This is a genomic window from Achromobacter sp. MUI-25009338, from assembly GCF_057359325.1.
In genome coordinates this window covers 4996891-5222589 of the sequence record NZ_CM170627.1, presented here as the reverse complement: position 1 = coordinate 5222589, position 225699 = coordinate 4996891, and the positions used below count along the sequence as shown (strand labels likewise).

The following is a 225699-nucleotide window of genomic DNA, read 5'->3' as shown; positions in this document are numbered from 1 at the left end:
CAGAAGCAACTACCTGCCCAACCTGGGGCCGGACTGGGGCACGCAGCACGTCAACCTGGAGCGCCTGGGCAACGCCCTGAGCGACGGCACGCTGGTCGTGCTGGGCTCGTCGGAATTGTCCAGCCATGACCTGCGCTTCGTGCCCTACCGCTTTTTCCCGCAAGAGCTGAAGGTGCCCACGCTGGCCTATGGCCACGCCATGTTCCAGTCCTACGGCATCGTCAGCGTGCTGGAGTCGGTGGCGGATTCGCTCACGCCCAACACGCGGCTGGCGATCATGCTGTCGCCGGCCTGGTTCGCCTCGGGCGGCCAGCTGCCGCGCAGCGCCTTCGCCGAGCACGTGACCGGCCCGGTCTGGGACCGCCTGTGGGACCGCCCCAGCACGCGCGAGCAGATGCAGAACTGGATCACCGACAACGCCAACTGGGGCCTGCTCTGGCTGATCGCCAACGGCCAGGTCGCCGAGCTCAAGGACAAGCTGGCGCTGTGGTGGCAGGCGCGCAAGGAGCCGGCGCCCGACCGTCCGCGCAGCAAGCTGTCGGTGCCGGCGCACCGCTACGTGGCCTGGCCGTCGGCGGCGCGCCTGGACGCGGGCCAGTGGAGCCGGATCACGCACCAGGCCCGCGAAGTCGAGCGCAAGCTGGGCGGCCACAATCCCTACGACGTGCGCGACGATTATTACCAGCAGTACCTGGCGCCCCTGTATTCGCCGGCCCGCAACGAGTTCGCCGACGTCGATCCCATCACCCGGGCCGAACTGGGCGACCTGTCGCGCGTCATGGCCTTGCTGCAGAAGCGCAAGGTCCACGCCTATTTCGTCATCCAGCCGTTCAATCCCAAGCTCATCCTGGACGTCGAGCGCTTCGATCCGGTGGTGGCCGCCATCACCGGCATGTGCGCGCGCTACCAGATGGGCTGCCTGGACCTCTACAGCATCCCCTTCGAGCCGGGCATGCTGCGCGACGACATGCACCTGGCCGAGCTCGGCTGGGCGCTGGCCGACCAGGGCATTGCGGAGTACTTTTCCCGATGAACAAATTGTTCCACTGGGCCAGGCCCAAGGCGGGCGATCCCGCGCAAGGGCAGGAAACCCGCAAGGCCGCCGCCGCATGGGGGCGGCGCTTCCTGTGGCACCTGTGCCTGTATCTCGGGGTGATCCTGGTGTTCGTGCTGCAGGCGCAGCCCACCACGGGCAGCGGCGGACCGATCAAGGTCGAATTCCAATACCAACAGTTCTGAGCCCGGCATGGAATTGTTCGCAAGCCTGAGTTTTTTCGGCGGCGCCCTGTGCGGCGGCCTGGGCCTGTTGGCGTACCGCTTCTTCGGCATGCCGATGCGCATCGGCTACCGGCACATCATCGGCGTGGTCTGCCTGGGCGTCTGGATGGCGGTGTTCTGGGCGCGCCCCTACCAGCCCATCGCGCTGATGGCCATCGCCGGCGGCGCGCTGTGGGCAGTGCGGCGCGGCTACATCCCGACCTGGCTGGGCGTGATCGTGACGATGGCGCCGCTGCTGCTGGTGAAGACCGGCGTGTCGCACCTGGGCGCCATGCTGGGCCTGTCGTTCGCGACCTTCCGCGCCATCGACGTGCTGCTGTTCGCGCAGCGCAACGAGCGCGTCTCGCCGCTGGACTACTTCATCTACCTGTTCTTCCCGCTCGCGCTGCTGGCCGGCCCCATGTACCGCTGGCGCAATTTCCAGGCGGATCTGAAGCGCGGCTACGAAGGCGTGAACCTCAACACCTGGCTGGCCGGGCTGGAGCTGATCATGCTGGGCGTGATCCAGAAGTTCGGCCTGGCCGAGCTGATCTGGCGCTACGGCCTGGCGACGCTGGACGCGCACGACTATTCGCTGACCGGCGTGGCGCTCAATGCCTCGCTGTACAGCGCCTACCTGTTTTTCGATTTCGCCGGCTACTCGACCATGGCGATCGGCATCGGCATGCTGTTCGGCTTCACGCTGCCCATCAACTTCCGCAATCCGCTGGCGACGCTGAATCCGCAGGACTTCTGGCGGCGCTGGCACATCAGCCTGTCGGAATGGCTGCGCGACGTGGTCTTCATGCCCATCTACAAGGCGCTGAGCAAGACCGCGTACTTCTCGCGCCACCGCCTGGCCGCGCAGAACATCGGCATCTTCGCGACCCTGCTGGCCATGGGCGTGTGGAACGGCCTGTCGCTGCATTACATCGTCAGCGGCTTGATGTTCGGCGCCTATTCGGTGGGCCACAACCTGCTGGTCAACGCCGCGCGCACCCGCCCTGCATTGCAGGCCGCGCTGGCGCGCCCGCTCATGCGCCTGCTCGGGCGCGTGCTGACCCTGGTCCTGGCGGCGCTGGCGCTCTACGTGTTCAGCGGCCGCAGCCCTATTTGACGCCGGGAGCATCGGCATGCGTTTCGACCTGAAATCCTTCCGTTTCGCGGATTCCGAACTCGCGCCCGAGGCGCTCGCCGTCGCCGGCGCCGACCGCAGCCTGAGCTGGGCGCAGCTGCGCGACGAAGCGGCCGCCTGGGCCGGGCAGGCGCGCCGCCACGGGCTGGGGCCGGACGTGCCGGTGGCGATATACGGCCACAAGGAGGCGTCGTTCTTCGTCGCCATGGTCGGGGCGCTGTCCATCGGCGCGCCGTTCGTGCCGGTCGACACCATCTATCCCGCCGAGCGCCTGCGCCGCATCGTCGAGATCGTGCGCCCCGGCGCCGTCTACGACGCGGCCGCCGGCACGTTCGCGCCGCACGAGGGCGCCATGCTGCAGGAGCGCGGCCTGGCCTACGTCATGTTCACCTCGGGCAGCACGGGCGATCCGAAGGGCGTGCAGATCGGCCGCGAAAGCGTGGGGCTGCTGGGCGACTGGATGCTGGGCAGCTTCGGCCTGGGCGAGGCGCCGGTGTTCATGAACCAGGCGCCGTTCAGCTTCGACCTGTCGATGTACGAGGTGTTCGCCACCCTGGCCTCGGGCGGCAGCTGCGTGCTGAACGCGCGCGAGCAGATCGCGCAGGCCGCCGCCTGGGTGCCGCGGCTGGCCGCGCATGGCGTGACGGTCTGGGTGTCGACGCCGTCCTTCGCGCACCAGCAGCTGGCCAACCGCGATTTCTCGCCGGCCGCGCTGCCCACGCTGCGCACCTTCCTGTTCTGCGGCGAGCCGCTGCCGGCGGCGCTGGCGCGCAAGCTGCGCCAGCGCTTTCCCGACGCGGTCATCCTGAACACCTACGGCCCGACCGAGGCTACCGTGGCCACCACGTGGATCGAAGTCACCGACGCCGTGCTGGCCGCGCACGACCCGCTGCCGGTGGGCCGCGCCAAGCCGGACAGCGTGCTGCTGGTCGACGAGGGCGGCGAGATCTGCATCGTGGGCGACCACGTCATGCGCGGCTATCTGAACCGCGCCGACCTGAACCAGGCCAAGCTCTACACCTATGCCGACGGCCGGCGGGCGTTTCGCACCGGCGACCTGGGGCAGATGGGGGAGGAGGGGCTGCTGTTCTGCCGCGGCCGCATGGACGACCAGATCAAGCTGAACGGCTACCGCATCGAACTGGCCGAGATCGACGAGGCGCTGCACGGCCTGCCGGGCGTGGAGGGCGGCGCCTGCGCGGTGCTGCGCCGGCCCGACGGCACGGCGGTGCGCCTGATCGGCTTCGTGGCCGGCGTGGCGCCGGCGGACCAGCCGGCGAGCCTGCTGGCGCCGCAGGCCCTGGATGACTGGAAGGCGCGGCTGGCGCAGCGCCTGCCGCCTTATATGGTGCCGTCAGAACTGGTGGCCTGCGCGGCGCTACCCATGTCGAACAACCACAAGATCGACCGTAAGAAGCTGGTCGAGATCTACAGCGCGATTCCGGTGTAGCTAGATGCCCATCATGCCGTAGCTCAGGCGGGCCAGGATCATCAGCAGGATCTGCGCGGCCACCAGCAGCACCAGCGGCGAGAAGTCGATCGAGGTGCGCGGCAGCACGCGGCGGATGGGGTTGAGCAGCGGGTCGGTCAGCGCCTGCAGCAGCGGCATCATGGGCGCCATCGGATTGACCCACGACAGCACCGCCTGGATCAGCGTCAGCCAGACCACCAGGTTGAGCGCCCATTTGGCCGCCAGGATCAGCGCCGAGCCCATGGCCGCGGGCAGCAGCTCGGCGGGAATCAGCGCGCCGATGGCCACCAGCCAGATCAGCACCAGGTAGACCAGCGCCGACAGCCACACGGCGACCAGGCTGGTCCAGTCGATCTTGTTGCCGGCGGGAATGATCTTGCGCAGCGGCGACACCAGCCAGTTGGTGGCCTGGTAGACCGCGCGGGCCAGGGGATTGAAGGGATGCAGCCGTATGGCGTGCATCCATGCGCGGGCGATCAGCGCCGCGCCGAACAGCGTGAACAGGATTTCGAGAAGGAAACGGAAGATTTCACCGAGCATGGACACGTTCACCCTGAAAAAGAGGAGTCAATTGTCGCACGCGCCACCGTGAAAAAAACCCCTCCATGCGGCCGGTGCAGACGGCCTCGCGACAAAAAAGCCGCCCGGCATGGGCCGGGCGGCTTCTGGCGAAGCTAGGGCTTCGAACCGTCCTGATTAGGGACGGCCACCGGTCGGGAACGGCCACGACGCGGCGGGGTTCAGCGCGGTCTTCGCGCCCGGGGCGGCAGCCGTGGACGGCGGCGTTACGGGCTTCTTCGGAGCGGCTTTCTTCGCGGCAGGCTTCTTGGCAGCGGCCGGCTTCTTGGCAGCAGCAGGCTTGGCGGCAGCGGGAGCCTTCTTGGCGGCGGGGGCCTTCTTGGCAACCGCCTTCTTGGCGACGGCCTTCTTGGCTACCGCTTTCTTGGCAACGGCCTTCTTGGCAGGCGCCTTCTTGGCGACGGCCTTCTTGGCAACCGCCTTCTTGGCGACGACCTTCTTGGCTACCGCTTTCTTGGCGACGGCCTTCTTGGCAGGCGCCTTCTTGGCGACGGCCTTCTTGGCTACCGCTTTCTTGGCGACGACCTTCTTGGCTACTGCCTTCTTGGCGACGGCTTTCTTGGCAACCGCCTTCTTGGCGACGGCCTTCTTGGCTACCGCTTTCTTGGCGACGGCCTTCTTGGCGGCAACCTTCTTGACTGCCGGCTTCTTGGCGGCAACCTTCTTCACTGCCGGTTTCTTGGCGGCGACTTTCTTGACGGCTACCTTCTTGACGGCAGCTTTCTTGGCCGGGGCGGCCTTCTTAGCTACTGCCTTCTTGGCGGCGGGCTTTTTCACCGCTTTCTTTACGGCTTTCTTGGCTGTTGCCATGGTCATGCTCCTTAGGTTCAGGGGTCCCAGAACTTAAACCCGTGCCCCGACCCACCCTTCGGCGGACCGTGCCCGGGCTATTCATCGGCGCATGCCGCTGTCCTGTGCGAGCAACAGCTACTACGGTTTGCGCTAATGAATTCGGCACAGCCATTTGATATGGCCCCCGCTCCTTTGGCGCGAGCCATTTCAAATGGCGCCGGCCGGCAGCCCGATCACGGGCCCCGACCGCTTGTTCTACGTGTTCGAAAACGATTCCGGAACACCCTGACCAGAGAGCGCATCATCGAGCCTGTCGCGAACGCGACGCCCCTGGTTCAGGGGCGTGCCCGCGCCGGGCCCGATGGCGTACTGCCTTACTCCCAGCTCAGCGTGCCACCGGTTTGGTATTCGATCACGCGAGTTTCAAAAAAGTTGCGTTCCTTTTTAAGGTCGATCATTTCCGCCATCCACGGGAAGGGATTCTCTTCCTGCGGGAACAGCGGCTCGATACCGATTTGCTGGCAACGGCGGTTGGCGATGAAGCGCAGGTAGGACTTGAACATGGGTGCATTCAGGCCCAGCACGCCGCGCGGCATCGTGTCTTCGGCGTAAGCGTATTCGAGTTCGACCGCTTTGCGGAAGAGTTCTCGGATTTCTTCGCGGAATTCCGGCGTCCACAGATGCGGATTTTCCAGCTTGATGGTGTTGATGAGGTCGATGCCGAAGTTGCAGTGCATGGATTCATCGCGAAGGATGTACATGTACTGCTCGGCCGCGCCGGTCATCTTGTTCTGGCGGCCCAGCGCCAGGATCTGCGTGAAGCCAACGTAGAAGAACAGGCCTTCCATCAGGCAGGCGAAGACGATCAGCGACTTCAGCAGCGTCTGGTCGGCTTCGGGAGTGCCCGTCTTGAAGTTGGGGTCCGCGATCGCGTCGATGAACGGGATCAGGAATTCGTCCTTGGCGCGGATGGACGGGACTTCGTTGTAGGCGTTGAAGATCTCCGCCTCGTCCAGGTCCAGGCTTTCGACGATGTATTGATAGGCGTGCGTGTGGATCGCTTCCTCGAACGCCTGGCGCAGCAGGAACTGGCGGCACTCGGGCGCCGTGATGTGGCGGTAGGTGCCCAGCACGATGTTGTTCGCGGCCAGCGAGTCGGCCGTGACGAAGAAGCCCAGGTTGCGCTTGACGATGCGGCGCTCGTCCTCGGTGAGCCCGTTCGGGTTCTTCCAGAGGGCGATGTCGCGCGACATGTTGATCTCTTGCGGCATCCAGTGGTTGGCGCAAGTGGCCAGGTACTTCTCCCATGCCCACTTGTACTTGAAGGGCACGAGCTGGTTGACGTCCGTCTGGCCGTTGATGACGCGCTTGTCGGCAACCTTCACGCGTTGCGAGGTGGCGGAGCCGCTGACCGCCAGGCCGGCCGCGTGTTCAGGCGCGGCAGGCGTGGGCAGGGCGGCGTCGCCGAACACGCCGGTCGCGGCCCGCACGGCGGGCTCGGCCTGGCCGCCCGCCGCGGGGGCGGGCGATTGCGCAGGTTGCGTGGCGATGTTGTCGTCTTCCCAATTAATCATGATTCATTCTCCGGAGGCGGTTATTGGCAGGCTTCGCACTCTTCGAAGCCGGGGTCGCCCGGCCGCATGGTGCAAACCGCCCCGAGAACTTCGGGTTCCGGCAAAACAGTTGCGGCAGCCACGGCAGGCGCCGTGGATTGGACTCCCGCGCTGACGGCGTTCAGTTCGCCGCCGCGACCCGTGGACTTCTCGGCGCTGGTGGCGCCCAGGGTGCGCAGGTAGTAGGTCGTCTTCAGGCCACGCTTCCAGGCCAGCTTGTAGGTGTCGTCCAGCTTCTTGCCCGAAGCGCCGGCCATGTAGATGTTCAGCGACTGGGCCTGATCGATCCACTTCTGGCGACGCGAAGCGCATTCCACCAGCCAGCTCGGTTCGACTTCGAACGCGGTGGCGTAGAGTTCGCGGAGTTCGGAAGGTACGCGATCGATGCGGGACAGGCTGCCGTCGAAGTACTTGAGGTCGGCGACCATGACTTCGTCCCAGAGACCGAGTTTCTTCAGGTCACGCACGAGGTAATCGTTAACGACCGTGAACTCGCCGGAGAGATTCGATTTGACGTACAAGTTCTGGAAAGTGGGTTCGATGCACGCAGATACACCAATGATATTGGAAATAGTCGCGGTTGGGGCGATTGCGATGCAATTGGAGTTGCGCATGCCGTGTTCTTTGATGCGCGCGCGCAACGCATCCCAATCGAGCGTGCTCGACTCATCGACGTCGACGTGACCGCCGCGCTCATCGCGCAGCATCTTCAACGTGTCTTGCGGCAGGATGCCGCGCGACCACAGCGAGCCTTCATACGATTGATAGCGGCCGCGTTCTTCGGCCAGCAGGCTCGAAGCCCAGTACGCGTGATAGCACACGGCTTCCATCGAGGTGTCGGCGAATTCGACGGCGGCCTGCGAAGCGTAAGGCACGCGCATCATCTGCAGGCAGTCCTGGAAGCCCATGATGCCCATGCCCACCGGACGATGGCGCGCGTTCGAGTTGCGGGCCTTGTCGACGGCGTAATAGTTGATGTCGATCACGTTGTCGAGCATGCGCATGGCGATGCGCACCGTGCGCTTGATCTTCTCGTGGTCGAGTTCGAAACCGCCGCCGGCGGCCGGCTTCATGTGCGCGACCAGGTTCACCGAACCCAGGTTGCACACCGCGATTTCGGATTCGTTGGTGTTCAGCGTGATCTCGGTGCACAGGTTCGAGCTGTGGACCACGCCCACGTGCTGCTGCGGCGAACGGATGTTGCACGGATCCTTGAAGGTGATCCACGGGTGGCCGGTTTCGAACAGCATCGACAGCATCTTGCGCCACAGCGAGACGGCCGGCATCTTCTTGAAGAGCTTCAGTTCGCCGCTGGCGACGCGGGCTTCGTAGCCCAGGTAGGCGCGCTCGAATTCCTGGCCGACCTTGTCGTGCAGGTCAGGGCAGTCCGACGGCGAGAACAGGGTCCATTCGCCGTTTTCCATGACGCGCTTCATGAACAGGTCGGGAATCCAGTTCGCCGTGTTCATGTCGTGGGTGCGGCGGCGTTCGTCGCCGGTGTTCTTGCGCAGTTCGAGGAATTCCTCGATGTCCAGGTGCCACGTTTCCAGGTAGGTGCAGACGGCGCCCTTGCGCTTGCCGCCCTGGTTCACCGCGACCGCGGTGTCGTTGACGACCTTCAGGAACGGCACCACGCCCTGGCTTTCGCCGTTGGTGCCCTTGATGTGGCTGCGCAGCGCGCGCACCGGGGTCCAGTCGTTGCCCAGGCCGCCGGCGTACTTGGCCAGCAGCGCGTTTTCCTTGATGGCGTCGTAGATGCCTTCCAGGTCGTCGGAGACGGTGGTCAGGTAGCACGACGACAGTTGCGAGTGCAGGGTGCCCGAGTTGAACAGCGTCGGCGTCGAGCTCATGAAGTCGAACGAGGACAGGATCTCGTAGAACTCGATGGCGCGCGCTTCGCGGTCGGTCTCGCGCAGCGCCAGGCCCATGGCCACGCGCATGAAGAACACCTGCGGCAGTTCGATGCGGGTGCCGCGGATGTGCAGGAAGTAGCGGTCGTACAGCGTCTGCAGGCCCAGGTAGCTGAACTGCAGGTCGCGCTTGGCGTTCAGGGCCTGACCCAGCTTGGCCAGGTCGAAGCTGGCCAGTTCGGGCGACAGCAGGCCGCCTTCGATGCCGCGGGCGATGAAGGTGGGGAAGTATTCGGCGTAGCGGGTGCTCATGCCGTCCTGCGAGACTTCTTCGCCCAGCACTTCCTTGCGGATCGTGTGCAGCAGCAGGCGCGCGGTGACCTGGCTGTAGGCCGGGTCTTTTTCGACCAGCGCGCGCGCCGACAGGATGGCGGACTTGAACACTTCGTCGACGGGGATGCCGTCATACAGGTTCTTGACCGTTTCCTTCAGGATCGCTTCGGTGTCGATGAATTCGGCCAGGCCTTCGCCGGCGGCGACGATGGTGGCGCGCAGTTCGGCCAGGTTCAGCGGACGGCGCACGCCGGCGTCGGTCACGTTCAGCGCGTGTTCCTGCGGCGCGGCGGCGGCCTTTTCCTGGCCTTCGGCGGCGGCGGCAGCGGCGCGTTCCTGGGTGCGCTTTTCGCGGTACAGCACGTAGGAGCGGGCGACGTCATGCTGGCCCGAGCGCATCAGCGCCAGTTCGACCTGGTCTTGCACGTCTTCGATGTGGAAGGTGCCGCCGCCGGGGCGGTTGCGCACCAGCGCGTTGACGACCTGCGAGGTCAGCGATTCCACCAGTTCGCGCACGCGCGCGGACGCGGCGCCCTGGCCGCCGTTGACCGCCAGGAAGGCCTTGGTCATGGCGATGGCGATCTTGTTGGGTTCGAACCCGACCACCGAGCCATTGCGGCGGATCAGGTTATAGCTGGCCCATTGCCCGTTGTCGGCGGCGGGGGAGTCGGTTTGCGAGGGCGGCACGGCCGTGGGCCGGGTCACAGAGGCGATCGTAGTCTGCATGGAAGCTCCTGTGCGAAAAGCGCGTAGATGACGACATGACGGGGTCATGTCCGGTACGAAATCGGGTCTTTTTGAGGGGAATCGCGACGCTTGGACGCCTAGTCCAAATGGCGTGGCTGAAGGGAATCAGCGCATAAGCGACCACAATATGTAGTGTAGCATCCCTCGATGGACACTAATTCTAGTGATCGAGTGCGACAGCGACAAGAAGAAGATAAGACGGGGTTCACAAAAGTTGTTACCAAATGCACTGGGCGCGCCCAGCAAGGCGCGCCCAGGAAGCTGCGGCTGAAAGCAAGCGTTTATGCGGTCTTGCGCAGGGGCATGTCGTGCGGGGCAGGCGCCGTATAGCTTTGCATCAACCGGCTTAACTCGGTCCGATACTTTTCGACGCTTGCCGCCTTCACGTGGCCGTACCCGCGTATGGTTTCCGCAAGGGCGGCGATTGTAGCCGCTTGGCCGATATTGTCCCGGTTCAGGCCCGCAAGCAGCTGCTGCACGGTCTGGCGGTACTCGCCGATCAGCGCCCGTTCCATCCTGCGTTCGGCAGTGCGGCCGAACGGATCGAACCAGGTGCCGCGCAAGCCCTTCAGGCGCGCCAGCGCCTTGAGCGCGGTCATGGTGCGCGGGCCCAGCGTGACCTTGCGCGGCACGCCGGTGCGCGGGTCCTTGCGGGCGAAGATCGGCGGCGCCATGTGAAAGCGCAGGCTGTAGTCGCCCTCGAACTGGCTGTCGAGCTGCGCCTGGAAGGCCGGGGCGGTGTAGAGCCGCGCGACTTCGTACTCGTCCTTGTAGGCCATGAGCTTGAACAGGCCGCGCGCCACCGCCAGCGCCAGGCGCGGGCTGCGGGCGTCGGGCGCCAGTTCGCGCTCGCGCGCGGCCACCGCCTCCACCGTCGCCTGGAACTCGCGCGCGTAGGCGGCGTTCTGGTAGGCGGTCAGGTCCTCGATGCGCCGCGCCACGGCGCGCTCGAAGGTCTCGGGCATGTGCAGCTGCACCACCTGGGCGCGCGGGCGCAGCGCGCCTTCCAGCGCGTCGGGCTGGTGCGCGGCCAGGCGGCCGTTGTCGAACGCGGCGCGGTTGGCGGCCACGGCCACGCCGTTCAGTTCGATGGCGCGGTAGATGGCGGCCTGCGACAGCGGCACGCCGCCGCGCTGCCAGGCATAGCCCAGCATGAACATATTGGACAGGATGCTGTCGCCGAACAGCGCCAGCGCGGCGGCGTGCGCGTCGATCTCGGCGGTGCAGGCCTCGCCGGCCGCGTGGCGGATCTTGGCCAGCAGCGCCTCGGGCCGCATGGCGACGTCCGGATTGCGCGTGAACTCGGACACCGGCGCCACATAGGTGTTGACGGTGACCTTGGTGTGGCCGCGGCGCAGCGCGCCCAGCGAATCCGGCGCCACCGAGGCCACCGGGTCGCACAGGATCGCGGCATCGGCCTGCTGCCAGTCCAGGCGCACCGGGCCGGCGGGCGCGCCCGCCGGGGCCAGCCGGATATGGCTGACCACCGTGCCGCCTTTCTGCGCCAGCCCGGTCAGGTCCAGCACGGCGGCCGACAGGCCTTCCAGGTGCGCCGCCATCGACACGATGGCGCCGATGGTGATGACGCCGGTGCCGCCCATGCCGGCCACCAGCAGGCGGTAGGGCTGCTCCAGCGCCGGCACGGCCGGCAGCGGCAGTTGCGCGATCAGCTGTTGCAGGCGGTCCTGGTCGGCCTTGGGCGCGGCGCTCTTTCTGGGCTTGCCGCCCATGACCGAGACGAAGCTGGGGCAGAAGCCCTCCACGCACGAGTAATCCTTGTTGCAGCTGGACTGGTCGATGGCGCGCTTGCGGCCGTAGGGCGTCTCCAGCGGCACCACCGACAGGCAGTTCGACTGCACGCCGCAGTCGCCGCAGCCTTCGCAGACCGCGCTGTTGATCAGCAGGCGGCGCGCCGGATCGGGGAACTGGTTCTTCTTGCGGCGGCGGCGCTTTTCGGCGGCGCAGGTCTGGTCGTGGATCAGCACGGTCACGCCGGGGATCTCGCGCAGTTCGCGCTGCAGCGCGTCGAGTTCGCGGCGGTGGTGCACCTTGATGCCGGGCCCCACGTCCACGCCCTGGTACTTTTCCGGCTCGTCGCTGGTGACGACGATGCGGGCCACGTTCTCGCCGCGCAGCTGCTGGCAGATCTGCGGCACCGAGATCGGGCCGTCGACGGGCTGGCCGCCGGTCATCGCCACCGCGTCGTTGAAGAGGATCTTGTAGGTGATGTTGGCGCGCGCGGCCACGGCCTGGCGGATCGCCAGATAGCCCGAGTGGTAATAGGTGCCTTCTCCCATGTTCTGGAAGATGTGCGGCATCTCGGTGTAGCGCGACAGGCCGATCCAGTCCACGCCTTCGCCGCCCATCTGGGTCAGGCCGCCGGTGTCGCGGTCCATCCAGGCGGCCATGTAGTGGCAGCCCACGCCGGACAGCGCCTGGCTGCCTTCGGGCACCTTGGTCGAGGTGCTGTGCGGACAGCCCGAACAGAAATAGGGGCGGCGGCGCATGCCGTCGGCGTCGTTGGACAGCGGCGCCTGGCATTCGAAGGCGGCCAGGTCCGCGGCCAGCGGCAGGCCGGCCGCGCGGCTGAGCCAGCCGGCCAGCGGGCGCGCCAGCAGCGAGGGGCGCAGCTGGCCGGCCGAGGGCACCATGGGTTCGCCGTCGAAGCCCTTCTTGCCGATGACCGTGGGGCGGTCCGGCAGATTGAACAGCAGGTCCTTGATCTGGCTTTCGACCACCGCGCCTTTTTCCTCGACCACCAGGATGTGCGAGAGGCCGCGCGCGAACGCCAGCAGGCGCTCCGCGTCCAGCGGCCAGGTCAGGCCGGGCTTGTAGATGCGCACCGGCGCGTTGGCGGTGACGGTGTCCACGCCCAGGCGCGACAGCGCCTCCATGGTGTCCAGGTGCGCCTTGCCCACCGTGACGATGCCGACGGCGGCCTTGGGCGCCGCGCAGACCAGGCGGTCGATGCTGTGGCGGCGCGCGAACGCGGCCACCGCCCGCATGCGCAGGTTCATGCGCGTTTCGACGGCCAGCGACAGGAAATCGCGCGCCGAATATTCCAGCGATTCGGGCGGCAGGTCCGGGTCGGCCGGCATATCGTACGAGACCGGCTGCGCCGGCGTGAAGGAGTGGCCGCTCTCGATGGTCTCGGACACCGCCTTGAACGCGACCCAGGTCCCCGAATGGCGCGACAGGGCCCAGCCCCACAGCGCGAAGGTTTCGTATTCGTCGATCGAGGCGGGATGCACGATGGGCATCTGCCAGCCGATCAGCGAGGCCTCGCTGGCGTGCGGGATCGAGGACGAGACGGCGGTGTGGTCGTCGCCCACCACCACCAGCACGCCGCCGTTGCGCGAGGCGCCCGCGGCGTTGCCGTGGTGCAGCGCGTCGCCGGCGCGGTCCACCCCCGGGCCCTTGCCGTACCACATCGCGAACACGCCATCGACCTTGCGGTCGGCGCGCATCCCGGCCTGCTGCGTGCCCATGACGGCGGTGGCCGCCATGTCTTCGTTGATGCCGGGCAGGAAGCTGATCTGGTTGTCGTCCAGCGCTTTCTTGGCTTTCCACATCGCCATGTCCACGCCGCCCAGCGGCGAGCCGCGGTAGCCCGAGACGAAACCGGCCGTGTTCAGGCCGCGCTCGCGGTCGAGCCGGCGCTGGGTGAGCATGATGCGCACCAGCGCCTGCGTGCCGGTCAGGAAGATGCGGCCGGCGCTGCGGGTGAGGTTGTCGGCCAACTGGTAGTCGAGGTCCAGCTCGGGTTCGGCGGCGGGGGTACCGTCCATAGTGAATACTCCTGGTTTTCGGCACTATGATAGGTTCGCCCGGGAGCCGATTCATTGCGTTATCGGATCGTGCTATCCCTATAATTCGAAATAAACATTTCGTTTATATAAAACCAGGAGACAACGCATGGACAAGACCGATATCGGCATACTCAAGGCCTTGCAGGAGGATGGCCGGGCCTCGGCGCAGCAATTGTCGGAAAAGGTCGGCCTGTCGGCCGCGCCGGTGTGGCGGCGGGTCAAGGCGATGGAGGCCAGCGGGGTGATCCAGGGCTACAGCGCCCAGGTGGACCGCAGCAAGGTCGGGCTGGGCTGCATGTTCGCGCAGATCAGCCTGGAGCGGCATTCCGCCAATACGGTCGAGAACTTCGAGCGCTCGGTGCGCGACGCGCCCGAGATCCTGGAATGCTATGCGGTCACGGGGGATTCGGATTTCCTGCTGAAGATCCTGGTGGAAAGCCCCGAGGCCTACGACCGCTTCCTGCACCGCTTCCTGTTCAACATGCCCGGCATCCGCCAGACGCGCACCATCGTGGCGCTGCGCGAGATCAAGCACGAGCAGCGCCTGCCGCTGTAGCGGCGCCGCCCTCTACTCTATATAGATAGATATAGAGGGCGGCGGCTTTATTGCGGCTGGATGCCGGAGATGCGGATCCATTCCTTCCAGCGCTGGGCGTCTTCCTTCACGAAGGCGTCGAAGCGCGCCACGTCCATCGATTCCGGCGTCAGGCCGAGCGCGCGCAGCTTGTCCGAAGTGGCCGGGTCCCGCACGGCGGCCTGCAGGTGGGCGTTCATCCGTTCCACGATGTCCGGCGGCGTGCCCTTGGGGGCGGACAGGCCGAGCCAGCCGGCCACCACGAAATCCGGATAGTAGGAAGCCATGGTCGGCACCTCGGGCCAGGCCGGCTGCGCCTGCGCGCCGGTGACGGCGATGGGGATCAGGCCCTTGCCGTCGATCTGGCCCATCGCGGTCAGGTAGTCGACGAAGGCGAAGCCGATCTGCTTGCCGCGCAGGTCGGTGATGATCTGCGTGATGTTCTTGTAGGCCGCGCCGGTGATCTCGATGCCGGCGCGCTGCTTGAACAGTTCGGACGGCACCTGCGACGACGAACTGTAGTAACCGAAGAACACTTCGCCCGGATGCTTCCTGGCGTAGTCCACCAGCTCGGGCACGCTGCGGTACGGCGCGCCCGGCGCCACCACGCCCACGGTGCCGAAAGTGCCCAGCAGGCCGACCTGGCTGAAATCCTTTTGCGCGTCGTAGGGCAGGTTCTTGTACAGGTACTGGTTGGCGGCGTGGGTGGAATTGGTCGACAGCAGGAAGGTGTAGCCGTCGGGCGCGGCGTTGCGCGCGGCATTGGTGCCGACGATGCCGCCGGCGCCGGGACGATCCTCGACGACCACGGTCTGGCCGGTGCGCTCGCCCAGGAACTGGGCGAAGGTGCGCGCGGTGAGGTCGGCCGCGCCGCCGGCGGCCGACGGCACGATGAGGGTGACGGTCTTCTCGGGCCAGCCGGCGGCCTGCGCCGCCGAGGCCAGCAGCAGGCCGGCGCCGATCAGCGCCGGGCGTAGGAGTCGGGAAATGGACATGGGGGTCTCCTGTTTATGAGCTTGCGCGTGTGGGCGCTGCCGTTGTCGTCATGGGCCGAAGGAATCAGCCGAATTGCGCGCGGTGCCATTGCAGGATGGCGCGGGCGCTGGTCTGCCAGTCGTCCGCGTACATCATGCAGTGCGGCTGGCCGGCAAGCACCGCGTGCGAAAAGCCATAGCGCCGCGCGATGGCGAGGTCCTGGCCGGGCGGATGCCGGTCGTGGGTGTCCAGCCCGGCTTCCAGGCACAGGCCGGGCGCGCCGAAGGGAGCGTCGCCGATCGCCACGCGCAGCAGATAGCGGTCATTGAGCACTTCGGGGCTTTCAGCGCACAGGCGCCGGATCACGGCGTCGACGTCGCGGTCCGGCGCCGTCGCCAGGAAGCGGGCGCGGATCTCGGCGGCCTGCGGCGCCGGGCGCGGCGCGGCCGGCGGCACCGGCGGCAGGGCCAGCGCGCCGGGCAGGTCGCCGGGCGGCGAGGGCGCCAGCAGCACCACGCCGGCCACCGCGCGCCGGCGCGCGGCCAGCAGCGCCGGCAGCGCGCCCATGCTGTGGCCCACCACCACCCAGGACCCGGCCAGCGCATCGAGCGCGTCGGCCACGTCCTGGCCCAGGTCGGCGATGGTGGCGGACGCGAACGCCGCGTCCTGCGCCAGCGCGCCGTGGCCGCGCAGGTCCAGCGCGGCGCAGCCCAGGCCGGCGGCGGCGAAATAGGCCAGGTAGTGCGCGTAGCACCAGGCGCCGTGATAGGCGCCCGGCACGAACAGCAGGCCGGGCCGGGCGTCGCCGGGCCGCGCGCCGATCACCAGCCGGCCGCGGCCGGCCTCGTGCGCCGGCAGCCGGTCGATGAGGCTGAAGTCCAGCGGGTCTGCGCCGGTGTCCGAGAGTAAGGGGGAGAGGGCTGCGGTATTCATCTTGCGGCCATGTTAAGTGCCGGCTGGTGATGAGAAAACTTTATTTTTCCTATGCTTTGATAAGATTTCCAAATTGCATCCCCGCCGCTGAACCATGCCCTCGCTGCCCGACCTGTCGATCACGCACTACCGGCATTTCCTGCTGGTGGCCGAACTGGGCAGCTTCCGCGCCGCGGCCGCCCGCGCGTTCCGCTCGCAGCCGGCGCTGTCGCTGTCCATCCGCGAAATGGAGCAGCGCCTGGGCCAGCCGCTGTTCGAGCACGGCAACCGCGGCACGCTGACGCGCTTCGGCCAGGACTGCCTGCCGCTGGCGCGCGAACTGGTGGAACACCACGACCGCGTGGCTGGCGCGCTCGCCGGGCTGGCCACCAGCGGCGCGGGCACGCTGGCCATGGCCTCGGTCGCCACCGTGGCCACGCACTGGCTGCCCGAGCTGGTGGCCGCCTACCGCGAGCGCTATCCAGCGGTGGCGCTGCGCCTGTTCGATGACAACTCCGAAGGGGTCGAGCGCATGGTGCTGGCCGGCGAGGCCGAACTGGGCGTGTGCAGCCCGGTGTCGCGCGACCGCCGGCTGGCGTTCGAGCCCTTGCTGCGCGACGCCTTCGGGCTGGTGTGCCACCGCGGCCACCCGCTGGCCGGGCGCAAGTCGGTGACCTGGCGCGAGATCGCCGACCTGCCGCTGGTAGGCACCATCGCGCATCGCCAGCTTGCCGGCTATCCGCAGGCGGCCTTCATGCTGGACCGGCAGGTGTTCGTGTCCAACATGATGTCGCTGCTGGCCATGCTGGAGCGCGGCGTGGGCGTGACGGTGCTGGCCCGGCTGGGCGTGCCGCCGGATTCGCCCGAACTGGCGTTCGTGCCGCTGGCGCGTCCGCGCATCGAACGCGAATTGGGCATTACCCGGCTGGCCGGGCGCAGCCTGTCTCCGGCGGCCGCGCGCATGGAGGAAATGCTGCGCGCGAAAGCGCGCCGCAGCGGCCGCGGTGTCGTTTGAAACCAACGCATTTTTGCGGATTCCGGCGCTAAAACCGGCTTGCCGCCGGCCGCACTGTTGCGCAATTGCACTAGGCGCGGATCGGCGTTGATTCTTGCCTGACGGCTCTTTAGAGTGCGGAGTGTTTGCTGCGCGAGGGTGGCGCCGGTGTGATCGGCGCGGCGCGTCGACAGACGTGTTGAGGAAGTCATGAGCAGTGTGTATTTGCGTTCGGCCGGCGTCGCTTGCGCCGTCCTGATCCTGGCGGGCTGCGCCGCCAGGAAGCCCGCCGCCATCGCCGAGGCCCAGCCGGCGCAGGCCTCGAAACCGGTGGTTTGCACCCCCGCAAAAAGCGGCGATCCCATGATCGGAACCTGGCTGTCGAATTCGCGCCCGCGCGACGTCAGCGGCGAATTCCGGGCGCTGACGGTGCTGTCGGCCGACGGCACCATGTCGTACGAAACCCAGTTGAAGATCGGCCGCAAGACGCGTCCGGCCCTGCGCGAGACGGGCTGCTGGAGCGTGGCCGACGGCGTCTACACCATGCAGACCACGCGGTCCAACGGCGAGGACGTGGACACCAAGGACCCGATCTACCTGAACCGCTATCGCATCGAGCGCGTCGAGCAGGCGAAGCTGACGCTGCGCGAAATCAAGGCCGGCGGCCAGGTCGTGACCGCGCGCCGCATGCCGGCGGGCTACCGCCTGCCGTACTGAGGCATCGCAAGGCACGCCAGGCGGACACGGCGCCCGGCGTCTTCGCCAAGCCGGCCCGGCTGCGGTAAGGTGCGATCTTCGCCTTTTGCCGCAGCGCCGCCGATCCATGTCCGCCCCATCTTCCGAAACACGCGCCATCGCGCTGCTTGCGCTGGCCGCCTTCGTCAGCGCCAGCGCGTTCCGTATCTGCGATCCCATGCTGCCGCAGCTGGCGGCGGAATTCGACACCACCACCGGCCAGGCCGCGCGCGCCGTGACCGCGTTCGCGGTGGCCTACGGCGTGCTGCAGATGTTCTTCGGCCCGCTGGGCGACCGCTACGGCAAGTACCGGGTCGTCAGCGTGGCGACCCTGGCCTGCGCGCTGGGCAGCGCAGGCGCCGTGATGGCGCGCTCGCTGGACGTGCTGGTGTTCTTCCGCGTGCTGTCCGGCGCGGCCGGGGCCGGCATCGTGCCGCTGTCCATGGCCTGGATCGGCGACAACGTGCCTTACGAGCGCCGCCAGGCGACCCTGGCGCGCTTTCTGACCGGCACCATCCTGGGCATGTCGGCCGGCCAGCTGGTCAGCGGGCTCTTCGCCGATACGGTGGGCTGGCGCTGGGCCTTCGCGGCGCTGGTCTGCGGCTATCTGATAGTGGGCCTGCTGCTGCTGGCGGAAGTGCGCCGCCAGCGCGCCGCCGGCCTGGGCCGCGTCGATCCGGGCGCGGCGCGGCTGAGCTTCGTGGCGCAGGCGCGGCTGGTGCTGGGCACGCCGTGGGCGCGCGTGGTGCTGGCCACCGTCTTCATCGAAGGCCTGCTGGTCTTCGGCGTGCTGGCCTTCGCGCCGGCCTATCTGCATGAACGTTTCGGCATTTCGCTGACCGCCGCCGGCGCGCTGGTGGCGGTCTACGCCGTGGGCGGCCTGGCCTACACGGTGGTGGCCGGCCCGCTACTCAAGCGCCTGGGCGAACGCGGCCTGGCCATCGCCGGCGGCCTGGTCCTGGGCGTGGCGTTCCTGTCCTATCTGCTGGGTCCGGTCTGGGCCTGGAGCCTGCTGGCCAGCGCGCTGGCCGGCTTCGGCTATTACCTGCTGCACGCCACCTTGCAGACCAACGCCACCCAGATGGTGCCGTCGGCCCGCGGCACGGCGGTGGCCTGGTTCGCGTCCTGCCTGTTCATGGGGCAGGCGGCCGGCGTGGCGCTGGCCGGCGCCTTGCTCGACCGCGTGGGCGCGGCCGCCCTGTTCGGCGGTTCGGCGCTGTTGCTGCCGATTCTGGGGATGGGGTTCGCGCGGGCGCTGCGGGGGCGGACGGCCGTGGCGGCCTGATGGGTTTCGCGCGTTCGATATTGGAGTTCTTGCGTTGAGGCGCTCGCGCTGCACCCATCCTACGGTCTTGCCATCGTAGGATGGGTGCAGCGCGGCACCATCAGCGCAAATAATCCAACGCCGACCGCGCGAAACCCATCAGGCGGCGAAATCAAAAACCGATCAGATCCCCGCCAGCCGCTTCAACACCGCCTGCTTGCCCAGCAGCGCAAGCACCGCGTCCACGGCCGGCGTCTGCGTCTGGCCGGTGACGGCCACGCGCAGCGGGATGGCGAGTTGCGGCATCTTCATGCCGCGGTCGGCCAGCACGGCCTTGATCAGCGCCGACAGGGCCTCGCGGGTCCAGTCGATGTCCTGGGCGCGGGCGGCGAAGTCGGCCAGCGCTTCGCGCGCGGCGGCGGTCAGGTGCTGTTCGGCGAGTTCGGCCGGCGCGCCCTTGAATTCGGCGCAGAACAGCATCGCGCCGTCGGCCAGCTGTTCCAGGGTTTCGGCGCGGTCCTTGAGCAGGCCCATGACGCCCGGCAGGTCGATCTTCTCCGGATGGCCGCCGCGGTTCGCCACGCGCGGGGCGACGCGCTCGGCCAGTTCGGCGTTGTCCATCTGCTTGATGTAGTGGGCGTTGACCCAGTTCAGCTTCTTCGGGTCCCACTGCGAGGCCGACTTGGACAGGTGTTTGGCGTCGAACCACGACACCAGCTGCTCGCGGCTGAACAGTTCGTCGTCGCCGTGGCTCCAGCCCAGGCGCGCCAGGTAGTTGACCATCGCCTCGGGCAGGTAACCCTCGTTGTCGTACTCCATCACGTTGACCGCGCCGTGGCGCTTGGACAGCTTTTCGCCGTCCGGGCCCAGGATCATGGGCACGTGGCCGTATTCGGGCAGCGTGGCCCCCAGCGCGCGCAGGATGTTGATCTGGCGCGGGGTGTTGTTGACGTGGTCGTCGCCGCGCAGCACGTGGGTGATGCCCATGTCCCAGTCGTCGACCACCACGCAGAAGTTATAGGTGGGCGTGCCGTCCGGGCGCGCGATGATCAGGTCGTCCAGCTCGGCATTGTCGAAGCTGATGGTGCCCTTGACCATGTCGTTCCAGGAGGTGGCGCCTTGCTGCGGGTTCTTGAAGCGCACGACCGGCTTGCGGCCCTCGGGGATGGCGGGCAGCGTCTTGCCGGGTTCCGGACGCCAGGTGCCGTCGTAGCGCGGCTTGTCGCCGCGCGCGCGGGCGGCCTCGCGCATGGCTTCCACTTCCTCGGGCGTGCTGTAGCAGTGGTAGGCGGTGCCGGCGGCCAGCATCTGCGCGACCACTTCGCGGTAGCGGTCCATGCGCTGCATCTGGTAGAACGGGCCTTCGTCGGGCTGCATGCCCAGCCACTCCATGCTGTCCAGGATGGCCTGCACCGCCTCCGGCGTGGAGCGCTCGACGTCCGTGTCTTCGATGCGCAGCACGAAGGTGCCCTTGTGATGGCGCGCGAAGGCCCAGGAGAACAGCGCCGTGCGGGCGCCGCCCAGGTGCAGGAAACCCGTGGGCGAGGGCGCGAAACGGGTGCGAATGGGGGAAGAGGCGTTGGAAGTCATAGATGGCAATGATAGCGGCTGCGGCGCCACAATACGGCGTCAGGCTTGGCCCGGGTCAAGCGCAAGGCGGGCTGGTCTTGTTACGATGAACGGTATTTTAGATTAGGCCCTGGGCCCCGGCCCGCGAACCCTATGCTGCGACACGCTCTCGCCCCGATGTTCGAGCCCAGTTCGCTGGTGATCGTTGCCGACCGGCCCCTGCCGGCGGCCGCTTCGCTGTCGGCCGCGCTCAAGGCCAGGACCACGGTGGTGGCGTGCGAACCGGGCGCCGCGCCCGAGCTGCCGGCGGCCCTGCAGGGCCTGGCGGCGGGCGAGCGGCCCGATCTGGCCCTGGTTTGCGTATCGCCGGCCGTGCTGCCGGAGACGCTGCGGCGCCTGTCGCCGCTGGCGCCGCGCTCGGTGATCCTGCTGCCGCACGAGCTGCCCGATCCCTATCCGCGCGGCACGCTGGCGCTGTGCCGCGCCTGGGCCGAGGAAAACCGCTGCGAGCTGCTGGGCCCGCGCTCCTTCGGCGCGCAGCGTCCCCACGCCGGCTTCAATCTCAGCCAGCATCCGGTGCTGGCGCGCGCCGGCCGCGTGGCGCTCGCGGCGCAGTCGCGCTCCATCATGGCCGCGGTCATGGACTGGGCCGAGGACGTGCACATCGGTTTTTCCACCGTCGTGTCGCTGGGCGACGAGGCCGTGGTCGGCCTGCCCAAGGTGCTGGACTATCTGGCCAGCGACCCGCGCACCGACAGCATCGTGCTCTATCTGGAAGACGTGGGCCCGGCCCGCGAATTCATGAGCACGCTGCGCGCGGCCGCCTCGATCAAGCCGGTGATCGTGCTCAAGGCGGGCCGTTCCGACGCCGACGGCGGCGACGCCATTTTCGACGCCGCCCTGCGCCGCGCGGGCGCGGTGCGGGTGCGCTACTTCGTGCAGCTGTTCTCGGCGGTCAAGGTGCTGGGCTACACGCGCCGTCCCAAGGGCCGGCGCGTGGCGCTGATCTCCAACGGCAGCGGCCCGCCCCAGCTGGCCATGGACCTGATCGGCCCCGAGGCCGCGGTGCTGCGCGCCGAGTTCGCGCCCGCGACCCAGCGCGCGCTGGCCGCCATGCTGGAGCCGGACGCGGCCACCAGAAACCCCGTCATCACCTTCACCCCGCTGACGCCGGAGCGCATCCGCGCCATGCTGGACGCGGTGCTGGACGACAGCGGCGTGGACGGCGTGCTGGTGCTGCTGGCGCCCGACGCGCTGGCCGACATGCAGGCGGTGGCGCGCGAACTGGCGCAGATCGCGCCCAAGGCCAAGAAACCGGTGGTGACGTGCTTCATGGGCGACGCCGGCATGCGGCCGCTGCGGCGCATGCTGGACGACGCCGGCACCCCGGCGTTCCGCACGCCGGAGTCGGCCGCGGACGCCTTCGGCGTGCTGGCGACTCACCACTACAACCAGCAGCTGCTGCTGCAGACGCAGCCGCCGGAGCCGGCCAGCCACGTGCCCGACCTGATCACCGCGCGCGAGGTGCTGGCGCGGGTGCGCGCCGACGGCCGGCGCGAACTCACCAGCTCCGAGATCCGCACGCTGCTGGCGCTGTTCTACGTGCCGCTGCGCGACATGCCCATGGACATCATGGCGGCCGAGCCCGAATCGCGTCCGATGGCGATCCGCGTGCGGCGCGATCCGCAGTTCGGTCCGGTCATCCGTTTCGGCGCGGGCGGGCCGGACGCGGCGCTGTCGCAGTCGGACCGCGGCGTGGACCTGCCGCCGCTCAACGGCTTCCTGGCGCGCCAGCTGATCGAGCGCAGCCGGCTCTGGCGCCGGGTGCTGGCGCCGCGCATCGGCCATATGGCGGCCGAGGCGCTGCAGCAGGCGCTGGTGCTGGTATCCGAAATGGTCTCGGAACTGCCCGACATCGAAACCCTGGACATCGATCCGCTGTACGCCGGCGAAACCCATCTGCGCGCCGGCGGCCTGCGCATGACGCTGACCGAAAAGCCCGGTTGCGGTTCGCCCCAGGCCGAGGGCTATCCGCATATGGCGATCCACCCGTATCCGGCGCGGCTGGTGCAGGTGCGCCGCTTCGACGACGGCATCCCCTGGGTGCTGCGGCCGATCCGGCCCGAGGACGCCGAGCCGCTGCAGGAGTTCATCCGCGGCCTGTCCGAGCGTTCGCGATACATGCGTTTCGTGTCCATGATGCGCGAGCTGACGCCGCGCATGCTGTCGCGCTATACCCAGGTCGATTACCACCGCGAACTGGCGCTGGTGGCCGCCACGCAAGTGCCCAACCCGGCCAACCGCGGCCATCCGCGGGAGGTGCTGGTGGGCTTTGCGCACTACCTGCGCAACCCCGACGGGCGCGGCGCCGAGTACGCGCTGGTGATCGGCGACGACTGGCAGCGCCGCGGCCTGGGCCGTCAGCTCATGACGGCCCTGATCGACGCCGCCCGCGAACAGGGCCTGGAATACATCGACGGCCTGGTGCTTTCCAGCAACCGGCCCATGCTGGCGCTGATGACCAGCCTGGGCTTCACCAACGACGCGGACCCCGAGGACCCGACCATGCGCCGGGTCTGGCTCAACCTGGCCTGAGCCTGTCGGTTGCCTCGTCCACCGACAGCACGTCGCCGAAGAACATGATCCAGCCATGCAGCGCGTGCTCGTGCTCGGCCGGCGTCACCGCCGCCAGCGCGTCGTCGATCATGATGCTGCGGAAGTCGCGCATCATCGCGTCGCGCCCGGTGGATTCGCAGCATACGTTGGTGACGGTGCCGGCGATCAGCAGGGTGTCCACGCCGCGCCCGCGCAGCAGCGGTTCCAGCTCGGAAGATCCCGGCGCCATGGCGCTGTAGAAGCGCTTGACCACCCGCAGGTCCGAGTCGTGGGCGCGCAGGTCCGGGTGCAGCGCGAAGCCGGGCGAGTCGCGGCGCAGCGTCTGCAGGCGCCTGGCGCTGCGTTCGGGCGTCAGCATCACGCCGTGGTGGTGCGACCAGAACGAATCGGCGTTGTCGGACGCGGTCTGCACCCAGACGATGGTGCCGCCGGCGGCGCGGACCGCTTCGCACAGGCGGTTGATGGGGCCGATGATTTCGCGCGCGGGCGCGCATTCGCCCTGGTAGCCGGGCAGCGTGAAGTACTGCTGCATGTCGATCACCACCACGGCCAGGCGCGAGGCCGGCAGCTCGTCGTAGGGATGCAGGCAGCCCTGGCGGGCCACCACGCGGTCGCGCACCCACTGCGGGAATTCCATGTCGGCTCCTTATCCGTAGCGCCGCGCGATGGCGGCTTCGATGCGGTAGACGGCCAGGTACATCAGGCTGGAGATCACGGCCAGCACGGCGATCGCGGTCATGACGATATTCAGCTTGAAGATCTGGCTGCCGTTCATGATGAGAAAGCCCAGCCCCGAATCGGCCGACTGGAATTCGCCCACGATCACGCCCACCAGCGCCAGGCCGATGTTCATCTTCACGGCCGCGATCAGCGTGGGCACGCTGCCGGGCAGCACCACCTTGGTCAGCACCTGCCAGCGGCTGGCGCCGAAGGTGTGGGCGAGCTTGACCTTGTTCAGGTCGATGCCGCGAAAGCCCGCGTAGACCACCATGATGGTCACGAACACCGCGATCGCCACGGCCATGCCGTACACCGCGTAGTCCGAGCCCAGCCACAGGTAGAAGATCGGCACGAACGCGATCTTGGGCATGGCGTTGGCCACCACCAGGAACGGGTCGAGCACCTTGTACAGGAAGTCCGACCACCACAGCGCCGCCGCCACCGCGATGCCGATCAGCATGCTCAGGCCGAAGCCCACCAGCGTGGCCGACAGCGTGGTCAGGATGTGCTTGCCCAGGTTGCCGTTGTTCCACAGTTCGATGAAGGTGGGCCACAGCGCGCTGGGATAGCTGGTCAGCATGGGGTTGAGCACGTGCATGCGCGGCAGGATCTCCCAGGCGCACAGGAACAGCGCCAGCAGCAGGACCTGCGCCACGCGGATGTGGCGGCGGCGCGCGCGGTCGCGCCGCAGGTAGTCCAGGTATTTCTCGCTGGGCGCGCGCACGGCGCGCAGCGGCACGGTATTGGCGACGGGGGCGTTCATGGGTCAACCCTCCACGTGGACGTCCAGCTCGTCCCAGAGCTGTTTGAAGTAGGCGTTGAATTCCGGACGCGAGCGCGCCTGGAACGGCGTCGGCCGCGTCTGGCCTTCGTAATGGATGCGGTACTGGCTCTTGAGCCGCCCGGGCCGGCGCGACAGCACGATGACGCGGTCGGTCATCGCGATGGCCTCGCCGATGTCGTGGGTGACCAGCACCACCGTCTTGCCTTCGCGGCGCAGGATGTCCACCACTTCGTCGGAGATCGCCAGCCGGGTCTGCGAATCCAGCGCGGAGAAGGGCTCGTCCAGCAGGATCACGTCGGGCTCGGTGACCAGCGTGCGGGCCAGCGCGGCGCGCTGGCGCATGCCGCCCGACAGCTGGCGCGGCGTGTGCGACAGGAACGCGCCCAGCCCGCATTTCTCCAGCAGGTGCACGGCGCGCGCTTCGCTGCGCGCGTCGCGCCGGCCTTGGATCTCGGCGCCGAGCATGACGTTGTCGAGGATGGTGCGCCACTCGAACAGATAGTCCTGCTGCAGCATGTAGCCGATGCGCGGATTGGGCTTGGTCACGGCCTGGCCGTCTATCGCCACCGAGCCGGAGGTGGGCGGGATCAGCCCGGCGATCAGCGACAGCAGGGTGCTCTTGCCGCAGCCGCTCTGCCCGATCAGGCTGACGAACTCGCCAGCGGCCAGCGTGAACGACACGTTCGACAGCGCCTCGGTTTCGCCTTCCTGCGTGAAGTACGACAGACAGACATCGCGCAGCTCGATCTTCGCGGTGGCCGCGCCGGGTTTCAGGTTGTGGACGACGGCTCCCATCATTGCGCCTTCCTTGCAAAGTCGGTCACCACCACGTCCTCGTACTTGACGCGCGCGCCGTCCTTCATGACCGCGCTGGCGACCAGCATGTCCTGAAGCTGGTTCATGGCCTCGGCCGTCACCAGCGGCGTGCGCTTCCAGATCTGGTACTTCTTGTAGCGCTCGATCGCCTCGGTCACCGCGGCCTGGTCCATGCCGGGGAAAAAGCTCATGATCTGCGGCGTCAGGGCGGCGGCCGGCGTGTCCTGGACGTATTTCTCGGCGCGCGCTACCACGTCGGTCCAGGCCTGTATCACCTTGGGGTTGTCGCGGATGTATTTGTCGGTGGCGGTGAACACGGTGTAGTCCACCTGGCCCACTTCATGGCCGACCGAGGCCACGATATAACCCTTGCCATTGCGCACCAGTTCCCCGGCCTCCGGCTCCAGGAAAATGCCGTACTCGCCCTGGCCCGCCATCCAGGCCCCGGCGCGCGCCGGAATGCCGATGTTGTTCAGCAGCTTGACGTCCTTCTGCGGGTCCACGCCATGCTTGCGCAGCGCCGTCTCCAGGAACACCAGCGGATTCGAGCCGGGCCGGAAACCGATGATCTCCTTGCCCTTGAGCATGGACCAGTCGAACTTCTCCACCGGCTTGCGCGACAGCAGGAAGAAGCCGTCGGTGGCGGTCAGCCCGGCGAAGATCCGCGGCTTGACCGGCGATTCGCTGTTCTGCACGTAGATGGAGGCTTCCGGACCGATCAGCACGATGTCGGCGCTGCCCGAGAGCAGGGCGGTCATGCCCTTGTCCGTGCCCTGCGAGGTCTTCATGGAGACCTCCAGGCCGGCGTCCTTGAAGTAGCCCTGCGACAGGGCCACGTACTTGGGCACGTAGAGGATGGAACGCACCACCTCTTCGTAGCGCACCTTCACGGGGGGATTGAGGGCTTCGGCCTGGGCGGCCAGGGGGGCGAGCAGCGCGAACAGCGCCGCGCCCGCCAGTCGGGGCGATGGCAAGGATTTCACGGGACTTTCTCCTGCGTCTTGAATGCCACGCCGCTACCCGGCGCAACACACGGCCAAGGGAATGGATCGACTGCAACAACAGGAAAGCCCGAACACCTGCAAGCTCGGGCCGATACGGCTTGGATCGAATACTATATTCAATACAAACAGGCGACAAGCCCTTTTGGTGTTGTGGTTTCTCTCTATGGACGAGCGGGGAGAAGCCCTGAAAAATTCAGGGTTGAATTGCAGTTGGTATACAGAATGGGAGGGCGCCGGCGTTTGCCGCTGGCCACGAAAGGCGGCGGCCGGGGCCGCCTGATGGGTTACGCGCGCTCGATATTTGGGTTCTTGCCCAAGAACACTCGCGCTGCACCCATCCTACGCCAGCACTTCCTTCAAGAACCCCGAAATATCCCGCACTTCCTCGGCGCAGACCGAGTGCGGCATGGGGTAGGTGTGCCAGCGCACGTCGTAGCCCAGGCGCTGCAGTTCGGCCAGCGAAGCCTGGGCGCGGGCCAGCGGCACGACCGGGTCGTACTGGCCGTGGGCCAGGAAAATCGGGGTGTCCCGGTTGGCGCCGTCGCGCTCGGCCTCGGCCGTGTCGATGAGGGGCAGGTAGCCCGACAGGCCCATCATGCCCGCCAGCTTCTCGGGCAGGCGCAGGCCGGTGTGCAGGGTCATGGCGCAGCCTTGCGAGAAGCCGGCCAGCACGATCTTGGAGGTCGGGATGCCGCGGGCGTTCTCGCGCGCGATCAGCTTGCGGATCGCGGCTTCGGAGGCGCGGATGCCGCGGCCGTCCTCGACGCGCACCAGGTCCATGACCAGGATGTCGTACCACGACCGCATCGCCATGCCGTTGTTGATGGTCACGCGCTGCACCGGCGCGTTGGGGAACACGAAGCGCACGGCGGCGCCGGCCGGCAGGTCCAGTTCCGGCACGATGGGCGCGAAGTCGTTGCCGTCGGCGCCCAGGCCGTGCAGCCAGATCACGGCATGCGTGGGGTTGGGGGCGGTTTCGATCTCGATGCAATCGAGCAGGTCGGTCGGAGCGTTCATGGACGGCGGCGGGGGGATCAGGGGGTAAGGGTCTTGAGCGCCTGGAACAGTGCGCGGTAGTGCTTTTTCTGCGGTTCCTGGCCCTGCAGCAGCGAGGCGTTGGCCAGCCGCTCCTTGCGCGCGGCGCGGATCAGGGCGCGCAGCTGTTGCGCGTCGGCCTGCGGATTGTTGTTCAGCAGGCGGGTCAGGGCGTCGTCGTCGTCGAGCAGGCGGTCGCGCAGGGTTTCCAGCCGGTGCATGGCGGCGGTTTCCTCGCGCGAGCCGTTTTCCCAGATGTCGAGCTGGGCGCGGATTTCGTCGGCCGGCGCGTCGCGCATCAGCTTGCCCACGAAGTGCACCTGGCGGCGCTTGCCTTCGCGGCCGGTGGTGCGCTGGGCCATGCGGATCGCCTCGTAGAGGCGTTCTTCGAGGGGCAATTGCTTGAGGCGCTCGGGCGACAGTTCGATCAGCTGCTTGCCCAGGTCCAGCAAGGCGTGCATTTCGCGCTTGATCTGGGATTTGCTGGGGCGGTCGTAGCCGTTCTCGTCGTAGCCGTCGGCGGCGGATTCTTCTGCGGGGTGGGAATTCATGGAAAACTGCGCAATGACAGACTTGGCTATGATAACCGTCTCTGCAAATTGGACAGCAATGGTTAAAACTTCCTCATCCTTGCCGCTGGCGGCGAATCACGCGCGTTTTTCCGAACTCGTCGAACAAACCCTCGCCTACGCGCGCCAGATCGGCGCGTCGGACGCCGCGGCGGAAGTCTCGGAAAGCCTGGGCCTGTCGGTTTCCGTGCGCAAGAACGACATCGAAACCGTGGAGCAGACCCGCGACCGTTCGCTGGACCTCACGGTCTACGCCGGCCAGAGCCGCGGTTCGGCCTCGACTTCCGACTTTTCCGAAGCGGCGCTGCGCCAGACGGTGGAAGCCGCGTGGCACATCGCCCGCCATACCGCCGCCGACCCGGCCGCCGGCCTGCCCGACGCCGACCAGCTTGCCACCGAATTCCCCGACCTGGACCTGCACCACGCCTGGAGCGTGTCGACCGAAGAGGCGGCCGAACTGGCGCTGCGCGCCGAGCGCGCGGCCCGCGAGGTCGACGCCCGCATCACCAACACCGACGGCGCCACCGTGGGCACCTACGAAGGCCAGTTCGTCATGGGCAACACCCGCGGCTTCCTGGGCGGCTATCCGTACTCGCGCCACAGCCTGTCGGTGGCGCCCATCGCCGGCCGCGGCAACGGCATGCAGCGCGACTACTGGTATTCGTCCGAGCGCGACCCGGCCAAGCTGGCCTCGCCCGAGGCCGTCGGCCGCTACGCCGCCGAGCGCACGCTGTCGCGCCTGTCGGCCCGCCGCATCCGCACCGGAAAGTTTCCCGTCCTGTTCGAGGCGCCGCTGGCGCTGGGCCTGGTCGGCGCGCTGACCCAGGCCGCCAATGGCGGCGCGCTGTACCGCAAGGCCAGCTTCCTGGTGGATGCGCTGGGCAAGCCCATCTTTCCCGAGCACATCAACCTGACCGAAGACCCGCACGTCCGCGGCGCCATGGGCAGCTCGCCCTTCGACGACGAAGGCGTGCGCACGCGCCGGCGCAACGTGGTGTCGGCCGGCGTGTTGGAAGGCTACTTCCTGTCGTCCTACACCGCCCGCAAGCTGGGCATGGCCACCACCGGCAACGCCGGCGGTTCGCACAACCTGGTGTTCAGCTCCACGCGCACCCGGCGCGGCGACGACTTCGAGGCCATGCTCAAGAAGATGGGCACGGGCTTCCTGGTGACCGAACTCATCGGCCAGGGCGTCAACTACGTGACCGGCGACTACTCGCGCGGCGCCTTCGGTTACTGGGTGGAAAACGGCCAGATCCAGCACGCGGTGCAGGAAGTCACCATCGCGGGCAACCTGGCCGACATGTTCAAGCAGATCGTCGCTGTGGGCGCGGACGCCATTTCGCGCGGCACCAAGACCACCGGCTCGATCCTGATCGAGGAAATGGCCATCGCCGGGATCTGAGCGCCGCCGCAACTGCTTTGCCGCCTGTTCTTTGCAATCCCTTACCGGAACAGGCCTTCCTTTCTGTCCCCATCTCGGCGTGTAATATCCGGCGGGTATCGCTCGATGTCCCAGGTGTCGCTGTAAAGGAGCAAAGAGATGCAACGACGTTCGTTCTTGAAGCGCGCCGGCTTGGGCGCGGTCGCAAGCGGTGCCGCCATCAGCGCGCCCGCGTTCGCCCAGGACATGCCGTCCGTCAGCTGGCGCCTGGCGTCGGGGTTTCCCAAGGCCCTGGACCTGCGCATCGACACCGGCGAACGCTTCTGCAAGTACGTCTCCGAGGCCACCGCCGGCAAATTCAATATCCGCCACTTTCTCGAAGGCGAGGTCGTGGCCGCGCCGGACGTGATGGACGCCGTGTCCACCAAAAAGGTGGAATGCGGCCACGTCTCGTCGCGCGCCTATTACGCCAAGAACCCCGTATTCTGCTTCGACGCCGCCGTGCCCTTCGGGTTGAACGCGCGCCAGATGAACGCCTGGATGAGCGAAGGCGAGGGCCTGCGCCTGACCCGCGAGCTGTTCAAGCCCGAGAAGATCATCAACTTCCCGCTGGGCAACACCGGCGCCCAGATGGGCGGCTGGTTCGCCAAGGAAATCAAGCGTCCCGGCGACCTCAAGGACCTGAAAATGCAGGTCGGCGGCCTGGCCGGCATGGTGCTCGAGCGCATGGGCGTGGCGCCGCAGCAGCCGGCGCCGGGCGGGCTGGCCGAGGCCTTCGAAAAGAACGGACTGCAGGCCGTGGCGGGCGCCGGCGCCTACGACGACGAAAAGCTGGGCCTGAATAAAGTTGCCAAGTATTACTACGCACCCGGCTGGTGGGCCGGCGGCGAGCAGCTCTCGCTGTACGTCAACGAAGAGGCCTGGAACGCGCTGCCCAAGCATTACCAGGCGCTGCTCGAAGCCGCCGCGCGGGCCGCGCACGCCGCCGCCACCGCCCGCTACGACGCGCGCAACCCCGCCGCGCTGGCGCAGCTGGCCGCCAACGGCGCGCAAATCCGCGCATTTCCGCGCTCCATCATGGACGTGGCGTTCGAGACCACGCAGCAGGTCTACAAGGATTTAGGCGCCAAAGACCCCAGGTTCCAGGCGATGCACGATAGTTACATGGGCTTTCGCGACAGCGAGATGCCGTGGTTCCGCCTGACCGAAAGTGCCTACGGCCAGTACCTGGGCGTGGCGCTATCGGGCAGAATATAGGGCGCCCGCCGACGCTGAATGGCGTTCGGCAAGCGTTAGGGTTTTTGCTAGTAACCTCGCATTTTTTACAAAAAAATGGGCGGTTTGTAGGCTTTTGTTGAATGGCATTCGAGTTTCGGCCTGATACAAAGGAGTAATATCCCGGGTCTTGACGCGCAAACATGGCGCCTTTAGGCGGCATCCGACGTCAATCCGGCAGGATTACATCAGCCCGGATTACCAATATTCCGAGACAGACTTTAAGGTGGTACCAACCATGCAATCCAAGACCAAGAAGCTGCTGGCCGCGCTGATCGCCGCCGGTGTCGTTCCGGCCGCCTATGCTGCCGACATCAAGATCGGCGTGGCCGAAGCCCTGTCCGGCGGCGCCGCCCAGTACGGCGTGTCGATCCGCAACGGCTTCCAGCTCGCCGCCGATGAAATCAACGCCGCGGGCGGGATCAACGGCAACAAGATCGTGCTCGTGATCGAAGACGAGCAGGGCAAGAAAGAAGAAGCGATCAACGTCTTCAAGAAGCTGATCTTCAAGGACAACGTCCTGATGGTCTTCGGTCCCACCCTGTCGAACTCGGCCCAGGCCGCCGACCCGATCGCCCAGGCCGCCAAGACCGTGGTCTTCGGCACCTCCAACACCGCCGACGGCATCACCTCCATCGGCAACTACGTGTTCCGCAACTCGGTCACCGAAGCCGACGTGCTGCCGGCCACCATCTCCACCGTCAAGGCCAAGACCGGCCTGAAGAACGTCGCCGTCCTCTACGGCAACGACGACGTCTTCACCAAGAGCGGCTACGACAACTTCAAGAAGGCCCTGGAAGACCAGAAGATCCCGGTCACCACCACCGAAACCTTCGCCAAGGGCGACGTGGACTTCAAGGCCCAGCTGACCAAGATCAAGGGCACCAACCCTGACGCCATCGTGCTGTCCGCGCTGCTGGCCGAAGGCGCCCCGATCATGGTCCAGGCCCGCCAGCTCGGCCTGAACGTGCCGGTCATCGGCGGCAACGGCATGAACTCGGTCAAGATCTTCGACCTGGCCCCCGGCGGCGCGTCGAACAATCTGTGGATCGGCAGCCCGTGGTCGATCGAGAACAAGGCCCCCGAGAACGTCAAGTTCATCGACGCCTACAAGGCCAAGTTCAACGGCGCGCCCGACCAGTTCGCGGCCCAGTCGTACGACGCCATGTACATCGCCGCCCAGGCCCTGAAGAACGTCAAGATCAGCGGCGAACTGGCCAAGGACCGCGCCGCCGTGCGCGACGCCCTGCCGTCGGTGACCTGGACCGGCGCCACCGGCCCGTTCAAGTTCCGCCAGGCCAAGGACCGGGCCGGCAAGCCCGCCGGCTACGACGCCGACCAGGCTCCCATCGTCAGCGTGACCAAGGACGGCAAGTACGTCATCGAGAAGTAAGCTGACACGCATCCCCGCGCGGGGGATGTGCCTTGTGGACGGCCGCGGCCGTCCACAAGGCGTTTTTTGATCGCAAGGGCCCGTTCAGGACGAAGACCCCCTCAGGGGGCGGAAAGTCCACGCCAGGGGAGCGGCGTGCGGGCCCGGGTCCCCGGATGAAAGTGCGTCCCTGGAGCAGGGGCAGCCGGCCCACGCAGAGGACGTCGCGTGGACGCCTTTTATACAAAGGGCCGCCCCGCGGGGGCCTTATTTTTTGATTTGGAACGTCCCATCATGTTGGAACAACAATTCGTCAACGCCTTGTCGCTGGGCTGCGTGTATGCGCTGTTCGCGCTGGGCTTCACGCTGGTCTTCGGCGTGCTCGGGGTGATCAACCTGGCGCATGGCGCCGTGTTCATGGTCGGCGCCTACGCCGCGCTGACCGTGGTCCAGCACTTCAGCCTGCCCCTGTGGGCCGCGCTGATGGTCGCCTTCTTCGTCGCCGGCTTCACCGGCGTCATCATCGACTACCTGGTGCTCAAGCCGCTGCGCAAGCGCAACGCGCCTCACCTGATCCCCATGATCGCCACCATCGGCGTGGGCATCATCCTGAACAACGGCGCCCAGGGCATCTTCGGCGCCAGCAACCTGCGCTTCCCGCACGGCACCGTGCCGGAAGAGGTGATCGAAATCGCCGGCCTGCACCTGACGGTGATCGAGCTGGGCATCATCTTCCTGTCGTTCGCGCTGATGGCGGTGCTGATGTTCGTCATGCGCCGCACCCAGTTCGGCCGCGCGCTGCGCGCCATCGCCGAATCGCCCAAGGCCGCCTGGCTGCTGGGCATCAACGTCGAACGCCTGTTCGTCACCACCTCGTTCGCCGCCGCCGCGCTGGGCGGGGTGGCCGGCGTGCTGATCGGCCTGTACTCGAACGCGCTGTTCCCGCTGATGGGCCAGCCGATGCTGCACAAGGGCATCGCGGTCATCATCCTGGGGGGCATGGGCGACATACGCGGCGCCATGCTGGGCGGTCTTTTCCTGGGCTTCGCCGAGGTGCTGTCGGTGGCTTACATCGGCTCCACCATGCGCGACGCGGTGGCTTTCGGCCTGCTGTTCCTGATCCTGCTGGTGCGCCCGCAAGGTCTGTTCGGCAAAGTGGTTCAACGCAAGGCTTGAGTATGAGCGGATTCGAAAACTTCTGGGCCATCTATGGCAACCTGGTGCTCACGCTGGGCACCAACGCATTGTTGGCCCTCTCCATCTGGCTGACCCTGGCCTGCGGCATGCTGGCCATGGCCAACGCCGCCTTCATGGGCATCGGGGCGTACACCGCCGCGCTGCTCACCATGAACTACGACGCGCCGTTCACGGTCGCGCTGGCCGGCGGCATGGCCGCGCCCGCGCTGGTGGCGGCCCTGATCGGCCTGCCCACCCTGCGCCTGTCCGGGGTCTATCTCGCGATGGCCACGCTGGGCTTCGGCGAAGTGGTGCGCGTGACGGTGCTGAACACCGAATCCATCACCGGCGGCGCCCTGGGCCTTAACGGCATTCCGCAGCTGACGCAGTGGTGGCACGTGCTGCTGGCGGTCGTCATCGTGCTGCTGGTGCTGTGGCGCGTGCGCGCCTCCAAGGTCGGCCGCGCCTTCGACGCCATCCGCGGCGACGAAACCGCCGCCGGCCTGATGGGCATCGACGTGCGCGCCAACAAGATGCTGGCCTTCGTGGCCGGCGCCGTGATCGCGGGTCTGGCCGGTGCGCTCAACGCCCACCTGACCTTCTTCATCGGCCCCAACGAATACGGCTTCGACCGTGGCGTGGAAATCCTGACCATGGCCATCCTGGGCGGCATCGGCGGCCTGACCGGCCCCGTGCTGGGCAGCTTCATCATCACGGTGCTGCCCGAACTGCTGCGCGGATTCGCGGATTTCCGCCTGGTCCTCAACGGAGTGATTCTGGTGGTGATAGTGCTGTTCCTGCCGCAAGGCATCTGGGATCCGGCGCGCTTCAAGCGCTGGATGCGTCAAGGAGGCAAGCGCCATGCTTGAGCTCTCCTCCGTCTCCAAGAACTTCGGCGGCCTGCACGTGCTGCATGACGTCAGCCTGTCGGTGCCCGAAGGCGCCATCTTCGGCCTGATCGGCCCCAACGGCGCCGGCAAGACCACGGTGTTCAACCTGATCACCGGCCTGCTGCCGCCCAGCGGCGGCGCCATCACCTTCCAGGGCGAGAGCGTGCTGCGCAAGAAGCCGCACAGCATCACGCGCATGGGCATCGCCCGCACCTTCCAGAACATCCGTCTCTTCAAGGAGATGACGCTGCTGGAGAACGTGGTGGTGGGCGCCTACCGCCACATGAACTACGGCTTTCCCGGCCTGCTGCTGGGCCTGCCGGGTTACCGCGAGGCCGAGCAGCGCGCCCGCGAGCGCGCCCACGAACTGCTGACCTGGATGCGCCTGGACCACAAGGCCAACGACCTGGCGGACAACCTGTCCTACGGCGAACAGCGCCGCCTGGAGCTGGCGCGCGCGCTGGCCACCGAGCCCAAGCTGCTGCTGCTGGACGAGCCCGTGGCCGGCATGAACACCGGCGAGCGCGCCGAACTCATGCGCGAGATCCTGGCGATCCGCGACCGCGGCTACACCATCCTCATGATCGAGCACGACATGCGCTTCGTCATGGGCCTGTGCGAACGCATCGCGGTGCTGAACTTCGGCAAGATCATCGCCTGCGGCGGTCCCGAGGAAATCCGCAACAATGAGCAGGTCATCGAGGCCTACCTGGGCCGCGAAGACGACGACGACACCGAACTGGCGGAGGGCGCGAAATGAGCGCAATGCTGGAAGTCCGCGGGCTCGAGGTCAATTACGGCCACATCGAAGCTGTCCGCGGCATAGACCTGGATCTGAACGCCAAGGAAATCACCGCGCTGGTCGGCGCCAACGGCGCCGGCAAATCGACCACGCTGCTGGCGCTGTCGGGCCTGCTGCCCAAGGCGCGCGGCCGCATCACGTTCGAAGGCGAGGACATCACCAACCTGGCGCCGCACCAGCTGGTGGCGCGCGGCATCGTGCAGGTGCCCGAAGGCCGCGCCATCCTCACCACCATGACGGTGCTGGAAAACCTGGAGCTGGGCGCCTACCGCCGCGGCCTGAAGAACGTCGGCGACGACCTGGAATACGTGTTCAACCTGTTCCCGCGCCTGAAGGAGCGGATCACGGGAATCGCCGGCAACCTGTCCGGCGGCGAACAGCAGATGCTGGCGATCGGCCGCGCCCTGATGGCCAAGCCGCGCCTGCTGCTGCTGGACGAACCGTCCATGGGCCTGGCGCCCATCGTGGTCCAGGAAATCTTCCGCTCGCTGCGCGCCATCAACGCCGACGGCCTGACCCTGTTCCTGGTGGAGCAGAACGTGCGCCAGGCGCTCAAGATCGCGCAGCAGGGCTACGTGCTGGAAAACGGCGCCATGGCGCTGACCGGCACCGGCCGCGAACTGCTGGGCCATCCCCGCGTGCTGGAAGCCTATCTCGGCGGCTGATACGGGGCAGGGGGGATGCGTCCCTCCTGCCGGATTCTTCCGTGTGCGCACGGGGTTGCCCATTTTTTGAGCAACTGTGCTAGAATCGTTGGCTTTCCCTCATTTTGGCCAGAAGCACGGGCGGGTAATAACGCTTAGGCAGACGCCGATATGGGCTGGAGTCGCCGGTTTTTTTCCGGCAATTCGGCTTAGTTGGGGAAAAAACCTGGTTGGATGGTCCAGCCAGAGAAAATTTTTACTAGGAACCATCATGAAGACCTTTGTGGCCAAGCCGCATGAAGTCCAACGTGACTGGTTTGTGATCGACGCCAAGGGCAAAGTCCTCGGTCGTGTGGCCAGCGAAGTCGCACGTCGTCTGCGTGGCAAGCACAAACCTGAATTCACGCCGCACGTTGATACCGGTGACTACATCGTCATCATCAACGCTGCCGATATCGTCGTTACGGGTAGCAAGGCGAAGGACAAGAAGTACTTCCGCCACACCACGTACCCGGGCGGTATCCGTGAAACGAACTTCGAGAAGCTCCAAGAGCGTTTCCCCGGCCGCGCCATCCAGAAGGCTGTCAAGGGCATGCTGCCCAAGGGTCCTCTGGGCTACGCCATGATCAAGAAACTGAAGGTGTACGCCGGTGCCGAGCACCCGCACACCGCCCAGCAGCCCAAGACGCTGGATATCTAAGGAAACGCCATGATCGGTAACTGGAACTACGGAACCGGCCGTCGCAAAACCTCGGTGGCTCGCGTTTTCATCAAGAAGGGCACGGGCAAGATCGTCGTCAACGGCAAGCCCGTCGACGAGTTCTTCGCTCGCGAAACCGGCCGCATGATCGTGCGCCAGCCGCTGGAACTGACCGGCCACCTGGAATCGTTCGACATCAAGGTCAACGTGCACGGCGGCGGTGAAACCGGCCAGGCCGGCGCAGTCCGTCACGGCATCACGCGTGCCCTGATCGACTACGACGCCACCCTGAAGTCCGCGCTGTCGCAAGCCGGCTTCGTGACCCGCGATGCCCGCGAAGTCGAACGCAAGAAGGTCGGCTTCCGCAAGGCGCGCCGTCGCAAGCAGTTCAGCAAGCGCTAAGGCGCTCTGCACCAAAAGCCCGCTTCGGCGGGCTTTTTTCATATGGCCGCCGCGGGCCGGCGCGGAACTCCGCGCCTCGGCCGCGGTCCGAACCTGGTGTTGCGGCGCCATCCCGGCCGCTGTGCCGCAACGCCGCTGTCCCGAGCGATACAATCTATCCTCGTTCTTCGAAGAGCACTTACCATGGCCCAAGCATCGAACACCCGCATCAAGGTCGGCATCGTCGGCGGCACCGGCTATACCGGCGTCGAGCTGCTGCGCTTGCTGTCGCAGCACCCCAACGTGGAACTGACCGCCATCACGTCCCGCAAGGAAGACGGGCTGCCTGTCGCCGACATGTATCCGAACCTGCGCGGCCGCGTGAACATCGCCTTCTCGGCGCCGGAAAAGGCCACGCTGACCGATTGCGACGTGGTGTTCTTCGCGACGCCGCACGGCGTGGCCATGGCCCAGGCCCAGGAACTGATCGCCGCCGGCACCCGGGTCATCGACCTGGCCGCGGACTTCCGCCTGCAGGACATCCCCACCTTCGAACGCTGGTACAAGATTCCTCATACCTGCCCCGACATCCTGGCCGAATCGCAGTACGGCCTGGTCGAACTGAACCGCGAAGCCATCGCCAAGGCGCGCGTCATCGGCAACCCGGGCTGCTATCCCACCACCGTGCTGCTCGGCCTGGCGCCGCTGCTCGAAGGCGGCAAGAAGCTGGTCGACGCGCAGACCCTGATCGCCGACTGCAAGTCGGGCGTGTCGGGCGCCGGCCGCAAGGCCGAAGTGGGTTCGCTGTTCTCGGAGGCTTCCGACAACTTCAAGGCCTATGGCGTGGCCGGCCATCGCCACCACCCCGAAATCGTCGCCCAGCTGGAAAAGATCGCCGGCGGCAAGGTCGGCCTGACCTTCGTGCCCCACCTGGTGCCGATGATCCGCGGCATGTTCTCCACGATCTACGCGCGCATCCTGCCCGAGGCCCGCGACACCGACTTCCAGGCGCTGTTCGAAGAACGCTACGCGAACGAGCCCTTCGTCGACGTGATGCCGGCCGGCAGCCTGCCCGAGACGCGCTCGGTGCGCGCGTCCAACAACCTGCGCATCGCGCTCAGCCGTCCCGGCAACGGCGACCAGCTCATCGTGCTGGTGGTGCAGGACAACCTGGTCAAGGGCGCCGCCGGCCAGGCGGTGCAGAACATGAACCTGATGTTCGGCGTGCCCGAATCCACCGGCCTGGACCAGGTCGCCATCCTGCCCTGACGTAAACAAGGTCCGCGGCCCGGCCGCGGGCCGCCGTCCTTCATGCCTCCAGACCCCAACGCAACGCCCCAGACCCGCCCGGCCGGCGGGCTGCTGCGCGTGTTCGCGGGCCTGCTGGCGGGCGTGCTGCTGGGCGGCTCCGCGGGCTATTTCTACGCCCGCCAGCTCTACCGGCCGCAGGACGCCGTCGTCATCAGCGCCCGCCAGGCCGAGGCCCAGGAAGAGTCCATGCGCCAGCAGGCCACGCAGCTGCGCTACGTCCAGGGGCAGCTCGACGCCGCCGACGGCGAACTGGTCATCGAGCGCGCCGCGCGCCAGGAACTCGAAACCGAGCTGCGCGCCGTCCAGGCCGAAGTCGGCCGGGTGCGCGACCAGCTGGCGTTCTATGAGCAGCTGCTGCCGCCGGGCCCCGAAGGCGCCGTCGACATCCGCGGCGTGCAGATCGACCGCGGCGGCGGCGGCCTGCGCTACAAGGTCCTGCTCATGCGCAGCGGCCGCAATGGCGGTACGCCGTTCGCCGGGGCCTTGCGGTTCCAGGCCACCGGCACCCTCCAGGGCGAGACGGTCACCGTCGAGCTGGCGCCGCTGCAGGTCAAGGCCGAATCCGGCCCGGTGACCAATACCGGCGAAAGCACCGCCGCGGCTTCGCTGGCCCTGCAGTTCGACCAGTACCAGCGCAGCCAGGGCGTGCTGGCGCTGCCAGAGGGCTTTGTCCCCGAAAGCGTGACCGTCAGCGTGCTGGAAGGCGAAACCGTGCGCGCGTCGCGCAACGTCAAGCTGGAACTTTGAGTCTGCGCAAAGCGTGCGCTATAGTGACAACATACGGGCGGCGAGGCCGCTCACCGAAATATGGCCGAACCGGCCAGGAGTGAACCATGAATGCAGTGACCGAAACCGTCGACCTGCAGGCCGCCCCGCCTGCTCCCTTGCTCTTTACCGACTCGGCCGCGGCCAAAGTGAAGGATCTGTTGGCCGAAGAGGGCAATCCCGAGCTCAAGCTGCGCGTATTCGTGCAGGGCGGCGGCTGTTCGGGCTTCCAGTACGGCTTCACCTTCGATGAAGTCGTCAACGAAGACGACACCGTGCTGGACAAGGCTGGCGTGCAGCTGCTGGTCGATCCGATGAGCTTCCAGTACCTGGTCGGCGCCGAAATCGACTACAAGGAAGACCTGGAAGGCGCGCAGTTCGTCATCCGCAATCCCAACGCCAGCACCACCTGCGGCTGCGGTTCCTCGTTCTCGGTGTAAACCGCCGGTTCCGAGTCGCCAAGAAAAGCCCTTCGGCATGCCGAAGGGCTTTTTTGCGTGTGAGGGGTGTGATGGGTTTCGCGCGTTCGAGGTTCTCGTTCTTGTTCAAAATATCTCGCGCTACACCCATCCTACGCGCCTACCGTAGGATGGGTGTAGCGCGAGAAACCATAGGCAAGAAAGAGAACCTCGAACGCGCGAAACCCATCAGCCAGCCCACAGCCCCCCTTTCCATCCCGCCTCAGCCGGATAAAGCCCCCCCAGAATACGCTCCCCCCGCGCTCCCGTGACCGCGGGCATGCCCGCCGGCCGCCGCTCCAGGAACGCCTGCGCCAGCCACGCAAACGCCAGCGCCTCGACTTCCTGCGCCGGCACGCCCAGCGCGTCGGTGGCCTGCACCGGCCGCTGCAGGCAGTACGCCAGCTCGCGCATCAGCCCCGGATTGCGCGCGCCGCCGCCGCAGACGTACACCTCCTGGGTGCCGGGCGCGGCGGCGTCGATGGCGTTGGCCACGCTGCGCGCCGTCAGCCGCTCCAGCGTGGCCTGCACGTCCTGCGGCGCCGGGCTGGGGCCGTCGTAGGCCGCCAGCCGGCTGTCCAGCCATTGCATGTTGAACAGGTCGCGGCCGGTGGACTTGGGCGGCGGCAGGGCGAACCAGGGCTCGCCGGCGATCAGCTGTTCCAGCAGCGGCGCCAGCACCCGGCCGGTGGCGGCCCAGCGGCCGTCGGCGTCGAACGGCGCGCCCAGGTGGCGCTGGCACCAGCCGTCGAGCAGCACGTTGGCCGGGCCGGTGTCGAAGCCGCGCGGGGGCTGGCCGGGCGCGAGCAGCGTCACGTTGGCGATGCCGCCCAGGTTGAGCACGGCGCGGCCGTGGGCGGCGCCGAAGACGGCCGCGTGAAAGGGCGGCACCAGCGGCGCGCCCTGGCCGCCGGCGGCCACGTCGCGGCTGCGGAAGTCGGCCACCACATCGATGCCGGTCAGTTCGGCCAGCAGGGCGGGCGCGTTGAGCTGCACGGTATAGCCGCGGTCGGGGCGGTGCCGCACCGTCTGGCCGTGGGCGCCGATGGCCGCCACGTCCTGCGCCGCCACCGCGGCGTCCTGCAGCAGCGCGGCCACGGCCTGGGCATACAGGCGGGCCAGCGCATTGGCGGCCAGCGCGCCACGCGCCAGTTCGTCCTCGCCGGGCTGGTTCAGCGCCAGCAGTTCCTGGCGCAGGCCGGCCGGCATGGGCAGGCTGGCGCTGGCCAGCACCTGGGGCGGCTGCCCGCCGCCCAGGCGCGCCAGCACGCCGTCGACGCCGTCGACGCTGGTGCCCGACATCAAGCCGATGTAGAGCCTGGAATCCTTGGAGACTCGGGAAGTCACGGGATGGCCTCTCGCAATAAAAAAAGCGGCCGCGCAGTGATCGTGCGGGGCCGCCTTCGGGGTGACGTCTTGCCTAGCGGCTGGCCACGTTGGTCAGCGCGTCGGGCAGAGTCTGCTGGAACTGGGTCAGCAGCTGGATCTGCTGCTTGTACGGGGCCACAGCCTGGTTGAACGCGCGCACTTCGGCGGGTTCCAGGCTGCGCGCCACGGGCAGGTCCACGGCCAGCGGGTCGACCGGCTGGTTGGCCACGCGGAACTCGTAGTGCAGGTGCGGGCCGGTGGCCCAGCCGGTGGAGCCGACGTAGCCCAGCAACTGGCCTTGCGAGATCTTCGCGCCCTTGGTGATGCCCTGGGCGATGCGGCTCTGGTGCGCGTACAGCGTCGAGTACTTGCCGTGGTGCTTGACGATGACCACGTTGCCGTAGCCGTTCTGCCAGCCGGCGAATTCGACCGTGCCGTCGGCGGTGGAGTGGATCGGGGTGCCGGACGGCGCCGCGTAGTCGACGCCCTTGTGTCCCGTCCAGGTCTTGTGGATGGGGTGCATGCGCATGCCGAAGGTGGAGCTGATGCGGCTGAACTTCAGCGCGGTGCGCAGGAAGGCGCCGCGCAGGCTGGTGCCGTCGAAGTCGTAGTACGAGCCGCTCTTGTCGTCGGGGCTGAACCAGACGGCGCTGTAGGTCTTGCCGCCGTTGATGAATTCCAGCGCCAGCACGCGGCCGGCGCCGGCGTAGCGCCCGTCGTGCGAGCGCACTTCGTAGACCACGCGGAACTGGTCGCCCTGGCGCAGGTCGCGCAGGAAGTCGATCTTGGCGCTGAGGATGTCGGCCATCTGCATGGTGACCGAATCCGGGATGCCGGCCTCGTCGGTGGCGCCGAACAGCGAGGAGCGGATCGTGCCCACGGCCACGCGGGTCTGGCGCTCGGTGTTTTCGGTGACTTCCTCGGCCTTGTAGCTGTCGCCCGACGGCGCCACATGCAGCAGGCGCGTGACGATCTGGCCGTCGGCCTCGTTGCCGGGGGTGTGGATATAGCGCAGCCAGAGCAGCTTGCCGTCTTCGTCGGTCGCGGCCTGCACGGAGCGGCCGGGGTACAGCTTGTAGATGCTGCGGGCGCTGGCGTCGTGGGTCAGGAAGGCCTGCAGGTTGGGCGCGTCCAGGTCCAGGCGCTGCAGCACGGCCGACAGCGTGTCGCCCGGGCGGATGCGGGTCTCGCTGATGTAGGGCGCGGCGCTGGGGGCGCTGACTTCGACCTGCTCGGCGCTTAGCGGCAGGACGCTGCGGATGATGCGCGACGGGGGGAGTTCGGTGCGGTCGGGTTGCTGCACCATGCCGAGGGCGGCGGCGCCGGCAAACAGGCCGAGTGCGGTGACGAGAAGAGTGCGACGGAAAAGTCCCGAGCGGTGCGGCTTGGGTTCTACGGGCGCAAACAGGGCAGCAACTTTGCGCTTGATGCTACTCGCCAGTTCGTGGAGGCCACGAGTCATCGTGAAGTTACCCTCTCAGGTGGCAGGAGCTCGCAGGGTGCGTATGCGGACATACCCTCGCGCGCCACGGTTTCCGGGGCAAGGGCAGGCGCGAGGCGCATCTTGTGAACAACGGGTGAGTGAAACGGAAAAAACCGGGGTAAAGCGGCCGCAACTGCGTATAGCTGGCAATTGCGTATGATTAGGGCGGTATCCTAGCCGATTCGGCTAGAATTTTCGATAGTTTTCGTCACTTTTTACACCTTTTTGTCGGCCAAAGCCGCGTCAGTCCCCCTGCCATGTCATCCTCAGAAGCCCCCATCACTCCCGAAGTCGAAGCCGATCTGCGTATAGCCCAGCGTGGCTGCGACGAACTCCTGGTCGAATCCGAGTTCGTCCGCAAGCTGGCCCGCAGCCGCGCCACCGGCGTGCCGCTGCGCATCAAGCTGGGGCTGGACCCCACCGCGCCCGACATCCACCTGGGCCACACGGTGGTGCTGAACAAGATGCGCCAGCTGCAGGACATGGGGCACAACGTCATCTTCCTGATCGGCGATTTCACCTCGACCATCGGCGACCCCAGCGGCCGCAACAACACCCGCCCGCCGCTGACCCGCGAGCAGATCGAGGCCAACGCCCAGACCTATTACGCCCAGGCCAGCCTGGTGCTGGACCCGGCGCGCACCGAGATCCGCTACAACTCCGAGTGGTGCGATCCGCTGGGCGCGCGCGGCATGATCCAGCTGGCCTCGCGCTACACCGTGGCGCGCATGATGGAGCGCGAGGACTTCACCAAGCGCTTCAAGAACGGCGTGCCGATCTCGGTGCACGAATTCCTGTATCCGCTGATGCAGGGCTATGACTCGGTGGCGCTGAAGTCCGATCTGGAGCTGGGGGGCACCGATCAGAAGTTCAACCTGCTGGTCGGCCGCGAGCTGCAAAAGGAATATGGCCAGGAGCCCCAGTGCATCCTGACGATGCCGCTGCTGGTGGGCACCGACGGCGTCGAGAAGATGTCCAAGTCCAAGGGCAACTACATCGGCATTTCGGAGTCGCCCGACTCCATGTTCGGCAAGCTCATGTCGATTTCCGACACGCTGATGTGGCGCTACTTCGAGCTGCTGTCGTTCCTGTCGCTGGACGCGATCGCCGCGCTCAAGCAGGAAATCGACGGCGGGCGCAACCCGCGCGACGCCAAGGTCATGCTGGCCCAGGAAATCATCACGCGCTTCCACTCGGCCAAGGCCGCCGAAGAGGCCCTGGCCACGTTCGAGGCCCGCTTCCGCGACGGCGCCATTCCCGACGACATCCCCGAAGTGAACATCGGCGGTGCGCCGGTGGGCATACTCAAGCTGCTGCGCGAAGCCGGCCTGGTGGCGTCCGGCTCGGAGGCGCAGCGCAACGTGGAGCAGGGCGGCGTGCGCGTCAACGGCGACCGCGTGGAAGACAAATCGTTGCAATTGCCCGCGGGGTCTTACGTGGTCCAGGTGGGCAAGCGCAAGTTCGCGCGTGTTAATTTGAAGCCGTGACAATCAGGATTTGATACCCTGTGAGCGTACGGGCAGGGGCTGTGGGGCCTTTGCGGCAAATCTAGGAGCACGACATGGAACTCTCGAGTTTGTCCTTTTCCGATCACGAGTCGATTCCGGAGCGCTACGCTTTCGGCAAGATCGATGCGCAATCGCACGTCGCGCTGGCAGACAACTACAACCCGCAGTTTTCCTGGGACGACGTCCCGGCGGGTACGCAGTCGTTCGCCCTGATCTGCCACGATCCCGACGTCCCCTCCAGTCCCGACGACGTCAACCAGGAAGGCCGCGAAGTGCCGGCCGACCTGCCGCGCGTGGACTTCTTCCACTGGGTGCTGGTGGACCTGGCCGCCGACATGCGCGAAATCGACGAAGGGGCCTTCTCCAACGGCATCACGCCGCGCGGCAAGGGCGGCCCGCTGGCGCCCATGGACACGCGCCAGGGCATCAACTCGTATTCCTCGTGGTTCGCCAATGACCACGACATGAGCGGGGATTATTTCGGCTATGACGGCCCGTGCCCGCCCTGGAACGACGCGCTGGTGCACCGCTACGTGTTCACCCTGTACGCGCTGGACGTGCCGACCCTGAACCTGCAGGGTTCGTTCACCGGCGAGGACGCGCTGCGCGCCATGCAGAACCACGTGCTGGCCAAGGCCTCGCTGACCGGCACCTACACGCTCAACCCCAGGCTTGCGCCCAAGCAGATCGGCGCCACCTCGGCCTCCTGAGGCCGCGCCGCCGGAAAGGGGCCGCTTTATGCGGCCCTTTTTTTCTTGCCGGCTTGCATGAAAGTTCCTCAAGCCGGCTTGAGGCGTTTTGCCGTACGCGCCGCGATGCCGTGGTTTTCGCGCCCGTCGCGGCATTTTTGCCCGGGTTGCGCGCATTTTGGCGGCAATTTGCCCGGCCCGACGCGGTAAACTATCCGCCATTGTCCGGGTTTACCCCGTCCGACGCCGTTTTCCTCTCTTTCTTACCGTCTCAGGAACCCCCCGTCATGTTTGACCGCAACCTCACCCTGTCCAAGGCTGACCCGGACGTTTGGGCCGCCATCCAGAAGGAAGACGTGCGCCAGGAGCAGCACATCGAGCTGATCGCTTCGGAAAACTACGCCAGCCCGGCCGTCATGGAAGCCCAGGGCACGCAGTTCACGAACAAGTACGCCGAAGGCTACCCGGGCAAGCGCTACTACGGCGGTTGCGAGTACGTGGACGTGGTCGAACAGCTGGCCATCGACCGCCTGAAGCAGATCTTCGGCGCCGAAGCCGCCAACGTGCAGCCCAACTCGGGCTCGCAGGCCAACCAGGGCGTGTACATGGCCGTCCTCAAGCCGGGCGACACCGTGCTGGGCATGAGCCTGGCCGAAGGCGGCCACCTGACCCACGGCGCTTCCGTCAACGCCTCGGGCAAGCTGTACAACTTCATCTCGTACGGCCTGGACGAAAACGAAGTCCTGAACTACGCCCAGGTCGAGCAGCTGGCCAAGGAGCACAAGCCCAAGCTGATCGTCGCCGGCGCCTCGGCCTACGCCCTGCACATCGATTTCGAGCGCATGGCCCGCATCGCCCACGACAACGGCGCGCTGTTCATGGTCGACATCGCCCACTACGCCGGCCTGGTCGCCGGCGGCGTCTACCCCAACCCGGTGCCGCACGCCGACTTCGTCACCTCGACCACGCACAAGTCGCTGCGCGGCCCGCGCGGCGGCGTCATCATGATGAAGGCCGAGTACGAAAAGATCATCAACTCGGCGATCTTCCCCGGCATCCAGGGCGGCCCGCTGATGCACGTCATCGCCGGCAAGGCCGTGGCCTTCAAGGAAGCGCTGGAACCCGAGTTCAAGACCTACGCCGAGCAGGTCGTCAAGAACGCCAAGGTCCTGGCCGACACGCTGGTCAAGCGCGGCCTGCGCATCGTTTCCGGCCGCACCGAAAGCCACGTGATGCTGGTGGACCTGCGCTCCAAGGGCATCACCGGCAAGGAAGCCGAAGCCGTGCTGGGCCAGGCCCACATCACGGTCAACAAGAACGCCATCCCGAACGACCCGGAAAAGCCCTTCGTGACCAGCGGCATCCGCCTGGGCACGCCGGCCATGACCACCCGCGGCTTCAAGGAAGCGGAAGCCGAGCTGACCGCCAACCTGATCGCCGACGTGCTGGACAACCCGCGCGACGAGGCCAACATCGCCGCCGTGCGCGCCCGCGTCAATGAACTGACCGCGCGCCTGCCGGTCTACGGCAAGAAGTAAGCCCGCCTGCGGGCCGCGCGCCCGCACTGGCCTGGCTAAGGGACGGTCCCGCAAGGCGCCGTCCCTTCGCTTTTTTTGCGGGCCCCGGCCTTGCGGCCTGGCCTGTATGGATGGCTGCGGGTCGCCGTTACAATATGCTTAACTATTGCCTCCAGCGCCTTTAGGGATCACACATGCGGTGTCCATTTTGCGGCAATGCCGAAACGCAGGTCGTCGACAGCCGGGTCTCCGAAGAGGGCGACGCCATCCGGCGTCGCCGCCGCTGCCTGTCCTGCGACAAGCGGTTCACCACGTATGAACGGGTGGAGCTCGCCATGCCTTCGGTCGTCAAGCGCAACGGCAGCCGCAGCGATTACGATCCCGGCAAGCTGCGCGCCAGCCTGAGCCTGGCGCTGCGCAAGCGGCCGGTCAGCACCGAAGACGTGGACGCCGCGGTCGCCCGCATCGAAGAGCAGCTGCTGGCCAGCGGGCTGCGCGAGGTGCCCACCGAGCAGATCGGCGAACTGGTCATGAACGAGCTGCGCAAGCTCGACAAGGTGGCCTACGTGCGCTTCGCCTCGGTCTACAAGAGCTTCGAGGATATCGGCGAATTCGTCGAGGCCATCCGCGAGATGCAGGGCCCGCTGCTGCCGGGCAAGCTGCGCAAGGACTAAGCGCCCCGTCCCGTCAGTGTTCGGCCGCCGCGCGCGCCAGGCTGGGGGTGAGCGGCTGGAACTTGCGCCAGACCCGCCGCATGTGCTGGGCCGAGCCAAAACCCGATTTTTCGGCCACGCGCTCCAGGTCCAGCCGGGTGTCGCGCAGCAGGTCGCGCGCCAGCGCCACGCGTATCTGGTAGAGATAGTCCATCGGCGTGCAGCCCGCGTGCTCGCGGAACAAACGGGTCAGATGGCGCACGCTGGTATGCGCGTGGTCGGCCAGCGATTGCGCCGACCACGGCGCCGCCGGATCGCGGATCACGGCGTCCTGCACCCGGTGCACGCCCGGATGCAGGTGGCTGCGGTGGTCCAGCCAGGGCGACAGCGCCGAATCGGTGCCGGCGCGCCGCTGGTAGACCACCATGTCGCGCGCCACCTCGCTGGCCACCCGCGGCCCGCAATGGCGCGACACCATGTGCAGCGCCAGGTCGATGCCGGCGGTAATGCCGGCGCTGCTGACCAGTTTGCCGTCCTCGACGAAGATGCGGTTGTCGTGCAGCCGCGCGCTCGGGTCTATGGCCGCCAGCTGCTGCAGGCAGCTGTGGTGCGTGGTGCATTCGCGCTGCCGCGTCAGTCCGGCGCGGGCCGCGAACAGCGCGCCCGCGCACACGGTCATCAGCGTGAAGCCGTCGGCCGGGTGGCGCTGCGCGAGCCACTCGATGATGGCGCGGGCCTGCGGCTCGTCCAGGCGCGTGGGCTGGCCCACCACGCCCGATACGATGACCAGCGCGTGCGCCGGCAAGGCTGCCGGCAGCGGCTTGACCTGGGCCAGGTGCAGGCCGGGCAGGCCGCTCTCGACCTCGCGCGACGGGCCGCAGAAATGCAGTTCGAACGCGCCGGGGCAGAGTTTGTTGGCCACGCGGAACGCTTCGGCCGGGCCGGCCACGTCCAGCAGGACGACGCCTTGCGACAGCACGAAATACACCGGCACCATGCGCGGCTCCTAGCCCGCCAGCGCGTCGGCGGCCCGCGCGATGCGGGCGAAGCGCCCCTGCAGCACCAGTTCGGTGCGGTCGCGGATCTCGGCCGGCGTGTAGTTCTTGCCGGACGGGCTCTGCATGGCGAAAGTCAGCGTGGCGTCGGTCGGGAATACGACCTTGAAACCGGCGTCGCTGGCGTGGCGGGCCGTGGTTTCGCAGCACTGCTCGGTGCGGATGCCGCAGACGATGACGCCCTCGATGCCGTGCTCGCGCAGCCAGTCGTGCAGGCTGGCGCCGTCGGCGTCGACCGCGTAGAGCGAGGAATGCACGGTCTTGTGGAACACGGCGGAGGGGGCGAGGTGCAGCTCCTTCAGCGTGCGCACGTGGCCGGAAGCCAGCGAGAACGGGTTGGCCGGGTCGTTGGCGGCGCTGGTGTGGAACACCTGCAGCACCGGCATGTCGCGGGCGACGGCGGCGTCGATCAGGGACTGGATCTGCCCGAGGAACGCCGGATATTCCGTTTCGTCCCAAAACGGACGCAGCCGGAAAGATTCTTGTACGTCGATGACGATCAGCGCTTGTTTCATGGACCGGCTCCAGGCAATGGAATAAAAAGGGGTGTAGCGACAGTTTTACTGCAATCCCGGCGCCGCCGGCGCGCCGCGAAAGACGCCTATCGGCCCAAAACGGACATTCACTGGCGGCCCCGTCGCAGGCGGCCGGCGCGGCATACAATCCTGGGCATGATGACCCCGAGCGACCCCGACGACGTTTTCTGGATGCGACGCGCGCTGGACCTGGCGCGCACCGTCATGTACTCCACCGCGCCCAACCCCCGGGTCGGCTGCGTGATCGTGCGCGACGGGCGCGTGCTGGGCGAAGGCGCGACCCAGCCCCCCGGCGGTCCCCATGCCGAAGTCTGCGCCCTGCGCGACGCGCAGGCGCGCGGCGAGTCGGTGGCCGGCGCCACGCTGTACGTGACGCTGGAACCCTGCAGCCATTACGGCCGCACGCCGCCGTGCGTGGACGCGGTGCTGGCGGCGCGTCCGGCGCGCGTGGTGGCGGCGCTGGGCGATCCGAATCCGCTGGTCAACGGGCAGGGCCTGGCGCGGCTGCGCGAGGCCGGCATTGCGGTCACCACCGGCGTGTGCCGGGAAGAAGCGCTGGCGGTCAACGCGGGCTTCATTTCCCGCATGAGCCGCGGGCTGCCCTGGGTGTGGATGAAAATGGCGGCCTCGCTGGACGGCCGCAGCGCCCTGCATAACGGCGTATCGCAATGGATCACCGGCGCGGACGCCCGCGCCGACGGCCATCGCTGGCGCGCGCGCAGCTGCGTGGTGCTGACCGGCATGGGCACCGTGCTGAAGGACGACCCGCAGCTGAACGTGCGCGGCGTGGATACGCCGCGCCAGCCGCGCAAGGCGGTGGTCGACGGCCGCTTCGAGATCCCCGAGCACGCCAGGCTTTTCGACGGCGCCGAAGTCATCGTCTTCACCGCCCGCGACGACGCGGCCAAGGCCGCGCGGCTGCATGCCATGAACGCGCGCGTCGTGCCGCTGCCCGGCGCGACGCCGGACCGGGTGGACCTGCCGGCGATGATGCGCTGGCTGGCGGCCGAGCAGATCAACGAAGTGCACGTGGAGGCCGGCGCCGGCCTGAGCGGCGCGCTGGTCGCGGCAGACTGCGTCGACGAACTGCTGCTGTACATGGCGCCGGTGCTGCTGGGCGATGCCGCCGGCATGGTGCGGCTGCCGATGCTGGAGCACCTGGAAGCCGCCCGTCGCTACGAATTCATCGACGCCGAACGGGTGGGCGCGGACCTGCGCGTGCGCGCCCGGGTCGCCGAAACGTGGCGCCAGCTCATGCAGCGCGTGGAATTGCCCGCGCTGTCCTGAGGCCCATAAACCGCACTGGCGCAAGGGCTGCTAGCACTCGGCATGTGCGGCTGCCAGCCGCGCAACGCCGCGCGCGCGATGCGATGACGCCAAATTCGCGAGCTTTTATCCGCATGTTTCGTGCCGCCGATGCGCGCCGCCGCGCATGCCAAGATACGGACTATTTTGGGCATTGCGCAAAATGAATTGCCACAAAACCTTCAATTGGCTATAGCATAGGCACATGACTAGGCGATACGTCCTGAAGGCTTAAACCGCTCAGTGCCACATGCCCTCGTCACCACGGATTCCCGTGCCGCGTTATCGGCGCTTTTTCACGACCGGAGCGGCACGCTGCTGAACGAAGACGCCACGCGCCGTTCAGACCGTCCGCTGCCATCGCATAGCGGGCGCATCGGGTTTGGCCCGAATCATAAGAATCCTCGGGATATCGCTCTTCCCTTCAAATCATTGCCGAGCATTTCATTGCAGGCGCGCTTATCGTGCGCGCATACGGCGATATGCTGACAGCGAATGAGCGAACATTCTTCACGTAAGTTGCAATCCCTGACGGAACTTGTGTCCGAAGGGTGCAGCCTAAACGGAAAGGGCCTGATCGTGCTCATGGTTGATGTGTGGCGAAAGCAACATACCTTCCGGCCAACAATGCATATCGCGAGATTGTCTAGTAATGCGCGAGCGCTGAGGCACAATGGGGACACGTAGGGACGTATTGGATTTTTCGCGTGTTGTAGGAGGTTTCCGTGCAAAACATCGTCGAAGGCTTCAAGTCGCAGTATGCAAAAGAGCAGGAATCAGAACTCTCCCTCGAGGAGTACCTGAATCTCGCGAAACGCGATCCCATGGCGTACGCCAGTCCCGCTGAGCGCATGCTGGCCGCGATCGGCGAACCCGAGATCGTGGATACGCGTAACGACCCACGTCTTTCCCGTTTGTTTTCCAACCGGACCATCCGGCGCTATCCGGCGTTCCAGGAGTTCTACGGCATGGAGGACGTGATCGGGCAGATCGTTGCGTTCTTCAAGCACGCGGCCCAGGGACTGGAGGAGCGCAAGCAAATCCTGTATCTGCTGGGGCCCGTGGGCGGCGGCAAGTCGTCCATCGCGGAGCGGCTCAAGGCCTTGATGGAGACCTATCCCATCTATGCCTTGAAGGGCTCGCCGGTCAACGAATCGCCGCTGGGCCTGTTCCATCCGGAACGGTTCGGCGACATGCTGGAAAAGGAATACGGCATTCCGCGCCGCTACCTGACCGGCATCATGTCGCCGTGGGCCGTCAAGCGCCTGAAGGAATACGACGGCGACATCTCGCAGTTCCGGGTGGTGCGCCTGAATCCGTCGGTGCTGCGCCAGACCGCCATCGCCAAGACCGAGCCGGGCGACGAGAACAACCAGGACATCTCCTCGCTGGTCGGCAAGGTCGACATCCGCAAGCTCGACCGCCATTCGCAGGACGACCCGGACGCCTACAGCTATTCCGGCGGCCTGTGCCTGGCCAACCAGGGCCTGCTCGAGTTCGTGGAGATGTTCAAGGCCCCGATCAAGATGCTGCACCCCTTGCTCACGGCCACCCAGGAAGGCAACTTCAAGGGCACCGAAGGCTTCTCCGCGATCCCGTTCAACGGCATGATCCTGGCCCACTCGAACGAATCGGAATGGCAGACCTTCCGCAACAACAAGCACAACGAGGCGTTCCTCGACCGTATCTACATCGTCAAGGTGCCGTACTGCCTGCAGGTGTCGGAAGAGGTCCGCATCTACGAGAAGCTGCTGCAGCACAGTTCGCTGTACTCGGCGCCGTGCGCCCCGGGAACGCTGGACATGATGGCGCAGTTCTCGGTGCTGACGCGCCTGAAGGAACCCGAGAACTCCAGCATCTACTCGAAGCTGCGCGTCTATGACGGCGAAAGCCTGAAGGACGTGGACCCGAAGGCCAAGGCCTTGCAGGAATACAAGGACTACGCGGGCACCGACGAAGGCATGGCCGGCGTCTCCACGCGTTTCGCCTACAAGATCCTGTCCAGCGTCTTCAACTACGACCAGACCGAAGTGGCCGCCAACCCGGTGCACCTGATGTACGTGCTGGAGCAGCGCATCGGCCGCGAGGACTATCCCGACGAAATCCGCCGGCGCTACCTTGAATTCATCAAGGGTTACCTGGCGCCGCGCTATGCGGAATTCATCGGCAAGGAGATCCAGACCGCCTACCTGGAGTCGTACTCCGAGTACGGCCAGAACATCTTCGACCGCTACGTGACCTTCGCCGACTGCTGGATCCAGGACGAGGAATTCCGCGACCCGGAAACCGGCGAAAGCTTCGACCGCAGCGCGCTCAACGACGAACTGGAAAAGATCGAAAAGCCGGCGGGCATCGCCAACCCCAAGGACTTCCGCAACGAGATCGTCAACTTCGTGCTGCGGGCGCGCGCCAACAACAACGGCCGCAACCCCACCTGGACCAGCTATGAGAAGCTGCGCGAAGTGATCGAGAAGAAGATGTTCTCGAACACCGAAGACCTGCTGCCGGTGATTTCGTTCAACGCCAAGGCCTCGGCCGAGGACAAGTCGAAACACCAGAGCTTCGTCGATCGCATGGTGGAAAAGGGCTACACGGAAAAGCAGGTCAGGCTGCTGTGCGAGTGGTATCTCCGTGTGAGGAAGTCCTCCTGAGCGAGGTGAATCATGAATTCACTGATCGATCGCCGTCTCAACGGGCGCAATAAAAGCGCCGTCAACCGGGAGCGTTTTCTCCGGCGCTACAAGGACCAGATCCGCAAGGCGGTGCACGGGATGATCCGCGACCGCTCGATCCAGGACATGGACCAGGGCGGTGAAATCAACCTGCCCGCCCGCGACATCTCCGAGCCGACCTTCCGGCACGGCACGGGCGGCGACCGCGAGATCGTGCACCCCGGCAACCGCGAGTTCGCCAAGGGCGACACCTTCGACCGGCCGCAGGGCGGGCAGGGCGAGGGCGGCTCCGAGCCGGGCGAAGGCGAATCGGTGGACCAGTTCACCTTCAGCCTGTCGCGGGCCGAGTTCCTCAACCTGTTCTTCGAGGACCTGGAGCTGCCCCACATGGCGCGCACGCAGCTGGGCGAGGTCAGCCAGAAGAAGTGGCAGCGCGCGGGCTACACCACCACCGGCTCGCCCAGCATGCTGAGCATCAGCCGCACGCTCAAGTCCTCGCTGGCGCGGCGCGTCGCGCTCGGCGTCAAGGCCCGTGCCGACCTCGAGGACGCCGAAGAACGCCTGGCCAAGGCGCGCGAGGCGGGCGCCTCCGCCGCCGAAATCCAGGTGCTCGAACAGGAAGTCGAGGACTGTCGCGAGCGCCTGGCGCGCGTGCCGTTCCTCGACGACCTGGACCTGCGCTACCGCAACCGGGTGTCGGTCGCCATCCCCATGGCGCGCGCCGTCATGTTCTGCCTGATGGACGTGTCGGGCTCCATGGACGAAGGCAAGAAAGACCTGGCCAAGCGCTTCTTCTCGCTGCTCTATCTGTTCCTGTCGCGCAAGTACGAGCACGTGGACCTGGTTTTCATCCGCCACACCGACAACGCCGAGGAAGTGGACGAGCAGACCTTTTTCTACGACCCCAAGAGCGGCGGCACCATCGTGCTGTCCGCGCTGGAGCTGATGCGCGACATCCTCGAAAAGCGCTATCCGCCGGGGTCCTGGAACGTCTATGCGGCGCAGGCCAGCGACGGCGACTCGTTCGGCGCCGACGCGGGCAAGAGCGCGCGCTTTTTGGCCGAGCACCTGCTGCCGGCCACCCGTTACTTCGCCTACATCGAAGTGCCCGACTCGCAGGAGGCGCGCAAGAGCAGCCTGTGGGCCGAATACGAACAGAAACTGGAGCCGCATTTCGTGATGCGGCGCATCTGCGAACGCAGCGAAATCTTTCCTGTGTTCCATGATCTGTTCAAGAAGGAGACCGCATGAACACCCACGTCGGAGCACTCGTGGAGCCGGAGACCGCCGGCGGCGCCCGGCCGATCTCCCAAGGTTCCGAATGGACGTTCGAACTGATCCAGTCCTATGACGAGGCGATCTCCAAGGTCGCCGCCGAATACGGCCTGGACACCTATCCGAACCAGATCGAGGTGATCACCTCGGAGCAGATGCTGGACGCCTATGCCTCGGCCGGGCTGCCCATCGGCTATCCGCACTGGTCATACGGCAAGGAGTTCATCCGCAACGAGCAGTTCTACCGTCGCGGCATGCAGGGCCTGGCCTACGAGATCGTCATCAACTCCAACCCCTGCATCTCGTACCTCATGGAAGAGAACTCCATGACGATGCAGGCGCTGGTGATCGCGCACGCCTGCTACGGGCACAACTCCTTCTTCAAGGGCAATTACCTGTTCCGCCAGTGGACCGACGCCGACGGCGTGCTGGATTACCTGGTCTTCGCCCGCAAGTACGTGATGTCCTGCGAGGACCGCTACGGCATCGACGCCGTGGAGGCGGTGCTGGACTCGTGCCACGCGCTCTCGCACCACGGCGTGGACCGCTACAAGCGTCCCACCCCGATCTCCTACAAGGAAGAGGCCGCGCGCCAGGCCGAGCGCGCCGAGCACGCCCGCCTGCAGTACAACGACCTCTGGCGCACCCTGCCGCGGCTCGAGGACGAAAAGGACACCCGCGTCGAGGCCTCGGTGTTCCCGCCCGAGCCCGAGGAGAACCTGCTGTACTTCATCGAGAAGTACTCGCCCAAGCTCGCGCCCTGGCAGAAGGAACTGGTGCGCATCGTGCGCAAGATCGCCCAGTACTTCTACCCGCAGACCCAGACCAAGGTCATGAACGAGGGCTGGGCCACGTTCTGGCACTACACCATCCTCAACCGGCTGCATGAAAAAGGCCTGGTCAACGACGGCTTCATGATGGAGTTCCTGCAAAGCCACACCAATGTCGTCAGCCAGCGCGGCTTCGACGAACGCGGCTACGGCGGCATCAACCCGTACGCGCTGGGCTTCGCCATGATGTCGGACATCCGCCGCATCTGCGAAGCGCCCACGCCCGAAGACCGCCAGTGGTTCCCGGACATCGCCGGCGGCGACTGGCTGAAGACGCTGGACTTCGCCATGCGCAACTTCAAGGACGAGTCCTTCATCTCCCAGTACCTGTCGCCGCGCCTGATCCGCGAGTTCCGCTTCTTCGCCATCTCCGACCACCAGGCCAACCCCAAGCTCGAAGTCGCCGCCATCCACGACGACGAAGGCTACCGCGACATCCGCCGCCTGCTCGCCGCGCAGCACAACCGCGACAACCAGGTGCCGGACATCCAGGTGGTGCGCTTCAACCGCGACTCCGACCGCTCCCTGGTCCTGCGCCACCTCAAGACCCGCGGCCGCCCGCTGGCCGGCGAGGACGCCGAACAGGTCATGAAGCACCTGGCGCGCCTGTGGGGCTTTCGCGTGCGCCTGGAAGAGACCGAGACCGACGGCACCGTCAGCTCCTACCGCGAACAGGACCCGCCCGCCGCCACATAGAGGCCGAAGCGCAACGAGGGGGAACGCTACGGCGTCCCCTATTTTTGCAGCCCTTGCCGCGCCCGCGCGCAATCTGCTAGAATCGCGGATTCGCATTTTTCGCAGCGGCGAATGCCGCCCGCGCAAGACGCAGATAGGACAGGTGGCCGAGTGGTTGAAGGCGCACGCCTGGAAAGCGTGTATACGTGAATAGCGTATCGGGGGTTCGAATCCCCCTCTGTCCGCCAGGAATTCATAAAAGCCCCTGATCTCGATGAGATCAGGGGCTTTTTGTTTGGATGTGGGGCACGCGCGCCTACGAAGTCAGGCAAGCGTTTTGCGGGAATAACTCACGCTGAAAGCCTGCGCGGCCGTTTGCTTGAGCGTCACGTCCGCGCCCGGGCGAAACAGCCGGGCCGCGCTCAATGCCGTCAGGAACAGCGGGCCGAGCAATGGAATGGCGCCGATGGCCTCGTAGCGCAGGTTGTAGAAAGGATTGGCGGGTTCGTACAGCACCCGGCTGGTCAGTCCGGCCTGGGCGATCGCGTCCTGCGCGAGGCGCAGGGTGGCATCCATGTCCGCCACGTTTTCGAGAAAGAAATCCTCGCGCCGGCCGAACAGGGACCGCAGTTCGTCGTCGCTCAGCCGGTCCATGAAGTAGGTGTGCGGGTAGGGCATGGCAGTCGGGCTCCGCTGGGCCATGGGCCATGATAGCCCGGACTGCACATGCCCGGCGCGCCCGGCCCGCGAGGACCGGGCGCGCCCTGGCTCAAGCGCCGACAGGTTTACCGTCGGTGCGGCGCACGACGATCGTGGCCGAGCGGGCGTCGCCGCCGCCGGCGCGCAGCGTGTTCCAGCTGGCGTTGGGGTGCTGGATGTTGATGAAGAACGTCGTCAGGTCGGGCGTGTAGGCGATGCCGGTGATTTCGCAGCCCAGCGGGCCGACCAGGAAACGCTTGGATTCGCCGGTCTGCTGGTCGATGTAGTACATCGAGTTGTTGCCGAAGAAATCGGTGGTCGACGTGCCGGTGCCGGCGTCGGTCTGCACCCACAGGCGGCCCTTGGGGTCGACGCGGATGCCGTCCGGGCTGGAGAAGGTGTCGCCGTTGACGTTGCCGGTCAGGTTGGGCGCCGCGCCGTCGGCGGGGTCGCGGCCGGCCAGCAGCAGCAGGTCCCATTCGAAGGTCGTCGCCAGCGGCGAATCGCCGCGCTCGTGCCAGCGAATGATCTGGCCGTGCGAGTTGTTCACGCGCGGGTTGGCGGCGCTGGTGCGCTGGCGGCGGCTGTTGTTGGTCAGCGTGCAGTACACGGTCTTGTCCACGCCGACCGTGATCCACTCGGGGCGGTCCATCAGCGTGGCGCCGGCCACGCGGGCGGCGGCCTGGGTCTTGACCAGCACGTCGGCCTGCGTGTTGAAGTCGACCAGCGTGCCGGTGATGACGGTGCCGCTGGCGACCTGGGTGAAGTTGCCCGGATCGGTGGCGCCGGTCGTGAGGTTGTTCTTGCCCACGGTCAGCTCGACCCAGTTGCCGCTGCCGTCGTCGTTGAAGCGCGCGGCGTACAGCGTGCCTTCGTCGAGCAGGTTCATGTTGTTGGCGCGGTTGGCCGGGTCGTAGGGCTTGCTGGGCACGAACTTGTAGATGCAGCCGGGCGTGGTGTCGTCGCCCATGTAGAACGCGACGCGGTTGTTCTCGTCCAGCATGTAGGCCGTGTTCTCGTGGCTGAAGCGGCCCATGGCGGTGCGCTTGACGGCGGTCGAGCCGGGATTCTGCGGATCGATTTCCACCACCCAGCCATAGCCTTCGTCGGCCGGCTGGCCGGCGTCGCCGGACTTGTAGTGGTAGTTGTTCAGCGTTTCTTCACAGGTCAGGTACGTGCCCCACGGCGTGTTGCCGCTGGAGCAGTTGTTCAGGGTGCCGACGACGGTGGCACCGACCACCGATTTGGCCGGGCCGCTGACGTTGTAGACCGTGTTGCCGGTGTAGCGCTTGTTGTAGCGCGAGTCGGTCTTGACCGACCACTTGCCGTCGGCGGCGCGGGCGATTTCGACGACGGATACGCCGACGTTCGACAGCCGGGTCTTCAGGCCTTCGACGCTCTGGTCCAGGGTGGCGTCGTCGAGGGCTTCGTGGTTCACCACCAGCAGGCCGCCCTGGTTGGGGTCCACGCCTTCGAGCGGGTAGAAGTGCATGCCATCGTGCTGGCCGCCGGACTGGGTTTCGGTGGCGGGGTAGGACTGCGGAATGCCGGTGTAGCCGACCGAACCGATCACGCACTTGTCGCCGGCCGAGTACAGCACCTCGGCCACGTAGCCTTCGGGCACCGTGACGGTGTCGGCGACGATCTTGTCTTCCAGGGGCTTGAACGTGACGGAGTAGTCGGGGCCGGCCGGCTCCGGTTCCGGCGTCGGGGTGGGCGTGGTGCCTTCGCCGGTGTCGCCGCCGCCGTCGCCGCCGTTGGAGGGCGCGTCGTCGTCATCGTCATCGCCGCCACAGGCCGTCAGCAGCGAGGAGGCGCCGAATACCGACAGCATCGACAGGCCGAAGCTGTTCTTCAACAATGTGCGGCGTTCCGGGTTCGCGGCGACGATGTCTTCCAGCATCTGGCCCGGAACCGTGACTTCTCCCTGGGCTTCACGGTGGGGGGCGCGCAGTTTGTCGGTCAAGTAGGACATTCCAACCTCAATAGAGTAGCGAACAATTCGCTAAGTTATTTGTCAGGATTGCGGCAGCGAGGTTAGAAGCTGCGCATGACACCGGGGTGACGGATGGATGAATTCCAGATGCCGCGTTCACATTCTGGCGGGAGGCTCGGCCCGCGAGTAGCGGGCCGGTGGGATTACATCGTTTGGAGAGACTGGCCGACGATGGGAGCGACGTCCAGCACGTACATCTGGCGTTCGCCTTCATGCACGGAGTCGATGCAGACCTGGGTGCCGTCGCGGCTCCAGCGGGGATGCAGGTCGCAGCGGTTTTCCTTGGACAGCGCGGGATCGGCGTAGAAGCTGCCCAGGGCGTGGCGCTGGCCGCTGTGCATGTCGTAGAGGAACAGCACGCGCTCGTGGGTGCGCGAGTCGGGATAGGTGTCGCTGAGCAGCCAGCGCGGGTTCACCGGCGAGAAGGTCATGTGGCCGTTCTCGGTCAGCACGCCGTCGCCCACGACCTCGACGCGGCCGTCGGGCGCGTCCTCGTAGAGGTGGTAGTGGATGCTGCCGGCGTGCGGGCCCCAGACGATGATGCTGCGGTCGTCGCGCCACAGCGGATGCGAGATCTGGTATTCGGACTTTTCGTAGTCGAAGGTGCCGACCGCGGTGGGGTCGAAGTCGTCGGCCAGCTGCGGCAGCGGATGGTCGGAGCATTCCAGCAGGCGCATGTCGCTGCCGTCGGCGTTCATGGTGATCAGCCGGTGCAGAAAGCAGGTCTCGTCCTCGACGCGTTCGGTCCAGCGGTGCAGGAACAGGATGCGGGTGGAGGACGGGTTGACCTCGATGTGGCTGACCCAGTGGATGGCGCGCGCCATCGAAGCGCGCGGATGGAAGTTGCGCAGGTCGGCGTAGCTGACCAGCAGCCGATGCTCGCCGCTGTCCAGGTCGAGGCGGCGGATGCCGTCGTCGGCCGGCGCATTGGCCACCGGGCCGGGCGCGTGTTCGCTGTAGCCGATGGTCTGGTGCGTGATGTAGAGCCGGCGGTAGTCCACGCAAAGCGCGTAGCGGCTGTCGGGCGCGGCCACGTAGATGGGTAGCGGCAGGATGCGCGTCTGGCCGGTGGCGAGGTTGTGGATGGCCGAGCGGAAGCCGGGATACACGCCGCTGTCGTCGCCGCTGCGGCAGTTGTAGATCAGCTGCGGTTCGGCCAGGCCGTCTAGCCATTGCAGCTGGCAGCCCATCTGCCAGTTCCATGCCGTGGTGGTCCCCACGGCATGGTAGCGGTCGCCGTCGTGCAGGTCGAAGTAGCCCACTTCGGCGCTCAGTTCGGGCGTGAGCCGGGCGTCCTTGAAGGCGGTGCGATTGGCCAGCAGATAGCGGCCGTCTCGGTGCCAGACGGTTTTGTTGTAGTAGCCGAAGAAATGGTGGTGCGGCGTGGCGCCCAGGCGGCGGCAGGCGGTGGACGTGGCAAGCATGCGGTTCATGAGAATCAAGGGTGCGGCGCTCAGCCGGCGGTGATGTGTTCGGTTTCGATGACTTTGTTCCAGCGGGCGCGCTCGCGTTCGACGAACTCGCGCGCTTCGGCCGGGCTGTTGCCCACCGGCGTCATGCCCAGGCGTTCCAGGCCGGCGCGGAAGGCCGGGTCGGCGTAGACGCGGCGCAGGTCCGCGCTGATTTTTTCGATGAGGGCGTCGGGCACGTCCTTGCTGGCGGCCAGCGTGGTCCACGAGGTCACCGTCAGGCCGGGCAGGCCGGCTTCGGCGGCCGTGGGCACGTCGGGCAGGGCGGGCGAGCGCGTCGCGCCCGTGATGGCCAGGGCCTTGAGCTTCTTGGCCTCGATATAGCCGATGGTGGTGGGCACGTTCTCGAAGAGCAGCTGGATCTGGCCGCCCAGCAGGTCATTGGTGGCGGCGGAGCTGCCGCGGTACGGAATGTGCACGATGGGCGCCTGCGCGGCCATTTTGTAGAGTTCGCCGACCATGTGCACCGACGAGCCCACGCCCGCCGAACCGAAGTGCAGCGTCTCCGGCTGGGCGCGCGCCAGCGCGGTCAGTTCGGCCAGGGTATTGGCCTGCAGCGAGGGGTTGGCCACCACCACGTGCGGCATTTCGGCCACGACGGTGATGAGCTTCAGGTCCTGCGCCGGGCGGTAGTTGAGGCTTTTGTAGACGCCGTAGGTGGCGTGCAGGCCGATGGAGCCCAGCAGCAGGGTGTAGCCGTCCGGGCCGGAGTCGGCCACGAACTTGCCGCCGATGTGCCCGCCGGCGCCGGGCCGGTTCTCCACCACCACGGACTGTCCATAGAGCTTGCCCAGGTGCTCGGCCAGCAGCCGGCCCTGGATGTCGGAGCTGCCGCCCGCGGTGAACGGCACGATGATGCGGATCGGGTGGTCGGGATAGTTGGCCTGGGCCTGCGCGGCCAGCGGCGCGGCGGCGGCGCTGGCCAGGCACAGTGTTTGAACGAGCTTGCGCCAGTAGCGGCTGGGATTCATGGGGCTTCCCCTGGAAAGTTGGGATCGCGGGCGCGTCTGCCGGCGCCCTGGGAAGCCCAGTGTAGGAGGCTGCATGTATTTGAAAAAATTCTTTTTTACGCATAGGCTATGCAGAATTGCCATACTCTATGCCGCCCATGAGCCGACCGCTGAATTTCCGCCAGATCGAAGCCTTCCACGCGGTGATGCTGGCCGGCACCACCACCGGCGCGGCGCAGATGCTGCGCACCACGCAGCCGTCCATCAGCCGCCTGCTGGGCCAGGTGCAGCAGGCCAGCGGCCTGAAGCTGTTCGACATGGAGCGCGGCCGCCTGCGGCCCACGCGCGAGGCCAAGGACCTGTTCGATACGGTCAAGCGCCATTTCGTGGGCCTGGAACGCATCGAGGACCGCCTGGCCGCCATGCGGCGCAGCGGCAGCGGCGTGCTGCGGCTGGCCTGCACGCCGGCGCTGGGCCTGGGCGTGCTGCCCGGCGCGGTCGAGGCGTTCGCGCAGCGCTATCCCGAGGTCCACATCAATATGCAGACCATGGGCAGCCAGTACCTGCGCGAGGGGCTGCTGCACGGCACTTACGACGTGGTGGTGACGGCGGCGCCGCTGGACGGCGCGCTGCTGGACCTGCACGTGCTGCACGAGAGCGAGGCGGTCTGCGTGATGCGCCCGGACCACGCGCTGGCCGCGCAGGACGGCATCGACATCCTGGACCTGAACGCGCGCAGGCTGCTGGTGCTGAACGCGGACGACGACGTCTACCTGCAGTTGCGCGGCGCGATGCAGGCCCACCGCGTGCAGCCGGCCTCGGAGATCGAGACCACGTATTCCTCGACCATCTGCGCGCTGGCGGCCGCCGGCCACGGGCTGGGCGTGGTCAACCCGTACATTGCGGCGGTGTTCGCCGACCGGCTGGCGATACGTCCGTTCACGCCGCGCCTGCCGGTCCGCGTGTGCATGGCCTATCCGGCGCAGACGGCGGTATCGACGGTGACCGAGGCGTTCGTCGAGATCCTGGCGCAGCGCTTTCGCGACCCGGGTATCATCTCGCCATCCTGACGGGCTCAGCCCTTGCGCTGTTCGTACGAGGTGTCGAGCAGGTCGTCCTCGGGCGTGATGATGCCGGGTTCGCCGGGCTCCACGATGGCGCGTCCGCGCCGCGGCATGCCGGCGACCAGCGGGTTGCGTTCGTCGGGCATGGGCATGATTTCAGTGCCTTTGCGCGGATCGGCGGGGACCGGTTTCTCGGCTTCGGCGGGTTTGGCGAGGTTGGGATCTGGGGCAGTTTTCAACATGATGATTGCTCCGCTTGCGGGCGCCCCGGGATGGCGGCGCGCCTGATTCCACATCCATCTTAGGCCCGCGCGGCGCCGCCGTGGCGCGTCAGGCTGTCACGTTTGCAAGGGGCTGTTGCAGCGCCCGAACCTTATAATTTGCCGCGCCGCCCGGACACCGGGCTTCACTCTTTTCCACACGCCTACTTTGACCGAATCCGCCGAACGCTCCCTTCATGCAGAACTCGTCGCCGTGCTGGTCGCCGTCACCAACGGCGAGCCGCGGGTGCTGACGACCGAGGATGCGCGCGCGTTGCCGGCCGGGCCGTTCGAACTGTCGCACCGTTCGCTGCAGGCCGGCCTGCGCGCCTGGGTCGAAGCGCAGACCCATCATCCGCTGGGCTATGTGGAGCAGCTCTATACCTTCGCCGACGGCGACCGTTCCGACGAATCGGGCGCGCGCGTCATGTCGGTGAGCTACCTGGGCCTGACGCGCGAGGCCGGCGAGACCGGCGTGGCGCAGGTGGGCTGGCAGGACTGGTATCGCTATTTTCCGTGGGAGGACCGGCGCGCCGGCACGCCCGCGCTGGTCGAGGAACTGATCGTGCCGCGGCTGGCCGCCTGGTGCGAGGACAGCGCCGACGCGGCCCTGCGCAAGCGCCGCCGCCAGCGCGCGGCGGTCACGTTCGGGCTGGATGGCGCGTCCTGGAACGAAGACATGGTGCTGCAGCGCTACGAACTGCTGTTCGAGGCCGGGCTGGTGCCCGAGGCGGCGCGGCGCGGCCGCGGCAGCGGCAGCGGCGACGTGGTGCCGGGCGAGCCCATGCGCCACGATCACCGCCGCATCCTGGCCACCGGCATCGCGCGGCTGCGCGCCAAGATCAAGTACCGGCCGGTGGTGTTCGAACTGATGCCCGAACAGTTCACCCTGTTGCAGCTGCAGCTGGCGGTGGAGGCCCTGGCCGGACGCGGCCTGCACAAGCAGAATTTCCGCCGCCTGATCGAGCAGCAGGCGCTGGTCGAGGAAACCGGCGAGATGGCCACCGGCACGGCAGGGCGGCCCGCCAAGCTGTTCCGCTTCCGGCGCGACGTGCTGATCGAACGCGCCATCGCCGGCAGCAAACTGCCGCTGTCGCGCGCGCTCTGAGGCTTGACACGGTTTATGCTCGGTCTTAGCATAAGTGTTGCGCAATCGTTGCGCGCCTTTTTTTACTCTCAAAATACTCAAAATGAGCATTAAAGCCGCAGCCTCATCGACCGTCTCCCGACTGGCCGTTCCCCCCTTGCCGGAAGTCATGCTGGAGCCGCTGGTGCGCGCGGCGCTGCTCGAAGACCTGGGCCGGGCGGGCGACCTGACCACCGACGCCATTGTGCCGGCCGACGCCATCGCCGAGACCCGGCTGGTGGCGCGCCAGGACGGCGTGCTGGCCGGGCTGGACCTGGCGCGCCTGGCGTTTCGCGCGATGGACCCGGGCATCGAATTCGCGGTGTCCCAACGCGACGGCGCGGACCTGCGGCCCGGCACGGAAATCGCGCGCATCCGCGGCAACGCCCGCGCCATGCTGAGCGCCGAGCGCGTGGCGCTGAATTTTCTTTGCCACCTGAGCGGCGTGGCCAGCGCCACGGCCTCGATCGCGCGCGCCATCGCGGGCTACGGCGCGCGCGTGACCTGCACGCGCAAGACCATGCCGGGCCTGCGCGCGGTGCAGAAGTACGCGGTGCGCGTGGGCGGCGGCAGCAACCATCGCCACGGCCTGGACGACGCGGTGCTGATCAAGGACAACCACATCGCCCTGGCCGGGGGCGTCGCCATCGCGGTCGAGCGCGCCCGCGCCGGCGTCGGCCACATGGTGAAGATCGAGCTGGAAGTGGACACGCTGGAGCAGCTGGAAGTGGCGCTTTCGCTGGGCGTGGACGTGGTGCTGCTGGACAACATGAGCCTGGACGACCTGCGCCGCGCCGTCGCCATGGCGCGCGGCCGCGCCATCACCGAGGCCTCGGGCCGCATCACGCCCGAAACCGCGGCGGCGGTGGCCGCCACCGGCGTGGACCAGATCGCCGTGGGCTGGATCACGCACAGCGCCAAGGTGCTGGACATCGGCCTGGACGCCTGAGCCTCGCAATCAACCGGTCCGCAAGATGAAACGCCTGCTGCGCGCCCTGGCGCCGATGCTCGTCCTGTCGCTGGCCGCCTGCGGCAACCCGCCGTCCGGCGAAGCGCCCAAGGACGCCGCCTATCCTGCCCATCCCATCACCATCGTCGTGACCTTTCCGCCCGGCGGCGGCACCGACCTGCTGGCGCGCCGCATCGGCGCCGAGCTGCAGGAGACGCTGGGCCAGCCGGTGGTGGTGGAAAACCGCCCCGGCGCCAGCGGCAATATCGGCGCGCGCGTCGTGGCCGAGTCGCCGCCCGATGGCTATACGCTGCTGATGGTCAACAGTTCCTTCGCCATCAACCCCGGGGTCTACCGCCATCTGGGTTTCGATCCGGCGCGTGACTTCGCGGCCGTCATCAACGTGGCCTTCGTGCCTTCGGTTTTCGTGGCGCCGGCGCATTCCGGCCTGCGCGGCCTGGACGACGCGCTGGCCGCCGCCCGCGCCGGCCAGCCGCTGCCGTTCGCGTCCTGCGGCAACGGCACGCCGCAGCACCTGGCCGGCGAGATGCTGGCGCGCGCGGCCGGCGCGTCGTTGCAGCACGTGCCCTACAAGGGCTGCGGGCCGGCGCTGACCGACGTCACGGCGGGCCAGGTCGCAATGGGCGTGGTCACCGCGTCCAGCGCGGCCCCGCTGATCGCGGCCGGCAAGCTGCGGGCCCTGGCCGTCACGTCGCCGGCGCGCTCGCCGCTGATGCCGACCGTGCCCACGGTCGCGGAGCAGGGCGTGCAGGGCTACGCGCTGGACCAGTGGCATGGGCTGCTGGCGCCGGCGGCCACGCCGCCCGCGGTGGTGGCCAAGCTGAATGCGGCGGTGGCGCAGATCGTGCAGCGCCCGGCCATGCAGGCGGCGCTGCGCGAACAGGGCTTCACGCCCGCCACCAGCACGCCGCGCGAGTTCCAGGACATGATCGCCGCGGACATGCGGCGCTACGGCGCGCTGACCGCCGCGATCGGGCTGCGCGCGGACTAGGCGGCCGCCGTCCGGGCGTGCTGCTCCAGCTGTTCCTTGAGGCCGGGCTGCAGCTTGAGCTGGCGCGCCAGTTCGTCCAGGTAGGCGCGCTCCATATAGCTTTCCTCGTCCACCACCAGCAGGCTGGCCAGGTACATTTCGGCGGCCATTTCGGGGGTCTGGGCCGACCGGGCCACGGTGGCCGGGTCCAGCGGACGCGAGAGTTCGGTTTCCAGCCATTGCCGGTCCTGCGCGTCGGAGGACAGCTTGGCCAGCTCGGTTTCGAGCAGGGCGCGTTCTTCCGGGCCGATGTGGCCGTCGGCCTTGGCCGCGCCGATCATGGCGGTGAGCACGGCGGTGCTGTGCTGCTCGGCCTGCGGGGCGGGCAGGCGGTCCAGCGTCTGGGGGGCGGGGGCAGCTGCGCCGCCGGCCTGGCTGCGCTGCCAGTCGCCATAGGCGCGGTAGGCCAGCGCGCCCAGCGCCGCCATGCCGCCGTACATGGCGACCTTGCCGCCGATCTTGCGGGCCTTCTTGCTACCCAGTAGCAGCCCCAGCGCGCCCGCGCCGAGCGCGCCGCCGCCCAGGCCGGTCAGGAAGGACGAGCCCTTGCCGCCCGTGGCGTTCTGCACGCGGCTGGTGGTGTCGGAAAGCAGGCCTTGCCCGGACTGCAGCAGTTGATCGAGGAGTTGTCTGGCGCTCATGCGGCCCCCTATAGGTGTATTCCGGATAGAAATATCCGACCGTGTCCGCATCAGGAAGTTCAGCGTCCAGTCAGGTGTGGCGCAGCGCCGCCTGGTGTTACAACGTCGATTGGGGCCGCCGCGGCGGCCATCCACCGAACCCCAGCCAGGAGACTTCACCCATGAGCAGCATCCGCTTGCGCCAGAACGCGCCCAATACCCTGCAGTTCACCGCCACGGCCGAAGGCCATGAGCTTCCGCTGGCGATGCCGCAGCCGCAGGGCGAGGGCCCCGATCCGCACGATTACTTCGATACTGCGCTGGGCGGCTGCAAGGCGCTGACCCTGATGGTGTATTCGCAGCGCAAGGGGCTGCCGCTGGAATCGGTGGGCGTGGAGGTGGTGCGCGACGACAGCGAAGAGCGCAAGGGGATCTACCGCCTGACCGCCAAGCTGACGCTGCATGGCGAGCTGTCCGATGCGCAGATCGACGAGCTGCTGGCGGTGGCCGAGAAATGCCCGGTCCACAAACTCATGACCGCGGTGGACGTGCAGGTCTCGACGCTGGTGGTGCGTCCGGCCTGAGCGGCCGGACGCGCCGCCGGTTTCAGTCTTCCATGCCCGGGACGACGGTGGAGAAGCCGCCGTCCACGTGGGTGATTTCGCCCGTCACGCCGGCGGCCAGGTCCGACAGCATGAAGGCGGCGACGTTGCCCACGTCTTCGATGGTGATGTTGCGGCGCAGGGGCGCCTGGGCCTCGACGAACTTCAGGATGGCCGAGAAGTCCTTGATGCCGCTGGCGGCCAGCGTCTTGATCGGGCCGGCGGAAATGCCGTTGGCGCGGATGCCGCGCGGGCCCAGCGCCGTGGCCAGGTAGCGTACGCTGGCTTCGAGCGAAGCCTTGGCCAGGCCCATGGTGTTGTAGTTGGGAACCACGCGCTCGGCGCCCAGGTAGGTCAGCGTCAGCACCGAGCCGTTGCGGCCTTCCATGAGCGGCAGGGCGGCCTTGGCCATGGCGGGGAAGCTGTAGGCCGAGATGTCGTGCGCCACGCGGAAGGCTTCGCGCGACAGGCCGTCGAGGAAGTTGCCGGCGATGGCTTCGCGCGGGGCGAAGCCGATGGAATGCACCAGGCCGTCCAGGCCGTCCCAGTGCTGGCCGAGTTCGGCGAAGGCGGCTTCGATCTGGCTGTCCTCGGCCACGTCGCAGGGCAGCACGATCTTGCTGCCGAATTCGGCGGCGAATTCGCTCACGCGGTCCTTGAAGCGGTCGCCCACGTAGGTGAACGCCAGTTCGGCGCCTTGCTGGTGACAGGCGCGCGCGATGCCGTAGGCGATGGAGCGGTTGGAAAGCACCCCGGTGACCAGGATGCGCTTGCCGGCGAGAAAGCCCATATTTCTATCCTTTGATTTTTTCCCTTCTGGAGACCGCCTATTTTAAAGAGTTTGGCGGCCCCTCCATTAAAAAGAAAAGGGCGCGCCCGTCGGGGTGCGCCCTTTTGCCGTGCCGTTGCGCTCAGCCCCGCGCGTTGGTGCCGGGGACCCGCAGCGGCGTGCCGACCTTCAGCGCGCTGCCCTTGAGGTTGTTCAGCGCGCGCAGCGCGTCGATCGAGGTGCCGTATTGCTTGGCCAGCGAGTACAGCGTGTCGCCCTGGCGCACCTTGTGGGTGCGCACGTTGGGTCGGGCGCTGGCGACGCGGGCGCTTGCCACGCGCGCGGCGGGCGCCTGCTGGGCGCGGCCGCGCGTGGCCGGGGCCTTCTCGGCGGCGGGCGCCGCGTCCAGCACCGGCGGCGCCAGCGAGGCCAGCTGCACGTTGCCGGCGCTGTCGCCCGGCACCAGCAGGGACTGGCCGGAAGCGGATTTCTGGCGCGAACCGATGTCGTTGATCTGGCGCAGCCGGCTTTCGGTCACGCCGAAACGCTTGGCGATCGAGGCGTAGGATTCGCCGCGGCGCGTGTGGTAGACCTTCCAGGCGCTCAGGTCGCCCTTGTAGTTGGTCAGGTTGGCGTTGAAGATTTCGACGCGGTCGGCCGGCAGCAGCAGGGTGGGGCCGTGGTCGCCGCGGATCAGCGGACGGTTGAACGAAGGGTTGAGCGCCTTGAATTCGTCCAGCGGCATTTCGGCCAGCTTGGCGGCGATTTCGAGGTCGATGTCGCTGTTCTTCTGCACCGTCACGAAGTAGGGCGTGTTGCCCACCGGCGGCAGGGCCACCGCATAGCGCTGCGGGTCGGCGATGATGTTCTTGATGGCCTGCAGCTTGGGCACGTAGTTGCGGGTCTCGTCGGGCATGCTCAGCGACAGGTAGTCGGTGCGCAGGCCGGCGGCCTCGTTCTTGGCCATGGCGCGCTGCACCGAGCCTTCGCCCCAGTTATACGAGGCCAGGGCCAGATACCAGTCGCCCTGCATTTCGAACAGTTTTTCCAGGTAGTCCAGCGCCGCGTTGGTCGAGGCGATGGGGTCGCGCCGCTCGTCGCGCCACCAGTCCTGCTTGAGGTTGAAATGCTGGCCGGTGGCCGGCACGAACTGCCACAGGCCCGAGGCCTGCGAGCGCGACAGCGCGGTGGGGTTGTAGGCGCTTTCGACGAAGGGCAGCAGCGCCAGCTCGGTGGGCAGGCCGCGGCGGTTGATCTCGTCGACGATGAAATACAGGTACTTGCCGGCGCGTTCCGCCATGCGCTGCACCGACTCGGGGTGGGCCGCGTAGTAGTCGGTCCACTGCTGCGAGAGGTCGGTGTTCAGGTTGGGGATGGCGAAACCGCGGCGGATGCGGTCCCAGGCGTCGGCGGGAGGATTGGTGAGGTCCACCGTCCGGGAAGTGTCGCGGGCGATGTAGCGCCCTTGGGAATTGGTGGTGAGATTCTTGCTATCGGGGGATTTGGTTCCTGCGCAACCGGCGAGGACTGCCAGCATCAGCGGCAGAAGGAGTCGGGATAGATTCATCGGGCTGTCACTTGAATTCGTTCTTCCATTCGCGAAGGGAGGCAAATACCTCTACCGGCGTGGCAAGGCTGTGGCCGGCCCAGCGCTCTGCGGCGCGGACGACCTCGGGTTGTTGCGTGCGCAAAAACGGGTTCGTCGCGCGTTCCTGACCGATGGTCGACGGAAGCGTGGGAAGGCCTGCTGCTCTTAATTGCCGGGCCCGCTGATGCCATTGCTGCAGGTTGCGGTTGGCCGGTACGACTGCCGACGCCCAGCGCAAGTTCGCTAGAGTGTACTCGTGTGCGCAAAAAACCTGTGTATCCGCCGGTAAAACAGAAAATTTTTCCAAGGAATCAAGCATTTGCGCGGGGGTGCCTTCGAACAGCCGGCCACAGCCGCCGGCAAACAGGGTGTCGCCGCAGAAAAGAACCGGCTCCACGCCGGCCGCCCGGCCGGTGTAGGCGATGTGGCCGGCCGTGTGGCCGGGCACATCCAGCACGGCCAGGTCCAGGTCCAGTTCGGGTATCAGCACGCGGTCGCCCTGCGCCAGCGGCACGTCGCAGCGCGGCAGGCGTTCTTGCGCCGGGCCATATACGGTAAGGCCTTCGATGCGGGACAATTCGGATACGCCGCCGACGTGGTCGCCGTGGTGGTGCGTGAGTAGAATGGCGCGCAGTCTCAAGCCTTGCTGCTCGAGCAGCCGCAGCACCGGGCCGGCCTCGCCCGGATCGACCACGGCGGCCTGGCCGTCGCGCACGATCGCCCAGATGTAGTTGTCGGTGAAAGCGGGTAGCGGCAAGACCGCGGCGTTGCGCTCGCGGCCGCCGTCGGAGGCGGTCAGGGCTTGCATGGGATTCGAAGGATAGAACGTGGCAGAAGAAGATACTCCGCCGATTGTAGAACTGGCCGAATGGTTCCAGACGCCGCCGGGACAATACGTTCTGGCCTGGGAGCGGGCGCAGTTCGACGCGGCTGTCGCGGACGTATTCGGATATTACGCCTGGCAGGTCGGCCTGGCCGACATGAACCTGCTGGGCGCCAACCGCATGCCGTTCAAGGGATACGTGGGCACCGAGGCGCCCTCGGCCGAGAGCGCGGCCGGCTGGCAGTCGCGGGTGGTGATCGCCCAGCCCGAAGCCCTGCCGTTCGAATCGCAGAGCGTGGACCTGCTGATCCTGCCGCACGCCTTCGAATGCACGCAGGAACCCCACAACGTGCTGCGCGAGGTCGAGCGCGTGCTGGTGCCGGAAGGGCGCGTGGTGATCTCGGGCTTCAATCCCTGGAGCATGTGGGGGGCGCGCACGCGCATGCCGGGCATGGAGCCGTGGCTGCCGCAGCCGCCCTCGTCGCAGGTGTCGCTGCCGCGCCTGAAAGACTGGTTCAAGCTGCTGTCGCTGGAGGTCGAGCAAAGCCATTTCGGCTGCTATGCGCCGGCCTGCCGCAGCGAAAAATGGCTGCAGCGCTGGGCTTTCCTGGAGTCCGCCGGCGCGCGCTGGTGGAGCGTGGGCGGGGCCGTCTATCTGGTGTCCGCCGTCAAGCGCGTGGCCGGCATGCGTATCATAGGCCCCGCCTGGAAGACCAAGCCCAAGCGCGCGCGGGCCGCGTCGGTGGTGGTCAACCGCCAGGCGGACGACGGCTACGACCGCTCCTGAGCGGCCGGCCGGCAACGAATCAAGCACGAAGGAACTCCGGGCAGCACCATGCAGGACAGCAAAGCGAACGAACAGAAAGTGGAAATGTGGACCGACGGCGCCTGCAAGGGCAATCCGGGGCCGGGCGGCTGGGGCGTGCTGATGCGCGCCGGCAGCCACGAAAAAACCCTGCACGGCGGCGAACTCCAGACCACCAACAACCGCATGGAGCTGCTGGCGGTCATCCAGGGGCTGCGCGCGCTCAAGCGCCCCTGCGCGGTCACCATCCACACCGATTCGCAGTACGTCATGAAGGGCATGACCGAGTGGCTGGCCAACTGGAAGCGGCGCGGCTGGATGACGGCCGACAAAAAACCGGTCAAGAACGCCGAACTGTGGCAGCTGCTGGACGAGCAGGTGGGCCGCCATACCGTGTCCTGGCGCTGGGTCCGCGGACACGCCGGCGACCCGGGCAACGAACGCGCCGACCAGCTCGCCAACCAGGGCGTGGAAGCGGCCCGCCGCGCCTGAACGCCCGGGCGCCGGCCCGCAGGGCATTGGGATATACCCTTAAATCGCTTCATCGGGCGAATTTAGTTCTTTCATCCGGCTTCTGGATTGTTCCAGTATGTAAATCCGGGTGCTAAAGTGCCAACCCTCATTCTCCCTTCCTGCGGCGCCCGGCCCGCGCCGCGCGACCGCCACATTCGCGCATGAAAAAAGCAGTATTGCTGGCCGCCGTAGCGGCGGGATTGGCTGCGGGAGCGGCGCTCGGCGTGCTGGTGCCGCGCTGGCTCGCGCCTGCGCCGCCCGCCGTCCAGGCCGCCGCCCAGGCTCCCGTCGCGCCTGCCGCGCCGGTGCGGGTCGAGGTGGCCGCCGTCAAGGAAATCCCGTTCGCGCGCGGCCTGTCGGCCGTGGGCAGCCTGCGGTCCGACGAATCGGTGGTGCTGCGCCCGGAAGTCGCCGGCCGCATCCAGTCCATCGGCTTCAAGGAAGGCCAGCCGGTCAGGCAGGGCGAGGTGCTGATCCGCCTGGACGATTCGGTGCCGCGGGCCGAGCTGGCCCAGGCGCGGGCCAATCTCACGCTGGCGCAAAGCCATTTCCGGCGCTCGGTGGAGCTGCAGGGCAAGGGCTTCGTCAGCCAGCAGGCGCGCGACGAGGCCGCCAGCAACCTGAAGGTGCAGGAAGCGGCCGTGGCGCTGGCGCAGGCGCGGCTGGACAAAATGACGATCAGCGCGCCGTTCGGCGGCATTGTGGGCCTGCGCAGCGTGTCGGTGGGCGACTACGTGAACCAGGGCCAGGACCTGGCGCCGCTGGAGGCGATCGACCCGCTCAAGGTGGATTTCCGCGTGCCCGAAATGTATTTGAGCAAGGTGGGCGTGGGCCAGCAGCTGACCCTGCGCCTGGACGCGCTGCCGGGCCAGGAGCGCCAGGGCATGGTCTACGCCGTCAGCCCGCTGGTCGACGCCGGCGGCCGTTCGATCCTGCTGCGCGCCACCGTCGCCAACAAGGACGCGGTGCTGCGCCCGGGCATGTTCGCCCGCGTGCAGCTGCTGTTCAGCCAGGACAAGGCGCTGGTGGCGCCGGAAGCCGCGCTTTCGCCCTCGGGCGAGACGCAGTACGTTTACCGGGTCAGGGACGGCGTGGCCGAGCGGCGCGAGGTCACCATCGGCGAGCGCCGCGAAGGCCGCGTGGAGATCCTGACCGGCGTGGCCGCGGGCGACCAGCTGGTGGTCTCGGGCCTGCAGCGGGTGACGGACGGCGCGGCCGTGACCGTGCTGGGCAACGGCGCCTGAAGCCGGCCTTTTTCTCTTTTGGGCGGTGGCGCAATGCGTATCTCGGAAACCTGTATCAAGCGGCCGGTATTCGCGTCGGTCCTGTCGCTGATCATCGTGCTGATCGGCCTGATCTCGTATTCGCGCCTGACCGTGCGCGAATATCCGAAGATCGACGAGCCCATCGTCTCGGTGGACACCACCTACAAGGGCGCCTCGCCCGAGGTGATCGAATCCCAGGTGACCAAGCCGCTGGAGGACCAGCTCGCCGGCATCGAGGGCGTGGACGTAATGACTTCGCGCAGCCGCTCCGAACGCAGCCTCATCAACATCAAGTTCAACCTGTCGCGCGATCCCGACGCGGCCGCGGCCGAAGTGCGTGACAAGGTCTCGCGCGCCCGCCGCTTCCTGCCCGACGAGATCGACGAGCCCATCATCGGCAAGGTCGAGGCGGACTCCCAGCCCATCATCTACATCGCGGTGGAGTCCGGCACGTACTCGGCGATCCAGACTTCCGACTACATCAACCGCTACATCAAGACCCGGCTGTCGGTGCTGCCGGGGGCGGCGGAAGTGCGCGTGTTCGGCGAGCGCCTGCCGTCCATGCGCATCTACGTGGACCGCGACAAGCTTGCCGCCTACGGCCTGACCGTGCAGGACGTGGAGGCGGCGCTGCGCAGCCAGAACGTGGAAATCCCGGCCGGGCGCATCGAGTCCCGGGCGCGCGAATTCTCGGTCGTGTCCTCGACCGACCTGCAGACGCCGGCGCAGTTCGAGGACGTGATCGTCGCCAACGTCAAGGGCTATCCCGTGCGCCTGCGCGACGTGTCCAAGGTGGAAATCGCCGCGGCCAACGACCGCATCCTGTCGCGCTTCAACGGCAAGCCGGCGATCAACATCGGCCTGACGCGGCAGTCCACCGCCAACCCGCTGGAGCTGTCCAAGGCGGCCCGCGAGGAGGTCGAGCGCCTGAACGAGAACCTGCCGGCGGGGATGCGGCTGAACATCGCCTACGACTCGTCGGTGTTCATCGAACGCTCGATCGACTCGGTGTTCAACACCATCGGCGAGGCCATCGTGCTGGTGGTGCTGGTGATCTTCTTCTTCCTGCGCAACCTGCGCGCCAGCATCATTCCCATCGTCACCATCCCGGTATCGCTGGTGGGCGCCTGCGCGCTCATGTACCTGTTCGGCTTTTCCATCAATACGCTGACCCTGCTGGCGATGGTGCTGGCCATCGGCCTGGTGGTGGATGACGCCATCGTGGTGCTGGAGAACATCTTCCGCCACATCGAGGACGGCATGCCGCGCAAGGAGGCCGCGCTGCGCGGCTCGCGCGAGATCGGCTTCGCGGTGGTGGCGATGACGATGACGCTGGTCACCGTGTACGCGCCGCTGGCGTTCGCCACGGGCCGCACCGGGCGGCTGTTCATCGAATTCGCGCTGGCGCTGGCCGGCGCGGTGCTGGTGTCCGGCTTCGTGGCGCTGACGCTCACCCCGATGATGTGTTCGGTGCTGCTGCGCCACCAGAGCAGCCACAGCCGCTGGTACAACCTGATCGAAGGCTGGCTCGACGCCCTGAGCAATGGCTACCGGCGGGTGCTGGCGGCCTCGCTGCGCCATCGCTGGATCGTGGTGGCGGTGGGCCTGGCGGTGGCGGCCGCCAGCGGCGTGCTGTTCAAGGTGGTCAAGAGCGAACTGGCCCCCGTCGAGGACCGCGGCGTGGTGTTCGGCATCGTCAGCTCGCCCGAGGGCGCCACGCTGAACTACACGCTGGAAAGCATGCTGGGCATCGAAAAGTTCTACGCCGATATCCCGGAGGCCAGCGGCAGCCAGGTGACCGTGGGCTTTCCCACCGTGACCGACGGCACCGCCATCCTGCGCCTCAAGCCCTGGGAAGAGCGCGGCCGCCGGCAGCAGGCCATCACCCAGGAGCTGCAACCGCTGTTCGCCTCGCTGCCGGGCGTGCGGGCGTTCCCCACCAATCCGCCGTCGCTGGGCCAGTCCGCGCGTTCCAAGCCGGTGCAGTTCATCATCATGAGCCAGGCCTCGTACGTGGAGCTGGCGCGCCTGACCGACGTATTCATGGCCGAGCTGCGCAAGTATCCCGGCCTCATCAACCTGGACACCGACCTGCGCCTGAACACGCCCGAGCTGCGCGTGCGCGTGGACCGAGACAAGATGGCCGACGTGGGCGCCAACGTGGACACGGTGGGGCGCACGCTGGAATCCATGCTGGGCGGACGCCAGGTGACCCGCTACAAGGACGAGGGCGAGCAGTACGACGTCATCGTCCAGGTCACGCCGCGCGACCGCGCCAATCCCACCGACATTTCCGGCATCTACGTGCGCGCGCGCGACGGCAGCATGGTGCAGCTGGACAACCTGCTGGGCGTGCACGAAGGCGTTTCGCCGCAGTCGCTGAACCACTTCAACCGGCTGCGCGCGGTCAAGATCGACGGCGCCGTGGCGCCGGGCTACGCGCTGGGCGAGGTGCTGGCGCACATGCACCAGGTGGCGCGCGACGTGCTGCCCAACACCATCGTCACCGACCTCGACGGCCAGTCGCGCGAGTTCCGCGACTCCTCGGGCAGCATCTATCTGGTCTTCGCCATGGCGCTGGCCTTCATCTACCTGGTGCTGGCCGCGCAGTTCGAGAGCTGGCGCAACCCGTTCATCATCATGCTGTCGGTGCCGCTGTCTATGACCGGCGCGCTGCTGGCGCTGTGGCTGACCGGCGGCACCCTGTCCATCTACAGCCAGATCGGCCTGATCACCCTGGTCGGGCTGATCACCAAGCACGGCATCCTGATCGTCGAATTCACCAACCAGCTGCGCGACGAGGGCAGGGAACTGTTCGAGGCCGTCATCGAGGCCAGCGTGCTGCGGCTGCGCCCCATCCTGATGACCACCGGCGCCATGGTGCTGGGCACCGTGCCGCTGGCGCTGTCCTCGGGCGCGGGCGCGGAATCGCGCCAGCAGATCGGCTGGGTCCTGGTGGGCGGGCTGATGCTGGGTACACTACTGACCTTGTTCGTCGTGCCGGTGGCCTACACGCTCATCGCCACCGCACGCAAGAAACCCGGCCAGGCCGGCAGCGCAGCGCATTCCGCGGATTCCGTTCCGTCCCCGCATACGCCGCCGGCCGCGCCCGCCCAAGCGTCGGAATAGTTTTATGCGCCAGATCATCTTTGACACCGAAACCACGGGACTGGATCCCGCCCAGGGCCACCGCATCGTCGAAATCGGCTGCGTGGAGCTGGTCAACCGGATGGCCACGGGCAACAACCTGCACATCTACCTGAACCCGGACCGCGACAGCGACCCCGAGGCGCTGGCGGTGCACGGCCTGACCACCGAATTCCTGTCCGACAAGCCGCGCTTTGCCGACATCGCCGATGAATTCGTGCAGTTCATCCAGGGCGCCGAGCTGATCGCGCACAACGCCGCGTTCGACGTGAAATTCTTCAACGCCGAACTGGCCAGGACCGGCCGCGGCCCGATCAGCGATTTCTGCGAGACGGTCACCGACTCGCTGCTGCACGCACGTTCGCTGTTCCCCGGCAAGCGCAACTCGCTGGATGCGCTGTGCGACCGTTTCGGCATTTCCAACGCCCACCGCACGCTGCACGGCGCCTTGCTCGACTCGCAGCTGCTGGCGGAAGTCTGGCTGGCCATGACGCGCGGCCAGGACGCGCTGCTGATCGACGTCGAAGAGGGCGGCTCGGCGGGCGCCGACGGCCTGGTGCTGGGCAGGTTCGACGCCTCCGGCCTGCCGGTGATCAAGGCCAGCGACGAAGACCTGGCCGAGCACGAAGCCTATCTGGCCGCGCTGGACAAGGCCGTGGGCGGCGAATGCATCTGGCGTAAACTGGACGCGCCGGCGCCGGCCGCATGAAGTTTTTCGGGGTGACTTGCACACGTTCAAAAAAACGTGCTAATATTTCGCCTCTTTCGGGGTGGTTAGCTCAGTGGTAGAGCACTGCCTTCACACGGCAGGGGTCACTGGTTCGAACCCAGTACTACCCACCAAAGACCCTTGAGAGACAACGCCAGGCCACCAGCCGGCCGTTGTCGGCGTCCAAGGTAAAACGACGCAGCAAAAATAGCCAACCCTTGCGGTTGGCTTTTTTGTTTTTCGCCTATGTTTGGCCGGGTGTTGATATTGCACAACCCCGCGCGCGCCGATTGAGCCGCGCGGCCTGCCAGCTGTCTATGATGGATACCGCGGGGACACATCCACAATAAACCCGCGCAAACTGGAGATGGCGATGTTCGCGAATACCAATACCATGATCATCATCATCGTCACGGCCGTGGCCCTCATGCTGGTGGGCTTCGGGCTGCGTGACCGCAATATCGGCATGGGGCTGATGGGGCTGGGCCTGGTGACGGCGCTGGGCACCATTATCTACAAGGCGTACATCACGTTTTATTGAGCTGGCGCGCCGCGCGCGACAGCAGGGCGTCGAGCTGGTTGGCGAAGGCCTTGCGGTCGGCGTGGCTGAACGAGGCGGGGCCGCCGGTGTCCACGCCGCCGGCGCGCAGTTCTTCCATCATGTCGCGCAGCGCCAGCCGTTCGCGGATGGTGTCGGGCGTATAGCGTTCCCCGCGCGGGTTCAGCGCCATCGCGCCTTTTTCCAGGACTTGCGCGGCCAGCGGGATGTCGCCGGTGATCACCAGGTCGCCGGGCGCGGCGCGTTCGGCGATGTGCGCGTCGGCCACGTCGAAGCCACGCGGCACCTGCACGGCGCGGATCAGCGGCGAGGGCGGGGTGCGCAGCGGCTGGTTGGCCACCAGGGTCAGCGGCCGCTGCCAGCGTTGCGCGGCGCGGAACAGAATGTCCTTGATGACCGCGGGGCACGCGTCCGCATCGACCCAGATGTGCATCGCTTTACGCGCCCAGCGCCTTGCGCAGCGCCTCGGCCACGATCTCGTTGGTGGACACGCCGCGCTCGGCGGCCGCGGCGCGCAGCCGGTCGGCGTCGGCCTGCGACAGCTTCAGCGGGAACGGCACCAGGCCGGCGGCCTGGTCCAGCTTGCGCTGCTCGCGCCGGTCGGGCGCGTTCGAGGCGCTGCCGTAGCGGTCCGGCGTGCCGGCCTGCTTGAGCTGGCCGGCCAGTTTCAAGGCCTGGTTTTTCTGCAGATCGAATTTATTCATGGGGTTTCCTGATGAGGAGCGCCATCATAAGCGCAACGGCCTCATCGCGGCTTGGCCTTCTCCAGTTCCGTCAGGCCCTCCTGGGCGCCGTCGTGCAGCGGCACGGTCAGTCCGCGCCGCGCGGTGGCGATGGAGACCTGGCTGCCCTGGGTCGATCCCGCGGCCAGCAGGTCCTGTCCGGTCGAATAGACGGCGCGCACGATCACCAGGGCTTCGTCGCGGGTCAGGTCCGCGGTGGTGAGCAGCAGGGCGGCCATGCCGACGGTGGGGATCGCTTCGACCTGGTTGGGATAGGTGCCGGCGACGATGTCCAGCGGCATCAGCGAACTGTCGGCCGCCGTCAGCGCCTTGATGGCGGCGGGATCGAGCGGCAGCAGCTTCAGCCGGGCCTGGGTCAGCGCGTCGCGCAGCGGCGTGGCCGGCACGCCGATCACCTGGGCGGCGGCGTCGACCGAGCCGGAATTCAGCGCCGGTAGCGAGGCCGCGAACGGGGTGTCTGCGACCTGGTAGTCGCGTCCGGCCTGCAGCCCGTGCGCGGCCAGTACCGCCTCCAGCGTGGCCCGCACGGCCGAGCCCTCCGGACCCAGCGCGACGGTCTTGCCCTTCAGGTCGCGCACGCCGCGCACCGAGGCGTCGTCGCGCACCACGATGTGGACCAGTTCCGGATACAGGCTGCCCAGCGCCCGCAGGCCGGTGAACGGCCCCTGGGCCGCGAACGGGCCCTTGCCGTCATAGGCCAGCCGCGCCGTATCGGCCTGGGCCAGTCCGACCACCGCGTCGCCGCTGCGCAGCAGCGCGATGTTCTCGGCGCCGCCGCCGGTGATGAGCGGGGCGACGCGGACCTGCCGCGAGCGGGCCACGTCGCGCAGCGCGCGCGCGAACGCCACGTATTCGCCGCGGTCGGGGCCGCCGGCCAGCGGATAGCCCTGCTGCATGCGGGCCAGCCGGCCGTTGATGCGCGCCACCGAGCGTTCCAGTTCCTGCTGCACCACGTGCTGGGCGGTGCTGGAGCCGGTGTAGGCGACGGAATGGGTGATCTGGTCCAGCGAGTCGAGCAGCTGGCGCGTGACCGGCGGCGGCGCGCCGGTGTCCAGGCTGGGGGCCTGGGCCGCCTTGAAGCCGGCCGGCGTCACCAGCTTCCAGTCCTGGCCGTCCTGCCGGTAGATCGCGCTGGCGTGCGCCACGATGCGGTCGCCGGCCTGGTTGCCGCCGGATTTCACGCCGCTGATGCTGCGCGGACCCGCGCCCAGCAGCGTGACCAGCGAGGCCGCGCCCGGCTGGTCCCAGGCGCCCAGCGAGACGTCGCGGGCCAGGTCCAGCGCGACGTCGTAATAGACCACGCGGCGGGTTTCGCCGGCGGGCGCGCCGTTGTCGACGGCCGATCCCATGCGCTTGAGTTCGGCGATCCGGAACAGCCCTTCGCCATAGGCGGCGTTCAGGCTGCGCTCGACGTCGCCGCGCAGCGCGTCGGCGTCCGGCGCGCGGCCGCAGGCGGCCAGCGTCAGGCACAGCAATACGAGGATGAGACGTTTGAACATGCTTACATCCCTCCCACGAACGGCAAGGAGATCAGCGAGGTCAGCACGATCACGTTGAGGATGTCGACCAGGAACGCGCCGGTGACCGGCACCACGATGAAGGACTCCGGCGCGGGGCCGTGGCGGCGCGTGAGCGCCTGCATATTGGCGATGGCGGTGGCGGTGGCGCCCAGCGAGAAGCCGCAGAAGGCGGCCGACATGACGGCCGCTTCGTAGTCGCGCTTGAGCAGGCGGAACACCACCCAGGCCGCGTACAGCGCGCAGAACGCCGTCTGCACCACCAGCATCAGGGCCAGCGGGCCGGCCAGGCGCGCCACGCTGGACAGGTCCAGCGTCATCATGGTCATGCCCAGGAACAGCGACAGCGAGATGGTGCCGATGATGTCGGTGACGCGGTCGTCCAGTTTCAGTCCCAGGCGCTCGCCGCCGTTGCGGATCACCACGCCCGTGGCCAGGCACCACAGGAAATTGGGCAGGCTGACCGGGGCGTCCTCGACCAGCGCGGCCAGATAGCCGCCCACCACCAGCGCGACGAAGGCGGCCGTCAGCGACACGATGAAGGAGCCGGCGGTGGTCGGGCCCTGGTCTTCGGTCAGGTCGGGGGCGTCATGCTTGTCGCCGGGCGCGTGGTCCAGGCTGCCGGCCAGCTTGTGGCGCCGCATGATCCATTCCGCGACCGGGCCGCCCACCACGCCGCCCAGCACCAGGCCCAGCGTGGCCGAGGTCATGGCCAGCGCCATCACGTCCTGGATGTTGTTGAAGTCGGCGAAGCGCGTGGCGTAGGCCGCGCCCGTGCCGTGCCCGCCCACCAGCGTGATGGTGCCGCCCAGCAGGCCCATCAGCGGATGCATGTCCAGCAGCCAAGCCATGCCCAGTCCCACGGCGTTCTGCAGGACCAGGAACGGGATCAGGGCCAGCAGGAACGCGATCAGCCTGGGGCCGCCCTTGGCCAGCAGCTTGAGGTTGGCGGTCAGGCCGATGCAGCCGAAGAACAGCAGCAGCAGGGTGGGTTTGATGCTGGTTTCGAGCGAGACGGAGATTCCGCCCCAGGTCGACAGCAGGTAGGCGATCACCGCGAAAAGCAGGCCGCCCACGATGGGATCGGGAATGCTGTAGCGGGCAAGAAACCCGATGCGGGTGGTGAGCACCCGTCCGACGACGAGCACCAGGCAGCAGGCCAGGAGGGATTGAACGGGCGAAAGCGAGATCATAGATACCTTTGCGCCCTGTCGGGGCGCAGTTAGATTTCCGGCTTCGGGAACCCTGCCGCCTCACACACGTGCGGCTTATGTTACGTCCGCGGCGGCAACGTTGTACATGGGGGGACGGAAGCGGCGCTACAGCGGCAGCGCGCGGGACATGTAAAGCGCTTGCGGGCCGTAGCCGGCAAGCTTTTCGGCCAGGCCGGCCGCTGCGACGTCCATGGGCGCGTAGCCGTGGCGCCGCCAATAGCCGGTCGCCGATTCCAGCGATACCAGGCTGGCCCGGCGCAGGCCAGCCTGCCCGGCGGCCGCCGCGGCGGCGCGCAGCAGCGCCTGGCCGACTCCCAGGCCCTGGGCCTGCGGCACGACCGCGCAATCATGCAGGAACCAGTGATCGGCCTTCGACGGCAGCGCTGTCAGCGCGACGTCGAGGGCCGGCGGCAGGCCCGCGTCCCAGGGATAGGAGATCAGATAGCCCAGGAGGTCGCCGCCTTCGGCGCGCGCGACCCAGCAGTGGGCAGGCGCGAGCGCCAGGCGGTTGAGGAAGAACGCCGCGCTCTCCAGCAGGAAATCGGGATAGGCCAGGGTCTGGGCGGCGAGGATGCCGTCCACGTCGCCGGCAAGCATGGGCCTGACTCGGTATTGCATGACTAACGGGAAAAACTGGAATCGGGCGCATTGTAGCGATGCCAACCTGTCCCCGCTTTGCTTGCGGCATTTCATGAAAATTCGACGAGCCCCTGCGCATACTGCCCGCCATAGTGTCCTGCAATCCGAGTTCAGCATTCCATGCATATCCAATTCCGGTCCGATCCCATAGCCGCCCAGGTGCTGGCCAAATCGTTTCCCGTGGAAGCGTTCTGGTCGACGCAGGCGGCCAACGTGCCGTACGACACCTGCGTGACCTGCGTCATCCCCTGCCTGAATGAATGCGACAACCTGCGGGTGCTGCTGCCCCTGCTGCGCAGCCGCCTCACGGCGCTGTGCTCCAGCTGGGAAGTGATCGTGGCCGACGACGGCAGCACCGACGGCACCGAGGCGCTGATGGCGCAATGGACCGAGCACGCCGGCTTTCGCTACGTGCAGCTGTCGCGCAATTTCGGCAAGGAAGCCGCGCTCAGCGCCGGCCTCGAGGCCGCCGCCGGCAATGTGGTGATCTGCATGGACGCCGACCTGCAGCATCCGCCGGCCCTGATCGAGCAGATGCTGGCGCGCTGGGCCGCTGGCGCCGAAATGGTCTATGCCGTGCGCGAAAGCCGCGCCGACGAATCCTGGCTCAAGCGCTGCGGCGCGCGCTGGTTCTACAAGCTGCTCAGCGGCGCGCGCGGCGTGGACGTGCCGCCGCATGCCGGCGATTTCCGGCTGATGGACCGTAGCGTGGTGGACGCGCTCAACGCGCTGCCCGAACGCACGCGCTTCATGAAGGGCCTGTACGCCTGGGTCGGCTTCAAGGGCGAGGCGCTGGTCTATACGCCCGACGAACGCATGCACGGCGACAGCCGCTTCAGCGGCATGCGCCTGTTCCGCCTGGCGCTGGACGGGCTTACCGCCTTCACCACCTGGCCGCTGCGCCTGGTGAGCCTGGTGGGCGTGGCGTTCGCCCTGATGGCGCTGGCCTACGCGGCCTATCTCGTGGCCGACTACCTGCTGTCCGGCAATCCGGTATCGGGCTGGACCACCATCGTCACCGCCGTGCTGTTCTTCGCCGGCGTGAACCTCATTTCCCTGGGCGTGGTGGGCGAGTACGTCGCCCGCATCTTCGACGAGGTCAAGGGCCGCCCCTTGTTCGTGGTGCGCCGCCGCCAGGGCCGCACCTGCCATCCGGACCAGGACCCGCACTGACATGTCCGCCATGACGCAACCGGGGCGTTCCAACTGGACCCCGCCGGCAGGACGCTTCCTGCTCGCCGTCGGCGCCTGGCTGGCGTGGCTGGCCTGGCTCAGGCCCCTGACGCTGCCCGACGAAGGCCGCTACGCCGGCGTCGCCTGGGACATGCTGCGCAGCGGCTCGCATGCCGTGCCGCTGCTGGACGGCATGCCGTACTTCCACAAGCCGCCGCTCTATTACTGGCTGACCGAGCTGTCCTTTTCCGTCTTCGGCGTGCATCCGTGGGCGGCGCGGGTGCCGTCCTGGCTGGCGGCCTGGGCCACGGCGGCGGCGCTGTACGGTTTCGTGCGCCGCTACCGCGACGCGGCGGCCGCCACGCTGACCGTGCTGATCCTCGCCACCATGCCGTTCTTCTACGGCGGGGCGCAGTTCGCCAACCTGGACATGCTGGTCGCCGGCATGATCGCGCTATGCCTGCTGGCCGCGGCCGACGCGGTGCTGCGCGCCGAGCGCGGCCAGGCCTGGCGCCGGATGTCGCTGGCCGCCGCCGCGCTGGCGGCGCTGGCGGTGCTGGCCAAGGGCCTGATCGGCGTGGTGCTGCCGGGCGCGATCCTGTTTCTCTGGCTGACGTGGAGGCGGTACTGGCGCGGCCTGGCCGTGCTGTTGTGGCCGCCGTCGATACTGCTTTTCATCGCGCTGGCCGCGCCGTGGTTCGTGCTGATGCAGCTGCGCTATCCCGGCTTCTACGATTACTTCTTCGTCTACCAGCATTTCCAGCGCTTCGCCGCCGGCGGCTTCAACAACGCCCAGCCATTCTGGTTCTATCTGCCGGTGGTCGCCGGGCTGAGCCTGCCCTGGTCCTTGTGGGGCGGCGCCATCCTGCGCAAGTCGTTCTGGGCCGACGGCCCGGCGCGCGACCTGAGGCGCTTCGCGCTGTTGTGGCTGGGCGTCGTGATCGTGTTTTTCTCGCTGCCGCATTCCAAGCTGGTGGGCTACGTGCTGCCGGTGCTGGCGCCGCTGGCCTTTTTGCTGTCGGAAGCCATCCTGGCGGCCTGGCGCCGCGAGACCGAGCCCGTCACGCAGCGTCTGGTCCGCCTGAGCGCGGCCGTGGCCGCCGGCATCTGCGTGATCGCGGTGGGCATCGCCGCGCACAATGCGCGCGGCAGCGCCAGCCCGCTGGCCAAGGTGGTGCGCGAGCAGGCCAGGCCGGGCGACACCTTCGTGTCCCTGCACTCCTATCCGTTCGACCTGGCCTTGTACGCCCGGGCGCCGCGGCCGATGTGGGTGGTGGACGACTGGCTCAACCCCGAGGTGCCGGTGCGCGACAACTGGCGCAAGGAACTGTACGACGCCGCCAAGTTCGATCCGCAGACCGGCGAGCAGGTATTGCTTGGCGCGGCCGAATTCAACCAGCGGCTGTGCCGCGCGCCGGATGGAGCGCGCTACTGGGTATGGGGCACCGCCTCGGACAATCAGGCCTATCTACCGCTGCAAGGCCTGGCGCCCGCGGTCACCAGCGCGAAGTACATGATGTGGCGGGTGGAAGTGGACGCGGCCCTCAGGCAGCGGGTCTGTGGCGGAATGCCCAGAGCCGGCCTGCAATAAAGGTCGCGACGGCAAGCCCGGCCAGTATCAGGGCGAGCAGGACATCGTAGCGGATGGCCGTGCTGTGCAGCAGCCACGCGTAAGCGGCTTCGTTGATGGCGAAGCCGGCGGCTGACACGAGAAAGAAACGGCGCGCTGCTACTGTCCAGGGAATAGTCGAATGTCGGAACGTCAGACGATAGTGGCCCAGGAAGGAAACCACGAAGGCGATCAGCCAGCCGATCAGGTTGGCGGCCAGCGGCGGCATCCCGAAGGCCTCCACGCAGCCCACGGCGACAGCCCAATGGGTGGAGGCGGCGGCGCATCCGACGGCAATGAAGGTGCTTACTTGTTGCAGCAGGGCGCGCATGGAAAGCGTGGCGAAATGGAAGTAAGGGGTATTGCGATGAGCAAACGTATCGTGGTCTGCGGGGACGATTTTGGCATGAATGCCGATATCGATGAAGGCATGATCGAACTGGCCGGCATGGGCCGCCTGAGCGCGGTCAGCTGCCTGTCGCAAGGGCCGTCGTTCGCCGCCCACGTGCGGCGGCTCGCGCCGCTGGACGTGGACGTCGGCCTGCACGTGAACTTCACCGAACAACTCGATCCGAACGCCGAAGCGCTGCCCGCGCTGGGCCGCCTGATCCTCAACGCCTACGCCGGACGCCTGGACGCCGCCTGGATCGACGCCCGCCTGCAGCGCCAGTTCGACGCCTTCGAGGCCGCCACTGGCCGCGCGCCCGATTACGTCGACGGCCATCAGCACGTGCACCAGCTGCCGGGCATCCGCGCGCGCCTGTTGCTGCTGCTCAAGCGCCGCTATGGCGAGAACCGGCCGTGGCTGCGTCAGACCGCGCCCGGCATGCAAAGCGGCATCCCGCTGCGTGAAGCGTTTAAGGCCCGCATCATCGGCGCGCTGGGCGCGGCCGCGCTGGCGCGCGAGGCGCGCGCCGACGGCCTGCGCACCAATCGCCGGCTGCTGGGCGTCTACGGCTTCGAAGGCGGCAAGCGGCACTACGCCGGCCTGCTACAGAACTGGCTGTTCAACGCGCGCGACTGCGACCTGCTGATGTGCCATCCGGCCGCGGCCAGCCAGGACGGCTGCGCCATGTCGCGCCAGCGCCGCGCCGAATTCGACGTGCTGGCCAGCCCCAAGCTGGGTGATTGGCTCAACGTCAACGGCGTGCATATTTCGCGGTTGCCGGCTGGGGCGTGATGGGTTTCGCGCGCTCGATACTCGGGCTTTTAGCTGGAAAATCTCGCGCTGCACCCATCCTACGATGCAACTCGTAGGATGGGTGCAGCGCGCAAATTCCTTGGCAAGAACACGAATATCGAGCGCGCGAAACCCATCACGCCCCACAAAGAAAAAACCTACCCACTAGTCAGGCTCTGCAGCAGCCACGCCCCGGCCGGCCCCAGCGCCCGGCGCCGCGACCAGACCGCATCGACCCGGATGTGGCGCGGCCAGCCCGGCGCCTTCAGCTCGGTCAGCTGGTCCTGCCCGAACCGCTGGATCATCCAGCGCGGCAGCTCGGTCCAGCCGAAACCCCGGCTGGCCATTTCCAGAAGCATCAGATAACCCGGCGCCGACCAGGTCGAATAGGCCGGCTCGGTGTCCTTGTCGCCCAGCTCGAAGGTGCTCAGGCGCAGCGCGCGCTCGGACTTCAGCTGGTCTTCGGTGACGCTGGGCAGCTTGGCCAGCGGATGGTTGCGTCCCACGCACAGCACGATCTCCGACAGTTCCGCCAGCGTGGCGTGGGCCACGTCGGGCGGATAGGTATCCTGCGCGGCCATCAGGCCCAGGTGCGCGCGCCCCTGCTGCACCAGGGCCACCACGTCCTCGTATTCCGCGATCAGGCATTCGAAGCGCAGCGCCGGATAGCGCTGGTCGATCTGGCTGAGCATGGTCTCGAAGGTTTCCGACTGGAACGTATCGGACAGCACCAGGGTGAGCCGGGGCTCCAGGCCCTCGGCCAGCTGGCTGGCGCTGCGGTTCAGGCGATCGTTGGCGGCCAGCACCTGCAAGGCCTGCCCCAGCAGCACCTGGCCGGCCTCGGTCAGGGTGGGCTGGCGCTGGCTGCGGTCGAACAGGGCCACGTTCAGGTCCACCTCCAGGTTGGCAATGGTTTCGCTGATGGTGCTCTGGCTTTTGCCCAGCTTGCGGGCCGCGGCGGAAAACGTGCCTTCCGAGGCGACCTGGGCGAAAGCGGCCAGGGATTCCAGTGAATGGCGCATGGGATGTCCGGCAAAATAGATATCGGTTTTTCCGATGAAAACCATCTTTATCGTACCGGAAATATCGTGGAAAATCCGTTCCGTTCAGTAGTAACCGACCTCAGGTGGGTCATGACGCAAGCCAAGAAATCCCTCAAAGAACGCTTTTTCCACGCCTTTCTGTTCGAAGTCCTGGCCATCGGCCTGTGCGCGCCGGCGGCCGCCTGGGCCATGGGCAAATCCCTGTTCGAGATGGGCGTGCTGACGGCCGTGATCGCCTGGATCGCGCTGGTCTGGAACATGATCTACAACGCTGGATTCGACCGAGTTGAGAACCACTACGGCTGGACCCGCAACCTGAGGGTCCGGGTGCTGCACGCCTGCGGCTTCGAGATCGGCCTGATCCTGATCGTGATCCCGCTGGCCGCCTGGTGGCTGAGCATCAGCCTGTGGCAGGCCTTCGTGCTCGATATCGCGCTGGTGCTGTTCTATCTGCCGTACGGCTTTCTGTACAACCTGGCCTACGACCGCTCGCGTCCCTACGTCATGAAATGGCTGAGCCGCAACGAGCCGGTCGCGGTCGCGCGCCAGACGCCCTGCGCGTAAGCGCGCCGGCGCGGCTTCAGCCCGCGCGGCCGCGGTAGGCGCGGCTGGCGTCGCGCATGAAACTGCCGACGGCGGTTTCGTACTGCGCGCCGCTGCGGAAGGCGCCCGAATGCGAGGCGCCTTCGATCTTCACCAGGCGCTTGAGGTCCGGCGCCACGTTGCGCGCGGCGGCGTAGAGCTCGTCGCTCATCGTATGCGGCACGACGCGGTCGGCGGTGCCGTGCATGAACAGCATGGGCGTGTGCAGGCTGGCCAGTTTCTCCACCGAATCGAAGGGCTGGGTGACCAGCAGGCCGGCGCCCGGCATCTTGCCCCAGCGCAGCGTGGCCAGCATCGCGCCGATGCTGGTGAAGCTGGATTCCACGATCAGGCCGGCGAAGTCCGGCTGTTCCGGACGCGCGGCCAGGTCGATGGCGATCGCGCCGCCCAGACTGTGGCCATAGATGAAGCGGCGCGCCGGGTCCGGCTGCAGCCGGGCCAATTCCTTGAGACCCGCGATGGCGTCTTCCTGGGCGGTGCGCTCGGAAGGCAGCAACGCGGTCGAGGCCCCGAAGCCGCGGTAGTCGATGGCCAGTACGGAATAGCCCATGCGCGTCCAGCCCTCGATGCGAAAGGCGCTGCCGTTCAGGTTCCAGCGCGCGCCGTGCAGGTACAGCACGGTGGGGGCGTCGGCCCGCGGGCTCTGCCAGTACCAGGCGCGCACGTGATCGCCGCCGGCCAGCGGCAGGTCATATACCTGGGTGCCGGCGGCCGGCTCGCGCCACCAGGTCTGGGGTTCGGCCTGGGGCGAGAAAATCGTCTGGCGTTGCCAGGAGTCGAGCTGGGTGCAGCCCACCACGCCGGCGCCCGTGAGCAGGGCGGCGGCCAGCAGTCGGCGCAGGGCGGGGCGGGATAGTGCGGGCATGAACGATATGACCCGGGCAGGGCGGCGGGGTTCCGGCATCAGCATACTAGCGGGTCAGCGCCAGCCAGGCCTGGGCGGCGTGCGACAGATAGCCGCCGCGGCGCCAGACCAGCACCATTTCCCAGTCCGTGCCAGCGTCGCGCAGCGGCACGCGGGCCACGCCGGCATGCAGTTCCTCGCGCGCCTTCAGGCGCGGCAGAAAGGCCACGCCCAGGCCGGCCGCCACCAGCGCCACGATGAAATCCACCTGGCTGCTGCGCGCCGCGATCGTGGGGGCGAAGCCGGCGCGCTGGCAGGCGTCATGCAGGATGCGGTTGAGTGCGAAGCCGGTCTCGAACAGGATGAAAGGCGAGTCCCGCAGCTCGCGCAGGCTGACCGACGCGGCGCCCGCGCTGGGATGGTCGGCGGGCATCAGCGCCACCAGCGGCTCGCGCGCCACGGGCTGCCATTCGAAATGCTCGGGCACCGGCTTGAGCGAGGCCGCCAGCTCGATTTCGCCGGCCATCACCATTTCCTCCAGACGCCGGCTGCCGTGTTCCACCAGGCTGATTTCCACCTGCGGATAGCGGCTGCGAAAGCGCGCGAAAAGCGGCGCGAACAGCGTGCTGCTGCCCAGCGGCGGCAGGCCCAGCCGCAGCACGCCGCGCTTGAGGCCCTTCAGTTCGTCCAGCTCCGCGTACAGGTCGTCGCGCTGGGCCAGCATGGCCTGCGCGCGGCGGTAGACGATTTCGCCGGCCGCCGTCAGCCGCGGCGGCTGGGCGTGGCGGTCCAGCAACGGCATGCCCAGCTCGTCCTCGAGCTGGCGCACCGCCTTGCTGACGGTGGGCTGGGTGGCGTAGACGGCCTTGGCCGCCTGGGAAAAACCGCCCCGGCGGACCACCTCGACCAGCGCGCGCAGGGGGCGCAGTTCCATGGTTATGCCTGATTGGAATACGGTGGATTCAATGAATTCATTTTATCTATGGCGCGCGCCGGCGTAAAACATAGGTATGCCGCTGGAAGTCCTGCCGATGTTTTTGTCCCGTTATTCCATCCTCGCGCGCAGCGCCCTGCGCCGCAGCCGCGTCCTGCAAATCTGCCTGATCGTCCTGTTTTCCTGGCTGGGCCAGGCGCTCGCCGGGTGGCTGGGGCTGCCCATACCGGGCGCGGTCATCGGCATGGCCATCGTGCTGCTCCTGCTGGCCACGCGCCGCCTGCCGGTGCGCAGCGTGCACCGCGGCGCCAGCTGGCTGCTGGGCGAAATGCTGCTGTTCTTCGTTCCCGCCGTCATGTCGCTGCTGGACCACCGCGAATTCCTCGGGCTGCTGGGGCTGAAGCTGCTGGCCGTCATCGTGCTGGGCACCGTGCTGGTGATGGCGGGCACGGCGCTGACCATAGACCTCTGCTACCGCTGGATGAACCGCCATGCCGGTTGATTTCAATCTGCTGTTCTGGCCGGCGGCGACGGTGCTGGCCTACGCCGGCGCCCGGCTGTTCTACCGCCGCTACGCCTATTGGTGCACCTCGACGCTGGTGGTGGCGCCGGCCCTGCTGCTGGCGCTGGCGATCGCGCTGCACACCGGCTATCGCGACTACATGGCCGGCTCGCACTGGCTGATGGCGATGCTGGGCCCGGTGATCGTGGCGTTCGCGCTGCCGCTCTACCAGCAGCGCGCGCTGATCCGCCGCTACTGGCCGGTGCTGGCCGCCGGCGTCGCGGTCGGCAGCCTGGTGGCCGGCGCCAGCGCGTGGTTGCTGGGCAGCCTGCTGGACCTGCCGCCCGACCTCCGGCTGAGCCTGCTGCCGCGTTCGGTGGCCACGCCTTTCGCCGTGGAAGTGTCCACACACGTGGGCGGCATGCCCGACCTGACCGCGGTGTTCGTGATCGTGACCGGCGTGTTCGGCGCGGCCATCGGCCAGCTGATGCGCCGCTGGCTGCCGCTGCGCTCGGCCCTGGCGCGCGGCGCGCTGTTCGGCATGGGCGCCCACGGCGCGGGCACCGCCAAGGCCCGCGAACTGGCGGCCGACGAGGGCGCGGTGGCCGGCCTGGTCATGGTGATGGCGGGCCTGTTCAACGTGCTGGTCACGCCGGCCGTGGTGGTGGCTTTGCGGGCCTAGTCCGGCAGGGTCAGTGCACCAGTTCGAGGGCCACCGGATACAGCGAGGCCACCAGCAGCAGCGCCATGCTGATGTTGAAGGCGCGGATCGCCCAGGGCCGGTGCAGCACGCGGCGCAGCGCCGTGCCGAAGGTGACCCAGATGCCGATGCTGGGCAGATTGACGATGCCGCAGACCAGCGTGGCGATGACCAGGTTGGCGAAAAAGCTGTTCTGCGGCGTGTAGGTGGCCACCACGCCCACGGCCATCACCCATGCCTTGGGGTTGACCCACTGGAAGGCCGCGGCCTGCAGGAACGTGAAGGGCTTGCCGCGCACCTCGCCGTCCTCCATGGCGCCCGAATTGGCGATCTTCCAGGCCAGGTACAGCAGGTAGGCCGCGCCCACGTACTTCAGCACGGTGTACAGCTGCGGCATCTGCTGGAACACCGAGCCCAGCCCGACGCCCACCAGGAAGATCATCAGCGTGAAGCCGAGGTTCACGCCCAGCAGGTGCGGCATGCTGCGGCGAAAGCCGAAGTTCAGGCCCGAGGACGCCAGCATCACGTTGTTGGGGCCGGGCGTGATCGAGCTGACCAGCGCGAACATGGCCAGCGGACCGAGCAGGGACAGCGACATCAGGGGCACGTCGGCCCATTGGGAAGGGAGCAGATTCATTTAGGGGTCCTGACTATGGCGCGGCGTCCGCCGGCGATCACGACGATCACGGCGGCGGCGAAGAAGAAGGTCGCCGTTTCCACGGATTCGTCAAACAACGCTGCCGCGGCCACCACCGTAAGAAAGGGCTGCAGCAACTGAACTTGTCCCACGCGGGCGATCCCGCCCACGGCCAGGCCGCGATACCAGGCGAAGAATCCCAGGAACATCGAGCCGAACGCCAGGTAGGCGCAGGCCAGCACGACCGACGAGCTGGGCCAGCTGGCCTGCGCGGCCATCCAGCCTACGGGGGCCGCCACGACCGGGGCGCTGATCACCAGCGCCCAGCATATTGTGCGCCCGCCGCCCAGCGTGCGCGAGGCCCGCGCGCCTTCGGCATAGCCCATGCCGCCCAGCACCACCGCCACCAGCAGCCACAGATCGCCCAGCGACAGCGTGCCGTGGCCCTGGCGCAGGGCGTAGGCGGTGACCAGCGCGGCGCCCAGCAGGGCCCAGGCCCAGAATGCCGGCGACGGGCGCTCGCCGCTGCGCAGCGCCGCGAAGGCCGCCGTCGACAGCGGCAGCAGGCCGTTGAACACTGCGCCGTGCGACGAAGGCACGGTCTGCATGGCGAAGGAGGAGGCCAGCGGCCAGCCCACCACGATGCCCAGCGCGGCCAGGATCACGCCGGGCCATTCCTCGCGGTTCGGCCGCCGCGCGCGCGTCAGCCACAGCAGCGCCACGGCCGGCACCGCCGCCACCAGCGCCCGGCCCAGCCCGATCAGCAGCGGGTCCAGTTCGGCCACGGCCAGCCGCGTCATGGGCAGCGTCAGGGAAAAGACCAGCACGCCCAGGAAGCCATAGGCGTAGCCCTCCCAGACGGGGCCGGCCGCCTTGGCGGCGGCCGGGGAGGAGGGATAGAACGCAGGACGGGTCATGGGCGCCACCAGTTGCAGGTTTTCGTGATTGCTGCCACTCTACGCATAGTCATCGGTACAGTACCGGTACACTTTGGCATATCACTTTAATCACTGGCCTGGTGAAATCTCCATGACAGTTGCCCCCGCGCTCTCATCCTCCCCGCCCTGGCAGCCGGTGCGCCAGGCCGACGCCACCCTGGTGACGCAGCTGGCCGACGGCCTGGCCCGCCGCATCGACGAGCAGGGCCTGCGGCCCGGCACCCGGCTGCCGTCCATCCGCAAGATGGCCGAACAGTCCGGCGTCAGCCGCTTTACGGTGGTGGAAGCCTACGACCGGCTGGTGGCGCGTGGCCTGGTGCAGTCGCGCCGGGGCGCGGGGTTTTTCGTGCGGGCGCGCAGCGGCCCGCTGGCGGCCTCCGCCACGGCGCCGTCCGCCGCTTCGCTGGCGCCGCCGGCGCGCATCGACGTGGCCTGGCTGCTGCGCAGCATGTTCCGCGAAACCGCCGCGCTCGGCATGCCGGGCGGCGCGGGCCTGCTGCCGCCGGACTGGCTGGATCCCGAAATGGTGGCCGGCGCGGTGCGCGCGGTCGGGCGCTCGGTGCGCGGCCACCTGGTCAGCTACGGTCATCCCCAGGGCTTCGCGCCGCTGCGCCAGCAGATCGCCGCCTCGCTGCAGAACGACGGCGTGCCGGCGCATCCGGAGCTGAACCTGCTCACGACCAACGGCGTCACGCACGGCCTGGATCTGATCGCGCGGCACCTGGTCAAGCCGGGCGACACCGTGCTGGTCGAAGACCCGGCCTGGTTCGTCATTTTCGGCCGCCTGGCGGCCTTCGGCGCGCGCCCCATCGGCGTGCCGCGCGGCCCCGACGGCCCCGACATCGCGCTGCTCGAACAGCTGGCCGCGCAGCACAAGCCCAAGCTCTTCATCGTCAACAGCGCGGTGCACAACCCCACCGGCCATACCCTGTCGGCCGGGGCGGCCTACGACATCCTGCGCATCGCCGAGCGCCACGATTTCATGGTGGTCGAAGACGACACCTACGGCGAACTGCATCCCGGCGGGGCCATGAAGCTGGCGGTGCTGGACCGCCTGAAACGCGTGATCCTGGTGGGCGGCTATTCCAAGATGCTGGCGGCCAGCCTGCGCGTGGGCTATCTGGCGGCCAATCCCGACATCCTGCAGAAGCTGGCCGACCTGAAGATGCTGGCCGGCCTGACCTCGCCCGAACTGGGCGAACGGGTCGTGCACCGGGTGCTGATGGAAGGGCAGTACCGGCGCCATATCGAACGGGTGCGCGCGCGCGTGGACGAGGCCCGCCAGCGCTGCCTGAAGGGCCTGCTCAAGCTGGGAATGACGGTGCATCACGAACCGAATGCGGGCATGTTCGTCTGGGCCGATTGCGGCCGCGACAGCGAGGAGCTGGCGCGGGTGGCGGCCGACCACGGCATGCTGCTGGCGCCGGGCACGCTGTTCTCGCCGTCGCAGGCGCCCTCCAGCATGCTGCGTTTTTCGGTCACCATCGCCGATCACCGGGGAATCTGGGCGGACCTGGAAAAAATCTTCGCGCAAACCGGCGCGGGCATTCAATAATATAAAAAGCCCTCATTACCAAGCCATATAAGGAATCGTCATGTCCGCACCCATCAAACCCCTGACCCAGAATTTCGCCGTCGCCCCGCAGCTCGGCCCGGACGACATGGCGGACGTCGCCGCCGCCGGCTACAAGAGCGTCATCATCAACCGTCCCGATTTCGAAGGCGGCCCCGACCAGCCCACCGCCGCCGACGTGTCCAAGGCCGCGCAGGCCGCCGGCCTGCAGATCGAATACCAGCCCGTGGTGGGCAGCGCCATGACCGCCGCCGACGTCCAGCGCTTCGCCGAACTGCTGCGCACGCTGCCCGGTCCGGTACTGGCGTATTGCCGCACCGGCACCCGCTGCACCAACCTGTTCGCCGCCGCGCAGCAACTGGGCTGAGGCCGCGCTTGACGCGCATCAAGCACATCGGGTTCACATTGATGTACGCGTAGCGGGTTTCCGGTAGCATGGAGACTCCTCTCAAACAGGAGCAGGCAGATGTTCAAGAAGATCCTGATTCCCACCGACGGCTCGCCGCTGTCGGCGCAAGCCGCCAACGCGGGTATTTGTTTTGCGCGTTCCGTAGGCGCTGAAGTCGTCGCGCTGTACGTCACGCAGCCGTTCGCGGCCACCATCGGCTTCGACGGCATGGCCGCGGCCTATGCCATCACCGACGAAGACTACGAAAAGGCCTCGGCCGAACAGGCCGACAAGTACCTCAAGCAGATCACCGACCGCGCCGACACCGCCGGCGTGAAGTCCGAGGCGCGCGCCGTGTCCAACTTCAATGTGGCCGACGGCATCGTGCAGGCCGCCGCCGACGCCGGCTGCGACCTGATCTTCATCGGCAGCCACGGCCGCAGCGGTCTGTCGCGCCTGCTGCTGGGCAGCGTCACGGCCAAGGTGCTGTCGCTGGCCAGCACCGCCGTGCTGGTCTACCGCGTCAAGGAAGACAAGAAGTAAGTCCTTCCGCGCAGGTCGCCCCGAACCCCTCCGCAGCGAGGGGTTTTTTTGCGCCCGGCGCGGCGCGCAAGCGGGCCGCGCGCGTCTTTGTATCTTGCGGCGGCGGGCGTAATATTCATGCATCAGCGCGGGCGCGGCCTCGCCACTACGCAGTCCTTCACGCGGCCTCGCGCCCGCCGCGGCAAGGCCCGGTCGGGCCTGCCGTCTTTGCCTGGCGACTTCAAAGGAAGAGGCCATGACTCGCAAGACGCGTATCGAGCTATACCGCAACATCGGCATCAGCGCCCACATCGACGCGGGCAAAACGACGACCACCGAGCGCATCCTCTTCTATACCGGCATCACCCACAAGATCGGCGAGGTGCACGATGGCGCCGCGGTGATGGACTGGATGGAGCAGGAGCAGGAGCGCGGCATCACGATCACCTCGGCCGCCACCACCGCCTTCTGGAAAGGCATGGCCGGCAACTATCCCGAGCACCGCATCAACATCATCGACACGCCCGGCCACGTGGACTTCACCATCGAGGTCGAGCGCTCCATGCGCGTGCTGGACGGCGCGGTCATGGTGTATGACGCGGTCGGCGGCGTGCAGCCGCAATCCGAGACCGTCTGGCGCCAGGCCAACAAGTACAAGGTGCCGCGGCTGGCCTTCGTCAACAAGATGGACCGCGTGGGCGCGGACTTCCTGCGCGTGCAGCGCCAGATCGCCGAGCGCCTCAAGGGCGACGCCGTGCCGATCCAGCTGCCGGTGGGCGCCGAAGACCATTTCGAAGGCGTGATCGACCTGGTCAAGATGAAGGCCATCATCTGGGACGAGGCCAGCCAGGGCGTGCGTTTCGAATACCAGGACATCCCGGCCGCGATGCAGGCGCAGGCCCAGGAATGGCACGACAAGATGGTCGAGAAGGCCGCCGAAGCCAACGAGGCGCTGCTGGAGAAATACCTGGCGGGCGAGCCGCTGACCGAGGAAGAGATCAAGCAGGGCCTGCGCCAGCGCACGGTGGCCAACGAGATCGTGCCCATGCTGTGCGGCAGCGCGTTCAAGAACAAGGGCGTGCAGGCCATGCTGGACGCGGTGCTCGACTACCTGCCGTCGCCGGTCGACGTGCCGGCCATCAAGGGCCATGACGAGCGCGACCGCGAGATCGAGCGCCATCCCGCCGACAACGAGCCGTTCTCGGCCCTGGCCTTCAAGATCATGACCGATCCCTTCGTCGGCCAGCTGGTGTTCTTCCGCGTGTATTCGGGCGTGGTGAAGTCGGGCGACTCGGTGTTGAACCCGGTCAAGGGCAAAAAGGAAAGGCTGGGCCGCATCCTGCAGATGCACGCCAACGAGCGCCGCGAAATCACCGAGGTCTATGCCGGCGACATCGCCGCGGCGGTGGGGATCAAGGACGTCACCACCGGCGACACGCTGACCGATCCGGCGCACGTCATCATCCTGGAACGCATGGTCTTCCCGGAGCCGGTGATATCGCAGGCGGTCGAGCCCAAGACCAAGGCCGACCAGGAAAAAATGGGCATCGCGCTGGGCCGCCTGGCGCAGGAAGACCCGTCCTTCCGCGTGCGCACCGACGAGGAGTCGGGCCAGACCATCATCTCGGGCATGGGCGAGCTGCACCTGGAAATCCTGGTGGACCGCATGAAGCGCGAGTTCGGCGTCGAGGCCACGGTGGGCAAGCCGCAGGTGGCCTACCGCGAAACCATACGCAAGACCTGTGCCGAGGTCGAGGGCAAGTTCGTCAAGCAGTCCGGCGGGCGCGGCCAGTACGGCCACGTGGTGCTGAAGCTCGAACCGCAGGAACCCGGCAAGGGTTATGAGTTCGTCGACGCGATCAAGGGCGGCGTGGTGCCGCGCGAGTTCATCCCGGCGGTGGACAAGGGCGTGCGCGAGGCGCTCAACGCCGGCGTGCTGGCCGGCTATCCCGTGGTGGACGTGAAGGTGACGCTGTTCTTCGGTTCCTACCACGACGTGGATTCGAACGAGAACGCGTTCCGCATGGCCGGCTCGATGGCGTTCAAGGAAGGCATGCGCCGGGCCGACCCGGTGCTGCTGGAACCCATGATGCAGGTCGAGGTGGAAACGCCCGACGATTACACCGGCAACGTCATGGGCGACCTGTCCTCGCGCCGCGGCATGGTCCAGGGCATGGAGGACATCGCCGGCGGCGGCGGCAAGCTGGTGCGCGCCGAAGTGCCGCTGGCCGAGATGTTCGGCTATTCGACCTCGCTGCGTTCGCTTACCCAGGGCAGGGCGACCTACTCCATGGAGTTCAAGCATTACGCCGAGGCCCCGCGCCAGGTGGCGCAGGAAGTGATTGCGGCCCAGGGCACGGGCCGCTGAGGCGGCTCAGGCCGCCGCGGCGGCCGCGCCCGTCGCGGCCGCGCGCCGGCGCGTCGAGGCCAGTCGCACGCCGAACAGAATCATCACGAAGCCGTAGGCGTGGAACAGCTGCGGCGCCTCGCCCAATAGCGGCCAGGCCAGCAGCGCCGCATACACCGGCACCAGGAACATGGCCAGTCCGGCCGTGGCCGGGCCGGCCTGGCTGATCAGCCGGCCGTATACGTAGTAGGCGCCCAGGCTGGGCACCACGGCCAGGAACAGCAGCGTCGCCGCCAGCCGCGGATCGGTCCATGGCGGCACGGCGCCGCTGGCCGCCTCGATCGCCGCGAACGGCGCCAGCGCCAGCACGCCACCCAGCATCAGCGTCGCCAGGCGCGCGCTGTCGGGCACCGCCGCCGGCAGGCTCAACCGCTTCTGCAGCACCGTATAGAGCGCCCAGCCGGTGGCGGCCAGCAGCACCCACAGGTCGCCCTGGCCGAAAGCCAGGCGCGCCAGCGCCTGCGCATCGCCGCGCGACAGCACCGTCAGCACGCCGCCCAGCGCCAGCGCCAGGCCCGCGGCGCGCAGGGCCGACAAAGGCTTGCGCCAGATCGCCGCTTCCAGCAGGGCCACCAGAATGGGGCTGCACGAGAAAATCAGCGCGATATTGGTGGCGCTGGTGGTCTGGGCGCCGATGTACTGCGGCGCCACCGCCACGCCCATGCCCAGCACCGCTAGCGGCAGCAGCGACGGCAGGCTGCGGCGCAGCGTCTGGCGGTGCGCGCGCAGCGCCGGCGCGGCCAGCGGCAGCAGGATCAGCAGGGCGATCAGCCAGCGGCCGAAGGCGAGAAACACAGGGGGGAGGCTGGCGTCGTGGGCCCAGCGGGCCGCGACCATGTTGGAGGCGAATAGCGCCGGGGCGGTAAGAAGCATGGCGGTGCCGGACAGGCCCAGGCCGGATCTTGCGGGTGCTGCTGCTGCGAAGGACATGATTTCCCGCCGCGCGGATCGGCGCGCGGCATGATGCGTTGGAACTGCCGGCGCGCGCGCCGGGTTGTGCCGCAGCGAGCGCGCCGAAATCCGACGGCCGGGGTAGGCGGCCGTCTTGCAGGAAAGTCTACGGCGGGTAGCGAAAAATAGGTTTCCTGATTCACGCCTGATTGGCGGATATAGGAAAATATCTATCCTCTAGAATTGATATTCAGAGAGATTTTCTCCTGGAGTGCCTGTCATCGTGTCCGCCATGCCCAAAATCGACGAAACCGACCGCAAGATCCTGCGCGCGCTGCGCGCCGACGGGCGGCTCACCAACCTGAAGCTGGCCGAGCAGGTGGGGCTGTCGCCCACGCCGTGCTGGAACCGCGTGAAGGCGCTGGAAGAGGCCGGGGTGATCGAGGGCTACGCCGCGCTGTTGAACCAGAAGGCGCTGGGCCTGCCCGATACCGTCATGATCGAGGTCACGCTGGAGCACCACGACGACGACACGCTGGCGCGCTTCGGCGAGGAAATCACGCGCCTGCCGGAAGTGGTCGAGGCCTTTCTCGTGACCGGCGAGTACGACTACCTGATCAAGGTGGCGGTGGCGGGCACCGAGGGCTACGAGTCCTTTCTGCGCAAGCGCCTGTACAAGCTGCGCGGCGTGCGCCACAGCCGCTCCACCTTCGTGCTGCGGCGGCTCAAGCACACGCCTTCGGTCGAGCCCTGATCAGCCGCCGATGAATTCCTCGATGGCGCCGTTGAAGGCGCGCGGATTGCCCAGGTTCATGCCGTGCGAGGAGCCGGCGATGGTCACCCGGTGCGCGTGCGGCAGCCATTGCGCCAGCGCGTCGAGCACGGCGGGGTAGGGGGCGGGGCTCAACGCGCCGCCGATCAGCAGCGTGGGCATTTTCAGGGAGCCGATCTGCTGCGGCGTCAGCGCGGCGGGCGTCTCGCGCGCCTGGCCGAACAGCGTGCCGACGTTGTCGCGCACCATCTCCTTGAACCAGGGCACCATGCGCTGCCAGGTGTTGGGGCCGGTCACGGTATCGACGAACAGCGCCAGGCCGGCTTCGGTTTCGCCGGCGCGGATGAGCTCCAGCGCGCGCAGCCGGAAACCGCCGCGGTGGTCGTCCGCGCCGGGCAGCGGCAGGCCGGGATCGGCCAGGGTCAGGCTGCGCAGCGCGTCGGGACGGCGCAGCGCCGCTTCCAGCGCCACGCGCCCGCCGCGGGAATGGCCCACCAGATGGGCCGGGCCGCCGGCCACGGCGTCGATGAATTCCAGCACGTCGCTGGCGTGCTGCTCGATCGAAAAGCCGTCGCCCGCGCCGTCCCAGGCTTCCGGCCAGTAGCGGCGCAGGCATACCGCCAGCACGCGGAACGACCGCCCCAGCGGCGCCATCTGCGACTTCCAGTAGCGGCTGTCGGACAGGGAGCCATGCACCAGCACCAGCGGCGCGCCGCTGCCATACTCGGTGTAGGACATGGCATAGCCGCCGATCGGCGCGGTTTGCAGGGGCAGGACGGGTTCGGAACGCATGGGAGTCTTGTGCAAAAGCCAGGTGCGCATTCTAGCTCCCCAGCCATCGCGGGCCGGCGCTGATAAACTCGTTTTCCGTTGCGCCGGCCTATCCCAGCGCCGGCATCGCCTGAAACGGAGCCCGCCACGATGTCCCCCGAGTCCCTCGCCGCCCTGCCCGAATCCGCTCGCCGCGTCGCCCAGCTGCTGCTGGACCTGGGGCACGACAAGCCCGTCGTGGTGCTGCCGCAGACCGGCAAGACCTCGGCCGAAGCGGCGGCCGGGCTGGGCTGCGAAGTGGCGCAGATCGCCAAGTCCATCATCTTCCGCCGCGCCGCCGACGATGCGCCGGTGCTGGTGATCGCCAGCGGCGTGAACCGGGTCGACGAGGCCAAGGTGGCCGCGCAGGTCGGCGAACTGGCCAAGGCCGACGCCAAGTTCGTGCGCGACATGACCGGCTATGCCATCGGCGGCGTCTGCCCCATCGGCCACACGGTCAAGCCGGTGATGCTGCTGGACGCGGACCTGTTCAACTACGAAAGCCTGTGGGCCGCCGCCGGCCATCCTCATGCCGTGTTCAACCTGACGCCGCGGCAATTGGCGGACATGACCGGCGCGCCGGTCGCCGACGTGGCGCAGCGCGCCTGAGCCGTCCTTAGCGCGGGCGCGCCTCCAGCCCGTCTATCAGCACCTGCCGCAAGCCGCGCGAGCAGGTTTCGACGCGCCCCTGCACCCCATACACCGCCGCCAGCGAGGCCGGCGTGATGACTTCGGCGGGGGCGCCCGCCGCGTGCAGCCGTCCGCCGTGGATCATGACCGCGCGGTCCGCGTGCTGCAGGGCCGCGTTCAGGTCGTGCAGCACGATCAGGCTGATGAGGCCGTGCTCGCGCGTTTCCTGCCTGAGCAGGCGCATCACGTGGAACTGGTAGTTCAGGTCCAGCGCCGACAGCGGTTCGTCCAGCAGCAGCACGCGCGGATGGCGCACCAGCGCCTGCGCCAGGCCGACCAGCTGTTTCTGCCCGCCGGACAGCGCATCCAGGTAGTGCAGCGCCAGATGGGCGATGCCCAGCCGTTCGAGCAGCCGCTCGACGCTGCGGGCATCGGCCGCCGCGGCGTCGCCGCCGCTGGCCCGCGCCGCCACCAGCACCGATTCCAGCACCCGCAGGTGCACCGCAGCGGGCAGGCTCTGCGGCAGATAGACCACGTGGCGCGCGCGTTCGCCGAAGTTCAGCCGGATCAGGTCCTGTTCGCCCAGCCGGGCGCTGCCGGCGCGGGTCCGGACCAGGCCGGCCAGCGCCTTGAGCAGCGTGGACTTGCCGCTGCCGTTGGGGCCGAGCAGGGCGGTGACTTCGCCGGCGGCCAGCGCCGGCAGGCCCAGCCCGTGCAGCACGTCGCCGCGCCCGTAGCCGGCGCAGAGCCCTTCGATGGCGAGTTGCGGGCTCATGGCAGTTGCCGGCGCAGGACCACCGCCACGAAGAAGGGGATGCCGACCAGCGCGGTCACGATGCCCACCGGCACGATCACGCCGGGCACGAGGTTCTTGGACGCGATCGAGGCCAGCGACAGGATCACCGCGCCCACCAGCGCGCTGCCGGGCAGGTAATAGCGGTGATCTTCGCCGAACAGCCGGCGCGCGATATGGGGCGCCACCAGCCCGATGAAGCCTATCGTGCCGACGAAGGCGACGGCCAGCGACGACAGCAGGCTGACGCGCGCCAGCGCCGCGACGCGCACGCGGCGCACGTCCACGCCGAAGCTGGCGGCGCGGTCTTCGCCCAGTCGCAAGGCGGTCAGCTTCCAGGACTGGCGCATGGCCAGCGGCAGGGCCAGCGCAACGGCGGCCGCCAGCACGGCCACCGCGGCCCAGCCCGGGCGCGCCAGGCTGCCCAGGGTCCAGAACACCAGGTTCTGCAGGGCTTCGGCGCTGGCCATGAACTGCACCAGCGAAACCAGCGCGTTGAAGGTGAACAGCATGGCGATGCCGAACAGCACCACAGTCGACGTATTCATGCCGCCCCAACGGGTCACCGCGTCCAGCAGCAGCGCGGCCAGCAGCGCGAACAGAAACGCGTTGCCGGCCACCAGCCAGCCGTCGGGGATGCCCGGCACGCCCAGCTGCAGCACGATGGCCAGCGAGGCCCCGAAGGCGGCCGCCGAAGACACGCCCAGCGTGAACGGGCTGGCCAGCGGGTTGTTCAGGATGGTCTGCATCTCGGCGCCCGCCAGGCCCAGCGCCATGCCCACCAGGGCGGCCAGCAGGGCCGAGGGCAGGCGGATGTCCCAGACGATGACGCGGGTGGTGGGATCGGCGGCGGCGGGCGCGGTCAGCGTCTGCCACAGGTCGCGCCACGGCAGGCCGGAAGGGCCCAAGGTGAAATCGGCCAGCAGCGCCATGAAAATCGCCGCCAGCAGCAGGGCGATCAGCCCCGCGCGGCGGCGCAGGATATGCCGGTAGGCGGCAACCGCCATTACTGGAGCAGCTGCAGGCGGCTCTTGGCGGTGCCGGCGGCCGGCGTGGTGGGGTAGTCGCGCACGATGCGCTGCAGCGTCGTCTTGGCGCCGGCGCGGTTGTTCAGCTCGATCTGGCTGCCGGCGATGACCAGCAGCGCATCGGGGGCGCGCGCGTTGTCGGGGGATTTTTCGACCATGGCGTTGAGCTGTTCGATGGCGCCCTTGAAGTCCTTCAGCGCGTAGCGGCTGCTGCCCAGGTAGAACTGGGCGCTGGGCGCGAGCTGGCTGGAGGGGTAGAGCGCGGTGAACGCGGCGAACGACTCGGAGGCGTCCTTGTACTGGCCCTTGCGGAAGAGGTCGATGGCGCCGTCATAGGCGGCCTGTTCCTGCGGGTCGCCGGCATTGGCGCCCGGCGGGTTGGTGCTGCCGGCGGCGCCGCCCGGGCGCGCGCTGGGCTGCTGGCGCGACACCAGTTCGAGCTGGTCGCGCAGTTGGGCGATTTCCTGCTGCAGGGACTGGATCTGGTCGGCAAGCTGCAGCTTGGCGCGCTGGTTCTGCTCGTTCTGCTGCTGAACCTGCTTGCGCAGATCCAGGATAGCCCGACGGGCCTCATCGTCGGAAAAAGCGTGGGCCGGCGCCGTCAGGGCGGCAAGCACCAGGCCGGTGGCCACAATAAGGGGACGCAGGGACAGAACGTTATCGCGCATGAAAATTCCCGGGTATAAAAACAAACGTCGGGACGGCCGGCTGACCGTCCCGACGCGTGGTAGGACACTCGACTATACGGAAAGTTTAGCGGCGATAGACGATATCGGCACGGCGGTTTTCCGCAAAATCGGCTTCCGACGTACCGGTCGCCTTCGGCTTTTCCTTACCGAAGCTGATGGTTTCGATCTGGTTGTCGCTGACGCCCAGCAGGGTCATCATGCGGCGCACGGCGTCGGCACGGCGCTGGCCCAGGGCCAGGTTGTACTCGGAACCGCCGCGTTCGTCGGTGTTGCCTTCGATCTTGATGTTTTGCTGCGGGTGCGAGGCCAGGTACTTCGCGTGGGTTTCGACCAAACCGCGGTACTGGTCCGACACCGTGTAGCTGTCGAAGTCAAAGTACACCGAGCGCTGTTGCGCCAGGATGCTTTGGGGGTTGAAGGGATCAAGGATTTCGCCGGAGCTCGACGACGATCCTTGGCCAGCGCCTCCGCCCTGACCCGCTTTATCGTCGAGAGGGACGGAGCTGCAGGCTGCCAGGGCGGCAGCCAGAGCGGCGATGGTTAGGCTTTTGGCAATGCGCGACTTCATGATAGTTCCTTTGCAAAGAGAGTCACACGTGTTATCGGGTAAATGGGCCCCAAGTCGGTTCACGTATTTCCCCGTTCAGTACCGATAGCGTCTGCCGTACGCGGCCATCGCTCGAGACACCTGCAAGCACGCTACGACCGTTTTGAACGGCGGCGTAAAGCACTTGCATTCCATTAGGCGCGAAGCTAGGGGACTGATCGTCACGACCATCGGTCAGCAAAGTCTCGGCACCTGAGGACAGGTTCAACGACGCGATACGAAACGCGCCGTCGCGTTTCGCAACGTACAGCAGCGTCGATCCGTCGGGGGAAATTCGGGGTGAGATGTTGTAACCACCATTAAACGTGAGGCGGCGGGCTTCGCCGCCACTCGAGCCGGTCTGGTAGATCTGCGGCCCGCCGCTGCGGTCACTCGTAAAGATAATGGATGCCCCGTCCGGCGTAAAGCGCGGTTCGGTGTCGATGCCGGGAGAACGCGTCACACGGGTCGGATTGGAGCCGTCGGACGCATTAACGATGTAAATTTGCGACAAACCATCGCGGGTCAGAGCCACCGCGAGCTTGGAGCCGTCGGGCGACCAGCCGGGTGCACTATTGTTACCTTTGAAGTTGGCGACGGGAACGCGCGCGCTGGAAGCCAGATTGTGCACGTACACGACAGGTTTGCCGGATTCGAAGCTTACGTAGGCCAGCTTGGAGCCATCGGGCGACCAGGACGGCGAGATGATGGGCTCGCGCGAGCGCAGGGCCACCTGCGGGTTCTGGCCGTCGGCATCGGCCACCTGCAGTTCGTAGGTGGTGCCCTTCTTCAGCACGTAGGCGATACGGGTCGAGAACACGCCGCGAACGCCGGTGATCTTCTCGTAAATGCGGTCGGCGATCTGGTGGGCGACGCGGCGCAGTTCCTGCTCGGTGCCCGAGAACGCGACACCGTCGAGCTGGCCCTTCTTGACCGTGTCGGCCAGGCGGTAGCGGACGTCGTAGCGGCCGTCGGCCCCGCGCGAGATGCTGCCGTAGGCGATGAAGTCGGCGCCCTTGGCGCGCCAGTCGTCGTGCGAGATGGGGGAGTCGACGTTCAGGCCGGAACCGGCGGCGTTGATGAGGCGGAACTGGCCGGTGCGGGTCAGGTCGGCGCGGATGACTTCGGCCAGCGCGCGTCCGTGGGTGTCGTCGACGGCGAAATCGGCGATGGCCACAGGGTACTGGGTGGCGCCGGTCCCCGAGATATCGACGCGCAACTGGGCCTGGGCGGGTCGCATGGCCATCAGGCAGGCCAGCGCCAGCATCAGCAGCCCGAGTCCATACGATCGCCAGAGAGCGAGCTGGGGTACTCGTCGGCTATAAGCGGGAGTCATATTCGTCAATCTCCTGTCAATCATACATTCTGTACACAACGTCAATAATGGGTTCGTAGCGGCCCGTGGAAGGCTTGGGGAAGGGGTTGCAACGGCGGATGCCGGTTTCGACCGCGCGGTCGAAGCCTGCAATGCCCGAAGACCGGGTCAACGTTACGCCGTTGACCTTCCCGTCGGAACCTAACTGTACCCGGTATTGTGCCGTGGGATTTTCCGATCCGCTGCGCGGCGGGGGCGGATAGGCCACCCCGGGCTGCACGCAGGCGCGCACCTTGGCGCCGTAGCCGCTGTCGCGCCCGCCGCCTGCCTGGTTGCGGTCGGCCGTGCCGCCGGGGATGCCGGCGGCGCCCAGGGCGTCGTTGCGGAACGCCTCCCGGAGGGCCTTGTCGGCGGCCGCCTTCTTGGCGGCTTCTTCCTTGGCCTTCTTCTCGGCGGCGGCCTTTTTCTCGGCTGCGGCCTTTTCGGCAGCAGCCTTTTCGGCGGCAGCCTTCTTCTCGGCGGCCGCTTTTTCCTCGGCCGCCTTCTTTTCGGCAGCCGCCTTCTCGGCAGCGGCCTTTTCGGCGGCGGCCTTCTTGGCGGCTTCTTCCTTGGCCTTTTTCTCGGCGGCGGCCTTCTCGGCCGCGGCTTTTTCGGCGGCAGCCTTCTCGGCGGCCTGGCGTTCCTGCTCCAGGCGCTTCTTCTCTTTCAGTTCGGCCTGCTTGCGCTCTTCCTCGAGGCGCGCCTTTTCCTTGGCGGCTTCGGCGGCCTGGCGCGCCTTTTCCTCTTCCTCGCGCTTCTTCTTGGCTTCCTGGAGCGCGATTTCGGGGTCGACCTCCTCGGTCTTGGGCTGAACCTGGGGTTCCGGCTCGGGTGGAGGCGGCGGGGGCGGCGGAGGCGGCGGCTCGGGCGCTTCTTCAGGCTCGGGCTTGGGCTGCGGCTTGGGTTCGGGCTTGGTCGGTTCGGGTTCGGGCGTGGGCGGCGGCGAGTCGGGCGAATTGCCGTCGGCCCAGAGTTCCACCTGCACGGGGCCGGGGTTCTCCGAGCGCCAGCTCACGCCGAAGATCAGCACGATCAGCAGCAGCACGTGCACCGCCACGGCCAGCAGCAATGCCTTGCGGTTGTCGTGGTGGGGCGGGGGGGCCGGGGGGCCGCTGCGGTGTCGGATAATGGGTGGCGTCATGGGCGTTGCATGCCTTCGGCGCCGGCCGAAGGCGTCGCGTTAGCGTTTCTTCGCGGGGGCGGGCTGGTTCTGGCCGGCGGATTGGTCCACCAGCAGACCCAGGCGGGTGATGCCGTTGGTGCGCAATTCGTCCATGACCTTCACTACCGTCTCGTACGGCACCTTGCCGTCGGCGGCGATGACCACCGGGGTTTCAGCCGTAATGCGCGAGCGCACTTGCGCCACCAGTTCGGGACGCGCGATGTCCTGCGGCGTCGCGCCGGGTTCGCGCATGCGCAGGGCGAGCTTGCCGTCTTCCGAAATCTGGACTTCCAGCGGCTTGACCGGCACCTCGGAGGCGGCGCCGACCGAGGGCAACTGGATCAGGCCGGGCGTGATGAGGGGCGCGGTCACCATGAAGATGACCAGCAGCACCAGCATGACGTCGATGTAGGGCACGACGTTGATGTCGGCCTTCATGCGGCGGCCGGCCCGGCCGCGCGAGCTTACCGAGGGCATTAGCGTACCTGCCGTTGCAGAATGTTCAGGAATTCATCGACGAAGCTGTCGAAGCGGATCGAGATGCGGTCGATGTCGTTGGTGAAGCGGTTGTAGGCGACCACGGCCGGAATGGCGGCGAACAGGCCGATGGCGGTCGCGATCAGGGCTTCCGCGATGCCGGGGGCCACCGAGGCCAGCGTGGCCTGCTGCATGTTCGACAGGCCGATGAAGGCGTGCATGATGCCCCAGACCGTGCCCAGCAGGCCGATGTACGGCGAAACCGAGCCGGCCGAGGCCAGGAAGTTGAGGTGCGATTCCAGCGAGTCCATTTCGCGCTGGTAGGCCGCACGCATGGCGCGGCGCGGGCCGTCGAGCAGGGCGATGGCGTCGCCCGTGGCGTTGCCGCGGCGGGCCTTCAGGAATTCGGTCATGCCGGCATCGAAGATGCGGGCCAGCGCGCCCTGTTCGTCGCGGCGCGAGGCCACGGCCTGCTGCAGCATGGACAGGTCGCCGCCGGACCAGAAATCGTCTTCGAAACGGCGGGTCTGCGCATGGGCGCGCTTGATGGCCAGGCGCTTGGCGAAGATGTAGGTCCAGGACATGATCGAAATGCCCAGCAGCAACAGCATGATCAGCTGGACCGGCACGCTGGCGTCGGTGATCAGGGTAAGCAACGACATGTCGTTGGTGACTTGCATGGTTATTCCTGAATGAATTTCAGTTTGGCGCGAACGTCGGCCGGCAGTTCCGCCGGCCGCATGTGGATGGCATCGACGCAGCAGACTTGGATATTGCCTTCGGCAAGCAGTTCCCCGTCACGCTCGGCGCGCTGCGCGAAGTGTATCGAAGCGCGGCCCAGTCGTGTGATCCGGCTGCGTATGGTAAGCAGGTCGTCCAGCCTGGCCGGTTTGCGGTAGGACATGTCCAGGGAGTGGACGACGAAAAGCCGTTGCTCGCTGGCCGCCAGGGCGGACTGGTTGACTCCCAGGTCGCGCAGCCACTCGGTGCGTGCGCGCTCCAGGAATTTCAGGTAGTTGGCATAGAAAACCACCCCGCCCGCGTCCGTGTCTTCGTAGTAGACGCGGACCTGCAGGATGGATTCGGGGAACTTCGGGGCGGTCACGGTACGGATAGGCAGATGTCGGACGGGGCCGATAAGCCCGTAGTTACTATAAGGTTAAAGGGTGTCGAGCTTGCTCAGCACGGCCTCGAGCGCGGACTCTACCGGAATCTTGGCGGCTTCGGTTTCCCGACGGGCCTGCAATTCCAACACACCATCGTTCAGGCCGCGTTCTCCAACTGTTACACGCAGCGGCGCGCCGATCAATTCCCATTCGGCGAACATCACGCCGGGGCGGGCGTCGCGGTCGTCCAGGATGACGTCCACGCCGCGCGCCAGCAGCGATTCATAGAGCTTCTGGGCGGTGTCACGCACGGTTTCACTTTTGCCCCAGCCCACCGGGCAGATCACGACTTCGAAGGGCGCGATGGCGCGCGGCCAGATGATGCCGCGGGCGTCGTGGTTCTGTTCGATGGCCGCGCCCACGATGCGGGTGACGCCGATGCCGTAGCAGCCCATCTCCAGCACCGCCGGCTTGCCGGTCTCGTCCAGGAAGGTGGCCTTGAGCGCTTCGGAGTACTTCTTGCCCAGGTAGAAAACGTGGCCCACTTCGATGCCGCGCTGGATCGACAGCGTGCCCTTGCCGTCGGGCGAGGGATCGCCGGCGACGACGTTGCGCAGGTCGGCGACCAGCTCGGGCTCGGGCAGGTCGCGGCCCCAGTTCACGCCGCGGATGTGGAAATCTTCCTTGTTCGCGCCGCAGACGAAGTCGGCCATGTTGGCCACGGTGCGGTCGGCGACGACGTGCACCGGGCGCGCGGTCTTGACCGGGCCCAGGTAGCCGGGCTTGCAGCCGAAAGCCTCGACGATCTCGCTTTCCGTGGCGAAGCGGAAGCCCGCCAGGCCCGGCAGCTTGCCGGCCTTGATCTCGTTGAGCTCATGGTCGCCGCGCAGCAGCAGCAGCCAGATGTCGGCGCCTTTTTCGCCGTCGGTGGCCAGCACGATGGACTTGATCGTGCGCTCCAGCGGCATGTCCAGCAGGCGGGCGACGTCTTCGCACTTGGCCGCGCCCGGGGTGGGCACTTCGGCCATGGCCTCGGCCGGCTCGGCGCGCGTGGCGTACAGCGCGGGCGCCTCGGCCAGCTCGATATTGGCGGCGTAGTCGGACTCGGCGTTGTAGACCAGCAGGTCCTCGCCGGTTTCGGCGATGACCTGGAATTCATGGCTGCGCGAACCGCCGATCGAGCCCGTGTCGGCCGCCACCGCGCGGAATTCCAGGCCCAGTCGGCCGAAGATGCGCATGTAGGCGTTGAACATGATGTCGTAGCTGCGCTGGGCGCCGGCCTCGTCGCGGTCGAACGAGTAGGCGTCCTTCATGGTGAATTCGCGGCCGCGCATCAGGCCGAAGCGCGGACGGCGCTCGTCGCGGAACTTGGTTTGGATGTGATAGAAGTTCAGCGGCAGCTGGCGGTAGCTGTGGATCTCGTTGCGCGCGATATCCGTGATCACCTCTTCGGACGTGGGCTGCAGCACGAAATCGCGCTGGTGCCGGTCCTTGATGCGCAGCAGTTCCGCGCCGTACTGCTCCCAGCGGCCCGACTCCTGCCAGAGCTCGGCGGGCTGGACCACCGGCATCAGCAGCTCGATGGCGCCCGCGGCGTTCATTTCCTCGCGGACGATGGCCTCGACCTTGCGGATGATCTTCAGCCCCAGGGGCATGTAGGTGTAGATGCCGCCCGCGAGCTTGCGGATCATGCCGGCCCGGGTCATCAGTTGGTGGCTGGCGACTTCGGCTTCCGAAGGGGCTTCTTTGAGGGTGTTGATGTGGTAGTTGGATGCGCGCATGTTTAAAGGTGGCAGCAGATACGTATAATCGTCCGTAATTGTATTGAATTCGGTGGGGGTGGCCCATGCTTGACCGCGAAGGCTACCGCCCCAATGTCGGCATCATTCTCGTCAACACCAAAAACGAGGTCTTTTGGGGCAAGCGTATCAGGGAACATGCATGGCAGTTCCCCCAGGGCGGCATCAAGTACGGCGAAAGCCCGGTGCAGGCCATGTATCGCGAGCTCCATGAAGAGGTGGGCCTGAAGCCCGAGCATGTCCGCATTTTGGGGCGTACACGCGATTGGTTACGTTATAACGTGCCCGATCACTTCGTCCGGCGTGAGTGGCGCGGCCACTATAAAGGACAAAAGCAGATTTGGTTCTTGTTGCGCCTGGTCGGCCGTGACAGCGACGTTTGCCTGCGCGCGACGCAGCATCCGGAATTCGACGCCTGGCGCTGGAGCCAGTACTGGGTTCCGCTGGATGCCGTGATCGAGTTCAAGCGCGACGTCTATACCCAGGCGTTGAACGAGTTGTCGGCGATCCTCTTTCGGCGTCACCACGAAACCCGCTACTTGCGCCAGCGGGTGCACGGACAACGTGCGGCTGAGAATTTGCCCGAAGGAACGGACGGTCATGCGCATATTGTTGGTTGAAGACGAACGGGACATGGCGTCCTGGTTGATGCGCGCGCTCGCCCAGAGCGGGTTCGTGCCCGACCACGCGGCCGATGCCCGGACGGCCGAAGCCTTCATGGCCGGCACGGAGTACGACGCCATCGTCATGGACCTGCGCCTGCCCGACAAGCACGGGCTGGTGGTCCTGCGCGAGATGCGCAACCGCGACGACCGCACGCCGGTGCTGCTCTTGACCGCGCAGGGCGCGCTGCAGGACCGCGTGCGCGGCCTGAACCTGGGCGCCGACGATTTCCTGACCAAGCCCTTCGCCCTCGAAGAACTGGAAGCCCGCCTCACCGCCCTGGTGCGCCGCAGCCGCGGCCGCCAGCATCCGCGGCTGCAGTGCGGCTCGCTGTCCTACGACAGCGAAAGCCGCGCCTTCACGCTGGACGGCTCGCTGCTGTTTCTCACCCCGCGCGAACACGCCGCGCTGGCGGCCCTGCTGACCCGCAGCGGCTACCCGGTGGACAAGTCGCAGCTGTTCGGCAAGGTCTTCACCCACGACAGCGAAGCCAACCCCGACGCCATCGAGGTCGTGCTGCACCGGCTGCGCAAGAAGCTGGCCGGCAGCGACGTGCGCATCGTCACGGTCCGCGGGCTGGGGTACATGCTGGAAAGCGTCGCCAGCGAGTCGGCCTAGATGAAGTTGCCGCGCGTCGGCATCCGTGCGCTGCTCATCATCCTGCTGCTGCCGGGCGTGGTGGTGCTGCTGGTCGTCGACAGCCTGAACGACTACCGCACGCTGGCTGAAATCACCAACGAAGCCTACGACAGCGCGCTGGTCGAGCCGGCGCGCGTGCTCGAAAGCAGCCTGGAATTCACGCCCGAGGGCAGGCTGCAGGTGGCCACGCCGCTCTATGCGCAGGTCATGCTGGAATCGCGCGCCGGCCTGCGCAAGTATTTCCGCATCGAAGAAATGGACCCGCCGCTGCCGGACGGCTCGCCGGTGCCGCAGGACCAGGGCAAGACCTTGCTGGGCATGCCCGAAATGCCGCGTCCGCCGAGCTGGCCGCGCTCCAACGGCCAGCCGGTCTTCTACGACAGCGTCTACCGCAACGACCCGGTGCGGGTCGTTGCGGTGGTGCGCGATCTCTACTACAAGGGGCAGCACCGGCAGGTGCTGGTGGTGGTGGCCGAAAGCACCGGCAAGCGCATCGAGGCCGAGAACCGCGCGCGCCGCCAGGAAATCCTGCGCGACACGCGCATGCTGGCCCTGGTGGCGCTGCTGGTGTGGTGGGGCGTGTCGTGGGCCCTGAAGCCGCTGCGCCGGCTGCGCAACGATATCCGGGGGCGCCGGCCCGACGACCTGACGCCGCTGGACGCCTCGCGCGTGCCCAGCGAGGTCAGCCCGCTGGTCGACGCCGTCAACCACCATATCGCGCGCTACCGCCGGGTGCTGGACGAGCAGTCGCACTTCCTGGCCGACGCCTCCCACCAGTTGCGCACGCCGCTGGCCATCATGCTGACGCAGGCGCAGTATGCGCTGCGCGAGCGCGATCCGGCGCGCGCGCAGGAGGGCCTGCGCGCCATCGTCGACCAGCTGGGCCGCACCCGCCGCCTGACCGAACAGCTGCTGTCGCTGGCGCACGCCAACCAGGCCGATCCGCTGCCGCGCCAATTGCTGGACCTCAACGCCGTGTCGCGCGAGGTGGTGCTGCAGTACCTGCCGCTGGCGCACGAGAAACAGCAGGACCTGGGCTGGGTGCCGGCCGGCGCCGAAGAAGGGCAGGAAACCCCCGTGCCGGTCTCGGGCAACGAGGCCGAGCTGCACGAGGCCCTGTCCAACCTGGTCCATAACGCCATCCATTACACGCCCCCCGGCGCGCGCATCACCGTATCGGTCTGCCGCCAGGACGGCCGCGCCGAGGTCGCCGTGTCCGACAACGGCCCCGGGCTGGACCCGGTGCTGCGCCAGCGCGCCTTTGCGCGCTTCGAGCGGGTCGGCACCGACAAGCCGGTCGCCTCCTCGGGCTCGGGCCTGGGGCTGGCGATCGCGCGCGCCTACGCGCGCCGCAACGACGGCGACATCGAACTGCGCGACGGCGAGCCCAACGCGCAGGGCGGCGTCGGCCTGGCTTCCGTGCTGTGGCTGCCGATCGCCTCCACGGTCTCGCAGTATCCGCGCCCGGCCGACGTCGAACTCAAGGGCGAGCAATAGCGCGCCGTCACCGTCGCTTACGCATGCGACACGCCCGCCGCTCAGGGATTACCCCTGGATTCAGCAAGGCGACAGCGCACAGAAAGCGAATCCGCAGCTTCCTTCCGTAATCTGCCCTCCGGCCTGTCGCAAGCGGCCGCGGCGTCCGTTCCGGGCGGCGCATTCAGGGCTGCAAAGGCCTGTGAGGAAGGAGGAAGACGTGCAAAAAACCATCAACAGAAAGGACTATTACGGCGGCGCGCTGATGGTCCTCATCGGCCTGGGCGCCATATACGGCGGCACCGACTATCACGTCGGCACGCTCAGCCACATGGGCCCCGGATTCTTTCCGGCGGCGCTGGGCGGACTGCTGGCGCTGACCGGCGTGCTGATCGCGCTGTCGGCGCGTTCCGGCGAGGGCGGCGGCGCCGCGCCGGGCGAGGGCCACGCCCACGGCCTGCCGGACCTGCGTGGCGGCGCCTGCATCCTGCTGGGCATCCTGGCATTTCTGCTGCTCGGCCACTACGGCGGCCTGCTGCCGGCGACCTTCGCCATCGTGTTCATATCCGCGCTGGGCGACCGCAAGAACACGGTCAAACAGGCGTTCCTGCTGTCGATCGCCATGGTCGCGATCGCGGTCGTCGTTTTCTGGTGGGCGCTGCAACTGCAGATGCCGCTGTTTCGCTGGGGTTGAAGCGCCATGATCTCCCAATCCTTGATGGACCTCTGGTACGGCTTCGGCGTCGCGTTCCAGTGGCATAACCTGATGTGGTCGTTCTTCGGCGTGCTGGTGGGCAACCTCATCGGCGTGCTGCCCGGCATGGGCGCGCTGTCGGCCATTTCGATCCTGCTGCCGCTGACCTATGTGATGCATCCGGTGCCCGCCATCCTGATGCTGGCCGGGATTTTCTACGGCTCGCAATACGGCGGCGCCATCGGCGCGATCCTGCTCAACCTGCCTTCGCATCCGCCGCATGCGGTGACCTGCCTGGACGGCTATCCGCTGACCAAGCAGGGCAAGGGAGGAACGGCGCTGGGCATCACCATGATCTGCTCGTTCTTCGCCGCCTCGGTAGGCATCATCGTCATGATCTTCGCCTCGCCGCTGCTGGTGGAGGTGGCGTTCAAGTTCGGCCCGACCGAGATCTTCTCGATCATGCTGCTGGGGCTGCTGGCCGGCGCGACCATGTCGCGCGGCTCGCCGCTGAAGGGCGTGGCGATGACCCTGTTCGGCCTGATGTGCGGCGTGGTGGGCACCGACGTCAACACCGGCACCATCCGCTTTTCGTTCGGCCTGCTGGACCTGTCCGACGGCCTGGAGCTGGTGGCGATCTCGATGGGCCTGTTTGGCGTGGCCGACTTCCTCATGAGCGTCAACCGCATGAGCATCATCGGCAGCGGCGCCAAGCTGCGCCTGAAGGACATGCGGCCCAGCCGCCAGGAGCTCAAGACCGCCTTCTGGCCCATGGTCCGCGGCACCACGGTGGGCACGCTGTTCGGCGCCATGCCGGGCACCGGCCCGACGATCACCACCTTCGTGTCCTACGCGCTGGAACGCAAGATCTCCAAGACGCCGGAAAAATTCGGCACCGGCATGATCGCCGGCGTGGCCTCGCCCGAAGCCTCGTCGCACTCCAAGACGCAGGTCGACTTCATCCCGACGATGAGCCTGGGCATTCCGGGCGACGCGGTGATGGCGCTGATCCTGGGCGCGCTGCTGATCCAGGGCATCCAGCCCGGCCCGCAGCTGATCACCGAACATCCGGACATCTTCTGGGGCCTGATCGCCAGCTTCTGGGTCGGCAACGTGCTGCTGATGGTGCTGAACGTGCCGTTGATCGGCGTGTGGGTGAAACTGCTGCAGGTGCCTTACCGCTATCTGTTCCCGTCCGCGCTGTTCTTCATCGCGGTGGGGGTGTTCAGCACGCAGAACAGCCTCTTCCAGATCTGGGAGGTACTGGCCTTCGGCGTGATCGGCGCCATCCTGATGACGCTGGAATTCTCGGTCGCGCCCATCCTGCTGGGCTTCGTGCTCGGGCCGATGGTGGAAGAGAATTTCCGCCGCGCGCTGCTGCTGTCGCGCGGAGATCTGGGCGTGTTCATCGAGCGTCCGATCAGCGCCTGGTTCATCGCGGCCAGCGCCTTGCTGATCGCGCTGCAGGTGTGGGCCTTCCTGCGCCGCGGCCGCGGCAAGGGCCGCGGCAAGCCCGAAGTGCCGCAGGCGGCCTGAACGGCGCGATCCCGATCGGCCCGGCGCTTTCGCCGGGCCGTTTGATTTGTCGGGCGGCATCCCTCATGCTTGGGGGTTCCTGAGTTCCGCATACGAAAGCCGCCATGCACATCCTGTTCGCCTGTCCCCACCACGATCCCGACGCCTGGGTGCCCCTGCTGGAGGCCGCCATGCCCGGCTGCCGCATTTCGGTATGGAACCCCGAGGGCCCGCCGTCGGGCGCCGACGTCGCGCTGGTGTGGCGTCCGCCGGCCGAACTGTTTAGGCACGAGACCGGCCTGACCACGCTGTTCAACCTGGGGGCGGGCGTCGACGCCCTGCTGAAAATGCCCGAGATCCCGCCGCACGTGCGCATCGTGCGCCTCGAAGACGCGGGCATGGCGCTGCAGATGGCCGAGTATGCGTTGTACGCGCTGCTGCGCGTCTCGCGCGATTTCGAAGCCTTCGACCGCGCCCAGGCGCGCCAGCACTGGGAGCCGGGCGAAGGCAGCCGGCCGGCCGACTGGCCGGTGGGCGTGCTGGGGCTGGGCCAGGTGGGCCTGCGCGTGGCGCAGACGCTGGCCGGCTTCGGCTATCCGGTGGCGGGCTGGTCGCGTTCGCCGCGCGACATCCCGGGCGTCGAATCCTATGCGGGCATGGACGCGCTGCCGGCGTTCCTGGCGCGCACGCGCTTCCTGGTCAACGTCCTGCCGCTCACGCCGGATACGGCCGGCATCCTCAATCGGGACACGCTGTCGCGGCTGCTGCCCGGCGCCCATCTGGTCAACGTCGGCCGCGGCGAGCACCTGGTCGAGGACGACCTGGTGCAGATGCTGGAAGAGGGCGAGATCGCCGGCGCCACGCTGGACGTGTTCCACACCGAGCCGCTGCCGCGCGACCATCCCTTCTGGCGCGATGCGCGCGTGCACGTCACGCCGCATATCGCGGCGCGCACGCTGCGCGACGAAAGCATCGCCCAGATCGCGGCCAAGGTCGCGCAGCTGCGGCGCGGCGAGGCCATCAGCGGCGTGGTGGAGCGCGAGCGGGGCTACTGAGCCGCCGCGGTCGGCGCCTTTTCCAGCCGCTGGTACATGGAAGGCAGGCGCTCGGACAGGAAATCGAGCAGCGCGCGCACCGCGGGCATCATGCCGCGGCGCGACGGGTAGATACAGTGGACGATACCTTCGGGCGACTGCCATTGCGGCAGCACCTGCACCAGCTGGCCGCGGCGCAGCTCTTCATGCGTGGCGATCGACGGCAGCAGCGCGATGCCGCGGCCGCGCACCGCCGCCTCGGTCAGCACGATGAAGTCGTTGCAGGACAACTGCGGCTTGAGCTCGATGCTCACCTCTTCGCCCTTGTCGTTGCGCAGCGGCCAGCGCACCTCGTGCTGCGGGTCGCTGAAGCTCAGCGTGGTGTGGGTGGCCAGGTCCTGCGGGCTGTCGGGCGTGCCGTGACGCTGCAGGTAGCCCGGGCTGGCGACCAGCGTGCCGCGTCCGGTGCCGAAGTGGCGCACCACCAGTTCCGCATCAGTATCCAGCTTGGTGCGCACCCGCAGCGCCAGGTCCACGCCCTCGCGTATCAGGTCCACGCGGCGGTTGGTCACCAGCAGCTGCACCGATATCGCCGGCCAGGCGTCCAGGAATTCCGGCAACAGCGGCGCCAGCACGTCCTGGGCGATGGAAACCGGGCAACTGACGATCACAGGCCCGCTGGGCTCGGACTGCAGCTGGCGCATGGCCTCGTCGGCCGCGCGCGCCGAAGCCGCCATTTCGCGGCAATAGTGCAGATAGCGCTCGCCGGCCGAAGTCAGTCGCAGACGCCGCGTCGTGCGTTGCAGCAGGCGTACGCCCAGGCTTTCCTCCAGGTGGGAGATCCGGCGCGACAGGCGGGATTTGGGGATGTCCAGTGCCCGCGCCGCGGCGCTGAAACCGCCTTGCTCGACGACCTGGGAAAAATAATAGAGATCATTGAGGTCTTGCATGATTGTTCTGCACTTGGAACGAACAGTTCATCATAACCCCATTTATATGTGCAATCAGCCCAGTTACAGTGAGGCCATGCATTCGGCGCCTGCCCGAGCCAAGACCGCGACAGGCCCGCCCGCCCACTGGAGATATTTGCAATGAAGACCCTGGTTATCCTTTCCTCGATTCTCGGCGATCGTTCCAACAGCAAGCAATTGGCCGATCACCTGATTGCGCGCATCAAGTCCGCCAACCCCGCCGCGGCGGTCAAGATCCGCGACATCGGCGCCCAGCCCCTGCCGTATTTCGACGGCGCCACCGTCGGCGCGCTGTTCACGCCGTCCGACGCCCGCACGGCCGAGCAGCACCGCATCGTCGAACTGGGCGATGCCCTGATCGCCGAACTGATGGAAGCCGACTGCATCGTCTTCGCCGTGCCCGTCTACAACTTCAGCCTGCCCGCGCAGTTCAAGACCTACCTGGATTACGTCGCCCGCGCCGGCGTCACCTTCCGCTATACGTCCGAAGGCGTGCCGGAAGGCCTGGTCAAGGGCAAAGAGGTGCTGGTGCTGACCGCCCGCGGCGGCAAGGCCGAAGGCACACCCGCCGATACGCTCACGCCTTACCTGCGCCAGATGCTGGGCTTCCTGGGCATGGACGACGTGACCTTCATCGCCGCCGAGGGCATGGCCATGGGCGAAGTCGCGGCGCTGGAAGGCGTGGCGCAGGCCAAACAGCGCATCGACGCGCTGCTGGCCGACGCGGCGCCGGTCGGCATCGCTGCATAAGCCCGGTCGTCGGGCCAAAAAAAGGCGAGCCCCAGGGCTCGCCTTTTTGCTTGACTGCGGCGTTCAGTCGCGCAGGCGCTTGATCAGGCTGGACGTGTCCCAGCGGCCTCCGCCCATCTTCTGGACGTCGCCGTAGAACTGGTCCACCAGGGCCGTCAGCGGCAGGCGGGCGCCGTTGTGGCGCGCCTCCGCCAGCACCAGCCCGAGGTCCTTGCGCATCCAGTCCACCGCGAAGCCGAAATCGAACTTGTCGTCGACCATGGTGCCGCCGCGGTTCTCCATCTGCCAGCTTTGCGCCGCGCCCTTGCTGATCACGTCCAGCACCAGCTTCATGTCCAGGTCGGCGGCCTGGCCGAACGCAATGGCTTCCGACAGCCCCTGCACCACACCGGCGATGCAGATCTGGTTGACCATCTTGGCCAGCTGGCCGGCTCCCGGAGGGCCCACCAGCGTGACGGCGCGGCCGAAGCACTGCGCCACCGGCTTGATCGCGTCGAACACGGCCGGCTCGCCGCCGCACATGATGGTCAGCACGCCGTTGACCGCGCCCGCCTGTCCGCCGGACACCGGGGCGTCGATGAAGTTCAGGCCCAGCTCCTTGGCCTGCGCATAGAGTTCGCGCGCCACGTCGGCCGAGGCCGTGGTGTGGTCCACGAACACCGCGCCCGGCGCCATGCCCGCGAACGCGCCGTCCGGCCCCAGCACCACGCTGCGCAAGTCGTCGTCGTTGCCGACGCAGGCGAACACGATCTGCGCGCCGGCGACGGCTTCGCGCGGCGTGGCCGCGCTCTTGCCGCCGAATTCGGCCACCCAGGCCTGGGCCTTGGCCGGCGTGCGGTTGTAGACGGTGACGTCATGGCCCGCGCGGGCCAGATGGCCGGCCATGGGCAGGCCCATCACGCCCAATCCGAGGAAAGTGACTTTCTGGGCTACCGCCGCGTCGTAGCTCTTGGTACCGATCGTTGCCATGCAGGACTCCGCTCTATGAGGGTAAGGTCAGTCTGAGGACAGTAACCTTAACGCAATCAAAAGCCGGCGGCGAGCCCATCGCGCCTGCCGTCGCTGGCGCCGACATAGCCATCGACGGCAGGATCGCCCAGCCGCCAGATGAATTGGCCCGACCCGAAATCCTGCCCCGGGTCTTGCGCGGCCAGCAACGCGTGGCCCCGCGCCAGCAGGCCCTGCGCCACGGACGGCGCCAGGCCCGCTTCCACGTCCAGCGTCTGGCCGTGGCGCCATCTCCAGCGCGGCGCGTCGCAGGCGGCCTGCGGCTGCTGGCCGTAGTCCAGCATGCGCACCAGCGCCTGCACCTGCCCCTGGGGCTGCATGTCGCCGCCCACGACGCCGAAGCTCATCACGGGCGCGCCGTCGCGCATCAGGAAAGCCGGCAGGGCGGCGTGCGCCGGCCGCTTGCCGCCGGCCACCGCGTCCGGATGGCCGGCATCGGCGCTGAACCCGTGGCCGCCGTTCTGCAGGCTGACGCCGGTGCCGGGCACCACCACGCCCGAGCCGAATCCCATGTGGTTCGACTGGGCCAGGCTCACCATCATGCCGTTGCGGTCGACGGCGCTCAGGCAGATCGCGTCCGCATGCGGCGCGTTGCCGCCCGCGCCGCGCCGGGCATGGGCCGGATCGATCAGCCGCGCGCGCTCGGCCAGGTGCCCGGCCTGGAGCAGGTCTTCGGGCGTCATGCCCGGGCGACGCGCGGCGGCGTCGGCCTGGGCCAGCTTCATGGCCTCGATCAGCAGGTGCTGCGTGTCGGGATGGTCGACGGGGCGGGCGGCCACGTCGAAATGCTGCAGCATGCCCAGCGCGAGCAGGGCGGCGATGCCCTGGCCGCCGGGGGCCAGCTGATGCAGCGTATGGCCGCGGTACGTCTGGCTGACGGGGCAGGTCCATTGGGGCGCGTAGTCGCGCAGGTCGGCCAGGGTCAGCACGGCGTCGTGCGCCTGGGCATGCGCGACCAGCTTGTGTGCCGTTTCCCCTTCGTAGAAATCGCGTCCGCCGCTGGCGGCGATGCGCTTGAGCGTGGCCGCGGCCCCCTGCAGCACGAAGTGCTCTCCGACCTGAGGCGGGCGGCCGCGGGGCAGGAAGTGCTCGGCGTATCCCGGCTGCGGCTGCAGTTCGTCGGCCTGGGCCGCCCATTTCCGCTGGACGGCCGCGGAGACGGCGTAGCCGCGTTCGGCGTATTCGATGGCCGGTTCGAGCACGTCGGCGAAGGACATGCGGCCCAGCTTCTCGTGCAGGGCGGCCCAGCCCGCCACGCAGCCCGGCACCGTGACGCTGTCCCAGCCGCGCGCGGGAATCCGCCCCTGGTGCTTGCGCCGGAAATAATCCAGGTTCCAGGCCGCGGGCGCCGCGCCCGATGCGTTCAGCCCGTGCAGCCTGGAACCGTCCCAGACGATCGCGCAGCAGTCCGATCCCAGTCCGTTGGCGGCCGGCTCGGTCAGGGCCTGCGTGGCCGCCGCCGCGATGGCGGCGTCGACCGCGTTGCCGCCGCGGGCCAGGATACGCAGGCCGGCCTGGGCCGCCAGCGGCTGCGAGGCCGCGACCATATTGCTGGCGTACACCGGCCGGCGCGTGCCGGGGTAGGGGTTGTTCCAGTCGAAATTCATCTCGAATGCCGCATGGGGTAAACCCGTAGCTTAACGTAGGAGATCGGCGCGGCGGAACAATTTGTATTGTGCAGTATCGATTGGTCGCGTCCTGGGACTGCCGGAAAGGCAAAAAAAATCCCCGGCCGGGGCCGGGGATCTTGGCTGGCGTGCGCCGCGGGGCGGCGCGCCGGGATCAGTCTTCTTCGACGAAGGTCTCTTCGCGCTTCTTGCGGATGGCCGGCAGGGCCACCAGCACCACCAGGAACACGGCCACAGCCAGCAGCGAGGCCGACAGCGGACGCGTCACGAAGGTGCTGAAGTCGCCGCGCGACAGCAGCAGGGCGCGACGGAAGTTCTCTTCCATCATGGGGCCCAGCACCAGGCCCAGCAGCAGCGGGGCGCCTTCGCACTTCAGCTTGGACCACACGTAGCCGATGATGCCGAAGATGGCGGTGGTGAAGATGTCGAAGGTGTTGTAGTTCAACGAGTACACACCGATCGTGCAGAACACCAGAATCGCCGGGAACAGGATGCGGTAGGGCACCTTGAGCAGCTTGACCCACAGGCCGATCAGCGGCAGGTTCAGCACCACCAGCATCAGGTTGCCGATCCACATCGAGGCGATCAGGCCCCAGAACAGCTCCGGGTGGCTCGTCATGACTTGCGGGCCGGGCTGGATGTTGTGGATGGTCATCGCGCCGACCATCAGCGCCATCACGGCGTTGCCCGGGATACCCAGGGTCAGCAGCGGGATGAACGAGGTCTGGGCGGCGGCGTTGTTGGCCGATTCCGGACCGGCCAGGCCGGCCGGGTGACCCTTGCCGAAGCGCTCCGGATTCTTGGAGATCTTCTTTTCCAGCGTGTAGGAAGCGAACGACGACAGCACCGCGCCACCGCCCGGCAGGATACCCAGCGCCGAACCCAGGGCCGTGCCGCGCACGACGGCGGGAGCGGCTTCCTTGAATTCCTGCAGGTTCGGGTACAGCGTGCCGATCTTGTCGGTGATGTCGACGCGGTTTTCCTTCTGCTCGAGGTTGGTCATGATTTCGGCGAAGCCGAACACGCCCATGGCCACGATGGCGAAGTCGATGCCGTCCTGCAGTTCGGGGATGCCGAAGTCGTAGCGGGCCACGCCCGAGTTCACGTCGGTGCCCACCATGCCCAGCAGCAGGCCCAGCAGGATCATGCAGATGGCCTTGGGCAGCGAACCCGAAGCCAGCACCACGGCGCCGACCAGGCCCAGGCACATCAGCGAGAAGTACTCGGCGGGGCCGAACTTGAACGCGACTTCAGCCAGCGGGGGCGCGAACGCGGCCAGCAGCAGGGTGGCCACGCAGCCGGCGAAGAACGAACCCAGGGCGGCGATCGCCAGGGCCGCGCCTGCGCGGCCGTTGCGTGCCATCTGGTGCCCGTCCAGCACGGTCACCACCGCGGATGTCTCCCCTGGCAGCGCCACCAGAATGGCCGTCGTGGAGCCGCCGTACTGGGCGCCGTAGTAAATGCCCGCAAGCATGATGAGACCGGCGATCGGCGGCAGCACGTACGTGATCGGCAGCAGCATCGCGATGGTCGGGACCGGGCCGATGCCCGGCAGCACGCCGATCAGCGTGCCCAGAATGCAGCCCAGCAGGGCGTAGGCGAGGTTTTCGGGCGTGAACGCCACGCCGAAACCCAGCATCAGGTGATCCAACAGTTCCATGGCCGATTACTCCTTAATTCATGCCCAGGAAGGACGGCCACAGCGGGAAAATCAGCCCCAGCCCCTTGACGAACGCCAGATACGAGAAGATCACCAGGAAGATGCCGTTGGCGACGGCGACCTTCAGGTTGAACTCGTGGCTGGCCAGGCTGCTGACCACAACCAGGATGAATACCGAAATGTAGATGCCCAGCAGTTTGAGGATGAAGCCGTAGAGCACGACCGATCCGACCACCAGGAAGACGATGCGCCAGTCGAACTTGTCGACGTGCGTTTCATGGGCTTTCTTGGACAGCGAGCCGAGCAGCACGATGGCGCCCAACAGTGCCAGAACAATACCTAGCCAGAAAGGAAAATACCCTGGGCCCATCCGTGCGGCAGTACCCATTTGGTAGCTGCTGGCCTGCCAGGCGAATCCCAGTCCGAGGACGATGAACATCACCCCCGACCAGAAGTCCTGTCGATTGCGTAGCTGCATGATTGCTTGGCTCCTGTTTACAGCATGTAGAGAAAAAAAGTTTGTGGCCCGACGGCTTCGCGAAAGGCGGGTGACAGGCACAAAAAAGGCACTTCAGGGTGCCATTTATTCTTTTGAAAGCGACGGCGTGGTTTCTTGGAAGGGCGAATGGTAATGGACGCCTGCCACGCTGCAAACCCTGTAAGTTCGGTGAAAGCCTGGGGTTTTCCCTAAAATTCGGGTACTCCCGAACCTCAGTTGTAACGAGCGGGGAGGTTTGAGGGCTTTTTGAAAGCTAAGTGAAAGTTTATAGAAAGAAATGCGAAAGCCGGATCGGCCAGATGAGGGATTCTTTCCGCGCGCCGGATTCGAGGGTTTCTTTTTCCGGCTGGAATCGGGTAAGGTCGCATCCCGAAATTTCAGACGTAATTCCTACTGAATATTGCCGGGTTTCTCACCTTGCGTGAAGAGGCCCCGTCCAACCCAGGATGGTTTACGATAGCGCCCATGCTGCAAGATCTAGACCAACTCGCTGCCCGCATCGGGCAACTGGTGCAACGCACCCGCCAACTCCACGCAGAGCGTGACGCGTTGCGCGCCCGTCTTAACGAATCCGAAGCTGAGCAGCGCGTGCTGAAGCAGCGCGCCGCCGAGCGCGAGGCCGAGATCGTCACGCTGCAAAGCAAGCTTCAGGAACACGACGGCGCCGTCACCGCCATGCTCGAGCAGGCCCAGCAGGCCGAGGCCGCGCTGCGCGAACAACTGGCCCGCGAGACCGCCGAGCGCCAATCGCTCGAATCGCGTTTCTCCGCCAGGGAAACCGAACTGCAGGGCAGCCTGCAGAACCGCGACACCGAACTACAGCGCTTGCGCGTGGCCGCCGCGACGGCCCGCGAGCGCATCGACGCCGTGCTGGCCCGTCTGCCGGGCGCGCCGTCTGGAGAGCAACACTGATGGAACGCGTAGATGTAACGATACTGGGGCGCGACTATTCCCTGGCGTGCTCGGCCGAAGAAAAGCCCACGCTGGTCGCCGCCGTGCGCCACGTCGACCAGCTCATGCTGCGCATTCAAGGCACTGGCAAGGTCTCCAGCAACGAGCGCATCGCCGTGATGGCCGCGCTGCAGATCGCGGGCGAACTGCTTGCGATGAAAGCGCCCGATGGTCCCCTGGGCGGTTTGGCGGTCGGCGACTTCAAGCGTAGAATCGAGGACATGAATGCAGTGCTCGATGACGCCTTGTCGGGTCAGGAAAAGCTGCTCTAGCATTCGCCAGCTGCAGCCATCAACGCTGCAGTCCAGATTTTTCAGTTTGTCCCTGCCGTGTTCGTGACTAGGCCATACATTCTCTGAACCTATGTCTTATGGCATATTGGTTGCGGGAGTGCAGAGCTGGAGTGATCGTCTCTCGCAGACGAACCCGATGCTCTACGGAACGCGACCACCTTGAACCTCAGGGTTCGAGATGCCGGCCTTGACGGCACAGGCGGGGCATCTATCCCAGCGGGCCTGCCATCGGCGCAGGTCCGCGCCGGGCGCCCCACCCCTCTCCATCGTCCTCTCTCCTAGGACTCGTCCATGTTCAAACACCCTGTTTTTTCGCTGACCAAATTGGGTGCGGCGTGCGCAGCCGTGGCTGCGCTCGCCGCCGTGCAACCGGCTCATGCGCAGGCCCAGGCGCCCGCCGCCACGGAAGCGCCCGCCAGCCGAGCGCCCGAGCTGTCCTTGCAGGCCACGGCATCTTCCGAGGTCAAGCAGGACACCGTGCGCATCACCCTGTCGGCCGAAGTCGACGCGCCGGACCAGCCGGCCGCCGGCAAGAAGCTGAGCGCCGCGCTGGACGACGTGGTCAAGCGCGCGCGTGACGTCAAGGGCGTGGAAGTGCGCACCGGCAGCTACAACGTCTGGCCCAACACCAATAACAAGGGCAAGATCGCATCCTGGCGCGGCCACGGCGAAGTCGTGCTCGAATCCAAGGATTTCGCGGCCGCCGCCGCGCTGGCTTCCAAGCTGTCCGACAAGACCGCCATCTCCAATATCGGCTTCCTGCTGTCGCGCGAGGCGCGCGAAGCCGAAGAGCGCAAGCTGCTCAAGGAAGCCGCGCAGGCCTTCAAGGAGCGCGCGCTGGCGGCGTCCAATGCTTTCGGATTTTCCGGCTACCGCCTCAGCAAGCTCGAGCTGGGCGGCTCCGGCGGGCCGATGCCCATGCCCCGCATGATGGGGGCGGCCATGGCCAAGGATGCTTCGGCCGGCTACAGCCCGGACGTCCCGCTGGAAGCGGGAGACGTCACGGTCAGCATCGCCGTCAACGGGACGATCGTTTTGCAGTAAGGCTGAACATGATGGCGCCCAGGGCGACCATCGGCACGGACAGCCACTGTCCCATGCTCAGCCCGCCCGCGAGCAGGCCCAGGAAATTATCCGGCTCGCGGGTGAACTCCACCAGGAAGCGGAACGTTCCGTAGCCCATCAGGAACAGCGCGCTCACCTGGCCCAGCGGCCGCGGCTTGCTCGAAAACCACCACAGCAGCACGAACAGCACGATGCCTTCCAGGCCCAGCTCATAGAGCTGCGACGGATGGCGCGCCAGGCCGTCGCCGCTGCCCGGAAACACCATGGCCCAGGGCACGTCGGTGGGCCGGCCCCACAGTTCGCCGTTGATGAAATTGCCCAGGCGGCCGAACCCCAGCCCCAGCGGAATCAGCGGCGCGATGAAGTCGCTGATCGCGAAAAACGGCAGCTTCTTCTTGCGCGCGAAGAGCAGCATCACCAGGATCACGCCGATCAGGCCGCCGTGAAACGACATGCCGCCCTGCCACAGGTACAGCACTTCGAGCGGGTTGGACAGGTAGTAAGAGGGCTTGTAGAACAGCACATAGCCCAGCCGCCCGCCCAGCACCACGCCCAGCACGCTATAGAAAATCAGGTCTTCCAGATCGCGCACGTTCAGCGTGGTGGTGTGGCCGCTGGTGATGCGCCGGCGGCCCAGCAGGTACACCAATGCGAAGCCCAGCAGGTACATCAGCCCGTACCAGTGGATGGCCAGCGGTCCGATCTGCAGGGCCACGGGGTCGAATTTCGGATATTGCAGCATGTTCTGCCCGACACAATGAAGTTGAATGATAATAACCGGCGAGCCCTGAAGATTCGCGAGCCAGCGAGCCAGCTTTCCCGGGGCGCGGCCACCTGCTCCGCGCCCGGCGGCCGACAGGAGACACAGACCATGCCGCATAACGAACGTTCCCGCCACATCACCGAAGGCGTCGCGCGCGCGCCCAATCGCGCCATGTACTACGCGCTCGGTTATCAGGAATCGGATTTCGCCAATCCCATGATCGGCGTGGCCAACGGCCATTCCACCATCACGCCGTGCAATAGCGGCCTGCAGCGCCTGGCCGACGCCGCCATCAACGCCATCCGGGCCTCCAGCGCCAATCCCCAGGTGTTCGGCACGCCCACCATCTCCGACGGCATGTCCATGGGCACCGAGGGCATGAAGTACTCGCTGGTTTCGCGCGAAGTCATCGCCGACTGCATCGAGACGGCGGCGCAGGGGCAGTGGATGGACGGCGTGGTCGTGATCGGCGGCTGCGACAAGAACATGCCGGGCGGCATGATCGCGCTGGCGCGCACCAACGTGCCCGGCATCTACGTCTATGGCGGCACCATCAAGCCGGGCCATTACAAGGGCAACGACCTCACCATCGTGTCCGTCTTCGAGGCCGTGGGCGAATACACCATGGGCCGCATGCCCGAAGCCGACTTCAAGCAGATCGAGAAATGCGCCATCCCCGGCTCCGGCTCCTGTGGCGGCATGTACACCGCCAACACCATGAGCTCGGCCTTCGAAGCCATGGGCATGAGCCTGCCGTACTCCAGCACCATGGCCAACGAGGACGAGGAAAAAGTCGCCTCGGCCGCGGAATCGGCGCGCGTGCTGGTCGAGGCCGTCAGGCGCGGGCTGCGTCCGCGCGACATCATCACGCGCGAGTCCATCGAGAACGCCGTGTCCGTCATCATGGCCACCGGCGGCTCCACCAATGCCGTGCTGCACTTCCTCGCGATCGCCCACGCCGCCGAAGTGCCGTGGACCATCGACGACTTCGAGCGCATCCGCAAGCGCGTCCCGGTGCTGTGCGATCTCAAGCCTTCGGGCAAGTACGTCGCGACCGACCTGCATCGCGCCGGCGGCATCCCGCAGGTCATGAAGCTGCTGCTCAACGCCGGCCTGCTGCATGGCGATTGCATCACCATCACCGGCAAGACCGTGGCCGAGACCCTGGCCGACGTGCCCGACGCGCCGCGCGCCGACCAGGACGTCATCATGCCGCTGGACCGCGCGCTCTATCCGCAGGGACACCTGGCCATCCTCAAGGGCAACCTGTCGCCCGAGGGCTGCGTGGCCAAGATCACCGGCCTCAAGAACCCGGCCATCACCGGGCCGGCGCGCGTCTTCGATTCCGAGGACGAGGCCATGGCGGCCATCATGGCGCGCCAGATCCGCGACGGCGACATCGTGGTCATCCGCTACGAAGGTCCCAAGGGCGGCCCGGGCATGCGCGAAATGCTGGCGCCCACCTCGGCGCTGGTCGGCCAGGGCCTGGGCGAAACCGTGGGCCTCATCACCGACGGGCGCTTTTCCGGCGGCACCTGGGGCATGGTCGTGGGGCACGTCGCGCCCGAGGCCTTCGTCGGCGGTCCGATCGCGCTGATCCGCGAGGGCGATTCGGTTACCATCGATGCCCACAAGCTGCTGCTGCAGCTCAATATCAGCGACGAAGAAATGGCGGCTCGTCGCCAGGCCTGGGTCCAGCCCAAGCCGCGTTATACACGCGGTGTGCTTGCCAAGTTCGGCAAGCTCGCCAGCACCGCGAGCCGTGGGGCCGTAACCGATGCATTTGAAGAGTAATCTGTTGTTGGCCGTCGCCTGCGCGTTGGGCGCGGGCGCGGCGCAGGCCCAGACTACCGGTCTGGACCTGGCCAAGAGCAAGGCCTGCATGGCCTGTCACCAGGTCGAGGCCAAGCGGGTCGGCCCGCCTCTGAAGAGCGTGGCCGAACGTTATGCGGGGCAGGGCGACGCCATGGTGGACTACCTGGCGGGCAAGATCCGCGGCGGCGGCCGCGGCGCCTGGGGCGCCGTGCCCATGCCCGCCCAGACCCAGGTCAGCCAGGAAGACGCCCGCCTGCTTGCGCAATGGATACTGTCGCTGGCGCCGGCCAAGCCGTAAGTCTCAAGGAAAAGGAATCGTCATGGCAGAACAACCCTCTCCCGGCAACGAGGTCGCCGTCCTCGGTGGCGGCTGCTTCTGGTGCGTCGAAGCGGTGTTTACCGACCTGCGCGGCGTCAAGAGCGTGCTGCCCGGCTACAGCGGCGGCCACGTGGATCATCCCAGCTACGAGCAGGTATGCGGCAAGACCACCGGCCACATCGAGGTCGCGCGCATCGAGTTCGATCCGGCCGAGCTGTCCTACAGCGACCTGCTGCGCGTGTTCTTCGCGACCCACGATCCGACCACCCCGGGCCGCCAGGGCAACGACGTCGGCCCGCAATACGAATCCGCCATCTTCTGGCAGGACGAGGCACAGCGCGAGCAGGCCGAGGCCGTCATCGCCGAGGTCGAAGCGCAGAAGGTCTACGACGCGCCCATCGTCACGCGCCTGCTGGCGCCGGCCACTTTCTGGCCGGCCGAAGACTACCATCGCGACTATTTCGCCCTGCATCCCGAACAAGGCTATTGCCAGTTCGTGATCGCGCCCAAGGTCGCCAAGTTTCGCAAGCAGTTCCAGGGCCGGCTGAAAAAATAAGTCGGCCACGCAAAAAAACCTCACCGCGATGGTGAGGTCTGAAGGCCGGCGAGGGCGCTTGCGCGCCACGCCGAGCCGGGGAAGGACGGTATTGGCGGCGTCGGCGTTCAGTCCACCGACTTGACCACGCCGCGGCGCATCTGGTCGAGCTCGATCGATTCGAACAAGGCCTTGAAGTTGCCTTCGCCGAAACCGTCGTTGCCCTTGCGCTGGATGATCTCGAAGAAGATCGGGCCGATCTGGTTCTCGGTGAAGATCTGCAGCAGCAGGCCGCCGCCGGGGGCGCCGTCGAGCAGGATGCGGTTCTTCTGCAGGCGCGCCACGTCCTCGCCGTGGTTGGGCAGGCGGCGGTCGAGCAGCTCGTAATAGGTATCCGGCGTGTCCAGGAACACCACGCCATTGGCGCGCAGCGCCTCGATGGTGCCGTAGATGTCTTCCGTGGCCATGGCGATGTGCTGGATGCCTTCGCCGCGGTACAGGTCCAGGTACTCCTGGATCTGGCCCTTCTCGTCGGTGCCTTCCTCGTTGATCGGAATGCGGATATTGCCGCAGGGCGAGGTCATGGCCTTGGACTTCACGCCCGTCACCTTGCCCTCGATGTCGAAATAACGCACTTCGCGGAAATTGAAGAGGCGCTCGTAGAACTCCGCCCACTCGGCCATGCGGCCCTTGTGCACGTTGTGCGTCAGGTGATCCACCAGCGTCAGGCCGGCGCCGCGATGGTTCAGGTCCGCCTGCGCGTTGGCCGGGTCCACCGGCACGAAGTCCACGTCATAGATGCTGATGTCGCCGATGCCGCCGTGGCCTTCCTTGCCGTTCCAGCGGTCCACCAGGTAGATCAGCGAATCGCCGATGCCCTTGATGGCGGGAATGTTCAGTTCCATCGGGCCGCTGTGCGAATCGAAGCCCCAGGCGCCCAGCTCCAGCGCCCGCTTGTAGGCCGCGTTGGCGTCCTGCACGCGAAAGCCGATTGCACAGATCGAGGGGCCGTGCAGGCGGGCGAAACGCTGGGCGAACGAATCCGGCTCGGCATTGATCAGGAAGTTCACGCCGCCCTGGCGGTACAGCGTCACGTCCTTGTGGCGGTGGCGGGCGATGGCCTTGAAGCCCAGCAGCTCGAACACCTTGCGCAGCGCGACGGGGTCCGGCGCCGCATATTCAATGAATTCGAACCCGGCGGTGCCCATCGGGTTGTCCCAGGGTTGGAAAGCGCTGCTCATAAGTCTGCTCCCTTGCATCGTTTTAAGGATGACCTGTTGATTCAAGTCTAGAGGGAGATTGTAGGAAGGAACGGCAGGCAGACAATTGCAAATATGGCTCAAAAGCCAGTACTCTGAGCAATAATATTGCCGTGATTGGAAAGTTGGGGGCTAAAAATGTCTGGCATTGAGCTCGATAGGACAGATCTAAGGATTTTGGCGGAGTTGCAGCGCGACGGACGCCTGAGCAACCAGGAACTGGCCGACCGCGTTTCGCTATCGCCCAGCCCTTGCCTGCGCCGGGTCCGCAGGCTCGAGGAGCAGGGCTTCATCAAGAAGTACGTGGCGCTGATCGACGCCGAAAAAGTCGGCTTGGGCTTGCTGGCCTACGTGAACATCCGCCTGAACAAGCACAGCGGCTCCAGCCACGCGCCCATGAGCGACTTCGCGCGCGACGTGCAGCTGTGGCCGGAAGTCGTCGAGTGCTACGCCATGTCCGGGGACATGGACTATCTGTTGCGCATCCAGGTGGCGGACCTGGCGCACTTCTCGCGCTTCGCCATGGATACCCTCATGCGCCATCCGGCGGTGGTGGACATGCGTTCCTTCTTCGCGCTCCAGCAGATCAAGGAAACGACGGAGCTGCGCATCTAGCGCCCGGGCTTTGCTTTTCGTCCCCCTCTATATAGAGGGGAAGGGCTGGCGGACCGAGTGCGTCCCCTAAAAAATTCATTTTTCTGAAAAAAGAGTGTCATGCTGGCGACACACGTTTAAATTCTGTGCTATAGTCTCGCTCCTTCGCAGTTCAAACAGTTTTTCGGGCAGCGAAGCAAGCAGTAAAGCCGGTCCGGCAGGGCGATAGCCCCAAAGGACCGCCGCGAGACGATCAGGTAAGCGTTTAGCGGTTTTGCAAGATAGGATGCAAATTAGGCAGAAGCCAGTTGCAAAATCTGCAAAAGCTGTGTTATAGTTTCAGGCTTGGCAGTTGCCGAAAACTTAGGGTTAACCCTGATGTTTCGATAGCTGGTAAGTAATACAGCAGTACCGCTCTTTAACAATTGAACAACCGATAAGTGTGGGCGCTTGATGCGAGTGCGCAGTGGTCAGGTTTTAAATCTGGTCACAAGCACAAGAAATCAAGTGCTCACTAGAAGTGAAGTACCTTAGATGAAAACGTCAATGTCAAGTCTAAGAATAACCTCACTTCCTTTGAGCAGCGACGTATGACTCGGTTCTTCGGAATCAAGGAAATACGAAATAAACACAGAGATTGAACTGAAGAGTTTGATCCTGGCTCAGATTGAACGCTAGCGGGATGCCTTACACATGCAAGTCGAACGGCAGCACGGACTTCGGTCTGGTGGCGAGTGGCGAACGGGTGAGTAATGTATCGGAACGTGCCCAGTAGCGGGGGATAACTACGCGAAAGCGTAGCTAATACCGCATACGCCCTACGGGGGAAAGCAGGGGATCTTCGGACCTTGCACTATTGGAGCGGCCGATATCGGATTAGCTAGTTGGTGGGGTAACGGCCTACCAAGGCGACGATCCGTAGCTGGTTTGAGAGGACGACCAGCCACACTGGGACTGAGACACGGCCCAGACTCCTACGGGAGGCAGCAGTGGGGAATTTTGGACAATGGGGGAAACCCTGATCCAGCCATCCCGCGTGTGCGATGAAGGCCTTCGGGTTGTAAAGCACTTTTGGCAGGAAAGAAACGTCGCGGGCTAATACCCCGCGAAACTGACGGTACCTGCAGAATAAGCACCGGCTAACTACGTGCCAGCAGCCGCGGTAATACGTAGGGTGCAAGCGTTAATCGGAATTACTGGGCGTAAAGCGTGCGCAGGCGGTTCGGAAAGAAAGATGTGAAATCCCAGAGCTTAACTTTGGAACTGCATTTTTAACTACCGGGCTAGAGTGTGTCAGAGGGAGGTGGAATTCCGCGTGTAGCAGTGAAATGCGTAGATATGCGGAGGAACACCGATGGCGAAGGCAGCCTCCTGGGATAACACTGACGCTCATGCACGAAAGCGTGGGGAGCAAACAGGATTAGATACCCTGGTAGTCCACGCCCTAAACGATGTCAACTAGCTGTTGGGGTCTTCGGACCTTGGTAGCGCAGCTAACGCGTGAAGTTGACCGCCTGGGGAGTACGGTCGCAAGATTAAAACTCAAAGGAATTGACGGGGACCCGCACAAGCGGTGGATGATGTGGATTAATTCGATGCAACGCGAAAAACCTTACCTACCCTTGACATGTCTGGAATGCCGAAGAGATTTGGCAGTGCTCGCAAGAGAACCGGAACACAGGTGCTGCATGGCTGTCGTCAGCTCGTGTCGTGAGATGTTGGGTTAAGTCCCGCAACGAGCGCAACCCTTGTCATTAGTTGCTACGAAAGGGCACTCTAATGAGACTGCCGGTGACAAACCGGAGGAAGGTGGGGATGACGTCAAGTCCTCATGGCCCTTATGGGTAGGGCTTCACACGTCATACAATGGTCGGGACAGAGGGTCGCCAACCCGCGAGGGGGAGCTAATCCCAGAAACCCGATCGTAGTCCGGATCGCAGTCTGCAACTCGACTGCGTGAAGTCGGAATCGCTAGTAATCGCGGATCAGCATGTCGCGGTGAATACGTTCCCGGGTCTTGTACACACCGCCCGTCACACCATGGGAGTGGGTTTTACCAGAAGTAGTTAGCCTAACCGCAAGGAGGGCGATTACCACGGTAGGATTCATGACTGGGGTGAAGTCGTAACAAGGTAGCCGTATCGGAAGGTGCGGCTGGATCACCTCCTTTCAGAGCTTAGTGCTCGTGTTAAGCGTCCACTCTTATCGGTTGTTTGATGTAGCTGGGATCGGGTTTATCCAGTCCAGCGTAGAAGCTAACTGATAGCGCTGCTTGCAGCCTTATCAGTTGGGTTTTACCCAACAGCTATATTTTGTTCTTTAACAATCTGGAAGAAGCACAACGAAATGTGCTCATCGAGTAATCGGCGTTTGCTGATGAAGATGGGTACGGGTTGTGATTGCATTAATTTTGTTCCAAGTTCTCAAGACTGGGGTGAATAACCTCAGACTGCTTTGAAACTTATGAACGGCACAAACGCGAATACTCAGGTCCTATAGCCTACAGCGTTATAGGATCAAGCGACTAAGTGCATATGGTGGATGCCTTGGCGATCACAGGCGATGAAGGACGTAGTAGCCTGCGAAAAGCTGCGGGGAGCTGGCAAACAAGCTTTGATCCGCAGATGTCCGAATGGGGAAACCCACTGCGCAAGCAGTATCCCTGGCTGAATACATAGGCCAGTGGAGGCGAACCGGGTGAACTGAAACATCTCAGTAGCTCGAGGAAAAGAAATCAACCGAGATTCCGAAAGTAGTGGCGAGCGAAATCGGAAAAGCCTTTACGTTTTAGCATTCAGGATAGTCGAACGGGATGGAAAGCCCGGCCGTAGCAGGTGATAGCCCTGTAGACGAAATTCTGAGTGTGGAACTAAGCGTAAGAAAAGTAGGGCGGGACACGTGAAATCCTGTTTGAAGATGGGGGGACCATCCTCCAAGGCTAAATACTCGTGATCGACCGATAGTGAACCAGTACCGTGAGGGAAAGGCGAAAAGAACCCCGGAAGGGGAGTGAAATAGATCCTGAAACCGTATGCATACAAACAGTAGGAGCCTCCTTGTGGGGTGACTGCGTACCTTTTGTATAATGGGTCAGCGACTTACATTCAGTGGCGAGGTTAACCGAATAGGGAAGCCGTAGCGAAAGCGAGTCCGAACAGGGCGATTCAGTCGCTGGGTGTAGACCCGAAACCAGATGATCTATCCATGGCCAGGTTGAAGGCACGGTAACACGTGCTGGAGGACCGAACCCACTAATGTTGAAAAATTAGGGGATGAGCTGTGGATAGGGGTGAAAGGCTAAACAAATCTGGAAATAGCTGGTTCTCTCCGAAAACTATTTAGGTAGTGCCTCAAGTATTACTGCGGGGGGTAGAGCACTGTTATAGCTAGGGGGTCATGGCGACTTACCAAACTATGGCAAACTCCGAATACCCGCAAGTACAGCTTGGGAGACAGAGCACCGGGTGCTAACGTCCGGACTCAAGAGGGAAACAACCCAGACCGCCAGCTAAGGTCCCAAATTATCGCTAAGTGGGAAACGAAGTGGGAAGGCATAGACAGTCAGGAGGTTGGCTTAGAAGCAGCCATCCTTTAAAGAAAGCGTAATAGCTCACTGATCGAGTCGTCCTGCGCGGAAGATGTAACGGGGCTAAGCGATAAACCGAAGCTGCGGGTGTGCACTTTTAGTGCACGCGGTAGGAGAGCGTTCTGTAAGCCTGCGAAGGTGGCTTGTAAAGGCTGCTGGAGGTATCAGAAGTGCGAATGCTGACATGAGTAGCGATAAAGAGGGTGAAAAGCCCTCTCGCCGTAAGTCCAAGGTTTCCTGCGCAACGTTCATCGGCGCAGGGTGAGTCGGCCCCTAAGGCGAGGCAGAGATGCGTAGCTGATGGGAAGCTGGTTAATATTCCAGCACCGTCGTACAGTGCGATGGGGGGACGGATTGCGGAAGATCATCAGGGTGTTGGATGTCCCTGTTGACGTATCGAAGATGGCGCTTAGGCAAATCCGGGCGCGTAAATCAAGGGTACGGCACGAGCGAGCATTGCTTGCGAAGTGATTGGAAGTGGTTCCAAGAAAAGCCTCTAAGCTTCAGCTGTACGAGACCGTACCGCAAACCGACACAGGTGGACGGGATGAATATTCCAAGGCGCTTGAGAGAACTCAGGAGAAGGAACTCGGCAAATTGATACCGTAACTTCGGGAGAAGGTATACCCCGGTAGTGTGAAGCGCCTGCGCGCTTAGCATGATGGGGTCGCAGAGAATCGGTGGCTGCGACTGTTTATTAAAAACACAGCACTCTGCAAAGACGAAAGTCGACGTATAGGGTGTGACGCCTGCCCGGTGCCGGAAGGTTAAGTGATGGGGTGCAAGCTCTTGATCGAAGCCCCGGTAAACGGCGGCCGTAACTATAACGGTCCTAAGGTAGCGAAATTCCTTGTCGGGTAAGTTCCGACCTGCACGAATGGCGTAACGATGGCCACACTGTCTCCTCCTGAGACTCAGCGAAGTTGAAGTGTTTGTGATGATGCAATCTACCCGCGGCTAGACGGAAAGACCCCATGAACCTTTACTGTAGCTTTGCATTGATCTGTGAACCGGCCTGTGTAGGATAGGTGGGAGGCTTTGAAGCGTAGTCGCCAGATTACGTGGAGCCATCCTTGAAATACCACCCTGGTTTGTTTGCGGTTCTAACCTTGGTCCGTTATCCGGATCGGGGACAGTGCATGGTGGGCAGTTTGACTGGGGCGGTCTCCTCCCAAAGTGTAACGGAGGAGTTCGAAGGTACGCTAGGTACGGTCGGAAATCGTGCTGATAGTGCAATGGCATAAGCGTGCTTGACTGTGAGACTGACAAGTCGAACAGGTGCGAAAGCAGGACATAGTGATCCGGTGGTTCTGAATGGAAGGGCCATCGCTCAACGGATAAAAGGTACTCTGGGGATAACAGGCTGATACCGCCCAAGAGTTCATATCGACGGCGGTGTTTGGCACCTCGATGTCGGCTCATCTCATCCTGGGGCTGTAGCCGGTCCCAAGGGTATGGCTGTTCGCCATTTAAAGAGGTACGTGAGCTGGGTTTAAAACGTCGTGAGACAGTTTGGTCCCTATCTGCCGTGGGCGTTGGATACTTGACGGAGCCTGCTCCTAGTACGAGAGGACCGGAGTGGACGTACCTCTGGTGTACCGGTTGTCATGCCAATGGCATTGCCGGGTAGCTAAGTACGGAAGAGATAACCGCTGAAGGCATCTAAGCGGGAAACTCGTCTGAAGATTAGGTATCCCGGGGACTTGATCCCCCTGAAGGGTCGTTCGAGACCAGGACGTTGATAGGTCGGGTGTGGAAGCGCAGTAATGCGTTAAGCTAACCGATACTAATTGCCCGTGAGGCTTGATCCTATAACACTGATGGTTATGACCTGGTTATAGCGTTCCAAGTGTCGTTCAATACAAAATCTGGCTGCACCGTCGGCAGCCAGCCAACATCGCATCCCATCGTGCGCGATCATCGAGCTCGACTCTGATCGCCACGCGTTGTGTTTCTTCCCAGATTGGAGCTGTTGCGCCTAGCCGCAGCCGCTCAACCAGTTACGCCTGACGACCATAGCGAGTTGGTCCCACTCCTTCCCATCCCGAACAGGACAGTGAAACGACTTTGCGCCGATGATAGTGGACGGACGTCTGTGAAAGTAGGTCATCGTCAGGCTTTTATTGCGCAAAACCCCACAGGTGAGCCTGTGGGGTTTTGTCTTCTAGTGTGAGACTATGCTCGTTGCGGGATAGTATGCAAATTAGGCAGAAGCCGGTTGCATGAACTGCAAAAAACGTGTTATAGTTTCTGACTTGGCTGTTATCGAAAAATCAGGGTTTTCCCTGGTGTTTCGATAGCTGCTAAAGAGGAAAGGGGCTGAAGAGGCCGCGGCAGGAAAGCAAAGCGATAAGCGACGCTGACTTGACAAGCGATAAAAACTTCTTCATAATCTCGTTTCTCTGCTGACACAGCGACCGGCGAGAAAGCGAAGTTGCTGAGAGGCAGGCAGTAAAGAATTTAGCAGTACCGCTCTTTAACAATTGAACAACCGATAAGTGTGGGCGCTTGATGCGAGTGCGCAGTGGTCAGGTTTTAAATCTGGTCACAAGCACAAGAAATCAAGTGCTCACTAGAAGTGAAGTACCTTAGATGAAAACGTCAATGTCAAGTCTAAGAATAACCTCACTTCCTTTGAGCAGCGACGTATGACTCGGTTCTTCGGAATCAAGGAAATACGAAATAAACACAGAGATTGAACTGAAGAGTTTGATCCTGGCTCAGATTGAACGCTAGCGGGATGCCTTACACATGCAAGTCGAACGGCAGCACGGACTTCGGTCTGGTGGCGAGTGGCGAACGGGTGAGTAATGTATCGGAACGTGCCCAGTAGCGGGGGATAACTACGCGAAAGCGTAGCTAATACCGCATACGCCCTACGGGGGAAAGCAGGGGATCTTCGGACCTTGCACTATTGGAGCGGCCGATATCGGATTAGCTAGTTGGTGGGGTAACGGCCTACCAAGGCGACGATCCGTAGCTGGTTTGAGAGGACGACCAGCCACACTGGGACTGAGACACGGCCCAGACTCCTACGGGAGGCAGCAGTGGGGAATTTTGGACAATGGGGGAAACCCTGATCCAGCCATCCCGCGTGTGCGATGAAGGCCTTCGGGTTGTAAAGCACTTTTGGCAGGAAAGAAACGTCGCGGGCTAATACCCCGCGAAACTGACGGTACCTGCAGAATAAGCACCGGCTAACTACGTGCCAGCAGCCGCGGTAATACGTAGGGTGCAAGCGTTAATCGGAATTACTGGGCGTAAAGCGTGCGCAGGCGGTTCGGAAAGAAAGATGTGAAATCCCAGAGCTTAACTTTGGAACTGCATTTTTAACTACCGGGCTAGAGTGTGTCAGAGGGAGGTGGAATTCCGCGTGTAGCAGTGAAATGCGTAGATATGCGGAGGAACACCGATGGCGAAGGCAGCCTCCTGGGATAACACTGACGCTCATGCACGAAAGCGTGGGGAGCAAACAGGATTAGATACCCTGGTAGTCCACGCCCTAAACGATGTCAACTAGCTGTTGGGGTCTTCGGACCTTGGTAGCGCAGCTAACGCGTGAAGTTGACCGCCTGGGGAGTACGGTCGCAAGATTAAAACTCAAAGGAATTGACGGGGACCCGCACAAGCGGTGGATGATGTGGATTAATTCGATGCAACGCGAAAAACCTTACCTACCCTTGACATGTCTGGAATGCCGAAGAGATTTGGCAGTGCTCGCAAGAGAACCGGAACACAGGTGCTGCATGGCTGTCGTCAGCTCGTGTCGTGAGATGTTGGGTTAAGTCCCGCAACGAGCGCAACCCTTGTCATTAGTTGCTACGAAAGGGCACTCTAATGAGACTGCCGGTGACAAACCGGAGGAAGGTGGGGATGACGTCAAGTCCTCATGGCCCTTATGGGTAGGGCTTCACACGTCATACAATGGTCGGGACAGAGGGTCGCCAACCCGCGAGGGGGAGCTAATCCCAGAAACCCGATCGTAGTCCGGATCGCAGTCTGCAACTCGACTGCGTGAAGTCGGAATCGCTAGTAATCGCGGATCAGCATGTCGCGGTGAATACGTTCCCGGGTCTTGTACACACCGCCCGTCACACCATGGGAGTGGGTTTTACCAGAAGTAGTTAGCCTAACCGCAAGGAGGGCGATTACCACGGTAGGATTCATGACTGGGGTGAAGTCGTAACAAGGTAGCCGTATCGGAAGGTGCGGCTGGATCACCTCCTTTCAGAGCTTAGTGCTCGTGTTAAGCGTCCACTCTTATCGGTTGTTTGATATATAGCTGGGATCGGTTGTAGGCTTGGGTCGAGGGAATCTTCCCTGGGTCTTCAGCCACCTGACTGCTGATCCGAAAAGGTTTTGGGTCTGTAGCTCAGTCGGTTAGAGCACCGTCTTGATAAGGCGGGGGTCGTTGGTTCGAATCCAACCAGACCCACCAAGTATTCTGCCAGGCAGGATATGGGGGTGTAGCTCAGCTGGGAGAGCGCCTGCTTTGCAAGCAGGATGTCATCGGTTCGATCCCGTTCACCTCCACCACCGGTTCTTAGGATCCTGGGTGCAGCGTAGAGGCCAACTCATAGTGTCGTGCTCCACGATGTTATGAGTTGGGTTTTACCCAACAGCTATATTCGTTCTTTAACAATCTGGAAGAAGCACAACGAAATGTGCTCATCGAGTAATCAGCATTGCTGATGAAGATGGGTACGGGTTGTGATTGCATTAATTTTGTTCCAAGTTCTCAAGACTGGGGTGCAAACCTCAGACTGCTTTGAAACTTATGAACGGCACAAACGCGAATACTCAGGTCCTATAGCCTACAGCGTTATAGGATCAAGCGACTAAGTGCATATGGTGGATGCCTTGGCGATCACAGGCGATGAAGGACGTAGTAGCCTGCGAAAAGCTGCGGGGAGCTGGCAAACAAGCTTTGATCCGCAGATGTCCGAATGGGGAAACCCACTGCGCAAGCAGTATCCCTGGCTGAATACATAGGCCAGTGGAGGCGAACCGGGTGAACTGAAACATCTCAGTAGCTCGAGGAAAAGAAATCAACCGAGATTCCGAAAGTAGTGGCGAGCGAAATCGGAAAAGCCTTTACGTTTTAGCATTCAGGATAGTCGAACGGGATGGAAAGCCCGGCCGTAGCAGGTGATAGCCCTGTAGACGAAATTCTGAGTGTGGAACTAAGCGTAAGAAAAGTAGGGCGGGACACGTGAAATCCTGTTTGAAGATGGGGGGACCATCCTCCAAGGCTAAATACTCGTGATCGACCGATAGTGAACCAGTACCGTGAGGGAAAGGCGAAAAGAACCCCGGAAGGGGAGTGAAATAGATCCTGAAACCGTATGCATACAAACAGTAGGAGCCTCCTTGTGGGGTGACTGCGTACCTTTTGTATAATGGGTCAGCGACTTACATTCAGTGGCGAGGTTAACCGAATAGGGAAGCCGTAGCGAAAGCGAGTCCGAACAGGGCGATTCAGTCGCTGGGTGTAGACCCGAAACCAGATGATCTATCCATGGCCAGGTTGAAGGCACGGTAACACGTGCTGGAGGACCGAACCCACTAATGTTGAAAAATTAGGGGATGAGCTGTGGATAGGGGTGAAAGGCTAAACAAATCTGGAAATAGCTGGTTCTCTCCGAAAACTATTTAGGTAGTGCCTCAAGTATTACTGCGGGGGGTAGAGCACTGTTATAGCTAGGGGGTCATGGCGACTTACCAAACTATGGCAAACTCCGAATACCCGCAAGTACAGCTTGGGAGACAGAGCACCGGGTGCTAACGTCCGGACTCAAGAGGGAAACAACCCAGACCGCCAGCTAAGGTCCCAAATTATCGCTAAGTGGGAAACGAAGTGGGAAGGCATAGACAGTCAGGAGGTTGGCTTAGAAGCAGCCATCCTTTAAAGAAAGCGTAATAGCTCACTGATCGAGTCGTCCTGCGCGGAAGATGTAACGGGGCTAAGCGATAAACCGAAGCTGCGGGTGTGCACTTTTAGTGCACGCGGTAGGAGAGCGTTCTGTAAGCCTGCGAAGGTGGCTTGTAAAGGCTGCTGGAGGTATCAGAAGTGCGAATGCTGACATGAGTAGCGATAAAGAGGGTGAAAAGCCCTCTCGCCGTAAGTCCAAGGTTTCCTGCGCAACGTTCATCGGCGCAGGGTGAGTCGGCCCCTAAGGCGAGGCAGAGATGCGTAGCTGATGGGAAGCTGGTTAATATTCCAGCACCGTCGTACAGTGCGATGGGGGGACGGATTGCGGAAGATCATCAGGGTGTTGGATGTCCCTGTTGACGTATCGAAGATGGCGCTTAGGCAAATCCGGGCGCGTAAATCAAGGGTACGGCACGAGCGAGCATTGCTTGCGAAGTGATTGGAAGTGGTTCCAAGAAAAGCCTCTAAGCTTCAGCTGTACGAGACCGTACCGCAAACCGACACAGGTGGACGGGATGAATATTCCAAGGCGCTTGAGAGAACTCAGGAGAAGGAACTCGGCAAATTGATACCGTAACTTCGGGAGAAGGTATACCCCGGTAGTGTGAAGCGCCTGCGCGCTTAGCATGATGGGGTCGCAGAGAATCGGTGGCTGCGACTGTTTATTAAAAACACAGCACTCTGCAAAGACGAAAGTCGACGTATAGGGTGTGACGCCTGCCCGGTGCCGGAAGGTTAAGTGATGGGGTGCAAGCTCTTGATCGAAGCCCCGGTAAACGGCGGCCGTAACTATAACGGTCCTAAGGTAGCGAAATTCCTTGTCGGGTAAGTTCCGACCTGCACGAATGGCGTAACGATGGCCACACTGTCTCCTCCTGAGACTCAGCGAAGTTGAAGTGTTTGTGATGATGCAATCTACCCGCGGCTAGACGGAAAGACCCCATGAACCTTTACTGTAGCTTTGCATTGATCTGTGAACCGGCCTGTGTAGGATAGGTGGGAGGCTTTGAAGCGTAGTCGCCAGATTACGTGGAGCCATCCTTGAAATACCACCCTGGTTTGTTTGCGGTTCTAACCTTGGTCCGTTATCCGGATCGGGGACAGTGCATGGTGGGCAGTTTGACTGGGGCGGTCTCCTCCCAAAGTGTAACGGAGGAGTTCGAAGGTACGCTAGGTACGGTCGGAAATCGTGCTGATAGTGCAATGGCATAAGCGTGCTTGACTGTGAGACTGACAAGTCGAACAGGTGCGAAAGCAGGACATAGTGATCCGGTGGTTCTGAATGGAAGGGCCATCGCTCAACGGATAAAAGGTACTCTGGGGATAACAGGCTGATACCGCCCAAGAGTTCATATCGACGGCGGTGTTTGGCACCTCGATGTCGGCTCATCTCATCCTGGGGCTGTAGCCGGTCCCAAGGGTATGGCTGTTCGCCATTTAAAGAGGTACGTGAGCTGGGTTTAAAACGTCGTGAGACAGTTTGGTCCCTATCTGCCGTGGGCGTTGGATACTTGACGGAGCCTGCTCCTAGTACGAGAGGACCGGAGTGGACGTACCTCTGGTGTACCGGTTGTCATGCCAATGGCATTGCCGGGTAGCTAAGTACGGAAGAGATAACCGCTGAAGGCATCTAAGCGGGAAACTCGTCTGAAGATTAGGTATCCCGGGGACTTGATCCCCCTGAAGGGTCGTTCGAGACCAGGACGTTGATAGGTCGGGTGTGGAAGCGCAGTAATGCGTTAAGCTAACCGATACTAATTGCCCGTGAGGCTTGATCCTATAACACTGATGGTTATTGACCTGGTTATAGCGTTCCAAGTGTCGTTCAATACAAAATCTGGCTGCACCGTCGGCAGCCAGCCAACATCACACCCCATCGTGCGCGATCATCGAGCTCGACTCTGATCGCCACGCGTTGTGTTTCTTCCCAGATTGGAGCTGTTGCGCTAGCCGCAGCCGCTCAACCAGTTACGCCTGACGACCATAGCGAGTTGGTCCCACTCCTTCCCATCCCGAACAGGACAGTGAAACGACTTTGCGCCGATGATAGTGGACGGACGTCTGTGAAAGTAGGTCATCGTCAGGCTTTTATTCCTCAAAACCCCACAGGTAAATCCTGTGGGGTTTTGTTTTTTATGAGAGCCCTCCGCGGGCGCTTGTCGAGCAAGTCTCCAGGCGCGCGCCGGCAGGGCCGGCTCCAGAATCGGAGCGTTTGCCAGCATGGGCAGGCGTTCGAACAGCTATGCCTGACAACCATAGCGAGGTGGTCCCACTCCTTCCCATCCCGAACAGGACAGTGAAACGCCTTTGCGCCGATGATAGTGGACGGACGTCCGTGAAAGTAGGTCATTGTCAGGCGCCAATCCCGAAACCCCACAGCTCGCGCTGTGGGGTTTTTCTTTGTCTTGCGCAAACCTGCGATCAGGCTGCAAGCCGCGCCAGCATTGAATGTGCCGAAATAACAACGGCCGTGGGCGGGTCGACTTTGTGCGGTAAGATTGACCGAGTCAATTCGTTGGAGCGTTATCGTGAGTGATCCCCAGACCCCCGTGCCCGGTACGACTTTAGATCTGCGCACGCTGACCCACGTGGCCTACGGCCTGTACGCGCTGGGCTTTCTGACGAGTGGATTTCTGGGCATCGCCACGCTGGCCGCCGTCGTGCTGATGTACGTCAAGCGCTCCGACGCCGCGGGCACCGTGTACGCCTCCCACTTCGACTGGCTGCTGCGCACCTTCTGGTGGGCCTTGCTGTGGCTTGCCATCAGCGCGATCGCCACGCTTATTTTCATCGGCTGGATCGGCCTGGCCGCCACCGTGGTGTGGGTGCTGTATCGCCTCATCAAGGGCTGGCTGGCGCTGCTGGAAGGCTCTGCGCCCACCACGTACGCCTGATTCGCGCAGACCCAGGCAAAGGCCGGCATATGCCGGCCTTTTCCATTGGACGGCCGCAAGCAGCGCTCAGGCGCGAAGGCTTGGAGAGGAAGTGTGGAGGTAGGGGAGTCGCTGCGCTGCCGGCATGGCTGCCGCAGGCGGAGGAAGGCGCCAGGCGTGGGTCGGGAGGCTCGCCCGGCACTGGAGCCAGGGCGTCGAGGCGAGCTGGAGGCAGGGACGTACGGGGTACGCCCTTTGCCTGCTTACTTCAGATGTGCGTTGACCAGTTTGGTCAGTTCGAACATCGTGACCTGATCCTTGCCGAAGATCGGGCGCAGCTTGGCATCGGCGTTGATGTTGCGCTTGTTGCTGGCATCTTGCAGGTTGTGCTTCTTGATGTATTCCCAGATCTTCTTGGTGACCTCGGTACGCGGCACGGCTTCCGAGCCGATGACAGCAGCCAATTCGGCGCTGGGGGTCAGGGGCTTCATGAATGCAGCGTTCGGCTTGCGCGCGGTCGCGGGTTTGGAGGTTGTGGCCATAATGCGGCGCTCCTTCTCTGGCTGTTGGAAAAATTGTCCTGCGGCCGGAGCATAACGTGTCTCTACCCTAAAGACAAAGGCATTTATCCTCTGTAGCAACTAAAATGCACAGATTCTTCCTACTCTATCGTCTTTCTGTAACCTCCTATGTACGCACGTTCTCCGTTGGAATCGATTCGGCTGTTTCATGACGAATTGACGGCGCTGCGGCGCGATTTGCACGCGCATCCCGAGCTGGGTTTCGAGGAAGTGCGGACGTCCGGGATTGTCGCGGGCGCGCTGGAGGCGCTGGGGATCGAGGTGCACCGTGGCATCGGCAAGACCGGCGTGGTGGGCGTGATCCGCGGCAAGCGCTGCGACAGCGGGCGCATGATAGGGCTGCGCGCCGACATGGACGCGCTGCCGATGACGGAAGACAACGACTTCGGCCACAAGTCGACCAAGCCCGGCCTGATGCACGGCTGTGGCCACGACGGCCACACGGCCATCCTGATCGGCGCGGCCAAGTATCTGGCGCAGACGCGCAATTTCGACGGCACCGCGGTGCTGATTTTCCAGCCTGCGGAAGAAGGGCGCGGCGGCGCGCGCGCCATGCTGGAAGACGGCCTGTTCGATACCTTTCCGTGCGACGCGATCTACGCGCTGCACAACTGGCCCGGCCTGAAGCCGGGCACGGTGGGCATCAATCCCGGACCGATGATGGCCGCGGCCGACCGCTTCGAGATCCAGATAACCGGACGCGGCGGCCACGGCGCGCATCCGTATCAGACCATCGACCCCGTCACCATCGCGGGACAGATCATCACGGCCTTGCAAACCATCGTGTCGCGCAACGTGAATCCGCTGGATTCGGCGGTGGTGTCCATCGGCTCGCTGCAGGCCGGCCATCCCGGCGCGATGAGCGTGATTCCGCGCGAAGCGAAGATGGTGGGCACCGTGCGCACGTTCCGCAAGTCGGTGCAGGAAATGGTGGAGACGCGCATGCGCGAGCTGGTCTCGGCCATCGCCGGCGCGTTCGGCGGCACGGCCGAAGTGATCTACGAACGGATCTATCCCGCCACCTTGAACACGCCGCAGCACGCGAACCTGGTGGCCGACATCGCCACCGAAATGATAGGCAAGGAGAACGTGGTGCGCGACCTGGTGCCGTCCATGGGCTCCGAGGATTTCTCTTTCATGTTGCAGAGCAAGCCGGGCGCCTATTTCCGGCTGGGGCAGGGCGGAGCCGATTCCGGCTGCGTGCTGCACAACTCGCATTTCGATTTCAACGACGCCGTCATTCCCCTGGGCAGCGCGATGTTCTGCGCGCTGGCCGAACGGGGCATGCCGCTGGCAGACTAAGAAGCTTTCCATGTCCACGCAAAACACGACCCAGCTCACCATCACCCGGCCGGACGACTGGCACCTGCACCTGCGCGACGGCGCGGCGCTGGAGGCGGTGGTGGCCGACACCGCGCGGCAGTTCGCGCGCGCCATCATCATGCCGAACCTGCGTCCGCCGGTGACCAACACCGAACAGGCGCTGGCCTATCGCGGCCGCATCCTGGAGGCGCTGGCCAAGGCGGGCGGCAATCCCGCCGCGTTCACGCCGCTGATGACGCTCTACCTGACCGACAACACCTCGGCCGAGGAGATCTTCCGCGCGCACGAGTCGGGCCAGGTCTATGCGGTCAAGCTGTACCCCGCCGGCGCCACGACCAACTCGGACGCGGGCGTGACCGATCTGCTGGGCAAATGCACCAAGGCGCTCGAGGCGCTGGAAAAATGCGGCATGCCGCTGCTGGTGCATGGCGAAGTGACGGACCCGTCGATCGACGTGTTCGACCGCGAAGCGGTGTTCGTCGAGCGCGTGATGCTGCCGCTGCGCCGCGCCTTTCCGGCGCTGAAGGTCGTGTTCGAGCACATCACCACCAAAGAGGGCGCGCATTACGTGCGCGACGCCGAAGGGCCGATCGCCGCGACCATCACGCCGCAGCACATGCTGTACAACCGCAACGCGATCTTCCAGGGCGGCGTGCGTCCGCACTGGTACTGCCTGCCGATCCTCAAGCGCGAAACGCATCGCCAGGCGCTGGTCGAGGCCGCCACCAGCGGCAGCCCGCGCTTTTTCCTGGGCACCGACAGCGCGCCGCATGCGCGCGGCCTGAAGGAACATGCCTGCGGCTGCGCCGGCTGCTACACGGCGCTGCACGCGATGGAGCTGTACGCGACCGCGTTCGACGCGGCTGGCAAGCTGGACAAGCTGGAAGGCTTCGCCAGCTTCCACGGCCCGGACTTCTACGGCCTGCCGCGCAACACCGGCACGCTGACGCTGGTGCGCGAAGCCTACACGGTGCCCGAGGACCTGCCTTTCGGCGACACCACGCTGGTGCCGCTGGCCGCGGGCGAGGCGCTGGCCTGGCGCGCCCACGTCTGAGACGGAAAAAGGGCTGCCTCGCGGGCAGCCCTTCGCAGGTGCGCTATATAGATATGGCGCGTCGGATCACAGCGAGCTTTCGCGCCGCGCTTCCAGTAGTTCCCAGCGCGCGAAGCGTTCTTCGAGCTCGCTTTCCAGCTTGGCCAATTCGCTGTTGATGCGTTCGACCTCGGCCGGCGCGTCGCGGTACAGGCTGCCGTCGGCCAGCTTGCCGGCCAGTTCGGCCTGCTGCGCTTCCAGCGCCGCGATGGCGTCGGGCAGGCCTTCCAGTTCACGCAGTTCCCACGAGTTCATCTTGGCGGCGCGCGCCGGCTTGGGACGCGCGGCCTTGGCGCGCGCCGCGCCGTCGTCGGCCGGCCTGGCGGCGGGCGCGGCCTCCTCGGCGGGCGCGGCCGGCGCGGGCCGCTGCGCGAGCCATTCGTCGTAGCCGCCGACGTAGTCGCGCCAGCGGCCATGGCCTTCGTAGGCGATGGTCTGGGTGACCACGTTGTTCAGGAAGGCGCGGTCGTGGCTGACCAGCAGCACGGTGCCTGCGTATTCCTGCAGCAGCTCTTCGAGCAGCTCCAGCGTTTCGATGTCGAGATCGTTGGTGGGCTCGTCCAGCACCAGCACGTTGGCGGGCCGCGCGAACAGGCGGGCCAGCAGCAGCCGCGCGCGTTCGCCGCCCGACAGGCTGCGCACCGGCGAGCCGGCGCGCGCCGGCGAGAACAGGAAATCGCCCAGGTAGCTCATGACGTGCTTGCGGGCGCCGCCGATTTCGACCCATTCGCTGCCCGGGCTGATGATGTCGACCAGCGTGGCGTTCTCGTCCAGCTGCGCGCGCATCTGATCGAAGTAGGCGACCGAGACGTTGGTGCCCATGCGGGTGGCGCCGCTGTCGGGCTGCATTTCGCCCAGGATCAGCTTGAGCAGCGTGGTCTTGCCGGCGCCGTTGGGGCCGATGATGCCGATGCGGTCGCCGCGCAGGATGGTGGTGGAGTAATCGTCCACCACGACTTTGTCGCCGAAGGCCTTGCTGACGTGCTCGAGTTCGGCGACCAGCTTGCCGGAACGCTGGCCCTCGGCCAGCGCCAGTGACACGTTGCCCACGCGCTCGCGGCGTTCGGCGCGTTCGACGCGCAGGCGCTCCAGGCGGCGCACGCGGCCTTCGTTGCGGGTGCGGCGCGCCTCCACGCCCTTGCGTATCCAGACTTCCTCCTGGGCCAGCAGCTTGTCGAAGCGGGCCTGCTCCAGCCGTTCGGACTCCAGCCACTGGGCCTTGCGTTCCTGCCATTGCGAGAAATTGCCGGGAAAGCTCAGCAGCCGGCCGCGGTCCAGTTCGACGATGCGGGTGGCGATGGCGTCCAGGAAGCGGCGGTCGTGGGTGATGATGACCGCGGCGCCCTTCCAGCCGCGCAGCATGTCTTCCAGCCAGGCGATGCCGTCGAAGTCGAGATGGTTGGTGGGTTCGTCGAGCAGCAGCAGATCGGGTTCGTCGACCAGCGCGCGGGCCAGCGCGACGCGCTTGCGCGTGCCGCCGGACAGGCCGGCGATCTGCGCGTCGGCGGGCAGGCCGAGCTTTTCGATCACGGCGCGCACGCGCGAAGGGCGCTGCCAGTCTTCGTGGTCGCCTTCCACATTGCAGACCACGTCGAAGACCGTGGCGTTCTCGTCGAGCTCGGGCTCCTGCTCGACGGTGGCCACGCGCAGGCCCGAGCTGCGGGCGATGTCGCCGTCGTCGGGCAGGGTGCGGCCGTCCAGCAGCCTCAGCAGGGACGACTTGCCGGCGCCGTTGCGGCCGATCAGGCCGATGCGCTCGCCGGCCTGGATGGCGAAATCGGCGTGGTCCAGCAGCGGATGGTGGCCGTAGGCGAGCTGGATGTCGGTAAGGGTGATGAGAGTAGCGAGTGCCATGTAATGGAGCAGCGTCTGCGTCTGTGCGAATCAAGGCGTATTGTCGCAGGAACCCGCGCGGGCGTCGGCGGTGGCGCGGGCCTTGGGGGACGGAGCCGCCACCTGTACTAGAATACGAACCGCAAGACGGGTCGGGCGATCGCGGTGGATGCGAATCCATCGAGGAAGGTCCGGACTCCACAGGGCAGGATAACGGCTAACGGCCGTCCGGCCGCGTCCTCGGGCGCGGTTGAGGAACAGGGCCACAGAGACGAGTCTGCGGGGCGGGCGCGCGGCGCGCGCACAGGTACGGCCATCTCCGTATCGCGCCGTCCGGCAACGGGCGGCGGCATCGCAGGGTGAAACGCGGCAACCTCTATCCGGAGCAACATCAAATAGGCATGCGTGCGGCCTTCGGGCCGCGAAGGGCGGCTCCGTCCGAGCATGCGGGTAGATGGCTACAGCGGCCCAGCAATGGTCCGCGCAGAGGAATGATCGTCCGCCAGGGCAACCTGGTGTACAGAATCCGGCCTATAGACCCGTCTTGCAACTCATTCTCGAATGCGCGGCCGTCCCGGCGCCGGGCGGACCGGGCTGCGCCATTTTTCGGGCGGCCCCGGACGCCGCAGGCGGTGGGAAGCCTCGCCAATAGGAGCGAAGGACCGATCGTAAAACAATGCAAAGCCATTGTTAGCCGCTACTTCTGAAGAAGGACTTTTAGATAGTGCCGCAACCTCCTGATTTATTGGGAGGTTTTTGTTTTTGCGGATTTACATATTGGCCTAAGTCCTTGTTGTGATTGAAAAAATTGCAACCTCTCCCTTGACCGCCCCTTTCCCATACCGTAGAGTGGGAAATAGTAGGAAATTGTGCAATTAAGTGGGGTAAAAGTGGTGTTTCAGGGAAGCAGCGCGCTCACGCTGGATGCCAAGGGACGGATCTCGATTCCGACCCGGCATCGTGACGCGCTCATGTCGCAGGCCGATGGCCGGCTGACCCTGACTCGCCACCCCGACGGCTGTCTGCTGGTCTACCCGCGGCCCGAGTGGGAAAAGAAGCGCGAGCAGATCGCCGCGTTTCCCATGTCGGCCCGCGCGTTGCAGCGGCTGTTGCTGGGCAACGCTCAGGACGTGGAACTGGACGGCTCGGGCCGGGTCCTGATCGCGCCTGAACTGCGCAACGCTTCCGGTATGACGCGCGATGTGATGCTGCTCGGATTGGGCGCGCACTTCGAGCTGTGGGACGCCGCTACCCTGGCCAGCCGCGAGGCTGAGGACCTGGCCAAGGGTATGCCGGATGTGTTGAATCAGTTTTCGTTCTGAAAAAGTTATGGAATTCGAACATCGGCCCGTCTTGCTGGAGCCGACGGTGGACGCGTTACTGCTGGCCGGCTTCGGCGGCAAGGGCGCGGCACGGTCGCAAGAGCAAGGCGGGCCGGCTGCGGCTACGCGGGCGCAAAGCGGTGTCTTCGTCGACGGCACTTTCGGCCGCGGCGGGCACAGCCGCGAGCTGCTCGGCCGTCTCGGCCCGGACGCGCGGCTGGTGGTGTTCGACAAGGACCCGGAGGCGATCGCCGTCGCCAATGTATTGGCGGCAGCGGACCCGAGGGTCACCGTGGTGCATGGCGGCTTCGCCACCATGGCCGAAGAATTGCAGCAGCGCGGCATCGGCAAGGTCGATGGCGTGATGCTGGATCTGGGCGTTTCGTCGCCTCAGATCGACGATGCCGAGCGCGGTTTCTCGTTCATGCGAGACGGCCCGCTCGACATGCGGATGGACACCACTCGTGGTCCCACGGTGGCGGATTGGCTGGCGCAAGCCAGTGTGGATGAGATGCGGGAGGTCATAGCGGATTATGGCGAAGAACGGTTTGCTTTTCAGGTTGCAAAGGCGATTGCTGCTCGCCGCGCAACAAGGCCGCTGCGCACCACGCTCGAGCTTGCCGAGTGCGTCGCCGGCGCCGTCCGCACGCGCGAAAAGGGGCAGCATCCGGCCACACGCACCTTTCAAGCTTTACGGATTTACATCAATCGGGAACTCGAAGAGCTCGCGCGCACCCTCGCGGCAGCTCTAGACCTGCTGGCTCCGGGGGGGAGATTGGCGGTGATCAGCTTTCATTCGCTCGAAGACCGTATGGTCAAGCAGTGCATCGCGGCGGCGGCTCGTCCGGCTGCCGCGCATGCGCGCCTGCCGCTGCGTGAAAGCGAAATGCCCCAGCCGGTGCTGCGTTCCCTGGGCCGCGTGGTGGCCGAGGACGACGAAGTCTCGGGCAACGCGCGCGCCCGCTCCGCCATCCTGCGCGTGGCCGAACGCACGGAAACCCCGCTGCCCGCAGAGGGCGGCGCCGCGTTCGTCAAGATCGGCTCCCTGCCGGGCAGCGATCTGGCTCCGCCGCCGCGGCGCGGCGGCAAGGGAGGGCGCCGCTGATGGGTCGCGTCAACCTGATCGTTGCGGCTTTGCTGATGCTGTCGGCCATTTCCCTGGTCACCAGCCGGTATCAGTCGCGCCAGCTCTTCATCGAGCTGGGGCGCGATCAGGCCCAGGCGCGCGACCTGGAAACCAACTGGCGGCGCCTGCAGCTGGCGCGCGCCGAACTCGCCCGCAACGCGCGGGTGGATGCCATCGCGCGTGAGGGCCTGAAGATGATCTCCATCGTTCCGGACCGCACGCTCTATCTGAACCAGGCGCCCGTCTCCACCGCCGGAGGTGCCCAATGAAGCGGGTGCCCTTCTTCGACAACCCCGTGCTGCGCGGGCAATTGCCCACCTGGCGCGCGCGCCTGGTGCTGATCCTGCTGTTCGGCGGGTTCGTCGTGCTGGCCGGCCGCGCCCTGTTCCTGCAGGGGCTGTCCACCGAATTCCTGCAGCAGCAGGGCGAGCGCCGCTACGAGCGCACGCTGACCCTGCCCGCCACGCGCGGCAAGATCCTGGACCGCAACGGCGCGGTGCTGGCCTCCAGCGTGCCGGCGCGCGCCATCTGGGCGATTCCCGAGGACGCCAAGCAGGCCACGGCGGCGCAACTCGACTCGCTGGCCAAGCTGCTGGAGATGCCGGTGGCCGACCTGCGCCGCCGCCTGGTCGACGAGGACAAGAACTTCGTCTACCTGAAGCGCCAGGTCGCCATGGACGTGGCCGACCAGATCAAGCAGCTGGGCCTGCCCGGCATACACCAGCAGCCCGAAACCCGCCGCTACTATCCGGACGGCGACGTGATGGCCCACGTGGTGGGCTTCAACAGCGTCGAGGACCAGGGCCAGGAAGGCGTCGAACTCACGTTCAACCAGCAGCTCTCCGGCCGCCCGGGCAGCCGCCGCGTGATCAAGGACCGGCTGGGCCGCGTCATCGAGGACGTGCAGGCCGTGACCCTGCCGGTCGACGGCCGCGACTTGCGCCTGTCCATCGACACCCGCCTGCAGTACCTGGTGTTCAAGGCCCTGAAAGACGCCATGGACAAGCACCAGGCCAAGGGCGCGACCGCCGTGGTCGTGGACGTGCATACCGGCGAGATCCTGGCGCTGGCCAACGTGCCGACCTTCGATCCCAATAAGCGCGAAACCTTCCACGGCGCCAACCTGCGCAACCAGGCGATCACCGATACCTTCGAGCCCGGGTCCATCATGAAGCCGTTCACCGCCGCGCTGGCGCTGGACCTGGGCCGCATCAGCACCAAGACCCTGTTCGAGACCGGCAATGGCCGCTTCCAGTACCAGGGCAGCACGATCAGCGACGTGAGCCGCAACGGCACGCTGGACGTGGCCGGCGTGCTGCGCAAGTCCAGCAATATCGGCATGACCATGATCTCCGAGAAGCTGGAATCCCGCGAGATGTGGGACCGCTTCACCGAACTGGGCCTGGGCCAGGCCCCCCAGGTGGGATTCCCCGGCGCCGCGCCCGGCCGCCTGCGTCCCTGGGACCGCTGGCGCCTGATCGAAAAGGCCACCATGGCCTACGGCTACGGCCTGTCGGTGTCGCTGCTGCAGGTGGCGCGCGCCTATACCGTCTTCGCGCGCAACGGCGACATGGTCTCGCTCACGCTGGTCAAGCGCGACAGCGATCCCACCAGCGTCAAGATCTATACGCCCAAGACCACCGCGCTGGTGCGCGGCATGCTCGAGGCCGCCGCCGGTCCCGAAGGCACCAAGGCCGCGCAGGTGCAGGGCTACCGCGTGGCCGGCAAGAGCGGCACCGCGCGCAAGATCGTCGATGGCAAGTACAGCAAGCAGCGCTACCGCAGTTCGTACGTGGGCTTCGCGCCGGTGTCCGATCCCAAGATCGTCGTGGCCGTGTCCATCGACGAACCGACCGTCGGCGGCTATTACGGCGGCGCGATCGCCGCGCCGGTGTTCTCCCAGATCGTGGGAGGCGGCCTGCGGCTGATGGGGGTGCGTCCGGACGCGCCCTTCGAATCCACAATTGTTGCTGGTCTCAAGGAGCCAGGCAGATGAGCGCCAAAGGCTTCCTCTCTACTTCCCCCGCCGCCACGGTCGCCGAGATCGTGGCGTGGTTGCATGCGCGCGTCTCGCTGACCGCGCACCTCAAGCTGGACTCCCGCGATATCGAGCCGGGCGACGTGTTCGTCGCCTGCCCGGGCCTGTCCAGCGATGGACGCCTCTATATAGATAAGGCATTGGCGCTGGGCGCCAGCGCGGTCCTGTTCGAAGCGCCCGCCAGCGCGGCCATCGAGGCCGCGGCCGGGCAGGCGCAGATGCTGCCGGTGACCGGCCTGCGCGCCCTGCTGGGCGAGCTGGGCGACACCTGGTACGGCCGGCCGTCGGCCGCGCTCGCGGTGGTGGCCGTGACGGGCACCAACGGCAAGACGTCTTCGGTGCAATGGATCGCCCATGCGCTCAGCCGCAACGACAAGCCCTGCGGCACCATCGGCACGCTGGGCGCGGTGCTGCCCGACGGGCAGACGCTGGGCGGCGAGCTGACCACCCCCGACGTGCTGACCGTGCACCGCACCCTGGCCGCCATGCGCGACGCCGGGGCCAAGGCGGTGGCCATGGAGGCCTCGTCCATCGGCATCGAGCAGGGCCGCATGGACGGCGTGCGCGTGGCGTTGGCGGCGTACACCAACCTGACGCGCGACCATCTCGATTACCACGGCACCATGGAGCGCTACGAAGCGGCCAAGGCGCGCCTGTTCACGTGGCCTGGCCTGACCGCCGCCGTGATCAACGCGGACGACGAGGCCGGCCGGCGCCTGATCGCCAGCCTGCCCGCGGAACTGGCGATGGGCTACAGCCTGAGCGATGCGCCGGAGGTTCCCGCCCGGATGCGCGCGCGCGACCTGCAGGCGACCGCCCAGGGCCAGATCTTCACGCTGGTGTCGCCGCATGGCGAGGCCCAGATCGTCACGCGCCTGCTGGGCGCGCACAACGTTTCCAACCTGCTGCTGGTGGCGGGCGTGCTGTATCAGCTGGGCCTGCCGTTCGCGCAGATCGCCCGCGAGCTGGCCGCCACCGATCCGGTGGACGGCCGCCTGCAGACCGTGGAACCGCTGGGCTCGAACGGCGCCCAGGCCGGCACCGGCCGCGGCCCGCTGGTGGTGGTGGATTACGCCCATACGCCCGACGCGCTGTCGCGGGCGCTGTCCGCGCTGCGCGCCGTCGCCGCCGCGCGCTCGGGCCGCCTGGTCTGCCTGTTCGGCTGCGGCGGCGAGCGCGATCCGGGCAAGCGTCCCGAGATGGGCCGGATCGCGGCCGAGCTGGCCGACCACGTGGTGGTGTCCAGCGACAATCCGCGCCGCGAATCGCCCGAAGACATCGTCCGGCAGATCCTGGCCGGCATTCCCGAGTCCGCGCATGCCGTGGTGCAGGTCGATCGCGCGCGCGCCATCATGCAGACCATCTGGGCCTCGGCGCCCGAGGACGTGGTGCTGCTGGCCGGCAAGGGCCACGAGACCTACCAGGACATCGGCGGCGAGAAGCTGCCGTTCGACGACCGCGAATGGGCGCGCCTGGCGATGCTGCTGCCGCAGGTCAAGGGCGTGTCCACCGACACGCGGCGCATCGACGCCGGCGAGCTGTTCGTGGCGCTGGTGGGCGAGAATTTCGACGCGCACGATTACCTGGACCAGGCCGAGGCGCGCGGCGCCTGCGCGGCCGTGGTGGCGCATCCGGTCGCCGGCGCGCGCCTGCCGCAGCTGGTGCTGGGCGATACCCGCGTGGCGCTGATGCGCATCGGCGCGGCCTGGCGCGCGCAATTCTCGCTGCCGGTCATCGCCGTGACGGGCAGCAACGGCAAGACCACCACCAAGGAAATGATTTCGGCCATGCTGGCCGAGTGGCGCGGCGCGGAAGGCCGCCTGGCCACCGCCGGCAACCTGAACAACGACATCGGCGTGCCGCTGACGCTGCTGCGCCTGCGTCCCGGCCATCGCGCCGCGGTGTTCGAGCTGGGCATGAACCACCCCGGCGAAATCGCCCAGCTGGCGGCGCTGGCCGCGCCCACGGTGGCGCTGGTGACCAACGCCCAGCGCGAGCACCAGGAATTCATGCACAGCGTGGAAGCGGTGGCGCACGAGAACGGCGCGGCCATCGCCGCGCTGCCCGACGACGGCGTGGCCGTCTATCCGGGCGACGAGCCGTATTCGACGGTCTGGGATGCGCTGGCCGAGCCGCGCCGCGTGCTGCGCTTCGGTCTGCAGCCCGGCCTGGACGTGTACGCCGAGCAGATCCTGGCCGACGTCGACGCCACGCGCTGCCGCGTGGTGACGCCGGTCGGCACGGCCGACCTGGCGTTGCCGGTGCCCGGCCTGCACAACCTGCGCAATGCGCTGGCGGCCATCGCCAGCGCCATCGCGGCGGGGGCGCCGCTGGACGCCGCGGTGCGCGCGCTGGCGGGTTTCAGCCCGGTGGCCGGCCGCATGCAGCGCAAAAAATTGAGTGACGGAACGTTGCTCATCGACGACACCTACAATGCGAACCCCGACTCGGTTCGCGTGGCCATCGAAGTGCTGGCGCGCGTCGACGGCACGCGCGTCCTGGTCCTGGGCGACATGGGCGAAGTCGGGGACAACGGCCCCGCCATGCATGAAGAGGTGGGCAATTACGCGCGCGAGCATGGGCTCGACGCGCTCATCACGCTAGGCGAAGCCAGCCGGGCGGCAGCGGCCGCATTCGGTGTGGGCGCGCACGCCTGCGCATCGGTAGACGAAGTCGTTGCCGCGTTGCGCGGCTTGCGCCCGTCCTGCGTATTGGTAAAGGGATCGCGCTTTATGCGCATGGAGCGGGTAGTGACGGCTTTTTCGACGAATGAAGGGATGACGGCCAAGGGGCAGGGAGAGCACGATGCTGCTTGAAATCGCCCGCTTGCTTTCGGATGACGTGCGCGCGCTGGGGGTGTTCGAATACATCACCATGCGCGCGGTGCTGGCCTGCGCGACGGCGCTGCTGATCGGCCTGGTGGCCGGCCCGCGCGTGATCCGCAAGCTGACCGAAATGAAGATCGGCCAGGCCGTGCGCTCCTATGGCCCGGAGTCGCACCTGGTCAAGACCGGCACCCCCACCATGGGCGGCGTGCTGATCCTGATTTCCATCGCCATCAGCACCTTGCTGTGGGCGGACTGGACCAACCGCTTCGTGTGGGTGGTGTTGTTGGTGACCTTTGGTTTCGGCTGGATCGGCTGGATGGACGATTACCGCAAGGTGGTCTATCGCGATCCGGAAGGCATGCCGGCGCGGCAGAAGTTCTTCTGGCAGGCCACCATCGGCATGGTGGCCGCCGTGTATCTGGCGTTCGCGGTGTCGGCGCCGGCCAATACCGAACTGTGGCCGCTGTTCAAGGCCTGGGTCGGCAGCGGCTTCACCATGTCGCTGCCCACGCGCGCCGACCTGATCGTGCCGTTCTTCAAGACCGTGAGCTATCCGCTGGGCGTGCTGGGCTTCGTGGCGCTGACCTGGGCGGTCATCGTCGGCACCAGCAACGCCGTGAACCTGACCGACGGCCTGGACGGCCTGGCCATCATGCCCACCGTCATGGTGGGCAGCGCGCTGGGCATCTTCGCCTACGTGGTCGGACGGGTCGACTATTCCAAGTACCTGCTGTTTCCCTACATCCCCGGGGCGGCCGAGCTGATGGTGCTGTGCGCCGCGATCGGCGGCGCCGGCCTGGCGTTTTTGTGGTTCAACGCGTATCCGGCGCAGGTCTTCATGGGCGACGTCGGCGCGCTCGCGCTGGGCGGCGCGCTGGGCACCATCGCCGTGATCGTGCGCCAGGAAATCGTGCTGTTCATCATGGGCGGCGTGTTCGTGGTCGAGACGCTTTCGGTGATGCTGCAGGTGACCTGGTTCAAGTACACGAAGCGACGTTATGGAACAGGTCGACGCATATTCCGCATGGCTCCGCTGCATCATCACTTCGAAGTGGGCGGCTGGAAAGAAACCCAGGTGGTCGTGCGTTTCTGGATCATCAGCATGATGCTGGTGCTGATTGGCCTCTCTACCTTGAAGTTGCGATGAATACGATGGAAACCTCCCGTGACGGCGCGCCGCTCGTCCTGATCCTCGGATTGGGCGAGACGGGCGCGGCTGCCGCAAGCTGGTGCGCCCGCCAGGGCGCCCGCCTGCGCGTGGCCGACACGCGCGCCGAACCGGGCGGACTGGCCTCGCTGCGCGCCGCGCTGGCGCAGGCCGAAGTGGAATACCGCCTGGGCTGCGACGGGTCTTTCGACACCGCGCTGCTCGACGGCGTGGACCAGGTGGTGCTCAGTCCCGGCCTGGCGCCGACGCAGGCCCCGGCCGCCGACCTGCTGCGCGAGGCCGAGGCCCGCGGCATCGAGATCGTCGGCGAGATCGAACTGTTCGCGCGCGCGCTGGCCGAACTGGCCGAGACGCGCGAATACCGTCCGCGCCTGCTGGCCGTGACCGGCACCAACGGCAAGACCACCGTCACCGCGCTGACGCGCCAGCTGATCGAGGCCGGCGGCCTGTCGGTCGTGGCCGCGGGCAACATCAGCCCGGCGGCGCTGGCCGCGCTGATGACGGCGCTGGACGCCGATGCGCTGCCGCAGGTCTGGGTGCTGGAGCTGTCGAGCTTCCAGATGGAAACCACGCGCTCGCTCAAGGCCGACGCGGCCGTGGTGCTGAACGTCACGCAGGACCACCTGGACTGGCATGGCGATATGCAGGCCTACGCGGCCGCCAAGGCGCGCCTGCTGAAGATGGCCCGGGTGGCCATCGTCAACCGCGAAGATCCGTACACCATCGACATGGTGCCGGCGCTCGACGCCATGAACGTGCGCACCTTCGGCCGCGACGTGCCGGAGCTGGTCGGCGACATGGGCCTGGAGCTGGGCCAGGGCGTGGCCTGGCTGACCGCCTGCGAGCCCAACGATTTCGACGAACCCGCGCCGCCCACGCGCCGCAAGAAGGACGCGCCCGAGCCGGTGCGCGCCAAGGGCCGCATGAGCCGGCTGATGCCGGTCGACGCCCTGCGCATCCGCGGCATCCATAACGCCTTGAACGCGCTGGCCGCCCTGCAGCTCGCGCGCTGCCTGGACCTGGGCTGGGGCCCGATGCTGCGCGCGCTGCGCGACTACGCGGGCGAGCCGCATCGCGCCGCGTTCGTGCGCACCATCGGCGGCGTGGACTACATCAACGACAGCAAGGGCACCAACGTGGGCGCCACCGTGGCCGCGCTGGAAGGCCTGGGCCAGCAGGTGGTGCTGATCGCCGGCGGGCAGGGCAAGGGCCAGGACTTTTCGCCGCTGATTCCGGTGGTCTCGCGCCACGCGCGCGCCGTGATGCTGATCGGCGTGGACGCGCCCGAGATCGCCCGGGTGCTGGCCGCCACCGGCGTGAACTGCGTGACCGTCGAGACCCTGCGCGACGCCGTGCGCGGCGCCGCCGAACTGGCGCAGCCCGGCGACGCCGTGCTGCTGTCGCCGGCCTGCGCCAGCCTGGACATGTTCCGCAACTACCCGCATCGCGGGCAGGTGTTCGTGGAAGAGGTCGAGGACCTGGCCCGCGACCGTGGAGAGATCGCATGAGCCTGATCGCCGATCTCACCGCCAGCGTCAACGCCGTACGGCCCGGCCGTACCAAGATGCGCAACTTCGATCTGCCGCTGGTCATCGCGGCCTCGACGCTGCTGCTGCTCGGCCTGCTGATGGTGTATTCGGCGTCGATCGCGCTGGCCGACGGCCCGCGCTACGCCTCCTATGGCCGCTACTATTTCGTGATCCGCCACGGCCTGTTCGTCACCGCCGGCCTGATCGGCGGGGCCGTGGTCCTGGCCATCCCCATCCGCGTCTGGCAGCGCCTGGCGGTGCCGCTGTTCGGGGTGGCGATCGTGCTGCTGGTCGCCGTGCTGATTCCCGGCATCGGCCGCGAAGTCAACGGCGCGCACCGCTGGATTCCGCTGGGTCCGCTGAACTTCCAGCCTTCCGAACTGATGAAGCTGGCCGCGCTGCTCTACGCCGCCGACTATACGGTGCGCAAACAGGAACACATGCAGGCGTTCGCGCGCGGCTTCATGCCCATGGCGGTCGCGCTGGGCGGCGTGGGCATGCTGCTGCTGCTGGAGCCCGACCTGGGCGCGTTCATGGTGATCGTGGCCATCGCCATCGGCATCCTGTTCCTGGGCGGCATCAACGGCAAGTACTTCAGCAGCCTGCTGGCGGTGCTGGTCGGCACCTTCCTGATGCTCATCTGGCTGTCGCCGTGGCGCCGCGCGCGCCTGTTCGCCTACCTGGACCCCTGGAACGAAGACAACGCCTACGGCAGCGCCTACCAGCTGTCGCATTCGCTGATCGCGCTGGGCCGCGGCGAATGGCTGGGCGTGGGCCTGGGCGCCAGCGTCGAAAAACTGCACTACCTGCCCGAGGCGCACACCGACTTCCTGATGGCCGTGGTGGGCGAGGAGCTGGGCTTTGCCGGCGTGATGCTGGTGATCATCCTGTTCGCCATCATCGTGTACCGCGGCTTCGACATCGGCCGTCAGGCCATCGCCATGGAACGCACTTTCGCGGGCCTGGTGGCGCACGGCGTGGCGATGTGGATCGGCGTGCAGGCCTTCATCAACATGGGCGTGTGCCTGGGCCTGCTGCCCACCAAGGGCCTGACCCTGCCGCTGATGAGCTACGGCGGTTCCGGCGTGGTGATGAACCTGTGCGCGCTGGCCATGCTGATACGGGTCGACGTGGAAAACCGCATCATGATGCGCGGAGGACGGGTATGACGGCCGCGCGCACCATCCTCATCATGGCCGGCGGCACCGGCGGGCACATCATGCCCGGCCTGGCCGTGGCCGACGTGCTGCGCGCGCGCGGCTGGCGCGTGCTGTGGCTGGGCAATCCCGACAAGATGGAAGGCCGGCTGGTGCCGCCGCGCGGCATCGAGCTGGTGCCGCTGCGCTTTGCCGGCGTGCGCGGCAAGGGGGCGGCGGCGCTGCTGAAGCTGCCGTTCCTGCTGGTGCGCGCGTTCGCGCAGGCCTGGTCGCGCCTGTCCGAGGTGCGCCCCGACGTGGTGCTGGGCATGGGCGGCTACGTGGCCTTTCCCGGCGGCGTGATCGCGGCGCTGCGCGGCACGCCGCTGGTGGTGCACGAGCAGAACGCCGTGGCCGGCACCGCCAACAAGTGGCTGGCCCGCATGGCGCGCCGCGTGCTCAGCGGCTTCCCCGGCGTGCTGTCCAAGGGCGAGGCCCTGGGCAACCCGGTGCGCGCCGACCTGTGCGCGCTGCCCGATCCGGCCGCGCGCTACGCCGGCCGCAGCGGCGCGCTGCGCCTGCTGGTGGTGGGCGGCAGCCTGGGCGCCCAGGCGCTGAACACCACGCTGCCGCAGGCCTTGGCGCTGCTGCCGCAGGACCGGCGGCCGGAAGTCGTCCACCAGGCCGGCGAACAGCATCTGCCCGCGCTGCAGCAGGCCTACGCCCAGGCGGGCGTGGCGGCCGACTGCCGCGCTTTCATCGACGACATGGCGGGCGCGCTGGGCCAGGCCGACCTGCTGATCTGCCGCGCCGGCGCCATGACGGTGTCCGAAGTGGCGGCGGCGGGCGTGGCGGCGCTGTTCGTGCCGTTCCCGCATGCCATCGACGACCACCAGACCGCCAACGCGCGCTTCCTGAGCGACGCGCAGGCCGCCTGGCTGCAGCCGCAGACCGCCTTGACGCCCGAGTGGCTGGCGCAGTGGCTGGGCCAGCGCAACCGACAAGAACTCCAAGCCGTCGCAGAACGGGCCCGCGCGCATGCGCGCCCCGAGGCGGCGGCGCATATCGCCGACGCATGTGAACAAGCAGCGGGGCGCGCATCATGAAGCACAGAATCCAACATATCCATTTCGTAGGCATCGGCGGCTCGGGCATGAGCGGCATTGCCGAAGTGCTGCTCAACCTGGGCTACACCATCAGCGGCTCCGACCTGCACGAGTCGGCCGTGACTCGCCGCCTGGCCGAGCTGGGCGTGAAGATCGCCATCGGCCACGTGGCCAGCAACGTCACCGGCGCCGGCGCCATCGTGACCTCCACCGCGGTGGCCGGCGACAACCCCGAAGTGATCGCGGCGCGCGCCGCGCGCATCCCGGTGGTGCCGCGCGCCATCATGCTGGCCGAGCTGATGCGCCTGAAGCGCGGCATCGCGGTGGCCGGCACCCACGGCAAGACCACCACCACCAGCCTGGTGGCCAGCATCCTGGCCGCCGGCGACCTGGACCCCACCTTCGTGATCGGCGGCCGGCTGAATTCCGCCGGCGCCAATGCGCGGCTGGGGCAGGGCGACTACATCGTGGTCGAGGCCGACGAATCCGACGCCTCGTTCCTGAACCTGCTGCCCGTGATGGCCATCGTGACCAATATCGATGCCGATCACATGGACACCTACGGCCACGACGTGGCGCGCCTCAAAAGCGCCTTCATCGAATTCACGCAGCGCCTGCCGTTCTATGGCAGCGCGGTGCTGTGCCTGGACGACGCCAACGTGCGCGAGATCATGCCGTTCGTGTCGCGCCCCATCACCACCTACGGCCTGGCCGAGGAAGCGATGGTGCGCGCCTACGAGGTGCAGGCCGAAGGCACGCGCATGCGCTTCAACGTGCAGCGCACCCACCTCGACACGCTGCTGCCCCCGCTGGAAGTGGAGCTGAACCTGCCGGGCCTGCACAACGTGCGCAACGCGCTGGCGGCGATCGCCGTGGCGACCGAGCTGGGCGTCTCCGACGAAGCCATCCGCGAGGCGCTGGCCTCGTTCAAGGGCGTCGGCCGCCGTTTCACGCAGAGCGGCGAATTCGCGGTGCCCGCCGCCCACGGCGGCGGCAGCTTCACGCTGATCGACGACTACGGCCACCATCCGGTGGAAATGGCCGCCACGCTGGCCGCGGCGCGCGGCGCGTGGCCGGACCGCCGCATCGTGCTGGCGTTCCAGCCGCACCGCTACACCCGCACGCGCGACTGCTTCGAGGATTTCGTGCGCGTGCTCGGCTCGGCCGACGCCGTGCTGCTGACCGAGGTCTACGCCGCGGGCGAGCCGCCGCTGGTGGCCGCCGACGGCCGCGCCCTGTCGCGCGCGCTGCGCGTGGCCGGCAAGGTCGAGCCCCTGTTCGTCGAGGACGTGGCCGAACTGCCGCAGGCGGTGCTGGACTTCGTGCGCGACGGCGACGTGGTGATCGTCATGGGAGCGGGTTCGATCAGCAAGGTCCCCGCCCAGGTAGGAGAGCTGGCATGAACAAGCAATTCGGCAAAGTGGGCGTGTTGTACGGCGGACGCTCCGCCGAGCGCGAGGTGTCCCTGATGTCGGGCGCCGGCGTGCACCAGGCGCTGCTGAGCGCCGGCGTGGACGCGCACCTTTTCGACACCGGCGAACGCAGCCTGGCCGAACTGGCGGCCGAAGGGTTCGAACGCGTCTTCATCGCGCTGCACGGCCGCTACGGCGAGGACGGCTCCATCCAGGGCGCTTTGGAACTGCTGGGCATTCCCTACACCGGCAGCGGTCCGCTGGCTTCCGCGCTGGCCATGGACAAGACCATGACCAAGCGCGTGTGGCTGCAGCAAGGCCTGCCCACCCCCGAATTCGAAGTGCTGGACGCCGATACCGAGCTGCGCCTGGTGCCCGACCGCCTGAACCTGCCGCTCATCATCAAGCCGCCGCACGAAGGTTCGACGGTCGGCATCACCAAGGTGGTGGGCTATTCCGACATGAAGGAAGCCTATGCCGCGGCCGCGCGCTTCGACAGCGAGGTGCTGGCCGAGCAGTTCATCACCGGCCGCGAGCTGACCGTGGCGGTGCTGGGTTCGGGCAAGACGGCGCGCGCGCTGCCGGTGATCGAGATCGCCGCGCCCGGCGGCAACTACGACTACGAGCACAAGTACTTCTCGGACGACACGCAGTACTTCTGCCCCGCGACCCTGCCCGCCGAGGTCGCCGAGGAAGTCGCGGCCATCGCCGTCAAGGCCTACCGGGCGCTGGGCTGCGAAGGCTGGGGCCGCGCGGACTTCATCCTCGACCGCGACAACCGGCCGTGGCTGCTCGAAATGAACACCTCGCCCGGCATGACCAGCCATTCACTCGTCCCCATGGCCGCCAAGGCCGTGGGCATCAGCTATGCCGAACTGTGCGTGGCGATCCTGGCCGAGGCCGCGTGCAAAGTGCGCAGCCCCGCTCGCAACGCTTGACCTGGACATTCTGTGTGGAACGACGCCCGAACTACCAACCTGATCGCCAACACGCTAGCCGTGCTGGCGGTCTGCGCCATGCTCGTCGCGGGCGTGGTGTGGGTAGCGCAGCGCCCGTACTTCACGCTGTCGGCCATCGAGCTGGAATCGATGCCGGACACCGAGCTGCACTACGTGTCGCCGGGGGCGGTGCGAGCCGCGATCGCCGGCCGCTTCAAGGGCAACTTCTTCACGGTGGACCTGGACGACGCGCGCGAGATCTTCGAATCGGTGCCCTGGGTGCGGCATGCCACCGTGCGCCGCATCTGGCCCAACGTGCTGCGCGTGCGGATCGAGGAGCAGCAGCCGCTGGCGCTGTGGAACGAGAACCAGATGATCAACACCTGGGGCGAGGCCTTCACGGCCAACACGGGCGAGGTGGACGACGACGTCGTGCTGCCGCAGTTCGTCGGGCCCGAGGGCACCGAGTCGCTGGTGGTGCAGCGCTACGCCGAGCTGGCGCGCTGGTTCGCCCCGCTGGACATGCACGTCAAGCAGCTGGAGCTGAGCCCGCGCTACGCCTGGCGCGTGGTGCTGTCCAACGGCATGCTGCTGGACCTGGGCCGCGATCCGGGCGCCGACGCGCCGGACCCGCACGGCCTGCCCGGCGCCTTGCCCTTCGCCGCCCGAATTCAACGCTTCGTGCAAGCCTGGCCCGACGTGGCGGGGCGCCTGGAAGGGCGCACCGTGACGCAGGCCGACTTGCGCTATCCCAATGGTTTCGCACTGGCGCTGGCTCCGTTGCCGGCGTCGGAAACCAAAACCAAATCCACACCGAAACCTCCGAAGAAACGCTAACGCCATGACCCGTGACATCAAGGACCTTATCGTCGCCCTCGATATCGGCACCAGCAAGGTGGTGGCTGTGGTGGCTGAAATTTTGCCTGAAGGGCGATTCGAAGTGCTGGGCCTCGGCCAGCACGAGTCGCGCGGCATGCGCAAGGGCGTGGTCGTCAATATCGAGACCACTGTGAATTCCATCCAGCGCGCGCTTGAAGAAGCCGAGCTGATGGCAGATTGCAAGATTCGCGACGTCTACACCGGCATTGCCGGCAGCCATATCCGCAGCTTCAATTCCAGCGGCATGGTCGCCGTGAAGGACAAGGAAGTCACCGCCACCGACGTCGCCCGCGTCATCGAGACCGCCAAGGCGGTGAACATCCCGACCGACCAGCAGGTGCTGCACGTGCTGACGCAGGAATTCATCGTCGACGGCCAGGAAGACATCCGCGAGCCCATCGGCATGAGCGGCCTGCGCCTGGAAGTGCGCGTGCACATCGTGACGGGCGCGGTCAGCGCCGCCCAGAATATCGTCAAGTGCGTGCGCCGCTGCGGCCTGGAAGTGCAGGACCTGATCCTGCAGCCGCTGGCCTCCAGCCTGGCCGTGCTGACGGCCGACGAAAAGGAGCTGGGCGTCGTGCTGGTGGACATCGGCGGCGGCACCACCGACGTGGCCATCTTCACCGGCGGCGCGATCCGCCACACCGCCGTGCTGCCCATCGCCGGCGACCAGATCACCAACGACATCGCGGCCATGCTGCGCACGCCCACGCCCGATGCCGAGGAAATCAAGCTGCGCTACGGCGTGGCCAAGCAGGTGCTGGCCAGTCCCGACGAGTCCGTGGAGGTTCCCGGCCTGGGCGACCGCGGCCCGCGCCAGGTCAAGCGCCAGGCGCTGGGCGCGGTGATCGAGCCGCGCGTCGAAGAACTGTTCACCCTGGTGCAGCAGGTGGTGCGCGACTCCGGCTACGAGGACCTGCTGGCTTCCGGCGTGGTGCTGACCGGCGGCTCGGCGCAATTGCCCGGCATGGTCGAGCTGGCCGAGGACGTGTTCCTCAAGCCGGTGCGCGTGGCGGTGCCCGAATACGAAGGCAGCCTGGCCGACGTGATGCGCAATCCGCGCTTCTCGACGGTGATGGGGCTGTTGCAGGAAGCGCGCATGCAGCGGGTGCGCGGCCGCAAGGTCGCCGCCCAGACCGGCAACTTCAAGAGCCTGCTGGCGCGCATGAAGGAATGGTTCATGAACTAGGTTGAGGGGGGCAGGTTGGGGCCTGCTCCTTGGTCCGGTCGGCTGGCGGTATCGCAGGCTGGGCCAGAAGAGGGGAGGCGCTTCAAACCCGCCGCGGGCGACGCCGGCGACGTGTTTGAGGCGATTCACAAAAAATAGGTTGTTGGGGAATTTTTGTGATTTGCAAAATCGGACTTGTGAGGGAGTCATCATGATGAACTTTGAGATGCTTGAAAACACCACCAAAGGGACCGTTATCAAGGTCGTTGGTGTGGGCGGTGCGGGCGGCAATGCCGTCGCGCACATGATTCGCAACGGCGTGCACGGCGTGGATTTCATCTGCGCCAACACCGATGCGCAGGCGCTGGCGGCGACCAACGCCCCGGTGCAGATCCGTCTGGGCCGCACCGGCCTGGGCGCGGGCGCCAAGCCCGAGCAGGGCCGTGCCTCGGCCGAAACCGCGCGCGAAGAGATCCGTGCCGCCCTGAACGGCGCGCACATGGTCTTCATCACCGCCGGCATGGGCGGCGGCACCGGCACCGGCGCCGGTCCGGTCGTGGCCGAAGTGGCCAAGGAACTGGGCATCCTGACCGTGGGCGTGGTCACCAAGCCTTTCACCTTCGAAGGCAACAAGCGCCTGAAGATGGCCGAGGACGGCATCGCCGAACTGGCCAAGCACGTGCATTCGCTCATCGTGGTGCTCAACGAGAACCTCTATGAACTGATGGACGAGGACGCGACGCAGGAAGACTGCTTCCGTTCGGCCGACGACATCCTGCACAACGCTTGCGCGGGTATCGCCGAAATCATCAACGTCGAAGGCAACGTCAACGTCGACTTCGAAGACGTCAAGACGATCATGGGCGAGCAGGGCCAGGCCATGATGGGCACGGCGTCGGCTTCCGGCGCGGACCGCGCCCGGGTCGCCGCCGAGCAGGCCATTGCCTGCCCGCTGCTCGAAGGCGTGGATCTGAACGGCGCGCGCGGCGTGCTGGTCAACATCACCGCCAGCCGCTCGCTGAAGATGCGCGAAACGCGCGAAATCATGGAAACGATCCGCAGCTACGCTTCGGACGACGCCACCGTGATCTTCGGCACCGCCTACGACGAATCCATGGGCGAAACCCTGCGCGTGACCGTGGTCGCGACCGGCCTGGGCCGTGCGCAATCGCGTCCGCAGCTCGTGCAGAACACCGCCGAGGTGCTGCGCACCGGTACCGACAACATGCCCATGGGCGCGATGCCGGCCGGTCAAGGCGACTACCGCAACCTGGACATGCCCTCGGTCATGCGCAACCCGCGCAGCCAGGCTTCGGCCCAGGTGCGCGCGCTGGAAAGCTCGGGCATGGATCATTTCGACATCCCGGCGTTCCTGCGCAAGCAGGCGGATTGAACCAAAGAGCCCATTCCGGGCTCTAAAGCGCACTCCCTCATCTCCGGCCCGCCTGTCCCCTCGGGCGGGCCGGAGGCGGAGCGGTCCGTGTCTCCCTTGCACGGCATAAATAAGGGGACGGAGGTATAGGTCGGTCCGGACGCCTGATGGCGCCAGGGATCGGACAGCGTTACAATACGTCAGTTACGCCGGCAATCTATTGGTTATCTTGCCGGCTTTCTGGCTCAAATCACCCAAGTCTCATGTTCCGACAGCGCAGCATTCAGAATCTCGTCCGCACGACAGGCGTCGGCGTCCACTCCGGACGGCGGGTCGAGCTCACCTTGCGCCCGGCACAACCCAACACCGGTATCGTTTTCCATCGGGTCGATCTGCCCGAGGTCGTGGACCTGCCTGCCCAGGCGTCCGGCGTGGGCGACACGCGCATGGCGTCCGTGCTGCAGCAGGGCAACGTCCGCGTCTCCACCGTCGAACACCTGATGTCCGCCCTGGCCGGACTCGGCATCGACAACCTGCACGTCGACCTGACCGCGGAAGAAGTCCCCATCATGGACGGCAGCGCGGCGACCTTCGTCTACCTGCTGCGCTCGGCCGGCATCGTCGAACAGAACGCGCCCAAGCAGTTCATCCGCGTGCTCAAGCCCGTGGAAGTGCGCGAAGGCGAAGGCCGCAACGAGAAGTGGGCGCGCCTGGAGCCGCACGAAGGCTTCGCGCTCGCGTTTTCCATCGACTTCCGCCACCCCGCGATCGACTCCACGGCCAATTTCGCCGAGATCGATTTCGCCACCCATTCCTACGTGCGCGAGATCGCCCGCGCGCGCACCTTCGGTTTCGTCAACGAGGTCGAGGCCCTGCGCTCGATGGGCCTGGCCCGCGGCGGCAGCCTGGACAACGCCATCGTGATGGACGAGTACCGCGTGCTCAACAGCGACGGCCTGCGCTACGACGACGAGTTCGTCAAGCACAAGATCCTGGACGCCATCGGCGACCTGTACCTGCTGGGCAAGCCCCTGGTTGCGCGCTACGTGGCGTGCAAGTCTGGCCACGGCCTGAACAACCAGCTGGCGCGCGCGCTGCTGGCCCAGCGCGATGCCTGGGAACTGATCAGCTACGAATCGCAGGCGGAGGCGCCCCAGGCGTTCCGCCACGAGTGGAAGCTGGCGTAGGATTCTCCCCCCGGTACGGATTCCCCCCTACGCGCTTACGCGCCCCCCCCAGGGGGGCGACACCTGCAGACCGGCGGAGCCGGATCTGGCGGTGTCCCGGCTTGCTCTAGGTAGCACCAATTCAATGCGATGGCTCCCCTTGGACGATGGGGGGCGTCATCCTCTCGCGCTTAGGGCGTAAACCGGTGGCAAACCATAGTATGGCTCCGTCCGAGAACTTGGTTTCGCTTGGTTTCGGGGCGCGGCTGTGGCCGCACAAGCGGGGCGGGTTCAGCTACTCTTGTGGTGCCTGAGCAGTTTGGCGACCGCGTCGGCCAGCGGTCCGGGACGCAGCTTGCCTTGCAGCGTTTCGAAGGCGCCCAGCGCGGTTGCGCCCAGCGGTTGCGCTTCCTTCGGGGGGCGGGGCTGGCGGGCGCCGGGCGTGGGCAAACCCGCTTGTACCTTGACGGCGATTTCGTTAAGGTTCCAGCCTTGGTCGGCCAGAGTCCGCGCGATGCGCGGGGCCAGCTGACGCATCTTGGCCGCATGAGCGGCACTCGGCACCACCAGGTGCAGGCACTGGTTTTCCAGCTTGCCCACCTGGCAGACGGCGCCTAGCGGGGCGGGCAGAACCGCCGCCACCGCGTACTGGATTTGCAAGTGCTTGCGGGCGGTCGCCAGGACGCCGGCGCCCCGCATGTCATGACCCAGCCATCCCAGGGCGGTATTGTCCTCGCGCCGGCTGGAACTGGAACGTTGGCGGTATGAAGTGGGTCTATTCATGCCGGCTCTATGAATTAGGAAGCAAACCTTGAAAATCGTGATTATGCACGCCCGTGACGGGAAGGACGGGCATTTCACCCTGGGCGGCGGCCACCTCGCGCTGTTCCTGGGGCTCGCCTTGATCACGGCCGCCATCTGCGGCGCCGCGCTACAACGATACCTTACTCCGGTATCGCCGGCCGTACACACCGTGGGCTGGCCCCTGGCCAGCCAGCCGGGGCGCGACGCCGATTTCCTGCGCGGCAACATGAACCTGCTGGCGGCCAAGGTGGGGGCGCTGCAGGCCAAGCTGGTCAGCATCGACGGCCTGGGCCAGCGCGTGGCCAAGGTCGCCGGCGTGGCCTACACCGATCCCGAACTCGCCAAGCAGCTGGCCGTGGCCCAGCCGGAAGCGCTGATCCAGCCCGAGGCCACCGAGGTCATGGACGACCTCTTCACCGACCACCCGCCGCCCAGCGCCGCGTCGGCCGAAGCCCTCGGGCGCCAGCTCGACGAGATCCAGGCCAGATTGTCCCAGCAGACCGATAACCTCAAGCTGCTGGACGCGGCGCTGACCCGCCGCTCGGCCGACCAGGCCCGCATGCCGACGGCCATGCCGATCACCGACTATCCCTACCTCAGCTCCTCCTACGGCTGGCGCCGCAACCCGGTGACCGGCCGCAGCGCCATGCACGAGGGCCTGGACTTCGCCGCGCCCTCGGGCACGCCCATCCTGGCCGCCTCCGGCGGCGTGGTGCTGGAATCCAAATACCATCCGGGCTACGGCAACATGGTCGAGATCGACCACGGCGACGGCCTGATCACCCGCTACGCCCACGCCTCTTCGCTGCTGGTCAAGCAGGGCCAGCTGGTCGACCGCGGCCAGCCCGTGGCCCGCGTCGGCAGCTCGGGACGCTCCACCGGCCCGCACCTGCACTTCGAAGTGCGCCTGGCGGGCCAGCCGCTGGACCCGCGCCTGTTCCTGGGACCGCAGCAGAACGCGCCGCCCGCCGTGGCCCACGCCTCGCGCTGAACTGCCGCTGAACTGGCGGCACTCTGGCCGGTCAAACTGCCCGACAGTGCTACCCTGGTGTTGATAGATCCAGGCTATTGCGCTTCAGGTGCGTTAAACTGGTTCGTTTCCCAGCGGACCCCCGCTCAACCAATAACATCAAGTCACGGGCGACGCTGCCCATCCCTGGCGACAGGGCGGCGTGTCCCGTGCGGCCGACATACGCATGGTTTCTCTGCTCAAAAAACTCATAGGCAGTCGCAACGACCGGCTGCTTAAGCAGTATCGCAAGCTGGTAACCCAGATCAATGGGCTCGAGTCCAAGATCTCCGCGCTCTCCGATGCGGAGCTGGCGGCCAAAACCGAGGAGTTCCGTTCCCGCCACGCCCAGGGCACGTCCCTGGACGAGCTGCTGCCCGAGGCCTTCGCCGTGGTGCGCGAGGCGGGCAAGCGGGTGTTCGGCATGCGCCATTTCGACGTGCAGATGCTGGGCGGCATCGCCCTGCACAACGGCAAGATCGCCGAAATGCGCACGGGCGAAGGCAAGACGCTGATGGCGACCCTGCCGGTCTACCTGAACGCGATCGCCGGCAAGGGCGTGCACGTGGTCACGGTGAACGACTACCTGGCCCGCCGCGACGCCGAATGGATGGGCCGGCTGTACCGCTTCCTGGGGATGAGCACGGGCGTGGTGGTGCCGCAGCAGCCCAACGAGGAAAAGAAGGCCGCCTACGCCGCCGACATCACGTACGGCACCAATAACGAGTTCGGCTTCGACTACCTGCGCGACAACATGGAATACCGTGTTGAGGACCGCCGCCAGCGCGGCCTGTTCTACGCCATCGTCGACGAGGTGGACTCGATCCTGATCGACGAGGCCCGCACCCCGCTGATCATCTCCGGCCAGGCCGAGGACCACACCGAGCTCTACATCCGCATGAACGCGGTGCCGCCGCTGCTCAAGCGCATGGCCGGCGAACCCAAGCCGCAGGAACCGGAACCCGAAGGCGACTACTGGGTCGACGAAAAGAGCCAGCAGGTCTACCTGTCCGAAGCCGGGCACGAGAACGCCGAGGGCATCCTGGCCCGCCTGGGCATCCTGCCCGAAGGCGAATCGCTGTACGACCCGCGCCACATCGCGCTGATGCATCACCTGATGGTGGCGCTGCGCGCCAACACGCTGTTCTTCCGCGACCAGCAGTACGTGGTGCAGGACGGCGAAGTGGTCATCGTCGACGAATTCACCGGCCGCCTGATGGTCGGCCGCCGCTGGTCCGACGGCCTGCACCAGGCGGTCGAGGCCAAGGAAGGCGTGAAGATCCAGCACGAGAACCAGACGCTGGCCTCGATCACGTTCCAGAACTACTTCCGCATGTACGAAAAGCTGTCCGGCATGACCGGCACGGCCGACACGGAAGCGTACGAATTCCAGGAAATCTACGGGCTCGAAACGGTCATCATCCCGACCAACAAGCCCATGGTCCGCAAGGACCAGAACGACCAGGTCTTCAAGACCGACCAGGAAAAGTACAACGCCATCCTCAACGACATCCGCGACTGCCACGAGCGCGGCCAGCCGGTGCTGGTGGGCACCACCAGCATCGAGAACTCCGAGCTGCTGTCGGGCCTGCTGAAAAAGGCCAAGCTGCCCCACGAGGTGCTCAACGCCAAGCAGCACGCGCGCGAAGCCGAGATCGTCGCCGAGGCCGGCAAGCCGGGCCACATCACCATCGCCACCAACATGGCCGGCCGCGGCACCGACATCGTGCTGGGCGGCAGCGTCGACAAGCAGGTCGACCTGATCCGCGCCGACGAATCGCTGTCCGAGGAAGAAAAGCAGGCCCGCATCGAAAAGGTGCGCGCCGAATGGAAGCCGCTGAACGAGCAGGTCAAGGCCGCCGGCGGCCTGCGCATCATCGGTACCGAGCGCCACGAATCGCGCCGTATCGACAACCAGCTGCGCGGCCGCGCCGGCCGCCAGGGCGACCCCGGTTCCTCGCGCTTCTACCTGTCGCTGGAAGATTCGCTGATGCGCATCTTCGCCGGCGACCGGGTGCGCGCCATCATGGAACGCCTCAAGCTGCCGGAAGGCGAGCCCATCGAGGCCGGCATGGTGACGCGTTCGATCGAGACCGCGCAGCGCAAGGTCGAAGGCCGCAACTTCGACATCCGCAAGCAGCTGCTCGAATACGACGACGTGGCCAACGACCAGCGCAAGGTGCTGTACTCGCAGCGCAACGACGTGCTGGAGGCCGCGAGCGTGGGCGAGACCGTGCAGAACCTGCGCGACGCCGCCGTGATCGAGATGTTCAACGTCCACGTGCCGCCGGAATCGGTGGAAGAGCAGTGGGACGTGCCGGCGCTGCAAAAGGCGCTGGAAGCCGATTGGCACGTCCAGCTTCCGCTGGTGGAAATGCTGGAAAAAGAGGCCAACCTCACCGACGACGACCTGCGCGAACGCGTGGTGGCCGCCGCGCGCGATGCCTACCAGGCCAAGGTCGACCAGGTCGGCCAGGAATCGTGGTCGCAGTTCGAGCGCTCCATCATGCTGCAGGCCATCGATACGCACTGGCGCGAGCACCTGTCGGCGCTGGACTACCTGCGCCAGGGCATCCACCTGCGCGGCTACGCGCAGAAGAACCCCAAGCAGGAATACAAGCGCGAAGCCTTCGAACTGTTCTCGGGCATGCTGGACCGCATCCGCGACGACGTGGTGCGCGTGCTGATGACGGTGCGCGTGCAGTCGCAGGAGCAGGTCGACCAGGCCGAGGCCGAAGCCGCCCAGTCGCACGTGCAGAATGTGCAGTACCATCATTCCGACTACGACGAAGCGCTGGCCCAGCAGGATTCCGAGGGCGGCGCCCAGCCGGTGCGCAACGTGGTGCCCAAGGTCGGCCGCAACGACCCGTGCCCCTGCGGCAGCGGCAAGAAGTACAAGCAGTGCCACGGCAAGCTCGTCTGAACCCGGAGACCTGACCATGCTGCATCCCGTCGGCCGTACCGAATTCGATCACGCAGTGGTCATGGTGCGTGACCGGCTGGATGCGTTGGCGCCGCATTTCGAGCGCCAGGGCTTTCGCCTGAGCGACAAGTCGGTGCACAACCTGGGGTCGTGCAACCGCCTGATCGTGCTGGAAGGCGCTTACGTCGAACTCCTGGGCTGGCCGCCCGGCGCGCCGCCGGCGCGCAAGGAGATCGCCGACTCGCCCTTCGGGCTGGAGGCGCTGGTGTTCCGCACCTACGACGCCGAGGCCACCTACGAACGCCTGCGGGCCGCAGGGTTCGCCGTCAATCCGGTCCAGGAACTGACCCGCGCGGCCATGCTGGACGGCGAGGAAGTCCAGGCCCGTTTCCATACCGTGCGTTTCGCCGAGCAGCCGCTGCCCGGCATCCGCATGTATTTCTGCCGCCACCTGACGCCGGAATGCGTGTGGCAGCCCGACCTGATGGCGCATCCCAACGGCGCGCGCAGCCTGCTGCGCATCGACGCCCGCGCCGCCGACGCGCGCGCGGTAGCCGAGCGCCTGGCGCAGGTCGCCGACGTCGTCGCGGAGCCGGCCGGCGAAGGCTGGGACGTGCCGCTGGCCAACCTGCGCATCCACGTGCGGCCCGACGAGTCGGCCGCCCGGCCGGTGCTGTGCTCCCTTACCCTGGAAAACCGCGACGGCGCCCATTACGCGCTGGATACGGGGCTGTAATACCGTAGGTCGTTCACGTCCCGCCCCGGGACAAACCCGCATTGCCGCCCAAAGTGTATGCACTTTAGTATGCACTTAATCCGACCACGCAATCCGGCGGCGCCATGCCCACTCCCAACCCGATCCGTCCCGCCGCCCGCACGCAGGCGGCCCAGGCCGAACTGTACGGCGCCGTCAAGGCGATGGCCGTGCGGTTCGAGTTCAAGCCTGGCGAGCGCATCAACGAGGTGGAGCTGGCGCGCCGGCTGAACGTCAGCCGCACGCCGCTGCGCGAGGTGCTGAACCAGCTGATGGTCGAGGGTTTCCTGACGCGCTCGGTGAACCGGGGCTTCATCGCGCGCCTGCTCGACGCCAAGCAGATCCACAGCCTGTACGAGTACCGCGCGGTGCTGGAGGCCGGCATCGTGCGCGCCGCCTGCGAGCGCGCCAGCGACGAAGAGCTGGCCGGCCTGCGGGCCTTCGTCGAGCGTTCGCGCGACGTGCCCGAGGACAGCGAGGCCACGCGCCTGCTGGAACTGGACGAAGCCTTCCACCTGACGCTGGCGCGCTATTCGCGCAACGAGGAATTCGTGCGGGCGCTGGAAAGCGTCAACGCGCGCATCCATTTCGTGCGCTGGATCGACATGCAGCAGGGCCGCCGCGGCCATACCCAGGGCGAGCACCTGCGCATCGTCGAGGCGCTGGAGCGCCGCGACATCGAGGCGCTGCCGGGGCTGATGAGCGCGCACATCGGCCGCCGGCTGGACCAGATCACCGACGTCATCCGCACCGGTTTTTCCACGATCTACATGCGGGACCAGGCCGAACCCGCATCGCCAACGCCGGCCAACACCATATCAGCAGGGGAAAAGCAATGAACCACAGCTTGAAACGCGGACTGGCGGCGTTATGCGTGCTGGCCGCCGCAGGGGGCGGCCTGGGCGCGGCGCCCGCCTGGGCGGAAGAGCGGCCGCTGGTGATGGTCGTGCCCTATCCGCCGGGAGGCAGCACCGACATCCTGGCCCGCATCCTGCAGCCGCGCCTGTCCGAGGAACTGGGCGGGCGTCCGGTGGTGGTCGAGAACCGCCCGGGCGCGGCCAGCCAGATCGCCACCGCCTTCGTGGCGCGCGCCGAGCCCGACGGCAATACGCTGCTGGTCAGCTTCGACAACCACGGCATCAATCCCGCCGTAAAGCCCAAGCTGCCGTACGACACCTTCAAGGACTTCGTCGCGATCTCGCAGACGGTGCGCTTCCCGCTGGTGATCGGGGCCAACCCGAGCGTGCCGGGCAAGACGCTCAAGGAGTTCCTGGCGGCGGCGGCCAAGCAGCCGCCCAACAAGTTCAACTACGCCTCCACCGGCGTCGGGTCGCTGAATCACCTGGCGCCCGAAGAGCTCAAGCGCCTGTCCAAGGTCGAGCTGCTGCATGTGCCGTACGGCGGCGGCGGGCCGGCCATCCAGGCCGTGGTGGGCGGGCAGGCCAGCATGACCTGGCTGAGCTTCGCGGCGCTGCGCGGGCAGATCCAGGCCGGCAAGATCAAGCCGCTGGCCGTGGCCGGCGACAAGCGCCTGCCCGACCTGCCCAACGTGCCGACGGTGGCCGAGTCCGGCTTTCCCGGTTTCGTCGCCTATTCGTGGAGCGGCATGTTCGCGCCCAAGGGCACGCCCGAGGCCACGGTGAAAAAACTGACCGCGGCGTTCCAGGCCGTGCTGGCCGATCCCGCGATCAGGAAGAAAGTGACCGAGGCAGGCTTCGAGATCGTGGCCTCCGACGGCCCGGCGCTGGACGCCTACGTGAAGTCGGAATACGAGCGCTGGAGCGCCTTCATCAAGAGCAGCAAGATCAACCTGGACAACTGAACGGCGCGCGGCCGGCATGCCCGGCCGCCGCGCGAGCCACAACACTGGAGACGACATGGAAAACCTGACCGGCGCCGAAGCAATGGTGCGGATGCTGCAGCACAACGGCGTCAAGCATATTTTCGGCCTGTGCGGCGACACCAGCCTGCCGTTCTACGACGCGCTGTACCGCCTGGACCACGGCATGCGCCACATCCTGACGCGCGACGAGCGCAGCGCCGGCTACATGGCCGACGCCTATGCCCGCGTGACCGGCAAGGTCGGCGTGTGCGAAGGCCCCAGCGGCGGCGGCGCGACCTATCTGCTGCCGGGCCTGGTGGAGGCCAATGAATCGTCCGTGCCGGTGCTGGGCATCACCTCCGACGTGGCGGTGGGCTCGCGCGGCAAGTACCCGCTGACCGAGCTCGACCAGGAGGCGCTGTACCGCCCGCTGACGAAATGGAACCGCACGATCGACCGCGCCGACCAGATCCCCGGCATGGTGCGGGCGGCGTTTCGCGCGATGACGACCGGCAAGCCGGGCGCGGCCCACCTGTGCTTCCCGTACGACGTGATGAAGCAGCAGGTGGACGCCTCCGACATCTGGGTCCAGCCCGAGCACGGCAGCTACCCGGCGATGCGCTGCGCGCCGGACCCGGCCGACGTGGCGCGCGCGGCGCAGCGGCTGGTCGGCGCGCGTTCGCCGGTCATCATCTGCGGCGGCGGCGTGGTGATCGCCGGCGCCAGCGCCGCCCTGCAGCAGTTGGCCGAGGCGCTCAAGGCGGCGGTCTGCGTGACGGTGAGCGGGCAGGGCAGCCTGGCCGACACGCATCCGCTGAACGCGGGCGTGGTGGGCTCGAACGGCGGCGTGATGGCGACGCGCGAAGTGGTCGCGGCCGCCGACGCGGTGCTGTTCGTGGGCTGCCGCGCCGGTTCGACCTCGACCGAGCACTGGCGCTTCCCCAACCGCGACGTGCCCATCCTGCACATCGACATCGACCCGATGGTGATCGGCGCCAACTACCTGACCGAAGTCGGCATGGTGGGCGACGCCAGGCTGGCGCTGGAGGCGCTGGGCGCCGAAGTGGCCGAGCGCCTGGCCCATCGCCCCGCCGACGCGGTCGACGGCGCGGTGCTGGCCGGCCGCGCCAAGGCGGCGCGCCGCGCCCAGCTGGAGCCGCTGGCCGGCAGCCTGGACACGCCCATCCGCCCCGAGCGCGTGGTGCAATCGCTCAACCGCCTGCTGCCCGACGACGCCGTGGTGTGCGCCGATCCCGGCACGCCTTGCCCGTATTTCTCGGCCTATTACGACGTGTCGCGCCCGGGGCGCCACTTCATCACCAACCGCGCGCACGGCGCGCTGGGCTTTTCCATGTCGGCCGCGCTCGGCGCCTGGGTGGGCCGGCCGCAATCCAAGTGCGTGTCGGTGATGGGAGACGGCAGCTTCGGCTTCACCGTGGGCGAGCTGGAGACCATCGTGCGGCACAAGGCGCCGCTTTTGATGGTAGTGTTCTCGAACTCGGTCTACGGCTGGATCAAGGCCAGCCAGAAAGCCGGCTACGACAAACGCTACTACAGCGTGGACTTCGATCGCACCGACCACGCGCGCATCGCCGAGGCCTACGGGGTGAAGGCATGGCGCGTCGAGGACCCGGCCAAGCTGGACGCGGCCATCAAGGCGGCCATGGAGCATGACGGTCCGGCGCTGATCGACGTGGTGGCCCAGCCGCTGCAGGACGCCGCGGCGCCGGTCAGCCAGTGGATGGGTTGAAGGAGACAGGCATGGATCTGGGCATCAGCGGCAAGACGGCACTGGTATTCGGCGGCAGCCGCGGCATGGGCCGGGCCTGCGCCCTGCAGCTGGCGCGCGAAGGCGTGGCGGTCACGATCGCCGCGCGCAATCCGGCGACGCTGGAGCAGGCCGCCGCCGAGATTTCGCGCGAGACCGGCGTGGGCGTGGGCTGGGTGTCGGCCGACCTGACCCTGCCGCAGGGCCGCGACGCCGCCATCGCCGCCTGTCCGCGGCCCGACATCCTGATCAACAACGCCGACGGGCCGCTGCCGGGCGACTTCCGCGACTGGTCGCACGAGGACTGGATGGCGGCGCTGGACGCCATGATGCTGGGGCCGATCGACATGATCCGGCGCGTGGTGGACGGGATGATCGAACGGCGCTTCGGCCGCATCGTCAACATCGTCTCGCGCAGCGTCAAGGCGCCGCACGCCGAACTGGGCCTGTCCAACGGCGCGCGTTCGGGGCTGATCGGCTTCGTGGGCGGGCTGGCCCGGCAGACCGTCAGGCACAACGTCACCATTAACAACCTGCTGCCCGGCGCCTTCGCCACCGATGCGCAGGTCAGGCACATCCAGGGCATGCTCGAGCAGTCCGGCGGCAAGACCTTCGAGCAGTTGTGGGACGAGCGCGGGCGCTCGAACCCGGCGGGCCGCTACGGCCAGCCCGAGGAGCTGGGCGCGCTATGCGCCTACGTCTGTTCGGCCCACGCGGGCTACATGACGGCGCAGAACATCCTCATCGACGGCGGCGGCTACCCCGGCACGTACTGAGCGCTTCAGAACTGCCAGCGGCCGAACATGAACAGCACGTTGCCCGCGCCGCTGGAGCCCGGGATGTAGGTCGCGTAAAGCATGGCGTCCTTGTAGCCCGCGCTCACCAGCGGCAGGATGCCGGGGAAAGGCACGTAGCTCATGATGTCGCTGCGCGCCGTCAGGAACACGGTATAGCCCGCGCCCAGGCGGAAGTTCTCGCTGACCTGGCCGATCTTCAGGAAGCCGTAGCCGGCGATGGGCTCGATCTTGCTGTGCGAATCCAGGAAGGCCATGGCGTACAGGCCCTGCCAGTCGCCGTCTTCGTCGTAGATGCTGCGCCCGTAGCCGCCGCCCCAGGCCAGTTCGTTGAAGCTGTCGATCTTCTCTTTGCTGTAGGTGGCGCGGTTATGCCACGAATAGCCGGTCAGGTAGAGATCGTTGCCGCCTTCCGACCAGATCTGGTCCAGGCGGTTGCAGGCCGATTGCGCCCACGAGGGCATGCTGTCACAGGCTTGGGCGGCGGAGGCGAAGAAGGAGAGCAGCAGACAGAGGAGCGCTGCCCGGAGTCTGGCGGTCATTGCGGGCGCTGATGGGATGGATATGACAATCCCATTACTGTAATGGAATGACCGCCGCTATCCCTGTCAGCTAGCTGTCAAGAATGCCGTCCCCCTGGGAGAGCCAGGAGGACGGGCGCCGCAATGTGTTGCAGGCAGGCTACAGGAGGAAGATGGTCGCCAGGCCGAGGAAGATGAAAAAGCCCAGCGAGTCGGTGGCGAAGGTCAGCAGCACCGAGGAGCCCATCGCCGGGTCCTTGCCGAAGCGCGCGCGCACCATCGGCACCAGCACGCCGACCGAGGCGCCGACCAGCATGTTGCAGATCATGGCGGCCATCATCACCAGCGCGATCGACACCGAGTGCGAGATCGCCCAGGCGAACAGCGCGGCCACCACGCTGCCGCACAGCCCCACCAGCAGGGTCACGAAGAGCTCGCGCTTGACCAGCTGCCACAGGTTGCGTCCGGTGATGCGGCCCATGGCCAGCGCCCGGATGATGAGCGTCATGGTCTGGTTGCCGGAGTTGCCGCCGATGCCGGCCACGATGGACATCAGGAAGGCCAGGATGACGATCTGGCTGACCGTGCCTTCGAACTGCGAGGCCACGAACGAAGCCGTAGCCGCGGTACAGAGATTGAACAGCAGCCACGGCGCGCGGTTGCGCAAGGCGGTGGCGACCGGCGCGAAGATGTCTTCTTCCTGCAGACCGGCGCGCGACAGCGCCTGTTCCTGGGAGTCCTCGCGCATCACGTCCACCACGTCGGCGATGGTGACGCGGCCGATCAGCCGGCCCTGGTCGTCCATCACGGGGGCGGACACCAGATCGTAGCGTTCGAACGCGCCGGCGGCGTCGGCGTCGGAATCCAGCGGATTCAGCGTCAGGAAATCCGAGTTCATGACCGCGCGCACCTCGGTCTCGGGCTCGCTGACCAGCAGGCGCGACAGCGGCAGGATGCCTTGCAGCTTGTCCTGGCGGTCGACCACGAAGATCTGGTCGGTGTGGTCCGGCAGCTCGTGCAGGCGGCGCAGGTAGCGCAGCACGACCTCCAGCGTCACGTCCTCGCGCACGCGGACCATTTCGAAGTCCATGATCGCGCCCACGCTGTCTTCCGGATAGCCCATGGCTTCCAGCAGCTGCGCGCGTTCTTCTTCGGTCAGGCCCTTCTGGACTTCGGCCACCACGTCCGGCGGCAGGTCGGGCGCCAGGTCGGCCAGCTCGTCGGCGTCCATGCTGCCGGTGGCGGCCACCAGGTCCTGGCGGTCCATCGCTTCGATCAGCGATTCGCGCACCCAGTCTTCGACTTCCAGCAGCACGTCGGCGTCGTGCTCCGGGCTGACCAGCGCCCAGATCGCCTGGCGCTCGTCCTTGGGCAGCGATTCGAGGATGAAGGCGATGTCGGCCGGATGCAGCCCGTCCAGCAGCGTCTTGAGTTCGGCTTCGTGCTGGCGGTGGACCAGGTCTTCGACCAGCGAGGCCTTCGAGTCGCCTTCTTCCTGGCGATGCACGAGGTCGGCGACCAGCTGCTGGCGGCGCAGGCGCTCCTGCACTTCGGCCAGGGCGTGCTGGGCGTCTTCCGGGTCGAGGCGGCGGGGCGTCGCGGGCGGTTTCTGCGCGGCGGCGGACTGCGTCATGCGTTACGGCTCAAAGGGTGGGGAGGGGGCGGCCGCGCCGCGCTTCGTCGGTGGCGACGTAGGTCAGCGTGGCTTCGGTGACCTTGACGATCTCGGCGTCCAGGCGCTGGCGTTCCGCGTAGACCTCGACCGACACCGTGATCGAGGTGGTGCCGGTTTTGATGATGGAGGCGTAGAAGCTGAGCAGGTCGCCCACGAACACGGGCTGCTTGAACTGGAAGGCGTTGACCGCCACGGTGGCCACGCGTCCGGCGGCGCGCCGCGCGGCGGGGATGGAGCCGGCGATGTCGACCTGCGACATGATCCAGCCGCCGAAAACGTCCCCGTGGATATTGGCGTCCGCCGGCATCGGCATGACGCGCAACACCGCGTCGCGGTCGGCGGGCAAGGTCGTGGTAGGGGTTTTGTGGCTGGAGGCCATGCGGCTGACTCCGCTGCAAGAGAACCAGCCGATTATGCAGGAAAAATGCGACTGCCGCGTGCGTGCGCAAGGCCCGCCGCGGCAAGCAGCCGCGGCGGGCGCGCATCAGTAGGCCAGCTTGACGATGGCGTAGCCGCCGGCCAGCAGCCACACGTACAGGATCAGGCCCAGCGCCATCACGCGCGGGCCGGCCTTGCGGATCTGGGCGAAGCGGGTTTCGATGCCGAGCGCCGTCATGGCCATGGTCAGCGCGAACACGTCCAGGCGGCGGATGGCGGCCACGATGTCGGCGGGAATGATGTTCAGCGAATTGACGATGGCCAGCACCAGGAAGCCGACCGCGAACCAGGGGATCGGCAGCTTGGCGCCCTTGGCCTGGCCGCCGGCGTGCGAGGCCGCGCTGCGCAGGTACATGCCCAGCACCAGCAGGACCGGCACCAGCAGGGCGACGCGCGTCATCTTGACGATGGTGGCGACTTCGGTGGTGGCGGGGTCGACGTTGCTGGCCGCGCCGACGACCTGCGCCACTTCGTGGATGGTGCCGCCGATATAGATGCCCAGCGCCTGGGTGTCAAAGCTCAGCCAGCCCGCGTGGTAGAACACCGGGTACAGGAACATGGACAGCGTGCCGAACAGCACCACCGTGGCGACGGCCACCGCGCTCTTGTGCGGCGCGGCCCGCAGCGTGGGCTCGAAGGCCAGCACGGCGGCGGCGCCGCAGATGGCGCTGCCGGCGGCGGTCAGCATGGCGGTGTCGCGGTCCAGGCCCAGCAGGCGCTGGCCGGCCACGGTGCCGATCAGCAGGGTGCTCAGCACCACCGCCACCGAAACGGCCAGCCCCGGCAGGCCGACGGCCGCGATCTGCTGGATGCTGATGTTCAGGCCGTAGAAGGCCACGGCGATGCGCAGCAGGCGGCGGGCGGTGAAATTGACGCCCACGCCCCAGTCGGCCGGCATGGTGCCGCGCAGGAAGTTGCCATACAGCATGCCGCAGACGATGCCCACCACCAGGGGCGAAAAGCCCAGCTGGCGGATGGCGGGCAGGTCGGCCAGCTGCATGACCGCGGCCGACATCAGGCCGACGAACAGCACGCCGTTGAGCTTGTCGCGCCAGGGCGTGGCCGCGGCGGCCGCGGACACCGGCGGCGTGGCGGGCAGGGGGGCGGCGGCGGTGCTGGAGGAATTGCTCATGGTTGGACCTGGTACATATCTAAATAACTAGACGAAATATTAGGGGCTGGCCTGTTATTTGAAAAATTGTTATTTTGAATATGTAATATCGGATGAACTGATAATTAGCCCGCCATGACTCCGGACCAGCTGCTTACCTTCGCCTCGGTGGCCGATACCGGCAACATCAGCCGCGCCGCCCTGGTGCTGAACCTGTCCCAGCCCGCGGTGTCGGGCCAGCTGCGCATGTTGCAGGAATGGTTCGGCGAGCCCCTGTACCGCCGGAGCGGGCATGGCATCGTCCTGACCGAGGCCGGCGAGCGCCTGGCCGAACAGGCCCGGCAACTACGCCAGGTGTACCGCCAGGCGCAGGCCGTGCGCGAATCCTGGCGCGGCCTGGAAACCGGCGCCCTGCGCCTGGGCGCCAGCACCACGCCGGCCAGTTATCTGTTGCCCAGCCTGGTGGCGGACTTCCGCCGCGCCTTTCCCTCGGTCAGCCTGCATCTGTCCGACGGCAACACCCGCGAAATCGTCGAGCGCCTGCCGGCCCTGGACCTGGCCTTCATCGAGGGCGACGTGCCGACGGGCCTGCCGGCGGACACGGCGGTGCACGCCTGGCGGCAGGACGAAGTGGTGGCCATCGTGCGGGCGGACCACGCGCTGGCGGGCAAGGGGGCGGTGACCCTGCGCGACCTGGCCGCTTCGGCGCTGGTCATGCGCGAACCCGGTTCGGGCGTGCGCCGGCTGGTGGAGCGCGCGTTTTCGGACGCCGGGCTGGCGCCGTCGGTGGGCCTGGAACTGGCCGGGGTGGAAGGCGTGAAGCAGGCGGTGCGCGCGGGCCTGGGCGTGGGCTTCGTGTCGGTCATGTCGATGCGCCACGAGGACGGGGCGCTGGCGGCCCTGCGCCTGTTGCCGCGGCCGCTGACGCGGACCCTGAGCATCCTGGTACCGCACGCGGACGCGGCGGCGCGGGCGGCCGAACGTTTCCTGGCGATGTGCCTGGCGGTCGGCGCGCCCGAAACGGTGTAACGGAACTAGGCCTTGGTCAGGCGCTTGAGCGCCAGCTGGACCCAGTAGGTGCCGCCCAGCGGCAGCAGCTCGTCGTTGAAATCGTAGCTGCCGTTGTGCAGCATGCACGGGCCCAGGCCGTGGCCGCTGTCGCGGTGCTCGCCGGTGCCGTTGCCGATCCAGACATAGCAGCCCGGCAGCTCCTGCAGCATGAAGGCGAAGTCTTCCGCGCCCATGGTCGGCTGCACGTGGTCGTTGACGTTGTCCTCGCCGACGATGTCGCGCAGCACCTCGGCACAGAATTCGGCCTCGGCGGGGTGGTTGATGGTGGGCGGATAGTTGCGCTGGAATGTGAATTCCATTTCGCAGTCCATGGCCGCGCAGGTATGGCGCGCGATCTCTTCCATACGGCGTTCGATCAGGTCCAGCGTCTCCAGCGTGAACGTGCGCACGGTGCCGCGCAATTCGGCATGGTTGGGCACCACGTTGTCGGCGCTGCCGGCATGGATCTGGGTGATGCTGAGCACCGCGGCGTCCAGCGGATTGCGGTTGCGCGTGATGATGGTCTGCAGCGACTGGGCCAGCTGCACGGCCGCCATGACCGGGTCTATGCCCAGGTTGGGCATGCCGGCGTGCGAGCCCTTGCCCTTGACGACGATGGAGAACTCGTTGCTGGAAGCCATGATGGGGCCGGGGGTCAGGCCGAACTGGCCGGGCTTCATGCCGGGCCAGTTATGCATGCCGAACACGGCTTCCATGGGGAAGCGCGTGAACAGGCCGTCGTCGATCATGCGCTTGGCGCCGCCGCCGCCTTCCTCGGCCGGCTGGAAGATCACGTAGACGGTGCCGGCGTAGTCGCGGTGCTGCGACAGGTAGCGCGCCGCGGCCAGCAGCATGGCGGTGTGGCCGTCGTGGCCGCAGGCGTGCATCTTGCCCTCGTGCTTGCTGGCGTGCGCGAAGGTGTTGACCTCCTGCATGGGCAGCGCGTCCATGTCGGCGCGCAGGCCCACGGCGCGTTCGCCCGGCAGGTTGCCGCGGATGATGCCGACCACGCCCGTGCCGCCCAGCCCGCGATGGATTTCGATGCCCCATTCCTGCAGTTTCGCGGCGACCACGTCGGCCGTGCGGAACTCCTCGAAAGCCAGTTCGGGGTGGGCGTGGATGTCGCGCCGGATCGTGGAAATATCGCGGTGCCACGCGACGATGGGTTCGAGCAGTTTCATGGCATTGCACTCGGGCGGAATATGGGAACGCAACAAGGTTATCATCAATCAAAAATCGATTTAATGGAGACAACTACCATGACGCGTCCGTGGCTTGCCCATTACCCGCAAGGCGTTCCGGCGGAGATCTCGACCGAAGGATATTCCTCTCTGACCGACCTGCTGGACCGGGCCTGCGAACAGTATGCCTCCCGCATCGCGTGCACCGCGATGGGCAGCGACATCACGTACGCGCAACTGGACGCCCATGCCCGCGCATTCGCGGCCTGGCTGCAAAGCCTGGGCCTGCCCAAGGGCGCGCGCGTGGCGCTGATGATGCCCAACGTGCCCGCCTATCTGGTCAGCATGCTGGGCACGCTGCGCGCCGGCCTGGTCGTGGTCAACGTCAATCCCCTCTACACCGCCGAAGAACTGCAGCGCCAGCTGCTCGACAGCGGCGCCTCGGCCATCGTCATCCTGGAGAACTTCGCGCATACGCTGGAGCGCGTGACCGACCGCGGGCAGCTCAAGCACATCGTCGTGACCGGCCCCGGCGACCTGCTCGGCGGCCTGAAGGCGCCGCTGGTGAACCTGGTCGCCCGCCATATCAAGAAGCTGGTGCCCGCCTGGCGCATCGACGGCGCCCACGAACTGCCGCGGGTGCTGAGCGACGGCGCGAAGCTGTCTTTCAAGCCGCCGGTCCTGTCCATGGACGACGTGGCGGTGCTGCAGTACACCGGCGGCACCACCGGCGTGCCCAAGGGCGCCATGCTGTCGCACCGCAACCTGACGGCCAACGTGCTGCAGACCGAGGCCGTGGCCCAGCCCGTGGTGCACGACCTCGCCGGCCAGCAGCTCACCATCATCAGCGCGCTGCCGCTCTACCATGTGTTCGCGATGACGGTCTGCGGGCTGTATGGCCTGTACGCCGGCATGCGCAACGTGCTCATCATCAATCCGCGCGACCAGCCTTCGCTGATCAATGCGTGGCGCAAGACGCCCATCAACATTTTTCCGGGCGTCAATACGCTGTTCAACGCGCTGGCGCACAACGAGGATTTCGCCCGCCTGGACTTCTCCGCGCTGCGCCTGACGCTGGGCGGCGGCATGGCGGTGCAGCGCCAGGTGGCCGAGCGCTGGCTGAAAATCACGGGCCGGCCGCTGGTCGAAGGCTACGGCCTGTCCGAGACCTCGCCGGTGGCCACCGTCAATCCCACCAACGCGACCGAGTACTCCGGCTCCATCGGCCTGCCGCTGCCGTCGACCGACGTGGTCATCCTGGACGACGAGGGCCGCGAGGTGCCGCTGGGCGAGCGCGGCGAAGTCTGCATCCGCGGTCCCCAGGTCATGCTGGGGTATTGGCAGAAGCCCGAGGAAACCCGGCAGTCCATGACGGCCGACGGCTATTTCCGCACCGGCGACATCGGCATCATGGACGAGCAGGGCTATACCCGCATCGTCGACCGCAAGAAGGACATGATCGCGGTGTCGGGCTTCAAGGTCTATCCGAACGAAGTCGAGGCCGCCGTGGCGCAGCATCCGGGCGTGCTGGAGTGCGCGGCCATAGGCGTGCCGGACGAGCATTCCGGCGAGGCCGTCAAGGTGTTCGTGGTGAAAAAGGACCCGTCTCTTACCGAGGCCCAGATCCAGGAATGGTGCCGCGAACGGCTCACCGGCTACAAGCGTCCGCGCTTCGTGGAATTCCGCGACGAACTGCCCAAGAGCAACGTGGGCAAGATCCTGCGCCGCGAACTGCGGCCCGATGCGCCGGCGTCGGACCCGGGCAAGGCCGCCTAGGCGGCGGCGCCGAGGTGCGGCGCGATCATCTCGTGCAGGGCGCGCTCGACGGCGCGGTTGCCGGCCACGACGCGCCCGCCGATGGGCCAGGGGTCCTGCCGATGCATGTCCGAGCAGGCGCCGCCGGCCTCGCGCACGATGAGCGTGCCCGCAGCCACGTCCCAGGGCGCCAGCCCCATTTCCCAATAGCCGTCGTAGCGGCCGCAGGCGGTCCAGGCCAGGTCCAGGGCGGCCGCGCCCATGCGGCGCACGCCGCGCGAGCGGTTGATGGCGTCGTGCAGCATGGGCATGTACTGCGCGGCGAATGAAAAGTCGCGGAACGGGAAGCCGGTGGCCAGCACCGCGTCCTCGATGGTCTGGGTGCGCGAGCACTGGATGCGCCGGCCGTTGAGCCAGGCCCCCAGCCCGTAGACCGCGGTGAAGAGCTCTTCGCGCTGCGGGTCGTAGACCGCGCCGGCCACGGGGGCGTCCTGTTCCAGCGTTTCGGTGGCCGAGACCGCGGTGCCGGCGTGGGCCACCAGCGCGATCGACACGGCGTAGTGCGGAATGCCGTGCAGGAAATTGGTGGTGCCGTCCAGCGGGTCGATGTACCAGGTGGCGTCGCCCTGCGGCTTGCCCCCGGTTTCCTCGGCGACGATGCCGAACTGGGGCGTGCGGGCTTGCAGTTGCTCGATGATGGCGGCTTCGGCCTCGCGGTCCGCCTGGGATACCAGATCGTTGCGCGCCTTGCGGTCGATCACCAGGTCGCTGCGGTGATGCGCGTAGGATTGCAGGATGGCGGCGCCGGCATGCGAGGCTGTGACGGCCGCGTCGATCGCGGCGCACAGGTCGATGGGCGAGGCCAGCGAACGGGGCTGATCGTAAGTATCCATGAATCGAGTGTAAGCCCATGTATGAGTCAAATCGGTGGCAAGCGGCCCGAAACCGCGCCGCCGCGTGGCTTTCGCCCAACGTATGGACCGCGGTCCGCCGATAATTTGCGTTTATCCCGAATTTCCGGGCTTGGCCCGATACTGTTTGTTTCCGCCGCACCCAATGTCCGTTACCTATTCCCCCCTGATTCCCGCCGTGGCCGAGTTCGACGCCGAAGGCAGGCTGTTCAGCCCCGCCTATGGCGACGTCTACCATTCGCCCTCCGGCGCGCTCGGGCAGGCCGAACACGTGTTCCTGCGCGGCAACGGGCTGCCCGGGCGATGGCGCGGCCGCGGCGCCTTCACGGTCTGTGAAACCGGCTTCGGGCTGGGACTGAATTTCCTGGCGCTGTGGCGCGCCTGGCGCGAGGACCCCCAGCGTCCGGCCGCCCTGCACGTGCTCGCCATAGAAGGACACCCCTTTGCGCGCGCCGACCTGGCGGCCCTGCTGGAGCGCTACGCGCCCGAACCGCTGGCCGGCCTGGGGCGGCAGCTCGCCGACCGCTGGCCGGAGCTGCTGCCCGGACTGCACCGCCTGGAATTCGAAGGCGGGGCCGTCACGCTGACGCTGGGCTTCGGCGAGGCGCAGGCGCTGGCGCCCCGGTTGAGCGCGCGGGTGGACGCGTTTTTCCTGGACGGCTTCGCGCCCGAGCGCAATCCCCGCATGTGGGCGCCGCCGCTGCTGCGCGATCTGGCGGCGCTGGCCGCGCCGGACGCCACGGTGGCCACCTGGGCCTGCACCGGCGAGCTGCGCCGCGCCTTGCAGGAAGCGGGCTTCAACGTGCGCCGCGCCCCGGGCTACGGCGGCAAATGGCATATGACGGCGGGCGAGGCCGCGCGGGAAGGCGCGGTGGCCGCCGGGCTGCGTCCCGTGGCCCACCGCCACGCCGTGGTGGTGGGCGCCGGCCTGGCGGGCGCGGGCATCGCCCAGGCGCTGGGCCTGCGCGGCTGGCGCGTGACCGCGGTCGACGCCGGCCGCGCGCAGGGCGCGCCCGCGCATGCCGGGCACGTCGCCGCGGCGCTGACCCCGGTGCTGGCGCGCGACGACAATGCGCGGGCGCGCCTGTCGCGCGCCGGCAGCCAGCGGGCGCAGGCGCGCTGGCTGGGCCTGGCGGGGGACGCCGCCCCGCGGGTCTGCGGCACCGTCCAGCTCGAACGCGACGCCGGCCGGTCCGCGGCGATGGCCGGCACCCTGGAGGCGCTGGCGTTTCCGGCGCAATGGGTGCGCCAGGTCGACCGCGACGAGGCCAGCCAGCTGGCCGGCCTGCCGCTGGCGCGCGGCGGCGTGTTTTTCGCGCAGGGCATGCTGGTGCAGCCCGGGCGGCTGATAGAAGCCCTGCTGGCCACGCCCGGCGTCACGGTCCAACCCGGCGCGGCGGCGCGGGTCGAGCGGGCCGGGCAGGGCTGGCGCGTGCTGGACGCAGCCGGCGCCGAACTGGCGCAGGCCGATACCGTGATCCTGGCCAATGCGGCGGGGGCGCAGGGCGTGCTGGCGGCCAGCGGACTGCTGGAGCCGCTGCCGCGGTTGGCGCAGATGCATGCGCTGGCCGGGGAGGTCACGCTGGTGCCGGCCGCGGCGCTGGCGGGCGGACCGCGCTGCATCGTCGGCGGCGAAGGCTATCTGCTGCCGGACACCGGCGCGGGCTGCGTGGCCGGCAGCACTTATGTGCATGGCGCCGCCGAGGCCCGGGTGAGCGCCGAGGGCCAGCGCGTCACGCTGGACAAGGCCGCGGGCCTGCTGGGCAGCGTGCCCGCGGCGTTCCAGGCCCTGGAGCCGGGCAGCCTGCCGGGCTGGGCGGGATGGCGGGCGGTGCTGCCCGGCCGCCTGCCGGCGGTGGGCGAACTGCCCCAGGCGCCCGGCCTGTGGCTGGCCGTGGGCTATGCCTCGCGGGGGCTGTCGTGGTCGGCGCTAATGGGCGACTTGATCGGCGCCCGGCTGCAGGGCGAACCCGCGCCGCTGGAGACCGACCTGGCCAGGCTGGTGGCGCCGCGCTGAAAAAGTCGGGACGCAGGGCGGGGCGCACGGGGACGGTGGCGTAGAATGCTGGAATTGCCAGGATTTGACGCCAATTGGGCCGGAATTGGTGCCACACCCGGCGCGTCGAGGGCCCGGCAGGCATTCCGCCCGTGGGCGATGACCGGGGGCTTTAGACCCCTTTTTTGGACGATATGGCCGTCCAAAAGAGGGACCGAGTTTATTTCAAAGCCCAAATCCGTCAAAATAGCGTCTTTTGATGGTTTTTGGCTTAAGCCGGGGGATGCTCTGTGCCGCCCAAGTTCGACTTTGCCCATACTACCCAGCTCGATACCGTCGAGCTGCTGACGTCCCGTCCCAGTCGCATAGATTTCGACGCGGGCGATGGATTGCACCTGGTAGTCGAGGCGCATGCGCCTGGTGTGTTCCGCCTGCGCTGCGGCGAGGCGAATCACCTTACCGATGACAAGCCCACTGCGCGCGCCCGCGCCGTGGCGGAGATGCTGCTCGCGCGCCAGGAAGCGGTGGGTGAAGCCACCGTCGCCCCGCGCGACGACGGCGACGGCTGGCGCATCGCCCAGGGCGACGTGGTGCTGGAGCTGCTGTCCAACCCCGTGCGCGTGGCGCTCTACCGCAACGAAGAGCGCGTGCTGGAATCCGAGGTCTCCGCGCATACGCCCGCGTTCGGGCACAACGCGCTGGACCAGGCCGAAGACGCCGTCTGGACGGCCGGCTTCACGCTGCAGGCCGACGAGCGCGTGTACGGCCTGGGCGAAACTCCCGGAGACCTGAACCGCCGCGAAGAGTCCGTGGTGTCCGACGATCCGGAGCACCGCGCGCTGCCGCTGGCCTGGAGTCCGCGCGGCTGGGGCCTCTATGTGAATTCCATGCGCCGCGTCGAGCACTCGGTCGGCGTCGCGCCGGCCGATTCCGCCTACGTGCTGACGCTGGACGACGCCGTCCTCGACCTGTTCCTGTTCGTCGGCGAGCCGGGCGAAATCCTTAACCAGTACACCGCGCTGACCGGCCGCGCCGGCCAGCCCTCGCTGTGGGCGATGGGCGCGTGGCTGCAGCAGGCCTCGGGCGAAATGCCGACCGAGACCGTGGCGCTGGTGGCGCGCATGCGCGAGAACCAGATCCCGGTCGACGCCGTGACGCTGGCGCAGCCGGCGGCCTGGGGCTTCCAGGCGGACAAGACCGTATTCGAATGGGACGCCCAGCGCTTCCCGGACGCCAAGCAGATGCTGGCGCTCTTCCACAAGCACAACGTGCACGTCGCGGCCTCCGGTTTTCCCGGCGTGCTCAAGACCAGCCCCTTGTTCGAGGAACTGGAAGACCGCGGCTGGCTGCTGACCAGGGACGACGGCTCGGCCCAGGTGTTCGACGGCAACGCCGCCACCTCGGGGCAGCCCTACGGCCTGCTGGACCTGACCTACCGCGACATCTACAACCTGTGGGTGGAGCGCCATCGCCAGCTGGTCGAAGACGGCCTGGACGCGCCCGCGTGCGACGCCCAGATCGCCATTCCCGACGGCGTGAGCGCCCGCAACGGCGAAACCGGCCCGGCGCTGCGCAGCATGTACCCGCTCCTGGTGCGCCGCGCGCTGTTCGACGCGGTCGCCGGCCTCAAGGTCCCGCCCGAGGGCGTGGTGCCCAGCGCCGACCTGTTCCCGGCCGCGCAGCGTCTGCCGTGGCAGGTCGGGCCGCAGGTCGAGAACAGCTGGGAAGGCCTGCGCCATACCCTGCGCACCGCCTTGTCCATCGGCGCCAGCGGCGTGCCGGTGCAGGTGCACGGCATCGGCTCGGCCTCGCGCGACCGCGCCGGCATGACGCCCGAACTCTATTTGCGCTGGCTGACCGCCGGCGTGTTTTCGTCCAACTTCTCGTTCCAGGGCGTGGCAGGCCTGATGCCCTGGGACTTCGGCGAAGAGATCCTGGGGCACGCCAAGACCTGGCTGCAATGGCGCTACCGCCTGGTGCCCTACGTGCTGGGCGCCATCGAGGATTCGGCGCGCACCGGCCTGCCGGTGCAGCGCTCCATGGCCATGTCGTTCCCCAACGATCCCCATGCCCACGACTGGGACCTGCAATACTTGCTCGGCCCGGCGCTGCTGGTGGCCCCCGTGACCGAGCCCGGCAAGCAGGTCCGCGTATACCTGCCCAAGGGCGAGGCCTGGTGGGACCTGAACACCGGGCACCGCTACGAAGGCGGCACCACCTGGACCATGGATTGCGACTTCGGCCAGTTCCCGGTGTTCGGCCGCGAGGGGCACATGCTCTGTCTGGGACCGGCCGCGCAGCATACGGGCGAGTTCAACTCGGCCCGTATCCTCGACGAGGTCTGGATGTTCGGCATGCCGGTGCACAATCCGGTCGTCATGCGCAACAAGATCCGCGTGATGCAGATGCAGGGCTCCAGCTACATCAAGGGTCTGGAAGGCCTGCGCATTTCCCCGTCCGAGGGGCTGGAAGTCAAGCGCCGCGGCGCCGAGGTCCGCATCTCGCGCGCACGTTGATCGCGGGGCCCGCCTCCACGGAGGCGGTCCGGAAAGCAGATGGGCAGTCAGGAGGACATTCCTTCCCGGCTGCCCATTTCCGCCTTTATGAAGGACACTTGCCGCAGGGCCGGCAAGCGCGGATTCGGGCCTTTATATTACTTAAAGTTATAAAAAATGGAAAAAACGGTCGTTCTCTTTAGAAGAGAGAAGATACAAAATCGCTTGCCATGATTCACATCGAGAACCTATCCAAGACCTATGCCACGCCGCATGGACAATTCCAGGCGCTGCGGGGCATCAACCTGCACATCGCGCAGGGCGAGGTCTTCGGCATCATCGGCCCCAGCGGGGCCGGCAAAAGCACGCTGGTCCAGTGCATCAACCTGCTGGAGCGGCCCAACGAAGGTTCGATCGCCATCGGCGGCCAGCCCCTGACCGGCCTGTCCGAGGCGCAGCTGCGCGCCCAGCGCCGCCGCATCGGCATGGTGTTCCAGGGCTTCAACCTGCTGTCGCGCCGCACGGTGTACGGCAACGTGGCGCTGCCGCTGGAAATCGCCGGCGTGGACAAGGCCGAGATCCCGGCGCGCGTCGAGCGCCTGCTGGCGCTGGTCGGCCTGGAGCATCTGCGCGACCGCTATCCCAGCCAGATCAGCGGCGGCCAGAAGCAGCGCGTCGGCATCGCCCGCGCCCTGGCCAACAACCCCGACGTGCTGCTGAGCGACGAGGCCACCTCGGCGCTGGACCCGGAAACCACGCACAACATCCTGGCCCTGCTGCGCGACATCAACCGCAAGACCGGCGTGACCGTGGTCATGATCACGCACCAGATGGAAGTGGTGCGCGAAGTCTGCGACCGCGTGGCCGTGCTGTCGCAGGGCGAAGTGGTCGAGATGGGCAGCACGCGCGAAGTGTTCGCGCAGCCGCGCCATGAAGTGACCCGCGCCATGGTCTCGGCCGCCACCGCTTCCGAACTGACCGACGCCACGCTGGCGGCGGTCAGGCAGCGCATCGAGACGCTGGCCGCGGCCAAGCCGGACCAGGCCCTGCGCCTGCTGCGCCTGTCGCTGACCGGCAACGACGCATCCGGGTCGTTCCTGTCCGACCTGACCAAGCAGCATTCGCTCGACGTGGACCTGATCCAGGCCCGTGTCGAAGACATCCAGGGCGTGGCCGTGGGCACGATGTTCGTGCTGGCCCAGGGCGCGCCCGCCGCGGTCAAGGACGCCATCGCCGCCCTGACCGCCCGTGACATCTCCGTAGAAGAAATCGCCCATGAGCCCGCAACTGATCGACCTGCTTATTACGTCGCTGCTTGACACCCTCCTGATGGTGGGCGTGGCCAGCGCCATCGCGGTGGTGGTCGGCATTCCGCTGGGCGTGGTCCTGACCGTGACGGCCCGCGGCAACATGCTGGAAAACCAGTCCGTCAACCACGTGCTGGGCGCCATCATCAACGCCACGCGCTCGGTGCCCTTCGTCATCCTGATGGTCGCCATCATCCCGTTCACGCGCTTCGTGGCCCAGACGTCGATCGGCACCACCGCCGCCATCGTGCCCCTGTCGGTCGCCGCCATCCCGTTCATGGCCCGCATCGCCGAGAACGCCATGCGCGAGGTCGATCCGGGCCTGATCACCGCGGCGCGCGCCATGGGCGCCTCGCCCATGCAGATCATCCTCAAGGTGCTGCTGCCCGAATCCCTGCCCGGCCTGGTGGCCGCCACCGTGGTCACCATCGTCAGCCTGATCGGCTATTCCGCGATGGCCGGCGCCATCGGCGGCGGCGGCCTGGGCGACCTGGCCATCCGCTACGGCTACCAGCGTTTCCAGTCCGACGTGATGGCCGCGGTCGTCATCGTGCTGATCGTGCTGGTCCAGGTGGTGCAGAGCCTGGGCGACCGCTACGTGCGCCGCATCTCGCACCGCTGAGCGATTTTCTTCCCCCCACTTCCGATATTCGGGATACACGCAACATGAGCATCAAGGTTTTGAAGTCGCTGGCCGCGTTCGCCCTGGGCGCCGCCGTATTCGCCCAGCCCGCGCTGGCCCAGGACAAGCCGCTGAAAATCGGCGTGACCGCCGGCCCGCACGCCCAGATCTTCGACGTGGTCAAGCAGGAAGCCGCCAAGCAGGGCCTGAAGATCGAAGTCATCGAATTCTCCGACTACGTGCAGCCCAACGTGGCCCTAGCCTCGGGCGACCTCGACGCCAACAGCTACCAGCACCAGCCCTACCTGGACAACGCCAACGCCGACCGCGGCTACAAGCTGGTCAGCATCGCCAAGACCGTGATCTTCCCCATCGGCATCTACAGCAAGAAAATCAAATCGCTGTCCGAGCTGAAGGAGGGCGCCCGCTTCGCGCTGCCCAACGATCCCACCAACGGCGGCCGCGCCCTGTTGCTGCTGCAGGCCAACGGCCTGATCAAGCTGCGCCCCGACGTTGGCCTGAAAGCGACCCCGATCGACGTGGTCGAAAACCCCAAGAAGCTGCGCTTCATCGAACTGGACGCCGCCCAGCTGCCGCGCTCGCTGGACGACACCGACGCCTCGGCCGTGAACACCAACTTCGCCCTGGAAGCCGGCCTGAACCCGGCCAAGGACGCCATCGCCCAGGAATCGCCCGACTCGCCGTACGCCAACGTGCTGGTGGTGCGCGAAAAGGACAAGGACCGTCCCGAATTCGCCAAGCTGGTCAGCGTCTACCACAGCCCGGCCGTGAAGCAATTCATCGAGACCAAGTACAAGGGCGCCGTGGTCGCGGCCAGGTAAGCACGGCAAGTCGGGAATCATTTTTTTGACAAACTTCCCGTAACACGCCATAATGTCTGGCTTCGGTCGGGTTGATAGCTCAGTCGGTAGAGCAGCGGACTTTTAATCCGTTGGTCGCGAGTTCGAGTCTCGCTCAACCCACCACTCCTTCCTTTTTTAGGAAGGCAGAAGAAGGCAGAAGAGAATCAAGCACTTGCGAGCAATCGCGGTGCTTTTTTTTCGCCTGTAGTGAACGAAAGCGGCAGCCGAGCCCGTCATCCATGAAATGACTATTTTCAATGGTCATTTTTGATAAGATGAACGGCATCATCCATCCATGGGAGGCCGTCATGTCGACCCTGCATGTGTCGAAAACCGAGTTCAAGGCCCGGGCGCTGGAGCTTTTCCGGCAGGTCGAAGCGACGGGCGAGCCCATTGTCGTAACCGACCACGGCAAGCCCGCGCTGGAAATCCGGCCCTATCGGGCGGCGCCGCAACGGGATCCGCTGGAGGTGTTGCGCGGGTCCGTTTTGCGGTTCGACGATCCCTTGTCTCCCGTCGGCGACGATGTGTGGGAGGCAGCGCAATGATCGTATTGGACACCCATGTGCTGATCTGGTGGGCGGCGGGCGATCCGCAGCTTAGCCGCGCCGCGCGCGACGCCATCGAGGCAGAGGCCCAGGATGGCGAAATCCTGGTCTCGGCCATCAGCGCTTGGGAAGTGGCGATGCTGGCCAAGGCCGGGCGTCTGGCTTTGACCATGGAGGCCGAGGCCTGGCTGGATACGGTCGCCCAGGTGCGCGCAATCCGGTTCGTTCCGGTGGATGTCGGCATTTCGATCCAATCTGTCCAGCTGCCCGGAGAGTTTCACAAGGACCCGGCGGACCGCATCATCGTGGCCACGGCGCGGCGTCATTCGGCCCCTCTGATCTCTGCTGATATGAAGATTCGTGGTTACCCCCACGTTCAGACTATCTGGTGAGGCAACCGATCCTGCGAAAGCATAAGGCCGCCTACTGATCGTGTACGCAAAGGAGAAACTCGATGCCCAAGAAGATTGATCCCGAAGTGGCCGAGTTCGAGGCCGCGCTATTGCGCAGTGCGGACCAGGCGGTCGCAGGTCGCCACGCCCGTGTCCATACGCCGGAGCAAATTTCGGCACGGCGTCGTGGCCGGCCGGTCGGAAGCACTGCGGCCGTGCGTAAGTCCCCTACCACGATTCGTCTGGATGAAGAAGTCCTGGCTGCTTTCAAGCCACGGAGCAGGGGTGGCAGACACGAATAAACTGCTCTGAGGGACTGGCTGAAGATGCATCGGTTGACCTGACCAGCGCTCAGGCGACGTCTGTGCGATAAGCCAGCTCCAAAGCAAATGGGCCGCCTTTGGAACGTGGGGGGCTTTGTCTCGTCCGTTCAGGCTTGCAGGTTCACCAACTTTGCCATCAGCCGGTCTAGGCTGGATTTGCAGCAACACTTTGACCCCTCGAGCCGTCATCACGCGGTCAGAACAGCCGGTCACAATCGCGCATTCTTTTCAGTCGCCTTCAGCGAGATGCGCAGCCCCCGTGCCACTTCCCATGACGTGACCCGCCGACCGGGCGTGATTGCCTGGTGGCGCCGCCTGCGCGCGATGTTGCAGGGGCTGTTGGGGCTGGGGCTGATCGCGGCGCAGGCGCCGTCGGTTCAAGCGCAGACCGTGCCGCAACATTGGATCAGCTATGCACAGTTGGCCAGTAACCAATTCCAGGCCTGGCTGAGCGACCCCGACAACGAAGCCGTGGTGCGCCTGCACGAAAAAATGCAGGACCGCCTGTTGAACAGTCGCTCGTCGACGCCGCCGGGGCCGCTGGTGGTGCGGGTATGGGTGGCGGCGGACGGCAAGGTGTATCGCGTGGAGTTCGCGAGCCTGGGCGATGCGCAGGCCGATGCGGACCTGCACCGGATATTGACGGCACAGCCGTTGTCAGCGCCGCCGCCGCGCGATATGCGCCAGCCGATGGCGCTGCGTCTGAACCTGGAATTTCCGACCTGAGATCCCGCTTTCTTTGAACGTCAGGGGCGGGACGGGCGCTGCGGCCGGGCCGATGCGCCGAAGGTGTTGCCCATGCGATTGGACGTCGCCGCGCGATTGAACTGGCCGATCTGGTTGCCGGGGCGCGAGACGATGTCTTCGGACGCCAGGGCGGGGTTGTCGCGCGGCGCGTTCGGCGCAGGCGCGATCTGGGCGTTGAGGCACTCGTACGACAGGGCGCGATAGCCATTGACCTCGACATCGACACAGGCGGAATCGGCGGGCTTTCGGGCAGAGGCGGCCTGCTGGGCGGCGGCCGCGACGGGCAGGGCCAGGCCAAGCAGCAGTAACCATTTGGGCGTAAGGGCAACGGACATGAGACGGCTCCTTCAGTGCTACCGAGCGCGAACACAGTGTAGTGTTACCTGCTGCGGCGTGCCGTGAAAGATTCATGTCATGCTCCGGCTGCAAGATGTTGCATCCTTTTTCCGCGCCCCTGTTTTGTCGATGCCAGCACTTGGGCAATCCCCCTTTTTCCTCTGCTCCCGCCATCCATGCGCGTGGTCTGGTTGTTGACGATGACGGTCATGCTGTGGGCGGCCGGGGCGTCGGCATGGGCGCAAGCGTCGGCCGAGACGCACGTGTTCGATCTGCCGGCCCTGCCGTTGGAGCAAGCCTTGCGGCGTTATGGCGAAATCACGGGGCTGTCGATTTTCTTTGACACCGAGCAGGTGCGCGGCAAACGCAGCCCGTCCGTTCGCGGCCGTTATGCCCGGACCGAGGGTTTGAGCCGTTTGTTGAAGGGCACGCAGATGCGCGCGCAGTCGGTGTCTTCGGGCGTGGTCACGGTCGTGCCGTTGGAGGCCGAGGCGCCCGCGCCGGATCGAGGCAATGTGCTGGCGCTGTCCTACGACGGATACCTGCAGCAAAGCATCTTGCATGTGTTGTGCGCGCAGCCTGGCTTGCAGGCCGACCGTCTACGCATCGCATTGCGCTTCTCCATCAATAAGGATCGCCGCGTCGAAGACCTGCGCGTGCGGGTCCAGGCGCGGCCCGAGCTGGAGCCCGTCGTGCGCCAGGCCCTGTCGCAGGCGCGCCTGCGTCCGCCGCCGGCCGGCCTGGCGCAACCCATGATCCTGCTGGTGTCGCCGCAGGCCGCCGCCCGGTGGGGAGGCTGCCAGCGATGAGCAGGAAGGGGGTGGAGCGCCTGCAGCAGCTGATCACGCAGGGTTACGACGCTTTGCGGCGGCAAGTGGCCTACCGTCTCGGGGGCTCGTCGGACATGGCTTCGGACGCGTTGCACGAAGCCTATGTGCGCCTGGCGTCGCAGGACAATCTCGACGAGGTGCGCCACCCGCACGCCTATCTGGTCAATACCGCCGTCAATGTGGCGATCGACCGCATCCGCAGCGACGCCCGCCTGCTGGGCGACGATGAGATCGAGGCCGTGTTCGAGCAGGCGCGCGGCGCGCAGCCGGGGCTGGATAGCGACCTGGCTTCGCGCCAGCGCCTGGACACGGCGATGCGGGCGCTGCAGGACATGCCGCCGCGCCAGAGCGCCTTGCTGATCGCACATCGCGTCCACGGCGAAGATACCGAAAGCCTGGCGCGCCGCTGGGGCATCTCGGCGCGCATGGTGCGCCGCGAGATCCAGACCGCCGCTCAAACCTGCATGGCCGCCATGGAGGCTCGCGATGTTCCGAAGAAAACCCGATGACCGGTTCCGGTTTTGCGCCGTCAATCGTCTGGTCTGTTGATAGCACTTATTTTTGAACGATGAACAAGGCCTTCATGGCGACCGAACCCAACGCTCCAGACGATGACGTTCTGCGTCAGGCGCGCGCGTGGGCGGTATTGCTCAAGACCGGCCAGCCGACCACGCGCGATCTGGAATCCCTGAAGGCCTGGTGCGCGCAAAGCGCCGGGCACGCCCGCGCCTGGTCGCAGGCCGCGCATGAATGGCAGGCCGTCGAGACCGCCGCGCGGCGCGTTCCGCAGGCCCGGCCTGCGCGCAAGGTCCACGGTTTCGCGGGTGCGCGCGCCGGGCGCCGCGCCTTTCTGGGCGGCGCCGTGGCCGCTGGCGCGGCGTATCTGGCCGTGAGCCCGCCCTGGGGGCTGTGGCCATCCTGGTCGGAGTTCAGGGCCGACTACCGTACAGGCGCGGGGGAACAACGCTCGCTGGAGCTGCCGGGGCAGGTGCGCGTCACCTTGAATACGCGCACCAGCATCACCGTGAACGACGCCGCCGCCAGGCCGCGCATCGACCTGATCAGCGGCGAGGCCGCCGTGTCCGCGCCCGCTTGTGAAATCGTGGCGGGCGTGGCCAGCGTCAGGCTCGACCACGCCGATATCGAAATGCGCCAGCTGGAAGACGGCCGCGTGCGCGTGCGCTGCCAGCGCGGCGCGGCCGAGTTGCGGCATCCGGCCGGCAGGGTGGCGTTGGCGGCGCAACAGGAAGCCTTTTACGACGAAAGACGCGTCGGCCCCGCGACGCCGTTGGCCAAGGCAGCGTCGGCGTCCGCCTGGCGCGAGGGGGTGGTGGTGTTCGATGACCTGCCGCTGGATCAGGCGGTGCAGGAGATCAACCGCTATCGGCCGGGCAGGGTGGTGCTGGTCGACGACGCCTTGGCCGATCGACGGTTCTCGGCGCGCGTGCGGGTAAGCGACTTGGACCAGGCCCTGGAGCTGCTGCGGACGGCGCATCACATCCGTTTGCGCCGCGTGGGTGAGCTGGTGCTGATCGGCTGAGTGTCACAAAAGCCTGTCATGAAAGATTCATGGCTTGGTATTTCCGCGTTTCGCGCGTCGAACGTCTAGTGGAAAAGCGTCCGCCCCGATGCTGCCATTTTCACGCTAGATCCTGGAACCGTCGCACATGACTCACCCCGCTGTTTCCGCTCGCTATCGCTTGACCCCTCTGGCCGCGTCGCTGTCGGCCTTGGCCATGCTGAGCGCATTGTCGCTGGGCAGCGCATCCGTTGCACACGCTTCCGGCGCGTGGTGGGTCGGCGCGGACGTCGCCAAGCAGACGCGCACCCTGCGCCAGAACTCGCCGGGCCTGAGCGCGCAGACGGCGGCCGAACAGCGCCGCCAGGCGACGCAGCAACTGCGCCGTTCGGTCGACAACCTCAATCGCGTGGCCGGCGAAGCGGGCGCCATCGCCCAGGCCCAGGCGCGCCAGACAGCCGCCTGGCAGAAGGAGCGCAATCGCCCGGCGCAGGCCGGCGACTCCCCCGACGGCCTGACGCAGGGCGGCTTGTGGGACAAGGACGCCAACGGTCAGGCGCTGCCCTGGATCGGGGTGTCCGACAAACGCGCCGTGGCCAGCAATGCCCAGGGCAAGACCACGGTGACCATCGAGCAGACCCAGGCCAAGGCGATCCTGGACTGGGACACTTTCAACATCGGCCGCAACACCGAGGTGGTGTTCGATCAGGCGACTTACGCCAACGCGGCCGCCCGCAGCGGCGCGCGAACCGCGCAGTCGGAGTGGGCGGTGCTCAACCGCGTGGTCGGGGCCTCGGCCAAGCCCAGCCAGATCCAGGGTTCGATCCGCGCCGATGGCTCGGTCATGGTGGTCAATCAGAACGGCGTGATTTTCACCGGCAGCAGCCAGGTCAACGCGCGCAACCTGGTGGCGGCGGCGGCCAGAATCAGCAACGACCAGTTCCTCAGCCGCGGCATCTACGGCGCCGACGCCAACACGGCCTCGTTCACCGAAGCCCTGGGTAATGTCTCGGTGCAGGCGGGCGCATTGATTCAGACCCATGAGCCCGCCAGCGTGACGCAGGGCGGCGGCTATGTGCTGCTGATGGGCCAGGAAGTGCGCAATGACGGCGACATCCGCACCCGCAAGGGCCAGACGCAGTTGGCAGCGGGCGACAGCTTCGTGATCCGCAAAGGACTGGTCACCAACAGCACCGATGGCGGCACGACCTACTCGACCACGCGCGGCAATGAAATCGCGCCCAAGGCCGACGCCAATCTCGACCTCGCGCGCATCGACCCGGCGATTCAGCGCGGCCTGGTGCAGAACACCGGCCTCATCCAGGCCCGCGAAGGCGACATCACCCTTGCCGGCCACGACGTGCGCCAGAACGGCGTGGCGCTGACAACGACCTCGGTCAACGCGCGCGGCACCATCCATTTGCTCAATAGCGCGGGCGACGCGCAAGGCCAGGTCACGCTCGGCAAGGATTCCATTACCGCCATCCTGCTCGAAGACGATGGCCAGTCCGCCTTCGATGGCCAGCGCAATGCCTTGATCGAAGCGTCCGCCACGCTGGACCAGCAGCGGCGGGGCATCAGCGGCACCTTCGATAATCTGTCCAAACAGTCCGACCGCCGGGACCAGTCCCGCATCGAGATCGTCTCGGGCCAGAACGTGGATTTCACCGACGGCAGTCTGACGCTGGCTACCGGCGGCCAGGTGGCGGTGAGCGCCGAAGGCAGCGCCACGATCCACGCCGGCGCGGCCGTGGACGTCTCGGGCGCCGTGGGCGTGCAAGTGGCGATGGCCTCGAACAACGTCCAGATCAACATTCAGGGCAACGAGCAGCGCGACGCCTCGGGCAATCGCGAGTCCGGCAATCTGAACAACACCAATGTGTGGGTGGACCGCCGTTACCTGGTGCTGGTTCCGGCCGGTACGGGCGGCTATGAAACCGACCGATGGTATACCCAAGGCGGCCTGCTGGAAGTGGGCGGGTACCTGGGCACCACCGGCCATACCATCGGCGAGTGGATGGCGCAGGGCGGCACGGTCAACTTTGCCGGCGGCGGGGTGACGACGCGAGCGGGCTCGAGCATCAACCTCTCGGGCGGCTCGCTGGACGTGCAAAGCGGCTATCTCAACCAGAGTTGGCTGCGCGGCGGCGACGGCCGTCTCTATACCGTGGATCGCGCGCCGGGCGATCTGCTCTTTCCCGAGGACGCCTCGTACACGGGCTATGAACGCAAGAGCGTGCGCTGGGGGCGCACGGACACCTTCCTCAATCCCTTGATCGCCAAGGCGCAGCGCTGGGAGGAAGGCTACACGGTGGGCCGCGACGCGGGCCGCCTGATCATCGGCACGCGCCAGGCCACGCTGGACGGCGATGTGGAAGCCAAGGCTTTTCAGGGCGTGCGGCAGATCAACGCGCCGCAGTCGCGCCTGGACGGCTATCAGCAGAGCCAGACGGCCGCGCCGCGTCGCGCGGGCCTGATCCTGGGCAGCTGGCAGCCGGTGTATGACGAGGCCTCGGGCAATCTGCGTTATACGCCGGGGGCGGTGGCTGACGAGATCGTGCTGGGCATGCCGCGGGATTCGGAGGACGCCGAGGCGGCATCGACGCAAACCGACCCTGCGCGCATCACACTGAACGCAGACTGGCTCAATGGTCTGGAACTGGGCGAGTTGCGCGCCTACGCGAACGGCGCCGTGCAGGTCGACGGCGCGGTCAAGGTGGCGGCGGGAGGCGAGATCGCGCTGCATGCGACGCAAGTCGACGTCAATGCAGACCTGACCGCGCGCGGCGGCGCCATCACCTTGGGCGACATGGTCGAGCAATACCCCAACGTCAGCTCGGGTTGGCAGGACCTGCCATTGGCGACGACGGCGCCGGCGGGCTATACGGCGCGTGTGTCGATTGGCGAAGGCGTGACCCTGGACGCGCGCGGCGTCTGGAGCAATCTGCAGCAAGGCGACGGCAACCTCGGCGGTCTGCCGTACATCGACGGCGGTCGCATCGTCGCGCGCAGCAGCGGCGACGTCACCGTCGGCAAGCGCGCACTGTTGGATGTGTCCTCGGGCGCGGCGCTGCTGGGCGATGACAGTCTGCTCGGAGGCAAGGGCGGCGACATCACGCTGGCCGCCGATGCCTACGCGGCGGCCACCGCCGCCAAGGGAGGGCTGACGCTGCAAGGCGAATTGCGCGGTTACGGCGTCGAAGGCGGTGGCACGCTGACCCTGCAAAATGGCAGCGCCGTCGTGATCGGCGGACTGGTGGCTGGCGCCGACGGCGCCTTGCAGGCAGGCCAGAGCGCGCCGGTGGACCTGGTCACGAGCGAAGATTTCACCATTGCCGAAGGCGCGGTGTTGCCCCTGGACTACCACTCCATCCGCACGCACGCCAATCCCGGCGAGGCGGTGGGCGGCGCGCCAAGAGTGATCGCGAGCGATTCGTCGACCTGGCTGACGGTGGGAGCTGATTGGACCCTGCCCAAGGCCAGCAGCGAAAACGCCTCCTATAGCGTTAACCTGTCGAACGGCCAGTCCCTGAGGGTCGCGGGCTATACCGGCAGCTGGTACGTGCCGCCGACGTTGCCTGCGGGTACGGTCATCACAGGGATCGTCAACCCGGCGAACTTCCCGACCAACTATGTCGTGGATGCCGCGATACATGCCAATGGCATACCGCTTGCGCCCACGCCGGTTGTGATCCCGGCGGGTAATCTCGCGCCCACGGATGTCACCTTCTCGGCCGGGACCTTGATCCGCGCGGGCGCGAGCCTGCCGCGCGCGGTAGCGGTCGAGCCCTTGCTGCTGCTGGACGCCGGCCTTTTCCAGCAGGGGTTCTCGCATTACGCGGTGACGGGCGGCGATGGCCTGGCCGTGGCCAAAGGCGCCGATCTGCGCGTGACCATGCCGGTCTTGCAGGCCGACTTCTCCGTCGCGCGCGGCGTCGCCACCGGCGCCGATCCGCAGACGGCGCTGTCGATGTGGCTGCCGCCTTTGTTCACCGAAAGCCCGACGCGGGGCGCGCTGACGCAGCGAGGCGGCGCAAGCCTGACCCTGGCCGCCGGCAACGCGCGCAGCACGTTGGAGAACGCCGATGCGCCGCCGCTCGTCATCGCCGAGGGCGCGCGCATCGAGGTCGATCCGGGCAAAAGCATCGTCTTGCGGAACAACGGCCAGATCACCATCGACGGTACGCTGCGCGCGGCGGGCGGACGCATCGGCGTCTACGGCCTGGGCGCCGGCGCGCAGGACGTCACGCGTCTCAAGGGGCATGACGGCTCGGTGTGGATCGGGCGCGAGGCGGTGTTGGATGTTGCGGGCCTGGCTCAAAGCGCGCTGGATAGCCAAGGCCGTCGTTACGGCACGGTGCTCGATGGCGGGCGCATCGAGATCGGCGGCGCGTACCGGGCGTACGCCACCGAGGCCGACGCCATCGACAATTTCATCGTCATCCGCGAGGGCGCGCGCCTGGACGCCTCGGGTGCGGCGACGACGCTGGATATGAACGGAATGGGCGCGTTGCGGGTGGCCTCCGACGGCGGCGTGATCCATCTGGCCAGCTTCAACGGCCTGTATCTGGATGGAGAGATGACGGCCGCCTCGGGCGGCGCGGGCGCGGCCGGCGGCACGCTGTCGCTGGCGCTGGAGTCGCCCAACTACCGCATCGGGGGCAGACCGGCAGACCGCGTGCTGGCGCCGCGTGAGTTTCAATTGCTGCGGGAACAGACGCCGGAAGGCCTGGCGGCCGATCTGCGGCCAGGCCAAGCCGATGCCGGGCTGGTCTATGGCCATGGCCGCATAGGCGCCGACCGCATCGAGGCAGGCGGTTTCGACAACCTGTCCTTGTTGGTCAACGGCGTCTTGTCGCTGGAAGGCGGCGTCGATCTGACGCTCGGCCAGGGGCTGAACCTGGCCGCCACGGCCTTCGCGCTGACCGACGGCGCTTCCGCCGGCAGCCGCGTCGCGCTGGCCGCGCCCTATGTGCGCCTGGCGGGCGCCTCGCGTCTGGGCAAGGACCAGCACATCATGCCGGCCCTGAACGCACCCACCTCGACCCAAGGCGGCATGGTCGAACTGGGCGACGCCACGCAGCTGCGCGTGGAAGCCGGCGTGCTGGATGTCATCAACAAGGTTGCGTTCGGCGCCTATGGCTATTCGATGCAGGGCGACAAGGCACTGGTGTCGCGCCAGGGATTCGAACTGGTGGAACTGCGCAGCAGGAACGATCTGCGGTTCCTGAAGCATACGGTCGGCGACCGTACGTCCCTGACGACCGAAGGCGATCTGTTGCTGGCGGCCAGCCAGATCTATCCGGCCACCGGCGCCCTGGGCGAGGTGATCGCCGGGCGTCGCGGCGCGTTCAACCAGTGGGGCTCCTATGAAACCCGCTACGACGCCGCGCGCAGCCTGCGTATCGAACGTAGCGGAGACGGCGCCGCGCCGCCCACGCCGTACTCGGCCTTCGGCACGTTGCGCCTGTATTCGGCCAATATCGAACAGAGCGGCGTGCTGCGCGCGCCGCTGGGTATCCTGGAACTGGGCATCGCCGCGAGCGGCGAACAACCGCCGGGCACGATCACCCTGCGTCCGGGCAGCATCACTTCGGTGAGCGCGGCGGGCCTGCTCATGCCTTATGGCGGCACCGTCGACGGCCTGACCTATAACTACGCGGGCGCGGATGCCTTCTATGCCGGCCTGGGCGGCGCGCTGGGCAATGTGAGCCTAACGGCCGACAGTATCGAGGTCCAGTCCGGCGCGCGGATCGATCTGTCCGGCGGCGGCGAGCTGACCGGCGCGGGCTTCTTGACGGGGCGCGGCGGGTCGACCGACGCGCGCCTGAATCCGTTGATGCAGGTGAAGTGGGATGGCAGCGGCTTTACGCTGCCGTCGCTGTCCAGCAACCCGGTCTACGCCATCGTGCCCGGCGCGCAGCCTGCCGCCGCGCCCATCGCGGCGGAGAAGGGCGCGGGCGATCCGATGATCGGCCGGCAGATCACCGTCGGTGACGGCGTGCCGGGCCTGGCGGCCGGGACCTATACCTTGTTGCCGTCCACCTATGCATTGCTGCCTGGCGCTTTCCGCGTCGAGTTGAATGGCCGGGCCGTCGGCAACGCCGCGTTCGGCAGCGGCGGGCGCATGCGCAATGCGTCCTACACCACGGCCGCCCGCCTGGGTTTCGCCAACACCGGCATTGCCGACGTGCAGACCACCTCGGTGGTGTTGACGCCGGCCGACACGCTGCGCACCTACTCGAACTTCAACGAGACGAGTTACGCGCAGTTCGGCCAGAATTGGGCGCTGCGCGACGGCGCGCCGCGCCCGCAGCTCGAGCGCGATGCGCGGCAGCTGAACCTCACGCCGGGAAGCCGGCTGGATGTCGCCGCCGGCACGGTGGACTTCACCCCCGCCAAGGACGGGCGAGGCGGCGCCGCGGTTCTGAACGGCAGCCGCATCGAGATTCTGGCCGACGGCGCCACGCCCACCGAAGGCTTTGCGGGCACGTCGGTTCATGCCAGCACGCTCAACAACTTGAAGGCGGCCACCATCAGCATCGGCGGCGCGCCGACCTCCACCTTTGTCACGCAGACCGCCAGCGGATTCTCCACAGAAAATTCCTGGCAGGTCGGCCTCGGCAGCGGCACGACCGGCGAGCTCATCCTGCGCCGGGGCGCCATGCTGGAAGCCGGCTCCGTCTTCCTGGTGGTGAGCAACAAGGAACAAGGCCTGACCATCGAGCAGGGCGCGGGCATCAATACGCTGGGACGGGGCAGGGCGGCCTGGGATTCGAACGACGGTTATGTGCTGCGACCAGGACAGGCCGGCGTGCTGGCCGTCACCAACGGTTGGCTGAACCTGACCTCGCCGACGGCTGACGATTACGGCATGAACGGGGCGGGCTATCTGCACATCGGCACTTGCGCGGCGGGCGCAAGCTGCGCGGGCGATACCATGCTGTATTCGGAAGGCAGCATCACCGCCGCGACCAACAAGTCGCTGGAACTGGGCGAGTCGGTACGCTACGGAACGCGCAACCTGACGCTGGCCGTGGGCGGCATCAACATCGGCACGACCGCGACGCTGGCGCAGGCCAAGGCCGCGGGTGTCCTGCCTGCCGGCCTCACGCTGAACCAGGACGTGCTGTCGCGCCTGTTGCGGGGCGACATCAGCACCGGCGCGCCGGCGCTGGAGAACCTGATACTTACCGCAAGCGACTCGGTCAATTTCTACGGCAGCGTGGACCTCAGCACCATCGACAAGGCGACGGGCAAATCATCGCTCGAGCGTCTGGTGCTGGGCGCGCCAGCCTTCTACGGGCATGGCGGCGCGGGCGACGTGGCCCGCATCGAGACCGGCACGCTGGTCTGGAACGGCGCGACCACGCCTGCCGGCAATGTCATCGCGGGCGGCGCGGGCACGGGCAGCGGCCGCTTTGTGGTCGATGCCCGGACCATCGAGTTCGGCTACGGCCCGCTGAGCCAGCCCGACACCGTGGGCACGCATGAGCGTCTGGCATTGGGCTTTGCCGGCGTCGACCTCAACGCCAGCGAGCGTATCACCGCCAACCATAAGGGCACGCTGTCGGTCTATCAATCGCAGGGGGCCTGGGACGAGGCGGCCAAGGCCTGGACCTACAGCGGCGGCAATCTGCGTCTCAACACGCCGCTGCTCACGGGTCAGGCGGGATCGGTCAACAATATCAAGGCGGGCGGCGCGATCGTGGTTGCCGCGCCGGCCGGTTCGGCGTCGCCCCTGGCCGACAACGCGACCCTGGCGAATGCGCTGGGCGCGACGCTGGGCCTGGATGCCGGCACGCGCCTGACGCTGGATACCGCCGTGCTGCTGCCCAGCGGCAAATTCACGGCCTCGGCGCAGCAGGATGTGGTGCTGGAAGACGGCGCGCAGCTGGACCTGGCCGGGCGTGAACTGCATTTCTTTGACGTCAGCAAGTACAGCTGGGGCGGCGACGTCGTTCTCGACAGCCGTCAGGGCAGTGTCGTGCAACAAGCTGCGTCGACCATTGACCTGTCGGCGAAGCAGAACCGCGCGGGCAGGCTGACGGTGCTCGCCCTGGCGGGTACGGCCGACCTGAACGGCACGATACGCGGCGGCAGCACCGGCCATTACGATGCGGGCGGCACGCCCGTGCCATATGCGGCAGGCTACATCGACGTACGAGCCGGGCGGATCGCGGATTTCTCCGGCCTGAACTTGCGCCTGACCGAAGGCGAAGTCTTCGGCGGCCGCAGCTTCCAGCTCAAGCAGGGCGATCTTGTCATCGGCAGCGAACTCAAGGCCCGGGAGATCAACATCTCGGTCGATAACGGCAGCCTGACGGTCAACGGCACGATCGACGCCAGCGGAGAACGCGCCGGCAGCATCCGCCTCGCCGCCAACCAGGGCGTGACGCTTGCCGGCAGCGCCGTGCTCGACGCCAGCGCCAGCGTATTGCGCCGCGACAGCTACGGCCAGGTCATCGAGGCGCCCAACCGCGCCATCGTGGAGATCGACTCGGGCAATGGCCGTCTGACATTGGCCGACGGTGTGCGCATGGACCTTGCCGTGGATGGCGCAAGCGCGAACTACGGCACGGTGACCTTGAATGCCCCGCGCCTGGGCGGCGCCAGCGGCAACGACGTCGACATCGACGCCCGGGGCGCGGTAGTCATTACCGGAGCCAGGTCCATCGCCGTCAACGCCTTCCATTCCTATGACGATGCGCCGGTTGGCACGGACGCCTCTGTCGACGGCCGCAGCTATCAACGCATAGACCAGGCCTACCTGGACGCCAAACATGCCGACAGCATTGCCTTCATCAACAACGCCCTGGCCAACGACACGCTGATGCAGGGCAAGCTCGCGGGGCTGCGCGGCTATACCGAGCAGTTCCACCTGCGCCCCGGCGTGGAGATCGTCAGCAACGCGGCGGTCAATCCCCATGGGGATCTGCATGTGGATGGCGATATCGATCTCTCGGGCTATCGCTATGCCAGCGTCAACCCGGGTACGCAGCGCACCGGCGTCTACGGTTCGGGCGAGGCCGGCGCGCTGGTGCTGCGCGCCCAGGGCGATCTGACGCTGTTCGGCAGCATTACCGATGGCTTCGATACGACCAGGCTGGGGGTGACGAACGACGACAACGGCTGGGTCCTGCCCGCCGGCCGCATGCCCTTCGGCGGCGATCTCGTCATCCCGCACGGCGGCATGGCGACGCTGGATGCGGGCACGCAATTCGCCAGCGGCCGCACCCTGAACTATGACTTGCCGGTCGACGGCCTGACGCTGCCTGCGGGAACGCGTCTGCCCGTCACCATGCCGCTGGCGCAGCGCTTGACGCTGCCCGCCGGCACGGTGCTGGCCTCGGCGGTGCTGGATGCCTCGGGCAACGTCGTTCACCCCGCCGGCTCGGTGGTGCAAACGCCGCTGACGCTGGACGCCGGCATGCAGCTGGCCGCGGGCCTCCGCCTGCCCGCGCAGGCGGAGATCGGCGCCACCATCTGGCCCAAGGGCGTCATGCTGCCGGTGGCGATGAAGCTGTCACGGCCGCTGGCGCTGGCCAAGGGCGCGCTCGTGCCTTCCGAGACCGACGTGGTGCTGCCAGGCGGCGTCGAGATGGTCAACTTGCGGCCCACCGGCGCCGATGGCACGCAGGGCCGCAATCTTGCGCTGGCGCCGATGCTGCCGGCCGGCTCGCAGTCCTGGGATCTGCGCCTGGTGGCGGGCGCCGACCTGCAGGCCGCGGACACGCGCCTGACCCTGGCGAACACGACGGCCCAGCTGCGCCTGGCGGATCCGCATTTCGGCCTGGGCGCCATGGTCACCGAGGTCCCGGGCACCGGCGGCAAGCCCTCTTACGTATGGGGCGACCTGAGCCAGTTCCAGGCCTTCATGGACATGATGGGGGTCGCGCTCAGCTCGCCGCCGGTATCGGGCGAGCCCGTCACGCAGGCGCAGATCGACGAGCTGGTGGCGTTCGGGCTCATCGGTTCGACTCCCGACGAACTGAATGTCTACGGCATGGGAGAGATGGTCAATGTGAAGGCTCCGGGTTTTGCGTGGGCCGACCTGAGCCAGTTCCAGGCCTTCATGGACATGATGGGAGTCGCGCTCAGCACGCCGCCGGTATCGGGCCAGCCTGTCACGCAGACGCAGATCGACGAGCTGATCGCGTTCGGGCTGATCGGTTCGAGTCCCGATGAATTGAATGTCTACGGCATGGGAGAGATGGTCAGCGGGTCGGCCGGCGGCCCGCCGGAGACGGTCACGTCCTATCATCCCGCGCGCCAGCAGCTGTTCAGCGTGCTGCGCACCGGCGCGGGCGACCTGGACCTGGTGTCCGGGGGCGATTTCAATATGACCTCGCTTTACGGCGTCTATACGGCGGGCACGCCGTCGGCCTCGATGGGCGACGCCTATCAGCGGGCGCGGGGGCGCTTGAGCGACGGCACGATATTGCGCGCCGAAGGCGCGGGCTTCGAGTCGCTGGTCGATGGCGGCGCCCAAAGCCTGTACGCGGCCTGGTATCCGGAGCGCGGCGGCAACGTGCTCCTGCGCGCGCAAGGCGATATCAAGGGCGACCTGATCGGCGGCAACGAGAACTACGGCGATCCTGCGGGTTATAAGTTCTGGAACTCGCGCGAGCAGATTCCCACGGTCACGGTGGGCAGCTGGTTATGGCGCCAGGGCACGGGCAGCATCGGAACCGGGCCCGAAGCCACGCCGGCTTCGTGGTGGATCAACTTCGGCACCTATGTGGCGGGCGATGCCAGAGGCACCTACGACGCGTTCGGTTCACGCTTGTTCAACAACGATCCGTTCCTCGTGGGCTTTACCGGCATCGGCACGCTGGGCGGCGGCAATCTGACCGTGGAAGCGGGCGGCGACGCCGGCATCATCGATGCGCGCGGCATCGCTTCGAGCTGGAACCTGCGGGCGCATACACCACGCAGCCAGGGCCTGCACCTGGCCGTGGCCGGCACCGGCCGCATCACGCCGGCCGGCGAGCTAGTGCAGACCGGCGGCGGCGATCTTACCTTGCGCCTGGGCGGGGCGCTCAACCCCAACCCGCAATTGCGGCGCAACGAATACGACCTTAACGGCACTTTCGTCAACCTGCGCGGCGCCACGGCGATTCATGCCGGAACTGTCGGCGGCGTGAAGGTGAACTACGGCGGCGGGCGGGACCAGATGGACTCGCGCCTGGGCAACGTGTATACGGCCGCGGGCGGTGTGGCCGCCGGCGGCCCCATCCTGGTGCTGGGCGACTCGGCCGTCCGTATCGATACGCGCGGCGACCTGGTGCTGGGCGGCGCGGCCGATCCGGGCCGCACGATGCAGCTCAGCGCGACGCCATTCACCTACCAGGGCGCGGCGCATGACGGCGACGGCTGGAGCTGGTTCTCCCTTTGGACGCCGGCCACCGCGATCGATCTGTTGAGCGCGGGCGGCAATCTTACGCCGACCTCGGCCTGGGATGACATCGCGGGCAGTGAAGACGCGCGTTGGGACAGCGCGGGACATAATCAGTCGGCCAACGGCGACGGCTCGTTCTATCCGTCGATCCTGCGCGCGGTTGCGGCCAACGGCAGCCTGTACTACGGCGCCAGCGCAAGCGGCGCGACCGCCGCCATCCAGGGCCCGGTCCTGCGCTATGGCCACGGCACCGTACTGGCGCCGTCGCCGGTGGGCGCACAGTTTGTCAACGCCACCGGCAAGGGCGAACTGCAATTGCTGGCGCAGGACTCTATCCTGGGCGCGGGCTATGTGCTCTCGGCCTCCACGGCCGATCCGCTGGCCATGGCCAGCCCCTTCCGCCCCGGGTTTGTCGGCAAGCTGGCCGAGACCGGCGGCGGCCCCTGGGGCGGGTCCGCCCTGTTGGTCACCAACGCCGCTGCCGAATCGCAGCCCTACAACGACTGGATCACGATCGGGTACAGCGGCGCGCCGAACCCCGATGGCGGACGACGGAATACGGCTGCGCTGTTCACCTTTGGCAGTCCCGCGACCATCGCGGATGCGGTCGCGGGGCGTGCGCCGGCGCGCTATTACGCGGTGCGGGGCGATATCGTCGGCTTGCGCGTCGGCCAGGCTGTGCTGCCCAGTTTTCAGGCGGATTTCGAGCAAGGGCGTTATGAGGCGTCGATCCCGGTGTCGATCCACGCCGGCCGGGATATTGTCGGGTCCGGCACCACGCTGGGCGAGAAAGACGCCACCGTGGGCGCCGCCAAGGCGGGTAACGCTTCGACGCGCGGCAACCTGATCGCGCATGCCTATGCCGACGAGATATCGGTGGTGGAGGCCGGCCGCGATGTCCGTGACAGCAGCTTCTACATCATGGGGCCCGGCCTGCTCGAAGTGTCGGCGGGCCGTCACGTCTACCTGGGCAACAAGGGTGAAATCAAGAGCCTGGGGCCGATCGGCGGCGGCGCCGCGTCGGGGGATCGCAGCGGCGGCGCCGGTATTTCGGTGTCGGCCGGCATGGGCGAGGGCGTGTACTGGAACGCCTTTGCCGAGCGCTATCTGAATCCGGCCAATCAGGCAGCGCTGGATCTGCCGCTGGCCGACCAGCCGGGCAAAGTCGTGACGGTCTACGGCGGCTCGCTGAAGCTGGAGCAATGGCTGCAAGACGAGTTTGGCTATACCGGCGACGCGTCGGGCGCCGAGGCTTTCCTGACGCAAAAGCAGGCCGAGCTGGATGCGGCGCGCGCGGCCGCGCTTGCCGAGGGGCGTACCGCCAGCAGCCGTTCGCTGGCGCGCGAGTTCCAGCGGGAGAGCCAGCTGCATCTGGTGAACTGGTTGAGCGAGCGCTTTGGCGGCGCCAACGGTCTCGCCCTGCATTACGATGCGGCGACCATGGACGCGCGGACCTTCTTCGACGCGCTGCCGGCGCAGCAGCAGCGCGCCTATCTGCGCAATGTCTACTACGCCGAGTTGCGTGAGTCCGGCCGCGAATACAACGAGGCCGGAGGCAAGCGCGCCGGCAGCTATCTGCGTGGCCGCGAAGCCATCGCCACGCTTTTCCCCGCGCAGGACGCGCAGGGCAAGGCGTTGAGTCATGAAGGCGACCTCACCATGTTCAGCAGCGCGATCTACTTCAACGCTGACTACGTGAGCAACCCCATCGGGCAGTCACGTCCGCGCGCGGGCGCCAAATACATCACCAAGGCGCAGTGGGAGGCCATGGGCAGCCCCGGCTACAACGTGTCGTTCTATGACGTGTTGGACGCGGGCATCCACACCAACTTCGGCGGCGACATCAACCTCATGACGCCGGGCGGGCGCACGCTGGTCGGCATAGACGGCGGCTTCAATCCGGGGCCGGGTTCGGGCGTGATCACGCAGGGCGACGGCAATATCAACATCTATGCGATGGACAGTATCCTGATGGGTCAGAGCCGCGTCTTCACGACCTTTGGCGGCAGCATCCTGGCCTGGTCGGCGCAGGGCGACATCAACGCCGGTCGCGGCAGCAAGACCAGCATGGTCTACACCCCGCAGCGCCGCGTGTACGACAGCATCGGCAACATCGCGCTGTCGCCGACGGCGCCCAGCACCGGCGCAGGTATCGCGACGCTGAATCCGATCCCCGAGGTTCCGCCGGGCGATATCGATCTGATCGCGCCGCTGGGCACCGTCGACGCGGGCGAAGCGGGTATTCGCGTCTCCGGCGATGTCAACGTGGCCGCCTTGCGCGTGGTCAACGCGGAAAATATCCAGACGCAGGGCGAGGCCACCGGCATCCCGGTGATCGCCGCGGTCAACGTCGGCGCGCTCACCAGCGCGAGCACGGCGGCCTCGAACGCGGCCACGGCCGCCTCCGATGCGGCCCAGGGTGCACGCGCCGCCGCGCAGAAGGCCCTGCCGTCGATCATCAGCGTGCAGATCCTGGGCTTTGGCAATGAACCGCTTTCGGGCGGCGCCCCGGCGACCGAGCCCACCAGCGCGGTGCCTCCGGCCGGGCAGCAGGCGCAGCGCTATACGCCCAACCACATGGTCCAGGTGCTGGCCCGCGGCTCCCATCCGCAAGGCGACGTGTCGAGCCTGACGCCGGACGAGTTGCGGAGTCTGGGCTTGTAAGCCCGATGCGGGATGGCGAGTCAGGCCGCGGCGGCAGGGGACGCGCCGCGGCCAAGGCGCGCGCCCCGCTTCCGCGGATTTCTGCATGAAGTTTTTGTGACATCGAGCACTCCGCACGATCGCCGTTCGTCTAGGAATGTGTAAATGAGCATGACAGCCGGTTTGCTGGCGTATCTGCCCGAGCCACGGCTGTCTCCATTCCTAAACCAACCGGTATTGAGTGCGGTTCCATGCATCAGTTGAAAAACGCAGGACAGGGCGTGTGGTTCAAGGTCTTGGGCGCGGCATTGCTGGCGCTGGGCATGCAGCCCGGCGCCCACGCCCAGGATGGCGCAGACGAGGCTGCCGCGCCGCCTTCCCGGCAAACGGACGAGCGCCGCGTCAACATCAGCGAATACATCGTGCGCGGCAACTCGGTGCTCAACGCGACCGATATCGAAAAAGCCGTCTACCCATTCCTCGGGCCTGAACGCACGATGTCCGACATCGAGTCGGCCCGTAATGCTTTGCAAGACAGCTATCACCAGAAAGGTTATCAATCCGTGTACGTCGACCTGCCCGAGCAGCAGGTGACGGGCGGGGTCGTGATTCTGCAGGTGACCGAGACCAAGGTGGGGCGTTTGCGCGTGGTGGGCGCGCAGCACTATTCGCCGCTGGAGATCCGCGAAGAGGTGCCGGCGCTGCAGGAAGGCGAGGTGCCCAACTTCAATAAGGCGCAGGTCGAGCTGACGGCGCTCAACCGTACGTCCAGCCGCCAGGTCATGCCGCTGGTGCGGGAGGGCAAGTTCCCCGGCACCATGGACGTCGACCTCAAGGTCGAAGACAAAAGCCCCTGGAGCGCCAGCGCGGGCCTGAACAACGATTACAGCGCCGACACCGAGAAGCTGCGCGCCATGTTCACGCTCGGCCATGACAACCTGTGGCAGCGCGGCCATGCATTCTCGCTGACCTTTTTCACCGCGCCCCAGGAACCGTCCAACGCCCGGGTTTGGTCGGGCTCGTACTCCATGCCCCTGTCCGACCGCTGGAGCCTGCAATTCGCGGGCTACAAGTCCGACAGCGACGTGGCCACCATCGGGGGCACCAATGTGCTGGGCCGCGGCCACTCGTTTGGCGCGATGGCGACCTACAGCATGGAGCCGTTGGGCAATTGGTACAACAGTTTCTCCTTCGGCCTGGACTACAAGGATTTCGACGAGCAGATCCGTTTCGGCGATGATCGCGATCGCGTGCCGCTCAAGTATCTGCCGTTCACGCTGTCGTACGACGGCTATCGCTATACGGAGATTGCGCAGAGCTCGGTCAGCATGAGCCTGGTCGCGGCCTCGCGCAGCATGTTCGGCGTGGGCAGCAGCGAAGAAGACTTCGACTACAAGCGCTACATGGCCAGCCCCAGCTTCGCGCTGTTGCGCGGCGATCTGACCCACACCCAGAACTTTGGCCGCGATTGGCAGCTGTTTGCGCGCGGCGGCTTCCAGCTGGCGTCGGGCGCGCTGGTGTCCAACGAGCAGTTCTCGGCTGGCGGCGCGACCAGCGTGCGGGGCTACCTGGCCGCGGAACGCGCGGCCGATGAAGGCCTGATGGCGTCGCTTGAATTGCGCACGCCATCGCTGTCGCGCTGGACCGGCCCGCTCGTGAATGAATGGCGCTTCTTCGCTTTCGCCGATTGGGCATTCCTGCGCCTGCGCGATCCGCTGCCCGAGCAACAGCATTCCTTTGGCCTGGCCAGCGTCGGCCTGGGTACCCGCATACAGGTTTTCGACTGGCTGTACGGCGGCCTTAGCTGGGGCTATGCCCTGCGCGACGGCGACGTCACCAAGAAAAACGATTCGCGCCTCAACTTCAATCTGCGCGCCACCTATTAACCCATACGGATGAAGGCCTTCCGGAGCACGACTACCATGCAACGCTTACTCTTTCTGATGCTGACCCTGGTCGTCAGCGCGTTCCCGCTGACCGCCAAGGCTTGGTGGCAGGCGGATTGGAACTTTCGCAAGCAGATCTCGGTGGATACGACGGCGCAGGCCGGCGCCATCAATGACAACGTGGGCCGCGTGCCGCTGCTGGTGCGCCTGCACACCGGCAACTTCGCCTTTGACGGCGTCAATGAAAACGGCTCGGACCTGCGCTTTGTCGCCAGCGACGACAAGACCGTGCTGAACCATCAGATCGAAAGCTTCGATCCGCTCTTGGGCATGGCGCTGGTCTGGGTCGACATTCCGGAGGTCGTGGGCGCGCAGCGCCAGGATATCTGGATGTACTACGGCAACCAGCAGGCGCCGGCGACTTCCAACGGCCAGTTGGCTTTCGACCCCAACTACACGCTGGTGTACCACTTCAACGGCGCGCCCGACGCGCCGCCGCGCGATGCCACCGCCTACAGCAACCACGCGCAGACCGCGCCGAACGGCCTGGTGGACGGCGTGATCGGTCGGGCCGCGCAGTTCTCCGGCGGCGCGCCGCTGATGCTGCCCGCCAGTCCCTCGATGGCGCTGCCTTCCGCCGGCGCCTTCACTTTCAGCGCCTGGGTGCGCGCCGACCAGCCCGCCGGCACGCAGCTCGTCTATGCCCGTCGCGATGGCGGCAATTCGCTGCTGATCGGCTTGGACAATGGCGTGCCCTTTGTCGAGGTCAGCGGCCAGCGCTCGCAACCCGGCCAACCGCTGTCGCCGGCCGCCTGGCAACACCTGGCCGTGACCGCCGATGGCAGGCAGGTCGTGCTGTACGTCAACGGGCAGCCCGCCGCCACCCTGGGCGTCAGCCTGCCCGCGCTGAACACGGTCGCCGCGATCGGCGGCAACGTGCCCGGGGCCGCGGCGGCGGTTCCTGCTGCCGCGCCCGCCGAAGGCGATGCGGCGACGGCTGTTCCCGCCGCTGACGCGCAAGCCGCCGCGCCTGTAGCGCCTGCCGTGGTTTACACGCCTTTCATCGGGGCCATCGACGAAATCCGCATCTCCAAGATCGCGCGTCCGGCGGCGGTCATCAGGGCCGACGCGTTGGCCCAGGGCGCCGAGTCGCGCCTGGTGGCCTACGGCGCCGACGAAGAGCAATCGGGCTTCGGCTTTGGCGGCCTGGGCTATCTGCTCAATGCCGTCCCGCTGGACGCCTGGATCGTGATCGCCGTGCTGGTCTTCATGATGATCCAGTCGTGGGTGGTCATGATCTCCAAGAACCGCAAGGTTGCGCGCGTGGAAGAAGGCAATGCCCGGTTTCGCCAGGCTTTCTCCAAGGTCGGCAACCGTCTTGAGATGCTGATGGACGACGCTGCGCTGAAGGGCGCCTTGGGCGAGGCTCCGCTGTGGCGTCTGTACGAAGTCGCCGTCAACGAACTGCGGGTGCGCCGTGCGCAGGGCGCCGACACCTCGTCGATCTCCGGCGCCACCATAGAAGCCATCCGCGCTTCCATGGACGCCGTTCGCACCAGAGAAGCGCAGACGCTGGGCCGCCGCATGGGGGTGCTGTCCAACGCCATCGCCGGCGGCCCGTACATCGGCCTGCTGGGCACGGTGCTGGGGATCATGGTGGTGTTCCTGGGCACCGCCATGGCGGGCGACGTGAACATCAACGCCATCGCGCCGGGCATGGCGGCCGCGCTGCTGGCTACCGCCATGGGGCTGTTCGTCGCGATCCCGGCGCTGTTTGGCTACAACCGGCTGCAGGGTCGCAACAAGGACGTGGGCGCCGACATGCGCGTGTTCGTCGATGAGTTCGTGACCCGCCTGGCCGAGGTGCATGGCGAAAGCCAGGTCGCCGAAATCGCTCGCGCTGCTTAAGGAGATTCGACATGGCATCCGTGTCCACGAGCGATGACGATGACGGCGCGCCCGTCGACGGCATCAACATCACGCCGCTGGTCGACGTGCTTATGGTGGTGCTGGTCATGTTCATCCTGACCGCCACCGCCCAGATCTCCGGCATCCAGGTCAAGCTGCCCAAGGCCAGCAGCACGGTGTCGCTGGCCCAGCCCAAGACCAAGGCCATTTCCATCAACGAGGCCGGCCAGGTGTTCCTGGACGCCTATCCGGTGACCCTGCAGGAGCTGGAAGACCGTCTGCGCACCGAGAAGGCGCTGAATCCGGACTTTCCGATCATCGTGCGCGGCGACGCCGTCGTGCAGTACCAGAAAGTGGTCGAGGTACTGGATCTGCTGCGCCGTCTCGAACTCTCCCAGGTTGGCCTGGTAACCGGCAAGCCGACCCCTTAGAGCGCGCAACATGTCGTCGAACTTTCCTGATCCAGCCGAACGCAAGGGCAAGCGCCGGGCGGTCCGCATCGCCAAGGGCGTGGGGATCGTGGCGGTGCTGGCCGCGCTGGGCTATTTCGCCTGGCAATGGGCCAACGATATGGCGGGCGTGAAGCGACAGGCGCCGCAGGTGCCCGCGATCATTCCGCTGCCGCCGCCTCCGCCGCCGCCTCCGGAACCCGAACAGCCGCCGCCCGAGCCCGAGACAAAGCCGGAAGAAGTGGTCGAGCCGGAACCGCAGCCCGAGCCCGAGCCGATGGAAGAAGCGCCCAAGCCCGAGGACAACGCGCCGCCTTCGCCGTCGGACGATCTGGCCGACCCCATGCAGATGGACGCCGATTCGCAGGCGGGCAGCGACGCCTTCAATATCGGCGCGGGCCAAGGGCGCGGCATGTCGGGCTCTGGCGGCGGCCGCGCCGGCAACGCCACTTACAGCCAGTACATGGCCTACGCCCTGCAGAAGATCCTGCGCGAGGACGATCGGACTCGCAATCTGATTTTCCGCATGAACGTCGACATCTGGCTGAACCAGGCCGGGCAGATCCTGCGCGTCGAGCTGACCCGTTCCAGCGGCGATGCCGAGATCGACGAAAAAGTGATAGCCGCGCTGCGCGCCGTGCCCTCCGTGGGCGAACGTCCGCCAGCCTCGGTCAGCATGCCCATCCGCGCGTCCTTGTCGGGCCGCCGCCCATCCTGACCGCATTGTCCTGAACGTGATTCCTAGATTCGGAGTTTGAAGATGAAATTTGAATCCACACGATTGGCCGTTGCATTGGCCGTCGCTATGGTGATGGGCGCGAACCCTGGCGCCGCGCAGGCGCAGACCTCCTCCAACGCCACGATCAACCTGATCCGCATGCTGGTCGAGCAGGGCGTGCTCAAGCAGGAGCAGGCCGACGCCCTGGTCAGGCAGGCCGAGGCCGAAGCCGCCCAGGCCCAAAAGACCCAGACGGCGCAGACGGCCCAGATCGGCGCGGCGGGCGCCGCTATCGCCCAGCCGGGCGACGTGCGCGTGCCCTACATCCCCGAGTCCGTGCGCGCCAGCATCCGCGACGAGGTCAAGCAAGAGGTCATGGTCCAGGCCAAGGCCGAGAACTGGGCCCAGCCCAATACCTTTCCCGACTGGGTCTCCCGCATCACGGTCGAAGGCGACGTGCGGGCGCGCTACGAGTCGCGCCTGTACGACTCGTACAACGCCGACAACATCATCAACTTCAACGCGTGGAACAACAACGGCCCGATCCGCATCACCGCCAACGGCCAGGATTACTCGCTGGATTTCCCGTACACCAACACCCGCCAGGATCGTCGCAATATGCTGCGCGTCCGCGCGCGCCTCGGCGTCAAGGCCCAGATCTCGGATCAATGGCTGGCCGGCGTGCGCCTGGCTTCGGGCAGCGATGACAGCCCCGTGTCCACCACCCAGACGCTGGGCGGCGGCATGAGCAAAAAAGACGTGTGGCTGGACCAGATGTACATCGCATATCGCCCCAGGGAGTGGGTCAACATGACGGCGGGCCGGGCCGCCAACCCCTTCCTGTCGACCGACATGCTGTATTCGAACGACTTGAACTTCGACGGCGTTTCGGCCGTGTTCAAGCAAGCCCTGGCCGACCGTCCGGTCACGATGTTCGGCACCCTGGGCGCATTTGCCCTGGAACAGACCTTCGGCAAGTGGTCCGACAGCAGCTGGAGCGAAGGCGAGACCGAGAACAAGTGGCTGTTTGGCGCGCAGGTCGGCGCCAAGTGGGAAATCAATAAACGCAACACGCTGACCGGCTCCCTGGCGTATTACCGCTTTGACAATATCTCCGGTCAGCGGTCGTCGCCTTGCCGCACCGACTACGCGGTCTGCGATACCGATTGGTCGCGCCCGGCCTTCATGCAGCAAGGCAACACCGCCTTCCTGCTGCGCAACCTGATTCCCGCCATTCCCGGGGACCCGACCAACGCCGCCAACGACCAATACCAATACGTCGGCCTGGCCTCGAAGTTCAACCTGCTCGATATGAACCTCATCTGGGATACCGAGGCTTTCGACGGTCTGGGCCTGCGTCTGCACGGCAACTACGTGCGCAACCTGGCCTACGACGAAGGCGAGATGCGCAGCCGCGCCGGCGGTGTCGGAAACATCGTCAACAATCGCGCGGGCGCGAACGGCGCGTCGATAGAAAGCGGCCCCAATGCCTGGATGCTGCAGGCGGCGTTGGGCCGCGGCCTGGACTTGCGCAACAAAGGCGACTGGATGGTGTTCGCGGGCTACAAGTACATCCAACCCGACGCCATGCCGGACGGCTACAACGATTCCACGTTCCATCTGGGCGGCACCAATGCGCGCGGCTACTTCCTGGGCGGCGGTTACGCCTTTGACGACAACGTCTACGGCCTGGTGCGCTGGACCAGTTCCAAGGAAGTCTACGGCGCGCCGTACGCGGTCGACATCGTGCAAGCGGAAATCAACGCGCGCTTCTGATGGGAAAGGCAAACATGAGAACTTCAGTTCGTACCCGCATGCAGGCGCCGGGCCGCCTGGCGGCATTGGGGCTCGCGCTCGCGGCGGTCCTGGGCGCGCCCGTGACGGCCCAGGCGCAAAGCATGGAAGAGCGCCTGCGCACCGAGCTGCGCAGCGTCACGCAACAACTGCAACAGCTGCAAAGCGAACGCGCCCAGCTCAACGCCGCCAAAAGCACGGCCGAAGCGCAACGCGACGCCGCGCAAAAAGAGATCGAGCAACTGCGCGGCCAAGGCAAGCAACTGCAGCAAAAGCTGGAGGCGGCGCAGACCGAAGCCGGCAAGTTGGACCAGGTGCGCGAAGCTGCCCGGGAACAGGTCGCCGCCAGCCAGGCGCATGCCGCCCAGGTGCGCGGCGCCTACGACGAATTGCTGGGCATGGCGCGCGCCAGCGAGGCCAGGCGCAACAGCCTCGAAACCGCGCTCAAAGCAAGCGAAGGCCTGCTGACGATGTGCGAAAGCAAGAACGCCGATATGTATGCCGCCGGCAAAGAACTGCTGGCGGCCTACGAGTCGTTCGGCACGGGCGACATGCTGAAGATACGGCAGCCCTTTGCCGGCAAGGCGCGAGTCCTGTTCGACGAGCAGGCCCAGGCCTATGGCGACAAGCTGTACGACGCGCAGTTCATTAGAGACGCGCGCCAGCCGCCGGCCGCCGCGGAATCCAGGCCCGCGGATTGAGTTTTCATTTTTCTTACATGGAAGCAACACACAATGACTGACAGCACTTCTCTCATTCAGACCGTCACGGCCGACAGCCTGACCGAGCTGCTGCAAGACGCCGGCCTGCGAGTGAGCCGTTCCGATCAGAACGGCCCGGTGCAGTTGCTGAGCGCCAGCCAAGGGGCGGGATTTTCCGTGCGTTTCGGTAACCCCGGGCCGAAGGAGGGCGAATTCGTCGACTACACGTTCAGGTGTGCGCTGCACGTACAGGGCGAACTGCCCGACGACCTGGTGGGTTCATGGAACGTGGGCAAGCGTTTTGCGTGCCTGACGGTGCAGGGCGGCTCCTTCCTGGTGCTGGAAATGGACGTGGTCGTCGCCGGCGGCGTCAGCCAGAACCACCTGCGCGCCATGATCGAACTGTGGGACCGCCTGCTGCAGGAGTTCTTGATGTTCCTGCGCCAGTATGTTCGGCAGGAGGGCGGGCAGCCGCCGGAGGCGGCCGGGGCCGCGGCGCAAGAAGAGGGGGGAGCGGCCAGCCACGCGGCGCAGGAAGCCGTCGCGTGATCGTGATCAGTCCTTTTCGAGAACGTTTATGAACGAATGCAATATCTTGCGCGCGGTGGCGGCAGCGGGTTTGAGCGTGGTCTTGCTGGGCGCCTGCGGCGACAAGAGCGAAGCCCAGGCCAAAACGTCGGAAAAAGCCGCCGCACCCGCGCAGGCCAGCGCCGACGGGACGCCGGCGGCCAGGCAGACCGCGACGCCTGCGGACAAGCCTGTCGCCACGCTGGGCGAGGTCTCGATCTCGCGGGCCGACATCGAGGACGTCCTGCGCGGCCTGACCATCGAGCAACGGACGCAGCTGCAGGCGGACCGGGCCTCGCTGGACCAGTGGCTGCGCGCGCGCCTGGCCGAAAAGGCCCTGATCGCGCAAGCCGGCAACCAGGGGTGGGCCAGCCGCCCGGAGATTCGCCGCGCGCTGGAACTGACCCGCGACCAGGTCGTGCTGCGAACCTATCTGGACTCTGTCAGCGAACCGCCCGCGGACTACCCTTCCCGGCAGGAACTGCAGGCCGCCTACGATCAGAACAAGGCGCGTCTGACCGTGCCGGCGCGCTATCGCATCAGCCAGATCTACCTGGCCGCGCCGTATACCGACGGGCAGGCCGTGGCGCGCGCCAGCAAGCAGGCCGCCGATCTGGTCAAGCGCGCCCGCGCCGAGAAAGCGGATTTCGCCGCCCTGGCGCGCGAGTACTCGCAAGACAAGACCACCGCGGAAAAAGGCGGGGACAGCGGCGAAATGGCGCTGCAGCAGTTGATCCCGGGCCTGCGCGAAGTCGTGCAGAAAATGGCCGAGGGCGAGGTCAGCGATCCGATCCAGCTGCCCGGCGGCATCCACATCGTCAAAGTCGTGGACGTCCGCGAAGCGCAGGCGCAACCTCTGGCGCAAGTGGAAGATCAACTGCGCGCCGCGTTGCGCACCCAGCGCCAGCAGCAAGCCGCGCGCGCCTACCTGGAGGGTCTGATCAATGGCGGAACAGTCAGTATCGATGGCGGGGAAGTCAACGCCGCTTTCGAGGCGGCATCTCATCCAGCAGTCAGCGCGGCGAGCCCCCCTCCATCCCCGGTGGCCGTTCAATAAGGACGATGCCGGGCAGGGCGCGCGCGTCCGGCTCAACCAGCGCATCCGGGCGTCGCTGGGCTATGTCAGCTCGCCCAGGTCCGTCGCCATCGGGCCGGCGCTGCTCGACGCCCTCCAGGACAGCCTCACGCCGGAACGCCTGGCGCGGCTGTTGCCCCAACCCGGGCCCGCCGCGATGAGTCGCGAGTATGTCGTCGCGCTGTACCGGGGCTTGCGCGTCGTCTGGCTGGCCGAGTTGGTCTTTGGCGATAGGGACGCGGCCCGCGCCTGGCTGGACCAGCCCAAGGTCCGCCTGCAAGGCCGCGCGCCGCTGGACTCGGCGCGCACCGCGAGAGAAGCGGATTTGCTCGAACGTTGGCTGATCATGATCGACGAAGGCAGCTTGATATGACGACACTTTGGCGCTTGAGCAACCGCGACGCGCTGATCGGCACGGCGCCCCTGGCGAGCCGTTGGACCCACGCCGGCGCGCCGGTCATCGTGCTGGATGCGTCTCCCGTCGCCGCGTTGCTCGCGCGCCTGGCCCTGGTCGAGGTTCGACGTCCCGACGAACTTCCGCGCGGCTATCGCCTGCTCGAAGTGCAGGTCCCGGCGCGCTGCATCGCCAGTCCCGAGCCGCCGCGTTTCTGGCCGCACGACCTCGGCGTCACCCGCGCCTTCGGCCGCAAGTGGCTGGAACAAGGCCCCTTGCTGCTGCGCGTGCCTACCATGGCAGGCGCCCCGCAGTTTCTGCTGAACTGCGCGCATTCCGATTTGTCCCTGTGCAAGACCAGGGAGGGAGAGGCGCATCCTTTCCTGGGGATGATGGGCGCCGTCGAGTCGGTGCTCGCGGACGGCAGCGACTGGTTGAGCTATTCGTAGGCTTCGAAACGCCGTCGGCCATCGCGGGAAATCCTGTCCTATGCCAACAGGACTTATTGGCATGGGATTTTCTGCAGAATGGGCGCGAGCCAGTATCGCGGCGCGCCGACGGACGACCGGCCAGGTCGAGTCTCCCGCGCATGTTGGCCGCACTAGCCAAGGAGACAGACTTGAACCGACGCCACTTTCTTGAAGCGCTCGCGGTCACGGCCATGGCCGCCGCCCCGCTGGCCCGCGCACAGGGCACCTATCCCAACCAGGTCATCAAGTGGGTGGTGCCGTACTCCGCCGGCGGCGGCTCAGACACCCTGGCGCGCACGCTGGCCGAGGCCATGCGGCCCATGCTGGGCCAGCAGATCATCGTGGAGAACCGGCCCGGAGGCGCAACCAATATTGCCGCGGAATACGTGTCCCACGCCAAGCCCGACGGCTACACCATCATGTCCACGGGCAGCGGCGTGTTGGCCTTCAACGAGCACCTGTTCAAGAAGCTGTCTTTCAGTCCGGAAAACGACTTCACCTATATCGGCGCCATCGGCAAGTTTCCGCTGGTGCTGGTGGCCAGCCCGGAGTTTCCGGCAAAGGACTTCAAGGCTTTCCTGGCCATCGCGAAAGAAGCCCCGGGCAAGCTGGACTACGCGTCGCCCGGACATGGATCGTCGCACCGCCTGGCCATGGAGCTGCTGCAGCGCCAGACCGGCACCCGCATGACTCACGTGCCCTACCGGGGCGCCGCCCCGGCCATCCAGGACCTGCTGGGCGGCCGGGTGCCGGTGATGTTCCTGGACCTCGCGTCGGGCGGCTCGATCATCAAGGCGGGCAAGGTCAGGCCGCTGGCCATCGGCTCCAAGGCGCGTTCCCCGCTGCTGCCCAACGTGCCCACGCTGGCGGAACTGGGCGTGCCGGACGCCGAAGTCTTCGCGTTCCAGGGACTGCTCGGCCCGGCGGGCCTGCCGCAGGACGTCGTCGCGCGGCTGAATCTGGCCTTGAACGCGGCGCTGACTTCTCCGGCGGTGGTCAAGCGTTTCACGGACTTCGGCTTCGAACCCCTGCTGGGCTCGCCCGAGGCCTTCAATACGCTGGCGCGCGCCGAAGCGGCGCGCTGGGGCAAGGTCATCCGCGCCAACAACATCTCGCTCGATTGAGACGGCGGGCGGTCAGTCCACGATGAAGCCGCCCGGCCCGCTCTGGCCGAGCAGTTCGCGCGCGCACTGCGTGGCCTGGTCCCGGGTCGCGACCGCCAGGAACGGCAGGCCGAAAGCGCGCGTCATTTTCTCGCTGCGCTGGCGCAGCTTGCCCAGCATCTCGGCGTTGCTTTCCACCGCGATGAACGCCCGGCAGCGGGCCTTCAGGCGCGGCATGTTCACGGTCTGCCATTCGATCATGGCCTTGCGGTCGTCCTGGCCGGCTTCGTGCTGCATGTCGGGCACCACCATGACGAAGGGGCGGGGATTGTCCACCAGCAATTCCATCTCGCGTATCCAGTCGGCCGAATAGCCGGCCGGCGCGCCGGCGTGCTTCGAGGTGACGATGGGAAAGCGGGATAGGTCGTGGAAGCGAAACTGTTCTGGATTCATTCGAAGGCTCCATGTAGTGGGGTGGGGGCATCGCGCCGGCAGCCGCAGGCGCCGTACAGCACCAGGCTGTAGGAATCCAGCAGGAAGCCGCTGCGCTTGGCGATCTTTCTGACCAGCTGCGCCATGGCGGGGTCGCTGGACTCCAGGATGCGGCCGCAATGCGTGCAGACCAGGTGGTCGTGATGCCCCTTGTCGTTGAGCTCGTACACGGTGGTGTGCGTGTCGAGCTGAGTCCGTTTGAGCAGGCCGACGGCTTCAAGTTGCGTAATCACGCGATAAACCGTGGCCAGGCCGATGTTGCTGCGGTCGGAAATCAGGTAGCGGTAGACGTCGGCCGCGCTCAGGTGCAGGCCGGCGTACTGGTGGAAAATGTCCAGGATTTTCATCCGGGGGAAAGTGGCTTTGATGCCGGCATGGCGCAACGGTGTGTGGTCCATGGGAATATCTCGGTCGGGAGTCGTTGATGAGAATGATGTACATTTTCAAAAACTCCCGCTCGCCGGAAACCGTCAACCTGTAGCTCAAACCTGCCAACCATGCTCCACGTCGCCACCGTTCCTTCCTTGCCGGACGTATTGCTGACGCCGTTCAACGTCCATGGCCCGCGCGAATCCAAAGGCATCGCCGTGCCCGAGCACGTCCATGAAGAGGGCATGCTGGTGCTGGTGCACGCCGGCCTGGTGGTGGTGCAGGCCGGCGCCGAGGTCTGGACGGTGATGCCGGGCAGCCTGGGCTGGATTCCGCCCGACGTGCAGCATGGCGCGCGCTGGTTCGGCGAGGCGCGCGGATCGTTCCTGTACGTGCGGCGCGACGCCTGCGGGCGCCTGCCGCCGGTCTGCCGGTCGTGGCCGTCGTCCAGGCTGGTCGAGGCCCTGATCGACCGCTTCACCGGGCCCGACGCGCAAGCGGTGCCGCCGGCCTACCAGGCGCAGCTGTTCGACGTGCTGCTGGAAGAACTGAGGCAGCGCGAGCACGAACCCGTGCCGCTGCCCATGCCGACCGATCCGCGCCTGCAGGAACTGGCCCATACGCTGCTCGACACCCCGGACGACACCGCCGGTATCGACGAATGGGCTCAGCGGCTCAATATGTCTTCGCGCACCCTGATGCGGCGCTTCCGCCATGAAACCGGCGTCACGCTGGGGCAGTGGCGGCAACGGGCCCGCCTGCTGCGCGCGCTGGAATTGCTGTGCCGCGGCGGTTCGGTCACCGAGGCCGGACTGGCGGTGGGATACGAAAGCACCAGCGCGTTCATCGGCAGCTTCCGCGCGGCGTTCGGCGCCACGCCCACCCGCTACCTGGCCGGGCGCGGGTAAAGACGGGCGCTCAGGCCGCGGCCGGCTGGTTGGGGTGCATCGGCCCTTGCGGGTCGTTCTCGGCGTCCGGGCGCGGCGGCACCGGCGCCAGGCCGATCGCCAGCCGCAGCCGCTGGCAGTCCGGATTGGGCGAGCCGTCGGGCATCCAGATGTCGAATTCCCGGCACGGCGTGGGGCGGTTTTCGTAGATGGCGCAATGGATGCCGGGCTGGCCCAGTTCGCCGCGCAGCGCGATGCAGCGGCCGCCGCCGGTTTCGGTGCCTTTCATGCAGGCGCGTAGCGGGCTCATCTGGGTCACCAGCTCGACAGGGACCTGGCCGCCGCTCTCGCCGGCGAGTTCGCCGCAATAGAACGAAACCCGGAAATGCGCGCAGCATGCGCCGCAGTCCAGGCACGGATTGGCGGCCGGGTCGTCGCCGGCCAGGACGGCGGGGGAGACGAAGGTGATGAGGGAGGAGTCGAGCAGGGACATGGCGCGAGTGGGGCGAAAACCCGGGCGGGGTGCAAATATTAGCTGGAGAGGCGCCCCGCCCGCCACGGTTTTTTCGCGCCCGCTGCGGTAGCATCTGAGGCCGAACGCAGGAGCCCGAATTGAACGCCAAAACCGAATTCCCCGACGGCCTGGCCCGTTGCGGCTGGGTCGACACCTCGGCCGAATACATGGCCTACCATGACACCGAATGGGGCCGCCCCGAAGCCGACGACCGCGCGCTGTTCGAACAGCTCTGCCTGGAGGGTTTCCAGTCCGGGCTGAGCTGGCGCACCATCCTGGCCAAGCGCGAGGCGTTCCGCCGCGGTTTCGCCGGTTTCGATCCGGCCAGGGTGGCGCGCTTCGGCGAAAAGGAAGTGCAGGCGCTGCTGGCCGATCCCGGCATCGTGCGCCATCGCGGCAAGATCGAAGCCGTGATCAACAACGCCGCCCGGGCGCTGGAAATGATCGAGCGCGAAGGCTCGCTGGGCGCCTACCTGTGGCGCTTCGAAGCTCCGCCCGGCGCGCCGTCCACCTATGGCGCATCCACCTCGGCGCAATCGGATGCGCTGTCCAAGGCCTTGAAGAAGCTGGGCTGGAAGTTCGTGGGGCCCACCACGGTCTATGCGTTCATGCAGTCCGTGGGCATGGTGAACGACCACAGCCCCGGCTGCCATTGCCACGCGGCCAGCGAACGGGCGCGCAAGGCGTTCAAGCGGCCGGCCTAGCGGCTCAGGGGGCCGGTCCGGGTACGACGGCGCCGGGCAGGCAATAGCGGCCTTCCCGGTAAGCCCAGCTCGGCCACAGCGCATGCGCCAGCGCCTCGCGGGCCAGGGCGGGGTCAAGCGCCACGGGCGCGTAGTCTTCGGGCGCGGTGTAGCGGTACTGCACCGGCGTCTTGTTGGGCGCCATCACCAGCAGCTCGTTTTCCTTCAGGTAGCCATAGGTGTTGTCGTACTGCATGATGGCCCGGCCGGGAGAACTCCGGGTCAGGTCGTGGCCGATCATCGGATGTTCGGTGTCCACGCCGATCAGCGACAGCAGGGTCGGCGGCAGGTCGACCTGGCTGATCAGGCGGTCGTCGCGGCGCGCTTCGATGCCGGCGCCCAGGATCACGGCCGGGATGTGAAAGTGCCGCACCGGCACCAGGCTGGCGCCGAAGACCCGCGAATCGTGGTCGGCGGCGATCAGGAACACGGTGTTTTCCCAGTAGGGCGCGGCCTTGGCGCGTTCGAAGAAGCGGCCCAGCGCCCAGTCCGCATAACGCACCGTGTTTTCCACCGTGGCGGGGTTGCCGTCGGTCTGGATGCGTCCGGCCGGGTACTCCCAGGGCGAATGGTTGGATACGCTGAAGGCCAGCGTGAAGGTGGGCCGGTCCGCGTCGGCGCGCAGCAGCCGGTCCAGCTGGTTGAACATGTCCTCGTCCGAGGCGCCCCAGGTGCCCACGAACGCGGGTTCGACGAAGTCGGCGCGGTCCACGATCTCCCGGAAGCCGTTGCCCAGGAAAAAGCCCTTCATGTTGTCGAAGTGCGATTCGCCGCCATAGATGAAGCGCGAATGGTAGCCGTGGCGTCCCAGCAGGTCGGCCAGCGAGAAGAAGCCGCGCTGCGAGCGCGGCAGCTTCAGCACGGCCTGCGCCGGCGTGGGCAGGAAGCCGGTCGTCACCGCTTCCAGCCCGCGCACCGAGCGCGTGCCGGTGGCGTAGGCCCGGGTGAAGGCCCAGGCCTCGCGCGCCAGCGCGTCCAGCTCCGGCGTCAGGTTGGCCCCACCCAGCGCGGCGCTGTACTGCGCGCCCAGGCTTTCCTCCAGGATGATCACCAGGTTGAGCGGGCGCGCGGTCTGCCGGCTGGCGGGCTGGCGGTGCAGGCTGGGATAGTCGGTGTTGGCCGGAGGATGGGGCAGGCCGGCCTGCGCCAGCACCAGCCGGTGCATCTCGTCGTCGTCCATGTTGCCGTAGACGGCCGAGGCCGACTTCTCGTTCTTCATGCTGTAGACCGCATAGAAGACGTTGTAGAGCGAATTCAGCGCCAGCGTATTGAGCATGCCGTCCGAGCAATAGGCCACCGAGGACGGGTTGATCGGGCGGTGGCCCAGGGTGCCGCGGATGGCCAGGATCACCAGCGCCAGGATCGCCAGGCTGGCCAGCGGCATCTGCCACCAGGTCAGCGGCGCGTCCGGCCGGGCGTGGCCGAACAATCCGTAAGCGGCCCAGCCGATCAGCGCCAGCGCGGCCAGCCCGCCCAGCAGCGCCGTCTTGTAGCCGCGCCACAGCATGCCGGAGACCTCGCGCGGGTGCTTCAGGTATTCGACGAACAGGCGGTTGGGGCGCGAATCGTATTCCAGGATGAAGGGCGGCGTGGCCACCTCCAGGAAGGCCAGCAGCACGAACGCGACCAGATACCAGTACCCGGCCAGCGTGGCGGCCAGTGGTATATGACCCAGCAGCGGCGACAGCACCGCCGGCAGCGCCGCCAGCACCGCGATCTGGTGCGCGTCGATGCGCAGCCCGCCCAGCAGCAGCGGCAGCAGGCCCCGGGCGTTGCGCACGCGCCGGTACTGCCACGCGGCCAGCGCCAGGCGGCTGAGCGTCAGCAGCGCGAACGCCGCCGCCACGAAAATCAAGGTCGAATGCCGCATCGGGCCTCCAGGTTAATCAGCCAAACGGCGTGCGGGGCCGGACGGCGCCAGGGTTGGGACATTTGAACCATGCCGACGCCAAAAATTCACCCGCCGCGGGTATGCGGCATGACTTCATTTTGTAACCGCCCGCTTCGCCCGCCGGCACGCTTCCTGCTGCGCAAACGCCGGACGAGACGCGACTTGCGTCGCCGCGGGGGCGTTTCGCCATGGAAAGATCCGCATACATTATGGGGCCGGTAGGCCCGAAGGGCGCTGCCGGGCGCGCTACCCTTAAAGGGCAGCGTAAGCCGGCAGCGGTAGGCCGGCCGCAACGGCAAGGATCAAGACCATGACGCGCTCAAGAAAAATAGCGATCGGGATTGTAGGGGCAGCGGGGCTCCTCGTGGCGATACTCGCGGTAGGGATCGCCACTTTCGACTGGAACCGCGCCCGGCCCATGATCAACGAACGGGTCAGCGCCGCGATCGGACGCCCCTTCGCCATCAACGGCGATCTCGCCGTCAAGTGGGAGCGCCAGCCCGACGAAGGCGGCTGGCGTGCCTGGGTGCCGTGGCCGCGCATCATCGCCAACGACATCTCGGTGGGCAACGCGCCCTGGGCCAAGGCGCCGCAGTTCGCCACCCTCAAGCGCGGCGAATTCAGCCTGGCGCCGCTGCCGCTGCTGCGCCAGCGCGTGGTCATCCGCCGCATCCAGCTGACCGAGCCCGCCGCCGACCTGGAACGGCTGGCCGACGGCCGCGCCAACTGGGAATTCACCCTGCCCGAGACCGGCGAACCCTCGCCCTGGGTGCTGGACATCAACGAAATCGGTTTCGACAAGGGCCGCGTCGGCCTGGTCGACGAAATCCTCAAGGCCGACCTGACCGTGCAGGTGGACCCCCTGGGCAAGCCCGTGCCGTTCGCCGACGTGGCCGGCGCGGCTTTCGCCGGCGAGCCGGACAAGCAGGAAGCGGACGCCAAGGCCGCGCCGCGCGACTACGTCTTCGGCTGGAAGGTGGCGGGCAAGTACAAGGGCCTGGCCACCAAGGGCGAAGGCAAGGTCGGCGGCATGCTGGCGCTGCAGGACGACAAGCAGCCCTTCCCGGTGCAGGCCGACGTGACCATAGGCGGCACCCGCGCTGCCGTGGCCGGCACCCTGACCGACCCCGCCAACCTGGGCGCGCTGGACCTGCGGCTCAAGCTGTCGGGCGCCTCCATGGCCCAGCTGTACCCGCTTACCGGCGTCACCCTGCCCGACACGCCGCCGTACTCGACCGACGGCCACCTGGTCGCCAAGCTGCGCAACCCGGGCGGCGCGGTGTTCGACTACAAGGGCTTCAACGGCAAGGTCGGCAACAGCGACCTGCACGGCGACATCGCTTTCGCCCTGGGCGCGCCGCGGCCCAAGCTGACCGGCAAGCTGTCGTCCAGGCAATTGCGCATGGCCGACCTGGGGCCGCTGATCGGCGTGCCTTCGGGCAAGGTCGCCGGCGCCGAAACCGACAAATCCAAGGACGCGCCGGCCAAGCCCAAGGGCGGCAAGGTCCTGCCCACCCAGGCTTTTCGCACCGACCGCTGGCGCGACATGGACGCCG

General features: G+C 66.7%; 192 protein-coding genes, 5 tRNA genes, 7 rRNA genes and 2 other RNA genes (2 of these 206 cut by a window edge). 134 read left to right on the top strand and 72 right to left on the bottom strand.

Going from position 1 to position 225699, the window contains the following annotated elements; all coding sequences use genetic code 11:
• The 4 genes in view from AC1IQ6_RS24640 to AC1IQ6_RS24625 are tightly spaced (at most 16 nt apart) and all read left to right on the top strand, a layout consistent with a single transcriptional unit that may run on beyond the window.
• On the top strand, positions 1-1033 hold the 3' portion of the coding sequence (locus tag AC1IQ6_RS24640; RefSeq protein ID WP_485865421.1) for a D-alanyl-lipoteichoic acid biosynthesis protein DltD. Its footprint begins 152 nt before the window's first position; the window shows 1033 of its 1185 coding nt (coding positions 153-1185); its start codon lies beyond the left edge, outside the window; it ends in the stop codon at positions 1031-1033.
• Complete coding sequence (locus AC1IQ6_RS24635; RefSeq protein ID WP_485866606.1) at positions 1030-1239, top strand: hypothetical protein; 210 nt, start codon at positions 1030-1032, stop codon at positions 1237-1239. Before AC1IQ6_RS24640 ends, AC1IQ6_RS24635 begins: the two co-directional genes overlap by 4 nt.
• Positions 1240-1246: 7 nt before the next feature.
• Complete coding sequence (locus tag AC1IQ6_RS24630; RefSeq protein WP_209165619.1) at positions 1247-2374, top strand: MBOAT family O-acyltransferase; 1128 nt, start codon at positions 1247-1249, stop codon at positions 2372-2374.
• 16 nt (positions 2375-2390) lie between these two features.
• Positions 2391-3842 carry a D-alanine--poly(phosphoribitol) ligase gene (locus AC1IQ6_RS24625; protein WP_111826741.1) on the top strand — a complete coding sequence of 484 codons (1452 nt, stop codon included), beginning with the start codon at positions 2391-2393 and terminating at the stop codon, positions 3840-3842.
• Here AC1IQ6_RS24625 and AC1IQ6_RS24620 read toward each other — a convergent pair whose 3' ends face one another.
• The 5 genes from AC1IQ6_RS24620 to AC1IQ6_RS24600 all read right to left on the bottom strand — a co-directional run bounded on the left by AC1IQ6_RS24620 (position 3843) and on the right by AC1IQ6_RS24600 (position 13565).
• Entirely contained in the window at positions 3843-4403 is a 561-nt protein-coding gene (locus AC1IQ6_RS24620) for a YggT family protein (protein WP_102775776.1), read from the bottom strand. It lies immediately after the preceding gene.
• A 156-nt stretch (positions 4404-4559) separates the two neighbouring features.
• On the bottom strand, positions 4560-5252 hold the full coding sequence (locus AC1IQ6_RS24615) for a histone H1-like DNA-binding protein (protein ID WP_111826740.1): 693 nt from the start codon (positions 5250-5252) through the stop codon (positions 4560-4562).
• A gap of 356 nt (positions 5253-5608) precedes the next feature.
• The gene (locus tag AC1IQ6_RS24610) at positions 5609-6808 is read right to left on the bottom strand and encodes a ribonucleotide-diphosphate reductase subunit beta (protein ID WP_102775778.1); all 1200 of its coding nucleotides are present in this window, start codon (positions 6806-6808) and stop codon (positions 5609-5611) included.
• A gap of 20 nt (positions 6809-6828) precedes the next feature.
• Entirely contained in the window at positions 6829-9756 is a 2928-nt protein-coding gene (locus tag AC1IQ6_RS24605; RefSeq protein ID WP_102775779.1) for a ribonucleoside-diphosphate reductase subunit alpha, read from the bottom strand.
• A gap of 302 nt (positions 9757-10058) precedes the next feature.
• On the bottom strand, positions 10059-13565 hold the full coding sequence (locus AC1IQ6_RS24600) for an indolepyruvate ferredoxin oxidoreductase family protein (protein ID WP_485865420.1): 3507 nt from the start codon (positions 13563-13565) through the stop codon (positions 10059-10061).
• A gap of 127 nt (positions 13566-13692) precedes the next feature.
• Here AC1IQ6_RS24600 and AC1IQ6_RS24595 point away from each other — a divergent pair, with 127 nt between their 5' ends.
• On the top strand, positions 13693-14142 hold the full coding sequence (locus tag AC1IQ6_RS24595; RefSeq protein WP_008159001.1) for an Lrp/AsnC family transcriptional regulator: 450 nt from the start codon (positions 13693-13695) through the stop codon (positions 14140-14142).
• A 47-nt stretch (positions 14143-14189) separates the two neighbouring features.
• Here the strand turns inward: AC1IQ6_RS24595 and AC1IQ6_RS24590 are convergent, their stop codons facing one another.
• The gene (locus AC1IQ6_RS24590) at positions 14190-15155 is read right to left on the bottom strand and encodes a Bug family tripartite tricarboxylate transporter substrate binding protein (protein ID WP_111826738.1); all 966 of its coding nucleotides are present in this window, start codon (positions 15153-15155) and stop codon (positions 14190-14192) included.
• A gap of 64 nt (positions 15156-15219) precedes the next feature.
• Positions 15220-16068, bottom strand: a complete 849-nt coding sequence (locus AC1IQ6_RS24585; RefSeq protein WP_111826737.1) for an alpha/beta hydrolase — start codon at positions 16066-16068, stop codon at positions 15220-15222.
• Between the two features lie 94 nt (positions 16069-16162).
• Between AC1IQ6_RS24585 and AC1IQ6_RS24580 the strand changes: the two genes are divergently transcribed.
• From AC1IQ6_RS24580 to AC1IQ6_RS24570, 3 genes are all read left to right on the top strand, one after another.
• Complete coding sequence (locus tag AC1IQ6_RS24580) at positions 16163-17062, top strand: LysR family transcriptional regulator (RefSeq protein ID WP_102775782.1); 900 nt, start codon at positions 16163-16165, stop codon at positions 17060-17062.
• A gap of 189 nt (positions 17063-17251) precedes the next feature.
• Positions 17252-17758, top strand: a complete 507-nt coding sequence (locus tag AC1IQ6_RS24575) for a hypothetical protein (protein ID WP_102775783.1) — start codon at positions 17252-17254, stop codon at positions 17756-17758.
• Positions 17759-17864: 106 nt separating this feature from the next.
• Positions 17865-19061, top strand: a complete 1197-nt coding sequence (locus AC1IQ6_RS24570; protein ID WP_102775784.1) for an MFS transporter — start codon at positions 17865-17867, stop codon at positions 19059-19061.
• 162 nt (positions 19062-19223) lie between these two features.
• On the opposite strand, the gene gltX is transcribed toward AC1IQ6_RS24570, so the two are convergent.
• Entirely contained in the window at positions 19224-20630 is a 1407-nt protein-coding gene (gltX, locus tag AC1IQ6_RS24565) for a glutamate--tRNA ligase (RefSeq protein WP_111826736.1), read from the bottom strand.
• A gap of 132 nt (positions 20631-20762) precedes the next feature.
• Between gltX and AC1IQ6_RS24560 the strand changes: the two genes are divergently transcribed.
• Positions 20763-23204 carry a bifunctional acetate--CoA ligase family protein/GNAT family N-acetyltransferase gene (locus AC1IQ6_RS24560; protein WP_479730547.1) on the top strand — a complete coding sequence of 814 codons (2442 nt, stop codon included), beginning with the start codon at positions 20763-20765 and terminating at the stop codon, positions 23202-23204.
• On the opposite strand, the gene AC1IQ6_RS24555 is transcribed toward AC1IQ6_RS24560, so the two are convergent.
• The 6 genes from AC1IQ6_RS24555 to yjgA form a co-directional block, all read right to left on the bottom strand.
• Positions 23191-23862: a cysteine hydrolase family protein gene (locus AC1IQ6_RS24555; RefSeq protein WP_102775786.1), complete on the bottom strand. Its 672-nt coding sequence runs from the start codon at positions 23860-23862 to the stop codon at positions 23191-23193. The genes AC1IQ6_RS24560 and AC1IQ6_RS24555 overlap by 14 nt on opposite strands.
• A 9-nt stretch (positions 23863-23871) precedes the next feature.
• On the bottom strand, positions 23872-24708 hold the full coding sequence (locus AC1IQ6_RS24550) for an ABC transporter permease (RefSeq protein ID WP_102775787.1): 837 nt from the start codon (positions 24706-24708) through the stop codon (positions 23872-23874).
• 3 nt (positions 24709-24711) lie between these two features.
• Complete coding sequence (locus AC1IQ6_RS24545; protein ID WP_102775882.1) at positions 24712-25524, bottom strand: ABC transporter ATP-binding protein; 813 nt, start codon at positions 25522-25524, stop codon at positions 24712-24714.
• Positions 25524-26528, bottom strand: coding sequence for an ABC transporter substrate-binding protein (locus AC1IQ6_RS24540; protein WP_111826733.1), 1005 nt, complete (start codon positions 26526-26528; stop codon positions 25524-25526). The genes AC1IQ6_RS24545 and AC1IQ6_RS24540 overlap by 1 nt, the downstream gene beginning before the upstream one ends.
• A gap of 360 nt (positions 26529-26888) precedes the next feature.
• A complete protein-coding gene (locus AC1IQ6_RS24535) occupies positions 26889-27566 on the bottom strand; it encodes an alpha/beta hydrolase (RefSeq protein WP_102775789.1) in 678 nt (225 codons plus the stop codon).
• Positions 27567-27583: 17 nt separating this feature from the next.
• Positions 27584-28135, bottom strand: a complete 552-nt coding sequence (gene yjgA / locus AC1IQ6_RS24530; protein WP_102775790.1) for a ribosome biogenesis factor YjgA — start codon at positions 28133-28135, stop codon at positions 27584-27586.
• A gap of 58 nt (positions 28136-28193) precedes the next feature.
• On the opposite strand from yjgA, the gene pmbA reads away from it, so the two are divergent.
• The 12 genes from pmbA to erpA all read left to right on the top strand — a co-directional run bounded on the left by pmbA (position 28194) and on the right by erpA (position 39293).
• Positions 28194-29558: a metalloprotease PmbA gene (gene pmbA / locus AC1IQ6_RS24525; protein WP_111826731.1), complete on the top strand. Its 1365-nt coding sequence runs from the start codon at positions 28194-28196 to the stop codon at positions 29556-29558.
• 138 nt (positions 29559-29696) lie between these two features.
• The gene (locus tag AC1IQ6_RS24520; protein WP_485865419.1) at positions 29697-30794 is read left to right on the top strand and encodes a TRAP transporter substrate-binding protein; all 1098 of its coding nucleotides are present in this window, start codon (positions 29697-29699) and stop codon (positions 30792-30794) included.
• A 256-nt stretch (positions 30795-31050) separates the two neighbouring features.
• The gene (locus AC1IQ6_RS24515) at positions 31051-32205 is read left to right on the top strand and encodes an ABC transporter substrate-binding protein (RefSeq protein WP_102775793.1); all 1155 of its coding nucleotides are present in this window, start codon (positions 31051-31053) and stop codon (positions 32203-32205) included.
• 273 nt (positions 32206-32478) lie between these two features.
• Positions 32479-33360, top strand: a complete 882-nt coding sequence (locus tag AC1IQ6_RS24510) for a branched-chain amino acid ABC transporter permease (protein ID WP_102775794.1) — start codon at positions 32479-32481, stop codon at positions 33358-33360.
• 2 nt (positions 33361-33362) lie between these two features.
• Entirely contained in the window at positions 33363-34229 is an 867-nt protein-coding gene (locus AC1IQ6_RS24505) for a branched-chain amino acid ABC transporter permease (RefSeq protein WP_102775795.1), read from the top strand.
• A complete protein-coding gene (locus AC1IQ6_RS24500) occupies positions 34222-35010 on the top strand; it encodes an ABC transporter ATP-binding protein (protein ID WP_102775796.1) in 789 nt (262 codons plus the stop codon). Before AC1IQ6_RS24505 ends, AC1IQ6_RS24500 begins: the two co-directional genes overlap by 8 nt.
• Positions 35007-35717, top strand: coding sequence for an ABC transporter ATP-binding protein (locus AC1IQ6_RS24495; protein WP_102775797.1), 711 nt, complete (start codon positions 35007-35009; stop codon positions 35715-35717). The genes AC1IQ6_RS24500 and AC1IQ6_RS24495 overlap by 4 nt, the downstream gene beginning before the upstream one ends.
• A gap of 250 nt (positions 35718-35967) precedes the next feature.
• A complete protein-coding gene (gene rplM / locus AC1IQ6_RS24490) occupies positions 35968-36396 on the top strand; it encodes a 50S ribosomal protein L13 (RefSeq protein WP_043544818.1) in 429 nt (142 codons plus the stop codon).
• 9 nt (positions 36397-36405) lie between these two features.
• Entirely contained in the window at positions 36406-36798 is a 393-nt protein-coding gene (gene rpsI / locus AC1IQ6_RS24485; RefSeq protein WP_042796334.1) for a 30S ribosomal protein S9, read from the top strand.
• A gap of 183 nt (positions 36799-36981) precedes the next feature.
• Entirely contained in the window at positions 36982-38046 is a 1065-nt protein-coding gene (argC, locus tag AC1IQ6_RS24480; RefSeq protein ID WP_102775798.1) for an N-acetyl-gamma-glutamyl-phosphate reductase, read from the top strand.
• A 42-nt stretch (positions 38047-38088) separates the two neighbouring features.
• Positions 38089-38835, top strand: coding sequence for a DUF6776 family protein (locus AC1IQ6_RS24475; RefSeq protein ID WP_102775799.1), 747 nt, complete (start codon positions 38089-38091; stop codon positions 38833-38835).
• Between the two features lie 86 nt (positions 38836-38921).
• Entirely contained in the window at positions 38922-39293 is a 372-nt protein-coding gene (erpA, locus tag AC1IQ6_RS24470) for an iron-sulfur cluster insertion protein ErpA (RefSeq protein ID WP_102775800.1), read from the top strand.
• Positions 39294-39500: 207 nt separating this feature from the next.
• Here the strand turns inward: erpA and AC1IQ6_RS24465 are convergent, their stop codons facing one another.
• Positions 39501-40613, bottom strand: coding sequence for an anhydro-N-acetylmuramic acid kinase (locus AC1IQ6_RS24465; protein WP_485866600.1), 1113 nt, complete (start codon positions 40611-40613; stop codon positions 39501-39503).
• A 118-nt stretch (positions 40614-40731) separates the two neighbouring features.
• Positions 40732-42141, bottom strand: a complete 1410-nt coding sequence (locus tag AC1IQ6_RS24460) for a M23 family metallopeptidase (protein WP_102775802.1) — start codon at positions 42139-42141, stop codon at positions 40732-40734.
• Between the two features lie 278 nt (positions 42142-42419).
• On the opposite strand from AC1IQ6_RS24460, the gene tyrS reads away from it, so the two are divergent.
• The 4 genes from tyrS (at position 42420) to nrdR (ending at position 46550) form a co-directional block, all read left to right on the top strand.
• Positions 42420-43649, top strand: a complete 1230-nt coding sequence (tyrS, locus tag AC1IQ6_RS24455) for a tyrosine--tRNA ligase (RefSeq protein WP_102775803.1) — start codon at positions 42420-42422, stop codon at positions 43647-43649.
• A 74-nt stretch (positions 43650-43723) separates the two neighbouring features.
• Positions 43724-44380, top strand: coding sequence for a YbhB/YbcL family Raf kinase inhibitor-like protein (locus AC1IQ6_RS24450; RefSeq protein ID WP_102775804.1), 657 nt, complete (start codon positions 43724-43726; stop codon positions 44378-44380).
• 266 nt (positions 44381-44646) lie between these two features.
• Positions 44647-45897: a serine hydroxymethyltransferase gene (gene glyA / locus AC1IQ6_RS24445; protein ID WP_102775805.1), complete on the top strand. Its 1251-nt coding sequence runs from the start codon at positions 44647-44649 to the stop codon at positions 45895-45897.
• A 173-nt stretch (positions 45898-46070) separates the two neighbouring features.
• Positions 46071-46550, top strand: coding sequence for a transcriptional regulator NrdR (nrdR, locus tag AC1IQ6_RS24440; protein ID WP_102775806.1), 480 nt, complete (start codon positions 46071-46073; stop codon positions 46548-46550).
• 13 nt (positions 46551-46563) lie between these two features.
• On the opposite strand, the gene AC1IQ6_RS24435 is transcribed toward nrdR, so the two are convergent.
• Both AC1IQ6_RS24435 and AC1IQ6_RS24430 read right to left on the bottom strand, forming a co-directional pair.
• Positions 46564-47526 carry a GlxA family transcriptional regulator gene (locus AC1IQ6_RS24435; protein WP_485865418.1) on the bottom strand — a complete coding sequence of 321 codons (963 nt, stop codon included), beginning with the start codon at positions 47524-47526 and terminating at the stop codon, positions 46564-46566.
• A gap of 9 nt (positions 47527-47535) precedes the next feature.
• Positions 47536-48099: a cysteine hydrolase family protein gene (locus AC1IQ6_RS24430; RefSeq protein ID WP_102775808.1), complete on the bottom strand. Its 564-nt coding sequence runs from the start codon at positions 48097-48099 to the stop codon at positions 47536-47538.
• A 192-nt stretch (positions 48100-48291) separates the two neighbouring features.
• On the opposite strand from AC1IQ6_RS24430, the gene ribD reads away from it, so the two are divergent.
• The 5 genes from ribD to AC1IQ6_RS24405 all read left to right on the top strand — a co-directional run bounded on the left by ribD (position 48292) and on the right by AC1IQ6_RS24405 (position 55125).
• Positions 48292-49407 carry a bifunctional diaminohydroxyphosphoribosylaminopyrimidine deaminase/5-amino-6-(5-phosphoribosylamino)uracil reductase RibD gene (gene ribD / locus AC1IQ6_RS24425; protein ID WP_485866599.1) on the top strand — a complete coding sequence of 372 codons (1116 nt, stop codon included), beginning with the start codon at positions 48292-48294 and terminating at the stop codon, positions 49405-49407.
• Between the two features lie 752 nt (positions 49408-50159).
• Positions 50160-52076 (top strand): PrkA family serine protein kinase, encoded by a 1917-nt coding sequence (locus tag AC1IQ6_RS24420; RefSeq protein ID WP_479731833.1) that lies wholly within the window; start codon positions 50160-50162, stop codon positions 52074-52076.
• A 12-nt stretch (positions 52077-52088) separates the two neighbouring features.
• On the top strand, positions 52089-53348 hold the full coding sequence (locus AC1IQ6_RS24415) for a YeaH/YhbH family protein (RefSeq protein WP_102775810.1): 1260 nt from the start codon (positions 52089-52091) through the stop codon (positions 53346-53348).
• Positions 53345-54898 (top strand): SpoVR family protein, encoded by a 1554-nt coding sequence (locus AC1IQ6_RS24410; RefSeq protein WP_102775811.1) that lies wholly within the window; start codon positions 53345-53347, stop codon positions 54896-54898. The genes AC1IQ6_RS24415 and AC1IQ6_RS24410 overlap by 4 nt, the downstream gene beginning before the upstream one ends.
• 136 nt (positions 54899-55034) lie before the next feature.
• A tRNA-Ser gene (locus tag AC1IQ6_RS24405) sits at positions 55035-55125 on the top strand.
• A gap of 76 nt (positions 55126-55201) precedes the next feature.
• Here AC1IQ6_RS24405 and AC1IQ6_RS24400 read toward each other — a convergent pair.
• The 4 genes from AC1IQ6_RS24400 to AC1IQ6_RS24385 all read right to left on the bottom strand — a co-directional run bounded on the left by AC1IQ6_RS24400 (position 55202) and on the right by AC1IQ6_RS24385 (position 60012).
• Positions 55202-55555 (bottom strand): hypothetical protein, encoded by a 354-nt coding sequence (locus tag AC1IQ6_RS24400; RefSeq protein ID WP_485865417.1) that lies wholly within the window; start codon positions 55553-55555, stop codon positions 55202-55204.
• A gap of 91 nt (positions 55556-55646) precedes the next feature.
• The gene (locus tag AC1IQ6_RS24395) at positions 55647-57551 is read right to left on the bottom strand and encodes a PhoX family protein (RefSeq protein WP_111826724.1); all 1905 of its coding nucleotides are present in this window, start codon (positions 57549-57551) and stop codon (positions 55647-55649) included.
• Between the two features lie 164 nt (positions 57552-57715).
• Entirely contained in the window at positions 57716-59005 is a 1290-nt protein-coding gene (locus AC1IQ6_RS24390; RefSeq protein ID WP_485865416.1) for a TolB-like translocation protein, read from the bottom strand.
• A gap of 20 nt (positions 59006-59025) precedes the next feature.
• Positions 59026-60012, bottom strand: coding sequence for a Bug family tripartite tricarboxylate transporter substrate binding protein (locus AC1IQ6_RS24385; RefSeq protein WP_485865415.1), 987 nt, complete (start codon positions 60010-60012; stop codon positions 59026-59028).
• Between the two features lie 137 nt (positions 60013-60149).
• Here AC1IQ6_RS24385 and AC1IQ6_RS24380 point away from each other — a divergent pair, with 137 nt between their 5' ends.
• Positions 60150-61061: a LysR substrate-binding domain-containing protein gene (locus tag AC1IQ6_RS24380; RefSeq protein ID WP_102775817.1), complete on the top strand. Its 912-nt coding sequence runs from the start codon at positions 60150-60152 to the stop codon at positions 61059-61061.
• A gap of 5 nt (positions 61062-61066) precedes the next feature.
• On the opposite strand, the gene AC1IQ6_RS24375 is transcribed toward AC1IQ6_RS24380, so the two are convergent.
• Entirely contained in the window at positions 61067-61297 is a 231-nt protein-coding gene (locus AC1IQ6_RS24375; RefSeq protein ID WP_102775818.1) for a hypothetical protein, read from the bottom strand.
• A 187-nt stretch (positions 61298-61484) separates the two neighbouring features.
• On the opposite strand from AC1IQ6_RS24375, the gene AC1IQ6_RS24370 reads away from it, so the two are divergent.
• From AC1IQ6_RS24370 to AC1IQ6_RS24360, 3 genes are all read left to right on the top strand, one after another.
• On the top strand, positions 61485-62423 hold the full coding sequence (locus AC1IQ6_RS24370) for an NUDIX hydrolase (RefSeq protein ID WP_485865414.1): 939 nt from the start codon (positions 61485-61487) through the stop codon (positions 62421-62423).
• 82 nt (positions 62424-62505) lie between these two features.
• Positions 62506-63390, top strand: coding sequence for a carboxylating nicotinate-nucleotide diphosphorylase (gene nadC / locus AC1IQ6_RS24365; RefSeq protein ID WP_111826720.1), 885 nt, complete (start codon positions 62506-62508; stop codon positions 63388-63390).
• Positions 63391-63415: 25 nt separating this feature from the next.
• Complete coding sequence (locus AC1IQ6_RS24360; RefSeq protein ID WP_485865413.1) at positions 63416-64402, top strand: tripartite tricarboxylate transporter substrate binding protein; 987 nt, start codon at positions 63416-63418, stop codon at positions 64400-64402.
• Here the strand turns inward: AC1IQ6_RS24360 and AC1IQ6_RS24355 are convergent.
• Positions 64399-65082: a tellurite resistance TerB family protein gene (locus AC1IQ6_RS24355; protein ID WP_102775820.1), complete on the bottom strand. Its 684-nt coding sequence runs from the start codon at positions 65080-65082 to the stop codon at positions 64399-64401. The genes AC1IQ6_RS24360 and AC1IQ6_RS24355 overlap by 4 nt on opposite strands.
• 161 nt (positions 65083-65243) lie before the next feature.
• Between AC1IQ6_RS24355 and AC1IQ6_RS24350 the strand changes: the two genes are divergently transcribed.
• Positions 65244-65645: an OsmC family protein gene (locus tag AC1IQ6_RS24350; RefSeq protein ID WP_102775821.1), complete on the top strand. Its 402-nt coding sequence runs from the start codon at positions 65244-65246 to the stop codon at positions 65643-65645.
• Between the two features lie 22 nt (positions 65646-65667).
• Here the strand turns inward: AC1IQ6_RS24350 and fabI are convergent, their stop codons facing one another.
• The 3 genes from fabI to gloB all read right to left on the bottom strand — a co-directional run bounded on the left by fabI (position 65668) and on the right by gloB (position 68828).
• Positions 65668-66453, bottom strand: a complete 786-nt coding sequence (fabI, locus tag AC1IQ6_RS24345; protein ID WP_102775822.1) for an enoyl-ACP reductase FabI — start codon at positions 66451-66453, stop codon at positions 65668-65670.
• A 121-nt stretch (positions 66454-66574) separates the two neighbouring features.
• Positions 66575-67999 carry a transglycosylase SLT domain-containing protein gene (locus tag AC1IQ6_RS24340; protein ID WP_102775823.1) on the bottom strand — a complete coding sequence of 475 codons (1425 nt, stop codon included), beginning with the start codon at positions 67997-67999 and terminating at the stop codon, positions 66575-66577.
• Positions 68000-68006: 7 nt separating this feature from the next.
• Entirely contained in the window at positions 68007-68828 is an 822-nt protein-coding gene (gene gloB, locus AC1IQ6_RS24335; RefSeq protein ID WP_111826718.1) for a hydroxyacylglutathione hydrolase, read from the bottom strand.
• A gap of 19 nt (positions 68829-68847) precedes the next feature.
• Here gloB and AC1IQ6_RS24330 point away from each other — a divergent pair, with 19 nt between their 5' ends.
• From AC1IQ6_RS24330 to AC1IQ6_RS24300, 7 genes are all read left to right on the top strand, one after another.
• A complete protein-coding gene (locus AC1IQ6_RS24330; RefSeq protein ID WP_102775825.1) occupies positions 68848-69630 on the top strand; it encodes a class I SAM-dependent methyltransferase in 783 nt (260 codons plus the stop codon).
• A gap of 48 nt (positions 69631-69678) precedes the next feature.
• Positions 69679-70140 carry a ribonuclease HI gene (rnhA, locus tag AC1IQ6_RS24325; RefSeq protein ID WP_102775826.1) on the top strand — a complete coding sequence of 154 codons (462 nt, stop codon included), beginning with the start codon at positions 69679-69681 and terminating at the stop codon, positions 70138-70140.
• 182 nt (positions 70141-70322) lie between these two features.
• On the top strand, positions 70323-71405 hold the full coding sequence (locus AC1IQ6_RS24320) for an efflux RND transporter periplasmic adaptor subunit (RefSeq protein ID WP_102775827.1): 1083 nt from the start codon (positions 70323-70325) through the stop codon (positions 71403-71405).
• 33 nt (positions 71406-71438) lie between these two features.
• On the top strand, positions 71439-74555 hold the full coding sequence (locus tag AC1IQ6_RS24315) for an efflux RND transporter permease subunit (protein WP_102775828.1): 3117 nt from the start codon (positions 71439-71441) through the stop codon (positions 74553-74555).
• Positions 74556-74559: 4 nt separating this feature from the next.
• Entirely contained in the window at positions 74560-75282 is a 723-nt protein-coding gene (gene dnaQ / locus AC1IQ6_RS24310) for a DNA polymerase III subunit epsilon (RefSeq protein ID WP_485865412.1), read from the top strand.
• 59 nt (positions 75283-75341) lie between these two features.
• A tRNA-Val gene (locus AC1IQ6_RS24305) sits at positions 75342-75416 on the top strand.
• Between the two features lie 239 nt (positions 75417-75655).
• On the top strand, positions 75656-75823 hold the full coding sequence (locus AC1IQ6_RS24300) for a hypothetical protein (RefSeq protein WP_168202271.1): 168 nt from the start codon (positions 75656-75658) through the stop codon (positions 75821-75823).
• On the opposite strand, the gene AC1IQ6_RS24295 is transcribed toward AC1IQ6_RS24300, so the two are convergent.
• From AC1IQ6_RS24295 to AC1IQ6_RS24275, 5 genes are all read right to left on the bottom strand, one after another.
• Entirely contained in the window at positions 75810-76274 is a 465-nt protein-coding gene (locus AC1IQ6_RS24295; protein ID WP_102775831.1) for a YaiI/YqxD family protein, read from the bottom strand. The two genes, AC1IQ6_RS24300 and AC1IQ6_RS24295, sit on opposite strands and share 14 nt — an antisense overlap.
• 4 nt (positions 76275-76278) lie before the next feature.
• Entirely contained in the window at positions 76279-76545 is a 267-nt protein-coding gene (locus AC1IQ6_RS24290) for a ribbon-helix-helix protein, CopG family (RefSeq protein WP_102775832.1), read from the bottom strand.
• Between the two features lie 41 nt (positions 76546-76586).
• Positions 76587-78083, bottom strand: coding sequence for a TAXI family TRAP transporter solute-binding subunit (locus AC1IQ6_RS24285; RefSeq protein WP_209165637.1), 1497 nt, complete (start codon positions 78081-78083; stop codon positions 76587-76589).
• Positions 78084-78085: 2 nt separating this feature from the next.
• Positions 78086-79294 (bottom strand): sodium/glutamate symporter, encoded by a 1209-nt coding sequence (gene gltS, locus AC1IQ6_RS24280; RefSeq protein ID WP_102775834.1) that lies wholly within the window; start codon positions 79292-79294, stop codon positions 78086-78088.
• A 126-nt stretch (positions 79295-79420) separates the two neighbouring features.
• Entirely contained in the window at positions 79421-79912 is a 492-nt protein-coding gene (locus AC1IQ6_RS24275) for a GNAT family N-acetyltransferase (RefSeq protein ID WP_102775835.1), read from the bottom strand.
• A gap of 162 nt (positions 79913-80074) precedes the next feature.
• On the opposite strand from AC1IQ6_RS24275, the gene AC1IQ6_RS24270 reads away from it, so the two are divergent.
• Positions 80075-81127, top strand: coding sequence for a glycosyltransferase family 2 protein (locus AC1IQ6_RS24270; protein WP_485865411.1), 1053 nt, complete (start codon positions 80075-80077; stop codon positions 81125-81127).
• A 1-nt stretch (position 81128) separates the two neighbouring features.
• Entirely contained in the window at positions 81129-82718 is a 1590-nt protein-coding gene (locus AC1IQ6_RS24265; RefSeq protein ID WP_485865410.1) for a glycosyltransferase family 39 protein, read from the top strand.
• Here AC1IQ6_RS24265 and AC1IQ6_RS24260 read toward each other — a convergent pair.
• A complete protein-coding gene (locus AC1IQ6_RS24260; RefSeq protein ID WP_485865409.1) occupies positions 82672-83067 on the bottom strand; it encodes a GtrA family protein in 396 nt (131 codons plus the stop codon). The genes AC1IQ6_RS24265 and AC1IQ6_RS24260 overlap by 47 nt on opposite strands.
• A gap of 36 nt (positions 83068-83103) precedes the next feature.
• Between AC1IQ6_RS24260 and AC1IQ6_RS24255 the strand changes: the two genes are divergently transcribed.
• The gene (locus AC1IQ6_RS24255) at positions 83104-83916 is read left to right on the top strand and encodes a ChbG/HpnK family deacetylase (RefSeq protein ID WP_102775839.1); all 813 of its coding nucleotides are present in this window, start codon (positions 83104-83106) and stop codon (positions 83914-83916) included.
• Positions 83917-84074: 158 nt separating this feature from the next.
• Here AC1IQ6_RS24255 and AC1IQ6_RS24250 read toward each other — a convergent pair whose 3' ends face one another.
• Positions 84075-84938, bottom strand: a complete 864-nt coding sequence (locus AC1IQ6_RS24250) for a LysR family transcriptional regulator (protein ID WP_111826966.1) — start codon at positions 84936-84938, stop codon at positions 84075-84077.
• Between the two features lie 111 nt (positions 84939-85049).
• Between AC1IQ6_RS24250 and AC1IQ6_RS24245 the strand changes: the two genes are divergently transcribed.
• Positions 85050-85523, top strand: a complete 474-nt coding sequence (locus AC1IQ6_RS24245; protein WP_111826713.1) for a multidrug/biocide efflux PACE transporter — start codon at positions 85050-85052, stop codon at positions 85521-85523.
• A 16-nt stretch (positions 85524-85539) separates the two neighbouring features.
• Here AC1IQ6_RS24245 and AC1IQ6_RS24240 read toward each other — a convergent pair whose 3' ends face one another.
• Together AC1IQ6_RS24240 and AC1IQ6_RS24235 are read right to left on the bottom strand one after the other, a co-directional pair.
• A complete protein-coding gene (locus tag AC1IQ6_RS24240) occupies positions 85540-86427 on the bottom strand; it encodes an alpha/beta hydrolase (RefSeq protein WP_111826965.1) in 888 nt (295 codons plus the stop codon).
• A 46-nt stretch (positions 86428-86473) separates the two neighbouring features.
• On the bottom strand, positions 86474-87340 hold the full coding sequence (locus tag AC1IQ6_RS24235; protein WP_485865408.1) for a LysR family transcriptional regulator: 867 nt from the start codon (positions 87338-87340) through the stop codon (positions 86474-86476).
• 97 nt (positions 87341-87437) lie between these two features.
• Between AC1IQ6_RS24235 and AC1IQ6_RS24230 the strand changes: the two genes are divergently transcribed.
• Both AC1IQ6_RS24230 and AC1IQ6_RS24225 read left to right on the top strand, forming a co-directional pair.
• Complete coding sequence (locus AC1IQ6_RS24230; RefSeq protein ID WP_102775886.1) at positions 87438-87842, top strand: CidA/LrgA family protein; 405 nt, start codon at positions 87438-87440, stop codon at positions 87840-87842.
• Complete coding sequence (locus tag AC1IQ6_RS24225) at positions 87832-88524, top strand: LrgB family protein (RefSeq protein ID WP_485865407.1); 693 nt, start codon at positions 87832-87834, stop codon at positions 88522-88524. Before AC1IQ6_RS24230 ends, AC1IQ6_RS24225 begins: the two co-directional genes overlap by 11 nt.
• A 10-nt stretch (positions 88525-88534) precedes the next feature.
• Here AC1IQ6_RS24225 and AC1IQ6_RS24220 read toward each other — a convergent pair whose 3' ends face one another.
• Together AC1IQ6_RS24220 and AC1IQ6_RS24215 are read right to left on the bottom strand one after the other, a co-directional pair.
• Positions 88535-89179: a LysE family translocator gene (locus AC1IQ6_RS24220; protein WP_102775843.1), complete on the bottom strand. Its 645-nt coding sequence runs from the start codon at positions 89177-89179 to the stop codon at positions 88535-88537.
• Positions 89176-90096, bottom strand: coding sequence for a DMT family transporter (locus AC1IQ6_RS24215; RefSeq protein ID WP_209165643.1), 921 nt, complete (start codon positions 90094-90096; stop codon positions 89176-89178). Before AC1IQ6_RS24215 ends, AC1IQ6_RS24220 begins: the two co-directional genes overlap by 4 nt.
• Before the next feature lie 112 nt (positions 90097-90208).
• Here AC1IQ6_RS24215 and AC1IQ6_RS24210 point away from each other — a divergent pair, with 112 nt between their 5' ends.
• From AC1IQ6_RS24210 to fusA, 4 genes are all read left to right on the top strand, one after another.
• Positions 90209-91672, top strand: a complete 1464-nt coding sequence (locus AC1IQ6_RS24210) for an aminotransferase-like domain-containing protein (RefSeq protein WP_168202270.1) — start codon at positions 90209-90211, stop codon at positions 91670-91672.
• 40 nt (positions 91673-91712) lie between these two features.
• Positions 91713-92057, top strand: coding sequence for a protein tyrosine phosphatase family protein (locus AC1IQ6_RS24205; RefSeq protein WP_043544931.1), 345 nt, complete (start codon positions 91713-91715; stop codon positions 92055-92057).
• 99 nt (positions 92058-92156) lie between these two features.
• Positions 92157-92621: a universal stress protein gene (locus AC1IQ6_RS24200; RefSeq protein ID WP_102775846.1), complete on the top strand. Its 465-nt coding sequence runs from the start codon at positions 92157-92159 to the stop codon at positions 92619-92621.
• A 235-nt stretch (positions 92622-92856) separates the two neighbouring features.
• Entirely contained in the window at positions 92857-94968 is a 2112-nt protein-coding gene (gene fusA / locus AC1IQ6_RS24195; RefSeq protein ID WP_102775847.1) for an elongation factor G, read from the top strand.
• A gap of 6 nt (positions 94969-94974) precedes the next feature.
• Here the strand turns inward: fusA and AC1IQ6_RS24190 are convergent, their stop codons facing one another.
• On the bottom strand, positions 94975-95937 hold the full coding sequence (locus tag AC1IQ6_RS24190) for a DMT family transporter (RefSeq protein WP_485865406.1): 963 nt from the start codon (positions 95935-95937) through the stop codon (positions 94975-94977).
• 253 nt (positions 95938-96190) lie between these two features.
• Here AC1IQ6_RS24190 and AC1IQ6_RS24185 point away from each other — a divergent pair, with 253 nt between their 5' ends.
• Positions 96191-96652: an Lrp/AsnC family transcriptional regulator gene (locus tag AC1IQ6_RS24185; protein ID WP_247747728.1), complete on the top strand. Its 462-nt coding sequence runs from the start codon at positions 96191-96193 to the stop codon at positions 96650-96652.
• On the opposite strand, the gene AC1IQ6_RS24180 is transcribed toward AC1IQ6_RS24185, so the two are convergent.
• On the bottom strand, positions 96653-97462 hold the full coding sequence (locus AC1IQ6_RS24180) for an alpha/beta fold hydrolase (protein ID WP_209165644.1): 810 nt from the start codon (positions 97460-97462) through the stop codon (positions 96653-96655). It abuts the gene before it with no gap.
• Positions 97463-97591: 129 nt separating this feature from the next.
• Between AC1IQ6_RS24180 and AC1IQ6_RS24175 the strand changes: the two genes are divergently transcribed.
• Entirely contained in the window at positions 97592-98089 is a 498-nt protein-coding gene (locus AC1IQ6_RS24175) for a YbaK/EbsC family protein (RefSeq protein WP_102775850.1), read from the top strand.
• Between the two features lie 7 nt (positions 98090-98096).
• Here AC1IQ6_RS24175 and AC1IQ6_RS24170 read toward each other — a convergent pair whose 3' ends face one another.
• The 10 genes from AC1IQ6_RS24170 to AC1IQ6_RS24125 all read right to left on the bottom strand — a co-directional run bounded on the left by AC1IQ6_RS24170 (position 98097) and on the right by AC1IQ6_RS24125 (position 107086).
• Positions 98097-98885, bottom strand: coding sequence for an ABC transporter ATP-binding protein (locus AC1IQ6_RS24170; RefSeq protein ID WP_102775851.1), 789 nt, complete (start codon positions 98883-98885; stop codon positions 98097-98099).
• Positions 98882-99910: a FecCD family ABC transporter permease gene (locus tag AC1IQ6_RS24165; protein WP_102775852.1), complete on the bottom strand. Its 1029-nt coding sequence runs from the start codon at positions 99908-99910 to the stop codon at positions 98882-98884. The genes AC1IQ6_RS24170 and AC1IQ6_RS24165 overlap by 4 nt, the downstream gene beginning before the upstream one ends.
• Positions 99910-100599, bottom strand: a complete 690-nt coding sequence (ybgF, locus tag AC1IQ6_RS24160; protein WP_102775853.1) for a tol-pal system protein YbgF — start codon at positions 100597-100599, stop codon at positions 99910-99912. The genes AC1IQ6_RS24165 and ybgF overlap by 1 nt, the downstream gene beginning before the upstream one ends.
• A gap of 85 nt (positions 100600-100684) precedes the next feature.
• Positions 100685-101188: a peptidoglycan-associated lipoprotein Pal gene (pal, locus tag AC1IQ6_RS24155; RefSeq protein ID WP_102775854.1), complete on the bottom strand. Its 504-nt coding sequence runs from the start codon at positions 101186-101188 to the stop codon at positions 100685-100687.
• A 31-nt stretch (positions 101189-101219) separates the two neighbouring features.
• Complete coding sequence (tolB, locus tag AC1IQ6_RS24150) at positions 101220-102542, bottom strand: Tol-Pal system beta propeller repeat protein TolB (protein WP_102775855.1); 1323 nt, start codon at positions 102540-102542, stop codon at positions 101220-101222.
• Positions 102543-102558: 16 nt separating this feature from the next.
• Positions 102559-103701 carry a cell envelope integrity protein TolA gene (gene tolA / locus AC1IQ6_RS24145; protein ID WP_102775856.1) on the bottom strand — a complete coding sequence of 381 codons (1143 nt, stop codon included), beginning with the start codon at positions 103699-103701 and terminating at the stop codon, positions 102559-102561.
• Between the two features lie 39 nt (positions 103702-103740).
• Complete coding sequence (locus tag AC1IQ6_RS24140; RefSeq protein ID WP_111826710.1) at positions 103741-104199, bottom strand: ExbD/TolR family protein; 459 nt, start codon at positions 104197-104199, stop codon at positions 103741-103743.
• On the bottom strand, positions 104199-104879 hold the full coding sequence (gene tolQ, locus AC1IQ6_RS24135) for a protein TolQ (protein WP_102775858.1): 681 nt from the start codon (positions 104877-104879) through the stop codon (positions 104199-104201). The genes AC1IQ6_RS24140 and tolQ overlap by 1 nt, the downstream gene beginning before the upstream one ends.
• 2 nt (positions 104880-104881) lie before the next feature.
• Positions 104882-105304, bottom strand: coding sequence for a tol-pal system-associated acyl-CoA thioesterase (ybgC, locus tag AC1IQ6_RS24130; protein ID WP_102775859.1), 423 nt, complete (start codon positions 105302-105304; stop codon positions 104882-104884).
• A 54-nt stretch (positions 105305-105358) separates the two neighbouring features.
• Complete coding sequence (locus AC1IQ6_RS24125) at positions 105359-107086, bottom strand: proline--tRNA ligase (protein ID WP_102775860.1); 1728 nt, start codon at positions 107084-107086, stop codon at positions 105359-105361.
• Between the two features lie 65 nt (positions 107087-107151).
• Between AC1IQ6_RS24125 and AC1IQ6_RS24120 the strand changes: the two genes are divergently transcribed.
• The 6 genes from AC1IQ6_RS24120 to AC1IQ6_RS24095 all read left to right on the top strand — a co-directional run bounded on the left by AC1IQ6_RS24120 (position 107152) and on the right by AC1IQ6_RS24095 (position 113146).
• Positions 107152-107724: an RNA pyrophosphohydrolase gene (locus tag AC1IQ6_RS24120; protein ID WP_102775861.1), complete on the top strand. Its 573-nt coding sequence runs from the start codon at positions 107152-107154 to the stop codon at positions 107722-107724.
• A complete protein-coding gene (locus AC1IQ6_RS24115; RefSeq protein ID WP_062681263.1) occupies positions 107705-108385 on the top strand; it encodes a response regulator in 681 nt (226 codons plus the stop codon). The genes AC1IQ6_RS24120 and AC1IQ6_RS24115 overlap by 20 nt, the downstream gene beginning before the upstream one ends.
• Positions 108386-109903 carry a sensor histidine kinase gene (locus AC1IQ6_RS24110; RefSeq protein WP_485865405.1) on the top strand — a complete coding sequence of 506 codons (1518 nt, stop codon included), beginning with the start codon at positions 108386-108388 and terminating at the stop codon, positions 109901-109903.
• A 244-nt stretch (positions 109904-110147) separates the two neighbouring features.
• Positions 110148-110576, top strand: coding sequence for a tripartite tricarboxylate transporter TctB family protein (locus AC1IQ6_RS24105; RefSeq protein ID WP_111826963.1), 429 nt, complete (start codon positions 110148-110150; stop codon positions 110574-110576).
• Positions 110577-110582: 6 nt separating this feature from the next.
• Positions 110583-112112 carry a tripartite tricarboxylate transporter permease gene (locus tag AC1IQ6_RS24100; RefSeq protein WP_102775863.1) on the top strand — a complete coding sequence of 510 codons (1530 nt, stop codon included), beginning with the start codon at positions 110583-110585 and terminating at the stop codon, positions 112110-112112.
• A gap of 104 nt (positions 112113-112216) precedes the next feature.
• Positions 112217-113146: a 2-hydroxyacid dehydrogenase gene (locus AC1IQ6_RS24095; RefSeq protein ID WP_485865404.1), complete on the top strand. Its 930-nt coding sequence runs from the start codon at positions 112217-112219 to the stop codon at positions 113144-113146.
• Here AC1IQ6_RS24095 and AC1IQ6_RS24090 read toward each other — a convergent pair.
• Positions 113140-114075, bottom strand: a complete 936-nt coding sequence (locus AC1IQ6_RS24090; RefSeq protein WP_102775865.1) for a LysR family transcriptional regulator — start codon at positions 114073-114075, stop codon at positions 113140-113142. The two genes, AC1IQ6_RS24095 and AC1IQ6_RS24090, sit on opposite strands and share 7 nt — an antisense overlap.
• Before the next feature lie 141 nt (positions 114076-114216).
• Between AC1IQ6_RS24090 and AC1IQ6_RS24085 the strand changes: the two genes are divergently transcribed.
• On the top strand, positions 114217-114846 hold the full coding sequence (locus AC1IQ6_RS24085) for an FMN-dependent NADH-azoreductase (RefSeq protein WP_485865403.1): 630 nt from the start codon (positions 114217-114219) through the stop codon (positions 114844-114846).
• Positions 114847-114909: 63 nt separating this feature from the next.
• Here the strand turns inward: AC1IQ6_RS24085 and AC1IQ6_RS24080 are convergent, their stop codons facing one another.
• The 4 genes from AC1IQ6_RS24080 to AC1IQ6_RS24065 form a co-directional block, all read right to left on the bottom strand.
• The gene (locus AC1IQ6_RS24080) at positions 114910-115815 is read right to left on the bottom strand and encodes an NAD(P)-dependent oxidoreductase (RefSeq protein WP_102775867.1); all 906 of its coding nucleotides are present in this window, start codon (positions 115813-115815) and stop codon (positions 114910-114912) included.
• 56 nt (positions 115816-115871) lie between these two features.
• Positions 115872-117461 carry a gamma-glutamyltransferase family protein gene (locus AC1IQ6_RS24075; protein WP_485865402.1) on the bottom strand — a complete coding sequence of 530 codons (1590 nt, stop codon included), beginning with the start codon at positions 117459-117461 and terminating at the stop codon, positions 115872-115874.
• 175 nt (positions 117462-117636) lie between these two features.
• The gene (locus tag AC1IQ6_RS24070; RefSeq protein ID WP_102775869.1) at positions 117637-119142 is read right to left on the bottom strand and encodes a tripartite tricarboxylate transporter permease; all 1506 of its coding nucleotides are present in this window, start codon (positions 119140-119142) and stop codon (positions 117637-117639) included.
• Between the two features lie 13 nt (positions 119143-119155).
• On the bottom strand, positions 119156-119620 hold the full coding sequence (locus AC1IQ6_RS24065; protein WP_102775870.1) for a tripartite tricarboxylate transporter TctB family protein: 465 nt from the start codon (positions 119618-119620) through the stop codon (positions 119156-119158).
• Between the two features lie 486 nt (positions 119621-120106).
• Here AC1IQ6_RS24065 and AC1IQ6_RS24060 point away from each other — a divergent pair, with 486 nt between their 5' ends.
• The 4 genes from AC1IQ6_RS24060 (at position 120107) to AC1IQ6_RS24045 (ending at position 121929) form a co-directional block, all read left to right on the top strand.
• Positions 120107-120553, top strand: coding sequence for a hypothetical protein (locus AC1IQ6_RS24060; RefSeq protein WP_168202269.1), 447 nt, complete (start codon positions 120107-120109; stop codon positions 120551-120553).
• Positions 120553-120864 carry a cell division protein ZapA gene (locus tag AC1IQ6_RS24055; RefSeq protein WP_043542394.1) on the top strand — a complete coding sequence of 104 codons (312 nt, stop codon included), beginning with the start codon at positions 120553-120555 and terminating at the stop codon, positions 120862-120864. The genes AC1IQ6_RS24060 and AC1IQ6_RS24055 overlap by 1 nt, the downstream gene beginning before the upstream one ends.
• A 46-nt stretch (positions 120865-120910) precedes the next feature.
• Positions 120911-121095, top strand: a non-coding RNA gene (ssrS, locus tag AC1IQ6_RS24050) — 6S RNA.
• 81 nt (positions 121096-121176) lie between these two features.
• Positions 121177-121929, top strand: a complete 753-nt coding sequence (locus tag AC1IQ6_RS24045) for an SIMPL domain-containing protein (protein WP_485865401.1) — start codon at positions 121177-121179, stop codon at positions 121927-121929.
• On the opposite strand, the gene lgt is transcribed toward AC1IQ6_RS24045, so the two are convergent.
• On the bottom strand, positions 121904-122692 hold the full coding sequence (lgt, locus tag AC1IQ6_RS24040; protein ID WP_102775873.1) for a prolipoprotein diacylglyceryl transferase: 789 nt from the start codon (positions 122690-122692) through the stop codon (positions 121904-121906). The two genes, AC1IQ6_RS24045 and lgt, sit on opposite strands and share 26 nt — an antisense overlap.
• Positions 122693-122821: 129 nt before the next feature.
• Between lgt and ilvD the strand changes: the two genes are divergently transcribed.
• Genes ilvD through msrA form a run of 3 tightly spaced genes read left to right on the top strand, consistent with a single transcriptional unit; the run spans position 122822 to position 125403 of the window.
• Positions 122822-124507 (top strand): dihydroxy-acid dehydratase, encoded by a 1686-nt coding sequence (gene ilvD / locus AC1IQ6_RS24035; RefSeq protein WP_111826706.1) that lies wholly within the window; start codon positions 122822-122824, stop codon positions 124505-124507.
• Positions 124491-124826 carry a c-type cytochrome gene (locus AC1IQ6_RS24030; RefSeq protein WP_102775889.1) on the top strand — a complete coding sequence of 112 codons (336 nt, stop codon included), beginning with the start codon at positions 124491-124493 and terminating at the stop codon, positions 124824-124826. The genes ilvD and AC1IQ6_RS24030 overlap by 17 nt, the downstream gene beginning before the upstream one ends.
• Before the next feature lie 22 nt (positions 124827-124848).
• Positions 124849-125403, top strand: a complete 555-nt coding sequence (gene msrA / locus AC1IQ6_RS24025) for a peptide-methionine (S)-S-oxide reductase MsrA (protein ID WP_111826705.1) — start codon at positions 124849-124851, stop codon at positions 125401-125403.
• A 107-nt stretch (positions 125404-125510) separates the two neighbouring features.
• Here the strand turns inward: msrA and hppD are convergent, their stop codons facing one another.
• A complete protein-coding gene (gene hppD / locus AC1IQ6_RS24020) occupies positions 125511-126623 on the bottom strand; it encodes a 4-hydroxyphenylpyruvate dioxygenase (RefSeq protein WP_102775876.1) in 1113 nt (370 codons plus the stop codon).
• Between the two features lie 156 nt (positions 126624-126779).
• Between hppD and AC1IQ6_RS24015 the strand changes: the two genes are divergently transcribed.
• From AC1IQ6_RS24015 to AC1IQ6_RS23965, 11 genes are all read left to right on the top strand, one after another.
• Positions 126780-127256: an Lrp/AsnC family transcriptional regulator gene (locus AC1IQ6_RS24015; protein WP_111826704.1), complete on the top strand. Its 477-nt coding sequence runs from the start codon at positions 126780-126782 to the stop codon at positions 127254-127256.
• 618 nt (positions 127257-127874) lie between these two features.
• A 16S ribosomal RNA gene (locus AC1IQ6_RS24010) occupies positions 127875-129405 on the top strand.
• 344 nt (positions 129406-129749) lie between these two features.
• Positions 129750-132632, top strand: a 23S ribosomal RNA gene (locus AC1IQ6_RS24005).
• Positions 132633-132826: 194 nt separating this feature from the next.
• Positions 132827-132939, top strand: a 5S ribosomal RNA gene (rrf, locus tag AC1IQ6_RS24000).
• A 579-nt stretch (positions 132940-133518) separates the two neighbouring features.
• Positions 133519-135049: ribosomal RNA gene (locus tag AC1IQ6_RS23995) — 16S ribosomal RNA — on the top strand.
• Between the two features lie 133 nt (positions 135050-135182).
• Positions 135183-135259, top strand: a tRNA-Ile gene (locus tag AC1IQ6_RS23990).
• Between the two features lie 22 nt (positions 135260-135281).
• Positions 135282-135357, top strand: a tRNA-Ala gene (locus tag AC1IQ6_RS23985).
• Positions 135358-135649: 292 nt separating this feature from the next.
• Positions 135650-138532: ribosomal RNA gene (locus AC1IQ6_RS23980) — 23S ribosomal RNA — on the top strand.
• 194 nt (positions 138533-138726) lie between these two features.
• Positions 138727-138839, top strand: a 5S ribosomal RNA gene (gene rrf / locus AC1IQ6_RS23975).
• Positions 138840-138998: 159 nt separating this feature from the next.
• Positions 138999-139111, top strand: a 5S ribosomal RNA gene (rrf, locus tag AC1IQ6_RS23970).
• The 16S, 23S and 5S rRNA genes sit together here with 2 tRNA genes alongside, the layout of an rRNA operon.
• A gap of 170 nt (positions 139112-139281) precedes the next feature.
• Complete coding sequence (locus AC1IQ6_RS23965; protein ID WP_168202223.1) at positions 139282-139647, top strand: DUF4870 family protein; 366 nt, start codon at positions 139282-139284, stop codon at positions 139645-139647.
• Between the two features lie 242 nt (positions 139648-139889).
• Here AC1IQ6_RS23965 and AC1IQ6_RS23960 read toward each other — a convergent pair whose 3' ends face one another.
• Positions 139890-140168, bottom strand: a complete 279-nt coding sequence (locus AC1IQ6_RS23960) for an SWIB/MDM2 domain-containing protein (RefSeq protein ID WP_006217453.1) — start codon at positions 140166-140168, stop codon at positions 139890-139892.
• A gap of 147 nt (positions 140169-140315) precedes the next feature.
• Between AC1IQ6_RS23960 and AC1IQ6_RS23955 the strand changes: the two genes are divergently transcribed.
• The gene (locus AC1IQ6_RS23955) at positions 140316-141509 is read left to right on the top strand and encodes a M20 aminoacylase family protein (RefSeq protein WP_062685144.1); all 1194 of its coding nucleotides are present in this window, start codon (positions 140316-140318) and stop codon (positions 141507-141509) included.
• A gap of 10 nt (positions 141510-141519) precedes the next feature.
• Entirely contained in the window at positions 141520-142584 is a 1065-nt protein-coding gene (gene pyrC, locus AC1IQ6_RS23950) for a dihydroorotase (RefSeq protein WP_102775392.1), read from the top strand.
• A gap of 66 nt (positions 142585-142650) precedes the next feature.
• Here the strand turns inward: pyrC and AC1IQ6_RS23945 are convergent, their stop codons facing one another.
• Positions 142651-144477 carry an ATP-binding cassette domain-containing protein gene (locus tag AC1IQ6_RS23945; protein WP_111826355.1) on the bottom strand — a complete coding sequence of 609 codons (1827 nt, stop codon included), beginning with the start codon at positions 144475-144477 and terminating at the stop codon, positions 142651-142653.
• Between the two features lie 123 nt (positions 144478-144600).
• On the opposite strand from AC1IQ6_RS23945, the gene rnpB reads away from it, so the two are divergent.
• The 16 genes from rnpB to lpxC all read left to right on the top strand — a co-directional run bounded on the left by rnpB (position 144601) and on the right by lpxC (position 163665).
• Positions 144601-145006, top strand: an RNA gene (rnpB, locus tag AC1IQ6_RS23940) — RNase P RNA component class A.
• A gap of 343 nt (positions 145007-145349) precedes the next feature.
• Complete coding sequence (mraZ, locus tag AC1IQ6_RS23935; RefSeq protein ID WP_043542651.1) at positions 145350-145778, top strand: division/cell wall cluster transcriptional repressor MraZ; 429 nt, start codon at positions 145350-145352, stop codon at positions 145776-145778.
• Between the two features lie 7 nt (positions 145779-145785).
• On the top strand, positions 145786-146883 hold the full coding sequence (rsmH, locus tag AC1IQ6_RS23930; RefSeq protein ID WP_102775394.1) for a 16S rRNA (cytosine(1402)-N(4))-methyltransferase RsmH: 1098 nt from the start codon (positions 145786-145788) through the stop codon (positions 146881-146883).
• Positions 146883-147173: a cell division protein FtsL gene (gene ftsL, locus AC1IQ6_RS23925; RefSeq protein ID WP_111826356.1), complete on the top strand. Its 291-nt coding sequence runs from the start codon at positions 146883-146885 to the stop codon at positions 147171-147173. Before rsmH ends, ftsL begins: the two co-directional genes overlap by 1 nt.
• The gene (locus AC1IQ6_RS23920) at positions 147170-148900 is read left to right on the top strand and encodes a peptidoglycan D,D-transpeptidase FtsI family protein (RefSeq protein WP_102775396.1); all 1731 of its coding nucleotides are present in this window, start codon (positions 147170-147172) and stop codon (positions 148898-148900) included. Before ftsL ends, AC1IQ6_RS23920 begins: the two co-directional genes overlap by 4 nt.
• Positions 148897-151758 carry a bifunctional UDP-N-acetylmuramoyl-L-alanyl-D-glutamate--2,6-diaminopimelate ligase MurE/UDP-N-acetylmuramoyl-tripeptide--D-alanyl-D-alanine ligase MurF gene (gene murF, locus AC1IQ6_RS23915; protein ID WP_485865400.1) on the top strand — a complete coding sequence of 954 codons (2862 nt, stop codon included), beginning with the start codon at positions 148897-148899 and terminating at the stop codon, positions 151756-151758. The genes AC1IQ6_RS23920 and murF overlap by 4 nt, the downstream gene beginning before the upstream one ends.
• Positions 151748-152917: a phospho-N-acetylmuramoyl-pentapeptide-transferase gene (gene mraY, locus AC1IQ6_RS23910; protein WP_102775398.1), complete on the top strand. Its 1170-nt coding sequence runs from the start codon at positions 151748-151750 to the stop codon at positions 152915-152917. Before murF ends, mraY begins: the two co-directional genes overlap by 11 nt.
• Positions 152914-154446, top strand: a complete 1533-nt coding sequence (gene murD, locus AC1IQ6_RS23905; protein WP_102775399.1) for a UDP-N-acetylmuramoyl-L-alanine--D-glutamate ligase — start codon at positions 152914-152916, stop codon at positions 154444-154446. The genes mraY and murD overlap by 4 nt, the downstream gene beginning before the upstream one ends.
• Positions 154443-155636 (top strand): putative lipid II flippase FtsW, encoded by a 1194-nt coding sequence (ftsW, locus tag AC1IQ6_RS23900; protein WP_111826359.1) that lies wholly within the window; start codon positions 154443-154445, stop codon positions 155634-155636. Before murD ends, ftsW begins: the two co-directional genes overlap by 4 nt.
• A complete protein-coding gene (gene murG, locus AC1IQ6_RS23895) occupies positions 155633-156709 on the top strand; it encodes an undecaprenyldiphospho-muramoylpentapeptide beta-N-acetylglucosaminyltransferase (protein WP_479730529.1) in 1077 nt (358 codons plus the stop codon). The genes ftsW and murG overlap by 4 nt, the downstream gene beginning before the upstream one ends.
• On the top strand, positions 156706-158112 hold the full coding sequence (gene murC / locus AC1IQ6_RS23890) for a UDP-N-acetylmuramate--L-alanine ligase (RefSeq protein ID WP_102775402.1): 1407 nt from the start codon (positions 156706-156708) through the stop codon (positions 158110-158112). Before murG ends, murC begins: the two co-directional genes overlap by 4 nt.
• A complete protein-coding gene (locus AC1IQ6_RS23885; protein WP_102775403.1) occupies positions 158109-159059 on the top strand; it encodes a D-alanine--D-alanine ligase in 951 nt (316 codons plus the stop codon). The genes murC and AC1IQ6_RS23885 overlap by 4 nt, the downstream gene beginning before the upstream one ends.
• Positions 159060-159071: 12 nt before the next feature.
• Complete coding sequence (locus tag AC1IQ6_RS23880; protein ID WP_102775404.1) at positions 159072-159896, top strand: cell division protein FtsQ/DivIB; 825 nt, start codon at positions 159072-159074, stop codon at positions 159894-159896.
• Positions 159897-159900: 4 nt separating this feature from the next.
• Positions 159901-161127: a cell division protein FtsA gene (ftsA, locus tag AC1IQ6_RS23875; RefSeq protein WP_102775405.1), complete on the top strand. Its 1227-nt coding sequence runs from the start codon at positions 159901-159903 to the stop codon at positions 161125-161127.
• Between the two features lie 190 nt (positions 161128-161317).
• Entirely contained in the window at positions 161318-162499 is a 1182-nt protein-coding gene (ftsZ, locus tag AC1IQ6_RS23870) for a cell division protein FtsZ (RefSeq protein WP_102775406.1), read from the top strand.
• Positions 162500-162741: 242 nt separating this feature from the next.
• Positions 162742-163665, top strand: coding sequence for a UDP-3-O-acyl-N-acetylglucosamine deacetylase (gene lpxC / locus AC1IQ6_RS23865; protein WP_102775407.1), 924 nt, complete (start codon positions 162742-162744; stop codon positions 163663-163665).
• Positions 163666-163935: 270 nt separating this feature from the next.
• Here lpxC and AC1IQ6_RS23860 read toward each other — a convergent pair whose 3' ends face one another.
• Positions 163936-164343, bottom strand: coding sequence for a DciA family protein (locus AC1IQ6_RS23860; protein ID WP_102775408.1), 408 nt, complete (start codon positions 164341-164343; stop codon positions 163936-163938).
• A 127-nt stretch (positions 164344-164470) separates the two neighbouring features.
• Between AC1IQ6_RS23860 and AC1IQ6_RS23855 the strand changes: the two genes are divergently transcribed.
• The 7 genes from AC1IQ6_RS23855 to AC1IQ6_RS23825 all read left to right on the top strand — a co-directional run bounded on the left by AC1IQ6_RS23855 (position 164471) and on the right by AC1IQ6_RS23825 (position 173500).
• Positions 164471-165439, top strand: a complete 969-nt coding sequence (locus AC1IQ6_RS23855; RefSeq protein ID WP_102775409.1) for a M23 family metallopeptidase — start codon at positions 164471-164473, stop codon at positions 165437-165439.
• Positions 165440-165644: 205 nt separating this feature from the next.
• Positions 165645-168380, top strand: coding sequence for a preprotein translocase subunit SecA (gene secA / locus AC1IQ6_RS23850; RefSeq protein WP_102775410.1), 2736 nt, complete (start codon positions 165645-165647; stop codon positions 168378-168380).
• A gap of 16 nt (positions 168381-168396) precedes the next feature.
• Positions 168397-169116, top strand: a complete 720-nt coding sequence (locus AC1IQ6_RS23845; protein WP_111826363.1) for a VOC family protein — start codon at positions 168397-168399, stop codon at positions 169114-169116.
• A 104-nt stretch (positions 169117-169220) separates the two neighbouring features.
• Positions 169221-169973, top strand: a complete 753-nt coding sequence (locus AC1IQ6_RS23840; RefSeq protein WP_209166206.1) for a GntR family transcriptional regulator — start codon at positions 169221-169223, stop codon at positions 169971-169973.
• Positions 169970-170956 (top strand): tripartite tricarboxylate transporter substrate binding protein, encoded by a 987-nt coding sequence (locus tag AC1IQ6_RS23835; RefSeq protein WP_102775413.1) that lies wholly within the window; start codon positions 169970-169972, stop codon positions 170954-170956. The genes AC1IQ6_RS23840 and AC1IQ6_RS23835 overlap by 4 nt, the downstream gene beginning before the upstream one ends.
• 55 nt (positions 170957-171011) lie before the next feature.
• Positions 171012-172706: a thiamine pyrophosphate-binding protein gene (locus tag AC1IQ6_RS23830; protein ID WP_485865399.1), complete on the top strand. Its 1695-nt coding sequence runs from the start codon at positions 171012-171014 to the stop codon at positions 172704-172706.
• Positions 172707-172717: 11 nt separating this feature from the next.
• Positions 172718-173500 carry an SDR family oxidoreductase gene (locus tag AC1IQ6_RS23825; RefSeq protein WP_111826365.1) on the top strand — a complete coding sequence of 261 codons (783 nt, stop codon included), beginning with the start codon at positions 172718-172720 and terminating at the stop codon, positions 173498-173500.
• Between the two features lie 5 nt (positions 173501-173505).
• On the opposite strand, the gene pagP is transcribed toward AC1IQ6_RS23825, so the two are convergent.
• From pagP to AC1IQ6_RS23805, 4 genes are all read right to left on the bottom strand, one after another.
• The gene (gene pagP, locus AC1IQ6_RS23820; RefSeq protein WP_102775416.1) at positions 173506-174060 is read right to left on the bottom strand and encodes a lipid IV(A) palmitoyltransferase PagP; all 555 of its coding nucleotides are present in this window, start codon (positions 174058-174060) and stop codon (positions 173506-173508) included.
• Positions 174061-174199: 139 nt separating this feature from the next.
• A complete protein-coding gene (gene mgtE / locus AC1IQ6_RS23815) occupies positions 174200-175672 on the bottom strand; it encodes a magnesium transporter (RefSeq protein ID WP_102775417.1) in 1473 nt (490 codons plus the stop codon).
• Positions 175673-175682: 10 nt separating this feature from the next.
• On the bottom strand, positions 175683-176093 hold the full coding sequence (locus AC1IQ6_RS23810; RefSeq protein ID WP_102775418.1) for an acyl-CoA thioesterase: 411 nt from the start codon (positions 176091-176093) through the stop codon (positions 175683-175685).
• Positions 176094-176198: 105 nt separating this feature from the next.
• The gene (locus AC1IQ6_RS23805) at positions 176199-177284 is read right to left on the bottom strand and encodes a YeiH family protein (protein WP_246842499.1); all 1086 of its coding nucleotides are present in this window, start codon (positions 177282-177284) and stop codon (positions 176199-176201) included.
• Positions 177285-177398: 114 nt separating this feature from the next.
• Here AC1IQ6_RS23805 and AC1IQ6_RS23800 point away from each other — a divergent pair, with 114 nt between their 5' ends.
• Complete coding sequence (locus tag AC1IQ6_RS23800) at positions 177399-178292, top strand: LysR family transcriptional regulator (protein ID WP_102775419.1); 894 nt, start codon at positions 177399-177401, stop codon at positions 178290-178292.
• A gap of 5 nt (positions 178293-178297) precedes the next feature.
• Here the strand turns inward: AC1IQ6_RS23800 and AC1IQ6_RS23795 are convergent, their stop codons facing one another.
• Positions 178298-179494, bottom strand: a complete 1197-nt coding sequence (locus tag AC1IQ6_RS23795) for a M20 aminoacylase family protein (RefSeq protein ID WP_485865398.1) — start codon at positions 179492-179494, stop codon at positions 178298-178300.
• A 78-nt stretch (positions 179495-179572) separates the two neighbouring features.
• On the opposite strand from AC1IQ6_RS23795, the gene AC1IQ6_RS23790 reads away from it, so the two are divergent.
• The gene (locus tag AC1IQ6_RS23790; RefSeq protein ID WP_485865397.1) at positions 179573-181270 is read left to right on the top strand and encodes a long-chain-fatty-acid--CoA ligase; all 1698 of its coding nucleotides are present in this window, start codon (positions 179573-179575) and stop codon (positions 181268-181270) included.
• Here AC1IQ6_RS23790 and AC1IQ6_RS23785 read toward each other — a convergent pair.
• Positions 181267-182142: an inositol monophosphatase family protein gene (locus AC1IQ6_RS23785; RefSeq protein ID WP_485865396.1), complete on the bottom strand. Its 876-nt coding sequence runs from the start codon at positions 182140-182142 to the stop codon at positions 181267-181269. The genes AC1IQ6_RS23790 and AC1IQ6_RS23785 overlap by 4 nt on opposite strands.
• 163 nt (positions 182143-182305) lie before the next feature.
• Between AC1IQ6_RS23785 and mnmC the strand changes: the two genes are divergently transcribed.
• From mnmC to AC1IQ6_RS23755, 6 genes are all read left to right on the top strand, one after another.
• On the top strand, positions 182306-184177 hold the full coding sequence (mnmC, locus tag AC1IQ6_RS23780) for a bifunctional tRNA (5-methylaminomethyl-2-thiouridine)(34)-methyltransferase MnmC2/FAD-dependent 5-carboxymethylaminomethyl-2-thiouridine(34) oxidoreductase MnmC1 (RefSeq protein WP_485865395.1): 1872 nt from the start codon (positions 182306-182308) through the stop codon (positions 184175-184177).
• A gap of 269 nt (positions 184178-184446) precedes the next feature.
• Positions 184447-186672: a glycoside hydrolase family 31 protein gene (locus AC1IQ6_RS23775; RefSeq protein WP_102775424.1), complete on the top strand. Its 2226-nt coding sequence runs from the start codon at positions 184447-184449 to the stop codon at positions 186670-186672.
• 209 nt (positions 186673-186881) lie between these two features.
• On the top strand, positions 186882-187970 hold the full coding sequence (locus tag AC1IQ6_RS23770) for a methionine ABC transporter ATP-binding protein (RefSeq protein WP_102775425.1): 1089 nt from the start codon (positions 186882-186884) through the stop codon (positions 187968-187970).
• Positions 187927-188580: a methionine ABC transporter permease gene (locus AC1IQ6_RS23765; protein WP_102775426.1), complete on the top strand. Its 654-nt coding sequence runs from the start codon at positions 187927-187929 to the stop codon at positions 188578-188580. Before AC1IQ6_RS23770 ends, AC1IQ6_RS23765 begins: the two co-directional genes overlap by 44 nt.
• 44 nt (positions 188581-188624) lie before the next feature.
• Complete coding sequence (locus AC1IQ6_RS23760; RefSeq protein ID WP_485865394.1) at positions 188625-189422, top strand: MetQ/NlpA family ABC transporter substrate-binding protein; 798 nt, start codon at positions 188625-188627, stop codon at positions 189420-189422.
• Positions 189423-189490: 68 nt separating this feature from the next.
• Positions 189491-189566 (top strand) — tRNA-Lys (locus tag AC1IQ6_RS23755).
• Here AC1IQ6_RS23755 and AC1IQ6_RS23750 read toward each other — a convergent pair.
• Positions 189556-189753: a hypothetical protein gene (locus tag AC1IQ6_RS23750; RefSeq protein ID WP_485865393.1), complete on the bottom strand. Its 198-nt coding sequence runs from the start codon at positions 189751-189753 to the stop codon at positions 189556-189558. The genes AC1IQ6_RS23755 and AC1IQ6_RS23750 overlap by 11 nt on opposite strands.
• Here AC1IQ6_RS23750 and AC1IQ6_RS23745 point away from each other — a divergent pair.
• From AC1IQ6_RS23745 to AC1IQ6_RS23730, 4 genes are all read left to right on the top strand, one after another.
• Positions 189752-189991, top strand: a complete 240-nt coding sequence (locus AC1IQ6_RS23745; RefSeq protein ID WP_168202226.1) for a type II toxin-antitoxin system Phd/YefM family antitoxin — start codon at positions 189752-189754, stop codon at positions 189989-189991. The genes AC1IQ6_RS23750 and AC1IQ6_RS23745 overlap by 2 nt on opposite strands.
• A complete protein-coding gene (locus AC1IQ6_RS23740) occupies positions 189988-190383 on the top strand; it encodes a type II toxin-antitoxin system VapC family toxin (RefSeq protein ID WP_102775428.1) in 396 nt (131 codons plus the stop codon). Before AC1IQ6_RS23745 ends, AC1IQ6_RS23740 begins: the two co-directional genes overlap by 4 nt.
• 62 nt (positions 190384-190445) lie before the next feature.
• A complete protein-coding gene (locus tag AC1IQ6_RS23735) occupies positions 190446-190685 on the top strand; it encodes a BrnA antitoxin family protein (protein ID WP_246842500.1) in 240 nt (79 codons plus the stop codon).
• A gap of 177 nt (positions 190686-190862) precedes the next feature.
• Positions 190863-191432, top strand: a complete 570-nt coding sequence (locus tag AC1IQ6_RS23730; RefSeq protein WP_485865392.1) for a hypothetical protein — start codon at positions 190863-190865, stop codon at positions 191430-191432.
• Positions 191433-191452: 20 nt separating this feature from the next.
• On the opposite strand, the gene AC1IQ6_RS23725 is transcribed toward AC1IQ6_RS23730, so the two are convergent.
• Positions 191453-191788 carry a hypothetical protein gene (locus tag AC1IQ6_RS23725; RefSeq protein WP_485865391.1) on the bottom strand — a complete coding sequence of 112 codons (336 nt, stop codon included), beginning with the start codon at positions 191786-191788 and terminating at the stop codon, positions 191453-191455.
• Between the two features lie 177 nt (positions 191789-191965).
• On the opposite strand from AC1IQ6_RS23725, the gene AC1IQ6_RS23720 reads away from it, so the two are divergent.
• From AC1IQ6_RS23720 to AC1IQ6_RS23650, 15 genes are all read left to right on the top strand, one after another.
• On the top strand, positions 191966-192598 hold the full coding sequence (locus AC1IQ6_RS23720) for an STN domain-containing protein (protein WP_111826374.1): 633 nt from the start codon (positions 191966-191968) through the stop codon (positions 192596-192598).
• The gene (locus AC1IQ6_RS23715) at positions 192595-193128 is read left to right on the top strand and encodes an RNA polymerase sigma factor (protein ID WP_102775439.1); all 534 of its coding nucleotides are present in this window, start codon (positions 192595-192597) and stop codon (positions 193126-193128) included. The genes AC1IQ6_RS23720 and AC1IQ6_RS23715 overlap by 4 nt, the downstream gene beginning before the upstream one ends.
• A 74-nt stretch (positions 193129-193202) precedes the next feature.
• The gene (locus tag AC1IQ6_RS23710; RefSeq protein WP_258231540.1) at positions 193203-194159 is read left to right on the top strand and encodes a FecR family protein; all 957 of its coding nucleotides are present in this window, start codon (positions 193203-193205) and stop codon (positions 194157-194159) included.
• Between the two features lie 127 nt (positions 194160-194286).
• Entirely contained in the window at positions 194287-208203 is a 13917-nt protein-coding gene (locus tag AC1IQ6_RS23705; RefSeq protein WP_485865390.1) for a filamentous hemagglutinin family protein, read from the top strand.
• A 230-nt stretch (positions 208204-208433) separates the two neighbouring features.
• Positions 208434-210068 carry a ShlB/FhaC/HecB family hemolysin secretion/activation protein gene (locus tag AC1IQ6_RS23700; RefSeq protein ID WP_479730513.1) on the top strand — a complete coding sequence of 545 codons (1635 nt, stop codon included), beginning with the start codon at positions 208434-208436 and terminating at the stop codon, positions 210066-210068.
• Positions 210069-210104: 36 nt separating this feature from the next.
• A complete protein-coding gene (locus tag AC1IQ6_RS23695; protein WP_111826378.1) occupies positions 210105-211976 on the top strand; it encodes a DUF2341 domain-containing protein in 1872 nt (623 codons plus the stop codon).
• Between the two features lie 11 nt (positions 211977-211987).
• Positions 211988-212407, top strand: a complete 420-nt coding sequence (locus AC1IQ6_RS23690; protein ID WP_102775444.1) for an ExbD/TolR family protein — start codon at positions 211988-211990, stop codon at positions 212405-212407.
• A 10-nt stretch (positions 212408-212417) separates the two neighbouring features.
• On the top strand, positions 212418-213143 hold the full coding sequence (locus AC1IQ6_RS23685; RefSeq protein WP_102775445.1) for an energy transducer TonB family protein: 726 nt from the start codon (positions 212418-212420) through the stop codon (positions 213141-213143).
• Positions 213144-213185: 42 nt separating this feature from the next.
• Entirely contained in the window at positions 213186-214919 is a 1734-nt protein-coding gene (locus AC1IQ6_RS23680; protein ID WP_102775446.1) for a putative porin, read from the top strand.
• Positions 214920-214933: 14 nt separating this feature from the next.
• Positions 214934-215638 (top strand): DNA repair protein, encoded by a 705-nt coding sequence (locus AC1IQ6_RS23675; protein WP_168202229.1) that lies wholly within the window; start codon positions 214934-214936, stop codon positions 215636-215638.
• A gap of 33 nt (positions 215639-215671) precedes the next feature.
• Positions 215672-216187, top strand: coding sequence for a YbjN domain-containing protein (locus tag AC1IQ6_RS23670; protein ID WP_485865389.1), 516 nt, complete (start codon positions 215672-215674; stop codon positions 216185-216187).
• 28 nt (positions 216188-216215) lie between these two features.
• Positions 216216-217262, top strand: a complete 1047-nt coding sequence (locus tag AC1IQ6_RS23665; RefSeq protein WP_485865388.1) for a peptidylprolyl isomerase — start codon at positions 216216-216218, stop codon at positions 217260-217262.
• Between the two features lie 175 nt (positions 217263-217437).
• Positions 217438-217653, top strand: a complete 216-nt coding sequence (locus AC1IQ6_RS23660) for an MbcA/ParS/Xre antitoxin family protein (protein ID WP_168202231.1) — start codon at positions 217438-217440, stop codon at positions 217651-217653.
• Positions 217654-217667: 14 nt separating this feature from the next.
• Positions 217668-218123, top strand: a complete 456-nt coding sequence (locus AC1IQ6_RS23655) for an RES domain-containing protein (RefSeq protein ID WP_102775450.1) — start codon at positions 217668-217670, stop codon at positions 218121-218123.
• Between the two features lie 170 nt (positions 218124-218293).
• Entirely contained in the window at positions 218294-219268 is a 975-nt protein-coding gene (locus AC1IQ6_RS23650; RefSeq protein WP_485865387.1) for a Bug family tripartite tricarboxylate transporter substrate binding protein, read from the top strand.
• A 12-nt stretch (positions 219269-219280) separates the two neighbouring features.
• Here the strand turns inward: AC1IQ6_RS23650 and AC1IQ6_RS23645 are convergent, their stop codons facing one another.
• Positions 219281-219700, bottom strand: a complete 420-nt coding sequence (locus AC1IQ6_RS23645; protein WP_102775452.1) for a hypothetical protein — start codon at positions 219698-219700, stop codon at positions 219281-219283.
• Positions 219697-220137, bottom strand: a complete 441-nt coding sequence (locus AC1IQ6_RS23640; RefSeq protein WP_102775453.1) for a Fur family transcriptional regulator — start codon at positions 220135-220137, stop codon at positions 219697-219699. The genes AC1IQ6_RS23645 and AC1IQ6_RS23640 overlap by 4 nt, the downstream gene beginning before the upstream one ends.
• 99 nt (positions 220138-220236) lie before the next feature.
• Between AC1IQ6_RS23640 and AC1IQ6_RS23635 the strand changes: the two genes are divergently transcribed.
• Positions 220237-221016, top strand: coding sequence for a helix-turn-helix domain-containing protein (locus tag AC1IQ6_RS23635; RefSeq protein ID WP_102775454.1), 780 nt, complete (start codon positions 220237-220239; stop codon positions 221014-221016).
• Between the two features lie 10 nt (positions 221017-221026).
• Here AC1IQ6_RS23635 and AC1IQ6_RS23630 read toward each other — a convergent pair whose 3' ends face one another.
• Positions 221027-221488 carry a YkgJ family cysteine cluster protein gene (locus AC1IQ6_RS23630; RefSeq protein WP_102775455.1) on the bottom strand — a complete coding sequence of 154 codons (462 nt, stop codon included), beginning with the start codon at positions 221486-221488 and terminating at the stop codon, positions 221027-221029.
• 119 nt (positions 221489-221607) lie between these two features.
• On the opposite strand from AC1IQ6_RS23630, the gene AC1IQ6_RS23625 reads away from it, so the two are divergent.
• The gene (locus AC1IQ6_RS23625; protein ID WP_102775456.1) at positions 221608-222213 is read left to right on the top strand and encodes a DNA-3-methyladenine glycosylase I; all 606 of its coding nucleotides are present in this window, start codon (positions 221608-221610) and stop codon (positions 222211-222213) included.
• Positions 222214-222217: 4 nt separating this feature from the next.
• On the opposite strand, the gene AC1IQ6_RS23620 is transcribed toward AC1IQ6_RS23625, so the two are convergent.
• Positions 222218-224122 (bottom strand): LTA synthase family protein, encoded by a 1905-nt coding sequence (locus AC1IQ6_RS23620; RefSeq protein ID WP_209166223.1) that lies wholly within the window; start codon positions 224120-224122, stop codon positions 222218-222220.
• Between the two features lie 331 nt (positions 224123-224453).
• Between AC1IQ6_RS23620 and AC1IQ6_RS23615 the strand changes: the two genes are divergently transcribed.
• Positions 224454-225699: the 5' portion of an AsmA family protein gene (locus tag AC1IQ6_RS23615; RefSeq protein WP_102775458.1), read on the top strand. It continues 845 nt past the right edge of the window; the window shows 1246 of its 2091 coding nt (coding positions 1-1246); the start codon lies at positions 224454-224456; the stop codon falls past the right edge of the window.

Excerpts from the sequence above, each read along its gene's own strand:
- AC1IQ6_RS24635 (WP_485866606.1), top strand. The coding sequence starts at position 1,030 with ATGAACAAATTGTTCCACTGGGCCAGGCCCAAGGCGGGCGATCCCGCG.
- AC1IQ6_RS24630 (WP_209165619.1), top strand. The coding sequence starts at position 1,247 with ATGGAATTGTTCGCAAGCCTGAGTTTTTTCGGCGGCGCCCTGTGCGGC.
- AC1IQ6_RS24625 (WP_111826741.1), top strand. The coding sequence starts at position 2,391 with ATGCGTTTCGACCTGAAATCCTTCCGTTTCGCGGATTCCGAACTCGCG.
- AC1IQ6_RS24620 (WP_102775776.1), bottom strand. The coding sequence starts at position 4,403 with ATGCTCGGTGAAATCTTCCGTTTCCTTCTCGAAATCCTGTTCACGCTG.
- AC1IQ6_RS24615 (WP_111826740.1), bottom strand. The coding sequence starts at position 5,252 with ATGGCAACAGCCAAGAAAGCCGTAAAGAAAGCGGTGAAAAAGCCCGCC.
- AC1IQ6_RS24610 (WP_102775778.1), bottom strand. The coding sequence starts at position 6,808 with ATGATTAATTGGGAAGACGACAACATCGCCACGCAACCTGCGCAATCG.
- AC1IQ6_RS24605 (WP_102775779.1), bottom strand. The coding sequence starts at position 9,756 with ATGCAGACTACGATCGCCTCTGTGACCCGGCCCACGGCCGTGCCGCCC.
- AC1IQ6_RS24600 (WP_485865420.1), bottom strand. The coding sequence starts at position 13,565 with ATGGACGGTACCCCCGCCGCCGAACCCGAGCTGGACCTCGACTACCAG.
- AC1IQ6_RS24595 (WP_008159001.1), top strand. The coding sequence starts at position 13,693 with ATGGACAAGACCGATATCGGCATACTCAAGGCCTTGCAGGAGGATGGC.
- AC1IQ6_RS24590 (WP_111826738.1), bottom strand. The coding sequence starts at position 15,155 with ATGTCCATTTCCCGACTCCTACGCCCGGCGCTGATCGGCGCCGGCCTG.
- AC1IQ6_RS24585 (WP_111826737.1), bottom strand. The coding sequence starts at position 16,068 with ATGAATACCGCAGCCCTCTCCCCCTTACTCTCGGACACCGGCGCAGAC.
- AC1IQ6_RS24580 (WP_102775782.1), top strand. The coding sequence starts at position 16,163 with ATGCCCTCGCTGCCCGACCTGTCGATCACGCACTACCGGCATTTCCTG.
- AC1IQ6_RS24575 (WP_102775783.1), top strand. The coding sequence starts at position 17,252 with ATGAGCAGTGTGTATTTGCGTTCGGCCGGCGTCGCTTGCGCCGTCCTG.
- AC1IQ6_RS24570 (WP_102775784.1), top strand. The coding sequence starts at position 17,865 with ATGTCCGCCCCATCTTCCGAAACACGCGCCATCGCGCTGCTTGCGCTG.
- gltX (WP_111826736.1), bottom strand. The coding sequence starts at position 20,630 with ATGACTTCCAACGCCTCTTCCCCCATTCGCACCCGTTTCGCGCCCTCG.
- AC1IQ6_RS24560 (WP_479730547.1), top strand. The coding sequence starts at position 20,763 with ATGCTGCGACACGCTCTCGCCCCGATGTTCGAGCCCAGTTCGCTGGTG.
- AC1IQ6_RS24555 (WP_102775786.1), bottom strand. The coding sequence starts at position 23,862 with ATGGAATTCCCGCAGTGGGTGCGCGACCGCGTGGTGGCCCGCCAGGGC.
- AC1IQ6_RS24550 (WP_102775787.1), bottom strand. The coding sequence starts at position 24,708 with ATGAACGCCCCCGTCGCCAATACCGTGCCGCTGCGCGCCGTGCGCGCG.
- AC1IQ6_RS24545 (WP_102775882.1), bottom strand. The coding sequence starts at position 25,524 with ATGGGAGCCGTCGTCCACAACCTGAAACCCGGCGCGGCCACCGCGAAG.
- AC1IQ6_RS24535 (WP_102775789.1), bottom strand. The coding sequence starts at position 27,566 with ATGAACGCTCCGACCGACCTGCTCGATTGCATCGAGATCGAAACCGCC.
- yjgA (WP_102775790.1), bottom strand. The coding sequence starts at position 28,135 with ATGAATTCCCACCCCGCAGAAGAATCCGCCGCCGACGGCTACGACGAG.
- pmbA (WP_111826731.1), top strand. The coding sequence starts at position 28,194 with ATGGTTAAAACTTCCTCATCCTTGCCGCTGGCGGCGAATCACGCGCGT.
- AC1IQ6_RS24520 (WP_485865419.1), top strand. The coding sequence starts at position 29,697 with ATGCAACGACGTTCGTTCTTGAAGCGCGCCGGCTTGGGCGCGGTCGCA.
- AC1IQ6_RS24515 (WP_102775793.1), top strand. The coding sequence starts at position 31,051 with ATGCAATCCAAGACCAAGAAGCTGCTGGCCGCGCTGATCGCCGCCGGT.
- AC1IQ6_RS24510 (WP_102775794.1), top strand. The coding sequence starts at position 32,479 with ATGTTGGAACAACAATTCGTCAACGCCTTGTCGCTGGGCTGCGTGTAT.
- AC1IQ6_RS24505 (WP_102775795.1), top strand. The coding sequence starts at position 33,363 with ATGAGCGGATTCGAAAACTTCTGGGCCATCTATGGCAACCTGGTGCTC.
- AC1IQ6_RS24500 (WP_102775796.1), top strand. The coding sequence starts at position 34,222 with ATGCTTGAGCTCTCCTCCGTCTCCAAGAACTTCGGCGGCCTGCACGTG.
- AC1IQ6_RS24495 (WP_102775797.1), top strand. The coding sequence starts at position 35,007 with ATGAGCGCAATGCTGGAAGTCCGCGGGCTCGAGGTCAATTACGGCCAC.
- rplM (WP_043544818.1), top strand. The coding sequence starts at position 35,968 with ATGAAGACCTTTGTGGCCAAGCCGCATGAAGTCCAACGTGACTGGTTT.
- rpsI (WP_042796334.1), top strand. The coding sequence starts at position 36,406 with ATGATCGGTAACTGGAACTACGGAACCGGCCGTCGCAAAACCTCGGTG.
- argC (WP_102775798.1), top strand. The coding sequence starts at position 36,982 with ATGGCCCAAGCATCGAACACCCGCATCAAGGTCGGCATCGTCGGCGGC.
- AC1IQ6_RS24475 (WP_102775799.1), top strand. The coding sequence starts at position 38,089 with ATGCCTCCAGACCCCAACGCAACGCCCCAGACCCGCCCGGCCGGCGGG.
- erpA (WP_102775800.1), top strand. The coding sequence starts at position 38,922 with ATGAATGCAGTGACCGAAACCGTCGACCTGCAGGCCGCCCCGCCTGCT.
- AC1IQ6_RS24465 (WP_485866600.1), bottom strand. The coding sequence starts at position 40,613 with ATGTCGGGCACCAGCGTCGACGGCGTCGACGGCGTGCTGGCGCGCCTG.
- AC1IQ6_RS24460 (WP_102775802.1), bottom strand. The coding sequence starts at position 42,141 with ATGACTCGTGGCCTCCACGAACTGGCGAGTAGCATCAAGCGCAAAGTT.
- tyrS (WP_102775803.1), top strand. The coding sequence starts at position 42,420 with ATGTCATCCTCAGAAGCCCCCATCACTCCCGAAGTCGAAGCCGATCTG.
- AC1IQ6_RS24450 (WP_102775804.1), top strand. The coding sequence starts at position 43,724 with ATGGAACTCTCGAGTTTGTCCTTTTCCGATCACGAGTCGATTCCGGAG.
- glyA (WP_102775805.1), top strand. The coding sequence starts at position 44,647 with ATGTTTGACCGCAACCTCACCCTGTCCAAGGCTGACCCGGACGTTTGG.
- nrdR (WP_102775806.1), top strand. The coding sequence starts at position 46,071 with ATGCGGTGTCCATTTTGCGGCAATGCCGAAACGCAGGTCGTCGACAGC.
- AC1IQ6_RS24435 (WP_485865418.1), bottom strand. The coding sequence starts at position 47,526 with ATGGTGCCGGTGTATTTCGTGCTGTCGCAAGGCGTCGTCCTGCTGGAC.
- AC1IQ6_RS24430 (WP_102775808.1), bottom strand. The coding sequence starts at position 48,099 with ATGAAACAAGCGCTGATCGTCATCGACGTACAAGAATCTTTCCGGCTG.
- ribD (WP_485866599.1), top strand. The coding sequence starts at position 48,292 with ATGCGACGCGCGCTGGACCTGGCGCGCACCGTCATGTACTCCACCGCG.
- AC1IQ6_RS24415 (WP_102775810.1), top strand. The coding sequence starts at position 52,089 with ATGAATTCACTGATCGATCGCCGTCTCAACGGGCGCAATAAAAGCGCC.
- AC1IQ6_RS24410 (WP_102775811.1), top strand. The coding sequence starts at position 53,345 with ATGAACACCCACGTCGGAGCACTCGTGGAGCCGGAGACCGCCGGCGGC.
- AC1IQ6_RS24400 (WP_485865417.1), bottom strand. The coding sequence starts at position 55,555 with ATGCCCTACCCGCACACCTACTTCATGGACCGGCTGAGCGACGACGAA.
- AC1IQ6_RS24395 (WP_111826724.1), bottom strand. The coding sequence starts at position 57,551 with ATGTCCTACTTGACCGACAAACTGCGCGCCCCCCACCGTGAAGCCCAG.
- AC1IQ6_RS24390 (WP_485865416.1), bottom strand. The coding sequence starts at position 59,005 with ATGAACCGCATGCTTGCCACGTCCACCGCCTGCCGCCGCCTGGGCGCC.
- AC1IQ6_RS24385 (WP_485865415.1), bottom strand. The coding sequence starts at position 60,012 with ATGAATCCCAGCCGCTACTGGCGCAAGCTCGTTCAAACACTGTGCCTG.
- AC1IQ6_RS24380 (WP_102775817.1), top strand. The coding sequence starts at position 60,150 with ATGAGCCGACCGCTGAATTTCCGCCAGATCGAAGCCTTCCACGCGGTG.
- AC1IQ6_RS24375 (WP_102775818.1), bottom strand. The coding sequence starts at position 61,297 with ATGTTGAAAACTGCCCCAGATCCCAACCTCGCCAAACCCGCCGAAGCC.
- nadC (WP_111826720.1), top strand. The coding sequence starts at position 62,506 with ATGAGCATTAAAGCCGCAGCCTCATCGACCGTCTCCCGACTGGCCGTT.
- AC1IQ6_RS24360 (WP_485865413.1), top strand. The coding sequence starts at position 63,416 with ATGAAACGCCTGCTGCGCGCCCTGGCGCCGATGCTCGTCCTGTCGCTG.
- AC1IQ6_RS24355 (WP_102775820.1), bottom strand. The coding sequence starts at position 65,082 with ATGAGCGCCAGACAACTCCTCGATCAACTGCTGCAGTCCGGGCAAGGC.
- AC1IQ6_RS24350 (WP_102775821.1), top strand. The coding sequence starts at position 65,244 with ATGAGCAGCATCCGCTTGCGCCAGAACGCGCCCAATACCCTGCAGTTC.
- fabI (WP_102775822.1), bottom strand. The coding sequence starts at position 66,453 with ATGGGCTTTCTCGCCGGCAAGCGCATCCTGGTCACCGGGGTGCTTTCC.
- AC1IQ6_RS24340 (WP_102775823.1), bottom strand. The coding sequence starts at position 67,999 with ATGAATCTATCCCGACTCCTTCTGCCGCTGATGCTGGCAGTCCTCGCC.
- gloB (WP_111826718.1), bottom strand. The coding sequence starts at position 68,828 with ATGCAAGCCCTGACCGCCTCCGACGGCGGCCGCGAGCGCAACGCCGCG.
- rnhA (WP_102775826.1), top strand. The coding sequence starts at position 69,679 with ATGCAGGACAGCAAAGCGAACGAACAGAAAGTGGAAATGTGGACCGAC.
- AC1IQ6_RS24320 (WP_102775827.1), top strand. The coding sequence starts at position 70,323 with ATGAAAAAAGCAGTATTGCTGGCCGCCGTAGCGGCGGGATTGGCTGCG.
- AC1IQ6_RS24315 (WP_102775828.1), top strand. The coding sequence starts at position 71,439 with ATGCGTATCTCGGAAACCTGTATCAAGCGGCCGGTATTCGCGTCGGTC.
- dnaQ (WP_485865412.1), top strand. The coding sequence starts at position 74,560 with ATGCGCCAGATCATCTTTGACACCGAAACCACGGGACTGGATCCCGCC.
- AC1IQ6_RS24300 (WP_168202271.1), top strand. The coding sequence starts at position 75,656 with ATGTTCGCGAATACCAATACCATGATCATCATCATCGTCACGGCCGTG.
- AC1IQ6_RS24295 (WP_102775831.1), bottom strand. The coding sequence starts at position 76,274 with ATGCACATCTGGGTCGATGCGGACGCGTGCCCCGCGGTCATCAAGGAC.
- AC1IQ6_RS24290 (WP_102775832.1), bottom strand. The coding sequence starts at position 76,545 with ATGAATAAATTCGATCTGCAGAAAAACCAGGCCTTGAAACTGGCCGGC.
- AC1IQ6_RS24285 (WP_209165637.1), bottom strand. The coding sequence starts at position 78,083 with ATGTTCAAACGTCTCATCCTCGTATTGCTGTGCCTGACGCTGGCCGCC.
- gltS (WP_102775834.1), bottom strand. The coding sequence starts at position 79,294 with ATGATCTCGCTTTCGCCCGTTCAATCCCTCCTGGCCTGCTGCCTGGTG.
- AC1IQ6_RS24275 (WP_102775835.1), bottom strand. The coding sequence starts at position 79,912 with ATGCTTGCCGGCGACGTGGACGGCATCCTCGCCGCCCAGACCCTGGCC.
- AC1IQ6_RS24270 (WP_485865411.1), top strand. The coding sequence starts at position 80,075 with ATGCATATCCAATTCCGGTCCGATCCCATAGCCGCCCAGGTGCTGGCC.
- AC1IQ6_RS24265 (WP_485865410.1), top strand. The coding sequence starts at position 81,129 with ATGTCCGCCATGACGCAACCGGGGCGTTCCAACTGGACCCCGCCGGCA.
- AC1IQ6_RS24260 (WP_485865409.1), bottom strand. The coding sequence starts at position 83,067 with ATGCGCGCCCTGCTGCAACAAGTAAGCACCTTCATTGCCGTCGGATGC.
- AC1IQ6_RS24255 (WP_102775839.1), top strand. The coding sequence starts at position 83,104 with ATGAGCAAACGTATCGTGGTCTGCGGGGACGATTTTGGCATGAATGCC.
- AC1IQ6_RS24250 (WP_111826966.1), bottom strand. The coding sequence starts at position 84,938 with ATGCGCCATTCACTGGAATCCCTGGCCGCTTTCGCCCAGGTCGCCTCG.
- AC1IQ6_RS24245 (WP_111826713.1), top strand. The coding sequence starts at position 85,050 with ATGACGCAAGCCAAGAAATCCCTCAAAGAACGCTTTTTCCACGCCTTT.
- AC1IQ6_RS24240 (WP_111826965.1), bottom strand. The coding sequence starts at position 86,427 with ATGCCCGCACTATCCCGCCCCGCCCTGCGCCGACTGCTGGCCGCCGCC.
- AC1IQ6_RS24235 (WP_485865408.1), bottom strand. The coding sequence starts at position 87,340 with ATGGAACTGCGCCCCCTGCGCGCGCTGGTCGAGGTGGTCCGCCGGGGC.
- AC1IQ6_RS24230 (WP_102775886.1), top strand. The coding sequence starts at position 87,438 with ATGTTTTTGTCCCGTTATTCCATCCTCGCGCGCAGCGCCCTGCGCCGC.
- AC1IQ6_RS24225 (WP_485865407.1), top strand. The coding sequence starts at position 87,832 with ATGCCGGTTGATTTCAATCTGCTGTTCTGGCCGGCGGCGACGGTGCTG.
- AC1IQ6_RS24220 (WP_102775843.1), bottom strand. The coding sequence starts at position 89,179 with ATGAATCTGCTCCCTTCCCAATGGGCCGACGTGCCCCTGATGTCGCTG.
- AC1IQ6_RS24215 (WP_209165643.1), bottom strand. The coding sequence starts at position 90,096 with ATGACCCGTCCTGCGTTCTATCCCTCCTCCCCGGCCGCCGCCAAGGCG.
- AC1IQ6_RS24210 (WP_168202270.1), top strand. The coding sequence starts at position 90,209 with ATGACAGTTGCCCCCGCGCTCTCATCCTCCCCGCCCTGGCAGCCGGTG.
- AC1IQ6_RS24205 (WP_043544931.1), top strand. The coding sequence starts at position 91,713 with ATGTCCGCACCCATCAAACCCCTGACCCAGAATTTCGCCGTCGCCCCG.
- AC1IQ6_RS24200 (WP_102775846.1), top strand. The coding sequence starts at position 92,157 with ATGTTCAAGAAGATCCTGATTCCCACCGACGGCTCGCCGCTGTCGGCG.
- fusA (WP_102775847.1), top strand. The coding sequence starts at position 92,857 with ATGACTCGCAAGACGCGTATCGAGCTATACCGCAACATCGGCATCAGC.
- AC1IQ6_RS24190 (WP_485865406.1), bottom strand. The coding sequence starts at position 95,937 with ATGTCCTTCGCAGCAGCAGCACCCGCAAGATCCGGCCTGGGCCTGTCC.
- AC1IQ6_RS24185 (WP_247747728.1), top strand. The coding sequence starts at position 96,191 with ATGCCCAAAATCGACGAAACCGACCGCAAGATCCTGCGCGCGCTGCGC.
- AC1IQ6_RS24180 (WP_209165644.1), bottom strand. The coding sequence starts at position 97,462 with ATGCGTTCCGAACCCGTCCTGCCCCTGCAAACCGCGCCGATCGGCGGC.
- AC1IQ6_RS24175 (WP_102775850.1), top strand. The coding sequence starts at position 97,592 with ATGTCCCCCGAGTCCCTCGCCGCCCTGCCCGAATCCGCTCGCCGCGTC.
- AC1IQ6_RS24170 (WP_102775851.1), bottom strand. The coding sequence starts at position 98,885 with ATGAGCCCGCAACTCGCCATCGAAGGGCTCTGCGCCGGCTACGGGCGC.
- AC1IQ6_RS24165 (WP_102775852.1), bottom strand. The coding sequence starts at position 99,910 with ATGGCGGTTGCCGCCTACCGGCATATCCTGCGCCGCCGCGCGGGGCTG.
- ybgF (WP_102775853.1), bottom strand. The coding sequence starts at position 100,599 with ATGCGCGATAACGTTCTGTCCCTGCGTCCCCTTATTGTGGCCACCGGC.
- pal (WP_102775854.1), bottom strand. The coding sequence starts at position 101,188 with ATGAAGTCGCGCATTGCCAAAAGCCTAACCATCGCCGCTCTGGCTGCC.
- tolB (WP_102775855.1), bottom strand. The coding sequence starts at position 102,542 with ATGACTCCCGCTTATAGCCGACGAGTACCCCAGCTCGCTCTCTGGCGA.
- tolA (WP_102775856.1), bottom strand. The coding sequence starts at position 103,701 with ATGACGCCACCCATTATCCGACACCGCAGCGGCCCCCCGGCCCCCCCG.
- AC1IQ6_RS24140 (WP_111826710.1), bottom strand. The coding sequence starts at position 104,199 with ATGCCCTCGGTAAGCTCGCGCGGCCGGGCCGGCCGCCGCATGAAGGCC.
- tolQ (WP_102775858.1), bottom strand. The coding sequence starts at position 104,879 with ATGCAAGTCACCAACGACATGTCGTTGCTTACCCTGATCACCGACGCC.
- AC1IQ6_RS24125 (WP_102775860.1), bottom strand. The coding sequence starts at position 107,086 with ATGCGCGCATCCAACTACCACATCAACACCCTCAAAGAAGCCCCTTCG.
- AC1IQ6_RS24120 (WP_102775861.1), top strand. The coding sequence starts at position 107,152 with ATGCTTGACCGCGAAGGCTACCGCCCCAATGTCGGCATCATTCTCGTC.
- AC1IQ6_RS24115 (WP_062681263.1), top strand. The coding sequence starts at position 107,705 with ATGCGCATATTGTTGGTTGAAGACGAACGGGACATGGCGTCCTGGTTG.
- AC1IQ6_RS24110 (WP_485865405.1), top strand. The coding sequence starts at position 108,386 with ATGAAGTTGCCGCGCGTCGGCATCCGTGCGCTGCTCATCATCCTGCTG.
- AC1IQ6_RS24105 (WP_111826963.1), top strand. The coding sequence starts at position 110,148 with ATGGTCCTCATCGGCCTGGGCGCCATATACGGCGGCACCGACTATCAC.
- AC1IQ6_RS24100 (WP_102775863.1), top strand. The coding sequence starts at position 110,583 with ATGATCTCCCAATCCTTGATGGACCTCTGGTACGGCTTCGGCGTCGCG.
- AC1IQ6_RS24095 (WP_485865404.1), top strand. The coding sequence starts at position 112,217 with ATGCACATCCTGTTCGCCTGTCCCCACCACGATCCCGACGCCTGGGTG.
- AC1IQ6_RS24090 (WP_102775865.1), bottom strand. The coding sequence starts at position 114,075 with ATGCAAGACCTCAATGATCTCTATTATTTTTCCCAGGTCGTCGAGCAA.
- AC1IQ6_RS24085 (WP_485865403.1), top strand. The coding sequence starts at position 114,217 with ATGAAGACCCTGGTTATCCTTTCCTCGATTCTCGGCGATCGTTCCAAC.
- AC1IQ6_RS24080 (WP_102775867.1), bottom strand. The coding sequence starts at position 115,815 with ATGGCAACGATCGGTACCAAGAGCTACGACGCGGCGGTAGCCCAGAAA.
- AC1IQ6_RS24075 (WP_485865402.1), bottom strand. The coding sequence starts at position 117,461 with ATGAATTTCGACTGGAACAACCCCTACCCCGGCACGCGCCGGCCGGTG.
- AC1IQ6_RS24070 (WP_102775869.1), bottom strand. The coding sequence starts at position 119,142 with ATGGAACTGTTGGATCACCTGATGCTGGGTTTCGGCGTGGCGTTCACG.
- AC1IQ6_RS24065 (WP_102775870.1), bottom strand. The coding sequence starts at position 119,620 with ATGCAGCTACGCAATCGACAGGACTTCTGGTCGGGGGTGATGTTCATC.
- AC1IQ6_RS24060 (WP_168202269.1), top strand. The coding sequence starts at position 120,107 with ATGCTGCAAGATCTAGACCAACTCGCTGCCCGCATCGGGCAACTGGTG.
- AC1IQ6_RS24055 (WP_043542394.1), top strand. The coding sequence starts at position 120,553 with ATGGAACGCGTAGATGTAACGATACTGGGGCGCGACTATTCCCTGGCG.
- AC1IQ6_RS24045 (WP_485865401.1), top strand. The coding sequence starts at position 121,177 with ATGTTCAAACACCCTGTTTTTTCGCTGACCAAATTGGGTGCGGCGTGC.
- lgt (WP_102775873.1), bottom strand. The coding sequence starts at position 122,692 with ATGCTGCAATATCCGAAATTCGACCCCGTGGCCCTGCAGATCGGACCG.
- ilvD (WP_111826706.1), top strand. The coding sequence starts at position 122,822 with ATGCCGCATAACGAACGTTCCCGCCACATCACCGAAGGCGTCGCGCGC.
- AC1IQ6_RS24030 (WP_102775889.1), top strand. The coding sequence starts at position 124,491 with ATGCATTTGAAGAGTAATCTGTTGTTGGCCGTCGCCTGCGCGTTGGGC.
- msrA (WP_111826705.1), top strand. The coding sequence starts at position 124,849 with ATGGCAGAACAACCCTCTCCCGGCAACGAGGTCGCCGTCCTCGGTGGC.
- hppD (WP_102775876.1), bottom strand. The coding sequence starts at position 126,623 with ATGAGCAGCGCTTTCCAACCCTGGGACAACCCGATGGGCACCGCCGGG.
- AC1IQ6_RS24015 (WP_111826704.1), top strand. The coding sequence starts at position 126,780 with ATGTCTGGCATTGAGCTCGATAGGACAGATCTAAGGATTTTGGCGGAG.
- AC1IQ6_RS23960 (WP_006217453.1), bottom strand. The coding sequence starts at position 140,168 with ATGGCCACAACCTCCAAACCCGCGACCGCGCGCAAGCCGAACGCTGCA.
- AC1IQ6_RS23955 (WP_062685144.1), top strand. The coding sequence starts at position 140,316 with ATGTACGCACGTTCTCCGTTGGAATCGATTCGGCTGTTTCATGACGAA.
- pyrC (WP_102775392.1), top strand. The coding sequence starts at position 141,520 with ATGTCCACGCAAAACACGACCCAGCTCACCATCACCCGGCCGGACGAC.
- AC1IQ6_RS23945 (WP_111826355.1), bottom strand. The coding sequence starts at position 144,477 with ATGGCACTCGCTACTCTCATCACCCTTACCGACATCCAGCTCGCCTAC.
- rsmH (WP_102775394.1), top strand. The coding sequence starts at position 145,786 with ATGGAATTCGAACATCGGCCCGTCTTGCTGGAGCCGACGGTGGACGCG.
- ftsL (WP_111826356.1), top strand. The coding sequence starts at position 146,883 with ATGGGTCGCGTCAACCTGATCGTTGCGGCTTTGCTGATGCTGTCGGCC.
- AC1IQ6_RS23920 (WP_102775396.1), top strand. The coding sequence starts at position 147,170 with ATGAAGCGGGTGCCCTTCTTCGACAACCCCGTGCTGCGCGGGCAATTG.
- murF (WP_485865400.1), top strand. The coding sequence starts at position 148,897 with ATGAGCGCCAAAGGCTTCCTCTCTACTTCCCCCGCCGCCACGGTCGCC.
- mraY (WP_102775398.1), top strand. The coding sequence starts at position 151,748 with ATGCTGCTTGAAATCGCCCGCTTGCTTTCGGATGACGTGCGCGCGCTG.
- murD (WP_102775399.1), top strand. The coding sequence starts at position 152,914 with ATGAATACGATGGAAACCTCCCGTGACGGCGCGCCGCTCGTCCTGATC.
- ftsW (WP_111826359.1), top strand. The coding sequence starts at position 154,443 with ATGAGCCTGATCGCCGATCTCACCGCCAGCGTCAACGCCGTACGGCCC.
- murG (WP_479730529.1), top strand. The coding sequence starts at position 155,633 with ATGACGGCCGCGCGCACCATCCTCATCATGGCCGGCGGCACCGGCGGG.
- murC (WP_102775402.1), top strand. The coding sequence starts at position 156,706 with ATGAAGCACAGAATCCAACATATCCATTTCGTAGGCATCGGCGGCTCG.
- AC1IQ6_RS23885 (WP_102775403.1), top strand. The coding sequence starts at position 158,109 with ATGAACAAGCAATTCGGCAAAGTGGGCGTGTTGTACGGCGGACGCTCC.
- ftsA (WP_102775405.1), top strand. The coding sequence starts at position 159,901 with ATGACCCGTGACATCAAGGACCTTATCGTCGCCCTCGATATCGGCACC.
- ftsZ (WP_102775406.1), top strand. The coding sequence starts at position 161,318 with ATGATGAACTTTGAGATGCTTGAAAACACCACCAAAGGGACCGTTATC.
- lpxC (WP_102775407.1), top strand. The coding sequence starts at position 162,742 with ATGTTCCGACAGCGCAGCATTCAGAATCTCGTCCGCACGACAGGCGTC.
- AC1IQ6_RS23860 (WP_102775408.1), bottom strand. The coding sequence starts at position 164,343 with ATGCGGGGCGCCGGCGTCCTGGCGACCGCCCGCAAGCACTTGCAAATC.
- AC1IQ6_RS23855 (WP_102775409.1), top strand. The coding sequence starts at position 164,471 with ATGCACGCCCGTGACGGGAAGGACGGGCATTTCACCCTGGGCGGCGGC.
- secA (WP_102775410.1), top strand. The coding sequence starts at position 165,645 with ATGGTTTCTCTGCTCAAAAAACTCATAGGCAGTCGCAACGACCGGCTG.
- AC1IQ6_RS23845 (WP_111826363.1), top strand. The coding sequence starts at position 168,397 with ATGCTGCATCCCGTCGGCCGTACCGAATTCGATCACGCAGTGGTCATG.
- AC1IQ6_RS23840 (WP_209166206.1), top strand. The coding sequence starts at position 169,221 with ATGCCCACTCCCAACCCGATCCGTCCCGCCGCCCGCACGCAGGCGGCC.
- AC1IQ6_RS23835 (WP_102775413.1), top strand. The coding sequence starts at position 169,970 with ATGAACCACAGCTTGAAACGCGGACTGGCGGCGTTATGCGTGCTGGCC.
- AC1IQ6_RS23830 (WP_485865399.1), top strand. The coding sequence starts at position 171,012 with ATGGAAAACCTGACCGGCGCCGAAGCAATGGTGCGGATGCTGCAGCAC.
- AC1IQ6_RS23825 (WP_111826365.1), top strand. The coding sequence starts at position 172,718 with ATGGATCTGGGCATCAGCGGCAAGACGGCACTGGTATTCGGCGGCAGC.
- pagP (WP_102775416.1), bottom strand. The coding sequence starts at position 174,060 with ATGACCGCCAGACTCCGGGCAGCGCTCCTCTGTCTGCTGCTCTCCTTC.
- mgtE (WP_102775417.1), bottom strand. The coding sequence starts at position 175,672 with ATGACGCAGTCCGCCGCCGCGCAGAAACCGCCCGCGACGCCCCGCCGC.
- AC1IQ6_RS23810 (WP_102775418.1), bottom strand. The coding sequence starts at position 176,093 with ATGGCCTCCAGCCACAAAACCCCTACCACGACCTTGCCCGCCGACCGC.
- AC1IQ6_RS23805 (WP_246842499.1), bottom strand. The coding sequence starts at position 177,284 with ATGAGCAATTCCTCCAGCACCGCCGCCGCCCCCCTGCCCGCCACGCCG.
- AC1IQ6_RS23800 (WP_102775419.1), top strand. The coding sequence starts at position 177,399 with ATGACTCCGGACCAGCTGCTTACCTTCGCCTCGGTGGCCGATACCGGC.
- AC1IQ6_RS23795 (WP_485865398.1), bottom strand. The coding sequence starts at position 179,494 with ATGAAACTGCTCGAACCCATCGTCGCGTGGCACCGCGATATTTCCACG.
- AC1IQ6_RS23790 (WP_485865397.1), top strand. The coding sequence starts at position 179,573 with ATGACGCGTCCGTGGCTTGCCCATTACCCGCAAGGCGTTCCGGCGGAG.
- AC1IQ6_RS23785 (WP_485865396.1), bottom strand. The coding sequence starts at position 182,142 with ATGGATACTTACGATCAGCCCCGTTCGCTGGCCTCGCCCATCGACCTG.
- mnmC (WP_485865395.1), top strand. The coding sequence starts at position 182,306 with ATGTCCGTTACCTATTCCCCCCTGATTCCCGCCGTGGCCGAGTTCGAC.
- AC1IQ6_RS23770 (WP_102775425.1), top strand. The coding sequence starts at position 186,882 with ATGATTCACATCGAGAACCTATCCAAGACCTATGCCACGCCGCATGGA.
- AC1IQ6_RS23765 (WP_102775426.1), top strand. The coding sequence starts at position 187,927 with ATGAGCCCGCAACTGATCGACCTGCTTATTACGTCGCTGCTTGACACC.
- AC1IQ6_RS23760 (WP_485865394.1), top strand. The coding sequence starts at position 188,625 with ATGAGCATCAAGGTTTTGAAGTCGCTGGCCGCGTTCGCCCTGGGCGCC.
- AC1IQ6_RS23745 (WP_168202226.1), top strand. The coding sequence starts at position 189,752 with ATGTCGACCCTGCATGTGTCGAAAACCGAGTTCAAGGCCCGGGCGCTG.
- AC1IQ6_RS23750 (WP_485865393.1), bottom strand. The coding sequence starts at position 189,753 with ATGACGGCCTCCCATGGATGGATGATGCCGTTCATCTTATCAAAAATG.
- AC1IQ6_RS23740 (WP_102775428.1), top strand. The coding sequence starts at position 189,988 with ATGATCGTATTGGACACCCATGTGCTGATCTGGTGGGCGGCGGGCGAT.
- AC1IQ6_RS23735 (WP_246842500.1), top strand. The coding sequence starts at position 190,446 with ATGCCCAAGAAGATTGATCCCGAAGTGGCCGAGTTCGAGGCCGCGCTA.
- AC1IQ6_RS23725 (WP_485865391.1), bottom strand. The coding sequence starts at position 191,788 with ATGTCCGTTGCCCTTACGCCCAAATGGTTACTGCTGCTTGGCCTGGCC.
- AC1IQ6_RS23720 (WP_111826374.1), top strand. The coding sequence starts at position 191,966 with ATGCGCGTGGTCTGGTTGTTGACGATGACGGTCATGCTGTGGGCGGCC.
- AC1IQ6_RS23715 (WP_102775439.1), top strand. The coding sequence starts at position 192,595 with ATGAGCAGGAAGGGGGTGGAGCGCCTGCAGCAGCTGATCACGCAGGGT.
- AC1IQ6_RS23710 (WP_258231540.1), top strand. The coding sequence starts at position 193,203 with ATGGCGACCGAACCCAACGCTCCAGACGATGACGTTCTGCGTCAGGCG.
- AC1IQ6_RS23705 (WP_485865390.1), top strand. The coding sequence starts at position 194,287 with ATGACTCACCCCGCTGTTTCCGCTCGCTATCGCTTGACCCCTCTGGCC.
- AC1IQ6_RS23700 (WP_479730513.1), top strand. The coding sequence starts at position 208,434 with ATGCATCAGTTGAAAAACGCAGGACAGGGCGTGTGGTTCAAGGTCTTG.
- AC1IQ6_RS23695 (WP_111826378.1), top strand. The coding sequence starts at position 210,105 with ATGCAACGCTTACTCTTTCTGATGCTGACCCTGGTCGTCAGCGCGTTC.
- AC1IQ6_RS23690 (WP_102775444.1), top strand. The coding sequence starts at position 211,988 with ATGGCATCCGTGTCCACGAGCGATGACGATGACGGCGCGCCCGTCGAC.
- AC1IQ6_RS23685 (WP_102775445.1), top strand. The coding sequence starts at position 212,418 with ATGTCGTCGAACTTTCCTGATCCAGCCGAACGCAAGGGCAAGCGCCGG.
- AC1IQ6_RS23680 (WP_102775446.1), top strand. The coding sequence starts at position 213,186 with ATGAAATTTGAATCCACACGATTGGCCGTTGCATTGGCCGTCGCTATG.
- AC1IQ6_RS23675 (WP_168202229.1), top strand. The coding sequence starts at position 214,934 with ATGAGAACTTCAGTTCGTACCCGCATGCAGGCGCCGGGCCGCCTGGCG.
- AC1IQ6_RS23670 (WP_485865389.1), top strand. The coding sequence starts at position 215,672 with ATGACTGACAGCACTTCTCTCATTCAGACCGTCACGGCCGACAGCCTG.
- AC1IQ6_RS23665 (WP_485865388.1), top strand. The coding sequence starts at position 216,216 with ATGAACGAATGCAATATCTTGCGCGCGGTGGCGGCAGCGGGTTTGAGC.
- AC1IQ6_RS23660 (WP_168202231.1), top strand. The coding sequence starts at position 217,438 with ATGAGTCGCGAGTATGTCGTCGCGCTGTACCGGGGCTTGCGCGTCGTC.
- AC1IQ6_RS23645 (WP_102775452.1), bottom strand. The coding sequence starts at position 219,700 with ATGAATCCAGAACAGTTTCGCTTCCACGACCTATCCCGCTTTCCCATC.
- AC1IQ6_RS23640 (WP_102775453.1), bottom strand. The coding sequence starts at position 220,137 with ATGGACCACACACCGTTGCGCCATGCCGGCATCAAAGCCACTTTCCCC.
- AC1IQ6_RS23635 (WP_102775454.1), top strand. The coding sequence starts at position 220,237 with ATGCTCCACGTCGCCACCGTTCCTTCCTTGCCGGACGTATTGCTGACG.
- AC1IQ6_RS23630 (WP_102775455.1), bottom strand. The coding sequence starts at position 221,488 with ATGTCCCTGCTCGACTCCTCCCTCATCACCTTCGTCTCCCCCGCCGTC.
- AC1IQ6_RS23620 (WP_209166223.1), bottom strand. The coding sequence starts at position 224,122 with ATGCGGCATTCGACCTTGATTTTCGTGGCGGCGGCGTTCGCGCTGCTG.